The organism is Spirosoma radiotolerans (genome assembly GCF_000974425.1).
Taxonomy (GTDB): Bacteria; Bacteroidota; Bacteroidia; order Cytophagales; family Spirosomataceae; genus Spirosoma; species Spirosoma radiotolerans.
In genome coordinates this window covers 3,978,177-4,208,862 of sequence record NZ_CP010429.1, presented here as the reverse complement: position 1 = coordinate 4,208,862, position 230,686 = coordinate 3,978,177, and the positions used below count along the sequence as shown (strand labels likewise).

The following is a 230,686-nucleotide window of genomic DNA, read 5'->3' as shown; positions in this document are numbered from 1 at the left end:
ATCCTGCAAGGCGAGTTTGCTGCCAGTCACTTCCCAGGAAGCTTTGCCAGAGGGCATAAACTTTGTAGCCGCCTTCATAATCAGGTTGCCCAGAGGATTCTGACAGCCCTTTACGGGAGTCATTTTCAAGGTACCGTCCGTATTCAGCACTAAACCCATATCCTCCTGGCAGCCCCCATACAGGTCTTTGAAATGGGTATAAACATCCGTAACGCCATTTTGAGCGGGGTCTACCCGGTGGGCAGTCATGCGCCATGAGCCGGCAACATCAGGTGGATTTGCAGCCGTAATCTGGAAACTAAAGACAGGTACTAAGAGCAACGCGCTTATAATGAGGCTTTTCATAGCAGTATTGAGGTTAAATTTGTTTCATCAAATGTCACCAGTAGCTACCGCTCTATCCATAACCCTTTTCACCCATTGAGTAACCGGTTTATTGGATGTAAGTCATTTTGTGGATGCTAGCCCCTATTCCTTCGTTCGTGCTCGAACGTTCGACCCGTTCAAGGTGATAAACCCTTTCGGGCTGACCCGAAAGGGTTATTGACAAACTCTTTTCATTATATGTCCTTTGTTAGTAAATAGTGTTCATGCCCAACTTTCTCGCCCATTACTTATGACGACCATCGCCATCTACGAAGATAATGACGACTTGCGGGCACTGCTCAAATTGCTCATTGAGAGTGTTCCGGATTTTTCGGTCGTCGGCGCCTACAGCAATGGGCAACGGGTTATGGAACAGGTACGGCAGGATAAGCCGAACGTGGTGCTGATGGATATCGATATGCCGGGGCGTAGCGGAATTGACTGCGTTCGGTTGATCAAGGAAGTAAGTGTCGATATAGCCGTATTGATGCACACCGTTTTTGAGGATGATGATCGGCTGTTTGCCTGCTTAAGCAACGGTGCTGATGGCTATTTACTTAAAAAAGACTCGTCAACTCAACTCCTGAATGCGCTTCATGAAGTCATTGATGGCGGAGGGCCTATGTCGCCGGGTATTGCCCGGCGCGTATTGAAAACCTTCCAGCAGGCTCCCCAGCCCAATCGGCCAACCTATGCCATTACTGAGCGGGAACGGCAAATTCTAAAATGGCTTGCCCAGGGCTATACGTATCGAATGATTGCCATTCACGGTACTATTTCCGTTGAAACGGTCCGCAGGCATTTAAAAAATATATACCACAAGCTCCATGTTCAATGTGGCACCGAAGCTGTGGCTAAAGCGATAAGCGAACGAATAATTTGATGCATAAAGCGTGGCTTTAGATTTGCCTGTCTACTGTTAATATACTTGCCTTAGAGAATGTATTTGGCATTCTGCAAATCCTCAATTGACCAGGATAAATAAAAAATACTCTTTAATACTAACGCCATTGGGCGAAGCACAAGACAGGGTGATTGAAGAGCTTTTAAACTGATGTATCGTATGTTGAGAAGCTAGAAGAGATTCCCAGTAAATGTCTGAATCTCAGATGAAGTAGAATGTAGCAAATTATCGAAATCGAGCAGGGAACATTGAAACTGAACATGCCTAACCGGGTAGGCAATAAAGCGCCGGATGGGGGCGATCTGATAACTGATATGGCCATCTCCGACGATTTTGAATTTGTAGCGGAATGGAAAGTAGAACGCTTTACAAACACTGGTATCTTTTTCTTCGTCCAGGAAGAACCCCAGTACCCAGTACAAACATATTTTTGACACGGGGCTAGAGCTTCAGGTACTGGACGATGCCATTTACGAAGGGACCAACGAAAACAAGCACCGCGCCGGCGATTTCTGTAGTGCCGCCAACGCCCGTGTTCGTGAGTTACAGCCTGCTGGCGGATGGAACAAGGTTCGCTTTACGTTGAAAAAGAACAAGTTAACCGTCTCATTGAATGGCTTTAATATTCAGAAACACGATTTGAATAGTCTCGACTGGAAACAGCGTATGGCCGCCAGCAAACTGAAAGACGCGCCCATAAGCAAGGGTAAATACACGGGGCGAATTGGTTTGCAGGACTGGGGCAGCACTGTCTGGTTCCGGAATAGTAAAATGCGTTCATTATAGGCATTATTCCAGCCGCACCCACATCGTACCGGACAGAGTTTCACCGGGGTTCAGAATGGTTAGCCCGTCCCCATTATTGAAGGCATTCACATTGGCCGTGAGGGGTTCAATGGCAATACTATCCCGTCGGGGTGGTGTGTAGCAAACGAGGTAATTTAGTTTGTTTTGGCCGGTTTGCTGACCAATAATGAGTTTAAGGCCCGTGGTAAGAGAGGTCAGAATCGTTTCGGCAAACGGGTCTGGCGTACCGGGTTCACTCGTTGGCTCAATGGCAAACGCCGTATCAAGCTGCTGCCCCTCCAACTTTATCGTACCACCTGGCTCAAGATTTTGTCGTCCCTCTGGAATCATATTGTCATTGAGAACAATTGGAGCCCGATTGGGCAAAGACAAGGTCATCTGATCAACCGGTTCTTCTGATAGGGTGAAATACGGATGCCAGCCAAAGGCCGCCGGGCATCGCGTCGAGCCCGTATTAAGTGCTGAATAACTAATCTGTAGGGCACACATCCGGTCGGTTTCCGCATGGTCTCCATGGGGTAGCCGATTGGCTTGCACTAATTTATACGTGACGGTCAGGGCAAAAGGAAAGGGGTAACCCGTTGTGTCACCCGCATAATCATAGCGCACTACCAACTGAGCATAGGTCGAGGTAGTCTCCTGACTAATAACCGAAAATGGCCGACCATGAACAAAGCCGTGAATGGCATTGTCCCGTTTCAGTTCGTTCATTTTCAATGCATAATCCGATCCTTCAAAATGATAAATTCCATGTCGGATGCGGCTAGGAAATGGGTACAGCAAGGCACCGGCGTAGCCCTCATCGCTAAAGAGGGCCTGTGGTGACTCAGGCGTCAACAGCAAGGCAAATAGATCGTGCCCTTTTCGTAAGACCAACCGGCGGAGAATACCGCCGTACTCTGGAATAATGGTAATGAATTCGCCTGTCTCGGTATGTTCGAGTATGTACTCCGCAAGTGGTTCAGTGCCGTCTGGCAGTGTGCCAAATGCTTGGGTTGTTATCTGAAAGGGCATGATGTAAAAAATGCAGGTCAGTCAATTGGTAATCCTTCCGGCCTGTGTATTGTTTGACATTGGGCTGAAAAAAGCAGCCAAACCAGGAAAAACTACATTTCACCTTCTACACCCAAGCCAAAAAGGGCAAAATCATAACGAACGGGATCCGATGGATCAAATTGCCGAAGCGTTTCAGTTAGCTCCAGGGCTGCTTTCCAATCGGTCTGGGGGCGAGAGAGCAACTGTAAATGACGAGCCACCCGGTTGACATGGACATCGATCGGTATCACTAACTGATCGGGGCGCAAGCGTGTCCAAATCCCGAAGTCAACCCCTCGGTCATCCTGTCGCACCATCCAGCGCAAAAACATCAGGAGCCGCTTGCAGGCAGAATTTCGGGCTGGGGTAGCGATGTGTTTGCGCGTGCGTTCGGGGAAAAAATCGGTAAGCCCACAAAACCGGTCACGAAAGACAATCAGCGACTTTTCGACTGTGAAAGGCTCCGTCTGAGAATTGGTCGTTTCGGCAGACAGCTTCCACACGGTGGTGGGCAGGAAAGCATCTTCCAGCGAGTCATGGTCCTGATAATATTGCCGGAAAAAATGAAGAAAATACAGCGCGTCGGTTGCGTTGAACGTACGATGTTTGAACGTCAAAAAGCGCTTTAGATCGCTTTCCTGATGATTACGAATGAAATCATAGGGAGCGCCGTCCATCGACTCAACCAATTCGGTTGTCTTTTTCAAAATAACCGGCCGCTGGCCCCAGGCCAAAACGGCCGCCCAAAAACCCATGATTTCAATATCCTGCTTCTGGCTAAAGCGATGGGGAATGCTTATGGGGTCGCGCTCAATAAAGGAAGGCCGATTGTATTGATCGGCCTTCGCATCTAAAAAGTCTTTTAAAGAAGAAAAGTGGTTGAGCTCATCCGCCATCATTTACTCTTTCCTCCACTAACAACCCAGGCTGCTGCTTTCGAAATGCCCGAAAAAAGAGCCAGCAAGCCAGACATGACAAAGGTGAAAACCGCAATGAACGGATAGGCCAGCGTAAACATAATGCTGAAGGTTAAATAGCCCGGCGAAGCTTTCATTTGTTCGTCGCGTTCACGATGACGTCGGGCAATACGTTCTTCTTTGGTTTCCATACTTGAGTTATCGAACAATGTAACTTACCTCAGCCCGAAAACGCCGATCCTGGGGCGAAAGTTTCGCAAAGGCCTGCGTCGATAATTTAATTAGAATCTTGTCATTCACGCCCGTATTAGGCAACCGGCCAATTACTTTTACCCAGAGGCTCTGGTTATTGAATTCATTGCGTACCTGTACCAGCGTGCCGATGGGAGCCGTCCGGTGCAGGGCCAGATACTTTCCTGAGCCATCGTTTCCCTCGATCATCTCTGCTACACCACTGCTGGAAATACGACGGCCGCGCGTTGGCATGGGTGCATCATTTCCAGGCCGGGGTGGTTCAATCTCTTCGACCGGTTTTTCCGGTGATTTATCGGCTGTTTTGTCGGCTGTTTTTTCAACGGGCTTCGTTGTTGGCCGGGTTTCTGGCTCGGTTGGTTTTGGCGTAACCGGAGCGGGTAAGGCTGGGCGTTCGGTTTTTGGTTCGGCGGGTGTTGTCGATTTTGGTTCAGTAGGATGTGTATCCGCTGGTCGAGTTGGCACATGCGGGGCTACCTCGGTCTCAGGCCGTCGTGTGGGGACCTCAGTTTGCTTACCCGGCGTCTCGATCGGTTTGCTGGGCGTACTGGGTGCCGGAGAAGAGGGCATACGATCTATATATGCTTTTTCGGAGACGATCAGCGCCTGACCGATCAGTACGTTATTGCCGGGCAGGTTATTCCATTTGCGCAGATCGGCCTGCGACACGCCATACCGGCTGGCCAGGCTATACAGCGTTTGGCGGGGTTCAACCACGTGAATGCCTGCTTTGGCTGGATCATCGGCTCTAATGATCTGTTTGTCGGCTGTTTTTTCGGGCTTCGTCTCCTTGGAGACTGACTTCTGCTTTGGCTCGACTACCGCTTTCTCCTTTTCAACTACTTTTACTTCTTTCTTCTCCTCTTTTTCCTGTTTCTTGATCGCCTTGTCGATTACTTTTTCCTCTTTCCGGCTCAGTGTGCCATCGGGAATGGGAATCCTGACTAGCTCGGCATATTTCACGGCATTCGATAACGTCGGGTTAGCTGCCTTTATCTCAGCGACTGACCGACCATAGCGACGGGCAATGGCATAGAGCGTCTGGCCCTCATCGACCCGGTGAATAATAAATCGTTTACCTTCTTTTTTTTCAATGCCAATGGAGTCGATAACCGTTGCCTTTGTCGGCGGAGTCGGTCTGGCCTCAAGCGCATGAAAGGCTAGGATGCCGCTTACCAGCCACAAGGCCGTATGAACAGGATTTTTTTTCATGGGTTATTATTAGCCGGAAGGTGGTCGAAGGTATGACCAACTCTATAAACGGCATATCATTTAAAATTAGCGCAAAAATAGATCTGTTTTTATCCAGAATAGGCAATAGGCCGCATGCTTATCTCGACTTACAGAATGGGCTGGGGTTACTTTTTTAGCCATTGCTTCGATAAAAGTACCTTTTTCTGCTGTTAAAAAACCTTAAAACTGAACCACCTGAACAGAAGCGGTCGTTTGATGTTTAACTATGAAGGAGCGAGGAGTTAAAAGGTGAGCATTGCCGACGCGTCAATAGACAGACAATGGCAGGGCCCTTCTCCCAACTCCCACCTTCTCACTTCTTACACAATTATGCAAAATTATTCGATACTTTGGGCTGATGACGAAATAGACCTTCTGAAACCCCACATCCTTTTTTTGAAAAATAAGGGATATGACGTTACCCCTGTCAACAGTGGTGCCGATGCGCTGGATCAGGTTGAGCAGACGAACTATGATGTTGTATTTCTGGATGAAATGATGCCCGGTATGACGGGACTGGAAACGCTCTCGCAGATAAAGCAGATGCGCCCCAACCTGCCCGTGGTCATGATTACCAAGAGTGAAGAGGAGCACATCATGGAAGAGGCTATTGGCTCTAAGATTGCCGATTACCTGATTAAGCCTCTGAATCCCAATCAAATTTTATTATCTGTCAAAAAAATTCTGGACAATAAGCGGCTCGTGACTGAACGCACGAACATTGGCTATCAGCAGGATTTTCGCAATATTTCTATGCAGTACAATGACCGCATGGATTTCGATGAATGGGTAGATGTTTATAAAAAGCTTATCTATTGGGAGTTAGAACTGGATAGCTCTCAGGACAAAAGTATGTCCGAGGTGATGAACATGCAGAAGAGTGAAGCCAACTCTGAATTCTGCAAGTTTGTCATGGACAATTACGAAGACTGGTTGAATGAACCGAAGATGGAAAGCCCCATCATGTCGCATCAGCTCATGCGTAAAAAGGTGTTTCCGTTGGTGGAGGCCGCTGGCAGTACAACTGCGTCGGGTGGAGCGCCTTTGTTCTTTCTGCTGATCGATAATCTGCGGTATGATCAATGGAAAATTATTGAGCCCCTGCTGGCCGAATACTTTACCGTTGAAGAGGAGTCGTCTTACTATTCTATTTTACCAACGACAACCGGGTTTGCCCGGAACGCTATTTTTTCGGGCATGATGCCCAGCGAAATGGAACGTAAGCATCCTGATTTATGGGTGAATGACGATAGTGAAGACGAGGGCCTGAACAACCACGAAGAGGAGTTCCTGCGTCGCCAGCTTGATCAAAGTCGCCTGAACATCAAGATGTCGTACCATAAGATTCTGAACGTAAACCAGGGGAAGTCGCTTGTCGATAACTTCAATAACCTGTTACAGAATCAACTGAACGTCGTTGTTTATAACTTCGTGGATATGCTGTCGCACGCTCGCACGGACATGGCCATGATTAAGGAACTAGCTCCCGATGAGTCGGCTTACCGGTCCATCACCCGGTCGTGGTTCCTGCACTCGCCTTTACTGGAGTTCGTGCAGAAAATTGCGGCAAAGGGCGGTCGTCTGATTGTTACCACCGATCACGGAATGATTCGGGTGCAGAAGCCAGCCAAGATCGTTGGCTACCGCGAAACGAACACAAATTTGCGCTACAAGCAGGGTAAAAATCTTGGGTTTGAGGACAATCACCTGTTTGTGGGGCGTAAACCAGAGCGGTTATTTCTGCCAAAGCCGCACGTATCGACCGCTTACGTATTCACGCTGGAAGATTATTTCTTCGCGTACCCCAATAACTACAACTACTACGTTAACCACTATCGCAATACATTCCAGCACGGTGGCGTGTCGCTGGAGGAAATGATCATTCCATTTTCTTACCTAAAAGCGAAATAAACGCGTAGCGTGGCTGTATATACGAGAAGGGTGAACTACATGTCGAGTCATCATTGACCAGACATGTAGTTCACCCTTCTTCTTTACTCAATAATTGGCAAAAACATCTTCCATCATATAGGCGTGCGTACCCAGCCATTTGGCGGTTCCTTCCAGTTGGGTAAGCTCAATGGTCATGTCATTCCGGAAATCGCTCAAACAGTACTTGCTGATCGCTTGCTCAATGGTATTTAAAATGAATGCCGCGGCTTTCGCCAACACGCCATCCACAATAATGATCTCAGGGTTGAACAGGCTAATGGCAATGGCCAGTCCTTTGCCCAGTTGAAAGCCGGTTTCATGCAACACATCAATGGCGTAGGAATCGCCGTGATGCGCTGCGTTGATGATTTCGTCGATGTCGATTTGATCGACCTGGTCCCGGAATGAAGCCATTTTAGAGACCTGCCCCGCCAAAATATCCCGTTGTACCCGCTTAACCAGCGCCGACGCCGAGGTGATGGTATTCAGGCACCCGATTTTACCACAGTAGCAAAGCTCACCTTCCGGATCAACCTGAATATGACCCAGTTCACCGGCAAAGCCACTGGCTCCCTGAAATACCTCGCCGTTTACAACGATACCTAGTCCTACACCCCAGTCAATGTTAATAGCCAGGACCTGCTTTTTGCCTTGAGCACCCCCAAACCGGCTTTCACCCAGTACGGTTGCTTTGGTATCGTTAATCAGGTAAACAGGTTTATTAAGCAATTCTGATAGCCCATGCGTCAATGATTCGCCTGTTTGCTGGAGATTCATATAGGTTAAATTCACACCCCGGCGCGCATCGATCAGGCCGGGCATAGAAACACCCACCGCAATAACATCATCGGGCTTAATACCCGAATCGGCCAGTGCACTGGTGAAGTAATGGGCTAATGAGGATAGAAAGGTTGGATTATCCTGAAGCCGTAAATCATAATCACCTCGAAAAATAATTTTTCGGTAAATGTTCATGAACAGGATTTTCGTGTCGTGCGTACTGACATCCAACACTGCCACATAGTTCTGTTGTGTATTCAGGCTAAACAGAACGGGTCGGCGTCCGTTGCTGCCGGTGGCTGTTCCGATAGGCGTTACCCATTGGCTATCAATAAGTTCTTCGACCAGGCTCGTTACGGATGGCACACTGCTGTGCAACATCTTGGTGAGGTGAGCAAGGGTACAGGTTCCTTCTGTATACAAGTGTGCCAGTACCTTTCGCTGTTTTTGATTCTTTTTATAATCGACGACTGACTGCTGACTGGTAACTTCTTCATCCAGGATGTATGGTGTATTCATGGTAACGAATAATGGGAAAATTGCCGCGGGAGGGAGTTTGGAGTGGTGGTATAACTTTTTAGTTCTAAAGCAATACCCATGCCTGAACTACTTACGCCTTTAACTGACATAATTTTAAAAACTAGGCTATAGTTCAATAGCTTCCGGATGATAATTAGCCTATATTATAAAAAAAATTACTTCGTTGCCACTGGTTTTATTTTCCAGTGAAGATCTTGTCTGTGGCCAAACAAATTTCCCCCGGTAAAGCATTCTATACGGGTTTACTTAAACTGGTTGCGCGGTTATGTATTAAGGAATTAATTTAGGACCGCATAACCAATTTACTCAGACCGTAAACTCTTCACCGGATTCATCAGGGCCGCTTTGACACTCTGGAAACTCACCGTGAGCAGGGCTATACCCACCGCCAGCAAACCCGCCAGCAGGAACATCCACCACTCAATGTCAATTTTATAGGCGAAGTCCTCCAGCCACTGGCCCATTGCGTACCAGGCAATAGGCGAAGCAATAACAATAGAAATAAGAACCAGTTTTAGAAAGTCTTTTGATAGCAAACCAATGATGCTGCCAACCGAAGCACCCAACACCTTTCGAACGCCGATTTCTTTGGTACGCTGTTCTGCCATAAAAGCCGCCAAACCAAAGAGACCCAGACAGGCAATCAGGATGGCCAGGGCCGCAAATGTGAGCGCAATGGTGCCAACGCGCTGTTCCGCCCGATACATTTCGTCGAAACTGTCGTCCATGAACTGGTAGCTAAATGGCTGATCGGGAGCAAGTTGTTTCCACCTGGCTTCGACTTCCTTCATGAGTGTCGGCAGATTCGTACTACTGAGCCGGAAAGAAGCGGCTCCCGAATTGGCATCAAGCACCAGCGACAAGGCTCCAATATTGCGCCGGAGCGACTCGAAATGGAAATTTTTGACAATGCCGATGATCGTATACGTTTTTTGGGTTTTACCCTGTGGATCATCAAAACGCCATACCCGTTTACCGATAGGATCTTTGAATCCTAACACTTTCACAGCGGCTTCATTGAGAATAATTCCCGACGAGTCGGCTCCGAATGCCCGTGAAAAATCGCGTCCCTGAACGAGCTGCATAGCCAATGTTTTTATGTAGTCGTAGTCAACACCCCAGGTTTGCATATTAACGCCTTTGTTCCGGCTCGACTCACCTTCGGCGAAGAATGCCATATCGTTGCGATTAGAGGGCGTTGGTAGGAAACCTGAAATGCTCCCGCTCACAACACCCGGCAAGCGCATTACTTCCTGCTTGAATGTTTCGGCTTGCTTACCCAACGAATAGACGCCATTGACGGTCAATAGTTGATCGCGTTTGAACCCCACGTTTTTTGTCTGGATGTAGGTGATCTGCCGATACACGATAATCGTTCCTACAATAAGGACTACCGACATCATGAACTGAAAGACCACCAGCCCGCTTCGCAAGTCAGCACTTTTAAAACTTCTATTTATATTCCGGAATGCCGTACCCCCTTTGAGCACCTTTATGGGCTGAAAAGAAGAGAGGAAAAAGGCAGGATAGCTGCCCGCCAACAGACCAACAACGATGGGCAGCGCAATCAGTAGGGGCAGATAATAGGGAGATACAAGTTGAACGATGCTCATCTGTTTCCCGGCAATGGTATTGAAGCTTGGTAAGGCTAGAACGACCATGCCACAGGCCAGTATCATCGCCAACAGGGTGGTTAGTACCGATTCGGTCATGAACTGGCCAATAAGTTGCTGGCGTTCAGAACCCATTACTTTCCGCACGCCGACTTCCTTCGCACGGTTCGCCGAGCGGGCAGTGGCCAGATTCATGAAGTTAATGCAGGCAATGAGCAGAATGAACAGCGCTACCGCCGAGAAAATATAGACGTATTGAATATCGCCGTTGGGTGCCAGCTCGACCTGCTGTTTTGAATGCAGATGGATATCCGTCAGTGGAAGTAGCCAGAACTTCACTTGATTCCCTGCTTTCTGAAACTGCTCCATGCTTGTCCCAAGCACCTGCATTGCCTGCGGTCCAACATATTTTTTAAGGATGGTGTCGAAGTTTTTGGCGAAAACGGCTGGGTCAGTTGGAGCGCCAGCTTGTCCAGGTTTGAGTAAAATATACGTATGGTGGTTAATACTAAGCCATTGCCCCCAGGGATAATCATCGTTGCGCATGCTCAGAAAGAAGTCACTGTGGAAGTGTGAATTCTGAGGCATATCGCGCATCACCCCCGATACCTTGAAGATCTTAGTATTCTCAAATACCATCGGCTGTCCGATTGGGTTCTGATTACCAAAGTGGCGCTTAGCCGCCGATTCGCTGATGACTACCGAATTGGGTTCGGCCAATGCCCGTTTGGGATCACCCGACACGAACGGCAGGGTGAAAACGTCGAAGAGCGTCGAGTCCGCAAAGGTGATGTTGGCTTCCCGAAGGTTTGTGGTTTCACCCGCCCGCTTTACCAGCCAGGTTCCGCGCTGGTGCAAGCGCACAAATTGCTCTACCTGTGGATAATCTTTTTTGAGGGTTGGCCCCAGTGGGTCGGGAGCGGCAGCAAAGTGCATGTCGTTTCCCCCGAACTTGATGTCAGACTGAACGCGGTAGATGCGATCGGCTTTGGCGTTGTATCGATCGAAGCTCAACTCATCCAGTACGTAGAGCATAATGAGCATACAACAGGCCAAGCCAACGGCCAGACCAAAAATGTTGATAATTGTAAAGCCCTGCTGCTTGCGGAGCGTCCGCCAGGCAATTTTGAGGTAGTTGGTAAGCATAGCTAGATTGGTTGGACTAGGGTATTCATTGGGTCGACGTCTGTAGAAGAATGGCGTCAGGCAAGACAATACTGACCTGACATACGCGCGCTGGGCTCTGACTAGGCCAACTTGGGGGACCTGTCTATGAAAAGCTTCGTGTAAGTCCCCCTGCACGTACTCCAGCAAGTGCGGAGCGACAAACCACGTCAGCAGGCGATCAGCCCAGCGGGGCGGTTCAACTTGATTAGGTGAACCGACTGCGTCTGAAGACTCGGTTGGATTCGGTTGCTTACTCATAGCGTACAAAGGCAGGTTCACTCATATACCCAGCAACTGGAATTTTCTCTCGGGAATGGCCTGCCAGAGTTGCTGACGCATCTGTTGGATTTCCAGCAACACGCGGCCCCCGCTGGCTGTTACGGCAAACAGGCGTTTACGCCGTCCTCCACGTTCGGTAGTCGCTCCACCCAGGGAGGACGATAGAAACCCCTTTTCTTCGAGTCGATACAGAGTCGTATGTATGGCACTAATGGTGAAATTTCGTCCTGTCAGGCGTTGGAGCTCATCCATAACCGGTACCCCATAGACATCCTCTGTACTAGCAGCCACGACCAGCAACACCAGCTCTTCCAGTTCGCCCAGAATAGTCTTTTTCATGAATACGCAGGCAGATTGATTAGATACAATATGGTAAATCAAATAAGGTGCCAGAACCGAAAAAGTGCCTTTTGCGTATATAGAGCCCGATAGAGAAGAGCACTCCTGTCCAGAAACGGACGCTTTAATGTCCAATCATGGACATTGATATGCGGATTAGTTTACTACCTAAATGCTGCGAAGAATCCACGTCGAGACACCAACAACGGCTGGATGAGATCCACTCACCGATTTTATATCGAATCTGTCATCGTCGCCAGCTCAGGCGTTTTCATATTCACTGGTCTGCTGATGACCAAACAGAAAACGCTTCCGATTAATGTTCCGCAAATTGTAGTATAGCGCCTTTGTTTTTTGTTGCCTTTGCGTGGATTGGCTTATTGCGGAAATTATTGGCCAAAAGGACTGAATGTTACGGCTAACCGGTACGCCTGATCAGGCTGGCTTATATTTGTGAAGTAACGTCTAGTCGTTGATGCTGGTTAACCGCCAACTGATTGCCGGGATTGACAGCCAGATGTATGAAAAGACGAAATAGATCGCAGATTATCCTTTCAATTCGATCACCTGACCGTCCTGGCAGCGAAGCACCCGGGCGGGATATTTATGCAGGAGATCATAATTATGGGTGGCCATCAGAACGGCCGTACCAGCATTGTTGATGGCTTGAAATACCTTCATGATCTGGTCGGCAACGGTTGGGTCCAGGTTGCCGGTTGGCTCATCCGCGATGAGGATTTGCGGTTCGTTGAGCATCGCGCGGGCTACGACAACCCGCTGCTGTTCACCACCCGAGAGTTGATGGGGCATTTTTTTCTGGGCCGTTCCCAAACCCACCTGCATCAGTACATCGGCAATGCGATTGTTCATGTCCGTTTTGTTGCTCCAGCCGGTTGCTTTGAGCACAAACTTCAAATTATCTTCGACGGAGCGGTCGAAAAACAACTGGAAATCCTGAAAGACGATGCCTATTTTCCGACGCAGTTGAGGGATATCCTTGGGCTTCAGCGCATCGAGCGAATAGCCCGCGACAAGCCCTTTCCCATTTTGAAGCCAAAGGTCAGCGTACAGTGTTTTCAGGAGCGACGTTTTCCCACTGCCCGTTCGGCCGATAAGATAGGCAAAATCGCCCTTGTTGATTTGAAAGGATACGTCGCCCAAGACCAACTTCTTTCCCTGGTAGATGTCGGCATGGTCGAGCGTAAGAACGGGTTCGGTAGAAAACATAAGTACGTTTTAGGTTCAAGATTTACAGTTCACGGTTTGTGGTTTACGGTTGGCTGACCGCACCGGCGGACCGGCGTCAACATGCTCCTGCGTCAGCCAACCGTGAACTGTAAACCGTAAACTATTTTACGGGTAGATTCGCTTTCTCATGGTCAGCCAGGAATTTAGCCAGACCGCTGTCGGTAAGTGGGTGGCTGAGCAACATTTTCATAACGCTCAATGGAGCCGTCATGATGTCGGCGCCAATCTCAGCACATTGAATAACGTGCATCGGGTGACGTACAGAAGCTGCCAGCACTTCGGTTGTGTAGCCGTAGTTGGTGAAAATGGTCACGATCTGCTCGATCAAGGCCATACCATCGGTTGAAATATCATCTAACCGGCCAACGAAAGGAGACACATACGTAGCGCCTGCTTTAGCTGCCAACAATGCTTGACCCGCCGAAAAAATCAGGGTACAGTTGGTCCGGATGCCTTTTTCAGAAAAATATTTGATTGCCTTGATGCTGTCGCCACTCATCGGCACTTTTACCACGATATTTTCGTCGATATCTGCCAATTCTTCGCCTTCTTTGATCATCTCGTCGTAGGTGACGGAGATAACCTCAGCGCTAACATCGCTCTGTACGATTTCGCAGATTTGCTTGTAATGGCGCATTACGTTGTCTTTGCCCGTAATGCCTTCTTTCGCCATCAGTGAGGGATTGGTGGTAACCCCGTCGAGAATCCCCATGTCCTGGGCTTCGCGAATGTCAGCCAGATTGGCTGTGTCAATGAAAAATTTCATGGTTAAACAATTAAACAGTTAAACAGTCGAGTCATTAGTCAGTAAGGAGTTGATAGCCAGATAAAACCGACTGCCTGAACGACCCTTCTAACTAATTACATGCGTCCCGTCCTGGATTTTGCAGACGTGAAGGTACGTATCTTTCCCCGTTCGGGCTTTATATTGTTTGGTAATCAGCTTTCGGAAATCGTCCAATACGTCTTCCTGCACCAGATTGATCGTGCAGCCGCCGAAGCCACCGCCCATCATCCGGGCTCCCAGTACCCCCGGTTGCTGTCGGGCAATATCCACCAGTATATCCAACTCAGGGCAACTCACTTCATACCAGTGGCTTAGGCCTTCGTGCGAGCCGTACATCAGTTGGCCAAACGTAGCAATATCATTGGCTTCAAGAGCCTCTACCCCGTCGAGTAAACGCTGATTTTCCTGGACAACGTACGCACATCGCCGGTAGATCAATGGCTCTGCATCTCGCAAATGCTGGTCGAGCATCGGCATGGTCACATCGCGCAAACTTCTGATTTCGGGGTAAAACGTTTGCAGGAATCGAACTCCGGCTTCGCATTGTGCCCGGCGCGTATTGTACTCCGACGTCACCAGCGAGTGCTTCACCTGCGAGTCGCAGAGAACAACGCTTATGCCATCCATGCGTAAGGGTGCATACGTATAATCGAGGGACCGGCAATCAAGTTTGATCACGTGATTAGCTTTGCCCATCATGCTGGCAAACATGTCCATGATCCCCACTTTGGCACCCACAAACTCGTTTTCAGCCCGTTGCGAAAGCTTCACCATATCAACCCGTTGAATGCCTAACTGAAAGAGTTCATTCAGGGCGAAACCTACTCCATTTTCGAGGGCTGCTGACGACGAGAGTCCGGATCCCATGGGAATTGTGCCACCAAACACACAGTTGATACCGCCTAACCCATGACCCGCCAGTCGGAACTGCGCCACCACACCCAGCAGATAATCGGCCCAGGTATGGGTTGGTATCAAACTCGTTAAGGAACCCTGATAGGTTTTATCGAGGTCATGTGCAACGAAGTGGAGCTCATTATCAGGACGTTGGCTTACGGCCAGATAGATAGCCTTATCAATGGCCGCCGGGAGCACAAAGCCTTCGTTATAATCGGTATGTTCGCCAATGAGATTAACGCGGCCGGGGGAGCAAACCAGAGTCGGCTCAGCGTTGAAAGTTTGTCGAAAGGAGTGGGTAAGCTGATCGAGTAGGTCCATGTTGGGTTTGGGAAATTTAGCGGTTGACTACAGCTAAACGCATAACCCGCTAAACAGCGCAACCGTCCCGAAAAACGATAGAGACTGGACGGAAACAAAAAATGGCAAACCAATGTCTCACCGCTACGACCACCTACCCTTGCTTCGGTCAAGACCTGGGGGATTCAGCAGGAGCTGGTAGCACCGATTTGCCGATGCAAAGTTAAGTAAATGTTAGCCAAACGACCAAATTTCGCCCGTACCTTTACGGTCAAATCTAGTTAGTATGAAGCGTTCAGTAGGAGTAATTTTAGGTATCGTATTCAGTATCAGTGCGTGTAGCTCGTCGGATAAAAACGTTGAACAGGGCCGGATTTATTTAAAAGAAGGCAAATTCAGAGAGGCTGTGCAAGTGCTGAATGAGGCAATTGAGTCAGATGCGTCCAATGTAGAAGCCTTTAACTCGCGGGGCGTCGCTTATTTTGAGTTGAAGGAATATGCAAATGCCGCCCTTGACTATGACCAGGCGATTAAATTAAAGCCCGATTTTTACCGCCCTTATTATAATCGGGGGCTGCTGAAGGTCGCGCAAAATGACCAAACGGGGGCCTTGAAAGATTATTCGGATGCCATTCGGTTGGTGCCCGATACGAGCCGGAACATCGCTGCCGAACTGTTCCTGAACCGGGGGCAGTTGTTTGCTACGCAAGGACAGATTCAACCAGCTCTCACCGATTTCTCAAAAGCCATTTCCTTGAACCCAAACAATGCCCTGGCGCTGTATAACCGGGGTAATTTGCGGTTTACGGAAAAAGACCTGCCGGGCGCTATTGCCGACTTTCAGAAGGCCATTCAGTCAGACCCGAAATTCGGGAAGGCATTTTATGGATTGGGTATCGCGCAAATGATAAATAACGAGCGCGAGGCTGGTTGCCTGAGCCTCAAGCAAGCGCAAAACCTGGGTTATGCCGACGCTGCTAATGCTGTCGCTGAATATTGTCAGTAAAAGTGTATAAGCCGGTAAGGCATATTCAGTTGGCAACGTTTAAAGTAAAATGTCTGTTTTGGACGCTTTGCTTACGGCTTTCACGACGTATACATTTTAGACGTACATTCTATGAGAAAGACAGTTTCAATCATTTTTGGCTTGTTATTTATTCTGTTTGCCGCCGTTCAATACAACGATCCTGACCCGGAAGTCTGGGTACCTATTTATGGGTTGGCGGCTATTGCCTGTTTCATGGCCTATGCGGGTTTAGGCAAATGGTGGTTTTTTGTTGGCATGGCCGTTATGTACGTCGTTGCCGCTGTTTACCAATGGCCACCTGTTTTTGAGGGTTTTTTATTCAGTGAAGTAGGCATGCGGAGTATGAATATTGAAATGGCCCGCGAAGCCGGTGGATTGGCTATTTGCGCGGTTATCATGGGCGTATTGGCCGTGCTTGTTCGTCAACCCATACGCCGATGAAACTCATTGAATGTCCGCGTGATGCCATGCAGGGGCTGGCCCATTTTGTGCCAACGGATCTTAAAATCCAGTACCTGAATGCGTTGCTTCAAGTGGGTTTCGACACCCTGGACTTTGGTAGTTTTGTGTCTCCCAAAGCCATACCGCAAATGCGTGACACGACCGACGTACTGGCTGGTTTGGATTTATCGGGTACGAAAACTAAGCTGTTGGCCATTGTGGCAAACGTTCGGGGGGCAGAGCAGGCGGTGGCGCATAAACCGATCAATTATGTTGGCTTTCCACTGTCGGTATCCGAAACGTTTCAGCAGCGGAATACCAACAAGTCTATTGCCCAGGCCTTTACTGAGGTAACGGCCATTCAGTCGTTGTGCGATCAACAGGGAAAAGACTTGGTCGTTTATTTGTCGATGGGATTCGGCAATCCTTACGGGGATGCCTATAGCCCTGATCTCGTTGGTGACTTTACGGCTCAACTGATCCAGACAGGCGTTCGAATCATTGCTCCTTCCGATACGGTTGGTTCCTCTACGCCCGAGGCCATCGAATACTTATTTACGCACTTGGTCCAACAATTTCCGGAAATTGAATTTGGGGCACATCTGCACGCCAGGCCCGGCGAAGGCCCCGCGAAAGTGCAGGCAGCTATGCGGGCGGGCGTTCAGCGTATAGATGGTGCCTTACGCGGTTTCGGCGGGTGCCCTATGGCGGCTGACACCCTCACCGGTAATTTGCCCACGGAAGAAATCGTCCAGATACTGACGCAGCAGGGCATCAAACTCGCCATCAATCAGGAAGCCTTTCAAAAAGCTCTTACGCTGTCGGCAGGGGTGTTTTGACGTACGCCATTTCACATAAACATAACCTGAATCTCCTCCTTAACGGCTTTGAGTGCATCGGACGTAGGTTGCTTATCCTTTTGAATAATCCGCTCGAAGATCCGCTTGGAAAGTTCAAGCGCCGGGGCATCGGGACGCGTGTCGCCCGAGGCCTGATTGACGAGAATCATCACGTCGTTCATAGCGGCCTGAATCTGATCCCAGGTAGCCTGGCTCATGTATACTTGCTGAGACAGGTTATGGTTGTATTCATCTCGGATCTCCTGGAGCAATCGCTGCTGGAACTCCAGCACCGTGGTTGAACTGCCGCTAAGCCGCAGCAATAAATTATTCGGGCTGATTCGCTCTAAAAACAGCACCATCCGTTCGTAAGCTTGCAGGCGTATGGGCACAACGGTGTCTGTATACCGATTTTTAACATCGAACTTATGACGGTCGGCTTCTCGCTCCAGCAACAGTTTCACGGTCAGATACATGCCGTAAAGGACTAAGCCAGCCGGCACAATTAACTTTAGGAAATCACTCAATAGGTCCATAAAAGGGAAACATTGTTTAGCGGAAAACGGTAATTTTACGTTAACCTGTTCTCATTTGCCAACTAATTTGTCGATAACAGGCTCCTGTTTACTTACACACGACATGCTTGATAATCCTGTTCTTGTCAAACCCGAAGCGCGTCAGCAAATTCTGGACACGTTGCAGGCGAATAAAATTCCTGGTGACTATGGCTTGCGGGTCGGCGTTCGGGGGGGCGGTTGTGGCTCGTCCTGGCTATTAGGCTTCGACCTACCGGGCCCCTCCGACGAAGTGTATAACGTGGAAGGTGTGCAGGTCATTATTGATCGCAAACATTTACTCTATGTACTGGGGGCAGAAATTGGCTATGAGCCAGGTGGTTTTACCGTAGAAAAAGCTTGACTATTAGTTGTTTATGTAATTTGGTTAACCATATCGATTCATTGTTTATTTCATAGTCGCCTACAAATAGCTATTTTCAGAAAATTTGGCACGATTTTAGGGATGTTCTAGAACAAGCCAATACTTACGTTTTGTGAAACGCATTGAAGAACACGTTTTTTTGCTCTTAGCTTTCCTGGCTGCAGCGCTGTCTATCTTATGCTTCTTCGTACTGGAGCAAAATGCGCCGGGGGCTACAGATGAGCAATATGTGAGTGCTGTTCAACAACGGGTAAAAGAAGAGCTATTGATTAGCACGACCGAACTGGACAGTGTGACGGCTCTGTTGAAACGTAAGAAAACGCCTACTTTCTCCGATTTAAGCATCGCGACGAGGTATCCTTATTACGTGTTTCGGAATAAGCAGATTGTCTTCTGGTCTGACCACCGGTTTATTCCCGATTTTGCCCGGCTGGCCTCCGTAACAGCGCCTAAACTGGTTGATTTCGACAGGAAACGATATATTGTCAGTCATAAGCGGGTCGCGAATGGGGGAGAGGAAATAGATGTCTTCTCGCTGATTAACATTTATCGTTATTACCACAGTAATAATACCTACCTACAATCCGGTTATAATCCAGATCTGTTTTCGCTTGACCCTATTGCCCTGTCGAACCAGCGCTTAAACACGTTTCAAGCGATTTATGATAATGCATCGGCCTTTCTTTTCGCCGTAGTGCCCCCCAGGGTCGATGCCTACCGTAACCATTCTACGCCCGTCAATACGGTTATTATGGCCACATTGGCCGTGATTTTTCTGGGGCTGTATGTTATTCAGCTAATGATCCGGTTGAATCGGAAGCGGAACTACGAACTGGCATTCATGTGGATAGCGGCTTATTTACTTCTGCTGCGGGCGGTCATGCTTTATTTTGGCGTACCGTTTTTATTTTATGAATCAGACCTGTTCAACCCTAAGTTTTATGCTTCCTCGATCCTGGTCCCTTCATTGGGCGATTTACTGTTAAACGCATTGGTGGTGGCTGCACTGGCTTTCTATGTTGTTCGCCATTACTATCGCATGCGTAGTTATGCGTTTTTGCTACACCTGCCCCTCTGGCTGCAACTCCTTATTTCGGTCGGTTGTGTGATGGCCAGTTATGCAGTCTTTACGCTTTGTTACGTTGAACTGAACAACATTTACGAGAAGTCGCAGTTCACGCTGGACATTACCCTGAACATTCGATTCTCCTTTCTGAAAGTTGTTTGTTTGCTTGTCTTTATCACCATTGCGTTCATCTACTTTTTGATCACCCATCTGCTGGCGAGTCTATTTTTACGGTACAACCGGAGCCATGTTGGTCGGGGCATCTTGCTCGTTCTGGTAGGTACCCTGCTCAGTGGGGCCATTGGTTTGGTATTGGAGTGGCCCATGAAGATGATATTTCTTCTCAATGGCGTTTACTTCCTGCTCATATTCGTTAGCGAATTGACCAAGACACTCTATTCATTCCGGTACAAAACGTCGATCTACTTTTTTTTGGCGGCTTTCGTATATGCCGTCATGACGGCATATGCCGTTTATAATCAGGAGATTAAGAAACAACTGATCCACGAGCAGGAGTTTGCTACACAACTTCTGGCTGAAAACGATGAGTTTGGTGAGTTTTTGATGAGCAAGGCGCAGGAATCAATCCAGCGGGATGCTGATATTGGCCGGGCCTTACAGACCGATACGTTATTAGTACGGGAACGTATTCAGCAACGGATCAAAAGTTTACACCTCGACAAATATTTCGATAAATACGACATTGAAGTGTTTTCGTTTCGCGCCAATGGGCGGCCACTCGATATAAGTCTGAATGCGGTTTCCTTAGCCACGTTTACCAATCGATATCGGCAGCCTGCTTATCAGACGGAGTATCCCGGCGTTTATTTTGTCAACGAAGTCAAGAATAAGTTTGTAAAACAGTATTTGTGCTTTATTTCCATCAGCCAGACAGGGCGGGAAACGCTGGTTGATCAACCCGGATTGGCAGCTAGGCAAGACACCTTGGGCTATGTCGTGCTTGATCTTCGTTTACGAAACGAGCGACCTAAAAGCGTTTACCCCGAATTGCTGGTCGATACCAAGTTTACGCAAAACCCCGATACACAGGCCTATAGCTACGCTTTCTTTAAGGGCCCTGATACGAGCGTTCATTCTTTAGGTCAAAAACTAAAGCACAAATTGCTGTATACGGGAGGTAGTTATAACTATGACCGGAAGTTCAACCTTGCCCTCTTAGATAATGCGGCTTTGTTTGAAAGTGGTTTGTCCAGCAATGGATATCAGCACATTGCCCAGCGAGGACAAAATGGCCGGATCGTTGTGGTATCGTCGGCCGAGTATCCGTTTCGAAATATATTTTCCAACTTCTCATTTTTGTATCTCCTTCTGGTTCTGTCGGTTATCGTCGTTATTCTGGGTTATGCCATTAATTATGGATTCTCTGAATTTAGCATTAACTATTCGACGCGCATTCAGATCCTGCTAAATGTCGCCTTTTTTCTGCCCCTCTTATTTGTCATTGTGATCATCGTCAATGTGATCAGTTCAAACTACATTGCGAACCAGGAAAGCACGTACATCAGCAATACACGCAACATTGCTGCTAATTTCCTGACGTATCTGGATGAGCACTTACACGCGCAAAAGCGTAGTAAAGCGTCAATGGAAGAGGAACTGAGCAAAATAGCCCGTGACGCCGATATTGACATCAACTTGTTTGATACCCAGGGACGATTATATACGTCTACGCGTCCTCTTATTTACGAGAGCGGCTACTTGTCCAAGTATATTAATCCGGAGGCTTACATTCACATTATTGAAGATAAAGAAAGTGAGCGGCTGTTGAACGAATCGCTGGGCACAAAGCAGTACCGAACGGCCTATGCAGGGATCAAGTCGTATGACGGACGCTTACTGGGCGTATTGAGTATTCCTTATTTTTATGCTCGCCCCGAACTCGACCGTCAGATTATTGAAGTAATTGCGTCGGCATTGAGCATCTTCACGGCGCTGTTTCTGTTCTTTTTGATTTTATCCTATTTTGCATCGCATGTGCTGACAAAGCCACTTCGGTTGCTGACGCAAAAGATTAGAAAAACCAATCTTGAACGCCCCAATGATCCGGTGCACTGGCAATCGGATGACGAGATTGGCCTGCTCATTCGGGAGTATAACCGGATGCTGGTCAAGCTTGAGGAAAGTAAACAGGCCTTGGCTCAAACCGAGAAACAATCGGCCTGGCGGGAAATGGCCAAGCAGGTAGCGCACGAAATCAAGAACCCACTAACGCCCATGAAACTGACACTTCAGCACTTGCAGCGGACATTTCCAGGCCCAAAGGAAGGAGCGGGAGGATCGGCTGACCCGGCCCGGCGTATTATTCTGCGAACGTTTGATTCCCTGCTCGACCAGATTGATAATCTCAGCGACATTGCCACCTCCTTTTCGGAGTTCGCGAAAATGCCCTTACCTAAACGGGAAATTTTCGAGGTAACAGGTGTTTTCAATAAAACTGCAGACCTGTATGCTGACGACAAACGCATTTCGCTCCGCCGGGAAATCACCAACGGTCCCGTTATGGCCATTGGCGACCGACAATTGATTGGTCGAATTCTGACCAATTTGCTTATTAACGCTATTCAATCAGTGCCACCGGGGCGTAAACCGGAGATTAACCTCAAACTGTACACAAATACTGACGCGGTACAAATCGAGATTCACGACAACGGAGCAGGCATACCCGAAGCGATTCGAAGTAAGGTGTTTTTGCCAAATTTCAGCACCAAACGGGGTGGATCGGGATTAGGTCTGGCTATTGCCAAGCGGGGTGTCGAACATGCCGGAGGCACCATCTGGTTTGAAACAACCGAAGACGAAGGCACATCCTTTTTCGTCTCGCTGCCGCTAGCTGGTGTTTTGGGACCCCTACTGGACGAAGCCGTTAATTATTGACCGTTTCCTTAAAAAGCGAATCACGATGGCAGGCATTAGAAGAAAGCCTAGTCAATTTTGACGTGCTTCCAGTTCTCTCCCGACCGTATGCGATTGAGTTGTGTGTGCGTGATGCCAAACTGTTTGGCAATCATTTTTAGCCGGTTCTTTTCGTTCAGTAACAGCTTCTTGATAATTCGAACCTTGCTCTCCGTAAGTTTATAGTTACGGGTTTGGCGGGGCAACTGACGGTTTTTGAGACTGGGGTTGTTTCGATTGTGTTCAATCATTTCTTCCTTCGTCACCCAGCGCAGATTCTGGTGGTAGTTATTCTGCTTGTCGTGGTCGAGGTGAATAACGAACGTCTGTTCAGGCTGCTCGCGTTTACTAAAATGCTCAGCTACCAGTTTATGCACATATCGGTTGAGTGTCTTCCCGCCCGAACGGATATTTAACGACCGATACCCCTGAATGACGGAGCCTTTAATGAATTTGCTGGTGGTCTGGCTGGTATTGGTACCAGCGCGGGTGGCCGATGCCGACTGAAAACTTCGCAACCGGCCATAATTTGAGACCTCGTAATGAGGTGGGTTCTCAATCCCCTCAAACACAATGACTACCCACTTCTCATTCCAGAAACTTTGGCTCTCCTTGGCGTTCATGAACAAAGCAAATTTTACGCGTAGCTGTTGACTAACTAGTGTTAAATAGCAGCCAGAATGAATAAACTAAACTAGTTGAAAACGCAAAATGGTTGACAGGCGCTTTATTTCAACCAGACTATTCTGGCTATCCGATGTTTTTTGTCGTTTACACAAGTAGTGACTGATTCTTAACAAGAATAAAGTCAAATGGTTACCTGATTTTTAGGTTAAATCGGTGAAATAAAGATTCTGGACGCACAATCTGTATGATTATCTGGTGTGGCAGAGCATTTATATTGACTGGATTCGAAACTGCTAAAGCACTGTTTTAGTTATGAATAGATCATAGTCAAATGGGTGGCTACCCACCAAGGTCATGAATACAAACGCAAAGAAGACAATAGTTGTCGGGGCAACAGAAAAAGCGGGCCGTTATGCTAATCTAGCCGCCTATAGTTTACTCCGCCATGGCCATGACATTGAATTGATCGGTCGGCAAGAGGGAAGTATCGAAGGTCACCCGATTCATACAGATCAGCCTCACTTTGACGATATTGAAACCGTAACTATGTATGTTGGGCCGCAAAATCAGCCACCCCTGTATGAGTACATCAAAAGCCTGAAGCCCAGGCGGGTTATCTTTAATCCTGGCTCCGAAAACCCTGAGTTTGAGCGCCAGCTAAAGGCTGAAGGCATTGAGCCAATTCAAGCGTGTACACTTGTTATGCTTTCTGTGGGGACATATTGATTGGGTGTATGATATAGGATGTATGATTTATGAACTTAGTTTACAACGCATACATCCTACATCATACCTATAAATCACCACTTAATCAAAGCGGATGCCCAGGTAAAGCCACTACCGAAGGCAGCCAGACAAACCAGGTCCCCAGTCCGTATGCGCCCTTGCTCGAACGCTTCGGTTAGGGCAATGGGAATGGAGGCTGCTGTAGTGTTACCATACTTTTGAATATTGTTGAACACCTTCTCGTCAGGCAGATTCATTTGTTGTTGTACATAGCCTGAAATACGGATATTGGCCTGATGGGGTACCAATAAAGCAAGATCTTCGGGCTGATAGCCATTGGCCATTAAGCTCTCATTGATGACTTCCATGAACCGGACAACGGCGTGTTTAAATACAGCGTTTCCATTCATCGTTACGTTGTACTGGCCTTCCGCCAGTGTTGCCTCCGTAATCCACTGCCCGTCTCGACTGCTGCCAGGGTCCCGGATATACAGGTCTTCAGCATAGCGGCCGTCGGCGTGGAGATGCGTCGATAAAACCCGGTGTTCGGGATCGGTTGTGGCCTGTAGGACAGCGGCACCAGCACCATCGCCAAAAATGACCGCAACCCCGCGGCCCTCGTTGCTCTTATTCAGCAAGGATGACTGGATTTCGGAACCAACGACCAGGATTGTTGTATACATCCCCGTTTTGATGAACTGGTCGGCAATGGACAGCGCATAGACGAAGCCGGAGCACTGGTTGCGGATGTCAATGACGCCAATACCCTCCAAGCCTAACTCACGCTGCATCAGAAAGGCCGATCCTGGGAAGTAATAGTCGGGGGTAATGGTCGCGTAAACAATGAGGTCAACCGCTGACGCTTCTAGTCCGGCCCGGTCGAGCGCCATACGCGACGCGGCCGTTGCCATACTGGCGTTGGTGTCTTTTCCGTACGTAAAATAACGCCTTTGTTTGATACCCGTCCGCTCCTGAATCCAGGCATCGGAGGTATCCATGTACTGAGTTAAAGCATCGTTCGTAACAACGTTGTCAGGAACGTAGAAACCTAACCCTTTTATAGTAGAATAAACTGAATTCATTCGATGAACAACATATAGTCCGTAAAAATAGCACTTTTTGCGGTGTAGCTTGACTTTACCAAAGGTGTGCTGGTTTCAACGGAAAGAAATATCGGTTAAGCCGTATGTAGCTCGAACGAATACTCCTCCATGATGAGGTTGGCGAGGAGTTGGCGGCAGGCTGCATCAACCGTTGCCCGGGCCTCTTCTTCGGTAGCCGCATCGACATCGAGACGGATGTGCTTGCCGATACGGACGTTGTCGATCGTATCCATATGGAGGTTATGAAGGCCCAGCTTAACGGCTTTCCCCTGAGGGTCCAGAATTTCCGAGCGGGTCATGATGTTAATTTCAGCGATGTATTTCATTGTAAAGAGTGAAAGAATGAAAGAGCGAAAGAATGAATGAAAGAGTGGCTATCTGCATTAATCCACTCTTTCATTCATTCTTTCGCTCTTTCGCAAAAAGTGAAACAAGAATGTAAAGCAGAATAATTAATGGAATAGCTGCAAAGTGCAAAAATAGCAACAGCAGAGCGGAAGCGATCAAAAAACTAAATTTTATCCGGTTTTCGGCCCAGCCAAACGATTTGAACTTGAGGGCAAAAAGAGGGACTTCGGAGACGAGCATGAACGAAAAGGCAATCATCATACCCATAGCGATGTCGTTTTTCCAGATGCCGTCATACTGTGGCTGATAGCGCTCCATAAGCGGAAATGCCGCCAGCAGCATGGCATTGGCCGGAACGGGTAGCCCAATAAATGATTCGGATTGGCGCGTGTCGATGTTGAAGTTAGCCAGCCGCAACGCAGACAAAACGGCAATTAAAAAAGCTCCGTATGAGATCGCGCCTAATCCCTGAAACCAGCATAATTGAAAAACGATCGTTGCGGGTAAGGCGCCAAACGTCACCACATCGGCCAGTGAATCCAGCTCTTTGCCAAACGGTCCGGATACCTTGACCATGCGAGCAACGAACCCGTCGCCAAAATCAAGAATAGCAGCCAGGCCAATTAACCAGGAAGCTGTATCCAGATGACCCCGAAGGGCCATAACCATGCCGATACAACCACACAGCAGATTGCCGCAGGTCATGGCGTTGGGAAGGTGTTTGAGTAGTGAAGCCAAGGATAAATGGTAAATGAGAGATGTAGCCTTACAAATGATATTTAGAGTAAAGAACGACTTACAATCGATCTTTACTCATCCGTCTACGATCATTTGACATAAGGATTGGTTCGTTTTTCCACGCCAATGGTGGTTGGCTCCATATGGCCGGGGTAAACAATGTAATCGTCAGGTAGGGTAAAGAACTCTGTCCGGATGCTGTTGATGAGATCCGCATGGTTGCAATAAGGTAAATCCGTGCGGCCTACGCTTGCTTTAAATAAGACATCTCCACCAATGACATATCGTTCAGCGTGATTAACAAAAGCGACATGACCTGGTGCATGACCTGGCACGAAGACGACATCTAAAACGGTGTTACCGAACCGAAATTGGTCCCCTTCTTTCAGATACGCATCGATTGTGGACGGCTCGAAGCCCCGCAGCCCATAAAGCACACAACGAGTCGGTACATCATTGAAAATAACCATATCGAGTTCGTGCAGGTAAGCCTTCACGCCGAACTTACGCTTTACGTAAGCTACCCCAAACACATGGTCGAGGTGGGCGTGGGTCAACAGTATATATTTGACCGTGAGCTTGTTGGATTCGATAAACCGTCCTAATGCTTCTTTCTCTGCCTGTTCGTAACAGCCCGGATCGATAATAACCGCTTCGCCCGTCGCATCATCGGCAATGACGTAGGTGTTTTCGTGAAAAGGAGAAAATTCGAAGAATTGAATCATATCGTAAATCGGTCGGGCGAATGTTTCCGTATACGGCCCATTGTCACATCCTATACCTGTACACTGTTTGCAGAAATGCCTACCCGGCTACTGTATACTTACAAAAGTAGAAACACTGTTGGTTTTTTACGTAAATCCGGCACTTGTGTTTTCCATTCCCGTATGGTCATGGTGCGGATGAATGCATCAGGTGCGGTTATGTTACAGGCGACACACAGGCGTGTGTTACCCTGGCAGTTTGCCAGTGTGTCAGCAAAAAGGGCGTCGTTGCGATAGGGCGTTTCCATAAAAATCTGGGTCTGTTGCCGTTGCTGAGCTTCTTTTTCGAGGAAACGCAGCGCCCGCGCCCGATCCTGCCGTTCGATGGGGAGGTAGCCATGAAAAACAAACGACTGACCGCTCATACCCGAAGCCATCAGGGCCAGTAAAATAGACGATGGGCCAACCAGCGGTTCTACCCGCCAACCAAGTGTATGCGCCATGCTGACCACCACCGAACCGGGGTCGGCCACGCCAGGACAGCCTGCTTCTGACATCACACCAGCATTTCGTTTCCGCTCCATCAACTCCTGAATTTGTCGACGGGTATCGGCCGGGGGCGTGTCTTTGTCAAGGTCGAAAAACGTTGTTTCGTCAATAACACGGCTGGTTTTCAAGCCACTGATGAAGCGTCGGCCCGAGCGGGCATTCTCGACAAAATAGGCGTCCGTTTTTTCAATTACTTCCCGAACGTAGAGGGGCAGCACTTTATCGGCCGTGTCGTCGGCGAGGAGAGTAGGGATCAGGTATAGAGTTGGCATTTTTTGTCAGGCTGGATTGTCAGCCTGGTCACGAAGTTAGCTGTTTATAAATGTCATCAATGAGTCAACAAACTCAACCGGCTTTTCAGCCTGCACCCAGTGGCCTGCCCCCTGAATGGTTTGGACTCGGGAATTCGGGAAGAATCGCTTGATTTCCGGAAGGTCTTCGTCTGTAATGTACGGCGACTCGCTCCCGCGAATAAACAGGGTCGGCGTGGGTACAATGACAGGATTGGTTAGCTGCTCGCCAATGCCATGCAACTCCCGTTCGATAACCGGAATGTTGATCCGCCAGTCAAATACGCCCTGTTCGTTACGGTACAGGTTCTTCAGCAAAAATTGCCGTACGGCCAGTATCGGTTCGTAAGCTTGTAAAACAGCATCGGCTTCGTTTCGGCCTTTGATGCCCAGCAGGTTGATGGCTTTCAGGCCACGAATGATTTCGGCATGGTGAATTGGGTAAAATTTAGGCGCAATATCCACCACGACGAGTTTCTCGAATGTGCCCGGATAAGACATGGCGTACTGCATGACGGTTTTGCCGCCCATGGAGTGGCCAACCAGCATGGGCTTGTCGAGGCTGTGATCGGTCAGGAATTCGCGCAGGTCGGCGGCCATGCTCTGGTAATCCTGGTCATCGGCTCGTGGCGACTGACCATGGTTGCGCTGATCGAGAAGAAAAACACGGTATCCTTTGGCGGCAATAGCCTTGCTGTTGGTCAGCCAGTTATCTGATGAACCAAAAAGGCCATGCAGAATAACAATAGCTGGCCCGGTTTCGCCCGTTTGGCGGAAAAATAATTTCATGAAGTTAAAGAGTGAAAGTGCGCAAGAGTATCAGAGAGAATGAGCGCAAGAGTGGCCATCGGCGTTAGCGCTCTTTTGCTCATTCTCTCTGGAACTCCTTAGTTTACATACACAACTTTTTCCCGAGGCTCGACGAGTTCGCCGAAGGCGTGCAGATCAAACCCATTTTCGCTGGCTACCCGCTCGAATTCCGTAGTGCTGCCGGGGTCAACGGCAATGAGCAACCCACCCGATGTTTGTGGATCGGCCAGAATGTATTTCTGCGTTTCGGTTAGTTCACTGATTTTATGGCCGTAGCTGTCCCAGTTCCGGACAGTGCCGCCAGGGAAGCTTTTCTGGGCCAGATACTCTTCAATCATCGGTAGCTTTGGGACATCCTCGAAGGTTAAAACCGCGCTCAACCCCGATCCTTCGGCCATTTCGGTGAGGTGCCCCAACAGACCAAAGCCCGTTACATCAGTCAAGGATTTAACATAGGGCAACTTGCCCAAAACGGCGCCAAAGCTATTGAGTTTAGCCATTTGTGTGGGCGCAATATCGGCATGTTCCGGCTTCAGAATGCCTTTCTTCTGGGCGGTTGTCAGGATGCCGACGCCAACTGGCTTGGTCAGGTATAGTTTACAGCCTTCCGTGGCGGTATTGTTTTGCTTCAGGTGATCGATCCGGACTTTACCCGTAACGGCCAGCCCGAAAATGGGTTCGGGGGAGTCGATGCTGTGTCCACCGGCCAGTGGAATACCGGCTTCCCGGCAAATAGCCCGGGACCCTTCCAGGACTTGCGCGGCTACCTCGGGTGGCAGTTTATCCAGCGGCCAGCCTAAAATGGCGATGGCCATAATGGGTTCACCTCCCATCGCATACACATCGCTAATGGCGTTGGCCGAGGCTATCCGTCCGAAATCGAAAGCGTCGTCAACAATGGGCATAAAAAAATCGGTGGTGCTGATAATGGCATCTCCATTGCCCATGTCCATCACGGCCGCATCGTCTCGGGAATTATTTCCCACGAGCAACCGGGGGTTGATCGATGAACTTGCTAAGTCAAGCGTTGAGCCGTTGGGACCACTCGTTTGCCCGTGCAGAATTCGGTCCAGAATTTTGGGTGAAATTTTACACCCACAGCTTGCTCCGTGGCTATACTGAGTCAACTTAATGGCAGTCGTTTCGATTGGCGTCATAACGGGACAAAACTAAGATAGAAATATGGGAGTAAGGCCAATAACCAGTTTTGTAAGTACACCGTCGCTACCTGAATGGTTCTCTTGTCTGCCCAAAGCTATCTAAGTGGTTGTGTGGACTTAACAATATAATAACAATAAATTATTGAATGTATCCTGCCTTAAATAGGCTTATTCGTGGATTTTCGCTTATATAGGTTCGTATGTTGGTACTTTTTGAAGAACTGTTATCTCATAGATCAAAAAAATAAAGCATATTTGTCTTTAAATTAATAACCTATTTGAGAAGGTAACATCTCATCGCGTACTAACTAAAAAAACACTTCTATGTCTAAAAAACTACTGCAATTTCGAGTAGCATTGATGCTGATCGGCAGTATTCTCTTGGCTGTGCTCGGTGGAAGCGTAGCCAAAGCCCAGGTAACAACTGCAGCTATTGACGGTCAGGTGACCGACGATAAAGGTGGTGCTTTGCCGGGTGCAACCGTAGTCGCTATCCACCAGCCGTCGGGTAGCCGCTATGGGACAACCACAAATGCATCGGGTCGCTATACGCTGCCAGGTGTGCGGGTAGGTGGTCCGTTCATTGTAACCGCCACGTTTGTTGGTTTTAAAGACCAGGTTGTCGAAGGGGTTTTCACCAACCTAGGTACGTCTTCGGATGTAAGCTTCAAAATGACGGATAACAGCACCCAGTTGTCGGAAGTAGTCGTTTCGGGCAACCAGAACGGTATCATCAGTTCGAACCGTACGGGTGCCGCCACCTCGTATGGCCGGGCAACGATCAACACAATTCCGACGATTGGCCGTACACTGACTGATATTACCAAGTACAATGCTTATGGGAATGGTCAATCGTTTGGTGGTCAAGACCCTCGTTTCAACAACATCACCATTGATGGAGCTGTATTTAATAACGGTTTCGGTTTGGGAAGCTCCGCCATCGCTGGTGGCCGGACAGGTACAACAGCTGTTTCGTTGGATGCCTTGGATGAAATTCAGTTGAACGTAGCGCCTTATGACGTTCGTCAGACTGGTTTCTCGGGTGCAGGCATCAACGCTGTAACGCGTTCAGGAACGAACGATTTTTCAGGTTCTGTTTATTATCTCTTCCAAAATAGCAGTTTGGCCGGTAAAAAGGCTGATGGCAGAGATTTAGCACCAGTAACTATCGACAAAAAGACTTCTGGCTTCCGATTAGGTGGACCGATCATTAAGAACAAGTTGTTCTTCTTTGTTAACGTAGAGCAATTTAAAAGCAGCGTACCGGCGCTGGATTTCGTGGCCGATCGTGGCACAGGAACCGCCGGTAACGTATCGCGTGTAACAGCGGCTGATCTGGAAGATCTTAGCGCCTTCATGAAAACGAATTTCAATCGTGATCTGGGTGCTATTGACAACTTCAATAATCAGGTAAAAAGTACGAAGGGGCTGATTCGTTTAGATTATAACATCAACGACAACCATAAACTGTCGGTACGTTATTCTCACCACGACTCTAAATCAGATCAGGCGATTAGTAATAGTAGCAGTAGCAATACGGCCGGAAATGGCAACCGTACAGGCTACGCGTCTTCGGGTTATGCTGGTAACTTGGCGCTGTCTCCACAGAATACAGGCTATCAGATTGCCGATAATACCCGCTCAATAGCCGCCGAATTAAACTCTACATTTGGTGGGAAGTTTGCTAACAAACTGGTTGCTACCTACAACAAACAAATCGAAGACCGGACATATTTAACCGGTGTGTTTCCGACCATTGATATTCTGAAAGATGGAACGACGTACACCTCCATTGGTTTCGATCCGTTTACGCCAAATAACAAGCTGAATTACTCGACACTGAACGTTACTGACAACTTCAGCTATTTTGCGGGTAAGCACACGCTTACATTTGGTTTATCGTACGAGAAGTATACGTCGAATAACGTGTTCTTCCCGGCTTCAAACGGCGTGTATGTATACAACTCGATTGCTGATTTTAAAACGGCAGCTCTTGCTTCTATAAATAACCCAACAGCAACGACATCACCCGTTACGTTGAACCGCTACAACCTGCGTTACTCGCTGGTGCCAGGTGGTGCCGAGCCGTTGCAGACGTTGCACCGGACTACCTACAGTGCCTATGTGCAGGATGAATTCCAGATTAATCCGTCTTTCAAACTGACGGCTGGTGTTCGGGCTGATATTTTCGCCTACGATAACTCCACTGCCGAAGCCTTTAATAACCCAAGGGTAGCTGGACTTACTTATAAAGACGAAAATGGGGCTAATTACAAACTTAATACCGGCGCTTTCCCAAAAGCTCGTCTGCTGATTTCTCCCCGTGTTGGTTTCAACTGGGATGTGAAAGGAGATAGAATGACCCAGATTCGGGGCGGTAGCGGTCTATTCGTATCCCGTATTCCGGAAGTATTGGTGTCTAACCAGTTGGGTAATAATGGCGTAAATACGGGGGTTCTTAACTTCCAGAACACGACGGCTTATCCATTTGTAACTGATCCTAGTAAATTGCCTGCTGCCGTACAACCACCAACAAATACGAATGTTGAGAGTTTGACGGGATATGCTGTCAATGCAACCGATCCTAACTTAAAGTATCCTGTCGTCTGGAAAACCAACATCGCTATTGATCAGCGGTTACCCTGGGGCTTGGTTGGAACATTAGAGGTAATCTATAACAAGACGTTACAGGCACTGCGGTATATTGATGCTAACTTGAATGCACCTACCAGTCAGCTCACCGGCCCAGATACGCGGAGCCGCTATCCAGCGTCAGGTGTAACAGGAACGACAGCTATCAACACAGCTCGATACATCAACTACCCATATAATACAAATGCGTTTGTACTGAAAAATACAAACCAGGGTAGTTCCTATACGTTTACCGCTAAACTTGAAAAGCCTGCCAGCAATGGTTTCGGCGGTACGTTGGCCTATACGTATGGCCTGTCGAGGGATTTGATGTCGGTTGGTAGCACAGTTGTTGGTAACACACCTACCGTTGCTGGTCAGAACTACCTAACCTTGTCGTATGGCGACAATGACCTGCGTCACCGGATTATTGGTTACATTAATTACCGGATTAACTACGGCGGTAAATTTGGTGGGTCTACGACATTTACCCTTGGTGGTAGCTCTACCAGCGGGTACAAGCAATCGTACACCTATGGTAGTGATCTAAACGGCGATGGTCAGATCAATGACCTGATTTATGTGCCGAAGACAGCTTCCGAACTGACGTTCTCTGCGCTTACTGTAGGGACTGGAGCTGCAGCTGTAACTTATTCGCCGGAGCAGCAACAGGCTGCGTTCGATGCGTATATTAATGGAAACGATTATCTGAAAACCCGTCGGGGTCAGTACGCTGAACGGAATGGTGGATTTGCGCCCTGGTTAACTCGTTTTGATTTCTCGGCCATTCAGGAGTTTTATATCAAAACAGGTGCTAAAGGAACAAGACACAGCATCCAGTTCCGGGCTGACATCCTCAATGTCGGTAACCTGCTGAACAACAAATGGGGTGTAGGCTGGATTCCAACAACGGCTAACCCATTGGCTCTGGTAGGTGTAAGTGCTGCTGGTTTGCCAACGTACCGACTGGCTACGCAATCGTTGAATGGTCAAACCATCCTGCTGAAAGATTCATTTGTTAAGAGCATCACAATTGATAACGTTTGGCAGGCTCAGCTTGGCGTTCGTTATTCATTCTAATACAATTGTTTGAAAAATAAAAAATCCCCCGCACAACGACTGTGACGGGGGATTTTTTATTGAACGAAACCCCTCCTATGAAAACAACCTCTCTCTTTTTATTGGCTTTCCTGCTGGCCTATGCAGGAGTAGCGCAACCAATGAATCGGTTTCGGGATAGCCAGACGGTTGATGCGTTTTTTAAGTACAGAGCCGATCGTAAACGACCGCTCATTTTAGCGCACCGGGGTGGACCCGGATCAGCGGATACCGAAAACTCAATTACCACTTTTGATAAAACGGCAAAAGCGCTCCCGGATGTCATTATTGAAATGGACGTTCGCCTGACCCGCGACAGTAACTATGTGCTATTACACGATCCTACTCTGGATCGGGAGTCTGATGCAACAGGCTCTGTCGCTGACAAAACATTGACCGAACTAAAGGCTATTAAGCTCAAGACCCTGTCCGGCAAACTTACCGATCAGCCGATACCAACGTTTACGGACGTGCTCAAGTGGAACAGGAACCGGTATATGCTGGCTCTGGATGTAAAACCCGGTACGGATCCATTACTGGTGATGGCTGAAGTCGAAAAATATAAGGCTGTGCATTCGGTTTTTGTCATTTGCTATTCGATGGCAGAGGCTCAAAAGGTTCGGGATCGGTATCCGTCGCTTTGGCTGGCTGTTGGGGTGAATGATATGGCTGGGCTGGAACGGCTGGAAAAAAGCCCATTGGCATCGGGACGTTTAATTGCCCTGACGCCACAGAAACTTCAGCCGGTTTCTTTTTACGAAAGACTGCATAAGCTTGGCATCCTGGCATCTGTCGGTACCTATGGCACGGGCCAGCTGGATGAAAAACCACTGTCGGAAGCTACCATGGGTTACCGGGATTTAGTGAAACAGGGCGGTGATATCATCACAACGGATCGCCCGCTGGAGGTGTCCGGTTTATTCTAATCACCTGCTCAATATGCCACTCGTCCGACTACTCATATTTTGCATAAGGCTACTAATTCCAGCAACGGTACTATCGCAGCAACTGGGGGAACCGCTACCCGTCTGGCGACCTGGCCAGCTTGATATTCATCATATTAACACGGGGCAGGGCAATGCTACCCTTGTTGTATTTCCGGATGGGACCAGTTTGTTAATTGATGCGGGAGCAATCAACAAACTGGACTGGCGGACGAATAAGCCTCGGAACATTCCAGTTAAACCCAGCGCTGATCGTCAGGCCGGTGAGTGGATTGCCCGCTATGTACGTAATGCATTACGCTTTCAGGGCGAGCCCGTTATTGACTACGCGATTATCACCCACTTTCACGATGACCACATGGGGTCACCTTTGAATGTGACTAAGCAGAGCGAGGGGGGCTATGTACTGGCTGGTATTACAGAAGTTGGTGAATATATTCCGATTCGGAAGATGCTGGACCGTGGCTGGCCCAATTATGGGTATCCACGGTCATTGATGGCGGATTCGATGGTCGCTAATTATCGTCGGTTTCTGGCCTGGCAAATTCAGCACAAAGGACTGGTTGTGGAGCCATTCAAAGCCGGGAGAAATGACCAGGTTACGTTACGGAAACAGCCTGGAAAATACTCGGTCGAGGTCAGAAACGTAGCCGTCAATGGGGAAATATGGACGGGAGATAGCAACACGACACAAACACTTTTTCCCGATTTAACCACTTTAAAAGCAGCTGATTACCCGAACGAAAATATGTGCAGCATCGCACTTAAGATTCGTTACGGAGCCTTTGATTATTTTTCGGGTGGCGATATTCAGGGCGTACTTCAGTTTGGCGCGCCTGCCTGGCACGATGTAGAAACACCCCTTGCAAAAGTGGTTGGGCCAGTAGATGTTCAATCGGTCGATCATCATGGTTATGCCGATTCGCAGAACGGTTCGCTAGTGGCAAGCTTGCGTCCGCGTGTTTTTGTTATTCCGGCCTGGGCGTCTTCCCATCCCGGACGCGATGTGCTGGAACGGCTTTTTTCGGAGTCGGTATATTCAGGTCCTCGGGATGTATTTGCCACAAATCTGCTTGAAGATGCAAAAACCGCTATCGGAGATTGGTTACCGAAACTGAAAAGCCAATCGGGCCATGTGGTCATCCGGGTTGAACGGGGTGGAAAATCATACCGAGTACTGGTTTTAGAGGATTCAAATGAGTCGTATATGGTGAAGGCTGTGGAAGGTCCTTACCAGTCACACTAACATCAGGGCAAAATGGTCGTGCTGCCATTCTGTCGTTTCTGCTTTAACATATCCGTTCCGGCCTGATAGCCCTGAACGATCATTCGGCCAATGTCGTCGGAGGTAAACTTCATCAGGTTGAGGGAAAGTGGTTCGGTAGGTCGTATAATTGTCAGGTTCAGGTCCCGGCCATTGAGGTGTTCCCGATTGGCAAACCGTTCGGCCCAGGCAATGTCGTTGTTGACCAACTGATTGACGGTAATATCTTTCACCCGGTCCATCAGGTTTAACAGATTCCGGTAATTGAACTTCTCATTATAGATCTTTTTGGCATGGCAGGCTACACAGGCAACGTCAGTGGCACCATCCTCAATGGCCACCCGGAGAGGGGCCACTTCACGAAGGCCGCCATCCAGAAAAGCACGCCGATGATCGCCCCCAATTTGTACAGCAGGCATCAAAAAGGGCAATGAACTACTGGCATACACAAAGTCCAGAAAGTTAGGATCATTGGCATCGGCATAGAGCATGTCGCCCTGGATAATATCGACGGCGCCCACTTTTATTTTTACCGGGCCCGTCTTGATCGCTTCCAGATCGACGTGATTGCGAATCAAATTCTGGATAGGCGAGTTATCCAGTAAACCATCAAAACGGCTCATGATGGTGTTGTAGCCCATCCGAAAACGTGACCGAATGACGGCGACATCGGCCGGTTTGGTGATGTTGCGAATCCAGAATTCAATCAAATATTTGCCCACTTTTACCCAGTCGACCTGACCTGTTGCGGTATGCTGCCGGGCGGCTTCATTGGCGATAAACGTCGCATTGAGGCTCCCAACCGAAATGCCGTAGAGTTGATCGGGGACGAACCCGGATTCGAACAAAGCCATAACTGCTCCTACCTGAAAGGCCCCTTTTAATGATCCTCCACCTAATACCAGGGCCCGTTGCGGGACAACCGTAGGTCCTGATATGGCTGCTTCGTGGGGAAGGGGCGGTGTTGGATTGTCAATCATAGAGCGGTATAAGGGGTTATGTTCGCAACAAACATGGGCGGAAAGTTGATGCTTTTCATGTAATAAACAAAACGGGTTAAGGTATTAACAATTACCAACAGGAGATATGGTTTTCTAAACGGCTTTTTCGGCATCTGGTCTTTCCTTACTATACTTGCTGAAAAAACAGGCATCAGCGCCATTTATTCCGCTAACTGGATGTTCGTACTGCTTCGTTGATTAGTTGGTAACTATCCTGTATTGAATGCTGTTACCTGAATGCCGCTCACTCATAACTGAACTAATGCCTCTTACCGTCGCCGATATACAAGCCCCAATTGCTGCTGAAATGGAATTATTTGAGCAGAAATTTAAGGGGCAAATGAAAAGCGATGTTATGCTGCTGGACCAAATCATGAATTATATCGTGAAGCGGAAAGGCAAGCAGTTGCGTCCAATGTTTGTCTTTTTAATGGCGGGCGTTTGTGGCCCTATTTCGGAAGCTACCTATCGTGGTGCCTCATTGATTGAATTGCTGCACACAGCCACGCTTGTTCACGACGATGTGGTCGATGAATCCAATTACCGGCGCGGATTTTTTTCCATCAACGCCCTTTGGAAAAATAAAGTGGCGGTACTGGTTGGCGATTACTTGCTTTCCCGTGGCTTGTTACTTTCTGTGGATAATAACGATTTCGACTTGCTCCGGATTGTCTCAACTGCCGTCCGGGAATTGAGCGAAGGAGAATTGCTGCAGCTCTATAAAGCCCGCCGGTTAGATATCACCGAAGATATTTATTACGAGATTATCCGTCAGAAAACGGCTTCGCTTATTGCAGCCTGCTGTGCTGTCGGGGCACGTTCGGTTGGGGCCGATAAGGAACTCGTCGATCAGGCACATAATTTCGGCGAAAAAGTAGGGATTGCTTTTCAGATCAAGGACGACCTGTTCGACTATGGGACAGCCGAGGTAGGAAAGCCGCTGGGGATTGACATCAAAGAGAAGAAAATGACGCTTCCACTGATCTACGCGCTCAACAAGAGCAGTTTTCTGGAAAAGCGCCGGATCATCAACATCATCAAGAACGAAAGCGAAAAGCCCAAAAAAGTGAATGAGGTAATTGCCTTCGTCAAAAACTCAGGCGGTATCGAGTACGCCACTGAGGCTATGAACCGCTACGTTGCCGAAGCGCAGGCACTGTTGAATGCGTTTCCTGACTCGCCTTACCGGCAGTCACTGCACCAGCTCGTGCAATACACCATTGACCGAAGCAAGTAAACGAATGTTGAATATTTTTTGTAAATCATTCGTCATTCGTTATTCGTTTACTCGTTTTCTCTCCAAACAGTCGGTGAAAATCTGGGCTTTCGGTCTGCATCCACTTGTCCCAGAACGTGAAATACAGGCCGTAGTTGAATCGAAACTGCGTATGATGAAGGCTGTGGTGTGTGGCGCCAATGAGCCAGCGCCCGAGCCAATGCCGATTAAAGTCATGGGGATAAACTTCGGTGTTCAGGTGATTAATCGCGCTCGACAGGGTCATAATCATTAAAATCAGGCCTACGGCGGTAATATGCAAAGGCAATACAAACGTTAGAGCGGGAATGATGATAGCCTGCAGCGTACTCTCGATCGGGTGAAACGAAAAGGCTGTCCAGGGTGAGGTTGTAATACTGTCATGGTGGGTTTTATGAACCCAACGGTACACCCCCGGACGGTGCATCCAGCGATGAAGCCAATAATAATAGGTTTCATGGATGAACAACACGATAATGATGCTAGCCGGATACCAAAGTAAAGGATAGCTGTTGATATCCGTATAAATGGCGGTATAGCCATTCTGGTAGGCCAGAATAACGGCAACGGCAATGCCTGTAAATATTAGGGATGTAATGGCTGACCAACCAATTTCCCGCCAGTCCTGCCCAGCTTTTCTCGGACGTGTTTGTACGGCCCGGTGGGCAAACTGATCTTTCAGGGATACCTTGAATAACCACCAGAAAGCCAGCGAAAATAACACGTATCGCCCAAAAACGGCGACAAAGAAAAGTAAGGCTGTTAGCCCAAACGTAGCTGGACTATTAATGACAATCATAGAAAATGACGAAGTGATGTGCTGGTTAGTCAACCAAATCAGCACAACAATGTTGGAAAAACAGCCCCTTTACGACCAATAGTAATCAGAATGGTTTCTGTCTCTGTCAAAATGACTTTACAAACGCTTCATTTAGTTAGTTCGCTGACCCCATTGATTTGTTCGTACATTTGCCATAAGTCCTCAATCATACAACAGAAACCGGCTTTATGCGCCTAATTTTTTCAATTCTGGTGGTGTCTACAATTACCACGGCATCCTTCGCTCAACTCAAAAAAACAGCAGGCACAACGGCTAAAGTGAGTGCAGCCGCTCAAACGTTGGCCAGACCTAAACTAGTTGTTGGCATTGTCGTCGACCAGATGCGGTACGACTATCTGTATCGGTATTACGACAAATTTAGCACGGGTGGATTTCGGCGTATGATGGATGGCGGTTTCAACGCCCGCAACAATCATTATCATTACGCAGCAACGTATACGGGCCCTGGTCATGCGGCTATTTATACGGGCTCGGCTCCGGCGCTAAACGGCATCGTCGGGAATGATTTCTACGAACGAAACATCGGTCGGTTAATGTATTGCGCCGAGGATACAACGGTTAATACGGTTGGCAATACTGGTGTCGCCGGCAAAATGTCTCCCAGGAATCTACTCGTGACCACTATTGGCGACCAGCTTAAGCTAGCAACCGACGGACGCGCCAAGGTTATCGGGATTGCGCTGAAAGACAGAGGAGCCATTTTACCCGCCGGGCACGCAGCCAATGCTGCTTATTGGTTCGATTCGAAAGATGGGAACTTCATTAGCAGCACATTTTATCAAAATGAACTGCCAAAATGGGTGCAGGAGTTTAATGCCCGCAAGTTGCCCGATCAGTTCATAAGTCAGAAATGGGAGACCTCCCTGCCGATGAATAAGTACACCGAAAGTACAGGTGATGATGAGCCTTATGAAACGGTGCTCGCCGGAGAAACCAAATCTGTTTTCCCGCATACATTCGCTATTCAGGCGGGTGGCAGTAAGTATGAGCCATTGCGCACGAGTCCTTATGGTGATCAGATTACAAAAGAGTTTGCGCTGGCTGCCCTGAAAAATGAACAACTCGGGCAACGGGGTGTAACCGATATGCTCTGCGTAAGTTTTTCGTCTCCCGATTACATTGGGCACGCCTTTGGTACACACGCCATTGAAACCGAAGATCAGTACATTCGGCTGGACCAGCAACTAGCTGAGTTTCTTAATCAGTTGGATGCTACCGTGGGTAAAGGCCAATGGGTGGCTTTTTTATCGGCCGACCACGGCGTTGTCGATGCACCCGGTTTTCTACAGCAGAACCGGATCCCAGCGGGGGTTCGTGGCTACGGTGAAATTGGTGAAGCGGTTAAATCTACCCTCGAAAAAGCCTATGGGCCAGGGCAATGGATGCTGTCGTATTTCAACCAGCAGGTTTATCTTAACCATGCGTTGATGACAGAAAAGAAAATTGCTATGCAGGATGTGTATGAGCTGCTTCGGACCGTGTTGCTTAAACAAAAAGCGGTGGTGAATGTCGTGAATTTACATAACCTGGGTGCCGAAGCCCTGCCGACTCTGCAGGAGAACCTATTTCGGAACGTGTACCACCCTAACCGCAGTGGCGATTTCTACGTACTTCAACAGCCCGGATGGCTCGAAGGCCGCAACAAAGGCACAACCCATGGCACAACATATGCTTACGACACCCACGTGCCGTTTTTGCTCTATGGCTGGGGCATTAAGCCGGGCCAAACGCTTCGCCGAACCCATGTTCACGACATAGCACCTACGATTACAGCACTGCTGGGCCTGTTAGAACCCAGTGGCTGCATTGGCAATCCGGTCGAGGAAGCGATTAAATAATGTAGGTAGATGTAGGATGTATGTTTCTCCAGCTACATCATATATCCTACATCATACATCAAAAAGAAAACTTATTTCCTTAAACCCAAAATACCTCACCTTTCCATCGACGCTTATCGCTAGCCGCCCGGTGGAATCTATACCGCAAATGGTGCCCCTGAAATAGTGGCCTTCGCTTTCAAAGCTATGCTCTTCCTGGTAGCGATATAAAATCTGTAAATAGTTTGTCTTAAGCGTATTACGCTGCCCGGAGCGTAGTTGTAGGTATCGTTGTTCCAGCGTCTCGCAAAGACGGCTAAGCAGCCCCGGTAAATCGTAAGCATTCGGGATGGGAGCCTGACATTGTAGCGATGTGGCCGTTGCATAGCCAAATTCCGTTTGGTTCACGTTCAACCCAATACCCACGACCGACCAGGCGATGTTATAGCCGTGCAACGTGTTTTCAATCAAAATACCGCCCAGTTTTTGGTCGTCAACATAAACGTCATTGGGCCACTTTATGCGTAATGAATGGCCAATTAGCGGTTGCAGGGTGTCGTAAATACCCAAAGAAATGGCCATGTTAAGCCAGAATTGATCTGTGGCCATCAAAAAGGAGGGACTCAGAATAAGCGAAAATGTTAGGTTTTCACTGGGCTTTGCTTCCCACTGATTGCCACGTTGTCCTCGGCCCGCCGTTTGATGATCGGTAATGACAACTAGTCCTTCATTCGGGGTCGATTGGGCAATCAAAGTAGCCGCTTCATCGTTAGTTGACTGACAGCTTGGCAGATATTGGATTATTTGTCCAATAAAAAGCGTTTTGGGATAGATTTTGTACAAAGTATTGTTTAGTTTAGTAGTAGAGAGTTGATGAATGGTACTGCGGGCTTCTAAACACCCATAGGCAACGTACCCGCTGATCAGCTTATCGTGCAATGTTAAACCGAAAGCATGAGAATTAACAAAAACAGTGAGTTTACCGCTGAGCAGATACGTGATTTCGCTGTTCGGGGAATGCAGGAGAAAAAAGGACAGGATATTGTCGTAATGGACCTGCGAAAAGTTAAGAATGCAATTTGCGATTATTTCGTTCTTTGCTCGGGTACCTCCGACACACAGATTGATGCTATATCGACTTCCGTTGAGGAAGAAGTATATAAAGCCAGTAAGCAAGATCCCTGGCACAAGGAAGGAAAATTGAACCGGGAGTGGATTCTGCTTGATTACGTCGATGTTGTTGTTCACGTTTTCAAGAAAGATCGTCGCTCGTTCTATGATCTCGAACAGCTGTGGGGCGATGCCGAAATTCACGTCATTGAGGACAATGATTTGGCCGTAGCATCTTAAATTAAGATAGGAAGCAATTGGAGGGTAAGCTGTTGGTTTTTAGTAGCTTAAAACATAATTGATGCCCATCTGCTTTTAAATGGAGTTATCGTATAATAGGCCCATTTTGGGCCGCTTGTGGGGCTGACAGACCGTTTGTCCTAACCATTTCGCAGTAGAAACAATCATTCGCGAAACGGTGTTACCCTTGAAATCCGTTAGTACAACCTGAGGAAATGGCAGAAAATAATAAAAATCCGTTAGTACCCCGTGGTGGGCCACGTAAGCCCAACTTTCAGGGCTGGATTGTTGCATTGCTGATTGCCGCCATTCTTGGCATTACATTCTTTAATAGAAGCTCAGCGACCCGCGACATTACGCAAAAGCGATTTGAGCGAATGGTGAAAGATCATGAGGTTGCTGAAGCCATTGTTGTCAATGACAAAATAGCTGAAGTGACCCTGACGCAACAGGCCGCGCAAAGTCCTAAATACCGCAACCTCTTTGCCGAAAAACCATATTTCGGTAACAACCAGGGGCCACACTTTCAGTTTCAGATTGCATCCGGCGAAACGTTCAAAAAAGATTTGGACCAGTTGCAGCAGGGCATGCCTGACAATGAAAAAATAGACTTAAAGTTTGAAACACGAAGCGACTTCGGCAGTATCATCAGCACATGGGGTTTCCTAATCGTCATGATTCTGGCGATGTACTTCCTGCTCGGACGTATGTCGGGCGCGGGTGGTCCGGGTGGTCAGATCTTTAATATCGGAAAATCGAAAGCCGCCTTGTTTGATGCCGACAACAAAGTGAAAATCACTTTCAATGATGTTGCCGGGCTGGATGAAGCAAAGGAAGAAATCAAAGAGATTGTTGATTACCTGAAAAACCCGACCAAGTTCACCAAACTTGGTGCGAAAATTCCGAAGGGAGCTCTCTTAATTGGCCCTCCGGGTACAGGTAAAACCCTGCTGGCTAAAGCTGTTGCTGGTGAAGCAGGCGTTCCTTTCTTCTCTTTATCAGGATCGGATTTCGTAGAAATGTTTGTTGGGGTAGGTGCCGCTCGGGTACGTGACTTGTTCAAACAGGCGAAAGAGAAAGCTCCTTGCATCATTTTTATTGATGAAATTGACGCGGTTGGTCGGTCACGGGGCCGTGGCTCCATGCCAGGTGCCAACGACGAACGTGAGAATACGCTGAACTCCCTGCTGGTAGAAATGGATGGGTTTGCAACCGATTCGGGTATCATTATCCTGGCTGCCACCAACCGTCCTGATGTATTGGATCCAGCTTTGCAGCGTCCGGGCCGCTTCGATCGGCAGATTAGTATCGATAAGCCAGACATTATTGGCCGGGAAGCCATTTTCCGGGTTCACCTGAAGCCTATCAAATTGTCGGCTGATGTTGATCCGAAGGAGTTGGCTGCACAAACGCCGGGTTTTGCTGGTGCAGAGATTGCCAACGTTTGTAACGAAGCTGCCCTGATTGCAGCCCGTAGCGATAAAGAAGCTGTTGATATGAAAGATTTCCAGGATGCGATGGATCGTGTCATTGGCGGTCTGGAAAAGAAAAACAAAATTATTTCGCCAGAGGAGAAAGAGATTGTTGCGTACCACGAAGCGGGTCATGCCGTGGCTGGCTGGTACCTCGAACATGCCGATCCCCTCGTGAAAGTAACCATCGTACCACGTGGTGTAGCTGCCCTTGGATATGCCCAGTATCTTCCCCGCGAGCAGTATCTGTACCGCACCGAACAACTCATGGACGAAATGTGCATGGCGTTGGGTGGCCGGGCAGCTGAGGATCTCATCTTTGGCAAAGTATCGACGGGTGCCCTGAGCGATCTGGAGCGCATTACCAAGTTGGCATACAGCATGGTGACCATGTACGGTATGAACGATAAAATCGGGAATGTCTCGTTCTATGATTCGAAACAATCGGACTATAGTTTCAATAAGCCTTACTCAGAAGAGACGGCCAAACACATTGATGATGAAGTTCGGAAGATTGTTAGCCTGGCATACGATCGGACAAAAGGTTTGCTGAGCGACCATAAAGATGCACTGGAAATTTTGGCCAAAGAGTTGCTTGAGAAAGAGATCTTATACCAAAATGACCTGGTCCGTCTGATCGGCAAGCGCCCTTTCGAACGGGAAACCGTTTACCAGGCTTATAAGAATAAAGGTGTAGCCGAAGAGGTTAAGGAAGACATTGGTTTGGATTCCAAACCCGCTGAAACGGAACCAGAATCGTTACCGATATAAATTGACTGGATAAAAAAGGGGCTCTCGATCGAGAGCCCCTTTTTTATGTTATTTTTTACCCAACTCAATTACCTGCATATCGAGAATCTTACCTGCATCAAGCGAAAACCGGATAACCGTTCGTATCTTATGAAAGCCGGTCTTACCAGCAGCGCCGGGATTGATGAACAACAGATTGTTTATCGTAGGGTCTCGCACGACTTTGAGAATGTGTGAGTGACCACAAACAAATAAGTCCGGCGGGTTGGCTTTCAACGCTGGTCGTGTCGTTGGGTTATAGTTGGGTGGCGTACCACCAATATGCGTCATCCAAATATCCAGACCTTCGAGGGTAAAGCGCTGGTTTATGGGCAAGTCGTTTGATTCTTTATCAATATTACCACTCACAATGCGTAAGGGTCGGAACGTTCGTAATTGTTCGGCGACCGTCAGATGGCCAACATCACCCGCGTGCCAAATCTCGTTACAAGCGTCAAAATGAACAAAAATCTGCGGGTCGAGATAACTGTGGGTATCTGACAAAAGGCCTATTCGCGTCATGCTATGGAATGCGTCTTATAAAGCAAGGATCAACTCTTTCATCTCGCTTCGAATCTTCTTCTTGTCGATTTTCCCGACGCTTGTCTTCGGAATTTCAGATACAAATAAAATTCGGTCGGGCACATACCATTTGTGTAACTCACCCCGATCCACTTTTGCCTTCAAGTCGGCTTTTATGCCTTCGGCCGTTAAGGAATAACCTGGTTTCTGGATGATGAGCGCATGTGGACGTTCGCCCCAGCGGTCGTCGGGAAGGCCAATAACGGCGGACTCAGCTACCCCGTCGACCTGTGACAAAACATCTTCCATATCCAGCGAAGATACCCATTCACCCCCGGTTTTGATAACGTCTTTGGTACGGTCAGAAATCATAACCCAATAGTCCGCCGTAATGCTGGCCACATCACCCGTGTGAAGCCAGCCACCTTTCCAAAGGTCGGCACCGCGCTCGGGATCTTCGTAATAACCCTGAGTAAGCCAGGGGCCACGCGCCACAATTTCGCCAAGCGAATGGCCATCGTGAGGCACAAAGTTTCCGTTGTCGTCCATCAAACGCATCTCAACAAAAGGCGAAATACGCCCGGCGCGGGTTCGAAGCTCAATTTGCTCTTCAGCCGACAATTCTTTCTCCTGCTCATTTAAGTAGCCAATAGCCATTACGGGAGCTGTTTCGGACATGCCGTAGCCTGACATAACGGTAATTCCCAGATTCATTGCGGCATTCGCCAGTCCTTTTGTCAGTGCCGAACCACCAATCATTACTTTCCAGCGGCTGAGATTGGCCCGGAAATTTGGGGCCGCTGGACTGCTGACAAGCATGTTCAGAATGGTTGGAACACAATGAGACAAAGTAACCCCTTCTTTAACAAGTAGTTTAAGGAGTAGCTCGGGCTCATAGCGGCCTGGGTACACCTGCTTGGCCGACATCATGGTGGCCAGAAAAGGGAAGCCCCAGGCATGGACATGGAACATGGGCGTAATGGGCATATACACGTCAGTAGAGCCCTTGAACGGCATGGCTTCGTAACCGATGATGTAGGTCAGCAAGCCCATTGTATGCATGAACAACTGTCGGTGGGAGAAGTAAACACCCTTCGGATTGCCTGTTGTACCCGTCGTATAAAAGGACGTAGCCCAGGTATTTTCATCAAAATCCGGAAACTCATACTGATTCGAAGCGCCCTTCAACAGGGCTTCGTATTCGCCCGAAAAACCAGTTGGTATCTCGCTAAGCGGGGTTGTTTCGGCACCATTGCTATAAACGTTGTCACTCAGGACGATAAACGTTTCAACTGTTGTTAACTGGTCTTTTATAGCTGCCAGAATGGGCAGGAAATCCTCGTGAATCAGGACAAGCTTATCCTTAGCGTGATTCATGGTGTATAAAATCTGCGCGGGCGATAACCGAACGTTGACGGTGTGAAGAATGGCTCCCAAGCTCGTAACACCAAAAAAACATTCGAGGTATCGATGGCTATCCCAGTCAAATACAGCAACCATATCACCCGGTTGGATGTCCAGCTCCGTCAGCACATTCGCCAATTGCCGAACACGTTGGTTGAACTGGACATAGTTTATTCGAAATAAGTCCCGATAAACAATCTCGCGTTGAGGTTCATATTTGAGCGACTGCGCCAGCATCGTTTTAATCAGCATGGGGGGCTCATGCGCTTCTGCAGTGCGTGGAATTAGTTTTGTCTGAATCATAAGTAGTTAACGGTGTTTGCTCGAAAAATGATAATTCGAAGGTATAATTGAATAATGGAAAGAAAAAACAGGCGATAATAAAATAAGCCCGGCCACCAATTACTTGATGACCGGGCTTATTGTCGTTGATTCTATCTGTATGCAAATCGACCGTTTGACGCGGCAGCAGGACTACAGAAGTAAACCGGCAATTGTGGCTGACATATAGCTCGCCAAGGTTCCACAAATCAGTGCTTTGAAACCGATTCGAGCCAAATCGCTGCGTCGTTTGGGGGCCAGCTCGCCAATTCCGCCTACCTGAATGGCAATAGAGCTGAAATTGGCAAAGCCGCATAAGGCAAAGCTGACAATTGCGATTGTTTTGGGATCGAGCGTGTTTTTGATTTTTACCAGATCCAGGTATGCCACAAATTCGTTGACCACCATTTTGGTCCCCATCAGCGCCCCGGCGGCTTCAATATCTTTGCCCGGTACGCCCATGGCCCACGCAAACAACGAGAAGAGTTTACCTAGCAGATAATTAAGGCTCAGGTAGTCGATGCTGAAAATGTAATAGCCCAGCCGGAACATAATGCTATCGATCAAGGCGATGAGCGCGATAAAGCCGATCAGCATGGCAATGACATTGAAGCCTACTTTGAGGCCCTCGCTGGCTCCCGCTGCAATGGCATCGAGCAGGTTGGCATAGATTTTCTTGATCTCTACTTTAACCGTCCCCTGCGTTTCCGAAACCTGCGTTTCGGGCATAACAATTTTGCTGATAACCAGCGCACCCGGCGCAGCCATGATGCTGGCGGCTAACAGGTAGGGAGCCGGAACGCCAAGCGAGATGTAGACCGCCAGAACGCCACCCGCGATACAGGCAAACGAGCCGGTCATACTGGCCAGCAGTTCGGAGTTCGTCATGCCGTTCAGGTAAGGCTTGATCATGATCTGTGCTTCAACCTGCCCCACAAAGGTACTGGCTACGTTGGAAAGCGCTTCGGCACCGCTTACGCCCATAAGCCACTTCATGGCCTTCGCCATAACAGCTACCACCCGTTGCATGATGCCCAGATGATAGAAGATATTGACCAGTACCGCTACGAAAATAATGGTTGGAATAACTTTAAAGAAGAAAATGAAACTATTCTGAGGACCAAAAGCCTTTGACAGTTCATCGGGTCTTACCAGGGATGAAAACACAAATTCAGCGCCTTTATTGGCTTTTTGTAAAAGCCGGTCAACATAATAGCCAAGTCCCTGAAAGATGTTTCGGCCAATATCTGTTTTCAAAACAAAGACTGCCAGACTAAACTGAAGAAGAAGCCCAACACCGACGGTACGATAGTTGATTGCTTTTCGGTTATCAGAAAGGGCATAAGCAATACCCAAAATTAAAACAATGCCTATCAGGCCAGTAAAACGCTCCATTCAGTAAAGATACAATTGCAGTTAGGTTGGCGAATATACAAAAAGAAGGGATGGAACACGTCCCTAAAAAATCACCCCAAACGAAAACCGTCTGATTTAACAAAGAATATTCGTTAAATCAGACGGTTAGCCTGTTCTTAAATTTGTTTAGAGGATACTTTTCAAGTCAAGTTCAAATCCTGGTAATACCCTTTCGCCGGAAAGCAGACCAAGTCCAGCAACTTCCTGAGTTGCCTGATTAGACCGGTAAATATAGGTTACCTGATTCGAAACATCGATTAACCAACCTAATTGGCAACCGTTAGCCATCCAGTCATCCATTTTCTCGAAGCAGTCTTTCAGGCGGTCAGACTGGGAGCGTAATTCGAGAACAAAATCAGGGCATAACGGTAGAATCTTGCGACGCTGTTCAGCGGTAAGTGTATCCCAGCGGCTTTGTTTAATGGCAGAAACATCGGGTGACATGATCGACGTATCAGGCAGGCGAAAGGCCGTCGACGAATCGAAAAACTTTCCGAATTGGGACTGCCAGTTCCAAACAGCAAACCGAGCTGCTAATTCAAAATTGGTATTACCGGTTTCTCCACTTGTGTTGGCCATTAGTACAATATCACCATTCTTCCGGCGCTCAAATTTCAGGTCCGGATTATCCTGACAAAAACGAGTGAACTCGTCATCGTTCATTCTTAAATCTTCCGGTAAATGCACCCGTATTGATTCCATATTGTACAAATGTAACTAAGATTTTGGCTAAGTAATCAAATGGATTAGATTGGTTGCTTAGGCAAAATCTTAGTTTGAAACAAGTTACTACGATCGGAACGACTAAATGTTCGCAATGGCCCGTTCGGCACCTTCCTGATATTCCTCTTCAATCTGAGCTACATCAGCCGGTTTAATCTCAGGATCAAACAGCCGGGCTTCCATGGCTTCTTTTTCCGTTACTTCAAAGAAACGCTGATGCATATTGAACGGTTCGGCACCTTCGGATACTTCACATTTCTTAAAATCGCCATCTTCCTTCAGCTCATACGCATTGACATTGTCGCGCAGGTTCTCTTTTAGAATAAGGATGGCCTGTTGCTTGACTCGTTTATCGGCTAGAATGAATAACGACTCAATACGTCGGTCAAAGCTTCGTACCATCACATCGGCGCTACCGCCATATACTTTCGGATCGCCGTTGTTGTGAAAATAGTAGATGCGCGTGTGCTCCAGAAAATCACCTACGATGGAGCGAACTGTTATATTTTCACTCAAACCAGCCCGGTGAGGTCGCAGGCAGCAGATGCTGCGGACGATCAGCCGGATGGGTACACCCGCCTGCGATGCCTTGTACAACTCATCGATTACCTGCTTGTCTTCTAGGGAGTTGACTTTTATACAAATGCCGCTTAATAAACCCCGCTGCGCATTATCCGCTTCGATCCGGATCAGTCGAAGCAACTGTTCACGCATGTCGCGCGGGGCCGTAATCAGGTATTGGTATTGATTGGGTACTGAATGACCCGTGATGACATTGAAAAACTCCGAAATATCATGAGTGTACGTCTCATTCGTTGTCAGCAAGCCGATATCGGTGTACAATTTCGACGTATCTTCATTGTAGTTGCCGGTGGCCATGTGGGCATAGCGGACAACGCGGCTCCCTTCATTTCGAACGACCAGAAGTAGCTTGGTATGGGTTTTGAACCGGCTGATGCCGTAAATAACGAAGCAGCCCGCTTTCTGCAAGCGTTGCGCTTCCCGAATATTATTCTCCTCGTCAAAACGAGCTTTCACTTCAAAAAGAACCGATACGTGCTTACCATTTTCGGCCGCTTTTAATAAAGCCTCCGTAATGCGGGACCGTTTGGCCAGCCGGTAAACGGTAATTTTGATGGCCAATACGTTCGGGTCTTCAGCCGCTTGTTCGAGCAGTTGAAGCACCGGTTCAAAATTATTGTAAGGATGGTGAAGCAGCAGATCGCGCTGTTTGATCAGCTCAAATATGTCGTCGGTTTTATCACGCCCCAATCCCAGCGGAGGTACGGGTGCATGCGGAACGGGCATCCCATCCTTAAACTCTGGATTACCAATGATTTGCCATAAAGACGAAAAATCGAGCAGTGTATGGGATTCGAAAATGTTTAAGTCATCAATTTCCCACCGCTTTTTGAGCAGATTCAACATCCAGGGTGATCCTACCGAAGACTGGCTATCGGTCCCGCTGCCTTTGGTTTCAATTTCAACCCGAGTCACACGGCCCAGGCGACGATTTTTGATCTTCTGCCGAACTTCGTCAATGAAATCGACTTCATCATCGTCGTTCTCATCGAGCGTAAAATCGCCATTCCGCGTGATGCGAAACAGATTTACCGATTGAATTTCGACGTTTCTATACAGTTTTTTGATATTCTGCCGAACAATCTCTTCAATCGGGATGAAGACGATGGTATCCTCGCGCTCGAACGAAATAAATCGGGGCAGGTTAGCTGGGATCTGGACAAAAGACAACCGTTGGCGGTCATCTTCATCTTCGGCCCGCAGGCTTTTTACTTCCGCTTCATCGGGATTTTGCGTAACGACACCAAAAATGAGGACTTTAGCCAACAGGACCGGGAAGGTATGCGTGTAGTCATACAACATGGGAGTCAACGTTGGATAGATGGCCCGGTCGAAGTAATTTGTCGCTTCTTCCTGCTCTTCAGGCGCCATACTGGCGTATGTAACAAGTTGCAGCCCGTTTTCGGCAAAAAGGGGTAACAATTGTTCCGAGAAGACAGCCTGTTGCTCCTGAAAAAACTGATGGGCTGTCGTGTAGAGGGCTTTCCGGAAAGGTACTTCACGCAATCCCGAGTAGTCGACCCGTTGCTTATGATAGTCGAGGTAGTTGTACAAACTACCTACACGGATCATAAAGAACTCGTCCAAATTTGACGCCGAGATCGCCAGGAACTTCAGCCGTTCCATGAGTGTGCGGTTTCCTAAAGGAGCCTGGGCCGTACGAGCCTGATCCAGTACGCGCTCATTGAACTTAAGCCAACTCAAATCGCGGCTTAAGTAGTCACTCTGGTCAATGACATTGATAACTTTTTCACTAACCTTCGCCAGTTTGTCTGCTCCCTGGGCCGGTGCATTGGCCGGTCGGTTCGTGAAACGGGAAACCAAGTTACCCAATATGGTGCGGTTTGAGTTAAGGGAATAACGCATACTCGTTTGAAAAGTTGAAGTACAACAAAAAAGCGGACTGAACAGCCCGCTTTATGTTATTTTTCGGTTAAACATCCACTCGGGCGTATTTTGCATTTCGTTCGATGAAGTCGCGCCTTGGGGCTACTTCATCGCCCATCAGGGTTGAGAAGACGTGATCTGCATCGGCAGCTGATTCAACCGTTACGACTTTCAAGGTTCGGCTATCGGGGTTCATGGTCGTACTCCAGAGCTGTTCGGCGTTCATCTCGCCCAAACCTTTATACCGCTGAACACCCACACTTTCTTCCTTACCACCAGCGGCCAGTTCTTTCACCGCGGCTTCGCGCTGTGCTTCTGTCCAGCAATAGCGCTCCTCTTTGCCTTTTTTAATCAGGTACAGCGGAGGCTGCGCAATATAGATGTAGCCGTTGTCGATCAGCGCCTTCATGTTGCGGTAGAAGAGCGTCAGAATCAAGGTACGAATGTGGCTACCGTCAACGTCAGCATCGGTCATGATAATGATTTTGTGATACCGAAGTTTATCCAGGTTCATCACCGTCTCATCATCTTTCTTTTCAAGGCGTACACCGAGGGCAGTCCAGATGTTCTTAATCTCTTCGTTTTCGTAGATCCGGTGCTCCATGGCTTTCTCCACGTTCAGGATCTTACCGCGAAGGGGAAGAATCGCCTGAAACGCCCGGTTGCGGCCTTGCTTGGCCGTTCCGCCAGCCGAGTCACCTTCAACCAGGTACAATTCACATTTCTCCGGATCGGTATCGGAGCAGTCAGCAAGTTTGCCTGGAAGGCCCATGCCACCCATGAAGTCCTTGCGCTCGGTCATGATGCGCTTGTAGGCCAGATCGGCCGCAATACGCGCCTGAGCGGACACCAGCACTTTCTTCACGATGCCCTTTGCCGTATTCGGGTTTTCTTCCAGCCAGGTTTCCAGCAGATCAGCCATTGCCTGACTTACCGCGCTCACCACTTCCTGGTTACCCAGTTTCGTCTTGGTTTGCCCTTCAAACTGAGGTTCGGCTACTTTGACCGAAATAACGGCAGTAAGACCCTTCCGGAAATCTTCACCACTGAAGGTCACCTTACCCGAGTTTTTAGGTAACACGCCGGGGTTTTTGTCGGCATAGTTTTTCAATACACGCGTTAAGGCAGAGCGGAAGCCCTGCACGTGTGTACCTCCTTCGTGGGTATTGATGTTGTTGACGTAAGAAAGGACGTTTTCGCCCGCTTCATAGTTATATATCAAGGCCACCTGAACAGGGGTCGAACCTTTCGTATTTTCCATGTAGATGGGCTTCATTCCATCCAGGGCGGGGCGGGTTTGATCAAGGTATTCGACAAACTCGACCAGACCACCTTCTGAAAAGAAATCATCCTGACGCAAGGGTTGGCCATTTTCGTCCAGTTCCCGTAAATCGTTCAGGAAGATATGGATGCCTTTATTCAAGTAAGCTAACTCACGCAGACGGCCTGCAATGGTATCGTACTTATAAACCGTATCGGTAAAGATAGTACCGTCGGGCTTGAAATGCGTTCTCGTGCCCGTGTCCTCAGCATCGCCGATGACACGAACATCATACAAGGGAATACCAATTTTGTATTCCTGTTCAAAAATCTTGCCCTCGCGGTGCACTTCTACCCGCAGATCGGTTGACAGAGCGTTTACGCAGGAGACGCCAACGCCGTGAAGACCACCAGAGACTTTATAGGTATCTTTATCAAATTTACCACCAGCGTGCAGCATGGTCATCGCCATTTGAAGCGCCGAGACGCCCATCTTGGTGTTGATACCCGTCGGGATACCCCGGCCGTTATCCTGCACAGTAATTGAGTTATCGGGATTGATGGTTACCGTAATCTTGTCGCAGTAACCTGCCAACGCTTCATCAATGGAATTATCGACAACTTCCCAGATAAGGTGATGGAGACCACGTGTACCAACGTCACCAATGTACATGGATGGACGTTTGCGTACGGCTTCCAGCCCTTCTAGTACCTGGATATTATCGGCACCATAATTGCCTAACGCGGTTTCAATGGGAGCGTCTTCTTCAATAAGTTCGTTGGTCATATCAGAATGGGAGCGTGTCAGAAATATGTTGTTTCCGGCCTAAAAAGGGCCTGATTGTATGGGTCTAACAGATTGTAAAAATACAAATTTTTTTGGTCTTTTCCTACCCATCTCCGCTAAGAATAGCTTAATATACGAAAAAATACTCTAATCACTCATCCGCGCGCTAGTTATTGGCTCTAAGCCAGTTTTTACGCCCTTTTGCGCCTTTTTTTTATCAAGCGCTTCAACCTCGACCCAACCCGGAAATGGCGAGTAATAACGGACTCTCTGCCGCCAAACCATTTCTGGAAAAAGTATCATTGCGATCAACAAACAGGAAAGATTCCTTACGTTACTTTATACCTATAACTGAACCGCAGAAAATAGGGACATCAACACTTTTTTTACGGATCGGTAGAAAATAATGCTCACTAAAACAAAAGCCGGATCAGTACTGATCCGGCCTGGTAGAAAATTATCAAAAAGGAGTACTAATCTTCCGGATAGGGAATGTAAACAAAGCCCGCAAAATCGCCGTGAACAACGAACAGACAGCAATATTCATCGGGCTTTTTATAATTCTCTTTCCAGAGTTCGAGTGAGTTGGTACCAATGAGTTCACGTTGTACGAACTCGTCAACGAAGGATGCTTTGTAATTCCATAAATTTTCCAGTTCGTTGGCTGCAATCAGGATCTGACCGATGGGCACGTCACGACGCGAGGCTACAAAAACAGGAAACTCCGAAAATCCGCGCTTCCGAATTTGGTAGGAGGCTTCTTTTAACTGATCGGCCACCTTCACGAAATCCGACGAGATAAGGCCCATCAATTCTTTATTGACGTCGTAGGAGTTTGCGTCATCGAGCAGGGTATTTTCGTTGCTGTGGTTGATCATGGGAAATAGTTTTCGGCTTACAGTTCACGGTTTATAGTTAGCTGATGCGGAATTGCTTGCGCACCGAAAACTATAAACCAAAAATCATAAACATGTTAACTTAAAATCGGGCGGCCAGCAAGAGGTCCAGATCTTTAAACCGCATGTTGAATTTGCGTGCGATATAGGCGTTGGTGAGCGTTCCTTTGTGACTGTAAACACCTTTCATAAACCAACGGTTCGCATACATCATCTGCTCGATACCGCCCGTGGTGCCCGTTTCGAGCAGGAAAGGGAGAAAGATATTGCTCAGCGCCATACTAGCCGTGTAGGCAACGCGTGCTGCTATGTTGGGGACGCAGTAGTGAATAACCCCCATATGTTTGAATGTAGGCTGCTTGTGGGTCGTCATGCGGGAGGTCTCGAAGTTGCCGCCCTGGTCAATCGACACATCGATGATAACCGAATCGGGTTTCATCCGTCCAATCATTTCTTCAGTCACCACCACCGGGCTGAATGCATCGTCGGCCCGCATGGCACCAATGACGACATCGGCCCGCTGAATGGCTTCGGCCAGGGTATCGGAGTCGATAATGGAGGTGTAAACGTGCTGCCCAACGGCATACTTAAGTCGTTGGAGTTTATACAAATGCTTATCGAATACTTTTACATCGGCACCCATGCCAATAGCGGTACGGGTTGCGTATTCGGTAACTGTTCCGGCGCCGAGCATCACTACTTTTGTCGGTGGCACACCCGTTATGCCACCCAGAATAATCCCCCGGCCATTATCGGCATTGCTCAGGTATTCTCCGGCGATAAGCATCACCGTGCTGCCCGCAATTTCGCTCATTGAACGAATAACCGGTAAGTTACCGCCCTGGTCTTCAATATATTCGTAACCAAACGATGTTAAGTTCTTGCTATTGATTTTTTCGAAGTAGGCCCGGTCGTGGGTGGGTAAGTTGACGGCAGAAATAACCGTGCTGCCCGATTGAACGTGTTCAAACTCAGCCTCGACAAGGGGCTCGACTTTGAGAATCAGGTTCGCTTCGTACACTTCTTTGGGCGAGCGGGCAATCTGCGCGCCAGCTTCGCTGTATTCGGTATCTGAGAATTTAGCTTTCTCTCCCGCGCCCTGTTCAACAATCACGTTGTGCCCGTTTCGCACCAGAATCGCTACCGCTTCGGGGGTTAATGCGATGCGGTTTTCCTGAAGCGACACTTCTTTAGGCAGACCAATGAGCAGGCTGTTCCGATTGGTCTTTACCGCCAGCGGAGCTTCTTTCGGGTACAAGGCCGTTTGTTTGGCCAATTCCTCAAATCCAGTCACTTTATACGTGTTTACGATTTTATGGTATTTGGTTTACGGTATTCTGTAGTCCGTTAACCGTAGCAAAGGGCCACGTAAACTTATCGGTACTACCATAAACTGAATACTGTAAACCTGTCAATAAACGGTTAAACCAAATTTGTTTCGATTAGTCTACGGCCATCCGGTTCTGCCGACATATGAACCTGGTAATAGGTAGCAGGCCATAGCGATGTAATGCGCTCTGGCCATTCAATGAAGCAATAATTACCGGAATCTATGTACTCTTCCAAGCCAATGTCCAGTGCTTCGGCTTCATTCCGGAGTCGGTAACAATCGAAGTGATAAACAGAATGCCCCTCATGTGTGGTGTATTCATTTACGATCGAAAAGGTTGGACTTTGTACCAGGCTAACGACTCCCAATGTTCGGCAGATAGCCTTGATCAGCGTTGTTTTGCCCGCTCCCATGTCGCCCTCAAATAGCCAGACTGACTGCTCTCTGCCATCGGCCAATAGCTGGCGGGCAATGGTGTCAAGTTTATCCACATGGTCAAGATGCAGGGTCATAGGCGTTTCAGGAATAAACCGCAAAGATATGGATTTTAGGCTGTCCATTTTCCTCGCCCGGGGTTACTTAGTACCTGATTTGTTAGCGTATCTCCGAAACTAATCGGTGTGCTGAGGGCAGGAGAGACCATACACGATGCTGACAGCGCGGTTTTCTCTGACTACAGTCGGAATGGCTAAAATAAAAATGGGTAATCCGCAAACATACTTTGCGGATTACCCACGAAATTGTTCAATAGTGATCTATAGGTTATTGCTCAATACCCGTACAACCGAGGCTGATTAGTTATAACCCGGATTTTGTACAAGCGTTTCTTTGCCGTCTTTCTTACTGTTGAATATTTCCTGAAGCGGGATCGGGAAGTACTCATGTCGGCCTTTAATGAACTGAACGCCATTCAGGTACAGCCGTTTTTTGGATTCAGTTGAGTAATAGGCGTTCAGAGTTTGATCCGCTACACCCCAGCGAACCAGATCAAACCGGCGGTGGCCTTCCATGGCAAATTCCAGCCGTTGCTCAAACTGTACAGCTTTACGGGCAGTTGCCTGATCGGTCCAGGGAGTCGTGTATTCTTTGATGACGTAATTGGCTGCTGGAGACCCATCGGCATTTTTGACAAAACCATCCGGGTTGGCTGCCCGTCGCCGAATTTGGTTTACATACCCACGAGCTTTGTTCAGATCACCAATTTCAACTTCAATTTCAGCCAGCCAGAGCAATACGTGGTCATACCGAATCATACGGTAATTATTGGCATTCAGGCGGGGGTTACCAGCGAAGGTGTTTGTCCCCACATCTGACTTATACATCACGTGCTTTTTAGGCGAGTAGGGGCCACCGTATGCCTGATCGCGTACGTAAGCTTTGCCAGGATGAACACCCCAATCCAGATACGGAATGCCCCGACGGCCAACCGTCCAGTCAAGACGCGGATCGACGGCGCCAGCATAGGGTGTAAATGGCGCCGTCGATTCGATGTTCTGGTCGCTGGTTAAGTCTGACGCATTGAACGAATCAACGAGTGGCAGGCCATTGGCATCTGTCTTGAAGGCGTTTACCAAATTTTGGGAAGGTTGGAAAAAGCCGCAACAGGTTGTAACGCCACCACCACCATAGGGGTAGTTGAGTGTTGAGCCGATGTTGCCATTCTCACCACCCGATGCGCCGTCGTTGACCGAATACTGTACCTCAAAAATGGACTCCGCGTTGTTGTTGGTCACCGCTTTAAAGTTGTCGTGATACTTGTCCATCAGTTTATACTGATTGCTGGCAACCACGGCTTCGAGCAATACTTTGGCTTCGGCGTATTTTTTCTGATACAAATAGGCTTTGCCCAATTCGGCTGCGGCTGCCCATTTGGTTGGGCGACCTACCTGTGTTTGTTTGGCAGGCAGCACATCGTAAGCGGCTTTTAGGTCAGCGACAATGTTGGGCCAGATATCGGTGGTATTAGCCAGTTTCGTGCTTTCGAGATCATTGGGATTGTAAATTTTCTCGTCAATGTAGGGAACCATGTTAAACATCTTTTTGAGTTCAAAATGGTAATGCCCACGCAGAAACCGGGCTTCGGCGGTGACCTGTGCTTTCTCCGCATCGGTCATGTCTTTCGTAACGGCCAATGCCTGTAAAACGTCGTTCGTGCGGGCAATCCCGTCATACATACCCCGCCATTTTCCCCGGAAGTAAATGTTGTCGGACTGAATATTGCCTTGCTCGATGAGCGAAATCGGCGGCTGATCCCCGGCGATAGTGCCTTTGTAGGCGTCATCGCTGGCAACGCTGCCGTAGACCCAGTTATCGGCACCTACCTGATATGACCGGTAAGCGCCTTCGGCCGTTGCCCAGCCATCCAGAAGCGCATAGGCGCCAATCAGCAAGGCATTTACACCGGTTTTATTTTGTAGCGTCGTAACGGCTAGCGCGGCTTTAGGCTGCACATCCAGAAACTTGTCGGAGCAGGAAGTTGCCACTGCCAGACAAAATAAGGTTATGACTATAGTTAATTTTTTCATGGATTTTATTGGCGAATCTGCAAGGCGTTAACACCTTATAGATTCAGGTTAAAATGACAGATTCAGACCTACTAATACGGTTTTTGCAACGGGATAGGAGCCACCGTCGACCCCAATCTGGCGGTCGTTGCCAGCGGAATAAGCGCGCAGGTTGATTTCTGGGTCCATGCCTGAATACTTGGTAACCGTAAACAGGTTCTGTCCCTGAATGTAAACGGACGTTGCACCCAGGCCCAATTTGGAAAGCAGCAATTGGGGAAGTTGATAGGTTAACTGAATGTTTTTCATCCGGAAATACGAGCCACTCTCCAGGTAGTAAGTCGACGGTTGAATACTAACCTGATCGCTCGATCTGAGCTGGGGTAATATGGCATCTGTTTTTCCCGGCTGCCATGACTGATACAGCATACGCGTGCTGCGGTTACCGGCAAACGTTGGAAAGTCAGTCCAGTATTTCGTGTAGTTGAAAATCTGGTTGCCCTGGACACCTTGCCCAAACAGCGTAAGCCCGAAGTTTTTATAGTTCAGGTTTAGATTCAGGCCATACGTGAATTTTGGGTGCGGGCTGCCAATGATGCTCAGGTCTTTGGTATTAATAACGCCATCGCCATTTATATCACGGAACTTAAAGCGGCCCGCCACGTTCTCGGATGCCGCATTTCCGAACTGAACCGGAGCGGCCTTCGCTTCTTCATTCGTCTGGAATATGCCGTCGATGGTGTAGCCAAAGAAGGACGAGACAGGGTAGTCCTGCTGAGTGACAACGAAGTTCTGAATCCGCTCGTCGTTGATGCCGAAATACTGCGTACTTGGGTCACCATTGGTTTTGGTTACTACGTTGCGGTAGGTGCTGAAGTTAGCGCCAACGTTATAACTCAGTCCACCGCTGCCGATTTTATCGCCATAGTTGATCATCAGGTCAACACCCCGGTTGCGCATCGACCCGATGTTCTGGAAAGGAACCGTGGCTACCCCCTGGGTGAGGGGTGCCTGCACCGGAAAGAGCATATCGGAAGTTGTGCGTGTATACCAGTCGAAGCCCACCGTTAGTCGATTTTTGAGCAGGCTAGCGTCAAAGCCGATGTTCAGGCTGGTTGTGGTTTCCCATTTTGCCCTGGCGTTACCAAACTGCGTGAGTTCGTAGCCGGGCACCGCCGAGGTACGTGTTCCATTGATGTCATAAAAGGACGTAATGGGGTTCGTGCTGAACTGCGTGAAGGAGTTGTAGTTCCCAATTTCCTGGTTACCCGTCTGGCCCCAGCCAGCCCGGAATTTCAGATCATCGAACAGGGTGATCGGCTTGAAAAAGTTCTCCTTTGAGACACGCCAGCCAACACTGGCCGCCGGGAACACCGCCGACCGGAACTCTTTCGCGAAGCGCGACGAACGGTCACGACGAACGGTCAGGTCAATCAGGTATTTATCATCCAGCACATAATTCAGCTTGGCAAACTCGGAGGCTAACCGCCAGTTCGATGCTCCACCATTGTTTGTCTGAACGCCCGTGCCCGCACTCAGGTATCGGTTTTCGACGTCATCAACGGCGAAGTTCGTCCGGCTGGCATCGAATGTTTCAAAATAATTTTTGATGGATTCTGTACCGACAATGACATTGAACCGGTGCCGGTCGCCAATGGCCATGTTATAGGTCAGAGTATTGTACCACGTCCAGGTCCATTCATAGTTGTTGTTGGTTTGCAGGCTGTTAGAGCCACGAGCTTCAGCTGATTCAATATCCCGAATGGTGTAGTTTTTGAAATTGAACAGGTTGTAATCGATCCCGAAGCTGGTCCGGGCCGTCAGGTTTTTCAGGATGTCGACTTCGGCAAATGCATTGCCAAACAGCCGAATCTCTTTCTGAATATTATCCTTGTTCCGGTAAAGTAGAGCCACCGGATTATTGGCGTTATCAAGGTCGCCCCCACGTGTGCCGGCGAAGTTACCCGCTACGTCGTAAACCGGAATAATTGGCTGAATACGATACGCGAAGGAGACGGGGTTGCTTTCGGCGTTGTTGCCGTTAGGCTGGCCTAGGCGTTCGCCATAAGCGACCTGAAAGTTTTGCCCAACGCGAACTCGCTTGTTCACGTTAAACTCGGTATTGGCCCGCAGCGAATAGCGTTTGTAGCCCGTGTACTTCATGATCCCTTCCTGGTTGAAGTAGTTCAGCGACATGGCATAGCGCCCGTTCTCGCTACCACCCGATACCCCTAGCTGATGATTCTGGATAGGAGCGGTCTGAAAAATCTCTTCCAGCCAGTTGGTTCCTGTTTTATTGGCTGGCGTGATGAGTAAGAAAGTTGGTGAATTAATGTCATTGTTGTAATTGACGTATGTTCCGTCGGGGTTCCGGGCAAGCCGAGGGTCGCTGGCCGATGCGCCACTGGGTAGCACAAAATCAGGGATGACGGGCGTTGCCCCATTGCCAAACTGCGAGTGAACCGGATTGCCGTTGGCACCGACAACCCCGGAGTTAATGCGGGATGTCCAGGTTAGCTGAGCATACTCCTGGGTGTTGAGCATATCCAGTAACTTGCCGTGCCGCTGTGAACCATAATACGTATCGTAAGTGAATTTAGGTTTACCGGCTTTCCCTTTCTTCGTTGTAATAATGACGACGCCATTGCCCGCGCGCGAGCCGTAGATGGAAGCGGCTGACGCATCTTTTAAAATCTGCATGCTCTCTACGTCGTTTAAATTCAGGGTGTTAAGGTTTCCCTTGGTTGGAACGCCGTCGATTACATAAAGCGGGGAGTTATCATTGATCGTACCAAAACCCCGGATACGTACCATGACACCGCCACCAGGAGAGTTTTCATTGCCAACCTGCACACCAGCTACCCGACCCTGAAGAGCCTGCCCAACGTTGGTTGCCGGCACCGACAGAAGCTGCTTGGTATCTACTGTGGCTACGGCTCCCGTAATGTCCCGTTTGGCCTGTGCGCCATAACCCGTCACGACTACTTCATTAAGTGTTTTTATGTCGGGTGCCATGGCCAGGTTGATGGTTGTTCGGGAACCAATCGTAACTTCCTGAGAGGCATAGCCAATAGCCGAAACAGTTAGTACATCGCGTCCGGCAGCAACATTCAAGGAAAACTGCCCATTGGCGTCGGTAACCACGCCCGTCTGGGTTCCTTTCACAACAATATTAGCGCCGGGGAGGCCACTATTGTCGTTGCCGTCGGTAATCCGGCCGGTAATTTTGCGTTCCTGGGCAAAAGCCCCTAGGCACAAAAGCCAAGCGAAAACAACGAGTGGCAATGTGCGGTACGCTTGTCGTAAAGCGCGTTTCATCATCAGATTAATTAGAATTAGGTGGAAATATTAGTGAGCGATACTACTTGAGTATAATCCCTTAAAGCTATAAATTTAAGAATTCTAATTAACCAGTTTTTAATTGTAATAAATGGTTATAAAAGAAAAAGGTCCGCTGATTATCAACAGCGGACCTTTTCAATAATTTGAGTGTAAATACGGCATGCGATTACGCCGACGTTGACCAATGATTAGGTCAATTGCAGCTCGTCAATTACGCGCTGTACTTTGGCTTTTAGCTGGGCATACGTATCATCGAAGGCATCTTTACTTTCGAGCGGTTCAACCACACTGACGTAAAACTTGATTTTGGGCTCCGTTCCCGATGGACGGGCCGATACTTTGGTGCCGTCTTCGGTGAAAAACTGCAACACGTTTGACGACTCAATGCCCATTTTGCCGGCTTCGATAGTCGACGTCTGTCCACTCTGTGGGTCCAAACGCGTGAGCGCTTTATAATCATCTACCCGAACCACGGCCGATCCAGCGATGGATTTGGGCGGGTTTGCCCGGAAACCGGCCATCATTTGTTGAATGGCATCCGCCCCTTCCCGTCCTTTTTTAGTGAGCGATACCAGCGCTTCATAATAAAAGCCATTTTCCTGATACATAGCCATCAGCATATCGAACAGGCTTTTACCCTGATCTTTGGCGTAGGCAGTCAGTTCGGCAATAATGGCGCAGGAGGCAATGGCATCTTTATCGCGCACGAAATCGCCGATCAGGTAGCCGTAGCTTTCTTCGCCCCCGCCAATAAACTGTTCTTTTCCTTCCAGTTCCCGGATCACTTCGGCGATGTATTTAAAACCGGTCAGGGTGTTATAGCAATTTACACCGTAACGAGCGCACATCTTGTCGATGAGGTCGGTGGTAACGATGGTCTTGGCCACAAACTCCTTTCCGGTTAGCTTACCCGCATCTTTCCAGGCATTGAGCAGGTAATAGATAATCAGACTGGCCATCTGATTGCCGTTCAGCAACTCAAATTCGCCATGATGATTGCGGGCACCAGCGCCAACGCGGTCGGCGTCGGGGTCAGTGGCCATAATGAGATCGGCGTTCAGTTTGTTGGCCAAGTCAAGGGCCAGTTGCATGGCTGCGCGTTCTTCGGGATTCGGCGATTTCACCGTTGGGAAGTTGCCATCCGGCGTAGCCTGCTCTTCCACAATGTGAACGTTGTTGAAACCCAGGGCATCGAGGACGCGCGGTACCAGCGTAATGCCCGTACCGTGAATAGGCGTATAAACGATATTCAGGTTAGCCTGCCGTTGGATGACATCCGGGTTGACGGCGTTCGATTTGACCCGCTCTACGTAGGGCGCATCGATTTCTTCGTCGATCAGGTGGATTTTCTCCGGCACGCCTTCAAACTTAATCGCATCGACGGAGGTGATCTTGTTCACTTCGGCAATAATGCCTTTGTCGTGGGGGGCCACTACCTGGCCCCCATCGTTCCAGTACACTTTATACCCGTTGTATTCGGGTGGGTTGTGCGAGGCCGTAACGACAATGCCGCTCTGGCAGCCCAACTGGCGAATGGCAAAGGAGAGTTCAGGGGTGGGGCGCAGGCTGCTGAACAGATACACCTTAATGCCGTTTGCCGAAAAAATATCGGCTACTAACCGGGCAAATTCCGGACTCATCCGGCGGCTATCGTGCGCAATGGCGACGCTAATATCTTCGCCGGGGAAGGCTGCGTTGATATAATTAGATAGCCCCTGCGTAGCGGCTCCAACCGTATAGCGGTTCATTCGGTTTGAGCCTACACCTAAAACGCCCCGCAGGCCCCCGGTGCCAAATTCAAGGTCGCGGTAGAACGAGTCGGTAAGCTCCGCAATATTGCCGGAGTCGATCAGATGCTGGATAGCCTCTTTGGAATCAGCATCGTAGTTGCCGCTAAGCCATTGGTCGACGCGTTGCTGAGTAGGGGAATCAAGGGTTACTTCCATTGGTCAAGGGTGATAATTTGGAGTTGGTTTAAACGCTAACCTGGTTAGCACGCTGGTTGTTAAGCGAACGGAATGGGGCAATAGACGAAAATATCGTTAACGATGGAAGCAAATTGCAAATGCCTTTTATCGACTTCAGGCAAAATAGCCTCAATGGATCCCATACGATTTATGCTTTTATTCGCCAAAATTACAATTCCCCCTGTGCCAACCAAACCTGCACGATAGAATCCTGGCGGGTTTCTTGTAAATCCAGGCTCAAAAACGCCTGTAGCGTCAATCCTGCCAGCCATCCGGCTTAAAGGGCGTTCGACTGTCGCTGGAAACGCAGATGGCCGTTACAGGTCGGGGTGGACCGCCCCATACGCGAATAGGAGGGTAAGGATATAGGGGCTCAGGAATGGGTTGTCGTAGGTTAAGGGAATAAAACAGTTCAGCGCCGGGTAAGGTAGAAGCTCTGGTCGGGTCTGTCTGGCCAAAAGGCAGACCAACAACATCTTTACGATCCAGCCAGTACCGCACGGCCGATACGGCCGATGCTGTAAAATAACCAACAACCGACTCGGCACGGTTGCCCGCGTTATGAATATTGCCCACCGGGGCGGATGGAGATGAATCGGTCAGGCCGTTTACATTTTGGGTCTGGTTCTGAAAGCGGCTGAAATAGGTATGGGCTGATGGCGGTAAGGACAATTGCCTGATTTCAACAAGTGCCGCTGTACTGTCATAATAGGGAATCTGTGCCACGTTTCGCCCCAGAATCTGACCGCCGTTGCTGTATTGATCGTCGAAGACATTAAGCGACGAGCTGTAAATAATGTCCCAGCACTGCGTACGGCAGGGGTAATCATACACAAATGATCCGCTATAAAACGGGGGCTGGGCAGCTTCTAAATAGTTGACGGGCACAAAACAGTTTTCATAAAGTTCGTCGCTGGAAACATAGAACGTTTTGTCTTTATAGGCATGGGGCGGAATAACATTGACCGCATAAATACCCTGCTGACAGCTCCGACACCAGTGCTGCTTTTCGTAGAGTTTCCATTCCCATCGGTAGTAATTGTGCTGATTTGCCGGGTCTGTCCAATCGATAAATACATCATGACCGGCCCGATAACCGCCTGCCAGTTGTTGTCCGACCGGCAGGCTGGCCGAGTTGAATTTGGCCGACACGCGCCCAATGGCCGGTACCGGCTGCATGATTTGCTGCGTTGATACATAGTGCGTCCCATCACTCAGGGTAAACTGCAACTGGTAAGCATGACCTACTTGTCCTCTGAAATCACTGGGTAGCTGATAACTACCCGCTACCGTTTCATGGCAGGCTAAACGTTGCGCGGAATCGACAAGCACTTCGACCAATGCCTTTGTAATCGGCACAGAGCCAAAGCGGCCAGTTAAGGGGTCTGATTTGGACCGGTTGATCCGGATAATTTGCGGTTCGGGCAGGTTTGTGATGGTACCATCGACGACCAGAATATCTACGGTTTCAATAATCGTTAACTCGAGCGGATCTACACAAGCGGTGAGCAGGAACGTGAGTAGCAAGCTGCTCAACGCAAAAACGACTAAGCGCATATCAGTTAAAAAAAGTAATTTAACCAGAAACAATTGATAAATAACAAGCTATTTTTAGCCATACCCGGAAAGTATAGATGAACTACCTGTATGGGTAGATTTGGAAGAAATATGAGTTTATGCTAACGTGATATATATTCCCTTGACAAACAGTGCTTTTGCCTCCGTTGTGTCAATGGTTTGTGAAGAAGCCCGCTTCCTGTGCGAGAGAAAACAGGACCACATCATTACTGTTCATTTCATGCAACGATTTCTACCGAGTGCCTTGCTGCTGATTATAGGAGCAACTATGGCCCAGGCTCAAATCCTGTACACGCTTTCCGGCACCGTGCGTGACTCGGCCAGTCAGCAGCCCATTCCGCGGGCTGCTGTGGTGCTTGATTATGAAAAAGCCACCACCGGTACCTATACCGACGGCCAAGGTAATTTTTCGATCAAAACCCGATCGGGTCAGCACGTGCTGGTGGTCCGACAACTTGGTTTTGTGCCGTACCGAGCCACCATCTCGATTCGCGAAAACAGAACCCTCAACGTATTTCTGCCGTCGGTCTCCAGTCAGCTAGAAGAAGTCGTGGTCACCAGCAAAGGCTATGACCGAAACGTTCGGCAACCGTTGCTGGGCGTGAGCCAAATCAATATTGCGACCCTCAAAAAGATGCCTGCTGCCTTAGGCGAAGTTGATATTTTACGGAGTTTGCAGATGCTGCCCGGCGTCACCAGTGTGGGGGAGGCCGCCAATGGGGTCAATATCCGGGGCGGCACGACCGACCAGAATCTGATCCTGCTCGATGATACCCCTATTTTCAACCCAACGCACATGTTTGGGCTGTTCTCGGTTTTTCCGCCCGATGCCGTCAGTGGCCTGGATCTCTATAAAGGAAACGTGCCGGCCCGCTACGGCGGACGAGCCGCGTCGGTGCTGGATATCAGCCTTCGAAACCCGGACCTGAATCAGTTTCACCTGACGGGTGGTGTCAGTCTGGTGGCTAACCGGCTGACGGTCGAGACGCCCATTGTGAAGGGGAAACTGGCCCTGATGGTGTCGGGTAGAGGGGCGTTCAATGACTTTTTGCTGCGGGCCGTTTCGCCCCGCTTCGATAACATTCGGGCCAAGTTCGGCGATGGAACGGCCAAGCTTTTCTGGCGGGTCAACGACAACAATACCGTCACGGCGATGGGCTACCTGAGTCAGGATTTGTTTCAGACCAACCTGCTCGGTAGTCTGGCCAATGTCAACGCTGTCAACACCCAGTATGCCCAACAAACGGCCAATGGCATGGTGCGCTGGTTTCATGCCATCAACCCCCGGCTAAATGTGCAGACGACCGCTTTGGTGTCCCAGTACATTCCCCGAATCTTATCGACCGAAGACAGTACGGATAATAAAGTGGTGCTCAAGCAGTCGCTGCTACAACGGCAACTCAAGTCAAACCTGAACTACCAACTCGAAAACCAGAAGATCGAGATCGGTCTCAGCGGCACGCATTACCGGTTGAACCCCGGCGAGCTAATTCCTGGTAATAGTCTGGCGGTGAATTACCAGAAGACGCCGATTGAAAACGCGCTGGAACTAGCCATCCACGCCGAAGACGAGATTAGCCTGTCTGATAAGCTGGCCCTCTCGGCGGGCTTGCGCTATTCGCACTTCCTGAATCTGGGGCCCTCAGTGGTGCGTCGATACGCAGGTTCGGAAACGGGTGCTGTACCCGATGCTACGACGGTAGTGGATTCAACGGTTTATGGGGCGGGGCAGGTGACCAAGCAATATGGTGGCCTGGAGCCCCGGCTGGGGTTGCGCTATGCCCTGACGCCTAACTCATCCATCAAGCTGGGGTACAACCTGATGCGGCAGTATTTACAGGTGATCACCAATACGACCACGCCCTTACCCACCTCGCGTTGGAAAACATCGGATGCGCATATTCAGCCTCAGATAAGCCAGTTGTTTTCGGCGGGCTATTTCCAGAACTCGAAGAACAACATTTTTGAGCTGTCGGCGGAGGTGTACTGGCGCAGCACGCAACACATCCTGGACTACAAACCGGGGGCTGATTTTTTATTGCAGCCTTATCCGGAAACCCAGCTTTTGCCGGGCCGAAGTAAAGCGTATGGCATGGAGTTGATGGTGTCTAAAAAGAAAGGCGAGCTAACAGGTTGGGTCAACTACACCTACGCCCGCACTTTGAATCAGGTCAATATGGGAACTGACTTTCAGCAGCAGATTAACAACGGGAATTGGTACTCGGCCAATTATGACCGGCCCCACAGCCTGAACATGAGCCTGACCATCAATCAGGGCAAACACCATAGTTTTTCGTTCAACTTTGCCTACAGCACCGGGCGTCCATATACCGCACCTGAAGGCTTCATTCGGTATCAGAACCGTACCTATCCCTACTATAACGAGCGTAACCAATACCGGTTACCCGATTATCATCGGCTGGATTTTGCCTGGAACATCTACAACCCGAGTATGAAAAACCGGCGCTGGCAGGGACACTGGACGTTCACCGTGTATAACCTGTACGGGCGTAAGAACGTGTATTCGATCTTTTTTCGGACGGAAGGGCAGGCGACCAACCCTTACCGGCTCAGCATCTTCGGTGCCCCTATTCCCAGTCTGACCTACAACTTCGAGTTTAAGTAAGCGCATTACTGGTATGCGCTCGTCCGTTCGTCAGTTACTGGGTTATGTACCTTTGGCAGGGCTTGTTCTGGCCTGAGTAGACCCCGAGGATATTAGCCTGTTTGGTACTGCTGATGGGTTGGGTGCGGATGGTACCATCCCTGTATTTATTGACGTTGATAACCCCGCCGACCAGCATAACTAGTCCGGAAGGTTTTTGACCAACATGCCCCCATTGGCGCTGCTTAGGAATGTTTATAACATAGCGAATACAATCGAAAAGGTTGTCGGGTATTTTAGAGCTTCAACGGTTTCTGTAAAATGCTATCATGCCCCAACGTACCTATATGTTCCCTACGACAGTAAAACGTCAGTCAAGCCCGACAGCTGGCAGTATCAAGTCGTTTTGTCGTTGGCGTGCATCAGGATGAGTAGCTAACGATGTGCTTTATGCTTCACTTTGTAGATAGAAGAAGGTGAAAAGTCAACGAGTCGGGCAACAGATTCGCTACAAAGAGTGTTCTAATTTTTAAGAGACAACGTTACGTACAAATGCCAAATCAATTCCTTGTTTTATTAGTAGACGATGATCAGTCGCTGATGGATATTCTGGTACGGGCAGCGCAGGGAAGCTTTCCCGAGGCCACGTTTAAGCAGGTGAGCCGTTTTGATGAAGCTAAAGCGTATATTGAAGAACTTGATGGGAGGATTCCCCAAATCGTGCTACTGGATGTAGATTTACAGGATCGTGTGGATGGTCTGGATTTCCTGGCCCTCATCCGGGTTCATCCAAAAGGGCGTGCGTTGCCCGTTATTATTCTGTCGGCCAACTACACTCCACAACTGGTGGAGCGCGCGTACAGTTTTGGGGCGTCCTCATTTACAATTAAACCATTTACGTTTGATGAATGGAAGCGTTATCTGCTCCGGCTGCGCCTGTATTGGTATGAAACGGTTACGCTGCCCACTGCTCGGTATTACAAAAGTGATCTTGGCTAGCTGGTTGTTGGTGGCTGTCAGGGCGCAGACAGATTTCTGTTCATCAATAAGCTAAAACAGTCGAAAAGACCTTAGGCGTGGAGCAGCCAGCTACCAGAAAAATAATTCACATTGATATGGATGCTTTCTATGCATCCGTAGAGCAGCGGGATAACCCCGACCTTCGTCATCGGCCGCTGGCTGTGGGTGGGTCCCGTGAGCGGGGCGTTGTTGCCGCAGCCAGTTATGAAGCCCGACAATTTGGCGTCCGCTCGGCCATGGCCTCATCTATTGCCCTACGAAAATGCCCTGATCTGCTTTTTGTAAAGCCGCGCTTCGATGTTTATAAAGCTGTTTCCGGCCAGATAAAGAACATTTTTGCTCAATTCACGGATCTTATTGAGCCACTCTCTTTGGATGAGGCTTATCTGGACGTAACGGATCATCTACCCGCCAATACATCGGCTACTCAAATTGCGCAGGTAATAAAGGATCAAATTAAGCAGGAAACTGAATTGACTGCCTCGGCGGGGGTATCATACAACAAATTTCTGGCAAAACTGGCATCGGATTACCGTAAACCCAATGGGTTGTATGTGATTAAACCACACCAGGGACTTGCCTTTGTTGAAGGGCTAAACGTTGGTCAGTTTCACGGGGTAGGCAGCGTGACGGCCAGCAAAATGAATAAACTGGGCATTTTTACCGGGCTGGATTTACGCCAACAAACAGAAGCGTTTCTGGTACGCCACTTTGGAAAGGTTGGGCATCATTATTATTCCATTGCCCGAGCCATCGACCACCGGCCTGTCATGGCCAATCGGGTACGTAAATCTGTTGGGTCAGAAACCACGTTCGCTGAAGATTTGCTGGTACAATCCGACCTGATCGATGTGTTGCAGCCCCTGGTCGACAGTGTCTGGAGCTATTGCGAACGGACATCTATCCGGGGGCGGACGATTACCTTAAAGGTGAAGTACACGGATTTTACACAAATCACACGGAGTCGCACGTTGCCGGGGATTATAGCGCATAAAGCGCACGTAAACCAAGTGGCTTTGGAACTGCTCGACGGTATTTTTCCCCTATCTCAGGGCATTCGGTTGCTAGGGCTATCTCTCTCCAATTTTCAGGGGAACGATACGCCCGCGAGTGGCCAATTGTCGCTCGAGTTATAAGCGAATGCTTCGGTGTGCGTTTCGCCGGTTTCCGCATTGGTCTTTAGCAACGCACAGGCAATTGGGTTTAGAAAGAGATTTCACGCTAATCAATCAGGAGTAGTCAACACACCGATCAGCAAAAGCAGTGTGCCGACCACTCCAGAATCAGTAAAGGCAGTGTAATTATTTTTTATTTGGTCTTCCGTATTAACAATCAGTGAGATAGTAAAAGGAGTTTCCCAAAATCCGTCTCGTTGCGCCGTATAAGCTATTTTTTTTGTTTAAGAATAATGCTTCTGGTAAACAAAATAGAGCTTAAAATTATTTAAAATACACTAGGCGCCATGAGGGTTACGCATGCTTCCTTTCTGAAACCTGCAGAGTATAAATAAATGACTTAAGGCTCGCTGGTAATCAACGTTGATAGCTTTTCATGGGAAGTAAGGGTTGGTGCTATTTTGACCTCCCAAACTCGTTTTTTATAATGACCAAGCAGTTGTTCGAATGTCCCTATTGTCAGCGGGTTTTGGCGTTCCAGTTGTGCCGCACTCGATTTGTCCTTCTTATTCTTCATCTTATTCATCTTTGGGTTCGGTATATAGCGTCAAAGATATATGTAAATACATCAGACAGAACACATTAAGCCGATAAAATGATAAATACTGACAAATGGGTTGCCTGCTATTGCATCAGGTGGCAGAATATTGATTGAGCATTTGGCTAATGGGCTGTCCTACTTAGTTGATTTGGAAGATGGGTCATACGTACAAACCAAAGTCTGAAGTTAATTTGCCGTCTATACAAATTACGCTTTGTCCACATTGCATATACTTTACCTTTAGCGAGTCTATTTCTACACCTAATTGGTTTTCGTTATGCGTAAACCTTTATTGATAACGTTACTGGTAGCCACTGTCCTGACACCAATTTGTTTAACAGGCTATCTTGACTCATTTATTTTAGTCCCTATATGCCTAAGTGTACTTTTGTTCCTTATGGTGAAGGATGCTCAAAAAAAATAAGTGTATCGAAGCCAGCGTACTAGCTGTAATGGAAGTACGTGTACAGACGCTCGGTAGCCAGAAAACAGCGCTCCAAAACGTATTGATTAGCTTGCTTCGAGCCAGAGTAAGGGTAACCAGGACTATTGTTTGGCAGAGAGCCGATCTCTGAAAATAAACGGATTGGCTGTCACATACGCCATGTTCGTAACACCCAATCCGTCACTTCATCATACTTAATCTTTCTGATTCAAAAACTTGATGCTTGATACCCTGTCTTTGCTTGTATCGCAGGGCCATGAATTACTACGACCGCGATCGAATTAAGCCAGGATCTTCTTCAGATTAGTGATGCTGGTCGTGATGCTCTCAATGCCGCCAGGGGCCATATCCTGCTCTACGAAGAAGTATTTCAACCCCGCTACTTTAGCCGCCGAAAAAGCCCGTTTGAAATCGACCATTCCATTGCCCACTTCCGTTATTGTTTTCCTGTCATCTTTAATGTCCTTGATATGCCATAAGGGGAACCGGCCGGGCTGCTCGTTGAACAACGTCACCGGATCTTTACCGGCTTTGGTTGCCCAGGCAAGGTCCAGCTCCATCTTAACTAGCTCCTTATCGGTTTGGGATAGGATCAGTTCATAAGGCGTTTTGCCACCATCGACGGGGTCGAATTCGGTCGCGTGGTTGTGATAGGCAAAACCAATGCCTGCTTTTTTGGCCGCTTCACCTGTTTTTTGAAATACCTCAATGGACTTATTGATTTCCTCAACGGTGCTTACTGGCGTGCTGGAGCAGACCAGATATGCCAATCCACCTTCAACGGCTTCATCGACTAATTGCTGGTAGTTATCGCGCAGATTCAACATAGGTGGCATTTTAGAGAAGTCCATCGCTGGGCGGGCCGGTCGTTGAGCATCGCCAGCGGCACTGGTGGTACTCGCAGGCGGTGTTGGGCGAGGGCGGAACGGTGCGCCCCCGGCATGGTGTGCCCGCCAGGTCATGCCCAGGTCGGTAACCAGTTTCCGGAATTCTTTCGCCGAATAACCATAGTAGCCACCACGGGTGTTAAAGGCCGATTCAATCTCTTTATAACCTGCAGCTGCTACTTTCTGGAGCGTCCCTTTCGGGTCTTCATTCATTGGTCCAAAAAGTGTGAATAGTTGAATACCAATGGGGTACGGGTTCGCCGTCGAAAAGAAGTCATGGGCATTGGTAAACGTTGGGAGCACAAGACCGCTGAGCGTTAAAGCACCGGCGTCGCGCAGAAAATGGCGTCTGGTTGTCATGGTAAAGGTTAGTAGACTGTAAGATTGGTTTATGGACTATACTTACTTTAAGGCAAGAACACTATGAAGTACGTAAAATCAACGGATTAAAATGCGTATTTAGTTTATGAGTACTCCGTGGTCCGTGCGGCTGGCGTTCCGATCCTTGCGAACCAGAGACAAAGTAGATCACTCTATTTAGGACGGCCACCTCCAGGGGCAGCGGCTGGTGCCGGGGCAGCCGGTTGCTGACCACCTCCATCGCCATCGCCTTTCACATCATCGTTACTCACCGAACGACCTTTCCGGCGGGGTGCATCGAAGCTCATCTTGCCAATACGATACGTGAAGGTGACCTTCACATTCTGGTTGTAGAGGTGCGTGACGTTAACCTGCGACAGGAGGGGAGAGTTCAGGTTGGTGCGCATGGTTACCCCACCGCCGATGAAGTTCTCGGCTGCCAGCCCGACGCTGCCGCGCTTGTTGGCAACGTCCTTTCTGACCCCCACCGAATACATATAAAAGCTGCCCATGGTGCCCTGCAACTGGGGCATGGGTCCCCGAAAGAAACTGAATAGCTGCGCACTCCAGCCATTGTCGAGTTGCAACTGGCTCATCAGGCGACCGCCAATGCTCACTCCCGAATTGCTAATAGTAATTGACTTCCCATCGGCGCCGGGCGTCAGGCCCTGCATGTATACATAATAGCCGTCCAGTCCACCATTAACCGTCCACTTCGATGTGATGCTCGTATTGAAAAAAACGTTGGCCCCAACCGTACGCTGCACCCCTATGTTCTGGTATGTGGTAATGATACTCCCGGCCAGGGTGTCGGAGGGTATCCGGATTTGCGAGATGGCGTTGTTGGTCAGCCGACCGAATACCGATGCGTTCAGGTATGTTTTCTTGATGGTTGAGCTTACGCTGAGTTCCGCATTGTCTGTTAGTTCGGGGCTCAGGTTCGGATTTCCCACCATAATCATCTGTGGGTTGGCGGCATTTACGTTTGGATTTAGCTGCTGTAAGCCCGGCCGCTGAATCCGGCGGTTATAGGCGGCTTTGAGCGTGGTGCCGCCTTTCAGACTTTTTGATACGTTGACGCTGGGAACCAGGTTGCTATAGCTCGGGATATTAAGCGGTGTATTCTCGTTTGCCTTCGCCGATATGCCCGTGTGTTCATACCGCGTACCAATCTTGAACGTGTACTTGCTGGGCGTCACGTAGCTGTACGAGATGTATCCGGCTCCGATGTTCTGGTTGTACTTGAGCGAACCCGATGGATTGGTGGGGTCGAAGGCCAGCTCGCCTGTGCTCCCGCCGATCTGGTATTGATAGCGGCTATCAACTTGACGCATAATGGCTTTGCCGCCGAATTCCAGCAGTTGATTCTTACGGATGGGGGTTTGATAGTCGGTCTGGAAGGTTACTTCCTGGTTGGTGTTGTTGTTCAGGTTTCGCTGACGGCCCGTCAGTTCACCCGTTTGGCCCAGCAAATCGGCATAGAAGTTATTGGTCAACCCCGTGCGGCTGTACTGGGTCGAAATCGACCACTCCTGTTGCGGTTTAAAGGTGCGGATGTAATCCAAGTTCATGTCGACTGAATTGGATAGGTCTTTCCGATCTACATCCCGGTTAGTCATGCTTAGCAACGATTCATTCGCGTAGGTATTGGTTAGCTGATTCTGTTGCTGAATAAAATTGCGGGTGCCGTACCGGATGTTGGCAGATAACGATTGATCCTTCGCCAGGTCATAGTCAATGCCCAGCGTGTACTGTCCAAATATGGGTTTATCGAAGGCCGTACCCGTCTGATTGGTCCGCAGTGACTGCCCGCCAACCACCGTCGTTTGGTCCAGCGTCGAGGAAGCGCGGTTGTACATAGCCCGGCCAAAACCACCCAGCGTCAGGCCTAGTTTGCCTTGCCGATAGGAGCCATTCAACCCCAGGTTAGACGCCCGCAAGCCTGCACCCGCATCTACATTCAGCGTTAAACCATGTAGCGTATTCTTTTTGGTCACGATGTTGATAATACCCGCAGCACCTTCCGCGTCATACTTGGCCGAAGGGCTGGTGATTACCTCGACCGATTTAATCATGTCGGCCGGGAGTTGCTTGAGGGCATCTGCAACATTGGCCGCTACAATGGTAGAGGGCTTGTTGTTGATTAGTACCCGGATGTTCTGGCTACCCCGTAAGCTTACGTTGCCATCCAGGTCAACCGAGAGCATGGGCACCCGTTTCAGCACATCGGAGGCATCGCCCCCTTTGGCCGTTATGTCTTTATCGGCGTTAAAAACGAGCCGGTCTACCTTCTCTTCAATGAGCGCAGCCTGACCCGTGACCACCACTTCACCCAACGTCCGCACGTCGGCCGGGAGTTTGATGGCCCCCAGGTTCATGTCCGTGCCTTTCGTTACGGTAATCTTCTGGGATTCACGGCTTTTATAGCCAATAAACGAATACTGGAGCCGGTAGTCTCCCGGAGCTAGTTTGTTCATCACAAATTGACCTTTGGCATCCGACGTGGTTCCGTCGATGGGCTTGTTGGTGGCGACGTTGATGAGCGCAACCGTCGCGAACTCAACGGGTTTACCCGAGGTCGAGTCGACCAGAAGTCCCGTTAATTTGCCGTTTCCTTTCGGGGTATCGTCTGCCACCCCTGTAAATTCCTTTTTACGCCGGTTGTCCTGGCCACCCATACCCGGAGGGCCACCCGGTCCGCCACCCGGAGGACCAAATTGCGCCTGTATTATCTGGACCTCGGTAAAACCGCTCCATAACCCAAGGGTGAGTAGCAGAAGCAAAAAGTGTTTCATTTGTATCGGCATATTTCTGATTGATGGATCAAAGCAACACCGATTCTTTCACGCACAAAAACGGAATAGACCGTTAGGGTATAAACGTCGACAGAGAGCCGATTTTAACCGATGGAAGGTAAGCTTGCCTATCAACGCTCTACGAGAAGGCATCTATCGGCTAGAATAGGCTGCCTGTCGGTAAATTTGGGCCAACCAGCGATTGACAGGTAGAGACGCTGAAAATTGGCGTAAACTTGCAGTTTCTCAATCAATTATGCCTGCTACTCCATTTTTTCGCCGATATGTTCCGCTACTGAGTCATGTACTGGGCTGGGGTCTGCTGGGCTATCTGCTTTTTTTTGCGCAGTCCTTTAGTTCAGATATTCGGTTTCCGGATGTATTCTGGGTGAGGCAGGGAATTTTCTTCTGCCTGATCGTAGCTGTCTTCTATATAAATTCGCACCTGCTTGTGCCGCACTTATTACTGCGCGATCAGACAAACCGCTACCTGCTGGCGCTGACGGGTGTCATCGGCTGTATTCTCCTCATCTTATGGGGGCTTGAAACCTGGTTTAATTTACCCATACTGGTACATCGGGTTTTTCATCCTGATGGAAAAGGAGAGCCCAGACTGTATGGCTGGGTCGTTCCAAACCTGTTCACTATTTTGCTGGCCCTAGGCATTAGTACTAGCCTTACGCTTTTGCAAAAGTGGCAAACGGATACCAACCTGAGGCTGTCGCTGGAGCAAGCCAAAACAGCGTCTGAGCTATCGTTTCTGAAAGCACAGATTAACCCGCACTTCTTTTTCAATACGCTCAACAACATCTATGCTTTAACCCTGCTCGATGTCGAAACGGCCCGCGAAGCCTTGCATCGGCTCTCCCGCATGATGCGCTACGTTCTGTACGACACGCAGGCCAGCACAACCCTGCTTAGCAAAGAACTGGCGTTTGTGGGCGATTACATCCAGCTGATGCAGCTCCGGCTTACCGATAAAGTAACCGTTACCCTCGACTCTCCCGAACGCCTGCACGACCGGCCCATTGCGCCTATGCTTCTGCTGCCTTTTGTGGAGAATGCCTTCAAACACGGCGTTAGCGCCCTGCATTCGAGCCAGATTCAGATCACCATCCAGCAGCGACAGAACCAACTTTTAATGGACGTTCGAAATACCCTTTTTGCCGATAAAGCTCCTTCACTCGAAAGAGGTAACGGCATTGGTCTGACCAACACGCGCCGACGACTTGACCTGCTATACCCGGATTTGTATACGTTGCAGATCGATGAGCAAACGCCAGCGGGTGAATATCGGGTTCAACTAACCCTCGACCTATCATGACTCTTTCCTGTATTGCCGTTGACGATGAACCGCTGGCGCTGGGCCTGGTTTGCGCGTTTATTCAAAAAACACCATTTCTGCACCTGACGGGCCGATACAGCAGCGCTGTTGAAGCGTTGCAGGGGCTATTGACGGGGCCGCCTGTGCACGTTATTTTTCTGGATATACAGATGCCTGACCTGACGGGTCTGGAGTTAGCCCGCGTTCTGGAGCGAAGCAACCGGGGGACCAACATTACCCGAATTGTCTTTACAACGGCGTTCGACCAGTTTGCTCTTGATGGTTTTCGGGTCGATGCGCTGGACTATCTACTCAAGCCGTTCAACTATGAAGAGTTTCTGCGGGCCGCCAGCAAAGCACGTCAGTATTTCGATCTGGTGCAACGAACGGAGGTAGCTCCTGCGGTACCACTTCTGACACCTCCTGTTGAACCAGTCGAGGATTACCTGTTCTTAAAGGTTGAGTATCAGTTAGTGCGTATTGACTACAATGACATTCTGTACATCGAAGGCCTGAAAGACTACGTAAAAGTATATCGCCAGAGCGACCCCGATAAACCAATACTATCTTTAATAAGTTTGAAAAGCCTGGAAGAGAAACTGCCTATAAGCCAGTTTATGCGGGTACATCGATCGTTCATCGTCGCCCTGAACAGCATCCATGCATTTACCAAAAATTCCGTGCAGATCGGATCGGCCGTGATTCCCGTCAGCGAGCAGTATAAAGACGTCTTCGGGCAATTCATCAGCCGATGGCTATAGACGTAATAAGTTAACGAATAAAACAATTCAGCCCACAAAACGGTATAATGTCTACCTGCTCCAGTATCGAATAGGGTGGAACAGCGTAGCGTATGAATACTAATCGGCAATGGGTAGCTTTGCTAACCGAAGATGAAGATGATTTTGCCTATTGGCAATTTGGTTTTAAGAAATGGGCCAGCCACATACAGCTAGAATGGTTTGCAACAGGAGATGCGTTTTTTGACCGGCCTGATTTGACCACTTCCCCGCCCAATGTGTTGTTGTTGGATGGATTGATACCAAGCAATGATGAGCCCCACTGGCTACATCGGATTTTAGAACACGATTGCTGCCAGGGTCTGGTCGTTATCATGCTAGCCGACAATTTTACCGATGATGAGTATCAGCAATTTAAAGCATTGGGGGCTAGTTCCTTTATCATCAAACCTGCCAATCAGCAAGAACTGCAAAAGGCTGTATTGTCTATTTCTCAGCAGGCTCCTGTCAATACCTGATTAGCTGATTAAACAGGTTTCAACCACATAGTAACGAACGATCAAATGGAAACGATTTATAACTGGCTTCTTCAAAGCATGGGCAATGAAGGGAATGCCTACACTATTCTGAATTGCCAGCGTACTAAACGAACCGAGGGAGGAGACTATATACAGGTGATGGCCCGCCTGAAGGATTTCAGCATAGTCAATCTGCTTATCCACAGCGGCCAGTTAACAGAACCTGAGGCTAATCGGCTGGGCGGAGGAAATCCTGCGTTTGAACAGCACACTTTTGCCGACTCAACCGGAGTGCTCGATTTCCTGCATACCGGCGAAACGGATGACGTACCGACGTCAACCGATAACAACGCCGTACAGGTACTCGTTTTCAAGCCCGTCGGTGAAGCGGGTGAACTTACCTTTCCACCTGAGCAAAGCGCTGATTGATCGGCGAAGCGTTGAAGCCGCAGTCGCTCACCTTAGACTTCGCATAAACTACGCTTAGCGAACGACTTGAGTTTCTTATCAACAGGTGAATGGACACTGTTTTTTGCCATCCAGACAACGAAGGGGTCTTAACGTATTCTTACTTATGCGTGAAGAGAGTTAAGATTCATCCTGCTGTACCGGTTGAGATGACAAAAAACGTTTTCCATAATTTATGCTAATCTACTGGCACTTTTTCGGTTAATAAAGCCCAACGGCCTGCCTGGCCCATCCCCTGGTTAAACATACTTTCCATACTACTTAGGGAAACTACCGCTCATGTATGTCAGAATGGCGTATCGATACGCTTTGGTTTATATGGTTTTTCTGGCAATAAATTTAATAAAATCGCTGCATCATAATTTAAACAGAAAATTGCCCGGAAATAAGGCGGTTATAGATATTATTGTATGAACTGAATTAATCGGCTATGTTGAGTTCAACCGCTTACCAGCCGATTGACAGCCTATTTATTTATGATAAACTAATTCTACATGATGATTTCATTACGTGACTATCCCAGGAATAAACGCCTGAAATGGCTGCTGGCGGGCCTTTTTTTATTGGCCGTTCAACTAAGTTACGCACAGTCGAACATCACAGGCACTGTAACGGATGCGGCTACGGGTGAGGGGCTGGCGGGTACGACGATTCAGGTGAAAGGAACCAACATTGGAGCAACCAGCGATGCGGGCGGGAAATACCAGATTTCGTTGCCTGCTACGGGGAAGGTACTCGTTTTCTCGTTCATCGGCTATCAGCCTCTGGAAATTACAGTCGGGAGCCGGAGCATTGTGGATGCCAAACTGACCAGCTCCGACAATGCACTCAGTGAAGTGATTGTGGTTGGGTATGGCGTACAGAACCGGCGCGACGTGACCACCGCCATTGGTTCAGTAAAAGCGCGGGATTTAGCCAACCAGCCCGTGGCCAGTTTCGACCAGGCCCTGGCCGCAAAAATTGCCGGGGTGCAGGTGACGCAAACATCCGGTGCGCCGGGTGCGGCCTTGTCGGTTCGGGTGCGCGGAACGGGCTCCATCAGTGCAGGCAATGACCCGCTCTATGTGGTGGACGGAATTCCACTCTCGCGCGATACCAAATTTGCCACGGGTAGCACCAACACGCAGTTTCCTGACAACCCGATCAACGTGCTCAGTACACTCAATACAGACGATATTGAGAGTATCGAAGTACTGAAAGATGCCTCAGCGGCCGCCATTTACGGATCGAGGGGTTCTAATGGCGTTGTGCTGTTGACGACTAAACGGGGCAAGGAAGGGAAAACCGTCGTAAGCTATGATTCGTACATCGGAACGCAGCAAGTGTCCAAGAAGATTGACATGCTGAACGCCTACGAGTACGCCCAGTTGAGCTATGAGGCCAAAAATAATGCCTACATCGACCGGAATCCAACCGGTAAGCCAACCGATTCGAACGACATTCGGAACAAGGGTGTGGGAGCTCCAAGCACACTTATTCAACCCGAAATAATTCCTTACCTGTCCGGTCAGCCCGGTTTGACCAATACTGACTGGCAGGACGCCATTTTTCGCTCAGCACCCATCCAAAATCACACGATTTCCGTTTCGGGTGGTAAAGAAAACGTCAAGTTCTATGTGTCGGGCAACTACCTCGACCAACGGGGTGTCGTGATCAATTCGGGTTTCAAGCGCTATAGTGCCCGTGCCAATGTCGACGTAAAAAGCGGCCGGCTGACGGTGGGCGTCAATCTCAATCCGACGTATTCATACCACGACCTGATCAAAGCCGAAGGGCCGTATCTGGGCGAGGGCGTAATAGGTCTGGCGCTGCAAATGGCACCGATCTTCCCCGTTTATAATGCCGATGGCTCCTACAACTTTGGCAACAACGGCTGGGGTTACGGCGCAACATCAATCCTGAATCCGGTTGCCATTGCCAATCAGGTGAGCGATAAACTAAGCCAGTTACGGGTTCTGGGTAACACCTATGCCCAATATGAAATCACGAAGGGCTTGTCGTACCGGCTGAGCCTGGGCGCTGATGTAAACAGTTTTCAGCGCGATTATTACCGGCCGTCAACCCTCGAAATCCGGGACCGGAAAGGGCCTTCCGTGCCAACGGGTTTCTCGCGGGCTCAGAACTTCGTAAACTGGCTCGTTGAAAATACCCTGAACTACAATCATTCCTTCGGGCTGCATAATATCTCGGCGCTGGCGGGTTTCTCGTCGCAGAAAGACCGGCGGGTGGCTAACGAGCTTACGGCAACCAACTTCCCCAATGACCTGGTTCAAACGCTCAACGCCGGACAGGTTTCGTCCGGAAGTTCTGATATTCAGGAGTGGTCGCTGCTTTCGTATATAGGACGCGTTCAATACGATTACAACGGTAAATACCTGTTGTCGGCCGCTGTCCGGGCGGATGGTTCTTCCCGTTTTGGTAAAGACAACCGCTGGGGCTACTTCCCCTCCGTATCAGCGGGCTGGAATGTATCCCAGGAGACGTTCTTAAAATCGGCAACCTGGCTGAGTGATCTGAAACTTCGGGCCAGCTATGGCCTGACCGGGAACTTCCAGATTCCAAACTACGGGTCGGTTAGTTTGCTCGGTTACCAGAACTATATCCTTGGCTCCGAAACCATCGTCAGTGGATTGGCTCCCACCAATTCGGCCAATGATAAGCTGAAATGGGAAAAAACGGCCATGTTCGATGTTGGCTTCGATGTTAGTTTTTTGCGCAATCGCCTGAACCTGAGCGTCGATTATTACAATGCCAACACCTCAGATCTGTTGCTGAACGTACCCGTTCCTCGTGCGTCGGGTTTCAGCACGGAGTTGCAGAATATTGGTAAAGTCAACAACCAGGGTCTTGAGTTTACCCTGGGAACCCGCCAGACATTCGGTCGTTTCCGTTGGGAGGCCAGTGCGAACATTGCGGGTAACCGGAACAAGGTGATTGCCCTCGGGCCCTCCGGCGATCCGATCATTGTGGCGGGTGGTGTGGCTGGCGCGCAGTTCATCACGCAGATTGGCCACCCCATCGGTGAATATTATACAATGATTAATGACGGTGTCTTTAAAAATCAGGCGGAGATCGACGCGTATCCGCACACAACAACGACCCGCCCCGGTGATTTCAAATTCAGAGATACCAATGGCGACGGGAAAATCGACTTCAGCAGTGACCGGGCCGTTACGGGTAGTTATTTTCCAAAATTCACGTTTGGCTTTACGAACAACTTCGCTTACCGGGGTTTCGATTTAGGGGTGTCTGTTCAGGGTGTTCAGGGACATAAAATACTGAACCTAATCCGGCGCTATATCTATAACATGGAGGGCAACGGTAACCTTTTCCGAGGGGCACTGGACCGTTGGCAGTCGCCCGAAAATCCGGGTAATGGTCTGGTGAACCGAGCCAACCGGCTGGCATCGGGTTCGAACGGTGAAATCTCAACCTGGCATATCGAAAGTGGATCGTATGTACGCATTCGTACCATTACGCTTGGCTACGCACTGCCCACGGCCCTGCTGCAAAAAATACGGCTGACTCGGGCGCGTCTGTATGTGACAACCCAGAATCCGTTTACGTTTACCAAATACCTGGGCTACAACCCCGAGGTGAACAGCCGCCCCGATAGCGCTCTCTCGTCGGGTGAAGACTATGGAACCTATCCATTACCCCGCACAACATCGGTCGGTCTCAACCTATCTTTTTAAGAAACAGCTATGAAAAAAATAACGTTAATCGTGGCCCTGCTGGTTAGCCTGTCGGCTTGCCAAAAGGATTTTCTGGACCTGAAACCACTGTCTCAGCCAAACGCCGATAATTTCTACAAAACAGCCAACGACTTCGGAAATGCGGTCAATGGGGCGTATGACGCCCTGCAGAACCCCAGTCAGTACGGCGGTGATTTCAATACGATCATCGAAACCCGGAGCGACAATGTGCTCGATAATGACCCGTCGTCGAGTGCCGGGCTTCGGTATAACATCGACCGGTTTATCGAGCCAACCACGAACTCTGTGCTGCGCGATACCTGGGGTAGCCTCTACACCGGCATCAACCGTTGCAACCTAATTCTGGATAAGATTGACGCCGTTACGATGGATGCGACGCTGAAAGCCCGGTATAAAGGGGAAGCGCAGTTTATCCGGGCACTGTCTTATTTTAACCTGGTTCGGTTGTGGGGTAAAGTGCCGCTCGTACTCAAAGCTGGTTCCACCACCGACGCTCGTTCATACGTCCGAAACGAAGTGGCCGATATTTACACCGCCATCGAAAAAGACCTGACCGATGCGTCGGCCGGTTTGCCTGCTACCTACACCGGGGCCGATATTGGCCGGGCTACATCCGGCGCGGCCAAAGGCTTGCTGGGGAAGGTATATGTAACGGAGAAGAAATATGATCTGGCCGTATCCGTACTCAAAGATGTTGTGAACGGAACGACCTTTAAGTTGCTGCCCAATGTGGCCGATGTCTTTTCGGTTGCCAACAAGAACAACGCGGAAATTCTGTTTGCGGTCAAATTCAAAAAAGGCGGTTTACAGGGCGAAGGCCATGGGTCGTGGTATGGCACTAGCATTGGTGACAACATAGAGCCATCCTTGCGAGCGGCTTATTTGCCTGCCGACAAGCGGCTTCCGCTAACGGTGCAGGTTCCCGTACCAACCAGCATCAACGCCGTTCCGAGAAAGTTCTATGATGAACTGTCGGGAACAAACGATGTTGGCAATGACTTTCCGGTACTGCGTTTTGCGGATGTGTTGTTGCTGTATGCCGAAGCCCTGAATGAGGTGGCTTACCAGGCCGACGGGGAAGCGTTCAAAACGCTGAACCTGGTTCGGGCACGGGCGGGCGTCCCCAATTATACGGGTGCCCAGCTAGCCACTAAAGAGGCTTTCCGGACAGCAATCATCAATGAACGGCGGCTGGAACTGGCCCTGGAAAACGACCGTTGGTTCGACCTGATCCGTACAGGAACGGCTGTAGAAGCGATCAAAGTAACCGGTATCACGATGCCTGCCTACCGGACGCTGTACCCCGTTCCGCAGTCGGAAATTGACACGTATAACAACAAGACTACGTTTGGTCAGAACCAGGGATATTAATTGCAAATAGTTGTTTCACCACAGAGGCACAAAGGCCACAGAGAATTCAACTCTCTGTGGCCTTTGTGCCTCTGTGGTGAAATAGAAAATTTCTGTACCCGTGGTTTGTCTCTGTCTCCATGGTTCGTGTCCTCACGAACCATGGAGACTATTCCCCTCTAAACTACGGCTATAGCCTTAACCATAGGCAAACCTTACTTCTGACGCTCGGCCCAGGCATCCATCTTGCGTTCCAGCACATCGAGTGGCATACAGCCGTCTTTGAGAAACTCGTCGTGAAAGGCGGCCAGACTAAATTTGTCGCCAAGCTGCTTTTCGTATTTCGTGCGCAGTTCGCGGATTTTCAGGGCTCCGATTTTGTACGACAGCGCCTGACCCGGAATCGCCATGTAGCGCTCAATTTCAGCCGTAGCGCCCTGTTCGGCAATGGGTTCGTTGTCCATCATGTACTTGATGGCCTGTTCGCGCGTCATGTGCTTCGTGTGTAAGCCTACGTCAACAACCAGCCGAATCGCCCGGTGAATTTCATCGCCCAGTGCACCCATGTACTGATAAGGGTCGGTGTAGATACCCAGTTCTTTGCCCAACGATTCGCAGTACAACGCCCAGCCTTCGCCGTAGGCGCCATACCACGCAAACCGACGAAACTTTGGCAATTTGGTGTTTTCCTGTTGCAGCGATACCTGGTAATGGTGCCCTGGAATCGCTTCGTGCAAAAACAGCGATTCCATACCCGACGTGACGTTGAAGTTGGTGGCATCTGGGATGGGCACGTAAAAAATCCCCGGCCGACTGCCATCGGCCAATGCCTGGTTGTACTCGGCGCTGGCGGAGGCTTCCCGGAACTTCTCGGTCTGCCGAATCTCGAATTCTGATTTGGGCGTGTTGATGAACAGCTTTTTTAAATTCGGCTCAATCCTCGCCAGAATGGTATGAAACGCGTCCAGAACCTCCTTGGGCTGTTTGTAGGGATAAAATTTCTTGTCGGTTTTGAGGTGTGTGAAGAATTCGTCCAGCGTGCCTTTGAAGCCAACCTGCGTTTTCACCTTTTCCATCTCCCCCCGAATCCGGGCCACTTCGTTCAGCCCAATCGCGTAGATTTGATCGGGTGTGTCGTTGGTGGTGGTCCAGGTTCTGACCAAATACCGGTATAGTTCCGGGCCCTGCGGTAGTACATCGATGCCCGACGTCGTGCGGGCTTTAGGCAGGTATTCGGTCGTCAAAAAAGTTCCCAGCTTTTGGTAAGTGGGCACGATTTGCTCGCTGATGGCTTTCTTATAGGCAGCCGTCAGCCGGTCTTTATCGGCCGCGCTGAAGGTTGATGGCAGTTTTTTGATCGGGCCATAAAAGAGACTCTTTGTCGGATCACTCACGACCAGATCGGTCATTTGTGGAATCATTTTGACAACCAGGCTCTTGGGGAGTACCCGTCCGGTCGCTATTCCCTTTCGGAATGCCGTGATGGCCGTATCGCCCCAGACACTAAAGGCGGAAACACGCTTTAGCCAGTCGTCATAATCCTTGACCGTTTTAAAGGGTTGTGACCCCTCGCCACTGCCCAATTGGCCAAAACTCAGCGTTAGCCCGGTGAACTGATTGAACGGTATTTCTTCCTGATGGAATGGGTATTGTTCCAGTTGCAGGGCTAATTCACGTTTGAGGATATCGTAAGAAATCTTGTCCTCATCGGATAACTTTTCCCGGTCAAACGAATTCAGCTTTTCTAAGGTGTTGGTATAGAACGCCTTGGTCTGACCCAGAAACGCTTGGGAAATATCATTGGGAAGCTGGTCATTATACCGGTTGTCTCCCTGCTGGGTAGCCTCTATGGGAAACAGTTTCAACCGCTGTTCATAATAGTCGTCCAGAACGGTCGCGAAGTCCGTGTTTGCGGTGGTTGTTTGTTCGCTCTTCTTCGAATTACAGCCAATCATGGTGGCGATCAGTAAGGGTAGTAATAGGCGTTGCATCATAAAGGAATGGTCGATTTTAGTGCAGTAAGTTAAGTAATTTATGGAGTAGGCTATGGCTATCCTGTCGTTAGTGTCACATGATTACTATAGGGACGTGGTGTCGGTTATAAGTAACCGACACCACGCTAGCTTACACTTATTGATCAGGACAATTCAAACAAAAGCGTAACAGCGCCCCCTAACTCAATCTGGTCGCCGGACTGAAGCGGGTAGCCCATCCCGGCAATATCGGCTCGTTCAATGCTATTGTCCGGGTGGAAGATCTTCGTTTTGTTGCCACTGGCCGGTAACCCGCCTGCATCGACAAGGAGCGAATATTGCCGTCGGGTCGTGTCGTACCGAATCGTGGCGTGGGCGCGGCTGACGGCTCCGTTCTCTGCCCCCCGTTGCGGATCAAAACCGGGGTCGTTGTCATTCAGGATAACGATGTCGTTTGTTCGAATACGACCAGTTGTCGTTTGGGAAGAACGTCCCCGACCAATACAGAAACTGGTCTTCTGCGTAGGGTCCAGTACGTAGTCGGTCTGTTCAGTTTGCCCGGTTAAGGTTACTACCCGAGCCAGCGAAGGAGTTTGCGACGCTTTGGCTTTGTCGAGAACGATCAACCCCAGATTACCCTCCCGGTAAGTCGTTTCGGGTAGTATAGCCTGGTAAAACGCGTACTCGAAACGCCAGTCGTTGGGTAGTTTGATGTAATTGTCTGCGAGCTGTCGGCTGAGTTCTTTTTGAAACTTTCCGGGCTGACTAGCCCATAAAGCAACCCGGTCAATCGCTTCTTCCTCTGGATTGGTCGCAACAAGGCACAAGGTCACCCCTATAGGAGCCGTCTCGGGTTCATTCTGGTATGGACGCAGCTTATCAACGATGAAGTGAAGCATCTGATCCCGTCGCTGACCAGCGGGCGGTGGCCCTTGCGAAATGGGTTTGGGTGGTTCTGAGATCGGTTCTTGACTGTCCGTTTTCTCCAAATCAAAAGCCTGAACCGCTGGCCTGGTTGCCTGCGCTGGTGAAGTAGGCGTAAAGCCGAACAGGTTTTTTATCGTGTCTAGTAGGCTCATAATTTATAAACTTATTCACTGTAACGCGGACAGGATCGGGGTGCCCGTTCGATCCGCGTTACAGAACTATCAAAAACTCCCTAAATACCCGCGCTGTTTCAGGATGGGTGCCACCACGGTGTTCGCCAGTTGGACAGCTTCGGCGGATGATTCCCCCAACTCTATACGGACACTAACGACCGTATGCGACTGTCCATTGGGTGTTGGGGCGAAAAACACGAACCAGCCGTCGTTTCGGCGAATGCCCTGCACAATGCGTTCGGGCGTGCCAGTTTTGCCTGCTACACGGGCTACACTGATTTTGCTGCGGCCCTCGGATGGATTCGACTGATCGATCATGAATGACTCAAGCTGGTCGGCATAAGTGGCCTGGCGAGCTACTCGCTGACCGGCTCCAATGGGTAGTGGTTTTCCCGCCTGCTCCAGCACATACCGCGATGGTTGCAGCACGCCTTTGTTGGCAATAGCCCCTGCCATACGGGCCAGGGCGACTGGAGTCGAGGTAAGTTGCCCCTGTCCCCAGGCCAGCCCCGAGAACTCACTGCGGTACCGTTTGGGGTATTGCATAGTGTTATAGAGATTTCGCCGGACGACAAAAGAAGAATCGCGCCAGTGTTTTCGAATGAGCTCACGCTCGGGTTCTGTGCGCGTATCGGAGAAAGAGTAGCCGCCTACGAAGTCGATGTTCATGCCGGTAGCTAGGTACAGATCCGCCATTTCATTGTCGAGCTTATGGTCGTTGGCCGTCCGAATAAAATAGACATTGCTCGACCGGACAATGGCTTTCCGCATATCGACAGATTCATTGCAGGGTTCTGATTCGCGGGTGCCCCGGCGGATGATTTCCTCACACGAAATAGAATAGCTAACGTCGGATGCGGACGGGCCCAGTTTATTGAAAGCCGCCATGGCGGTCAGTATTTTAGCGGTCGATCCAGGGGCGGTTGGATAGGTCATGCCTAGGTCGCGCTCTGTCACCAGGTAAGGTAATTTTAGGCGATCCCGGTCCGCCATCTGCATCACGTCTGGCGTTTGCAGGTTGGGAAGCGGGTGTAGCGCCGATGCCAGCACATCGCCCGAATTCGCATCGAGCACCACAACCGATACCCGCCGGTTGCGGAAGTCGGACGTGGCCAGTGCCTGTTGAATGGCCACCTGAAGTTCCGCATTGACACTCAGGCGCAGATCGCGGTTTTGGGTTTTTCGCTCAGCCACCTCACGACTATCCAGCCCGGCCCGAAGGGCGGGAGCCAGCTCGCTGTAATCATACACAGACAAGGTACGCGTTTGCCGAACGGACGGACTGAAGCGGTCGGCCCGGTAGTCGGTCGTGACGAGGTTTGTTTTTCGAGGGCGACTATTGAAGCCCCGTAACTCGCTGAGGTGAGCGGCTTCGGCATAATATCCGTTGCTTTGCCCCCAAAAGAGTTGCGTATTAAGGTCACCCAGCCAGAAAAAAAGTTGGTTGCCGAAGGGGTAATAACGTTGTTGCCGTTTTCTGGTTAGCCCTTCGACCTCGTCAGCGTTGAGGCCGCTCTGCTGGAGTTTGGCTGCTTGTTGCCTAACGGTTTCGGGCGAACTCGATGCCAGCACCAGACCCGTCCGGTCATAAATCGTGCCTGCCGCCAGGGCTCGAGTAAGTCGTTCGATACGCGGGTTATAACTGTAAACGGGATCGCCGTTGCGGGTTACCACTCGGGCCGGACGTACAATGTAGGCACTACCCCGCCAGCCTACGATGGGCAGTAAATGACCAATAAGCACAACGACACCCGCCAAAAACCCGGTGATGCCTGCCATGAGCACAACATCATAATGGGTTGACAGGTATTCTCGTTGGGCCACCTCGCCCGGTCGATGCGCGACACTAAAGGCAGCGCCCATAGCCGTCAGGTTAATGATAAGCGAGATTTTGCCATAGCTCAAAAAGGGTACACTGATACCCGTCAGCGGCAGCAACCCGATTGAGCCGCCCGCGATAATCAAAAACTGAACGCCCGTGGCAATGGCAATCCCAGCAATCAGGAAAAAGCTAAACGGCTGGCCCGCCCGACGGGCATGAAGAAACAGCCGGTGCAGCAATACGCCAAACAGCAGGAACACGCAAACGACGCCCAGACCACCCAGCTCTTCGCCCAGGCTGGGCAGAATCATGTCGGTGTGGGCGGCAGGAATGGCGTTGGGAAATCCTTTGCCCAGGCCCTGCCCAGTCCAGCCGCCGGATGCCAGCGCCCAGTAACCGTGTGCCAGGTGATCGCCCCCATACACATCATTATTCCAGGGATTAAGCCACATGGCTTTCCGGTCGGCCAGCCGATCGCCCACAAAAGGCAATTGATCGCCGAAAGCAAACATGGCCATCACCAGCAGCAGCAATACCGGGGCTTCTGCCAGCAGCGCAATCCAGCCGGTGCCTGTCTTCGAGCGAGCGTCGCCTTTCCAGAACATGTAGCCAATCACCGCCAGCAAACAAAGTAGCGTGGCTACGGCACCCGGCAGGAGCCAAAGCGCTATACCATAGCCAACACCTGTGGCGAGGGTAAGGGGAAGATTCCCCCGGGCAATGCTATAGAAAAGCAGAAACGTAAAACACACCACCAGCGCCGGGCCCATGTCGCCCAGCAGTAAGTAAAGCAACATGAGCAAACCGGCTCCGGCCAGCGCCCCGAAACTAACGGCGAAGCGCCAGCGCAAATCAGGAAGTTGCCGCAGTTGCTGTTCATTGGCCGCAAAGAACCCGGCGAAAAATAACAGCAACAGGTATTTAGTGATCTCACTTGGCTGAAATGTCAACCCCAGCAGTGACAGGTTCACCCGTACTCCGCTTCCTTCGGGACCGGACCCAACAAGCAACGTCAGTGCAGCCAGGCCAGCCGCCAGCACCAGCCATGTCCAGCCCGATCGTCGGACTGAAGACCGGCTTCGTAAAGTAAACAGCCAGTCATAGCGCCAGGTAGCGTAGAAACGACCTACATTAAGCTGGGATAAAATGGTCATTCCGGCCAAGCCGACGATGACGCCTTGTAACGTTTGTCCGGCAAAGAGTGTGTCCTGCAACGGATCCTGAATAGCCAGCAGGGTTAAGACCGATAAGCCCGTGAGGAGCATTATTATCGGTAACAAAAAGGGGTCAGGGTGGAAGCGCCGAATGGACCAGACCCCGTTGACCACCCAAAACGCCAGAAAGAAGGCCGCCACAATACCCCAAAACAGCCAGGTGAACGAGGCCGGTGTCCGGACGGTAAGCACTTGATCCGTTTTTAGTTGCCCGTAAACCGTCGATCCAATTAGTCGAAGCTGGTGTGGTCGGGCGGTAAAGTCAACGTGTTGATGGGTGGTTAAGTGAGCGGTGCCGCGTCGACTGCCAAACTCAAATCCTGGTTTCAGCGGGACAACACTATAACCCGCCCCCGACTTCAGGCCTGCGAAGGTGAATCGGCCGTCGGTATCCGTCCGGGCATAAACGAAACGATCAGGAAGCGTATCGGGCTGGGCCGTTGCCGGGTGGCGCTTTAGCTGGACCAGTACACCCGACAGGGGGCGATCGTCCCGACTGACGCGCCCGTCAAACGACACCGTTCCACTCCCAACCTGAACGACGGCAGGATACGTTTTTGGGTTGGTCAGCTCCCGATTGTACAGCACCGAGTCGAACCCCATCTGCTGGCGTGATAACCGGAGTCGGCTTTGGAAGTCGGCACCACCAATTCGACTACGCCACGTTAGCGGAGCCATTACCGAAAACGTCCGCTTGTTTAGTGCTCCCAGGTTATCGAGGGTTCCGTTCCGGACAAGTTTGGCGGGTAGGGAGTCGGCTACCAAATCAATATCCCGGCTATCGGTATAATAATTGCCACTCGTCAGCAAGCGCCGAATGGCGGATGATTTAACGCCTTTGTCCAGGTTAAGCGACTGCCCGGCGGTGTATGCTTGTTTTGCCTGGTCGAGTGTCGGCAGGAGATTGATGTACAGCCGAATGAACAGCAGCCCCAACATGATCGACGCACTCAGCAAATACAAACGGTCAAATGATTTCATTCAGGGGTGGGTTACGGGTTGATTAAGTGAGTTGTACCCAGGGGCTGAAGCCCGTGTATGAATCTTACTGAAATACGAGCTGAAGCCCGTGGGTACAGATACAACACAGCGCAGTGTGTTCGGAATTTATATTACTGCCTACTCGAATCGGGTACGGCTGTTGAATCGACTGGCGGAGCCGACGTCGTATTTATGGTCGTCTCCGAAGGCGGTGAATTGGTGATGACAGAGTCGGTTGCCGGCTCTTCTTCGGTTGACTCCTGAAACGGCGCTGCGGTTGAATCCGTAGCTATCTCGTCCGAACTCAGCGAATCAGTATTGGTGACCGTTGAGTCAGGCAAGGTTTGAGCCGGAGCTTCTTTATGGCGCATTTTATACAATACACCGAAGACGGCCAATACCACGACAAACAGTGCCGCCAGGATGATCGACCAGTTTGTGGTATTAGCTGGCGATTCTTCCATTGGTTCGTATTCATACGCGTTGACTGGCTCAGGTACAGGCGCGGGTGCAACCAGCGTTTGCGACCGGGGCGCGACTGGTGCCTGACGTTGTCCGGACCGGTTGGCCTGCAACAATTCTACATTTGCCTGACCCAGCAGCAATGCCAGCTCTGTCACATCGCTCAGGCGTTCGGCCGGATTTTTGACCAGCGTCCAGTCCAGCAATGTCGTCAGGCTAGGAGGCAGGTACTGCCCCGACGGTAGCGATAACGCCGGTGGCGGTGTGTGTAAGACCTGGCTCATGAAGGTCGCCATTCCCGCTGTTTCGGCCATCGAGAAGGGTACTTTTCCAGCCAGGCATTCATAAAGCACAACGCCCAGAGAATAGTAATCCGTCGCCACATCAACGCCTTTGGGGTTGTCGAACTGCTCCGGCGAGGCATATTCATAGGTCATCAGCGACTGACCCGTCATAGTTTGCGATTGCTCCCGAATGCGGGCCACGCCAAAGTCGGTGATGAGAAAATGCAGTTCCCCGCTGGGCAAGGGCCGATACAGAATATTCTCGGGCTTAATATCCCGGTGGATAATACCCTGCGGATGAATGGCATGAAAGGCTTCGGACATCTGTAACCCCAATCGGATGGTTGTGGCCACGGTCAATCGCCCCTGTTTGTCGATAAGTGTTCGCAAACTACCGCCTTCTACCCATTCCATAACAATGAAGGGCAGGGGCATATCCAGTTGTACGTCGCGAACCCGTACCACGTTCGGGTGGCGAATACCAGTCATGATCTCTGATTCGACCCGAAACCGCCGAAGCGTTTCCGGGTCTGTGTGCAGGGTAAAGTGTTTTATGGCGACCAGGTCGCCTGATTCCAGATGGCGGGCCTTCAGAACACGGGCGTTGGAACGCCCCAGCTCACCAATGATTTCATAGCCTGGGAAATGGGTATTTACACTGACAGTTGGCATGGATACCTTAGTTTAGCGACTCGGTTGCCGTAGCCAGCGAGTCTGAATTCTGGGGAATGTCCGGCGACTCGTACCGTAAAACTTTACACGTAACCTTCGTTCCCCGATCACTATCCGGAGCCGTTTGGATGGGCGATGAATTGGGCTCCACATGATTGAAATACACGGTCTCTGTTTTGTAGAGGCCGCCACCATCCTTGATATAATTCACCTGCACAACTACATAGGTAAAGTTCAAATTCGTTGGATTGCTTAACTGAAGCTGCAGTTGTTTGATGCCACCAAACAGGCCAACCTTGAAGTTGGTTGCCTTGACTTTCATCTTTTTAGCCGCGATCAGCGCTTCCTGCCGGAGCCGCTCCAGTCGTTGCGCTTCTTCGGCCCGTTGCTGTGCCCGAATAGCGGCTGTGTCGGGTTTTGCATTCGCTGCTACTGTAGTCGCACTATCGGTTGACTGGTCGGTTATAGCCGAATTACCTATGCCTGCTTTATTAGTAGATTGGGCATTAGGTTTGGTGGTAATGTAATACACCCCGGCAAGGATAAGCAGCGCGAAAGCAAGGAACGCCATGATTTTAGCCGTTCCAATGCCTTTGGGCGAATGCGGCTCCTTTACGGTCGAAGCGACTCTAGGCTTCAGGGGCTCTGGTTGCGGCTGCGTCACCACGTGGGGTTCTAAAACGGGCGTGGGGGCCGGTGTTGGCTGATTCACTCGGCCAGCCCGACCAGCTTGTAAATACGCAAGCTCTGCTTGTTTGAGCAGCCAGGTCAATTCGTCGGGATCGCTCAATCGCTCAGTCGCCTTCTTTTTTAAAAGCCCTTCCAGTAAGGGTGTAAACGGCCCGAGCGACTGCCCGTTGGCACTAACCGTTAAGACGGGCGGGGCTTCAGAAAGCACCTTGTTCATGAACGTAACAATGCCCGAATGATCGACTAGAGCAAAGGGCACTTTGCCCGTCAGACATTCATAGAGCACGACGCCCAGCGAATAATAATCGGTGGCTACACCCACATTTTTAGGGTCGTTGAACTGCTCCGGCGAGGCATATTCATAGGTCATCAGCGACTGGCCCGTCAAGGTTGTTGACTGCTCATGTAGCCGGGCCACGCCGAAGTCGGTGAGCAGAAAATGCAGTTCACCACTCGGTAAAGGCCGGTAGAGTATGTTGTCGGGTTTAACATCGCGGTGAACGATGCCCTGCGCGTGAATGGCCCGGAAAGCCCCCGCCATCTGCAGGCCCAACCGAGTAGTAGTTGGAACGTCCAGATGACCCTGTGCTTTGAGCAGGTCGCACACACTACCGCCTTCAATCAATTCCATCACGATGTAAGGCAGCTCGGCTTCCAGTTGCACCTCCCGTACCTTGACGATGTTGGGATGGGCAATGCTGGTCATAATGGCCGATTCGCGCTGGAATCGACGAAGTGTTTCGGGATCCGTGTTCAGGGCGAAGTGTTTGATCGCAACCAGATCACCCGTATCCAGATGGCGGGCCTTGAGAATGCGGGCGTTGCTACGGCCTAATTCACTCAGTATTTCGTATCCGGGAAACTGGGTGTTAAATCGAACGGTAGCCATCAGGGACGAATTGGTTTAGGCGCAGTTGGTTGCTTAGGCGCAACAGGCTGCTTTTGTACAGAAACTGAAATGACGGTGTTTAGGCATGTGTCCTGCCGAACGGTTGCCCGAACAGGCAGGTCGACCTGGCTGAAATAGACCCTGTTTAACTGAAGCTTTGTCTCTCCGGTGGTTTCAATTCCCGTCTTAAACCCACTGACAACCACATTTTCCAGCGTAACAGCCCCCCGGCGGTCAACGCGCATGGCAAGCTGGTCATGGGTTGAATCAAGGGGCATTATAACCGTTTGCGGGCTACTGCCGATGACAGCTAGTAGCGAATCCGTTAGTAGTAACGGTTGACTGATACGAATCGTATCGTCGGTCAGTAGCAACCGATGGTCTGAACTTCGGGTAGCCACTTCGATGAGCGAATCAATGCGGGAACGGCTCGTCGAAAGCAGGAAGGTTGTATCGCCCGATGGTGCACCGGTTGCCCTAAGGCTATCGCTCGTGGCGTGGGTGTTGCCCGATGGCCAGGACTGATACCAGACAATACCCGCCACCAGAATGGCCAGCAAGGCGAACAGCGCGACCCACCGGCCTGTCGATGATCGTTTAGCTGGCGTAGCCGCCGGTTGGGGTTGAGCCGATGGCGAAACGGGAGCCGCCGATGTATTCTGGGCCAGGCTGGGAGTCGTTGTTACCAGCGGTTCAACAACCGATGCGTTAGTACTATTTGCGGTGTTTCGGGCCAGTACAACCGTAATGTTATCGTTGCCTCCCTGATGATTCGCCACCCGAATCAGTTCTAAAAGCTGTTCTTCTACTGGAATAGCCCGGTTCAGGATTGCCTTGATCTGGGCCTGTGTGATCATATCCGTCAGGCCATCGCTGCACAACAGCAGTTGATCGCCCGGCAGAAAGTCCGTTTCGTCCGACTCCAGAAAATCTGGATCATCGACCCGATGCGTGGTGGAGCCGACTTCGCGCAGGATCTCGTTTCGGCGCGGGTGACTCATGGCTTCGGCTTCGGTCAGTTCGTTGGCATCTTCCCGAACGCCCACCATCGAGTGATCGCGGGTGAGCTTTACCAGATTGCCCTGCCGGTAGCGGTACAGACGTGTATCGCCCACATGCACAAAGTAGAGTTTGCCGGTATGGCTATCGGCCAGAGCCGCCGTCAATACGCAGCACATCTGGCCCAACCGACGCTCTTTCAGGCGCTCTTCGTTGATCTGGTTGTTGGCGAAAACGACGGCTTCGCGCAGCATGGACAACGGATCGCCATTTGGCGTGGCCATATATCGTTCAATCGACTCTTTGGCAATGGCAGCCGCCCGATCACCACCGGCGTAACCCCCTACACCATCAATCACAACCAGTAAGGCACTGGCTTCTGACCAGAGCGGAGTGCAGATAAATGTGTCCTGATTATCCTTGCGCCGTTGGCCCACATCGGTCTTCCCGGCGATCAGTAAGTCGTTCATTGTATAGAATTCGGTTTACGGTTTACTGGTTTCGGTAAGCTAGTCTGGTTGATATGGGGATATACCACAAACCGAATACGGTAAACCAATAATTAGCGGGGTAAGTCCTGAAAATGCCTGATGACGAAAAAACAGACGAACAGGAAAAGTAACAAAACAAGCAGAACGTCGATCATGGGCTTATGCGTTGCTTTGGAAGGTAAGTGTCACCATACTGTTGAGCAGAATCTGGGCTTTTTCGGGTAAGTCAAACCAGGTTGGGCTTGCCGGTTCGCTCCGGGGAATGAGTCGCTCGTTGACGCGGGTTTCGTTGCGGCTGAACGAAGCTATCTGAAACGATTGGGTAGACTCATTGTACCGAATTCGGGCGTGCGGATTCGATACGTAAGCGGATTCGAGAAGTAGGTAGTTCGGGAAATGCTGATTGTCGGTATCTTTTCGGGCTATGACGATTTCCCGGTCACGCATCACATACGTGTCCTCTTTATTTAACTCAGCTATGTAGTAACTGATGTGGGCCAATCCGGCCTCAAGACTGCGGGGCAATGCCGAATGGATTACCTTAGTAGCACTCGCTAGTGGTGCACCACTGGCCGGGGCGGATGAATTCAGGGGTGTGTCGAAATTGAATTTTACGACAAATGCCCCCGGCTCGCGAAAATCAATGTGCTGGAAGGTGTGCAGATCGACATCGACCTTTTCGTAGCGGTTGGTTTGTTTAACCCGGCGCGTCACGTTCAGTTTCTCGGCTGGTGCATTGGCCTGAACATTGCCAGGTAAAATACCGGTCAATGCCCCAATAACTTTGACATCCGTCGGGCTAACGGCCTCACCGCCGAACTCCCGGCCCGCACCAAACTTAAAAAACCAGCTCGATGCGACCGGCGACACGCGTCCGTACGCGCTTCTATGCGATTCGATAACCGCTTTGAAGGACTGCACCGCTTCGTTGACCACCACCGGAAACGCATTCTGACGATCTTCATACGTGTCGGGGTGCAGAATAATCAAAAAGTGAGCGTTGAATAACAGGCTCGTTCCGACGGATTCCCGCTGGATGGAGTCTTCGAAACTAGCGATGAGTTCGTCGAGAATGCGTTTGTTGGTAACGGCAGGAGCCGTTTTTGTATCGGTCTGGCTGGGCGGAATGATAAGGTTACTGAGCTTACCGAGCCAGCCACCGGGCTGATTGGCCATGTATGGACTGTTTAGGGAGGATTTTTACACCTATAAACGTTAACTACATTGGCTTTCGTTGGTTCACAATGGGGTATTTTTTAGTTTTCGGGGTAAACCTACGTTTTGGTAGGTCATTAGCCTGTTAACATTTTGCGGCTTCCATCGTCCGTGTCCTCACGGACCGTTTACTTGGAAGGTAAACTGGCTGTCGCGTGAGCGGTCCGTGAGGACACGGACCGTGGAGCAGCAACCTACTTTGAGCTAAGCTGAGGGTTAGACGAGGAAACAAATACCGGGAAAAAGTGGCATTGGGGATGTATTGCCTGGCAAACCCAACTGTGGGGCTAGCGCAAACGCATCAACTTTATACCCGCACATAAATTTTACGGCGGTCAAGGACCCAGCCGACGAGCCAGCAAAGCAGCATAAAGGAGAGCGCGAACAAGAGCGAACCCACAGGTCCCGGTGCCAGCTTTTGATAGAAATTACGGTTGATCCAGGAAAACACATTCCCACCCGACGCTACCGGAATCATGTAGAAGGCGATAACCAGCAATTCGGACAGGAGGTAGATAAACAGGGGATTTTTTCCGGGAATGACAAAGAACCTGGTCCAGTTGGCGTTGTTCCATTGCCTGATTTCGATGATGTAGATCAGAGCCGCCATAATGGCCAGATCAAGTCCTGTGGTGAGCAGGACAAACGAACTGGTCCATAACTTTTTGTTGATGGGAAAAACCATATTCCAGCACAGGGCGGCAAAAATCAGGGCACTGCCAACGAGTAACAGTTTCGCTACACTTTCGTAGTTTTTGCCTTTATGCTGCACAAACTGACCGGCGTAATAACCAATCACTACATTCACAATGGCCGGCAGTGTACTGAGCAAACCTTCCGGTTCAAAAGCGACGCCCTCGCCATGATACAGGTGCGCATCGCCAAACAGGAACCGATCGAGTTGCGACCCAGCATTTCCTGCTAAACTATACGGATCGGCGGGGTCGCCCCAACCGAGCAAAATAAGCCAGTAACCGACCAGAAACACAACACTCAACAGGATAACTGTTCGGAAGGACAGGAAATAAACCAGCAACGATGCGATGCCATAGCAGATGGCAATTCGTTGTAAAACGCCCCAAATGCGGGTTTCACTGATGGGAAAGCCGGTTACATCGCCTGATTCACTGAGCCGGAAAAAAGGAAACCAGTACATCAGGTAACCCAACAGAAAAATCAGCGCCGTTCGTTTGCCAATTTTAGTCAGCACGGCAGCTGTACCTACCGAACTGTGCTTCTTCATGGCAAAGCTCATGGCATTGCCTACAGCGAAAAGAAAAGACGGGAAGACCAGATCGGTAGGGGTGAAGCCATGCCAGTGAGCGTGCAAGAGCGGGGCAAAAGGCGTGGCACCACTCCCCGGCGTATTTACCACAATCATGAAGCAAATTGTCAGGCCTCGGAATACATCCAAAGACAAAAAGCGCGTGTTGGTATCAGTCATTACAGGTCGGCTGGCTAAGGATCGGCTTCAAAAAAAATGGTTCTACTCCGTGGTCCGTGCGGTCGGCGTTCCGATCCTCACGAACCACATACGCGTCAGCAACACCATCCAGTCAGGTGGTCCGTGAGGACACGGACCACCTGACTAAGGTCGGCTGGCTTATTTACTGATCGTTACCGTTTGTCCAGACCTGCCTACGGCATTGAATACTTTAAATTTAACGGGACCGCTACTGGCAACGGGCTCCGTATATACCGGGCTTTGGGCCGTTGGTTCTGTGCCATCCATCGTATAACGGATGGTTAATCCAGGGAATTGTACATTGGCGGCCACCTTTCCATTAATCACCTTCGCCCCAACAGGCGGAATGCGGTACTCATAGCCACCGGCGTAAACATCCAGACGAGGAAGCTCCCGCTTGCCTACTTGACTGATGAATTCAGACCAGGCCTGATCATACAGTTGCTCGCTTTTTGCTTCGTTTGTCTCCTTTGCCCAGGCCGGGTCTTTCGCCCAGGCCCGTTCGGCTACTGCTAGCAACTTAGGAAACATCTTGTACTCAAACTGCTGCGGATTTCGGTTCGTTTCGGACCAAAGGGGCGCTTCAATGCCGACAATATTGGCCTTTCCCTTAGCCGTCAGAACTTCCCGGCTTTTAATAAGCGATGGATTGATGCGATTGCCCGTATTATCATCTTTCAGATTCCTGAGGTAATCGTACGGAATGAAATAAAAGGGTTTGTCGATGTCTACATAGCCACCCCAATACTGGCCGGGCTCTTCTGATAACTGATTGTAAGCCAGGTCCAGATACATATGGGTAACGCCGGTCAGAATCACTTTATACCCTGCATTGGCCATGCGGTAGGCGAGGTCTTCGGCGCCTGATCCGGGACTATTTTTCCAGACATTTACCCGAAAGTTTTCGCCGGCAAAGGTTTCGTTGGGCACCCATTTTACCCGACCATTCTGCTTTACTTTCTTAAGTCCAATTTCTTCCCAGCCCGAAAGGAATAACTGACGGCTTTTGAGCAGTTGATTGACTTTACCGAAGTAGTAATACCATAAGTCATCGGTGTTTTTAACCGAAGGGTTGCTGGCAATCAACTTTTGAACAGAAGGAGACTTTTCCCAAACCCCACCCGGTACTTCATCTCCGCCGAAGTGAATCGTTTGCAGGGGTGCACCCGCTTCTTTGTACATCCCTCTCAAGTCGTCGACCACGCGCTCCAAAAACGTATAGGCGGATGGAAGCGACACGTCGATGACGTTATCATCCCAGCCCTGCACTGACCGATAAACCGACTTGTCGGCTACGTCCTGAAGCAGATACCGCTCTGCTTCGGTCTTGTTACCCGCTTTCATGAAGCGCTGATAGCGGGCGTTCATGGCTTTGATAGCGGCCCGGGCGTGTCCCGGTGATTCAATTTCGGGAATCACCACAATGTGGCGGTCGCGGGCGTACTTCAGAATCTCGACAAAATCAGCTTTGCTGTAGAAGCCCGTGCCGGATGGGTTCGACAAATCGGGGCCGGAGCCATAGGAGGGAATCAGGTTTTTAGTGGGGTCGGTGGTGTGGGCGCGTTTGGCACCAACAGCGGTCAGTTCGGGTAACGAAGGCATCTCTACCCGCCAGCCTTCGTCTTCGCTAAAGTGAAAATGGAAGGTGTTGAGCTTGTACAACGCCATCGCGTCCAGCACTTTAAGGACCTCTGACTTGGGCTGGAAATTCCGAGCCATGTCCATCATAAACGCCCGGTAAGGAAAGCGGGGCGCATCGGTTGCATCCAGTCCCGGTAAACTGACCGATCCGGCCTTACCCGACAGGGCGGCTGCCGGAAGAAGGGTTTGCAACGACTGAATCCCGTAAAAAATACCCGCGCCCGACGAGGCTGTGAGCACTACGCCATCTGAGCCAATATGCAACGCGTACCCTTCGGCAGCGAGCGATGGATTTTTACGGAGTGTGATCGTTTTTCCATTCCCATTCGTCTGAACAGCGGGTTTCTTACCAATGACCGTCTTCAGACTGTTGGCTAAATAATCAGCTTCCCGATCAAAGGCTTTATCGGTGACAATAACTACCTGATTGTCCAGCAGAAACGGCGTTCCTTTTTCCTGATACGAAACCGGGGTAGGGAATATCTTGGGCAGTTTATCGTCGGGGATTGCCTTGATTTTCTCATTCTGGTCAAAAATCTTTTCGGCTAATAGTCTGTCCGATTTTTCGTAGATCGTACCTGATTTTATGGCTACGTCAACAGGGTAGGCCTGCTCTGGATTCTTATCCAGCACCAGATAAAACCCAACGGGGAAGTCGGTCTTGTTCCGGATTTTTCCGGCCAGGACCTGTATGGTTGTCGATTTGCCGGGTTCTAGTTTTGAAAACTTCGGTCCTGGGCTGATGTAGTGTAAATCGCCGTTGAAGAGCTTGACCTGAGCCACCGAGGCATCCAGACTAGTTGGATTGCCGCCATTAAAAAACAGCTTCCAGCCAGTAGCAGGCAAGTCTTCACTACCCGTATTCGTGAGGGTCAGCACGGAGCGGGAACGTCCCTGATTTTGGTAGTTGTTGTCCGCCAGCTCAAGCGTGATCGTTAGTGGCTTCGACGCATTCGTCGACGTCGGCGTTTCACGAGTGTTGGTTTGAGAGCAATTAATGAAAAAGGGTAGGCCAAACAGGAGCAACAGGAAAGAATACGATCTCATTTTTCTGGAACAGGAGGTAAAGGCAAGGGAAGAAGGTATATGGTTTGTAGTTTACGGTTGGCTGGCGCACGAGTGTTGCTGACGCGCCAGCCAACCGTAAACTGCAAACCGTAAACTGAATTATTTACAAAAGTCCCTTCTTCATTTCTTTCACAGCGTGGTCGGCCGCGCGTGCGGTGATGGCCATGAAGGTGAGCGATGGATTTTGGGTACTGGTTGAGGTCATGCAGGCTCCATCCGTCACGAACACGTTTTTGCAGGTGTGAAGTTGGTTCCACTTGTTCAGCATGGATGTTTTAGGATCTTTCCCCATGCGAACACCACCCATTTCGTGGATGTCGAGGCCCGGTGCTTTATCTGGCTTGTCATGTGTCCGGATGTTTGTGAAGCCAGCCACCGTCAGCATTTCCGTCATTTGCTCATGAAAGTCGGCAATCATCTTCTCGTCATTGTCATCGTACCCAACCGAGATTTTCAGTTGTGGAATCCCCCAGGCATCGGTCAGGGCGGAGTCGAGCGCAACGTAGTTCGTTTCTTTTGGAATGGTCTCGCCCATCATGTGGGAGCTCACCCGCCAGTTACCATATTTAGGTTGCATCAGACTTGCTTTCAGGTCTTCACCCATGGCAGACGTATCGACGCTGGTAGCGCGGCTGGAGCCGAAACCTGCTGCGTAGCCACGCAGGAAGTCGGTTTCCTGCTTGAACACGTTGCGGAAGCGGGGAATGTAGCTACCGTTGGGACGAATACCCTCGGTTGTTGTATCCTGGAAGCCTTCGTGCTCAGCCGATATGGTGGTACGGAAGTTATGGAAGGCTACATATTTACCCAGCAGTCCATTATCATTTCCCAAGCCGTTCGGAAAACGGCTGGATTTAGAGTTCAGCAGAACCAGATTAGTGTTCAGGCAGGCCGCGTTCAGGAAGATAATCTTGGCATAATACTCGGTCATCTCCTTCGTATGCGCATCAACCACGCGAACGCCCGATGCCTTGCCCAGCTTCTCGTCGTAAATAATCGAATGCACGACCGAATCGGGGCGCAGGGTCATTTTGCCTGTTTTCGCGGCCCAGGGTAGGGTAGACGAATTGCTGCTGAAATAACCGCCGTATGGACAGCCCCGCTGGCATAATGACCGATTCTGACATTGAGCACGGCCCTGCTGATAGTGAATAGGTTGCGGTTTGGTCAGGTGGGCGCAACGGCCAATGATCACCGGCCGGGTGCCGTTATACCGTTTCGCCATCTGGTCGGTGAAGTGTTTTTCTACGCAGGATTGCTCGTGTGGAGGCAGAAATTCGCCATCGGGCAAGGCCGCCAGCCCATCTTTGTTCCCCGATATACCCGCAAATTTTTCTACGTAACTGTACCACGGAGCAATGTCGGCGTAGCGAATGGGCCAGTCTACGGCAAACCCGTCGCGGGCGGGACCGTCAAAGTCATAGTCCGACCAGCGTTGCGTTCCCCGCGCCCACATCAGCGATTTACCCCCGACATGATAGCCCCGAATCCAGTCGAAGGGTTTCTCCTGCACGTAGGGATGCTCGGCATCTTTAACGAAAAAATGCGTGGCGTCCTCTCTGTTGGCGTAGCACCGGCTGGCAACCGGATTGGCATCAATATATTCTTTTGACAACTGGCCCAGGTGCGCAAACTCCCAGGGCTGCATCATGGTGGTAGGATAATCGGTAATATGTTTGACATCCCGGCCACGCTCCAGAACGAGCGTGCGTAATCCTTTGCCGGTCAATTCTTTGGCTGCCCAGCCGCCACTAATTCCCGAACCAACCACAATGGCGTCGAAGGTGCGGTCTTTAACCGAATCTATGTTTAAAAAAGACATGCGATAACGTGAATAAGGGTACGTAAAAAACGAATAACTACACTACTTACTGCCGTTGACAGCCAGCTTGGAAACAGGGACGCAGCCGTGATAGAAACCGGGTGCCATGTTGAACTTCTCGACATTAACTAGGTAATATTCGGAATTCATATAGCCCTGAATAGTCAATTTTTTGACCATGTCGACAAAGGCTTTACCCGTTGGGTCTGTAGATGCACTTACTTTAGTCAGCACATCCATGCGTTGCGCAGCATCGCCATTTGAGAAGGGCTTGTTATACGTTTGCTGCGCTGTGGAATCGACCAGCGCAAGTCCCTGCTGAAGCGTTGTCTGAGCCGCTTCGCCATAGCAATCGTTAATCATCCGCATGGCGAATTTGTGTACATTAAGCGATTTGGCGCCGGGAGTAGCTGTTTCGGGAATGAAAGTTTCCACAATGTCGGCCAGAAGCGCTTCGTTATCGACGGATAAAGTAGAAATAGCTCCCAGCGAATCGGGTGTCCAGCCAGAGGCCCAGGCGGGTAAACTGACCAGCCCACCAATGGTCATGGCTAAGTTCTTTAATACAGAACGTCTTTGCATAAGTAAGGTAAGTAGTAATCGGGATTTCAGGAGCTTTCGCTTCTGAACAAAAGAGAGTAATTCCCCAGAATAGTTTAATTATTCGGTTATCAAAGATACAATATTATATGAAGCAGATTCGTAAAATTATTTATTAACTCGTTGAATGAACAAACAAAACGCCGGGCTTCGATAGAGACCCGGCGTAGACATGCAATGCGTTGATTGTCTGTTGATGAGTAATTTAAGCTGCTTTTAGATGCTACTACTTGCTTACCCTTCTTTGTAATGTCTGACATCCAGTAAGGTAACCGTTTCATACCAGTACTTTTTAAGATTGCTTAAATAGGTTTTCCAGTCGGTATAGCTAAACGGCTTGAGTGTAAACGATGAGGCTCCAAATGAATAAGCCCGTTCAACCAGACTGGGCGTCTTACTGGCTGAGAGCATAACCACGGGCAATACGCGCCCTTTGGGATGCGCTCTTACCAACGCCAGAAAATCCAGCCCATCAACTTTATCCTGTAAATCAATATCCAGCAAGACTATTTTCGGGCCTTTACCTTCCAGCTCTTCAATATACGTTTTGGCCTCCTCAAAGCTACTCACGTGAATAAAAGAAGCTTCCGGAAAGCTGCTTACCGAAGCTCTCTGTAAAACCTCCGCAATCAATGGGTCGTCGTCTACTAATAAAATGGGGAATTGCTGAGACATGAATTCTTTAGGCAGTTCTACTGCTATACGTGCGATGCGTGAATTACTTGGATGCAAAGCCAAGTAAAAGGATTAACTAAACGGTTCTTATTTTTAGATAAAGCTATACATTTAAATTCTGTGAATTTGCCAAAGGTCTGTACCAACACCGGGCCACCACCATAGTAATTAGTACAAAAGGCCACAGAGAAACAAAAGGACGTATGGAATCAAATCTAAGCTAATTCTAGCTGATTAATTAGAGACGCACAAATAGTACTTTCTGCTTATTTTACCTTACAATAGCTGCTTTATTAGCCTTAGAGGTCGGTTCATGTGGTAGAATTTACATGCCAAAGGTAACATCTGTTCGCTAAATATCATCGTTAATTCGCGAATTTACCGCCCTATTGCCCCTTGACTAAGCCGGAAAAGCGTTCAACCTGTCGCCTGATTAGTTTTAAACAAACAGAACAGATCAGGGGGGGCGTGAGTAACGGGTAACAGGGATTAGTGGCTGTTGAACGTAAGGCAAGTAAGGGTAGACGGGTTGGGCTATGGCATGTGCACGGCGGTCTGTTCGCTGTAGTGGGCCTGTATTTCTTCTGCTAAGGTGAGGATTCGATTTCGAAGCATGTCGGGTTGTTCAATCGTTGCTGACTGGCCGTACATAAGCAGCCATCTGGCTAATCCTTCTACATAAGGTGTCTGGAAATGTATCCGAACATAATCGCCCAGGTCGTCTTGACGCTGATAGCCAAACGTGTGTTTCTCCTGCTGTAAAAATCGGGTAACGGCTTTGCGAAACAACACAGTTACGGCCACCGTAGGCATGTCGGTCGTACCCATTCGATCCAGGTATTCCTGAAGCGTTAGCCGATTACGTCGTGAATAGTACTCACCTGAATTGGTGAGCTGACGAATGCGGTCGACGCGGAAATCGCGGTAGTCCTGGCGTGTTCGGCAGAACGCAATCAGGTGCCAGCCCATATTGTAATGATAAAGGCCTACAGGCTCAACGTCGCGCTGGGTTTCGGCATCGTTGTATTGCGAATGATACTGGAGCGTTAGCACCTGATGCCCGGCAATGGCCTGTTGGATATCGGTGAGCAACTCATCTGAGTAAGGCACCTGAGTAGGCGGCTTGGCCACATTGATGTGGGCGTCGAGGTCGTCCAGATGTTCCTGGTCCGTGCGTTTAAGAACCGATTTTATCTTGAAAAGAGCGGATTCAAACTTTGTTTTTACGGATTGGTCGGCCCACTTTTCCACTAACTTGCCCCCCATCAGCAGGGCGCTGGCTTCGGCCGTTGTAAACATCACGGGAGGCAGGTGGTAATCGGTCAGAAAATACCCGACACCTGCTTCGGCACCAATCGGGACACCCGCTTCTTCCAGGGAGCGAACGTCGCGATAAACGGTTCGCAGGCTAATGCCAAAGCGGTTAGCCAATTCCTGAGCCCGGACAACGCGCTTGGTTTGCAGATGAATCAGGATGGCGGTCAGGCGGTCAAGACGGTTCATAGCAGGAAGAGAAGGGAATCGGTTGCAATTTACACTCCTTCGCGTGAACAAGCAGGCATTTTTTTGTGTAGAAGAAGGGATAAACGTTTGACAGACATGAACGAAACCTCCATCAAAAATAATACCCATCACCATCGCTTCGAGTTAGAAACAGATGGGAAACTCTCCATTGTGGAATACCAGCAGGTCGATGATGAAACCCTCGCGCTGACGCATACAGAGGTCGATCCCAGCCTGGAAGGGCATGGCGTTGGCTCTAAGCTAGTGGAAGGCGTCTTGCAGTACATTGAGCAGCACGACCAGAAAATCGTGCCCCTTTGTCCGTTTGTGAGTGTTTTCCTGAAACGCCATCCCGACTGGAATCGATTGGTGTCAACAGCTTATTCGGTCAACGATTTTTGATACGCACGTGCCCCGCCTTTTACTTTTATTGATGCTGGTTAGCTGGGCCAATGCAACTGCATTCGCCCAACTAACCGCTTATCGGGTATTTTTTGGCATTACTAACCAGCCACCCCGTCAGGTCGTGCTGCGCCAGTGGCGTCAGGACGGTCAAACTCACTACCTGACACTGAATCCGAAAACCCTTGAAACTGCCCTGGTCAACTTGCCCGAGAATCAGGTAAAGGCTCTAGCCTGGCCCGCCACCCTACAAACTGTGATCGAAACTCCTTACGGCCGGGCATTACGCCTGGAGCAGCAACGGGACACTCATTTACAGGATGCTGGTATTGAGCGAACCGACACGACCGAACGGGGTTTCAGCCTGACAATAGACCTGTGTCCGTCGACCAAACCCCTGACGCGGTCGGTATTCGAGCAGTTGATCCGTGCGTTCGAGCCGGAAGAGAAACCCATTCCCGTAACGATTACCATCACAGGCCTTTGGATGGAGAACCATGCCCAGGATCTGGCTTACTTGAAAGACCTGGTCAGTCGGGGCGATTTGGCCATTACGTGGGTCAACCACTCGTTTCATCACCGCTACAACCCACAGTTACCGCTGGCGATCAACTTCATGCTTGAAGCGTCTACCAATATCAGTGATGAGGTTTTGCTGAATGAACAGGCTATGTTACGAAACGGGCTGAAACCATCCATTTTCTTCAGGTTTCCGGGTCTGGTTTCCGACAAAGGTGTTTTTGACCGGATCTTAGCGTTTGGCCTGTTACCCATTGGCAGTGATGCGTGGCTGGCTAAAAATCAACAGCCCAGACAAGGAAGTCTGGTGCTGATTCATGCCAATGGAAACGAACCAGTAGGGATCGCTGATTTTATCACATTGATCAGGAACAAGTCTTCGTTTATTCGTAACAAAACGTGGCTGCTCTATGATCTTCCCGAAAGCGTAGCCAGCGAGAAATGAGCTGTTGTTGGCATTACAGCCTCTTCTCCAGCTCCTCAATTTTCTGCCGGAGCTGCCGGACTTCGCCAATCAGGGTTTGTATTTCGTTTTCGGTCTGTTCCTGATCGTCCTCAACGAAAAAATTGGCTACATAGCCGGTAAAGGTGCCAAAAAGCCCCACACCGGCAATCATCAGGACAGCTGCAATCAGGCGACCAAAAGTTGTAACCGGAAAGCGGTCGCCATACCCAACGGTTGTAATGGTTACGAACGCCCACCAAAGCGCATCCGACGGGGTTTTGATGTTGGCATCCGGCACGCGTTCGGCGTAGAGAATGGCGATGGCACCAAAAATCATTAGCAGAACGGAACTGAGCAAAACGACGGCCAGCGTCCCGTTGGCTCTGTCGCGGAAAAGGTAATGAAGAAAGTCGCGGATAGACCGGAACGACCGCACCATGCGCAGGATGCGAACGACCCGCACCAACTGCCCCAGCCTGAACCAGTCAAGGGCGGGAATACTGGCCAGTAAATCAATCCAGCCCCACTGCAGAAATTTCCATTTATCGTCGGCCTGATAAAGTCTTAAAAAGAAATCATATAAAAAGTAAAGACAAATGCCGGTGTCGATCTGGTCGAGTAATTGCCTGTTTTGCTCGTACATGGGCACCAATTCCCGAATCAGCAGCGCAATGACAACATACACCGACAAGACCAGCATGATGAGTTGATGCAGGGTTAGCTTTGGCGGACCAGTCGACTTCATTATTTGTCCAACGGACGAGGTTTAGGTGGGTGAATCGGCGAAATACGATCTCCTTTCCGCACCCATCGCCAGATGTCGACAGGAAGCGCTGGATAGATGGAGACGCCAATGCTGTAATAACTTCCGTTGAAATTCTGGTCAATATCGGTCTGAAAAACGGAAATGCGATACCCTACCTGCGCCGAAAGGCCCACCCACCGGGTAGCTTTCCACTGGGCATAGGCGCCTATCTGTAGAGGGGCGAAAAAACTCCGATGCGTTCGGTCGATTGGATTGTCCTTAGCCAGATCTCTCGGCAGGGCATAAGCAATACCACCGCCAATGTCGACAGGCACGCTAATCATCCAGTGCCGATTGTTGGTCATGTTCCACCAGTACTGAATGTTCATAAACCACAAATCAGTGCGGGTATAATAATTAAGATTGATGCGCTGGGCCGCATTCCGTCGCCAGTCAATCAAGCGCAGATACGTGGCATAACCGATCCAGTAATAGCCCAGCGTTAGTTGATGGCGTTTAACACCATAGGTAATGCCCGCGTTGATTCCCCAAACGTTTACATGCTGGCGTTCCAGAAACGAATCCCGGAAGTCGAGGTTGAAAGCAGGCCGGATCGTCGAGCTAACCGAAAAACTAGTATCCTTCGGAGCTATAGAATCGAGCCGGGCGGTCAGGAGTGAACCCGCAAGTAGGCAAACAGCAATCATAATACAATACTAACCCGAAACCCGCCTAAGAGGTTAGAAGAGGTGTATGATGAAGGATAGAGACGGTAGGATGTAGGGTATATCCTGCACTTCTATATACTGTCTTTTTCTTCAGTTTGCTGCCCGTAGTAAGTAGCCTACGCCCATAGCCGTATGGATCAGTTTATGGTCGAAGTCACGGTCAATTTTCTTTCGTAAAAAGTTGATATACACCTCTACCTTGTTGGTACTGCTAATGGGTGTGTTGTCCCAGACTTTTTCAAGAATCTGCGCTTTCGTGACCACCCGACCTGCATTTTTGATTAAAAATTCGAGTAGTTGAAATTCCCGTGCTGTCAGCTTGATGCGTTGATTGGCGCGGTAGGCTACTTTTTCGGCAACGTTGAGTTCGAGGTTGTCGATACTCAGGATAGAAGGCGCATTAAAGCCACCTGTCCGTCGTCGGTGGAGTGCATAAATACGGGCCAGCAGCTCATCGGAGTCGCAGGGCCTCACCATGTAATCATCGGCTCCGGCATAGAGCCCTTTCGCTTTATCGGCCGATTCATTTGAATTAGACAGCAGGAGCACAGGTGTTGAGTCATTCTCCTGCCTGAGTCGCCGAATAACATCCAGCCCATCCATTCGCGGTAGCTCTGAGTCAAGGACAATCAGGTCAAAACGGGCATGAAGGCCCATCGCAAGTCCGGTGTATCCATCTGAAGCTATTTCGAGTGTATACTGGCGTTCGGCCAGGGTTCGATATAGAAACTCAAGGTAACTGGCGTCACTTTGAATAAGGAGAATTTTCATGTTCTCAAATGCAGTTAATTGAAAGTCAACCGCAAAGGTGTTAGCCTAACTTTAAAGCCAGTTTAAAGCTTAATTAAAACTTCTTTAAAATTTCATCCGTATATGTGTGTATTCGGATCTGAATAGCTAACAATACAGTTTCTACCTGCCGAATTTGAGGTCTAAAGGCCCTAGCGAGAACCGATCAGGGTATGATTATTGCCTACGTATTCCTTAAGGAAAATACTTATTTTTTAAGAACTTATTAATAATGGTTTAACCACGCCTTAACAACCCGGTCTGTACTTGCGCCCAAATCAGCCGGGTCTATTTCCGTCACTTTTCATTATGAATCGGTTTCGCTCATTCAATCAATTTGCTCTCATGCTGCTTGTGGGGTGGCTGGGAGTTATTTCACCTCTATTCGCTCAACGGCCAACTGCCGCGCCTGATACGATTCGGCAAAGCCTCCCTCAACTCGAACAGCTTTTTCTGGATCGTAACTTTCAGTTACTGGCCCAGCGCTATCAAATAGACATTGCCGACGCGGCTATTACGCAGGCAGGGTTACGCCCTAATCCAAACCTATGGTTTCAGGGAAACCTGTATAACCCGAACACCGGAAAATTCCTGCAATATGGCCCGCCCTCGCAGGCAGATAAAGATGCGGGAAATTACAACAGTGGCTACTATGCCGTTCAGTTGCAGCAAGTGATTTTATTGGCTGGCAAGCGGAGCAAATTAATCGCGCTGGCCGAAAGCAATAAATCGCTGGCCCGGCTGGCGTTTAAAGACCTGATGCGTATTCTGCACTATCAGCTTTATACGACCTACACGAATTTATATTTCGACTTACAGGGACTGCGATTATTTGAGGATGAACTGGCCCGCCAGCAGCGGTTAGTCGAATCGTACCGAATTGCCCTTCGGACAGGGGGTGTAGCGCCTTATGAAGTGACCCGGCTGGAGGTGGCTGTCCGGGATTTGCAGGCCAACAGTGCTAATTACCGCACACAGATTGCCGATGAACAGGCCACGTTGCGGGTGTTGCTGCGTCAGTCGGCACCGACGTTTATTCTGCCGACTGAATTGCCCGCGCTGAGAACAAGCCTGCCACCCGTGGCAACGGCTATCGACTCGGCCTTGACCAATCGCCCCGATGTGAGCCTGTCGCAGGAGCAGATCAACAATGCAGAACGGAGCCTTGCGCTGGAAAAAGCCCGCCGTACACCGGATCTGACGACGGGTATTCTGTTCGAGAAATACGGAAATGCCTACAATAACTTTACGGGACTCCAGCTAGCTATGGATTTGCCGGTCCGCAATCGGAACCAGGGGGCCATCCGGTCGGCAGAGACAACCCTGAAAAGTGTAACCGGAGGGCTCGAAAATCAGCAGACCATCGTGCAAAGCGATGTGCTGAATGCATTTGATAAGCTGAATACATTTTATGATCAGTTGAACACCCGGCCCGACGGGTATCTGGATCGGATTCAGAATATCTCAGTAGAGGCCACGAAAGCCTATAACGCCCGAACGATTGGTTTGCTGGATTATCTGGATAAGATCCGGACCTATCAACAGGCACAACTGAACAACATTACCCTGTTGAACAACCTGTATAACACGCAGCAGTTACTGAATTTCACCACCAACACACGGTTCTTTTAGGTTATGAAAAAGACGTTGATACCCCTGCTGATTGGACTGGGGCTGGCTGCCTGTGGCCATAAAAACGAAGAGACGAATAAAGTACCAACGTCTAATGCCGATTCGAGCAGTAGTTATCTGACTGACTCGGTCCGGCTGATGAATCCTGAAGATGAACTGACCCTGAACGGGACTGTTACCTTCGATCAGGATAATGTGGTGCGGGTGTTTCCGCTGGTCAGTGGAAATGTGGAGAAAACTACGGCCTCCTTGGGGGCCTATGTCCAGAAAGGCCAGGACCTGGCGCTGATCCGTTCGGGGGACATTTCGACGTATACGAACGACTACCAATCGGACAAGTCAGATCTGGAAGTTGCCCAGCAGCAGCTAAAAAATGTATCGGCGCAGTATAAATCGGGCTTCGCTTCAGAAACCGACTTCTTAACCGCCAAAAACAATGTGAAAAAAGCGCAGGACGAACTGAGTAAATCCGCCAATATTCTGCGCATCTACGGCGGGAGTACGGCCGGAACTGGACAACCTTTTTTCTCAGTGAAAGCGCCCATTTCAGGCTATATCGTGGAGAAAAACGTAAATGCCGGTCAGGATTTGCGGGCCGACAATCAGAATCCGCTCTATACCATATCAAGTCTTCAGCAGATTTGGGTGATGGCCAATGTATACGAACAGGATATTCCCGAAATTAAACAGGGACAACCCGTTGATCTGCAGGTGCTGGCTTATCCCGATAAAACCTTCCGGGGCGTCATCGGCAACGTCAGTAGCGTACTCGATGAGCAGGCACGCGTGCTGAAGGTGCGTATTGTGCTGGACAATAAAGACGGGTTACTCAAGCCCGACATGTTTGCCACCATTCACGTGCATCTGCCAAACACCAGTGCGGGTAAAGCCGGAGAATCATTGGCTGTTCCGCAAAAAGCCGTTGTCTTCGACCGCGACCATTATTACGTGATCGTTCAGACCGGAAAAGATAAGTACGAAGTCCGCGAAGTCAATGTGATGAAAAATACGACGCGCTTTGCCTTCGTGAAGGGCGGTAATCTGAAGCCGGGTGATACCATCGTGACGGAAGGTAGTTTGCTGTTATACAACGATTTAACGGACTAAATTTAAAGAGCGAAATCGGACCGCCGAAGCGGAGCGAAAGCGTGGCTTCAAGTCCTTGTTTTCCTCACGATTTACAAATCGCCCTTTCATTCTTTCGCTCCGCTTCGGCGGTCCGATTTCACTCTTTGAGTTTCTCATGAACAAGTTCATCCGCAGTATCATCACGTTCGCCCTGACAAATCGCTTTGCCGTATTTTTTGGCATAGCTCTGATCATCGTCGGGGGCGTTGTCGCCTTTATGAATACGCCCGTCGAGACGTTTCCCGACGTGACAAACACCAACGTCATTGTGATTACCCAATGGCCTGGTCGTTCGGCCGAGGAGGTTGAGCGTTTTGTTACGCTTCCGCTCGAAACCGAACTCAATTCGGTGCCCCGAAAAAGTACACTTCGCTCGGTTTCGTTGTTCGGCCTGTCAGTTGTGACGATGATCTTTGAGGATGGCGTCGATAATTTTACCGCACAGACCAACGTGGCCAACCGCATTGCCAGCGTTGACCTGCCCGACGGGGTGAGTGCCGAAGTGGAGCCACCCTATGGCCCAACGGGTGAGATTTATCGCTTCACCCTCGAAAGCAAAACAAAGGATATTACCGAGTTAAAGACACTGCAGGATTGGGTTATCGAGCGCCAGATCAAGAGTGTACCGGGCATTGCCGATGTGGTTAGCTTCGGAGGGAAAGTCAAAACGATCGAGGTGAGTCTGAATCCGACGTTGCTGGCTAATTACGGATTCACGGCTCTGGATGTGGATCAGGCCATCCAGCAAAGCAACATCAATGTGGGGGGCGATGTGATCAAGCAGGGAAATCAGGCGTTGGTGGTGCGTGGCATTGGCTTGCTGACCAAACCCGACGATGTGGCGGGTATTATCATCGACAACGTAAATGGCGTACCCATCAAGGTGCGCGATGTTGCTACCGTAAAAGAAGCCTTTCAGCCCCGGCTGGGTATTGTTGGACGCGATAAGCAGGACGACGTTGTGGAGTGTATTGTTGTGATGCGCAAGGGCGAGAATCCCAACGACGTCATTCCAGCTCTAAAAGCGAAAATCGACGAGCTGAACAACCAGATACTGCCCAAGGATGTTCGAATCAAAACGTTCTACGACCGCACGACGCTGAATAATTATACCCTGCATACGGTGGGCGAAAATGTGCTGACGGGTATTTTTCTGGTAACACTTATTCTGTTGATTTTCCTGGCGGACTGGCGGACAACCCTCACGGTTGCCATTGTGATTCCGCTGGCGCTCTTATTTGCCTTTATCTGCCTGCGGCTAAAGGGAATGACGGCGAACCTGCTGAGTATCGGGGCACTGGATTTCGGTATCATCATCGATGGAGCCGTTGTGATGGTGGAGGGTTTGTTTGTCATGCTGGCGCATCGGGCCGAGCAAATGGGCATGATGAAGTTCAATCGCCGGTCCAAACTAAGCTGGATTGCCCAGAATGCGACCGAGCTGGGTAAGTCGATCTTTACCTCAAAAATTATTATTATCACGGCCTTATTGCCCATTTTTACGTTCCAGAAAGTGGAAGGGAAACTGTTTAGCCCCCTCGCCTGGACCATCGGTTTTGCCTTAATGGGGTCGCTGATTGTGAGCCTCACACTGATTCCGCTTTTGTGCAGTTTATTGCTGAATAAGAACGTCCGTGAGCGGCATAATCCGGTGGTGTCCGGTGTCGAGAAACTATATGTACCTGCGCTGAACTGGGCCATTCGGCAACCAGCGTCCATCATGGCCATTGCACTGGGTTCATTGGGCTTTTCGGTTTATCTGTTCCTGTTCCACATTGGATCGGAGTTTCTACCGCAGTTGAACGAGGGGTCCATTTATGTCCGGGCCAGCCTGCCCTATTCGGTGTCGCTGGATGAGAGTTATGCCTATACGCGCAAGTTCCGGGCCATATTCGATGAATTTCCGGAGGTGCGGGGCGTTATTTCTCAAACCGGTCGACCCAATGACGGAACTGACCCAACGGGCTTTTTTAATAATGAGTTTTTTGTCGATCTCTATCCAAAAGAAGATTGGAAACGGGATATTAGCAAAGATGAGTTAGTGGCCCAGATGCAACAGAAACTGGCCCGTTTTCGGGGCGTATCGTTCAATTTTTCGCAGCCCATTTCCGACAACGTTGAGGAAGCCGTTTCGGGGGTAAAAGGATCGATGGCGATCAAGATCATTGGGCAGGATTTGAACGTGCTGGATAAGGAAGCTACGAAGGTATTCAACGTCATGAAGAATGTGCCGGGCGTGAGTGACCTCGGTGTGTTTCGAAATCTGGGTCAGCCGGAGTTTCGGATTCAGCTTGATCCGCAGAAGCTTGCCCGCTACAATGTGCCAACGGATGTGGCGCAGTCGGTCATTGAAACGGCCATCGGTGGAAAAACGGTTACGCAGTTTTACGAGGGCGAACGCCGGTTCGATATCAAGGTGCGCTACGACGAACGGTTCCGGTACTCACCTGATTTGATCGAGAATTTGATGGTTCCGACCCGTTCAGGCTCCAAAATTCCACTCAAAGAACTGGCCGATATTGGCACCCGCTCTGGTCCGGCGTTCGTATACCGGGAGAACAACGCCCGGTTTATTGCCATCAAGTTCTCGGTGCGTGACCGTGACCTGGGCAGCACCATTGCCGATGCGCAACAGCGGGTAAAACAGCAGGTGAAGCTGCCCGATGGCTTTCAGATGCGCTGGGCGGGTGAATTCGAAAACCAGACCCGCGCCGAGCGCCAGTTGTCTATCGTTGTACCCATCAGCATTACCATCATTTTCCTGATTCTGTTGTTTACGTTTGGCAGTGCGCTCGATGCGGCACTCATCATACTGAACGTACCCTTTGCTCTAATTGGGGGAATGCTGGCGCTCTGGTTGACGGGTATTAACTTTAGTATCTCCGCCGGGGTAGGGTTTATTTGTCTGTTTGGCGTGTCGGTGCAGGATGGCGTCATTCTTATCAACCGATTTAAAGAAAACCTCCACAACAAACTGCCCATCAGTGAGGCTATCCGTGAGGGGGCCCTGACAAGGGTACGTCCCGTTGTGATGACGGCCCTGATGGCTTCTCTCGGCCTATTACCCGCAGCTCTTTCTACCGGCATTGGCTCCGAAACACAGAAACCGCTGGCTACGGTCATGATTGGCGGCCTGATGACGTGTACGGTGCTGTCATTATTGATCCTTCCTGTCACGTACGAGCTTATTCACAGCCGTAGGGCGCGCAAAGAACTGGCTCGAAAAGAAGCAAAAACGGTTGACATGCCGCACCATTCTTGAGAAACGTGAAGGCAGGTTCTCAAATCTGCCTTCACGTTTCTCTTACTTTTTGCCACTACCCAGCCACAGAAGCCCGTCAAGAATCAGCTTATCCTGGACTTTATTGCCGAAGGTGAACGACAACTCTTTGTCTGTTTTATGGTCATAATCAATGTCGTTATGGCCCATGTTCACGTATAACATTCGGTAATTTTTGTTCGTCCAGACCACCGGATAATAGCCGCTATGCCATATTTCGTGGGGCTTTGGACCCGTGCCCAGTGGAAAACTGGTTGGGTCAATTGATAGCAGAATTTTGATAGCTGGGTTGGTACGCAGATCATTGGTCCATCGGTACCATTCATTGGGTGACGATTTGAAGGTAACGGGTAAGTGCTTCGTGGCTGGATGGTTCCGATCTTCTACCCGCAGAATAGCGGATGTAGGGTGCCAGGTGTTACTGGCATAGGAACCCGAACCGAGAAACTCGTTATGATACCAATCCCAGTTTTGTGGGTAGGCCGACGGGGTTAGGGCAAAGGCCGCGAAGTGAAACCCCATCCAGGCACCCCCATTAGCCATGTATTGTTCGAAGGCCTTACGCTGCTCAGGCGCTTCCGGACGCGTATCCAAGAAGAGAACAACCTGGTAGTGTGCTAGGAATTCAGTCGTAAGATTAGTCCAGTTTGTTGTCGAGTCGTACGTGAAGTTGTGTTTAGTAGCCATGCGGGCAAACCATTTGTTGGCCTCGTGTACGTAGCTGATATGAGCTTTATCGTTTTTGGCGGTGTAAAAGGCGATGACTTTAAACGTTGGGGTCTTGCTGGTGGCCGTCTGGATAGAACCAACGAAAAAGAGAACGAACAGGACAGCTCTGGAGGCTTTTTTTACGAACAGAAACATTAGATCAAGTAGCGGCTTTCTAAATTCTGAATTGGGTCGATGCGCTCCCTTAAGGGCAAGGGAAACAAATGGACGCTTTTCTGCAAAGTTAAACCGTACCTGGTTCTTACTTGTTTTCCTGAATTAATCCGTAAAACTAAACGTGCGAGGCCGGTTCTGAAACGGTTACTTGTTCCGTCCGAAGTTGTCGGGTTGTTTTCCGGGAACCATCGTGGCTCCAGCCCGGTGGTCCGAAAATGTAGCCCAAAGCTATCTTTAGCGATGGCGCTTTGCGAATATCCTGCCCAATAGCGGCCCACTCGTGAAACGCAATGCGCACTGGGTTGTGCGTGTGTATGTTAGCCGTAAGGCCATAGGTAGGTCGTTTCTTTTCAAGCGCAAAGGTGCCAAATAGCCGATCCCAGATAATGAGTACCCCCGCATGATTTTTATCTAAATAATCCAGATCTGAACCGTGATGCACCCGGTGGTGCGAAGGCGTATTGAAGATAAATTCGATAGGGGCGGGAAACTTGTTGATGTGCTCGGTATGAATCCAGAATTGATACAACAGACTAATGGACTGCATGGTCATGATGGCTACCGGCGAAAAACCAATCAGCGGTAACCAGATCCAAAAAATGAAGGCCCCCGATAGATTACCCGTCCAGGTTTGGCGCAGGGCCGTACCCAAATTATACTTCATGGACGAGTGGTGCACTACGTGCGACGCCCAGAAATACCGACTGCTGTGGCTGATCCGGTGAAACCAGTAATAACTAAAATCGTCGGCAAAGAACAGCACCACCCAAGCCCATCCCTGCGTCATGTCTACCGTAAATAGTCTGAGTTGATAAACCAGCGAATAGGTGCCGAAGACAAGCGCTTTCCCTACAAAACCGACAATAACGTTGCCAATACCCATGCTTAGGCTACTGGCCGTGTCTTTTGTCTCGTAATAATCTTTGTGCTGAATGGCCGTTACAATTACTTCCACAACGAGCAACAGGACAAAGCCAGGAATAGCGTATTGAATTAGATCTCTCATAATTTTTCTAACTATTGTGTAAGTTAGAAATTTATTAGTTAGTACCCAATTACCCTTTTCGCTGAAAAAGCTGGGTATATAAACCAGCAGGGAGTTCATAGAACGATGATCAGTCTATGAACTCCCTGCTGGTTAGGTACTGAAAAAGATTATCGATTCATCGAAATGAGAAACTCTTCATTACTCCGTGTACCTTTCATATGGCCAAGGAGGAAATCCATGCCTTCCATTGCATTCATATCGGCCATATGCTTGCGCAGAATCCAGACTCGTTGCAGTGTTTCTTTATCCAGCAACAAATCTTCCCGACGAGTGCCCGATGCCATAACGTCGATAGCGGGATAAACCCGTTTGTTCGCCAGTTTGCGGTCGAGCTGGAGTTCCATGTTGCCGGTACCTTTAAATTCTTCAAAGATAACCTCGTCCATTTTCGAACCCGTATCGATCAGGGCGGTGGCGATGATGGTCAATGAACCACCATTCTCCACATTCCGGGCAGCCCCAAAGAAGCGCTTCGGCCGGTGCAGGGCGTTGGCATCAACACCACCCGACAGAATTTTACCCGAAGAGGGTACAACCGTGTTGTAGGCCCTGGCCAGACGGGTAATCGAATCGAGCAGAATAACCACATCGTGGCCGCATTCAACCATCCGTTTGGCCTTCTCAAGCACCATACTCGACACTTTTACGTGACGGTCAGCCTGCTCATCAAAGGTTGAGGAAATAACCTCCGCATTCACGCTGCGGGCCATATCCGTTACTTCTTCAGGACGTTCGTCAATCAGCAGCACAATCAGATATACCTCCGGGTGGTTCTTCGTAATCGCGTTGGCAATTTCTTTCAGCAGAACAGTCTTACCGGTTTTGGGCTGAGCTACAATCATACCCCGCTGACCTTTGCCAATGGGGGCGAACAGATCTAACACGCGCGACGAATAATTTTCGGGGCGATTGCTCAAATGAAGCTGTTCTTCCGGGAAAAGAGGAGTGAGGTATTCAAAAGGAATCCGGTCACGGATCTCCTCCGTGGTTTTGCCATTGACGGTCGAAACACGCAGCAGGGCAAAGTATTTTTCGCCTTCCTTGGGTGGGCGAATAGCACCACGCACGGTATCGCCGGTTTTCAAACCGAATAGTTTGATCTGCGATGGTGATACATAAATATCATCGGGGCTGGCTAAGTAATTGTAGTCGGCTGAGCGCAGAAAGCCATAACCACCGTCCTGCATAATTTCCAGAACACCTTCGTTATCGATAATGCCATCGAATTCGCGAATGTGCTGGTTATACTGACGGCGAATGCGGTTCTGGTATTCCTGCGCTTCCCGCGATGCTTGTGGAATCTGATGCTGAACTGGTTGGTCCGTTTGGCTGGATTCCGATTGAGGCTGTTGACCATCCTGTGTTTCGGTGGGTACGCCCGATGGCTGGACCACGGCTACTGTATCAGCGGTTGGGTTGGCGTCGGCCGTTTGCATATTGGCCGCGTTATCTTCCGTAATAACGGTAGGCGTCATGAACTCTTCGTCGGCCTGGCCACCATAGTTCAGTCCGGTCTCATCCGTTACAACGCGCTGGGTACGTGGCCGCTGATCCCGACGCTGGTTGTTGTCGCGTATGCCATCCGTACGGTCGCGGTTGGCATCAAACCGTGGACGTGCGTCCCGTGGACCGGATTGTGTACCATCCGTACGCTGGTTCCGCTGTTGATTTAAATCCTGCCGACCATTGCGGTCGTTCCGATCATTACGGCCATTGTTTGTCCGGAAATTACGGTCGTTTGGTGTCGACGTGCCATCGCTGTCCGTACGATTTCGGGCGGGTTGACCGAAGGAAGTAGTCCGCTGGCCTGATGTCGTCCGTTCGCGGTTTTCGCGCGGCTGACGTGCGGTTTGCGGGTCATTTACAGTCTCATTACTTACTTCGGCTGGTGCGCTCCCGTTGACTGCTGGTGCTGGCTCGACCGCTGGTGTGGCGCTGCTTTCAACCGAGGCAGAACTTTCGCTCACTGGAGAAGCAGGTGCTTCTGTCGGCGTTACTGGTTCAGCTAAGGCTGTTGGTTGCGTAACAACGTCCCGATCCCGGCGGCTGCGTAAACGAGGTTTCGCCGTATCTGGAGTTGTGGTGGTTGTATCGTTAGTAGCAGGTAGCGCTACCGGATTTTCTACGGGTTGGTTAGCAGGACTATCGGCTGCTACTGGAGTAACGGGTTGTACGTCAGGGGTAGTAACCGCCTTGGTACGACGTCCGCGCTTGGGGGCTTCCCCGGCGGGGGCTGTTTCTTCGGCAGCCGGGCCTGGGCGCTCGGATTGCTGCTTTATAATTTCGTAAACTAGTTTTTCCTTATTGAATTTGCTAATGTTACGAATCCCGAATTGCTCGGCAATGGGGTGAAGCTCCGAGAGAAGCTTCATGTCTAATTCTTCTTTCTTGAACATAAAGGTCAGGTTAGCAATAAACCTTGAAAGGACCGCTAGAGCGGTAATAATGAAAGTTGGGAGTTGTTATATGAATGAAATGGCCGATTTCGCGGTCAAGTTGGCACGTTAACGGAGGCCTACAGGAAGGATAATTGATTGAACAAACCAAATTAACCTCAACAAATTCAAGTAATTACGCGATTAAATAAATCAAAAATATGAATTGGGGTGATTTGCTTAATCCAAACACAACCGCCTGGTGGGGCCAGACTTGGAGGTTGTTAAAACGTTTGGAAAACGGAGGCCTGCCGTAGCTACAGATTGCTGCTTTGGTAGAAGCACTACCTGCCGACCAGATTGATGGTAGCAAAGATAGTATCTTGTTCCGGTTTTATCAACATAACGTTCGTGGCTAAGAAATGTTTCCATTTTTTAATATTATTCGCAATTCTTCAAAATATAATCTGTCGTTAAAAAAGCTTAAAACGAAAGCGCACGACAAATTTTGTCGTCTAAACAAACGTTGACTCTACCAGATACGAATGGAAACAAAACAACCGCACACCATTTCTCCGACGGAGTTGAACTTGGTTATCGACTGGGGTAATTCAAGCCTGAAAACGGGTTGGTTTCGGAGGCAGGAATTGATTGAGGTTAACCGGTATGAATCGCCTGATGCGTTGATTGCTGACTTTAGCAAGCGCCCCGCCAGGCACGTGTTGGTTTCGTCGACAAGTCGTCCCGGCACTGATATTCGCCGTCAGTTGACCGAGCTGGGTTCCGACTTCTGGATACTGGACAACCAAACGGCTGTACCCATACGTAAAGGCTATGACACACCGGCTACCCTGGGTGCCGACCGAGTAGCAGCCGCAGTAGGTGCTGTAACGCTGTTTCCAGATCAGGCCTGTCTGGTGCTTGATCTGGGTACTTGCCTCACCGCCGATCTTGTCGACCAGGATGCGGTTTTTCAGGGCGGGCTGATATCCCCCGGACTGCGCATGCGTTTTCGGGCCATGCATGAGCAAACGGCCCGGCTTCCTTTGGTGGAACTGCCAGCGGAAATAAACCAGCGCTGGCCTGCACTAACGGCTAAGAATACGGCACAGGCCATGCAGAGTGGTGTAGTGAACGGATTGATGTTTGAAATGAACGGAATAATTGAAAACTATCGACGGGAATGGCCGGGGATTGTGGTTCTGGTGTGCGGGGGTGATGCGTCTTCCTTTGAAAGTCGTCTTAAACCGCCGATATTTGTGGTTCCTGAATTGGTTCTGATTGGGTTGAATCGAATTTTACGCTATAATGTTGAGAATTTACAAGCGAATACGCCAGACGTTAACGCATAGTTTGCTGGCTGTTGCCGCGACATCGCCGATGGTATTGGCGCAGGGATTGGGTAACTCCCCTTATTCTGCCCAGGGCATTGGTGAATTATACAGCCCCGGTAATATAACAAACATGGGCATGGGTGATGTGGGCGTCAGTAACGCCAATCCATTCTATCTAAATTTGCAAAATCCCGCTTTGCTGGCTCGTCGGTCGCGTTTTACCGTGTTTGAAGTAGGCTTGATCAGCCAATCGAAAACCATTAAACAAAATATCAGCAATGACCTGAAGTCCCAGAGCAATTTTGCTGGTAACCTGGGTTATCTGGCGTTGTCTTTTCCGGCCAACAGCCGCTGGAACATCTCACTGAACCTGAAACCATACACGTACGTCAATTATAATATTCAGCGCGTAGAGGCTGTGCCTGGTACTGCTTACACGGCTGTGTATAATTATACCGGTAAGGGAGGATTGAACAAAGCGACGTTTGCTAACGGATTTCGACTCACAAAAAATATTTATGCCGGCGTAGAGGCTTCCTTTCTGTTTGGTAATATCACCAACTCGTCAGATGCACGGGCAGCACTCAGTAGTTCCGGTGATTTACTTGTAACCCATTTAAACAGAACGAATTATAGCGATATTGTCTATAAGTTAGGCGCTGCCTGGCGGCCCAAGCTGAATGATACATGGACGCTGAACGTTGGGGCTACCTACGACCCACAAATACGGGTTAAGGCAACCCAAACCGATATTTACCAGCAGACAACCCTGTCTGGACAAGCCATTACGGCTCCTGACACAGCGCGGCTTAACTCCAATGCGTTATCGACATTGCCGCAACAAATGCATTTTGGTGTAAGTGTTGAAAAGGGAAATACCTTGCTGATTGGGGTGGATGCCGGTTTTCAGAAATGGAGCGAGTACCGTACCGCTGATAACCGACCGGGCAATCTTGCCGACGCCATGAACGTTGGGGCTGGTATTGAGTATACGCCTAAACCCACATCGAACCGTTACCGGGATTTGATAACCTACCGCGCTGGCTTTCAGTACAATAAACTTCCTTACCAAACAAACGGTACGCAGCTTACAGACATAAATGGTAGCCTGGGTATATCCATTCCTCTGGGCGCTTATTATGTCAATCACGTAACGCTCTCGCTGGTTGGCGGGCAGCGGGGTGTGCTGACCGGGACACAAATTAAGGAGCAATATGTCCGAATAGGCATTGGCTTCTCCTTAAACGACGTTTGGTTCCGGAAAACAGTTATTGACTAATTGACCAGGGCTATTGCGAACGATTTAATTCGCTTTCTCGCCAATGAAAAGCAGGTGTACGTAGATCATTTTCTGCGGACATCTGCTTTTTGTCTGTACTCCGGCAAGCAAACAAGCAAATAACGGAGAACCTAATCTTTTTAAGCTAAACGATAGTTTACCTGACAGTATCAACTACTTACATGGAAAAAGTAGCATTCAAGAAGCAAGGCAGATGTGCCGAACGGGTAAGCGCTGTTTTTTACGCGTCGTTCATTATTCTTCTGGTACTCTCGCTGGCAGCCTGCGAAGAAAAAAAACAGGCAAAAAAAGTAAATCCCTATTCGGGACCAATTGAAGAAATCAATGATGTACGCCTGCTCTACAGCGAAGCGGCTAAATTAAAGGTCAAACTGACAACAGCCAAGCAGTTTCGATACATGAATGAGAATCGACGTTATCCCAAACCGGTCTATATTGTTTTTTATAACCCAACGGGCGAGGAAGTTACGACTATCCGATCGGATTCGGGCCAGTATGACAAGGCTAAAGATTTATACATTGTGATGGGAAACGTGGTCGTCGTTAATAAGCAAAAGCAGGAAAAGCTACTCACCCCAGAACTAAACTGGAAACCACAAACCAAAAAAGTCTTTACCGATAAGCGAGTGACTATTCTGAGCCAGCTAACCGGTGAAAAACTTTATGGAATTGGGCTGGACGCGAATCAGGACTTTAGTCAATACTCGATCCGCAAACCGACGGGTATATTCAACATGGAAGGCGGAATTTGACCTCTGTCAGCTATTACCTACTTTTTGCACGCATTCAAAATGGGCGTAACGTCTTTTACGTTCGTCAATTTCGTTTCGCCCCCCCATTCATTATACATATAAGTAATTAACTCAGCCACCTCCAGATCACTAAGTTGAGGTTGCGCGGGCATGGGCCGGTTGTAAACTTTGCCATTGACCACAATCTTACCCTGCTGGCCATACCGAATCAAACAGATTACGCTCTTCTTATCCCTTAAATAATCTGACCCGGCAATAGGCGGATAAAGCGAGGCAACTCCCTGGCCCTTATCCTGGTGGCAGTTGGCGCAATTATTTTTGAAAATAAGAATACCTTCTGTAATGTACCGCTGCCGCTTGATTTCTTCGTCGGTCTGACACGACACAAGAGAAATAGAGACAAAAAGGATACCGACAAGTCCGCTCAGGCATCTGTTCATGGTTTGTACTCGGCTAGCAACCGATTCATGTCGGTCATTAATTTGTCAACCCCGGTTTCGGTCGTACCATCATAAATTCCCCGAATATGCTTGGCTTTGTCGACTAAAATAAAGGCACCACTGTGCACAACGCCCCCCGGTGCTGTTGAATCAGCCTGCGCCGTTACCATATAACTGTTCTGTCCAATGTCGTAAATTTTCTCGCGGTCGCCGGTAACAAACAACCACTGACGACCCGTTACGCCCAGGTTCTGCGCAAATTCTTTCAGCACTGATACTGAATCGTGCGCCGGGTCGATGGTGTGCGAAAGCAGCATGACGTCAGGATTGCCCTTAAACTTCTCGTACACCCGCTTCAATTGTACCTTCATTTTAGGACAAATTGTCGGACAAGTGGTGAAGAAGAAATCGGCTACGTAAATCTTGTTATCGAGCGTTTTGGCCGTAACCGTATCGCCATACTGACTAACAAACTTGAAATCCGGAACGGACTGGTAAACGGAATCAGTTACTGATTTGCCGTCAACGGTTTTGGTGACGGCCTCCCGCTGGCCCAAAATGGGAAGTTTGCTATCCGTCGAATTGCACGAAGCGAGGGTGATGAGTGAGCCAATAAGGAGAAACCAGGTATTATTTCTTCCCCAAAAACTGACGTGCCTGTTCGATACTGGTGTTAACTTTTGTTTTGACATCGGTAATTTGGTCTTTTTGACCGTTTAAATAGCGTAGTGCATCGTCAGAGGATAGTTTAGCGAGCGTATCTCCATTGTAATGGCCCATCCAATCCATCATCAAACTATCGGCCACATCCAGGTTACGGTGCAATCGACTGGCTTGCTCTTTTTCCTCATCGGTGCGCAGAGTAGCCGCTGCAGAGCCACCGGCTTTGAGGCTATCGAGTGAGGTAATGCGTTTTTTCAGTTGTTTTCGCAGCTTCATAATGTCATCAATCTTAGGCATCACTTCGTCATGAATGGCAAAGACTTCGTTTTCGGTTTCTTTAACCGTTTCCTCATCCGAATGGCAAGCGCCCAAAAAAACAGAAAATGTAAGGAGACTGGCAAGTAGAACTATGCGTTTGTGCATTACAAATAGGTGGTTTACTCAATATAATAATGGATGATGCGCCAGAGTTTGCCGGCACATCATCCATTATCGGGCTGTTGACACAGCTCGTTGTTTTAAAATTTCACGAGCATTCTTAAGTGCGCTGGCCGATGGATTCTTGCCGCCGATCATCTGGGCAATTTCATTGACGCGCTCGTCGAGCGTTAATTTCTTAATACGACTGACTGTTTTAGCCGCCGAGTGGTCTTTGTAAACAAAGTAGTGTGCAGTGCCCTGACCAGCTATCTGATGGAGGTGCGTAATGGCGATAATCTGGTGACTATGCGCCATATCGCGCATCATATTGCCCATTTTAATCGCAATCTCGCCTGATACACCGGCATCAATTTCATCGAAGACGATTGTGGGTAAAGAGCGTTTGCTTGCCAGTATGTATTTAATGGCCATCATCAGGCGCGAAAATTCACCACCCGATGCCACATTTTTTAACTGTTGCGGTTTAACGCCTTTGTTAGCACTAAACAGGAACGAAATCGTATCGACACCCGTTGGCGTGGGCTTACCGGTTTCGGCATGAATTTTCAAGGATGCATTGGGCATACCGAGGTCATTCAATAAGTGGCCGATTTCGGTTTCTATCGGTTGAAGAACAGTGTTTCGGGAGGCCGATAGGGCGTTGGCACTGCTTTGAAGCTGGGCACGAGCTGCGTCGGCCTGGGCTTTCGCATCCGTCAGGGCATCGTCTAGGTTTAACACTTTGCTCACCTTCAGGCCAAGTTCATCACGTAGGGCAATCAGAGCCGCTACGTCTTTTACCTGGTGTTTTGTCTGAAGCTGATACATCAGGTTAAGCCGTTCGCGAATGGTTTCAGCGCGGGTATCATCAATGTCGACGCGATCCTGTTCGATGCTGATTTCATCCGCCAAATCACGTAACTCAATCAGACTGCTTTGCGCCCGTTGCAATAATTGCTCGTACTGATTCGATAATTTACTGATATACGCCAGGTTGCTGACTGTACCTTTCAAAAAATCAATAACCGACTGTTCCGTGTTATCCAGGTATTCATACGCTACCTGCAGACGTTCCTTAATGTCTTCGGCATTTTCAAGAATCGTCAATTCCTGTTCGAGCGATTCCTGTTCATCGGGTACCAACTGCGCTTTGACCAGCTCTTCGTACAGGAAGTTGTTGTAATCAAACTCTTTGCGCATGGCCGACGCTTCGGCCTGCAGCTGATCATAATGCGTTTTTTTTGCCCGGTAAGCTTGATAGTCAGAACGATATGCACGAAGTTGCGCTTCGTTTTGGGCATAAGTGTCAACAATCTCTAACTGATATTCATTAGAGCCCAGCAAAACCGAATCATGCTGGGAGTGGATGTCCATCATCTGGCTGGTGACGCGCCGAAGCGTCTCCAGATTAACGGGCGTGTCGTTGACAAACGCCCGTGACTTTCCACTCACGCCAATTTCGCGCCGAACGATGCAGGAATCCGAATAATCCAGCTCTTCTTCTTCAAAGATTCGTTCGATCTGATAGCCGGATACCCCAATGGTACCCTCGATGATACATTTCTGTTCGGGGTTATACAACACCCGCGTATCGGCCCGATTGCCAAGCAGCAACCCGATAGCCCCCAATATAATTGACTTCCCGGCTCCTGTTTCCCCCGTGACAATATTGAGTTCACGGTCGGGCGAAAGCTCGAGTTCGTCAATTAACGCATAGTTTTTTATGAGTAAATGCGAAAGCAAAATCAGTGATGGTTAGCAGTAAATAGGTAACAGCGATAAAGACAAATTTACTCCCTGATTACGCTTTACTGTATTAATTTTCGGTAGTTTTCGGTCTTGCCTGGGTCCAGATAAGAAAGTAAATCGAATGCTTGCTTTCGCTCTGCAGGTGTACCTTCATATAGTATGTTATACAACTCCAGCCATTTAGCCTCGAAGAACGAGCTAATCAGGACGGAGTTTGGCAACTGTAAACCAATCGTGCGGATGGTAGACAGTAAGGCAAGTGTCTGTTTCCGTACCTGTACGGGGTTCGAGGCAAAAACGTCCAGCCCTTGCCGGTGATAAGTATACAAGCCATCCCGAAAAGGAATTAGCTGTTGGTTCTGCATATTTTCGATAAGCCAGTACCGGTTTCTGCGATCTCCTCCGTTTTGCCAGGCTCCATTTGCCGAGCCTTGCTGAGCCAGGTTTGTGATCGTATAAGCCCGTTGCACATACGGATTTCCCCCCTGCTTACTGAAGGTGTCATAATCGACGGCCAGGATCACATTGGCATAAAAGGCCAGAAGAGATGTTAAATCGTCGGTGAATTGATTGTCCCGGAAATAGACAGGCGTTGTTGGCAGATAAACAAAGTTAAACGCCCGGTCGACATAAGTAAAAGTGGTTGTTTCATAGTTCGTGCCATACACTGGTCGCGTCACTGTAATCTGTGCCGTTGCTTCAAATACACCTTGTGTCAATGATTTCAGCAGGTTTATGTTTAGCGAGCAGTTGATCCGTTCCGAAACGCCAAACTGATCATTGCTCCAGCGCCGGTTGTTCATGAATTCGGTGATAATCCCCTTCAACTGGTTTAAATAGGCGAAATCAGTTTTTTGCTGAGCAAATAACTGATCTGAGTTGACGGTTACCTGACAATTTAATTCCTGAGCCTGGACGGAACCAATCAGGCAACTCAACAGCAGGGCGATTCGTATTGCTTTCATTATTTCTAGCGGTGTAGTCGCTATATACCTGTTTATCAGAGCGATTTCTTAACTAAACTTACCAAATCCTGTGCCACTTCATCCTTCGATTTTAGGGCAAATTCATGGATTTGTTCGTCTTTATCAATAACGGTGATTTTGTTGGTGTCGTGCCCAAAGCCCGCTCCTAAATCGCGAAGTGAATTTAATACAATCCAGTCTAAGTTTTTAGCGTAAAGTTTTTTCAATGCGTTCTCGCGTTCATTATCTGTTTCCAGCGCAAAACCCATCATCAACTGTCCCGGCTGTTTGCGGGTGCCAAGCGTGGCCGCAATATCAGTAGTCTTGGTCAGCTCCAGTGAAAAGAATGTTTCTTTTTTCTTTATTTTCTGATCGGCGGGGTGGGCGGGCGTGTAATCAGCAACGGCCGCGCTCAACACCACAATATCGGCGTCGGCGAAGGCCATCTGTGTAGCCTCAAACATCTCCTGCGCCGAGCGAACATCAACCCGCTGAATAGACGGATCGGGGAGGGGCAAGGATGTTGGCCCACTCACCAGGGTAACGATGGCACCCGCTTTGGCAAAAGCATTAGCAATGGCATAACCCATTTTGCCCGTTGAGTGATTGCTGATGTATCGAACCGGGTCAATGGGTTCCTGAGTTGGCCCTGCCGTGATCAATACCCGCTTTCCGGATAAACCTGACGGCGCTGAAGGCACTGCCCAGAACGCATTGAGCTTCGCCAGAATGAGTTCTGGTTCAGCCAGTCGGCCTTCCCCAATTAATCCACTGGCTAATTCGCCGTACTCAGCCTCTATAATGTGGTTGCCAAATGATTCGAGTCGGCGTAGGTTGTCAACCGTAGTTCGATGATGATACATGTCGACATCCATGGCTGGCGCAAAAAAGACCGGACAACGGGCTGACAGATAGATAGCTGATAGTAAATCATTGCAAAGCCCTGTGGCACAGCGGGCTATTATATGAGCTGAAGCGGGTGCTATCACAAGGGCATCGGCCCAGAGACCGAGATCCACGTGATTATTCCAGCTGCCATCGCCAGGACGATCGCTTTGGGTATTCACAAACGCGGATAGCACGGGCCGTTTGGACAGAGTGGCCAGCGTAAGGGGTGTTATAAACTGCTGGGCTGAATCGGTCATGACGACCTGTACCTCGGCGCCTGCTTTCACCAACAGCCGAACCAGCAGGGCCGATTTGTAGGCTGAAATGCTACCCGTAACTCCCAAAAGAATTCGCTTGCCCGCTACTGACATAAAAAGTGTTGAAGTGAGATTTACAACAAGTTGTGGCCTTAAACGCCAGCCAATTAAAACACCAATGACCGCACAGCCTATACCGTGCGGTCATTAAAAGTTTATACCATGAAGTATTATTGTTGAGCGTCCTCGTCGCTGTAGCGCCAGTAAACTTTACCCTCCAGAAACTCATCGGTTGCAATAGAGGTTGGTTTCGGCATGCGCTCGTAAAACTTCGAAATTTCGATCTGTTCGCGGTTTTCAAAAACTTCTTCGAGGTTATCAACCGCCGAAACGAATTCCGACAATTTGTTGCTTAACTCTTCTTTGTTTTTGGTTGCAATCTGACGAGCGCGTTTCGAAATGATCGATACCGATTCGTACAGATTCCCGGTTTGACCCGCTATCTTGTCGCTATTGCGGGTAATAATCGATGGATTTGTTGCCATAATGATTAAATCTCGGTATTTGGTTTATGGATACGGAATTGTATTGACAAGGTTTGTCGTGCAAACCCTTAAACCGTACCCTGTGTTAATTGGCTGCCGTCACCTTTGCCGGGCGGTTGGCATCTTTTAATCGTTCTTTTTCCTTTTCACGCTCCTGCTCCAGCTTATCCAGACGTTCGATTTCTTTCTGGCTGGTTTCAAACATCTTCTCCGATTGCTTCAGGAATTGGCTATTGGGATACTTATCAATAAACGCCTGGTGATAACTGATTGCCTCCAAATAACGTTCCTTCTGCTTGGTTTCCAGACTGTTTTGAGCCAGACTGAATTCCGCATCAACTTTTAGAAACGCCAGTTCCTCATTGTATTGCGAGTCTGGAAACTCCTTTTGAAAGTTGTTAATGGCAATAACGGATGACTTGTAAGAGGCAATGTTAAAGCCGCTGGTTTTATAATACAATTTAGCTTTTTCGTATGCTTTACGTTCCAGCTTCCCGCGCAGTTCAAGAATCAGTTTGGTTGATTCATCCTTGTATTTGCTGTCGGGATAAGCGTTGATGAAGTCTTGAAGGGCTGATGTCGCCGTCAAGGTATTCGATTGGTCAAGATTAAACGAAGGCGTATCTTTATACAGTGAGTAAGCATACATATACATAGCTTCCTGAGCGTAGTCGGAACGCGCAAACGTCTCATAAAATTTCTTGAACAGTGTAGCACTCAGCAAGTATTGCTGTTGCTGATATTGCGTGTAGGCATAATAGAACTGAGCCATTTCTGACTCGGTGCTGCCTTTCAATACGGGAATTAACTCTTCGAATAGTAACCCTGCCCGGTACCAGTCTCCTTTTTTATAATACTGTATGGCACCTTTGTACTTCTCGTCATCGCTCCCACTTTTCTGTAGTTTTGAAAACGGGCTACATGATCCAAGCAGAAACGCTACCCAAATCCCCAACAGAATTTTACCAATATGACGGTGTTGCATATGTTTGCAAAGATACAAAAAAAATATAGGCTACACCGTTAAAACGACGATGTAGCCTGCTATAGTTCTTAAAATGATCGCTGACCTGATCCGTTTATGCTATTTTAACATATTGGATCGACTTTACTGGTGGCGAACGAGCAACCGTTTGGTCGCTACTTTTTTGCCATCCACTGAGAGTTGGTATAAATAATAACCTGTGTCGAGAAGGCGCGTTCCAATCCGAACTCTGGTTGCATTCCGTTCCAGTTCATACTCGGCAATGGGCGCCCCCAGCACGTTTAATAGAATCAGCTTCGCATCACCTGGTCCGGAAAACTGATAGTCCAGTTCGGCAACATCGTCAGCAGGATTCGGATAGGCATTGGAGACCCACAATTTGTCTGCTGTATACAGTCTATTTTCCGATTTCCCTTCCTGCACTGAAGTCGCTGGGCGAGCTACGCTTTCAACCGCTGCTGTATTGTCGACCGCTGGTGTTTTGGTGCCTGAACGGGCCATTAGCAGAGAGCGATAATGTTCGTTGATGGCGCTGTTCTTGTGCAGTGTCATTGATCGATCAAGCCCCGACAACGTTGGGTTTGGGGCAATCGAAAAGCGTTGCGCCGGTAAACCCGTCGTTGTTTTGCGTACTGATGGAGTACGACCCAGTTCGAGTCGGCTTCCTTTACGAGCATCCGAATCTCGCTGGGCGACTTGCGCCTGAAGCGGGATCGTTGCCGTTAGCAAGCCCATCAATACACCAATAAGTATAGTTTGTTTCATGTAAGTCTACTTCATGTACGCATGTATTCACCACAAACCTATTCATCTTAAAAGACAAAGTCAACGGGCTATTGTCTAAAAAATTGTTAAATGAGTGAATTATTGGTGTTAATAGGTCAATTAATAGTCTTTTGAACCAATTTTTGGGCCAAAGGTTTAACTGTTCCTTTATTTTTTAATGGTTTTCTAATTACCGGTTGTTCGGCTGGTGGTTTTTCCAACCATAAAACTTGATTTTTTGTTGGCTTTTCAACCTCGCGCCAGCGGAATCCGTCCAGTTGTTGCACTTCTGGTGTTAATTCTTTTGGTGGAATCAGTTGGGAATCCGGATGGCCATAAAACCGGATTTTGCCAACTTTGTTGTCATTAAATTCAATGTTCATTCGGCTTGATTCAACGTGGTTCAGGCCAATTAATTTGTTTTTTTCATCGACCGCGTAATAAAGGCTCTGGCCGTTCCCTTCAACAAGAACCCGATCAAGCACAGTTTGCTCCTGGTGCAAAACGGTTGTTGAAACAGGTGCCTCTCCTTTGGGAATTAATACGCGCTTAATAGGCAGTTTCGTTGCAACAGATGAAACGGAACGTGGTGCAGTGCCCGCAGCTGTTGTGGTTGAGACGGGTAAATCGGCTCCGGTAACAGTTGTCGATACAATTTTTGTGGCGAAATAAGCCGTTACCGTTCGCCCTTTGATCTGGTTGTAATTCTTGAGTGTATCGAGGGAAATAACAAATGATTTTGTCTTTAAAAACAGGGTATGAATTTTATTGTTTTTCATCACAGCCCGCATTGAATCAGCTTCCATCTGGTATTTATTCTGACTCCAGACAATTGGTTTTTTATAAAAATAAATAGTTGAATCGGCTGTGTCGTAAATGAGAGAATCACACTTGCTCTGAAGGTCCGATTTATATATAAATACGTTTTTCTGGCCCAGCAACCGGCGCGTATTTGTTAGTTTGTTATCGAAAGAAAATAAGGTGTCGGCCCGCAAAAAGAGTGTATCTTTTGTCGTCTCATTCGCCAGACTTTTGGCTACCGGATGGCCTGTCACGCGCGAGATACCCGCCTTCCCGTTATACCGAACATGATCACCCAGAATTACCGCCTGCCGGTCTTTGGCTACCATAATCACATTGCCTTTGGCGATGCCCAGCTCTGTAACATTGTCGTAATAAAGGCTATCGCCTGTGAGCCGGTATTTAGGCGTTTCGACCGTAGCCCGGCGCTGAAAGTTTGAAATCCCCGTCGTTGTGTTGTATTGCCCTTCAATGGCCGTCAGAACCCCGTCCTTGTTCGTAATGCGGGTTGGTCCCTGAAAGATTGCCATTCGGGTCAGGGAGTTATAAAGCAGCGAATCAGCTACGAGCGTCCCTTTGGGGTTGACTAATCGAACGTTTTGACGGAACGTAAACAGCTTACTGCGGGTGTCGTAATACCCCTCGCGGCTGGTCAGTATATTTTCTTTATCTACAATACGACCGGGCGTTGGGTAATGCGCAATGCCCGATAGCATGTCGTAATCAAGCTGAGCAGTCGTCAGCGTCATTTTGCGATCACGCATGCTGACATGGCCGCGCATATTGGCCTGACGGACGTTACCGTAGTAAAACATAGTATCCCCCTGAACCGTAATTGTATCGCCTTGTATGATCTTTACATGGCCATAGGCTTCAATTACGTTAGTAGTTGCGTTTTGAATCGCGAGGTCACAGAACATGAGAACCCCCTTTTGCCGAAACCTGACGTTGTTGTATATTTTACGAACAACCTGTCCTGGAACCGTCATGCCCACTAAGCTGTCAGCACCCGGAAGTAGCTCAACTTTGTCGGCTACAGCCCCTGGTGCCGCTGGATGACCGGGCAAAGGAGGCCCGACCTGTGCCAGTGAATTAGCCGAAACAAGCCATGAACAGAGAAGAAGAAAAGCGGCAAACAAACGAATCATACTGACAAAACTACGGCTTACGGCCGACTCCATATGGTTGAATCGGAATTTTTAGGATTTATTAACGACAATCACCTGTTCGAATCAACGGATCAGGTACTACTGGCCGTGAGTGGTGGACTGGACTCCGTCGTGATGGCGGAGCTTTTTCATCGAGTTAATCAACCCTTCGCTATTGCCCACGTAAATTTTACTTTGCGGGCCTCAGATTCCGATGAGGATGCGGTTTTTGTTGAAAACATGGCAAAACGGTATGGGGTTCCGTTTCATCTGGTGTGTTATGATACAACAACTGTTGCAAAGGAGCGAGGACTCTCTATTCAGATGGCTGCCCGCGAACTACGCTATACCTGGTTTGATCAACTGCTTCAGGACTATTCGTACGCCTGCCTCGCCACGGCGCATCACAAAAATGATGTACTTGAAACGCTGCTGCTTAACCTGACGCGGGGAACCGGGCTAGCGGGTTTACACGGGATTTTGGCGCGGCAGAACCAGATCGTTCGTCCATTGTTATTTGCCACCCGTGAACAACTGGTAGCTTTTGTAAACGAAGCGGGTTTGCTCTATCGGGAAGACAGCTCGAATGCAGACGATAAGTACGCCCGCAATCGAATTCGCCACTATGTAGTGCCTATACTCAATGACCTGAACCCAGGTTTATGGCAAACGGTACCCCGCACTGTTGAGCGACTTCGAGCCGCCGAAGTGCTCATGCGTACCGAGCTCGACCGGTCCTGGCAGACCGTTGCCGAGGTCCAAGACGAAGGCATACTGCTGCCAACCGAAAAATTACTGACCCTGCCTGAGTTGACGTTTCGGTTGATGGAGTGGTTGAAACCGATGGGTTTTACGACCGATCAGACCCGGCAAGTCGCCGATATGCTGAACAAACCCACCGGCCATGTCATACAATCGACTACGCATCGTGTCGTCCACGAACGAGCAGGACTGTTCATCGAGGTTTTACCGGAACAGGTTGATATTAACTTGGTATTGAGCGATTGGCCTACTGAAGTGCTAGACGTATCGAAAGAACGTACCCTGACAATTAAGAAAACGGCTAAACCCGCTGAATTCAATCCTGCTCCTGATCCAGCCATAGCTAGCCTGGATGCTGATCAGCTTACCTTTCCGCTCCGTATTCGCCGGTGGAAACAGGGCGATAAGGTACAGCCTCTGGGGCTTAAAGGGCATAAATTAGTCAGTGATCTATTAAATGATCTGAAACTCAGTCGCTCAGAACGGGAGCAAACCGTTGTCCTGCTATCGGGTGGCGAGATTGCCTGGGTGGTCGGTCGGCGGATTGGGCATCGGTTTAGAGTAACGGCTCAAACCCGGCAAATCGCTCAGTTCAGTTACAACAAGAAGTAGGCAGGTACCTGTATAAAGGCTTAAAACAAGTAAATTGCCTGGTATTTCAAGCGAATCGTATCCCTATTCAAAAAAGTTGGCATCTTATTTGATGAGATTTGAAGGAGCCCCAAGTTTTATTAACTCAATAACATCCATGAACCGAATTGTATGTGTCTTGCTACTGGCAGGACTGGCCTTCTGGAGTCTGACTGCTCAGGCACAAAGTGCGCGACTACGAGCGGCAAACAAGCAATTTGATAACCTTAGTTATGTCAGCGCGGTGCGGGCATACGAGGAGTTTCTGCGAACTGATAAAAAGAAGGACCCTGCCGAAACGCGGGATGCGATGATCAAACTTGGTTATTGCTACCGCAAGCTGGAGGATACGCGAAACGCCGAACGTATTTATAGCGAACTGATAAAATCAAATACGGACCTTGATAGTGAAGTATACCTGTATTATGCCCAATCGTTGGCTCAGAATGGCAAGTACCGGGAATCGCAAAAAATGTATAGTCAGTATGGCGAGAAGCAAAAAGAAGATTTACGGGGGCGTCGTTTCACGGTCTCTTACATGGATATGAGTCGATTCTATCAGGATTCATCGTCTTATCGTATCGCTAATTTACCGATCAACTCGCGTCAGGCTGATTTTAGCCCTATGTATTATAAGAACGGACTGGTTTTCGTATCGGCTCGTGATGAGTCAGGACCGGTAAAACGGGTGTTTAACTGGAACCAGACGCCTTTCCTGGACCTCTATTTCCACCCCGATACGAACCAATTGCGCGTTCCGGGTGCCGACCTGAACCGTTCACCCAATTCCGCCGTATTGGGCGGTGGTAGTGAAAATAAAGTGCAGGGGACTGATGTCACAGCGGAAAATACGCCCCTGACGAAAGCTGAAATATTCAGCCGTACCCTCAATACGAAGTATCATGAAGGGCCAATGACGTTCACCAGAGATCAGAACTTCATTGTTTTCACCCGCAATAACTCCAGCAAAGGAAAATCGGGTAAAAGCTCAGACGGCGTTAAAAAGTTGAAGTTGTATTCTGCCGTAAACAAGAATGGGAAGTGGGTTGATATTCAGGATTTGCCGTTCAATAGCAATGAATACTCCGTAGGTCACCCCGCTTTCTCCTTCGACAACACAAAAATGTATTTTGTGTCGGACATGCCGGGTGGATACGGCGGTACGGATATTTACGTCGTTGAGTTCAACAACGGCCAGTGGGGAACGCCTGTTAACATGGGTAAAGAAATTAATACCGAAGGAAACGAGATGTTTCCGTTTGCTGCCGAGGGAGACAATCTCTATTTCTCATCGGATGGACACGAAGGTCTGGGGGGGCTGGACGTTTTTGTGGCCGAGCTTAAAGATGGAATTGCCTATAAAGGCGTTCAAAATGCCGGGGCGCCCATCAACTCCGAAAAAGACGATTTCGGGTTTATCACCGACAAAGGCCGTACAAGTGGCTACTTCAGTAGCAACCGTAAAAAAGGAATCAGCGATGACGATATTTATTCATTCCGGCGTACCTGCAAGCAACTGAACATTCTGGTCTATGACGCTAAAACGAGTACACCCCTCGAAAATGCAGACGTTCGCATTTTGCGGAACGGAGTTAACCAGGAATTGCGCATCACTAATACGAATGGTCGAACCGATTTATGCGTAGACTCAAACACGGAGTATGAGTTCAGGGCCATTAAAGAAGGATACGCCATGAACAGCGTTCGGTTTTCAACCCTGACGCAATCGCCAAAGCCTGTTCTCAATGTGTCAATCTATCTGGAGCGCTCCGAAAATACGGTTGTTAAAGGGGTAGTTAAAACCGAAGTGAATCAACAACCGGCAACGGGCGTGAAAGTGACGCTACGGAATGATAAGGATAAATCAGAGCAAACCGTGACAACAGGCCCCGATGGAGGTTATGAGTTCGATATGAAACCGGGCGCTCCGTATACAATTACGGCTCAAAAAGACCGCTACGCGACCAAGAAAGCACAGTATAGTAAAACGAAGCGAAAAGGTCAGTTAGTTACTGATTCACTCGGCTTATACGGGGTTGGTGATGTGTTTCAGTTGAAAAACATTTATTATGACCTGAATAAGTTCTTTATTCGTGCTGATGCGGCTCGTGAGCTTGATCATGTCATGGCTATTCTGAAGGAATATCCCAAAATGCAAATCGAGTTGCGTTCGCACACGGATTCGCGGGCTACGGATACCTACAATATTCGGTTATCGGAGAATCGGGCGAGAGCTGCAATGGATTATTTAGTGTCGCGTGGCATTGCCGCTAATCGCTTAATGGCTCGTGGTTATGGCGAATCGGAAATTATTAATGGTTGTATTGATGGGGTGAATTGCTCGGAAGGAGAACACCAGCAAAACCGCCGGACAGAATTCAAGATCATAGCGGTGCAGTAAGAAATCAATGTAAAGCCTAAAAAAAAGACCCTGCCAAACAGGGTCTTTTTTTTAGGCAACTGTGCGTCTACTCTGATGTTTTGACGTGCTTTTTATGCATCGTTTTAGTTGTCGTAGTGGCTTTGGTAGGGGTCGATTTCTTCACAGTCGTTGTCATCGTTTTGCTCACGGGCTTATCCTGCGAGGGCATATTGGCAAACACGGTATTTCCACAAAGAGCGGCTACGACGCAGGCCGCCAGGATGGTCTTTTTCATATACTTCAGAATGGTTTAAGGTAATAACCCGCCACCGTGACGGGCTTTTCGGTTGAAAGGTCGGCTGGGTTTGTTAAACGCCGATGAATGATAACTTAAAAAAAGGTTAAACTGTTATCACCCGAACCGTTACCGACAACTGCCCGACATGCCGCATTGTATGCTCAGCTGCATGCGTCAATAAGCCAATCAAGGTAGACGGAAGCTGCGCGCGCCCCACGCCCCGGAAATCGGTCAGTCTTTTTTCATCTATACGACGCAGGGCAACCAATGCCTGATCGACCTGTTTGTTGAATTGGCCTACCAATTCCTGTGCTGTTAAGGTCGCCTGATCCGGCTTGCCTTCGGATGCCAGAGCGGTTAACTGGTCGGTTGACAGGGCTTCCTGCCGAGCGTAGGTGAAGAGCCGATCAAGCACACCGGTCAAGTGCTGCAAATGAAAGCCAACCGACGCCACACCGGCCGGACGTTCCCAAAGTAAATGTTCAGGAAAATCATGCATGAGTACAGTCACTTCTTCCCGAGCCTGCATCAGTGCATGGGCAATCGGCTGCACCAACGGAGGCATATCAGAAAGAGGGCCTCGCAGCCAAACTTCGCGGGTTTCCAGAGCCATAACCGTGTATTAAATTACCGTACCACCATCTGCATAAAACAAACTACCTGTACTATAAGACGACGCACTTGACGCCAGAAACAACGCCAATGGGCTGATTTCATCCGTTGTGCCCATCCGGGCGATGGGTAGTCGACTGGTGAAGTGATCGAGGATTTTTTCGTTCTGCCAGAGTGCCTGGCTGAATTTGGTTTTGATTAGACCGGGGCAAATCGCATTGACCCGAATACCATCCGGACCCCATTCTTTGGCCAGTACTTTGGTCAGCATATTGAGCGCTGCTTTGCTGACGCTGTACATGCCCAGGCCGGGATCGGGCGTGTGTCCGGCAATGCTGCTAATCATGATGATACTGCCTCCGCCACGGGTTTTCATGCTGGGGTAACATAGTTTACTAAGCTCAAAGGGGGCTTTCACATTGGCCTGCATAATCTTGTCAAATGCAGCCCCATCGCAGTCGAGAGAAGGGCCAAAGACCGGGTTCGAGGCCGCATTGTTGACCAGAATATCAATGCCTCCGTATGTATCGATACTCGTGTCCACCAGTTGCTGAAGTTGTGCCATATCGCCCACATGGGCCGCGATGCCGGTTGCCTCGCCCCCCTGCGCCTTGATCTCACGGGCAAGCGCATCGCAGGCGTCCTGTTTACGGCTGCTGATAATAACGTTAGCGCCAAAGCGGGCAAATACACGGGCAATATCTTCGCCAATGCCCTTACTAGCTCCGGTAATCAAGGCTACTTTGCCCGTAAGGTCAAAAATTGCTTTTTCAGCACTGCTAATCTGTTGGGATTCCATAGGATAAGGGCGTCAAGGCAAAGGTCATAACGAATCCATGAAGACAGCCAGTAACGACACGGCGCTCTCGTCAAACCCGTTACGACCACTGAATTGAAAACGTATTATTTCTCGAAAAAGCAGACCGTACCGCCTACCCAATCTTTGTTCTTGTTGAAATTGACACCAATCATTTCGCCCCGGCTCAGGCGGCTAAGGTTCGTAATTAATGTGGGTTTCGCGTCGCCCTTGGGCCAGATAAACAGCATCCGGATTTCACATTTTACCAGCCCATCGGGCGATTGAATGACGGGTTCATATTTAACCTTCCGCTGGAGTAGGTAACCGTCGCGCTGGTAGGCCGGAATGGCATCGAGATCGGCAGAAGTGATGTTTAGTTTTACCCCGCTACCCGCAAAGGAAAACAAGGGCTTCAGGACATAATTCTCCAGATCGGTTGGGTAGTTGCTTAAGTCCGACAGATAATAGCTGGCCGGAACATAAGGACTTTTCAGCAAAGGCAGGGTATACTTACTGATGCGGAAAAACCAGTTCGGATGCCCAACCCACTCTACATCGACATCGTCGGTGAGGTGGAAGTCGCTTCGTAGATCCGGGAAGTTTTGTAAATCATCAAAAATCAGCCGGTTATAAATTCGCCTGATGCGAATTTGACGGCCATCTTTCTCATAATACAAGGCCCGGCCTTCTTTCCTGATTTTTGTCAGACACACGGGTGCCACACCCAGGTATTTTTCTGTCAGAAGAAAGTCAATGCGGGTTTTTTGCTTTTCAGGGTAGACTTCCAGCAGAATTACCTCCTCCGGTTTGCAGTCGCCCACAATCATCTGCCGCAGCCGTTCAATATAATCAGCATTTGTATCGACCGTAAACAAATGCGAGAGGTTATTTGGAATGGGATAGAGTTGGCGGAATTGGCTGGCAATGAACGCCTGAAACCCATACAGCGAAGGAAATCCCTGGAGTTCAATTAATTGTGGGGTAAGCTCCCCGTTGGCGTCCTGGCAAACAGCGAAATCGACGGCCATAAACTGCGTATGGGCATCTTCATTCGGAACGCGTTGCTCCGCCGGAATTGCCTTGTCGGTCAGAGCTTTAAAATCCTGGCGGGTGATAACGGCAACAATATCATTGCAGGCCGTTACCAGTTTGTCGGTCAGTACTTTAGGGACAAAAACAGGTGTTTCTGCCACGCGAAAATCGAGCTGGCCAGGGAAATCGGCGTCAATTTTATCCAAAAAAGCCCGGTAACTCTCCGGGCTAAAGGCTTGATTATACGCTTGGCGGACGTCTTTAATCATGAATGTAAGGGTTGAAGAAGAACGCAGAATAATTGAATGGCCGTGTGCTTATTATAGCCAAACCACGGCCATCCAGATGTCTATTCCATGATCAATTCGGGCGATAAAGCCCGAATGGCCTGCTGCAAAAAGCCCGGTAAAATAACCGATTCGGTTAGCGCAATCTTGTCGGGATCCTGTAGATAGGCCACCATGTCGTCATACTTTTCCTGCCCAAAATTAGACACGATGTGGTTGCGTTTTTCGGGCTGCATAAAGTACCGAAGCATGCCCTCATTATCGGCTTCGGGGTGAAATTGAGTACCGATGATTTCGGGCGAGAAGCGCATCGACATTACTGCCCGGTCGAGCAGGACATGCGGTCTGATTTTTTCGAGGCATAAGATTTCGGCGCCCAGCTTAGTCATCCGGTCGGCATCCGGTTCGGTAATCTGGTAATCGCGGGAATCGACGGCATAGAATGGATCTGGTAACCCTTCCAGCAGTTCTTCCGAGTCGCCCTCTTCGGTTTTGTGCACCGGAAAGATGCCAAACGAAGTTGATTTGCGCCGACTCAGTAAGCCCAGGCCCAGATGGCGCACCACCAACTGAAACGAATGGCAAATCAGGAACACGAATTTCTTGCGTTCATTGGTCTGGTTCCAGGCAAAGATCTGATCGATCAACGAAAAGTAGCTTGTTTCCCAGGCATCTGAGGAGGCCATTGGACTACCGGGCCCGCCCGACGAGATATAAACATCGTAGCTCAAGTCTGGAATTTCGTTGTTTGCCCGGACGTCATAGACGTCAAATTCCAACTCCGTATTCAGGTCCGCCAACTGGTCACTACCCTGTACATTTCGAATGGTATGTAAAATACAACGCATGCCCTCATTGGCATGGTTGTTATTCATATCGAGAACGGCAATTTTTACTAAGCTCATAGACTGTGTATTACGGCTAACTATTAATGCATGGTGCCTCAAAAAATAACTACCTGATGCCAAAAGAAGTTTCTTCGACAATGTAATTTACCACTTGTTTCAGGTCGTTGGTTTGCTGGAAGACAGCCAATTGACGGTCGGCTCCTGTCCCCATTTCCAGGATTTTCAGAACATATTCGCACTCGGCACGGCTACCCAGTTCATCCACGACATCGTCGATAAAGGTGAGCAATTCGTGAATTAACTGGTGTGTAGGAACTTCCTCCTGTTTACCAAAGTCGATGAGTTTGCCTTCGATACCATATCGGGCCGCCCGCCATTTGTTTTCATTGATCAGGATTCGGCGATAGGGCCGGAAGTTGAGATTCTGCTTGTGCAGCTTGTAAATTTTGGCGACCAGCGCCTGCATGATGGCCGCCAGACAAATAGTCTCGTCGACCCGCATGGGTACGTCGCAGATCCGAAACTCGATGGTGTCGAAGAAGGGGTGCAGCCGGATATCCCACCATATTTTCTTGCCGTTGTCGATGCAGCCTGTTTTGACCAGTAGCTCAATATATTCGTCATATTCGGCCGCTGACGAAAAATAATCGGGAATCCCCGTTCGCGGAAATTTATCGAATACTTTCGAGCGGTAGGATTTGAAGCCCGTATTGCGGCCCCGCCAGAAAGGTGAATTGGTTGAGAGTGCGTAGATGTGTGGTAGAAAATACCGGACGGCATTCATGATCTGGATGCCTTCGTTCCGGCTTTCGATGCCTACATGGACGTGCAAACCAAAAATTAAATTTGAGCGGGCCACATCGCGCAGCTCTTCAATAAGCCGGTCGTAGCGTTCATTGGGCGTAATGAGCTGTTCCTGCCAGTCTGAAAAGGGGTGTGTACCGGCCGCTGCAATCTTAAGATTCTGTTTCTCCGCTAGCTCGATAATCATTTGCCGGAGATACGTTACCTCCTGGCGGGCTTCCTGAATATTTGTACAAATATTGGTTCCAACTTCCACAACGGCCTGGTGCATTTCAGCCTTTACGCGTTCGTGAAGGACGATCTGGCCACCGTCAACAATCTTCGACATATGCGAGCGCAATTCGCCGGTATTGGGGTCAATCGTTTGAAACTCTTCTTCAATTCCAAGGGTGAAAACGGGCATAGGGCGTATGAGTTAGTGTCAGGTTGGCTAGCACGATGGCCATAACTAGGTGATAAGATACATTTTTTTTGTAAACCTCAGGCAGCGGCAATGGTTTTCTCTAAATAAATGCAACCAGATCAGGTATATCATGAGAAGTCAACGGGAAAAGAAGCTGATTACTAAATATTGGCTGTTTGGTGGGAGTGGGGCAATGCTCCTGGGTAGTGGATTGGCTGTGCTGCTGCACGGATCGAAGCTTCGTGACGTCAATGCTGATCCCTGGTTCTGGGTGAGCACTGGGGGTTTCGCACTTATTATGACCGGATTGGGTTTCATTGGCGATGCCAATCGTTTTCGTACATTGGCCGATGTATTGCAGGAGTTGGACAAACGCGCCAACAGTTAGCCTAAAAAATCTGTATGAGTTAGGGCTGACGCACAAGCAATTGTCGAGACTAATTCATACAGATTTTTTGAATTCAGGCTTACACAATGGCTGACCCGCCCAAACGGAACATCATCGAGACAGTTAAACAGTACGGAAGTCGGCTGTCGCGGTTTATTCGTGGGCAGGTAAAATCAGACGAAGACGCCGAGGATATTTTGCAGGATGTCTGGTATCAGCTAACCAAAGTGGTTGACCTCGATGGCATCGAAAGCATGAGTGGCTGGCTTTTTCAGGTAGCTAAGAATAGGATTACCGACGCCTACCGGAAGAAAAAAGAAGATTCGTTGTCTGAGCTGATGAGCGAGGATGACGATGATTTCCGGTTTCGCGATATTCTGCTGGCTGATGCCGAAACGCCCGAAGATCAGTTTTTCAAAGATATATTCTGGGAGGAGCTGATGAAGGCACTTGACGAGTTACCCGAAAACCAGCGTATGGTGTTTGTTCAGAATGAATTGGAAGACCTGACCTTGCAGGAAATTGCGGATCAAACGGGTGACAACCTGAAAACCATTATCTCCCGAAAACGATACGCCATCCAGCACCTTCGGAAACGGCTGCAACGCCTATACGACGAACTTGATAACCTATAAGCTTATGAAAACTCCTTACAGACGATTCCGATTCTTCATACCGCTGGTTATACTGATCGCGTTGCTGGCCCTGTCGTATGTTGTATTGTGGCTCTGGAATACCGTTCTCGTCGCCGTTGTGCCGGTTAAGCCGGTTACGCTCTGGCAGGCGGCCGGTTTGTTATTGCTATCCCGAATTCTGTTTGGTGGGTTCAAATTTGGTCCGCGGGGTGGCCACTACAGCGGTGGGGAGGGGGCACCGCCCTGGCGTAGCCGATGGCGGCAGATGAGCGATGAAGACCGAAGTAAGTTCAAACGGGAATGGCGAAAACGTTGTGGCGATAAACCCGATACGTCCAACTAATAGGTTGTAAGTGAGCTATTTATAGGTCCTTTTTTGTCATGCTTCGGCACCGGCCGCCCGGCTTCGTCAGCGTGACAAAAAAACTCAACGGGAACAGTGTAATGTAAATTAGCCTTAGTCATCAAAACGGATTCAATTCTCTAAAGCACTTTCGGTTCGACCCACAGCGCGGTAAAACAACACACAATCAGCGCCAGCCAGAGCCAGTTCGGAACCTGCGAGGTCGTTGTTCGCGCTGCTCGCTCGCTGGTAGATTGATACTGCGCATGGGCCGATATAAATTGCTGTACAACACGTTGCTCGGCGAGAGGCCTGATTTCTGTACGTGCATCGACATACAGCGCCAGGGAGTCCTGAATAGCTTGCCAGCCCGCCTGCCTGAATAATGAAGAACCAGAGGCAGCGTGTTCATTAATCGGCGATTTTACAAAAGCAACCGTATCCTGGCCAACAAGTAGCGAGGGTGGGAGAGTACCCTCATTGTTGATTAAGATTGCCTGTTTCAGGCCACTAAAAAGGGGCGCATCGACCTGAATCGTGTTTTTGTCAGTAGGCGACAAGCGCGCCAGTACCGCTGTCCAAAGTCGGGAATAAGTTACGGTGTCGCCACTGAGCGATAACGGAAAAGTCTCACTCAACAGGCTTGCCCCGATTCGTCCGGCGAGTTTACGCTGAACCGCTACGGGATAGCCTGTGACGGTAAACTGATTGAGATTGTCGGCAAAACGATAGGGGAGCGCATTAAGACCATTTCCGACCGGAATGACGGGCTCACTCGACACCTTCCTGACTTGCCATTGGCTACCCAGTGCCTTGTTGATGAGCTGGCAATCGATTTCCGGCTTGGTAAAGTTGAGGAACAAGACCGCTTTCCCTTCGGCAAGTGCTTTTTTTACGATAGCATTTGCCGCATTGGCGGGATCGGTAATCAATAGGTCAGGCGTGGTTTTGGTGACTGACTTTCCGGCTTTGTTAATGCTCACATTGCTACTGATACTTTTCGAAAGCGTGGTTATGACCTGTACCGTATGCCCTTGTTTTCCCAGCCAGCCAGCCAGCGTGTTGCTTTCAAAATCAGGACTATCGAGCAGAAACTGTATGTTTAACGGCTCCGTTGGCCGGGCAAAAAAACGAATCGTGTCGAGTGTGGTGCCACCCAGCATTAGTTCAGCCTGGCTGCGGCCGCGAACAAAAGCCGGAAACTGGAGCGAGAACACATTGTCGCCTTCGTGTACGGAAATACTATCCAGCGTCCGGCTACCAAACCGTAGCCGAAGGAGCTGCTTTTCTGAGGAATGAACCCGACCCGTGACCCGCTGAATTTCTCCCTGACGAACGATGCCTTTCCAGTGCATACTTGCCAGTTGATCTGGCTGGGTATACGGAACCCAGTTGACGGACGAATTGCTGAGCTTCGTCAGCGTTTCGATTGGGAATCGCTGGCCGACCAGCGTTACCGAATCATACTCATTTTTCAGGTTCCGGCTGGTAAAGCTGTCCTGGATATGTAGGCTGTCTTTAACCTGACGAGCAACCGCTGAGGGCACGTCGTCGCCGATCAACAACGCATGGCTGGACGGGCGTTGGCTTAGCCAGTGAAGTTGCCCGAAATAAGCCGCCACTAATAACCATAAGATGATATTCAGACCCGCTTTAACCCATTTTCGACGATTGGATACAGATGGATTACGGCTAATCAGCCAAAGTTGACCAACCAACAGAATCAGCAACGCCAGAGCGATAAACCAATTGATCGGGCTAGTCCAGTTTATAGTTGTTTGCATCAGTGTCGTCTGCTGGGCTAGTTAATATGCCGCCAGAAAGCTTGTTGTAAGGCACGGTCACTGGCATACGATGCGCTTGTTCGTTCCGACGTGCCTGTCAGGCTGTAAAGTTTTGATTTTAACTGCGTTTTCTCGGCGCTGGTGAGCGATTTACCCCCGGCTAATTTTTGTAGTGATGCCAGCATTGACCAGTTCTGAAGGCCGCTGTTTACTACGCCATTCGCCAGAGCATTGCCAAGTTGCTGGACCGTTTGCCGTTGGTGCGCATTGAGTTTGGGCACATCCAGATACCCAAGCGCTTGGGCAACCAACAATTCGATTCGTTGTTGGCTATAAGTCCGTTCCTGATTAAAAGCCGTCGTTACGTTTTTCATTTCGCCCGTTAGCCGGGTTTCCTTTTCCTTGGTCTGGGGTGGGTCGAAGCCGGTTTTCTTCACATACGACCGGGCTTTTTGCTGCGACATTTTTAAGTACTTGAGGGCTTCCTGCTCAAATGGCAGGGCTTTTTCGGGCTCGTATAACCGCAGATGTAACTCAGACTGCCACATATTTTCCAGCGCCATTTTCAGCAGCGACCGGGTCGATTGTTCATGGAAGGTGTTCGTCTCGGCATTGTCGTGCGAGTGAACATACTGCTCCATCAAAGCCGCCACCGGGTCCTGATTATCAGCTGCCTGCGCTGCGGGGCTGCCGTGATCATGATGATGCTCCTCTTCATGATGGGCCTCGGCATGTTCTTCTCCTTTATCGTGGTCGTGAACAAAGCCTTTCAGCGGGTCTCCGTCTTCATCGGTGGGCTCAATATGACCACCCCCGGCCGAAGTTTCGAATTCTTCGCCCAGAAATTGGCCATACCGCAACCGAAGCACTTTCTGATCGAATCCAATCTCATTTGACTGACTTTTAAAGGCATGACTTGTCTTCGACCCCATTTTCTTGCGGCTCGCCAGTAGCTTTTCGGTGTCGATAATAATCTGCCGCTGGCTCCTGAAGTACTCGGGCATGATGTTAACGGCCATGGTAGCCAACTCACTTTCTTCAACTTCAGTTGTGTCTTTATAGACCAGGAAATACGTGTCCGACTTGGTGAAATTTGGCTCTGGCTGTCGATTGTCGAAGGCAGCCCAGTAGTAATATAATTCGTCGCCGGGAGCGAATTTCAGTTCATTAAGATCCAGGGTTTTGGTGAGCTTGGCATCCTTGAAGTTTGCCTGGCTTAGTGGTAACCGGACTTCCCTAAACTTAACATTCTCGCCGGAGCCCCGGGCTACAGTGGCAACCAGAAACGTTTTTGACACGGAGAAATCATCCGAAATCCGAGCGCCGATTGTCAGCGTTTTAGGATCTTTGATCGTGTGGAAGCTATACAGTTCTTTTGAGACTGGCTCAATTTTGGGAGCCAGATCAGGCTGCGCTTCGAGCCGATAAAAGTCGGATTGATAAATAACCGAATCCTTTTGCTGATCGGTGCGCCAATAAGCTTTAATGGAATATAAGCCCGAGTTGATGAGTTTATCATGGTACGTATAGGCGTCACCGGTTTTGCGAAACAGGAGTTCTTTCCCCTGGCTGCTTACAAGCCTCACCGATACCTGATTCGTTGTACTAAACTGTAACTGCCAGGTCAGAACGGCACCCACAACGCTCGACGCGTTCAGGTTCGATGAGTTGACTTCCGGTAGTTGGGTGTAGGCTGGCGGCTGAATCCGTAACCTAGCGGATTCAAAAGTTGGCGCAACCGGCTTGCTGTGGGGGGTAAACGTTGCCAGAAGACCCTGCTTTTTAGAAGGGTTGACTGCGTCTTTTTTTACCAAAGGATAACCGACATACAAAGCCAGCGCGGCCACTAAAAGTAAGCCATATTGACCAGCTTTAGCCAGAAATACAACAGGTACCCGAACTGTTTGTATGTGCGTAGTCAAGCGGTCGAGTTGAAGTTGTTCGGCCAGATTAAGCTGCGGCTTTGTTAAGAGTGGCAAACTGTATTCTACATCACCTACCGTCTGGTGAATGAGCCGAATGGCCTGTGGCTTTTTGTCCTGATAGAGCTTGCTCAAAACCGCACCAAGGGCAAAACCGGCTAAGCCCAGCAGCAGCGGCCAGACGGTCGATCCGGCAAATGTAGCGGTGATCAGATAAGCCGATATAGCCAACAACACGCAGCGTAGCAGGGCGTTAGCATAAAGTTGGTACGTGACCGACGAGACAAGGCGTTTCAGTTCGTTCATGCGTTTTTGGTCAAAGCAAGCCAGCGTTCAACGAGTAACAAAACGACAAAAAATAGCAAAAGTGCATCTTGGATACCTGCCTGCTGCTCTGTCGTGGGTTTGGATGATGAAACAAATAGTGATTTGAGATCCTGCTGGCTCAAGGGTTGATGCCTGGAAACAAGGCTGTAGTGATGCATCAATTGGGTGCCAAGCCATTCCGGTAATTGTCCCGTGGCTACCCGATCCGACGTTTGCGGAGTCAGCGACTCATTGGTGAATAGTACGTTTGTCCCCCTTGTTGATGGCTCAACACCTGAAACAATGTAAAGGGTTTGATCTGCTGGCTTCACCGGCGATTGATCGGTAAGTACCCACGCGTATGAACGGTTGGGTAGGGGTGTTTCGTCGATCATCAGGTCAAGGGCGTAAACGTCCGTTAAGGCGCTGAGGGCAGCTTTAACGGTTTGCCGCTCCCGCTCGTTTTTGTAATTAAGTAAAACAAAAATGGGTCCTGAGTTTGCCGGAGCAGATTGGAACTTTAACGTTGGGTCAAGCACCGGAACGCTGCTGAGTTTGCCGGCCCGGTTGACAAACAGTTTTCGACCGTTTTTGCCAGTCAGATAAGGATGAGGTTGGCTTGCCGAATCAATCACCGAATGCAGGCGAAAGCGTGCTGGAACCGTGATGGCGGGTAAGTCGGCCAGGGCCTGGTTATTGGCTATGTATAGATGAAGTTCGGAATTCCTGGTGTCGAGTTTGTTAATGGCCGTTTGTAATTGCAACGGATTAAGTTGCGGGTTTTTTTGAAAACGATAGGGCTTGTCGTCCAACGTGCTTAAACGGTCATCAGCCCAGATAATCCGTTCTGCTTTTTGTTGGGCACCCGTCAATTCAAACTTAAAGTTTTCCGAAACGGCCGGACTGGGTTGTACCAGATGAATTTTCTGAATGGTTGGCGGCTTCGTAAACCAGGAAAGAATGGGCTGAGCCAATAAAACGGCCAGCAACACCAGCAATAAACACCGACAAATGAGCAGCAGGATATTATCGAGCCGTAGCCCCCGGCTTTGCTGCTGTTGCTTTTCGATGAGCCACTGGGTAGCCGCCCAGGGCAAAGGTTTCCCCTGCTTCTGGTGCCAGAAGTGAATCGCCACCGGAATTGCAACGGTTAGCGCACCCCACAGTAAAAATGGCTCAACAAACTGCATTGTGGTTTATAGTATCGGGTTTGTGGTTTACGGTTTGTGCTTTACGGTTAGCGAATTCGTGGCCTGTGTCCTCACAGGCCCCATTCGCGTCAGCAATGGTTTCTTTTCGGCAGAGCGGCCTGTGAGGACACAGGCCACGGATGCACGACCATGAACCGTAAACCAAAAACCCTCTTTCAACTCATCAAAAACTGTTTTAGCACCAGCGCAATTGGATCACTTAAGCGAACGCGAATCAGGCGAACATGGGGGATGCGCAAACTTTCCTCCAGTTTTGTCAGATAAGCCGTTGCTCGTTCCCGAACGGTATCCCGAATGGCATCGGCCTGTAATTCAATTTCTTTGCCCGTCTCAAGATCCTGAAACCGGTAAAAACCATTCATCGAGAAATTGATTTCCTCATCACCCAATACCTGAAAAATAACAATCTCCCGACGGGGGCCGGCCACGCTCTGAATCAATTTTACCCACTCATCGTCGACCTGCAAAAAATCCGATGCGATAATCAATACCTCGGCCTGCTTCCGGCCAAACTCGGGAACTGCCGGGTTTCGGTTTTCCCAGGCACCCGACGCGGGTGTGGCTTCGAGCATGGCTACTATTTTCTGAAACGCCTGTTTGCTGCTAGGAACCAGTGTCTGAACGTTGCCATTTTGCAAAGCATACAGACTTAACTGGTCTCCCTGGCGATTGCTCAGATAAGCCAGCGATGCCAGCAGGATTCGGGCGTACTGTAACCGGCTGACATTGGCTTCCGTATAATTCATGGAACCCGATAGGTCGATCAGTAATCGAACCTGCTGGTTGCTCTCCGTAGCCGATTCCCGAACCAGATAATGCCCGGTCTTCGCAAATAGCTTCCAGTCAATCCGTTTTGGATCGTCGCCGGGGGTATAATGCCGAAACTGCTCAAATTCGGTCCCGATGCCCGACCGCCGACTGGTCTGAATGCCTAACAATAACTCATCACTCACCAGTTTGCTGGCCAGTTGCAGGTTATTCAGTTTTATAAGTTCAGCAATGAGCATGAAGTCTGGTAATCGGTATACAGTTTACGGTTTGAGGTTAATAGTTTGTGGTTTACGGTTTGTGGTTAGTGCATCGGTGGCCTGTGTCCTCACAAGCCCCACTCGCGTCGGCAACCTGTCACCTTCCGGAAGAGTGGCCTGTGAGGACACAGGCTACGGATGCACTAACCGTAAACCACAAACCGTAAACTTATTTAACCGTCGTCAATAACTCTTTAATCACCTGGTCTGTGGTGATACCTTCGGCTTCGGCGCGGAAGTTGAGGGCAATACGATGGCGGAGGATAGGGTAGGCTAGTGCCTGAATATCATCGGGAATAACCGAGAAGCGTTCATTGAGCACGGCTCTGGCTTTGGCACACAAGACAAGCGCCTGCCCGGCACGTGGTCCGGCGCCCCATTCGCCCCATTGCTTCACAAAAGCCGATGGCGAATCGGCGGGCCGGGATGCCCGCACCAACCGATTGATGTACTCAATCAGTTCGTCACTGATGTGTACTTCGCGGGTGAGCTTCTGTAACTGGATAATATCCTGGTCAGAAAGAATGGTTTGCAGGTTCGGCCGCGATGTACCTGTCGTACTTTTCAGGACATCGAGTTCTTCCCGCTCTGATGGATAGCTAAGTTTGATATACAGCAGAAAACGATCTAACTGGGCTTCGGGAAGCGGGTACGTTCCTGCCTGTTCAATTGGATTTTGCGTCGCAATGATCAGAAACGGCTTGGGCAGTTCGTAGTCATTACCGCCATAGGTAACCTTGTACTCCTGCATGGCTTCGAGCATCGCTGCCTGTGTTTTAGGCGGAGTTCGGTTGATCTCATCGGCGAGTACGACGTTGGCAAAGAGCGGTCCGCGGTTGAACACAAAAACCTTATGGCCCGTCTCGTGGTCATCTTCCAGAATTTCTGTTCCAACAATGTCGCCAGGCATCAGATCGGGCGTGAACTGAATCCGTTTGAAACGCATGGCCAGCGCATCGGACATGGTCTTGACCATCAGGGTCTTGGCCAAACCTGGTACGCCTTCCAGCAGGCAATGGCCACCCGCCAACAACGAAATAAGAACTTCGCTGATGGCTTCCTGCTGGCCGATAATTACCTTTCCGATCTCTTTCCGTAGCAGTGGCAACTTGGCCACCAAGGCTTTATAATGAGTTAAGTCTGTTGAATCCAATTTTCTGTCTGTCAGGTTGTATGAAGAGAGAAGTATGCTATATGATACAGGATGTATGGGTGTGCTGAATGGCCACTTGACTATACATCGTACATCCTATATCATACATTTTTTTATTACGCCGTTAGCGCGTAGGTTACGATATTAACGCCAAACTTGGTATTGTCTTCGGCCAGAAACCGTTTATTCCGGAAATCATAGTCCCACTCGCAGCCATAATCTTTGTTGCTATACAATACCCCGATTCGGCCGTTGACGGTGATGGCTTTCAGGTAATCGTGGACAAGGTCATCGCCCCAGCCGTTCAGTTCGAACGATGTGGTTGGCGGACCTTCTTCAAATTTGAAAAAACAGGTGTAGATCGGGTGGTTATTCGGAATCTTCTGTAACGCTTTAGGGCCGAACGTCCGGCTCATTTCCTGCTCAAAGGACTTGGCAAATAAACCGTCGAGGTCGTGGTTACAGTCATCGACGAAGACGAATCCACCATTCTGCACGTAACGTTTGAAATGGTCACGTTCCAGGGCCGAAAATTCAACTAGTTTATGCCCACTCAAATAGCAGAACGGACTTTTGAATAAATCAGGACTACTTAACTGCACCACTTTTTCTTTCTGGTCTACTGGCAACGTTGTGTATTCGACCAGTGAATGCAGCAGGTTCGACGGCATCCGTTGGTCAGTGTCCCAATCGCCGGAGGTATATTGAATACGGGTGAAGAAAAAAGGTTTCAAGTGCGTTTGTTGAGAAAGAAATTAAACCAGCCTTAAGCATATCAGCTAGCTGAGTTGCCGTCGATATTACTTTTACCGGTTACTATTACATTCATTTTAGATCATCTTTAAGAAATGTCGAAAATCATCTGTTGAGGCACATTTTATCCTTAAAAATAGCTGTTTTGCCGCTATTTCGCTAAGCAATCAATGGTTTTTCCATGATGTAGTCCTCCATCAAAAAGCCTTCTCCAATGTCAATTGTTTCGTTGTCGACGGTGGCGAAGCCCATCCGTTCGTAGAACTGAATAGCCTTGTTGTATTTGTTTACATTAAGCGACAGATGTGAGTTAGCTCGTTCGATTGCCAGCATGGCTACTTTATCGAGTAGCAGCCTGCCGACACCTTTGCCCTGGCTGGCGGGAAGCAGGTATATCTTGTGAATTTTGGTTTTCGACTGATTTTTGTAATCAAATTCATAGGAAATGAACCCCAGGTACTCATTGTTATCCGTTTCCTGAGCCAGCAGAAAAACATGATTTTTGTCCTTAATTTGTGCCGTGAGCGCATCAGGACTATACATCATGTTGAGCATGTAATCAATCTGCGCGGGCGACAGAATTTCCCCAAACGTGGTGGGCCAGGTCCGGTATGCAATATCTCGAATAATGGGTAAGTCCTGTTCGGTGGCTTCGGTAATGGCAATCATCTGGCTATGAATCAGTCGGGTTTTGTCAGGAGCGCTCGCAGGGTATCCAGATTCGTTTGCTTATCGAAAATGGCCAGAACTGGAATCTGAAACCCAGGTACGGTTATGGCACTCAGCGTATCATTTATGTACAGGACGGCTACAGAAGCAAATGCCATCGTTCCCTCGTCTAACTGATACTGCTCCACCGATTTACGAACGGGGTCAATAATCCAGTATTCCTGAATACCATGAGCGGCATAATCTTCGAACTTAACGCCCCTATTCCGGCCTGTGGTGCTTTTGGACAGAATTTCAACGATCAGATCGGGCGCTGGATGCTCCATCTGATCATCCTCAAATGAATGGGATGTTTCACTATTCCAGTAGTAAACATCTGGTTCGTAGTCATTGCGAGTCAGGCCAATAAGGGCTTTCTCTGAGTCGACGACGCCCAGGTTCTTTAAAAGAACAAAATTCTGAAGCAGGTTTTCAAGATATTTGGAGGCATCCAAGTGCCGACGCTTAACGGGCGAGTGCATAATGACTTCACCATTAATAAACTCGGCTTTGATATCATCGCGCAGCCACTCCCGAAACGCCCGACGACGTTGGGCTTCATCGGCCAGAATAGCCTGTGCTCGTTCAATGACTAATTTGGCATCGGGGGCTTCCAAAAGGTCAGCAACACGGGTGTCAAGCATTTAATACGGTATTGATCGCTAGTGAAGTTACGGAGAATTCTGCTAGGTTGGGAAATCAACTCTACGTTATAGCCCATTAAACCCTATTTAGTACTGGTTACAGTAGCGTCCGATTTTAGTACTTGACGCTACTGTAACAGTCTACTTATAAAGGCCAACATCTCTTTACAAGAAAGCTGTTGGGCTCGTCTTACACCGCGTCTGACAAACTCGTAAACGTAAACTCCCGAATCTTCATGGGCGGAATCAGGTAGTTCTGGTCCGATTCCGTGCTGACAACACGCTCAGGTTTCCCTAATGACTCCAGGTTGTTCAGCATAATCACCGGGCTCTCGTTGAACCGAAAGTTCTTGACCGGATGCTTGATCTTACCATTTTCAATGTAAAAAGTCCCATCGCGGGTGAGACCGGTCAGCAAAATGGTTTGCGGGTCAACTTCCCGAATATACCAGAGTTTCGTAACCAGAATCCCGCGTTGGGTGCTTTTGATCATGTCTTCCAGCGAAGCCGATCCACCCAGCATAATGAAGTTGTTGGGAAACGGTGTGGCTTTCTTGCCCTGCTTCTGTGCCCAATAACGCGAGTACGCCAGGTTCTTAACAACGCCTTTTTCAATCCACATCGTTTTTTCCTGCGGCCGTCCATCGCCCGACCAGGGCGAAGCGGGCAACTCCGGGTTGGTTGGATCGGAGTAAATGGTGACGCGCTCGTCTACAATTTTGTCGCCCAAACGTGATTTGCCGCCAGACTTACTGAAGTACGACCGACCTTCATCGGCCGAGCGGGCATCCATGTTGTAGAAGATGTTTTCGAGCAGAACGACAGCCGCTGTCGGTTCCAGGATTACCGTGTATTTGCCGGGTTCAATGGCCCGCGCTTCGGCCGATCCTTTTGCTTTCTGAATCGCGATTCGGGTGGCAGCGGCCGTATCCAGTTTGCTGAAATCGCTATAGCCACGCGCTACATAACCCGAGCCTTTCCCGTCGTTCGTGCGGACGGTCAATGAGAAGTTTACGTTGGTGCTGGGGTAGTAGGCAAACAGGCCTTTCGAGTTCATCATGGCCGAATACCCATAATTATCCTGCAGAAAACCAGCGGCTGCCAGATTCTGCGCGCGGGATAATTCGAGACTTTTCGCCACAACTTCGGCTCGCGTATCAGGCGTGACCTTGGCGGTCGAATCGAAAAAACCAGTCGACTTTTGGTATTGCTGTGGTCCCAGGAGGCCTATGTATTCAGGGTTTTCGGGAGCCAGTTTAGCTAGTTCTTCGGCCCGGCGAACTACTTTTTCGAGCGATGCGTCATCGAACTCATCAATTGTGGCGACACCAACTTTTTTGCCAAAAGCTGATTGTACCTGCAGGTTCTGATTGATTAGTGAGCCACTGGTCGATACTTCGTTACGAGCATAGCGCAGATTACCTCGCTCTTCGCCAAGTAGGTTAACCTCACATTCGTCGGCTTTTGAGTAACTGAGAACTTTCGTGAGCAGTGCTTTTGCTTCTGCTTCAGTGAGTATGATAGCCATGTTATGTCTGTGGTAGTGGGAGATGGTTTGTTAGTTTACGGCTTGTTGGTTTGAGGTTTACGGTTTGTAGTTGTGCATCCGTGGCCTGTGTCCTCACAGGCCACTTGCGCGTCAGCAACCTGTTTCCGTTCGGACGTGTGGCCTGTGAGGACACAGGCCACGGATGCGCGACCATAAACCACAAACCAACAAACCCCGGCGAGGAACCAACAAACCCAAAACTTAAATCTTCCGGGCTGTATTGATCACATTGACGCCGTTGAAACGGGCCGTGCTGCTACCGTGCGAAACAGCACTCGATTGGGAGGGTTGGCCTTTTCCGTCGAAGAAGGAGCCGCCCAGGCGATAGTCGCGTTCGTCGCAAACCTGTGCACACGAATTCCAGAATTCCTGTGTATTGGACTGATAAGCCACGTCTTTCAACATGCCGGTTATCTGACCATCTTTGATTTCGTAAAACAACTGACCGCCAAACTGGAAGTTATAGCGTTGCTGGTCGATGGAGAAGGAACCATCGCCGATGATGTAGATGCCTTTTTTCACATCCTTGATCATTTCCTGAACGGACAACGGCGTTTTGCCAGCCGCCAGCGATACATTGGCCATGCGCTGAAACTGCACCGAGCTCCAGCTATCGGCATAGCAGCAACCCTGCGATTCTTTCTCGCCAATAATATGAACCTGATCGCGGATCGCCTGGTAATTCACCAGTGTACCCTCTTTCACCAGATCCCACTTCTTGGTTTTTACGCCCTCATCGTCATAACCAACCGCGCCCAATGACCCAACCTGCGTTTTATCAGCAATCAGATTGACCTGCTTGCTGCCGTAGTTGAAATTCTTGGACTGCCATTTGTCGAGGGTTGCGAAACTGGTTCCGGCAAAGTTGGCTTCATAACCCAGTACCCGATCCAGTTCGAGCGGGTGGCCCACTGATTCGTGAATGGTAAGCCAGAGGTGTGATGGGTCGAGGACAAGATCATACTTGCCAGCCTCTACCGACTTGGCCGAATGCTTGGCGCGCGCCTGTTTGGCAGCCGCCGTTACATCTTCCAGCATGTCGTAGCCCATGTTGTAGCGGGTCGTAATTCCCGTTACTTTATCGGCCGGGTTAACCTGCAGATAGTCGTAACCCATACCCATCGGTGAACTTAGGGTATTTCGGGTTTCAAACTTACCGGTCTTTGGGTCAATGGCTGTCACAGTGAAGTTGGGCCAAATGCGGTGAATGTCCTGATCGGCATACGTACCGTCGGTGGAGGCAAAGTATTTTTGTTCGTTCACCATGAACATCACCGAATTCACGTAGTTGGCCCCATTTTGCAAAGCCGCACTATTCACGGAAAGGAGTAAATCGACTTTCTCCTGAATGGGCACTTCAAAGGCGTTACGTTTGATAGGCGCTTTCCAGGAAACTTCGCCGTATCCTTTTTGGGGCGCTAATTGTACGGGTTCCTTCATCAGACGCGCATTGGCTTTGGCGATGGACACGGCTTTTTCGGCGGCTCTTGCCATATCAGCCTCGTTTTTTGCATCGACAACGGCCGCAAAGCCCCAGCAGCCATCGGCAATAACGCGAACGCCAACGCCATAGGATTCGGTGTTGACGATGTTCTGCACTTTATCTTCCCGTGTAATGACGAATTGGTTGAGATAGCGGCCAATGCGCACATCGGAATAAGTGGCTCCTTTGCTTTTGGCTGCGTTGAGGGCCGCATCGGCTAAGCGCTTCTTCTGAGCAACATCCATACCTACTTCCAGCAGGGCTTCAGGACTAACGGTACGCGAAAAGGCGGGCAAACTAGGCAACAGGATACCAGCGGTTCCCATGCCTAAAAGTTGGTTAAAATCTCGACGGTTCATGGTTGGAGTGTACTTTTAAAGTGTTGTAACACAGAGACAACTCTGTGGATCTCTGCGAAATAACTAGTAGCCCTATACGGCATCCGACAAGCTCGTGAACGTAAAGTCCCGAATCTTCATCGGTGGTATCAGATTGCCACCAGCCCGAACCGGTTTGCCTAACGCTTCGACGTTGTTGAGCATAATGACCGGGCTTTCGTTGAACCGGAAATTTTTGATCGGAAACTTAATCTTGCCATTCTCGATGTAGAACGTACCATCCCGCGTCAGGCCGGTGTAAAGCTGCGTTTGTGGGTCGACGGCGCGGATATACCAGAAGCGGGTTACCAGAATACCTTTATCGGTACTCTTGATCAGGTCCGCCAGCGACTGTGTACCGCCCAGCATGATGAAGCCACCGGGAGCCGGAATGGGCGCAACCCCTTTTTTATCTGCCCAGAAGCGCGAATAGAACATGTTTTTGACAACGCCATTCTCGATCCAGGTTCTTTTTTCCTGTGGAAGCCCATCGCTGCCACCCCCACCAAAACGGCCGCCACCTCCGCCACCGCCCCCTCCACCGCCGAAGGGCGATAGGGGAAGTTCAGCATTCATGGGGTCGCTGATGATGTTGACCCGTTCGTCGAAGAGTTTTTCGTTCAAACGGGTGCCTCCGCCTTTTTTGCTCAGAAAGCTCCGGCCTTCGTCGGCCGAACGGGCATCCATGCTACGCATCATGTTTTGCAGTAACTCAACCGAAGCCGTAGGCTCCAGGATGACGGTGTATTTGCCGGGCTCCAGCGCTCTTGCACTGGCCGATGCCAGCGCTTTCTGCATCGCTATTTCGGTGGATGCCTTCGTGCTGAGTTTGCTAACGTCCGTAACATCAGGATTGGCGTAACCCGAACCGAGGCCATCAGCCGTGCGGACAGTGATCGAGAAATCAACGTTTGTTGCCCGGTTATAGCCGAAAAGGCCTTTACTGTTGCCGAGAGCCGCAAAGCCAGTCGAGTCTTCCATGTAGCCAGCGGCCGTCAGGTTTTTCTGGCGGCAGGGGTCCAGGCTGTCGAAAGCGGCCTTCGCCCGAAATTCGGGGTCTATTTTAGCCGTATTCTCCGAATACGTGCTGGTCTCCAGGTATTTTTGTGGACCCAGCATAGGCATGTATTCCGGATTTTCAGGGGCGAGCTTAGCAATTTCTTCGGCGCGACGAACGGTTTTTTCGAGCGAGGCATCGTCAAACTCGTTGATGGTCGACGTGCCGGAACGCTTGCCAAATACTGCCGTCACCGCTAGGGCCAGGTTATCGGATTCACCACTGGTCGATACGGAGTTACGGGCGTATCGAATGTTGCCCGTCCGGCCACCCGTTAAACTGACACTCATCTCATCAGCTTTTGAGTAAGCCAATACCTTATCGATTATTTTTTTTGCTTCTTCTTTGGTTAAGATTGCCATCTTGTTGAGGGTAATAATGGTTGTATACGGTTTACGATTTGTGGTTTGAGGTTTTCGGCGGTCCGTCGCTACGGTTAGCCGACTGCATCGGGAACCGGCGTCCGCAATCTCATGCGTCAGCTAACCGTAGCGACGGACCGCCGAAAATTAAAAACCGTAAACCGTCTATATTTTCCGTCCTGTATTGATCACGTTGACCCCATTGAATCGGGTAGTGGCGCTGCCGTGTGAAACGGCACTGACCTGCGAAGGTTGCCCTTTGCCATCGAAGAACGAACCGAACGTGCGGTAATCGTCTTTGTCGCAAAGTTGGGCGCAGGAGTTCCAGAATTCCTGCGTATTGGACTGATACGCCACATCGTCAAGCATTCCAACGATTTCGCCATTCTTGATTTCGTAGAATAGCTGTCCGCCGAACTGGAAGTTATACCGTTGCTGGTCAATGGAATACGAACCTCGTCCTATAATGTATATGCCTTTGTCGACGCCTTTGATCATGTCGAATACCGACCGTTTTTCGCTGCCTGCTTTCAGGGAAACGTTTGGCATTCGCTGGAACTGGACGGAATCCCAGTTATCGGCGTAGCAACAGCCGTTCGATTCTTTTTCGCCCAGGATAGCCACCTGGTCGCGAATGGCCTGGTAGTTGACCAGAATGCCATCCTTAATTAAATCCCATTCTTTGCAGGGAACACCTTCGTCATCGTAACCAACGGTTCCGAGGGTATGGGGCTGGGTTTTGTCGGCGACAATATTGACTAGTTTGCTGCCGTAGTTGAAATTCTTGGTTTTCCACTTATCGAGGGTGGCGAAACTGGTTCCGGCATAGTTGGCTTCATAGCCTAACACCCGGTCCAGTTCGGTTGGGTGACCCACGGATTCGTGAATGGTCAGGCCCAGGTGATTCGGGTCAAGCACGAGGTCGTACTTGCCGGGTTGCACGGTCTTGGCCGTTAATTTCTCTTTTGCCTGTTTGGCGCCCAGAATGGCATCTTCTACCATGTCGTAGGAGTTTCGGTAACCGACGAGGCCGTTCGGGGCGGCAATTTTTTCTGACGCCAGGCCATCCAGGTATTCATAGCCCATGCCCATCGGCGAGCTGAGCGCGTCGCGGGTTTTGAACTTGCCCACCGCCCGGTCAACCGCCGACACCGTGAACGTTGGCCAAATGCGATGAACGTCCTGATCGATGTAGGAACCATCGGTGGAGGCAAAGTACTTTTGCTCGTTGACAAAGAACAGGTTCGAGGTCACGAAGGCCGCCCCGTTTTTCATGGCCTCGCTGTTCACCTTCATGAGCAGGTCGATCTTCTCCTGAACCGGAATCTCAAAAGCATTTTTCTTGATCGGGGTTTTCCAAGTAACCTCACCAACACCTTTTTGCGGAGCCAGTTGCACCGGTTCAGTTTGTAGGCGGGCGTTGGCTTTGGCAATCGCCACGGCGGTTTCAGCGCATTTGGCGATGGCCTGTGGAGTTACATCACTGGTAGCGGCAAAACCCCAGGTTCCGTTGGCAATGACCCGAATGCCTACCCCGAAGGATTCGGCATTGGCAATGTTCTGAACCTTGGCCTCACGGGTAAACACGAACTGTTGAAGATAGCGGCCAATACGAACGTCGGTGTAGGTAGCGCCCTTGCTTTTGGCTGCATTGAGGGCAATGTCGGCAAGTCGTTTTTTTGCAGCATTATCGATGCCAACGCCCCGGCCGCTTGCTTCAAGCAGGTACTCCGGCGACACAGCGTTTCCCAGAACGGGAATCGACGCTGTTAATAAACCGCCAATGCCTAAGCCAGACAACTGGATAAAGTCTCGTCTTTGCATGTACTAAAAAGAAGATGAGTGTTGATGATTGAGGCTAAACTGTTCTCTGAAAACACGAATATGGCTGAAAAACCCGGATCAATTAATATACAAGTTGCATTTTGTGACGAACGGTAAGCGCATACTCTGCATAATTCCCCAATATTATTCGGGAAAACTGCTCAGGAGCAGTTGATTCTTTGACCGTGAGCTGCTTGGTAAATTTATTGATATAGCTCTGTAACACACCCAAGGCTGTGGGAATACACTAGTTGTCCAGTCAAGGGTTCCCGCGGTCTGTGTCCTCACAAACCGTTCTGGTTAAGGCCATCCGGGTAAGCGGTCTGTGAGGACACAGACCGTGGGAGATCTTACACTCAATCAAATTCTTAATCGGGTAGCTATAGTGTCCGCACAGCCCTTTCTCCTAGACGATTATTCTCCATTGCCGATGACCGCGAGAGTTGTGTATTTATAGACAGAAGGCGGAAAGGCTCACCAGCAACAAAAACGGGTCGACGTATTGCCGACCCATGTAAGAAAATAACAAACAAGTATTCGTCAGGAGAACGCTCCTCGTTCCTAATGAAAAAGCTGGAAACGTACCCGTCATTTTTTCAACTGATCGAACCAGCTCAGCGACCGACTCATAAATACAATCTCCGTAGGCACATGAAACCCCGTTTTCAAGGCAACTAAGCTAAGTCGCGATGATCCGCGCTGGCGCATGGCCGTGTAAGCCTGCTGCGAATTTAAAAAAGGGATGATCTCATCCTGTTCACTGTGAATCAATTGAGTAGGCGTTTGGGTCGACCAGTTGGTCAGATCGTTGTCGCTGAGTGCCTGCCTGAAAGAGGAGGAAGGATTTAATACATCCGCCCGAAACTCGTCGGTACAAATTTTGTCGAAGCTGGTGGTAATTGACCGGGCGTTATCGAGTGATAGCGCTATCTGCTCGGCGTAGGGTGACCGGAAGTAATAGTTAATTGGTTTTTTCAAGCCATAAATACGGTCGTAGCTGAGCGTTTCCCAGATGTAGATATAATTAGCTACCCCACCACCAACGGTCGTTTTCTGAGTCAGGTAGTCAAAAAAAGCAGGCATAGCATATGGGCCAGCCCCGCAGCTTGAGCCCGCTAATTCAATGTCATCTATATGGGCATCTTCCAGCAGTTTCTGCGCGGACAGCGTAGCAAAACCTCCTTCCGAATAGCCGGTTAAAAAGACCTTTTTTGTCCAGGTAACGTCTTTTTTATCCAGGAACTCTTTGGCTGCCAGCAGCATATCGACGGTTGCCTGGGCCAGTGTTTGCCGATGTTCATAATTATGAGGAAGCTTATCGGTCAGCCCATAGCCAATGTAATCGGGGCAGGCAACGATATAGCCATGGGTAGCGAAATAAAGCGGATACGTAAAGTTTGGTGAGGCAAAGTTATTGCCCGATGGAGCTTCGGCATCCGTGTAGGCCGTTGGGTGCTGAAAACTCAACAGAGGATATGCTTTTTGAGGGCTTGCTAACTGGCTGGGCACATACACGATGCCCGATGCCGTAATGGGTGTGCCGTCATCAAGCGTCGTTTGATACGTAATTCGGTTGATACTTACTTCGTAGTCAGCCGGTTGATAAACGAGCGAGTCGTTGGTTGTGGTTAGAAGCCTGAGAATGCTGTTGTTGTAAAAAACGATCTGATTGGAGCTGATCAAGACGGGTTTCTTAACGATTGATGTTGGGCCGCAGGCGGTAAAAAAGAAGAGACAACTACAAAAAAAAGTGAACAGTACAGGTTGACGCATACGGTGGATGATGGGTAATGGCTTTGGGCGTTTTATATACCCTTTATCAATGATCGTGCCGTGACTGGGATGAAACCAACCACGGCACGATCATTAGTAGAATTTATTGTTACTATTTCTTGCCCTTTTTCGGTTTTTCTGCTTTGGGTTCTTTCTCTGTTTTGGGTGCTTTTACTTCTTTCGACTGAGCGGGTGCCAGATGCGTCACTGAGTTGCGAACAAATGTGCCCCAGGTGAGGTTGTCCTGGCCTTTTTTCGCCTTCTTCGCCCGGTCGATAGCCATGTTCGCAGCAGCCTCGACGACCCACTCAAAGTTTTCCTGACCAACCGAATGAATATCTGCATCGGGAGCAGGGTTACAGAAGTCAATGGCAATTGGGATACCATCGCGCACAGCAAACTCAACCGTATTGAAGTCGTAGCCAAGTCCGTGGTTCAGCTTCAACACATAATCCGTCATGGTTGCCAGCAGCTTTTTACCGGCGTCGCCGGTAGTCTGCATCTGGGCCGCGTAGCGCAGGTGGTGCGGGTTGCGGGGTTCGTAAGGCATAATCCGTACGTCTTTTCCACCAATGCAATAGCATCGGAAATAATCGGTGAAGTCAATGGCTTCCTGATACAGCATCACTAATTGAGCTGTTTCGTCATACGCCTTGAACATCTGGTCGGGGTTATCTACTTTATAGACACTCTTCCAGCCGCCACCTGCGTGGGGTTTCATGAAAGCCGGGAAGCCAATATGGTTGAAAATACGATCCCAATCCATGTGTTGCAGGTTGCGGAACGAATTATGATTGGTATCGTCGGGCCGCTCTTTTGACGGCAACAGAATAGTTTTTGGAACGGGCACTCCTAGTTGAACCGCCAGTGCGTTGTTGAAGAACTTCTCATCAGCACTCCACCAGAAGGGGTTATTAATAACGGCCGTACCGGTCAGGGCGGCATTCTTAAGAAACGCTTTATAGAACGGTACATCCTGCGAAATCCGGTCGATAATTACGGCATAATCAGTTGGCACACTTTGTTCAACCTGATCAATACTGACAAACTCAGCCGGAAACTGGCTTTGCTTTTCATTGACGCGATCCACAAATGCCTGTGGGAATGTGTTCTCCTGGCCGAATAAGATGCCTATCTTGGTTTTTGTGCTCATAATAAGATAATTAGAGGGAGCTTTTTAGTATTGTCGATTGATATGACTACAACACGTTTCGTTCAAACGGGCTGTTGATGAGGTAAACATACTGATTTATAGTTTGTTTGTTCTATTCATGGGTTAATCGCGCCCGTAGCTAACGACAAAAGATGCTGGGCACCACTATTTCCATACATGACACGTTGGATCAGGCTGAGTCCTCCGGTACAGATTCACTGTAGTATCGTTTACGAAATCGACATTACTTTACAGTAGTGTTTTCAGATGATGCTCTAAGTGAGCGACATAATCATTGATGAGCCACTCCAGCGTTTTGAGCTTCGTATTGATCTGACTAAATTGAATCGGTTGGCGCAGGGTATCCTCCGGTATAGCGCGGGTGACGACTAAAATTTGCCTATTGAGACTTTGCCAAAGAACCAGTAGCTGTCCCAGCGGTACATGTTGGTATTGGTTCACCCGTACCAACTCATCCTGATTGTAGGGCTGAACCAGATAAGAACCGTCGGCAAACTGGGCATCCGTAAACCGTTTCAGGTTATTGATGGCAGAGTCAATCAGATGCCCCAGGATTTCTTTCCTTGACCACTTTCCGGGTTGTTGGCTCGTTATCTGAGCTTCGGATAAGTTACCCAAACCAGTAGGTACCTGGTCAATATACGCGGTAAGACGGTCGAGGGCATCCATTGTAGGGTGGTTAAATCATGCTCAGATAACGCGGAAACTGGTCTTTCCAGACAGGCCAGTCGTGGTTACCCCAGGGCGTAACGTCCAGCTGATGACGAATACCTTTTCGGCTGAGAATGCCGGATAACTGGTAGTTAGAGTCTTTACAAAAGTCATATTCTGATGTGCCCAGCACGATATTCATGTGGTAAAACTCGTTGTTCTGGGCATTGGGCAGAAAGTCGGGTGGGTTGTTGAAATACACGTTTTCGTCGTAATATCCACCCAGAAACGAACGAATGTCAAAGGCAGCGCCCATGGTGAGCAGATGACCGACCTGTTCAGGATGCCGGAAGGCGAAATTAAGGGCATGGTAACCGCCGAAGGAAGCGCCCGAAACACCAATTTTCTGAACGTTACATTCCCGCTGAACACTCGGCACGAACTCCTCATGCAGAAAGCGGTCGTAGAGCACATGATTCCAGATCCGGGTGCCAGGGTGCAGGTGTTTGGCATACCAACTATCGCGATCAATGCTATCGATACAATATAATTTAACCTTGCCCGTCTCAACGAACCAGCGTGCTGTTTCGGTCAGGCCAAAGTCTTTGTATTCGTAATAGTGCCCCATGGAAGTTGGAAAAAGCACGATCGGATACCCCCAGTTTCCATACACAAGCATCTCGATGTCGCGCCCGAGGTGGTGTGAATAGAATTTTCTATAATCTTCCTGCACAAGTATGTTTGTTTGATGAGATCCATGCAAATTTCGTATGAAAATAGCCGAAATAGCTAATGCTGGCAAAAAACAGGCCGGTAAGAGTTGAAAAAATCTCAATTTTGTAGCTCGTGATTGTACTTGTCCTGACATTTTTTCTCTTTATGGCTGACTCTTTACCGGCTCATATCCAGGCTGAACGAACAACCGTAACTGTTCAACAGCCTGATTCGTTGCAGTCCGTTCCGCTCAATCGAACGGTCCATTTGACCATCATTCTGCCGCCCAATTACCATTCCACAGACATAGCATACCCTGTGCTTTACCTGAACGATGGGCAGGATTTATCCCGGCTGCACATGACCAGTGTGCTGGATTCACTGTATCAGAAAATGGCGATCCGTCCATTTGTATTGGTCGGTATTCATGCCGGCGACCGGATTCAGGAGTATGGCACGGCGGCCAGAGCTGATTACATGAACCGGGGCAGCAAGGCCGCGCTCTATACCGATTTTGTCTTAACGGAACTGTTGCCCTACATCAAAAAGCAGTATCGGGTACGCACGGAACCCGACCAGTCAGTGTTTGCCGGGTTTTCGCTGGGTGGATTATCGGCCTTCGATATTGTGTTTCATCACCCCGAGCGGTTTAGTCGGGCAGGCGTATTTTCGGGCTCATTCTGGTGGCGAAGTAAAAGCACCGCCGATGGCTACCGGGACGAAACCGACCGAATCATGCACGATCTGGTTCGCAAAGGAGCTTACCACAGGAATCTCAAATTCTGGTTTGAAACTGGTACCGAAGACGAAACCAGCGACCGGAACAACAACGGGATCATTGATGCGATTGATGACACCACTGACCTGATGGACGAGCTAGTCAAAAAAGGTTACCATCGGGAGCAGGCCATTCGCTATGTCGAAATAAAGGGAGGTAAGCACAATCAGGAAACCTGGAGCGCCATCATGCCCGATTTTTTGACCTGGGCATTCGCCAATGAGTAAGTAACTAAACATACTCACTTTGCCCTTCTAAGCGGAAGAAGTATACTTCCAGGCAGGTTAAAAACTAGCAATCGCCTAAACTTATCAACCACAGAGCCACTGAGAGCACAGAGTGGCAACGGCTGAATTTTAATTGTTCAATCGCTGTGTTCTTGGTGGCTCAATGGTTAAACTCTACTCTTTTTTACATTTAGGCCCGTTTCTCAACGAATCAATCATGGACGAATTAAAGCTACTGGCAACGTGGGTTATCGTGCTTTTGCTGGCTTGCAAAAGCCCTGAGGTAGAAGTACCCGTGAGTGGAGCAAACCCGCCCTCCGGTCGCAGGTTGGTTTGGAGGGATGAGTTCGATAAAGCAGGTTTGCCTGATTCCGCAAAGTGGGGATACGAAGTTGGCGGAAACGGATGGGGCAATAACGAACTGCAATATTACACCGACCGGCGACCAGAGAATGCCCGCATCGAAAACGGAAAACTGATTATTGAAGCCCGAAAGGAAGAGTATAAAGGACAAAAATATACGTCGGCCCGGCTAGTAACCCAGAATAAGGCAACCTGGACTTACGGTCGAATAGAAGCCATGGCTAAACTGCCCAAAGGAGTAGGTACTTGGCCTGCCGTCTGGATGCTGGGTAAGAATATATCAACCGCTGGATGGCCCAGGAGTGGCGAAATAGACATCATGGAACATGTTGGTTTCGATGAAGGCGTTATTCATGGAACCGTACATACCGAAGCTTACAACCACGCCAAAAAGACCGAAAAGGGTAAAGCCGTATCGATAAACAATGTAACCGGCTCCTTTCACCTGTATGCCATCGAGTGGACGACTGATCAGATTGATTTCTTTGTCGATGACCAGAAATATTACACCGTTCAAAAGTCAGCTTTGGGCACTAGTGAAGCCCAATGGCCCTTTGGACAACCGTTTTTTTTGATCTTAAATGTAGCCGTCGGCGGAAACTGGGGCGGACAGAAGGGCGTAGACGAAACCATCTGGCCACAGCGTATGGAAGTCGATTATGTGCGCGTGTATCAGTAGAATAGTGAATGATGCATGATAAATGATGAGTGATGAATGAGCAGCTAGGTGGTCTGGTAGTCATTCATCACTCATCATTTATTTAAAGTTTTTTCAAAAACGCCATGGTGTCGATGCCGTCGGCATAATCGGCCAGGCTGGGCCGCTGGGTACTACCAAAGGCAACACTGCTAGGATACCAGCCCTTGGCCGAAGCCACTACCTGAATCTGGTCCGCATGGTTCGCCAGCCAGGCGGTTACGTCAGCCTGGGTCTGGTAAGTCTGAAAGTACAAAACCGAAATAGGGGAGACTAATCCGTCGTTTTCCGTCAGTAACAAATAGCCATTATCCAGGTGAGGAATGGCATTGATCAAATAAATCGACTTGTTGTAGTCGTAGTTATTCTGGTATTTGTGGTTGTTCAGGTAGATGGATACTTGTGGCTCAAGGGTGCGTAAAAAGGGCGTGAAATCGTATCCATCCGGTACCAGAATGGTGGAGACATTACGGCAACCTAGTCCATAATAATCAGAGATGTCGTGGCTGAGTTTCAGAAACTCCTCTTCACCTTCCTCACCCATCAACAAACCAACCGACGTGCGGTTCTTACGAATAATGTGCGGCTTTTTGGCAAAGTAATACTCAAAATAACGAGCTGTGTTGTTACTACCCGTCGCGATATAGGCTTCGGCCGCGTTTAACCGATCGGCTTCGACGATCAACTCCGTAAAAGCGGGGTTAATCTCTTTTAATTTTTGTATTAAATAATGAATTAGTACAAAATCCTGGCTACTAAGCTTGGCCATTAGTTTATGACCGCTCGCCAACACACAGAGCATGTCGTGAAAACCGACAGCTGGAATATTGCCCGCCATCACAACGCCCACAGCACGGGGTGTTTTTATAGGTTCTTCACCTGGAATATCAATGTATTGATTTACCCAAGCGGAGAGTTTGTCGGCTACAAGAAACTCATTGGCAATTGCCTGAAGAGCATTCAGGGAGTTTTCGAGGGTGAACCAGTTATTTTTGTAGTTGGCTTGTTGAGCAATTTGTGCAAGTTCGGGTTGGGCGTCGGCTGAGCGCAGGAAGTCGCCTAGGGCCACAAACGTTTGCAGTCGTTCTGATAAAAGCATGAATTGGATAAACAAATGGAATACTCCATCAACTAATGTAATGAAATATTAGTTTGTTGCCAACCTTTAAATAATTATATTTGTTGTTCCATTTAAGAGAACTAGTTTTTACTATATATAAAATATACTGCTCATGGCAATCATGATCACCGACGAGTGCATCAATTGTGGTGCCTGCGAACCCGAATGCCCCAATACAGCCATCTATGAAGGTGGTGTGGAATGGACCTGGGGAGGTGGAACTGAACTGGATGAAGTCGATTTCGGCGATGGCACCATTGTGAGTGGTAAAGCTCCGCAAGCCCCTGTTTCGAACGAGTTCTATTATATTGTTGCTGACAAATGCACGGAGTGCATGGGTTTCCATGAAGAACCACAGTGCGCGGCTGTTTGCCCGGTCGACTGTTGTGTTCCCGATCCCGACCATGTAGAAGAAGAGGAAACGCTGTTAGCGAAGAAAGCCTGGCTGCACGCTGAAGCTTAATCGTACAGATACAGAAAATGCAAAAAGGCCCAACCAGCGAACTGGTTGGGCCTTTTTGCATTTTAGCCATATACAGTCCTAAAACATAGGGCGTTTTAGGTCATAAATTGCGTACCGCTGAAAGAATAAAATTTGGTCAACTGGTTATTGGACAAAATATAATAAAAAATATTATTATGACCGAATTTGATTAATTATCGTGGAATTTATAGTATAATTTCAATTAAATTGGCTTTTTTTTGAATATATTCATAATTATTTCGGGCTAACTATTGCGTAGGATAATTTATTGAACAAAATTTGCTTCGAAATAGAACCACAGAAACTGTTATCTACAACCGAATAAAGAGTATGAAAAAAACACTTTTACTTATCAGTTCTTTGTTTTTGGGTTTTGCCGCTCAAGCACAGGATTCCACTGCCACACCAGCGCCCGGAAAATTCACTTTCTCCGGTTATATGGATACCTACTACTTCGGTAACTTCAATAACCCGAAAAGCCAGTCGAACTTAGGGTTGAACGGTCCTGGTGTAGTTGGTAATGCCCGTGCGTTCGATCAGCGGGCTGGTCAATTCGGTATCGGTTTAATTCAGGCAAAGGCAATTTATTCGGCCAGCAAGGTCGATGCTGTCATGGACCTGACCTTTGGCCCATTCTCTGACTTGGGTAACTACGGTAACTACATTGGGCCGCTTGGACCAGGATCTACCTCCCTGGCCATTAAGCAGGCTTACATCACTTATAAAGCGACCAGTAAATTATCATTCACAGCTGGTCAGTTCGGAACGCACATTGGGTACGAGGTTATCGATGCGCCCGTTAACTATAACTACTCCCTGTCTAACCTCTTCAACAACGGCCCCTTCTATCACATTGGTCTGAAAGCACAGTATGCCTTCAGCGATCGGGCTTCGTTGATGGTGGGTTTGGTCAACAACGTCGATAACCTGTTCGACAACAACAAAAAGAAAGGCCTGATTGGGCAATTCTTCTTCGCACCGGTTACGGGCTGGAATGTTTACCTGAACGCCATCATGTCAAATGAAGCCTCGCAGGCTGTTGATGCTGTTCCAACGGACAAAGCCATGTATCAACTGTTCGATCTGACAACGACCTATCAGGTAACGTCTAAGTTCTTCCTGGGATTGAATGCCGCCACGGGTTCGCAAAAGGGTGATTACCAGAGCACCGGTGGCCCGTCAACGTCGAAAAGCTGGGGTGGTGTTGCTGTTTATTCCAACTACGCGTTCACGGACAAGTTTGGTCTTGGCGTTCGGTATGAAACATTCGACAACAAAAACAATGTGCGTGCTCTAAAAGATGCGGCCGGTAACGGAGCCAGTGTAAATTCGATAACGGTAACGGGTAATATTACGGCCGCTGATGGTCACTTGTTGTTGAAGCCTGAACTCCGGATTGATAGTTACTCAGCCAACAAATTTGAGAAGAACGACGGTTCGTTGACTACCTCTCAGACTACCCTGGGTATGGCCGCTATCTTCAAATTCTAATTGTATAGCCTCATTTTCTTAACCTTAATGTCTTACTAGTACAACAAAAACCCCTCATGTATCATGCAAAAACCTAATTACATTCCTCTCGCCATTCTATTGGTTATTAGCGTGGTGGCTGTTCTGATGCCTGCTGTTCCTACGCAAATCGTAACGGAAGGTATTAACTCTGGCGATACGGCCTGGATGCTCGTTGCTACTGCGTTGGTTTTGTTGATGACACCTGGTCTGGCGTATTTTTACGGCGGTATGGTCAACAACAAAAACGTGATCTCGACCATGCTGCAAAGCTTTGTTGCCATGGGTGTTATCAGTATTCTGTGGGTAGTCGTTGGCTTCAGTCTGGCCTTTGGTACCTCAATTGGTGGTTTTGTTGGTAACCCAATGGACCACTTCATGTTCAAAGGCGTGCTGGATGGCAAGCCCTGGTCGCTGGCGGCTTCGATTCCGTTGGTTGTCTTTGCGTTCTTTCAGCTCAAGTTTGCCGTTATTACACCTGCTCTGGTAACTGGTTCAATGGCTGAACGGATCAATTTCCGGTCGTATGTTCTGTTCATGATTCTGTTTAGCCTGTTCGTTTATGCGCCTTTGGCACACATGACCTGGCATCCAGAAGGTATCCTGTTTAAATTAGGTGTCCTTGATTTTGCGGGCGGTACGGTTGTTCACATGTCAGCTGGCTGGGCTGCGCTGGCGGGTGCTTTGTACCTGAAGCGCCGGAAGTCGCACCTCGAAGCAAGTTATTTCCCACCAGCAAACATTCCTTTCGTGTTGTTGGGTACAGGCCTGCTGTGGTTTGGCTGGTTTGGTTTCAATGCTGGTTCGGCAGTGGCAGCTTCGCCCTTGGCAGCTTCGGCTTTCGCGACAACAAACACGGCGGCTGCGGCTGCTGGCCTGGCCTGGGTATTGTTCGATGCCGCTAAAGGCAAAAAAGTATCGGCACTTGGTTTCTGTATCGGAGCAGTAGTTGGTCTGGTTGCTATTACGCCAGCCGCCGGTTTTGTAACGATTCCTACCGCGATCTTCATTGGTACGGTTGGCGCTATGGTATCGAACTACGTAGCTCACCTGCGCTCGAAGTCAACCCTCGACGATACGCTTGACGTATTCCCTTGCCACGGTGTTGGTGGTATGGTCGGTATGGTTATGACGGGTATTTTCGCAAGCAAAGGCATTAACTCAGCCGTTGTTGACGAAGGTCTGGCGTTTGGTCAAACGAAATTGTTCATCAATCACATGATCGCTCTGGTTGGTGTATCGGTCTTTGCTTTTATTATGTCCTACGTCATGCTGAAAATCACAGATCTTATTCTACCACTACGTGTAACGGAAGAAGACGAGAAGTCAGGTTTGGACGTAAGCCAGCACGACGAATTCCTTATCGAAGCTTAGATGGATGTAGGATGTATGATATAGAATATATGCCAAGGCAGTATCTACCATACATCCTATATCAAACATCATATACCTAACAGCAGAGCCACAGGCACCCTGTCTGGCCTACAATGTCGACAGCTTTATCTGTGGTTTTGTTGTACTCATGGAGCCGTTCCCGCTTGGGGGCGGTCTCCTGCTTTTAGGGGGTAGTGAATCAGAGGTGGTCAGTGGCAGACGCAACAGCAGTAATCGCGCGTCAGCCACTGACCACTTAGTTTTAAGCCAAGGCTACCGCTATCAGTGCCAGAATAGCAGGGAGGGCCTGAACGAAAAAAATAGACCGCTGTGCGGTAAGCGCGCCATAAACGCCTGCAACGATGACGCATCCCAGAAAGAAATAAGCAATGTTTATACTCCAGGCCGCGTCGTCAATGAACATTGACCAGATCAGACCAGCCGCCAGAAAGCCATTGTAAAGGCCCTGATTAGCCGCCAGTGATTTTGTCTTCTCGAATAAATCAGGTGGAAACGACTTGAACGTTTTGCGCCCCTGCGTGGTCCAGGCAAACATTTCCATCCACAGGATATAGATATGCTCAAGGGCAACCAGGCTGACCAGAATTTCGGCGATTAGTTTCATAGAAGGAGACGTTAAAGCTGATAAGGGAGGGTTGGTTTTACTCACTGAGACTGTTTAAACTTTTAGCCGTAAGCTCGATTTTACTGTTTTTTTGTCATTCCTCAGCACCGGTCGCGCGGCTGGCATTGGAATGCCAAAAAAAGCCCTGGTATTTGTCTAAAAGGAAACTTTAAAAACAGCTTAATTCTGAAAGACAGCGGTAGCAAGAGACCCGAAGGTCAAAAAAAAAGCCGGTATCACTACCGGCTTAATCAAAAAATATCAGTGTATTTCTACCAATTCTTCAGGTTCACTCACATCCATTAGACCTTCCGCGTTCACGGCAGTCAGGTGTACCAACCGTGTTTCGTTAATGAGTAAAGGATCGTATTTCGCCACTACACGGACATAATTCTCTGTGAAGCCTTGCATGAGCCCGTCGGCAATGTCTTCTTCGAACAATACAGTGGCATCCCGGCCAACCTGCGAGTCGTAAAAAGCCCGTCGTTTTTTGTCCGACAAAATATGCAGCATCTTCGACCGCTCTGCCCGGACGTGGCCCGGTACGACCGGCTTAATGTCTACCGCCAGTGTGTTCGGCCGCTCAGAGTAAGTGAATACGTGCAAATAAGAAATCGGCAACTCGTTTAAGAATCGATACGTTTCCTTAAACTCCGTGTCTGTTTCGCCGGGATGACCGACAATCACGTCGACACCAATGCACGCGTGGGGCATCAGCTCTTTAATTTTCTGCACACGTTCGGCATATAGTTCGCGCTTGTAGCGACGACGCATTAAGCCCAATACACGGTTGCTGCCCGACTGAAGCGGAACGTGAAAATGCGGAACGAATCGTTTGGACTGAGCCACAAAGGCAATGATTTCGTTCGTCAATAGGTTCGGCTCAATACTCGAAATTCGGAACCGCTCTATGCCATCGACTTCATCCAGCGCCCGTATTAACTCCAGAAAGGTTTCCTGGCGCTCATTATTGACAATACCAAAGTCGCCGATATTGACACCTGTCAGGACGATTTCTTTAACGGCACGTCCAGCAATTTCGTGGGCCGCCCGGACGACGTTCGCTACCGTATCGGAGCGGCTTTTACCGCGGGCCAGCGGAATGGTGCAGTAGGCACAGGGGTAATCGCAACCGTCCTGCACTTTTAGAAAGGTGCGTGTGCGGTCGTTAAGAGAGTAAGCCGCATGATAATCAATGGCCTCCTCAATAGGCGAGTTAAAGACCTGAGCGGGTTGGCCCGATGGCACCTTTACGAACGTAGGCATGATTTCGTGCAGCCGGAATTTCTCAGCTGCCCCCAAAACCGCATCGACTCCCGGAATCTCCGATATCTCTTTCGGTTTCAATTGGGCGTAACAGCCCAGTATGGCTACGTAGCCATCGGGGTTTATTTTCTGCGCTTCACGGACTATTTTCCGGCATTTTTTGTCGGCATTATCTGTCACGGAGCACGTATTTATAATGAAGATATCAGGTTGCTGATTGAATTCAACGCGCTCATACCCATGCTCTTCCATTAACCGGGCGAGGGTAGACGTTTCGGAGAAATTCAGTTTGCAACCGAGTGTATAAAAGGCGACTTTTTTCACAGTAAATAATCTATCCTGCAAAATTACAAAAAAATGACGGGGTGGGTTCCTTTCTGGTAAGATGCAACGGTGACTGCTTACTTTTGCATTACCTATGCATTTATTCTATCAACCCGACATCGTTTCCAACGAAGCTATTCAACGATTGACCGAAGAGGATTCGCGTCATGCCCTTAAAACACTTCGGCTCAACGTTGGCGACTCCATTGCCGTGACCGATGGGCGTGGAAATCGATACCTGGCTGCTATTCATTCAGCCGATGCCCGGCGTTGTGCCTTTCGCATAACCGATACCCAAACAACTCCTCCCCGTTCGTTCTCCATCCGAATTTGTATCGCGCCAACCAAAAATATCGACCGAATCGAGTGGTTTATCGAGAAGGCGGTTGAAATAGGCATCGAGCGGATTAGTTTCTTTTTCGGTCAGCACTCCGAACGGCGGCTATTGAAACTGGAACGTCTGGAAAAAATTGCCGTGGCTGCTATGAAGCAGTCCCTGCAATCATATCTGCCAACCCTAGACGAGGCTCTACCTTTTGGCGAGTTTATAAAAACGGTAACTGAGGAACAGCGATTTATCGCTCATTTGCCCACGAATGAGCCACCACAGCATTTATTGAAGCGAGCCACACTCTCTGGTCAATACGCCGTTTTAATTGGTCCAGAGGGTGATTTTTCCGAAAAAGAGATACAGCAGGCAATGGCGGCCGGTTTTCGAATGGTAACGCTTGGCCCAAACCGATTGCGGACCGAAACGGCAGGGTTGATGGCCTGCCATACCCTTAATGTATTGAACGCGGAATAGAGCTTAAGACGACTGTAAGGCCAGTTTACGAATGAGATACTTTTGAACGTCAGGCGGTTGCCTGTGAAATGGTTGTTGACAAACTTCGACGGTAATCTGTAGGCGTATGCTGATAATACCGTTTAAATAGTTTGTTCAAATGGCACACATCCGTAAAACCAAGCTCGTCGGCAATTTGAGAGATCGTCAGTGTGTTCAGATGGAGTTGCTTCTCTACCAGCTTCAGCTTGTACCGGATGATGTATTCCTGCAGGGATTCCCCAACTTGCTGCTTAAAGAGTGTGCTCAAATGGCGGGGCGAGTAATGAAACACATCCGCTAACCGATCCATCCGTAATTGATCAGGCTGCTGTATGTGTTGACAGATATACAAAAACATTCGCTGAACCAGGTCGGAAGTAGATGAACCTGATTTGGCCAATTTTACTTGATGACGCGTGAATTGACGCTCGATTAAATTTAATATGGCCATGACCAGCGACTTACATATAAGTGAAAACGCCACTTCCTGGTGGTTTATCTGTTCTATTAGCAATATCTCAAACAAAGCATTCAGGTGTTGTCGATCGGTAGCGTCCATATATATGCTGCCAACCAGACCGTAAAATGCCGGTAGTTGCTGCTCGTGTCGGGGCGTCCAGCTACGACCCGCACTTTCCGTTAAATCGGCTAGGTAAAGCTCGGTGAAGGACAGAAAGCCGAAAGTCGTTCGGGTACTTATGTCGAAGAAATGATTGTCTGAAGGTCCAAGAAAAAAAACGTCACCGGATTGATAAGGATGTCGATGGCCGTTGATGATATGATACCCGCTTCCATCCCGGATATAAATCAGTTCGAAGTGATTATGGGTATGAATAGGTAAGGCCCATTGATTTATTTCTGCCTGTTGAATACGAATTGGCTCGTGCTGAATGCAGCGTTTCATAGGCTATTGAGTTAGTTGGGAGAGGAAAAGGCGTTCTTAACATACCTATACCAATAAAAGACCAATTCTCACCTTAAGTAAAAATTAAATAACTATTTTTTTTAATATATTGACAGATAGGGAGATAACTAATTTTAAAGGATAGTTTAAAATTTGTATTAACTCCAAAATAGCGTGTCCTCCATTATTTTGGAGCTAGTTTTTGGAGTTGCCCCATTCGGTTTAGCTTTACACCACAAACCCATTTTGTTGACGCGGCTTTTTGTCAGCAGTGCCAATCTGTCAACGTTCGATGAGTTAATCAGCCATTCAACCAGAGCCGTATGTTATTTCCCAACGATCTCACCTTGTCGCCAACAATACTCATTGTTGAAGATGAATTTCTGATTGCCAACGACCTTCGGCGGATTCTGGAGAAAGCGGGTTATTGGGTAATTGGGATGGCTGGATCGGTGGCCGAAGCCAGAGATATTGTCGTTGAGCAGCCTCCCGATATTGTGTTGCTGGACATTTTTCTGGATAGCGAACAAACGGGTATCGACCTGGCCCATTGGCTCGGAGCCCAAAATATCCCGTTCGTTTTTCTCTCCGCCAACCTAACCGATATGGTGTTAGAGGCCGCGAAAATAACGCAGCCTTCGGGCTTTTTGAATAAGCCGTTTCGGGAGAAAGATGTTCTGACGACGCTGGAGATTGCCCGCTATCGGCATGCACACAATGAAGAGGCTAAATTGAGAAAGCAGCAGGCTATCCAAATAGCAGTCAATAATGCGATTGTTACCATTCAGGATCGGGATCAATTGTGCCTGGCCATTGCCAGTCAAATTGATAAACTCGTTCCGTTTTCGTTTCTGAATCTTCGCATTGGCCTGCCCGACGAAGCTTCCTTTTACTGGGTGATGCTTCGGAAAACCGCTTTGGGTACGTTTGCACGCATTCCATTGGCAACCTTGCTGTCGGGTGGGACGAGCGATGAGCTGATGGCCAGGATAGATCAGGAAGCACCGGATAAGCTCGACGAGCCGGGTATTTTTTCCGGTGAGGCTTTTGATCAGTTATGTGAACGATACCTGACCGCCCGTTCCTGCAGGGACAATTTCGGGGTTCGCTCGCTCGCCCTGTTCCCGGTCAGACTGAACCGGAATTCACTGGCTAATATAAATATCTCCAGCACGGTTGCCGACAATTTTACGCAAAAAGACTACGAAGCCGTTAGCCTGATTATTCCCCAGATTGCGCTGGCATTGGATAATTTACTGGCCTACGAAGAGCTAGAAGCCAGCCGACAAACAAAGGCTACGGAGCTGGCGATTGTCAATGCCTTTCGGAATGGCGAAGCTATCGCCGATATTATTCCGCAAGTAGCCACCGCTATTAATGAACTGATGCCATTTGATCTGTTAGCGATTTATCGGATTGGTCGGATCGTAGAATCCTCGGCCATTGACTGTACGGTGCAAAAAAGGGATGGCATTTTTGTGACACTCACGGAAAAGGACATACTGCCCGGCGCCATTATCGACCAGCCAGTGTGGAAACAAGCTTTCGATACTATGGAGAACTCGCTTATTGAACCAACGATCAACGTTGGTCAGACCTTTGAAGAAAGTCAGCAACGAACAACAGTGACGCAGATTTATGGGGAAACGCTTGCGTTGAAATCGTCCATGTATGTGCCGATCTATATAAAAGGACAGCCAATGGCGTCGCTGGTGCTGGCGAGTAAATCTTCGTATGCCTTTACCAAAAAAGACCTGCGTGTTCTGGAGGACATAAGCAGTCAGATTGCTCTTGCCCTTGAAAACTTACTGGCCTTTGAACGGATCAAAGTCCTGAGTGAGCAACTTGAGCAGGAGAAAACCTATTTGACCGAAGAGATCAAAATCAGCCATAATTTTGAGGAGATTATCGGGGCGAGTCGTGCCTTGCAAACCGTTTTTGACAGTATCGCTCAGGTTGCGCCAACTGATTATACCGTGTTGATTATGGGCGAAACAGGAACGGGTAAGGAGCTGATTGCCCGCGCTATACACAACGCGTCGGCCCGCCGGGAGCGAGCCATGATCAAGGTGAACTGTGCCGCCCTACCGCCCCAACTCATTGAATCTGAGCTGTTCGGTCATGAGCGGGGAAGCTATACGGGCGCTACAGAAAAGCGGATCGGTAAATTCGAGCTGGCCAATGGCGGAACCTTATTTCTGGATGAAATTGGGGAGTTACCACCCGAACTGCAAGCTAAAATCCTACGGGCTATTCAGGAAAAGGAAATCGAGCGTATTGGCGGGAAAGGCCCTATTCTTGTCGATGTTCGAATTATCGCGGCCACTAATCGACACTTACAGCAGGAGGTTGCCGATGGCCGTTTTCGATCCGATCTGTATTACCGACTCAATGTATTTCCCATTGTGGTGCCACCTCTGCGTGAACGGCAGGATGACATTGTCCCGCTGGCCTTGTATTTCTTAAAGAAAATCAGCAAAAAACTGGGTAAGCCCATTACTGGTATCAGTAATGAATCGCTACAGCAAATGGTAAGTTATGCCTGGCCGGGCAACATTCGTGAATTAGAGCATGTGTTGGAGCGGGCGGCTATTCTAGCGAAAAAGTCGACGCTGGAACTGGCCGAACCGTTACTATCTGATTCGGTTTCTAACGCTGCTGTCCCACCATCGATGGTTGCTGTAGAACCTTTGCAAAAGACCATGAGGGCCGCCATACTGGCCGCTCTTGATCGGGCCGGGAACCGTATTCGTGGGCAGGGAGGAGCTGCCGAATTACTCAACATTAAACCCACAACGCTGGAAGCCCGTATGAAAAAGCTAAATATTAAGATACGCAACTAGCCCATCAGATCAAGGCTGTGTTGCCGACTTAAACGGCTAGTAAAGGGGCCGTAGCCGGTTTTTTTGTTAGGTTAAATTGCAGACTAATCTGAACGCCACCGTCTTGCCGAATGCTCAGGATGCCGCCGATCTGTTTGCTCAATCCCTGAATCATGGTCAGGCCCAACGTATGGCTGCGCTCGATCGTGAAGCCGGCCGGTAAGCCAACGCCATCATCTACGATGGTGAGTAAATAGGATTGACTGTCAATTGGTTTCAGGCCAACCACTAGGCTGCCTGTCTGCTGATTCGGAAAGGCGTACTTTAATGAATTCGTGACGGCTTCATTGATGATCAGGCCCAATGGGGTGGCCAGCGTGACATCCAGTTGTATATTAGCAACGTCTAATTTTTCCTGCACATGGACTTGCGGATCAAATGACTCAATGAGGTGATCCACAATCTCGTGAATATATTCCTGCATGTTCACCTGGCTCAGGTTATCTGATTGATAGAGCTTTTGATGGATAATCGCCATAGCATGAACCCTGTTCTGACTCTCTCGAACCGCCGTTAAGGCCGTCGAATCGTGTAAAAAACCGGACTGGGCGTTCAGCATACTGGTAATGACCTGGAGGTTGTTTTTAACCCGATGGTGAATCTCCCGGAGCATCCACTCTTTCTCGTCTACAAGCTGACTTAATGACTGATTTTTTTGATTGATTTCCTCCTGCTGAGCCTGTAAAAGCCGATTGCTATGTTGCTTGAACTGATACCGGTTGTAACTAACGCCCAACAGACAAACCAGCAATAAAGAACCGGCTATGATCGCATTGCGCGTTGTTTTTTCCTGTTTCAGTTCGCTTTGCTGTAGTTTACTTTGCTTAGTGAGCAAGGCGATGTCATGCTCTTTTTTTTGCGTGTCGTACTGAATTTGCAGGCTGGCAATCTGCTTACTTTTTGCTTCATTAAAAATTGAATCGTTCAGGGCTTTATGCAGACGGAAATGAGTGATCGCCGATATATAATTTCCCGTAGCCGAATCCACTTTATAAAGCAAGAAGTGAATATCTTTCAGGGTTGATAATGAGTTCTCCTGTGGGGAAAAAAGCAGAGCTGCCCGCAAATGAGAGGCAGCTTTGGAAAATTCAAGATGTTGTAAATAAAAAGCACCAATCTCTTTTTGCGCTTGCTGCGATGCTTCTGAATTCATATTATTTTTGGCATACCAGCTCAGCGTTTCCAGATAATACTTCTCGGCCAGAGAGTGGTTTTTTAGGGCATCGTAGCAGTACGCTAAATTCTGGGCAACACAGGCTTTCTGAATAAATGTGTTGGTGGGTATTTCACGAACAAGATTTGTCATTAACTTAAGTGCTTCTCTGGGGTTTTTTCGTTTAATGAGATCCTGGCCGATAACGCCCGCAGCGTTATACAGAGCGAAATTGGGTAGTCGTTCCTGTTTCCATTTCTCCAGAGATTTTTTATAGCCTTCGATCCCCTTTTTATAATTGCCGACCTCCATATACATCTGGGCAAGATCACCGTAAAAAGGAGCTGCCGATACGGTGTCTTTGGTCTTATTCATGCTTTCTATGCATAATAATGAAAAGAGAAGTCCCTTGTTGAACTCGCCTTTCACCCGGCCAACATTGGCGAGTAAGTTATACGTATAGTGAAGTTTAGGGTAACGGATGACTTTATAGCGCCTTAGAACGGTCAGCAGTTCAGTTTCAGCAACGGCTATTTTGCCCTCATACAAATGCGTAATGGCAATTTCCTGTAAGGCATTTATTTCTTTTTCCTGATTTCTTACAGATTGATAAAGTAGTAAAGCTTGTTTGAAATTGGCGTAAACATTCTGGTAATTATGGTCAATATTTCTGAGCCAGATGCCTACTCTTATTCGTGCATTGGCTTCGGCTTCTTTATCGCCCGTTCGTTTACAATCGGCTATTAATTTTGCAAATCTGGTTTGTCCGGCAGACCTATTTCCACCTTCCATCAGTGCGATGATAACTATACTTTCTGCTTCATGCCGCCCGCTTAAAAAATGGAGAGAGTCACTCAATTTCCGGGCTTCCTGCAAATACGTTATTCCACTATCTAAGTCAGGTTTTGACTCGCCGGGTTTGAAAATTTGATACTTGCCCAATTCCAGTAAAACAGCTACTCGCTTTTCATCAGCCTTACTAATTTTTAATTTCACCAGCAATTGGTTTACCATTTGCCGGTTGATGTTCTGTCCGATAGCATACAACGAGCAGAGCAGCAGAGCGAACGTAAGCCTATACGTTTTACCTTTCACAAGACACAGTAAGCCCTGACGATTGGTTGTTGGGTTTGTTTGTTCCATAGGAATCTGTGTGTCGTAGTTGGGTAAAAGTAGTATGTATAGTGCGGAAAGAAATTCAAACGGCCCGATAATGCCAAAATCCCGTGCCAGTATTTATGGCACGGGATAGGGATTTTTTTGTAAGGGAATAAACCGGTTTTTATTTGAGGTGTGCCCGCAGCATCCAGGCAATTTTCTCGTGCGTTTCCATCAGGCCAGTGATGAAATCGCTGGTTCCGGCGTCCTTGTGTGCATCGGCAAACTCATCGATATTTCCCCGAATGAATTCAATGATGCTTTCGTGATCACCCAAGAGCTTTTTTATCTGACTTCGGCTATCGTTGCCCGACTCATCCTGCTCAGTCAGATGGGTAAGCTGCAAGAAATTTTTCAGGGTTGCAGGCGCATAGTGATCCAACTGCCGGATGCGTTCGGCTACGCTATCGACAATCTCGGCCGACTGTTTATAAAGCTCTTCGAAATAAAGATGGACCGAATGAAAATCCATTCCCTCCAGGTTCCAGTGTGCGTTGAGGGTTTTGGTGTAAAGCACAAATTCATCTGCCAGTAGCTTGGCCAGTTGGTGTGCGACGACTTCTCTGTTTTCGGCGGAGATACCAATGAGTGATTGCATACAGGTTACTGTTTAATAAGGTGGAAGCACTAACTATTATTTACTTGACTCGATCCGTTCGGCCAGAAAGGCTGCTACTTCGGCCAACCGATTTGAAAATCCCCATTCATTATCATACCAGGCTGCTACAGATAGCAGGTTGCCTTCTTTAGCCGTCAGCGGCAAATCAATAATTGATGTGTGCGGGTCAGCAACGATTCGGGATGAAGCCCACTCATCTTCCAGAACATCCATAACGCCTTTCAACGGCCCTTCGGTAGCGGCTCTCCGGAAGGCATCATTCACTTCCTGAACAGTACACTCTTTTTCGGTGATCAGGTTTAGCTCGGCAATACTACCCGTGCGTGTCGGCACCCGATAGGCCTTGCCGGTGATTTTGAGGTCTTTCCAGATAAATTGCAGAGCACGAGCCGCGCCAGAAGACGAAGGGATGATGTTTTCGGCGGCTGCCCACGAATCGCGCCGGTCTTTCATCGGCTGGTCGGTGAGCGATTGTGTGTTGGTATAGGAGTGGACTGTAGAGAACAGGCCGTACTGAATACCAAAATTTTCCAGAATTACTTTCACCACCGCAGCCAGTGCATTGGTCGTACAACTTCCCATGCTGACGATGTGGTGATTGGCCGGATCGAACGTTTCCAGATTGATGCCTTTCAGCAGTACCGCATCGCAGTCGGCAAGTGATTTACTGGGGGCGCTGATCAGCACATACTTGGCGCCCCGGTCAAGGTGTGCCTGTGCACCAGCGCGGGTCGTAGCCCGCCCCGTACAATCAACTACCAGATCGACTCCCAGGGTGGCCCAATCCGGAACTTCCTTGGCCGAATTAATGTACGGAATTGTCCGCTCACCAATGGTGAACTGGCCTTCGCTCCCCGATACGGGCTCGGGCCAGCGACCGTAATTAGTATCAACGGCGAACAAAGCCGCCAGCGTGGGCTCATCTCTAATATCAGAAATGGAAACCGGCACAAACAGGTTGTGGTCTAAACCAACACGTAGAAATTGCCGTCCAATACGGCCGAATCCATACAAAGCAATCGTTGCCATACGAAATAGAAATAAGTGATTCTTTACTGAATGAGTACGTATTGTTACTGTGATTTCCTTTATAAAGTATATTAATCCGGCTGTTGCCAAATGTCTGTATAGGCCTCAGGATGATGCCGGAACTGAGCATGCACATAAGGGCACAAGGGGATGACCTTCAGTCCATTTTCGCGGGCATACCCGACCATTTCCTCTAATAGCTGATGGGCAAATCCCTTTCCTTCCTGCGCCTGATCAACTTCGGTATGATAGACCGTGAGGGCAGAATCGGAAATACTGACGACCATTTCGCCAATTCGAATCCCGTCTTCATACAAGTTGAAGGCCCCGTGTTTTCGTTCATTTAGTTCCAGCTTTATCTCTGTCATTCCGGATCTGGGTAAACTACTAAAGTGTTAATGAAGGTAATGATTTTTCGATTTTTGCTCTCGATGATTCGTATTGATCCGGTAATTGCAGATGAGTACCCAGTTCAGCCAGCGGTTCATCGACGGTAAAGCCGGGATTGTCCGTGGCGATTTCAAAAAGAACGCCACCTGGCTCGCGAAAATAGAGGGAAAAAAAGTAATCGCGGTTTATTTTAGGGGTTATCTGTAACCCCTTACTCAACACTTTTTCGCGGTATTCCATCTGAATCGTATCGTTGGCTACCCGAAACGCCACGTGGTGATTTGTACCAGCGGCATTGCGCCCTGGGTTGCCATCAGGTGATTCCAGCAAATCAACAATAGCGGCATTGTCAACGGCATCTGTGGCAAACCGGTAACGGTTGCCTTCCTGAGATACCAGCGAATATCCGAAAATATCGGTCAGTACATCCGCTGTTTTTTCTATATCGTTAAGGGTCAGTGTAACGCTATGAAACCCTTTTGTGGCTGTATCCTGCTTTACGTTTTCTGTTTCCCAGGCTGTCCGGCTGTCTTCTTTCTGCGGTATAATAAGGGCAATATTGAGCCCGTCAGGATCAGTAAACGGCAGGAATTGTTCACCAAATCGTTCGCCCAGCTCGCCAACCCGAACAAGGCTATGCTTTAATCGATCGACCCAGAAATCAAGACTACCACTGGGTACTGAATAGCCTATTTCTGTCGCCATACCGACGCCAGTTTTTCCTGGTCCGATTCCCTCCCAGGGAAAAAAGGTCAGAATCGTGCCGGGAGTGCCTTCTTCATTGCCATAGTAAAAATGGTATGTTCCTGGATCATCGAAATTAACCGTTTTTTTTACCATTCGTAAGCCCATTACGTTGGTGTAGAAATCGTAATTACGACGGGCGTCATTCGCAATGGCGGTAATATGATGAAGGCCTAAAATTCGATTTTCCATTCCTGCTAAATTTGTCGGTTAAACTGTTTTTTTCCTTATGTGTTTCGGCTGGTTTCTCCTGTGTCGTTAGGCAAGGCGACCCTGAACAGGAACAATATTTTTTACACCGTCAAGTATTGCCGTATCTTCAGTAAGTGACAACGTAGTTGATTTTTCCACCGCGATTGAGTTACCCATGGCTTTTTGTAGGTGGAGGTGAGTACAATACTAGCTGGCCATTAGCAGTCAGGGGCAAACCGATGCCGCTAGGACCAGGGCAAACGTAAGGAATGGCAAGGCCGGGGAGCGGTATAAATCGACGATTCTGCGGTAATTTCAGTGTTTTATTGAGTCGGCTACTGCATAATTGGTATTCGCTCAGCAAATAAATGTTCCTTAACTCGTATATTAATGGTTTCTTAGGGCAAGCTGTAGCCAGGAATAAAGCAGTCCGGCATGATTCATGAAGAATAGTCAGTTTAGGGGTTCGTGGAAAACCAAAACCGGCTCTGTCTTCGTTTTACCAGTATCTGATTTACCATATGAGAACGGCTATTACTCGCATACTACTGATGGGGCTCGTGTTGGGTCTTACCTTGTCCAGTACATATGCTCAATATGCATACAAGATTGCCAAACTGAAATACAATGGTGGGGGCGACTGGTATGCGAACAAAACCTCGCTGCCAAACCTGATTAAGTTTGCCAACGCCAATTTACGCATGAACATTTTCCCGGAAGAGGACATCGTCGAGCCGGGAAGCCCCGATATTTTCGGTTACCCGTTTGTACACATGACTGGCCACGGAAACGTGACGTTCAGTGACGGCGATGTCCAGAACCTGCGCCGTTATTTGATGTCAGGTGGATTCCTGCACATCGATGATAATTACGGGCTGGACAAGTTCATTCGTCGGGAGATGAAGAAGGTGTTCCCTGAACTTAATTTTATTGAATTGCCTTTCAACCATCCCGTTTACCAGCAAAAATTTAAGTTTGCCAGTGGACTGCCCAAAGTACACGAACATGATGCCAAAGCACCGCAGGGTTTTGGGCTGATTTATCAGGGGCGATTAGTGTGTTTTTATAGCTACGAGTGCGATTTAGGCAACGGCTGGGAAGATCAGAGTGTATACAATGACCCTGAACCGGTTCGTCAACAGGCACTACGGATGGGTGCCAACCTGTTACAATACGCAACGACAACAAATTAATTAAAGTATTATTTGAGGAAGGCAAGCCAAACCCCTTTAAATTTCGTTAGTTTTGTAGGAGTATTCTTATGTTACAGTAATCTTCACCCTTTAATAGTCATCATTGTGATTGTACTGGCCGCGTTCATTGGACACTGGTATTTGTCATTGTTCTGCCAAACGTTCTTTCTGCACCGCTATTCTGCCCATAAAATGTTCTCGATGAGCAAATTTTGGGAGCGGTTTTTCTATGCTTTAACCTACGTATCGCAAGGGTCGTCGTATTTAAGCCCACGCGCTTATGCCGTGCTTCACCGCATGCACCACGCCTTCAGCGACACTGAAAAAGACCCTCACTCTCCGCATCATACCAAAAATATCTTCACCATGATGTGGAAGACGAAAGACATTTATAACGCCGTTCTTCACCGGAAACAACCCATCGAACGCCAGTTTGATCGGAATTATCCTGAGTGGAGTTTCATCGAAAAAGTAGGTGATTCCTGGGTATCGCGGGCCGGATGGGCTGTACTCTATAGCCTGTTCTATGTCTTCGCGTTCATCTACTTAGACATGCACTGGGCCTTTTTCTTCCTGTTGCCGGTTCACTTCGTGATGGGACCCGTACACGGCGCCATCATCAACTGGAGTGGTCATAAGTACGGTTATTCAAACTTCGACAACCAGGATCAATCGAAAAATTCCCTGATTCTGGATGTGGTTATGATGGGTGAACTGTTCCAGAACAACCATCATAAACGGCCCAATGCCGCTAATTTTGGGGCCAAATGGTTCGAGTTCGATCCAACCTTCCCCGTCATTGGCGTGCTGCATAAGCTTCACATTGTGCGGCTGAGACCATCTGCCGAAGCCAAAAAAGCCCAGTTTGAAGTTGGGCATGACCGCCTGGTCGAGGTAGAAAAGGAGGTCGAAGCCTAATCGCTCAATATCTGTATAAAAAAAGCGCCGACTGATCGGCGCTTTTTTTATATATAGCAGGTGAAATACATTCAGTTAGTATAACTGCTTGAGGTAACGTGAATTATGAGACCTTCGGCCGCGTAGCAGACCAATGTTTGTAGCAAGATAGCTTGGGGAAAGCTGAGCGTGCTACAAACATTTCGTACTTACGGCATTTAACTGCTTCATAATCAGTTGTATGTTTCCTGGGTTCGCGTTAAAGTAGATGGGTGGCAATATCCTGCCAGGTCTTCATCCGCCGGAATTGCTTGTCATCCCGATTATGAAGGGCGTCAAAGAGAAGGCCTTCTCCCTTAAAGGTGTGCAGATTTCGGGGTAAGTCATCAATGAGGTAGTCCGTATTGAGCACACTCTTGTCGCCCAGAAAGATGTAATTGTGCCACGTAATTTCGGGAAAGTGTTCCTGAAGCCAGTCCCACTTTTCGCGTAGGGAGTTCGGAAACTCCTGAGCCGCCGAAGCCACGAATACGTCGTACTTCTGCATTAGTTCGGCGATGACTTCTTTTGCGCCCTTCATGACTGGAATATCCCGAAAGAAACCCGGTTCATACACCCGTTCGGATATTACCTTATATTCATTTTCGTCAAATAGCTCGTGAAACGACTTTTCTTTTAGCTCCTCAAGCGTGTATCGGGGTGTTTCGCCTTCCAGATATAACTGGATAAACTTGGCGTGAGTATCGGCCATAACATCATCCATGTCGATGGCAATGCGTTGTTTCATACGAACAGAAATTGAATTTTTATGCGCTGGTAGCTGTAATTGCTTCTAGAAGTCAATCAGGGTAATCAATTAAATCAGTTAAATCCTGGTTTGAATTGCTCCAGGTAATCGGCCACACGACGCACAAACTGACCGCCCAGTGAGCCGTCCACAACGCGGTGATCGTAGGAGTGAGACAGGAACATCAACTGCCGTATACCAATGAAATCACCCTGTGGTGTCTCAATAACGGCGGGTTTCTTGACAATGGCGCCAAACGCCATAATCGCCACCTGTGGCTGGACAATAATGGGTGTTCCCATCAAGTTGCCAAAGGTACCAATGTTCGAGATCGTGTAGGTTCCCCCCGCCAAATCGTCGGCGGTGAGTTTGTTCTCCCGGGCGCGTTTGGTTAAGTCGTTGACTTTTTTGGTCAGGCCAATCAGGTTATACTGGTCAGCATCGTGAATGACGGGCACAATCAGGTTACCACTTGGCAACGCAACTGCCATCCCGATATTAATGGCTTTTTTGACGATAATTTTATCCCCTTCGACGGACACATTGATCAGTGGGAAATCTTTAATGGCTTTCACAATGGCCTCCACCAGAATAGGTGTGTAGGTCAGGTTTTCGCCGGTTTGCTGCTTAAATTTATCCTTGACCTGGGTGCGCCATTCCACGATGGGCGTCAAATCGGCTTCAACGAATGAACTGACGTGGGGAGAAATCTGCTTCGACTCCACCATCCGCTGCGCAATCATTTTCCGCATTCGATCCATCTGAATAATATCCGACTGGCCGTTCAGGGAGCCATTGGATGACGTTTCTGGCTGTGCTGGGCCAACGGGTAGGGGGAGGGGCGCCGGTGCAACTGATGAAGAACGGTGCTCGGCTGGCTGTTCTACAGACTGCGCGGGTTGAACCCGGCCTTCCGCCCGATCAATCACATACGCAAGAATATCTTTTTTGGTAACCCGATTCTCAGCGCCGGAACCCGGAATACGGTCAAGTTCATCGCGCGAGACGCTCTCTTCTTTCGCAATATTCAGGACCAGGGGTGAATAAAACCGATTGTCGAAAACAGGTGTATCACCTGCCAGTGTCGTCGCCGAAGTGGCCACGGCTTTCGCAGCAGGTACTGACCGGCTGCTCATGGCTAAAATGCTTGCCTCCAGTTCGCGGGCCGCGGTAGAAGCCTCCAGTTCATCGGTTTCCTGAGGAGCCGGAACGTTGGCTACATCGCCAATGCCTACGGGCGTCTGATTGGTATTGGCAGCTTCTTTTGCCGGTGGTGCGACAGCCGGATTCGTGTCCTGACCGACGGCCTCCTCAACCTCAATGCGGGCAATAGGTGCCCCTACGGCTACAACGTCGCCATCGTTGACCAGGATTTCTTTCAAAATGCCATTGTGTGAGGCTGGGACTTCGGTATCCACTTTATCCGTAGCTACTTCCAGTACCGATTCATCGGTTTCAATACGGTCGCCCGGTTGTTTGAGCCAGGCAATAACCGTACACTCCATTATACTTTCGCCCATTTTGGGCATGACCATGTCAATGAGAGCCATGTGTTTTTAATGATGACCGGGTCGCCGGTGCGATGATGAATTATAAATGATGAATAAGTAGCGAACGGAATACTCAGGTCTCATCTATCATTCATCATTGGTTTAAAATTTCTTCCCGCAGCATATTGAGCAAATAGGTTGTGGTCAGTTGAATGTTCTGATCGCGGTATTGGCCTAGTTTGAGCAGTCTGGTAACGGTTCGCTGGTCGGTGGCGCAGGCAATCCAGACAGTGCCGACGGGCTTGTCGGGTGTGCCACCACCGGGACCAGCAATGCCGCTGGTAGCAATACCTATATTGGTGCCTAATGCTTTCCGAACGCCCTCCGCCATTTGCCGAATGGTCTCTTCGCTGACGGCTCCGTATTGTTCCAGGGTGTCGGGTTGCACCCCCAATTGGGCTACTTTAACGCTGTTGTTATAACTAATCACGCTGCCCCAAAAATACACTGATGAACCAGGCACTTTCGTAATTTGCGCCGATAAGTAGCCACCTGTACAGCTTTCGGCCGCAGCAAGTGTTTGCTTTTTTTCCGTCAGGAGCGTGCCCACCACCGTTTCCAGTTCGTCGTTGTCGAAGCCATAAACGTTTTTCTGGATAAGCGGCATCACGCGGTCTACCTGCTCGGCTAACTCCTGATCCAGTCGGGCATTATCGTCGCCGGTGGCTGTTAGCCGTAGTTTTACTCCGCCAAAACTGGGTAGATACGCTAACTTGATGTGATCGGGTAGGGCATCCTCCCAGGCTTCGATGCGCTCGGCCAGAAAGGATTCGCCAATACCGACGGTTCGAATCATTTTGTGCTTAATGATGGGCGTTTTGAAGTGCGCTGTCAGCTTGGGTAAAATCCGATTCGTCATGAGATGTTTCATTTCGAATGGTACACCCGGTAAAGACACATAAACGCGCTGGTCATGCTCAAACCACATGCCGGGCGCTGTGCCCCAGTCGTTCTGAATATAGACAGCATTGGCGGGTAAGTCGGCCTGAGCGCGATTGAGGTCGGTCATTTCGCGCCCTCGTTTCTCAAAGAAACCCGTTACCAGCGCCAGCGCCGATTCGTTGCGGACCATGCCAACGCCGAAATACGTACAGAGCGTTTTCTTAGTAATGTCGTCTTTGGTAGGGCCTAACCCACCCGTAATAATGATCACATCAGCGCGTTGATGCGCTTCGTGGAGACTTTCCAAAATAGCATCGGCCTGATCGCCAACCGATGTTTTTCGAACCACACGAATGCCAATGTTCGTTAATTCGGTTCCAATCCAGGCCGTATTCGTGTCGGTGATTTGCCCAAACAATATTTCGTCGCCAATGGTAATTACTTCGGCGCGGATGGAGTTAGTCATGTTAACTGAGTATAATGCAAGGCAAGGATAGGGTGTGACATTTGTGCGATCGGGTAGTCAATGTATCACAACAAATTTTTGGTGTCCACTTTACTTTAGCCATTCGGTGCTGTCAAAAGTACGAAAAAACGATTTAGGGCCATTGACCGTTATGAAATGGCAACCTGTTTAATTCAATCCTATGATGAATAAAAAAGTTTTCGCAGCCGTGTTGTTGGCTCTTGTTGTTAGTCAACGTGGTTTCGCTCAGGATTCGGCCGCAACAAAGAGCAATTCACAGCCATCAGCCGGTGGTATATTCGGTAAAGTGCTTAAAGCCGTAACGAATGCATCGGCTGGCACATCGGGCGGACTGAGCAGCAGTGACATTGCTACGGGCTTGAAAGAAGCCCTTCAAATTGGTATCAGTAAGGGCTCTGACCAAGCGTCGGCTGTGGATGGTTATTTTAAAAACCCGTTACTTAAGATTGCCTTTCCCCCCGAAGCCCAGAAAGTAGCCTCGACACTTCGCCAAATAGGCTTAAACAAACAAGTCGATCAGTTCGAACTGTCATTGAACCGGGCTGCCGAAGATGCCGCCAAAAAGGCGAAACCGGTATTCATCAAGGCGATCACGTCGATGACGATCCAGGATGCAGTCGGTATTTTGCGGGGCCAGAATGATGCGGCTACCCAGTATCTGCGCCGGACATCGGGCCAGCAACTGATAACCGAATTTACGCCCATTATTGACAGTACGCTGAAGAAAAACAACGCGACAAAGTACTACAGCGAATTGGTTAACACGTATAATAAAGTGCCATTCGTGCAGAAAGTAAACCCCAACCTGACGCAATATGCGACTGGCAAGGCTGTTGATGGCCTGTTCATTTTAGTCGCGCAGGAGGAGCAGAAAATTCGCGAAAATCCCGCTGCCCGGGTGACGGATATTTTGAAGAAGGTATTTAGCAAACAGTAAACCAGCGAAGCACGGCCCTTAGCCGTGCTTCGCTGGTTTACCCTTCCATAAAAGAGTCGTTGTTGATATATTCGAGCTTGTTGTTCCAGACGAGGGCTATCTGCGTAGCTCGCTGCCGTACCTGGTCGGCCGATTCGCCCGTAAAATTTTCGGACAGTGTCGCTGAAAACAACTGGAGCCACCGTTCAAAATGCTCGATCGTCAGCGTGTGTTTCTGATTGATGATCAGGTGCGGACGGAATGGATGGCCATCATAGGCGTTGTTGCCCAGGATCAGCGACTCCCAGAAAGCATACATTTTGGGCAGGTGTTTCGACCAGTCGACCTGTGCTACATTGGTGAAAATAGGACCAATGAGTGAGTCTGCCTGTACTTTTTTATAAAATGAATCGACCAGAAATCGAACAGCTTCCGGTGAATCCAGTGTTCTGGTTGGCATTGCGGTCTTGTTATTTCTAAAATAACCCCGACTTAGATAGAAAACGTTTCCTCATAAGCAGGTACGTTGAAACCAAGCGCAACAATTTGTCCATCCGCTTCGATCAGCGGACGACGAATAACGGATGGCTTCTCCATCATCAGCGATATAGCGCCCGCTGCATCGGTAGGCTTGTCGTCATCAGGCAGCTTTTTCCAGGTCGTTCCTGCCCGGTTCACTAACTCCTCCCACGGCTTTTGCATCAACCAGCGTTTAATCGTTTCCTGGTCAATACCCGATTTTTTATAGTCATGAAAATGATACGCTATAGCGTGTTCCGCCAGCCAAACGCGGGCTTTCTTTACCGTATCGCAGTTGGGAATGGCATATAAGGTGTACATAATGACGGCTAATTTGGGACGAAAATACCTAAAATGTCGTTTGGCGTAGAGACGAGGATGAATGTTTGTTCAGCTTCACATCACGGGTTTCCGACCGCACTATGTATTTTTGTTCCTATGAAAAAATCAGACATCCACTTTTCGGTTGAATTAGACAGCCAGAATATCCCCGAAAAAATATACTGGGAAGCCACCGATAACCCAAACGAAGGACTTAGCGATACACGGGCCATTGCCATTTCTCTTTGGGATCACTACCACAACAGCACCCTTAAAATTGACCTATGGACCAAGGACATGGAGGTGATTGATATGAAGCGATTTATGATCGAAATCATGAGTGGCATTGCGGATACAGCGTTGAGTGCAACGGGTGATCAGCGCATGGCTGACGACATTGAGAAAACCTGTCAGGTGTTGAGCAAGCGGCTGGAGGAGGAGATTAAGCAGCAAAAACAGCAGCAACAATAGCGGATACCAGCCTGATAATTTTGGTCGTTAATTTGCTAAGACATACCCGTAACGACTGCCCTTATTTATGAAGAAAATACTTCTGCTACTCCTGGTAGCTCATATTACGCTCGCCCAGAAGGCCGGTATTCAGTTTAAGACAACGCCCATTGCCAGCGTATTTCAGGAGGCTCGCCGGGCTGGTAAACCCGTATTCGTTGAAATTTTTTCGCCCACCTGCCATACCTGTCAGAGCTTTATTCCAACGTTGGCTGATGCTCGGGTTGGCAAGTTTTACAATACGAAGTTTCTGAGTACTAAGCTGGATATTGGCTTGCCGGCTACCCAGGCGTTTTTGAATAGTCATCGGTTATTTGTGCCTTCGTTGCCCTTGTTTCTGTATTTCGATCCACAGCAGAACCTGGTCCACTTTGCCATGAGCAACAACACGACAGACGAAGTGATTCGGCATGGGTCCAATGCGCTGGATCCGCAGGCACGCAGCCAAACTATGAAATCACGGTATCAGCAGGGCGAGCGGTCAGCGAATTTCCTGATTGACTACGCGATGTACGCCCGTGTTACCAAGGATACGGTAGCCAATATGGCGGCCATGACTGAGTATGCCCGGCAGCAATCACCAGCTACTTATGCCAACCAAACCAACTGGCTAGCGCTCCAAAAACTGGTGTTGGACTTTGAAAATCCGATGTTTCAGTACATGCTTGGTCACATGGACACATACCGGAAAGCGTATGGGGCCGAGCCGGTATTTCAGGTAGCTGAAAATATTTTGATGTCGTCTTTGTTTAGTGGGCGTGGGGCACAATTTCCCATCACTAAAATCTTACAGGTCAAGCAGGATTTGATTAAAATAGGCGTTGATCCGAAAGTAGCCGCCAACAGAACCCTATTGCCAGAAGTCAACGCGTATTTTCGGGCTCACCAGACCGCTAAAGCCGCTGACCGGATGGACAATCAGGTCAATACGAACCAGTTGACCGTACCTGAGTACATGTATATTACCCGGTTGTTCAACCGGTCAAGTCCCGACGCCGTAGATGCGCCTACGGTGGTGAAGTGGGTGAACAAAGGTCTTGCTTTAAAACCAGGGCCTAAAGAACAGGCTGATTTATATTTTGAGTTGGCTGAAGCCTACCGTCGGGGCGGCAAAATGGCAGATGCCCAGAAAGCAGCCCAAAAATCCATGGAACTAGCACAGGCCAGTCGGCTGGATACCCGCCGGAATGTTGAGCAGATGGGGAAACTGAAATAAGTGTGTAGTTTGTGGTTCGTAGTTAATTACTAGATAGTCAACTACGAACCACAAACTACACACTTATTTCTGATACACCGGCCTGGTAAAAGGCGGTTGAAGAAGAAGATGAAATGAGTTTTCGTCGCCTAAAGACACCGCCCGGCGGAGGTCATTTTCCGCCTGTGGTAACTGACGAACCTGAATTCGGGCTAAGGCCCGCCAGCGATAGGCGTCGGGCTTTTCATCCCGAAAATGCCAGACCGCTTTGTCAAACTCCCGAAACGCCTGCTGGTAGTCGTCAGTGTAATAGTAGGCAATCCCACGGTCTAGGTAGCAGTCGGCCAGCGTGTTATCCCGGTTGATGGCCTGGGTTAGGTCGTAAATGGCCGAATAGTAATTCTCCTGAACCAGTTGGCATTTCCCGCGATAGGCATAAGCAAGTGCTGACTTGGGGTGCTGCCGAATAACTTCATCAAAATACCGATGGGCTTCCGTAAATTGTCGGTTTTCCACCAGGTTTATTCCCTTCTGAAATCGTTTTCGGTCTTTGTCGGCTGACGTGTCGTGGTCCATCAGGAAATACCGGATAGTCAGATACATCACAAACAGCAGACTTAACAGTACAACTTCCATAACCCAATCCGGTTTTCTTCCTGCTTTGCTAAATTAAACGTTCATGTCAATCTGAGCAAGTGCGTCGCTTAGATTAGTTCGGCCTGTATAGCCTTTGGTAAGCTCTTTTTAACGAGTTCGTATGAGTGGTCGATCCACTCCTGAATATCGGCTGTCCGAACGTGCCCATTTAGCGTGATTGTGTTCCAATGCGTCTTGTTCATGTGGTAACCGGGTGTTACAGCGGAATGTTCTTCCCGTAGTTGAACGGCTCGTTCCGGATCACATTTTAAGTTGATCGTTGTTGGCTGACTTTCGGTCGCCAACAACGCAAACATCTTACCGCCTACTTTAAAAACCAGAGCGTCGCCACCAAATGGAAACGACTCTGTAGCATGTGGTTTGCCAATACAATAGTCGCGCAGGGTTTCTGTATTCATCGAACGCAATGACGAACGGTGTAAATAATGATAGCCACCAGGAACATGAGTATCGAAATACGATTGATGCCGTGCATCATGCGTAGGTTCACACTAGTTGGATGGTTCGGATCTGGCTTACGAAATACACGAAGAAAGTAAGCGAAAACAGGACCTATTTTTAAATAATCAATGAATTTGTTCACAGCGTTGTTGTTTTAATTAGTTGGCTTGCGTTTGGCTGATGCCCGGCTCGTTGGCAACTTGACCTACCGTAAAGCCAAAAACTGGAAACGGATTATACAGTTTCTAACGAAGGCTCCAGCCACCGGCTATCTTCCCGAATGAGCTCAATTAATTCGTCAACGGCACGGTCGGCAGGTACAGATTTCTTGATAACCTGTTGTCCCCGGTAAAGCGCAATCTTATCACGGCCAATACCGACATAGCCATAGTCGGCGTCAGCCATTTCACCCGGCCCGTTCACGATACACCCCATGATACCGATTTTAACTCCTTTCAGGTGATCGGTGCGCTGGCGTATTCTGGCCGTTGTTTCCTGTAAATCAAACAACGTTCGGCCACAGGATGGGCAGGATATATATTCGGTTTTGGTAATGCGTGTGCGGGCTGCCTGTAAAATACCGAAGGATAAACTATTCAGCCGTTTCAGTTCATCGACAGAGGGGCTGGCGCTCGACAGCATAACGCCATCACCCAGTCCGTCAATGAGCAGACCGCCCACATCCGTAGACGCGTACAGAGGCAGGTCCTCTTCCGGAATGTCAGGGTAGTTCCTCAGAACAACAACGGGCGTTGTGATATCACGGTTCATCAGCTCGACAACTAACCGACGCAGCTCTGGCATAGCGTGGGCATTCTCGGTTGAAACCAACAGCACGACCGTTGTATCGTTCTTCACGGTATTCATGAACGCATCGGATAATTCGGCCAACGATGTCCGAACAAAATTCAGCCGCGCCTGTACAGGTACCTGACCTGCGCGAGCCGACATATACTCCTCAGTCGTCAAGACAGGAAATGTATTGACCTGATCAGAAAGGGTTTGCCAGGCCGCATAGTTCAATATCTGTTTCAGCCCATTAGGCAACATAAATTGAGCGGGCGTTGATCCTGTATAGATGTAATCAGCTCCCAAATCGTTCATCCGCCACTTGTCGGGTTCGGGTAAATAAAAATGGCCGATCGGGTGGAGCACGTTGACATCTGCAACTGGTATCTGACTAAAATCGGCAATGACACGCGGTACATTCTGACCACCGAAATTGACCACTTCATGCGTGATTCGCCGACTGTATTGAAATGGATTGACTGGATACTTTGTGATGGCCGGAATGGGCGTGCTGCTGGCTGCCCGGTTCGTGTACCGATCGATCAAGGCCCTGGCAACGGGCGCTTCCCGTTCAGGTTCTTCGGTTAACGACACACGAACTGTATCGCCAATCCCATCTTCGAGAAGTGTACCAATGCCCAGCGCGGATTTGATCCGTCCGTCTTCGGCTTCGCCCGCTTCGGTCACACCCAAATGCAACGGATACGGTTTCAAGCCCTCTTCGTCCAGGCGTTGTACCAGCAACCGGTAGGCCTGTACCATGACCTGTGGGTTGCTCGACTTCATGGACAGCGTAATGTTGTAATAATTCTCGGCCTCGCAGATGCGGAGAAACTCCAGCGCCGACTCAACCATGCCAACGGGTGTATCGCCATAGCGACTCAGAATCCGGTCGGAAAGAGAGCCATGGTTGGTACCGATCCGCATGGCCGTTCCATATTCTTTACAGATACGGATAAGCGGTAGAAACTTGGCACGAATCCGCTCCAGTTCAGCGGCATACGCGTCGTCGGTATAATCGATGAATTCGAAGCGTTTCCGGTCGGCATAGTTTCCGGGATTGATCCGGACTTTTTCGACAATACGGGCGGCTAGTTCGGCCGCATTGGGTGTAAAGTGAATATCGGCTACCAGGGGTGTTGTGTAGCCTTGGACCCGGAGTTCCTTGCGAATATTTTCCAGATTCTGTGCTTCTTTTACGCTTGGCGCTGTAATGCGAACGTATTCGCAACCCGCTTCAATCATCCGGATCGCCTGCTCCACTGACCCTTTCGTATCCATCGTGTCTACGGTCGTCATCGACTGTACACGAATGGGGTAATCGGAGCCCATCGGGACGTCTCCAATCGTAACCGTACTAGTCCGTCGGCGGATGTACTGAGTTAGGGAAGGGGTATAGAGAACTGCGGAATCAGGGCGCTCCGGCGTGCCGGTTACGACTGGTAGAGAAGGAGAAAGCAACGAATCGAGCATACAGGTATCGGCTGGGCCGTTTGACCGGACAAAGGTACTGAAAAAGCGATTTCCGGCACCTAACCCGTTTGTTTTGAAAACGTAAGGGTAAAGATAAATGTTCGCTTCGTTGAGTACTATCTACAAATTGATTGGGCACCCATTGGGTAGTTTTTGAAAAACAAAAACGAGCGCCGGGGCGTTAAAAACACAAATGTTCAGCCAGTCATGTCGTACTGTGAGGGGCAGCTATACAACCTGGTTATTAATAGGAAATAGAGATGAAAACTAAATTGATGAGTGCGTTTGCACTGGCATTTATGTTTAGTGTCGGAGCCTATGCTCAGGACACAACAGCATTGAGTAAAAAGGCCATTCGGCAACAGGAACGTGCCGAACGGAAAGCGCGTGTAAAAGAAGATTTGAAGAATGCGGGCCAGAGTGTGGGCAATGCCGCTTCAGAAACGGGTCAGACGATTAAGGAAAAGGCAAAAGTGGCCGATGAAGCTGTCAGCAAGGGAGCGAAGAAAGTGGGTAGTACGGTCAATAAAGGCTTAGATAAGGCTGAAAACGCCATTGTTACAGAAGGTGACAAGCTGAAAGCAAAGCGGGATTCGGCGCGCGCCGAAAAAGCTCGTCGAGATACGTTATAGAAGGGAGTTGAAACGAATCAAAGTCAACTGGTTATCTAATTGGCTTGACATAATGAACCGTCGAAATAGGGCTCTCTCTTTTTCATTCTCACCGGGTTTCAACCCGATGAGAATGAAAAAACACCAGCGCTTAATTAGTACGAATCAAGTAGGCGGTCGGGTTTGTAAACAAAGAATAGTGCTTTTATTCCAGTTTAACGCTGATACTAGGATATTTTCCTCGCCAATGTTTCCAGCGCTTGTGCGACCATAACCAGTCAGATGGATTCCGGCGGATGGAGGCTTCCAGCACATCCCGATAACCTTCCATGATGGCCCCTAATGGGAGATCCTCATAAGGGGGCTCTGCAATGAGCCGGAATGTCACTTCATAGTAACTCCGGCGCACACGAACAATATCAAAGAAGAACACAGCCAGTTTCCGACTTCGGGCCAGCCGCTCGGAACCAGGATAGAAAGGGGAGTCTCGATGTAAAAAATCAGTCCAATAGGCTTGTTCAGGTACATCGGGCACTTGGTCGGAGATGAGGCCAATAATCCGCGGAATGTGCTTACGAATGACCATCTGGCGAGGCAGCAGATGCATCGATGTAGGAACTGGGCCCAAATGCGACCGAATGTGAAGCAGTAATTTCTCGAAAAATGGATTGGTCAGGGGTTTGTAGATACTATCGACTGGCATTTTGCTGAGGACCAGGGCTGCCGGAATCCATTCCCAGTTTGCCTGGTGAGAACTCATGCCAATGATGGTTTGACCCGCTAAAATTCTCGACTGGATCAGGTCGATATTCGGAAAGTGGATGTGTTGCTGAAAGAATTCAGGGGGTAAACTGGGTTGTTTGATGGTTTCAACGATCAGGTCAGAGAGGTTTCGATAAAATCCTCTGGCAATCTGTTTAATCTCATCCGGCGATTTCTCCGGGAAAGAAAGCCTCAAATTTTCCAGGATAACGGCTCTACGATAGCGGATTACGTGTAGCAGAAGGAAGGACAAAACATCGGAAATGCCATATAATACCGGAAGTGGCAAACGCGATAGCAGTCGGAAAAAGATCATTTGACGAATATAGGGCGAACGTAAGGCTAAAGGCCGGTTTGCCAGGAAATTAAAAAAATGCTAAAATCAGTTGATAGTATCGCTTTTTTGCGTTACTTGTGAACGGATAGAACGTTAGCGTTATTGAAAAAAGATAAACCAGCGCTTCAAGAACGAGATTTACTCATTGATCTGCATTATTTACCTTGCATCGACTTTTTTTCGGGGCTAATGCAGTTTGACCGGGTGCAGCTTGAAGCCCAGGAGCATTACCAGAAGCAAAGTTACAGAAATCGCTGCTACGTTCAGACAGCAAATAAAGTTGAAGTCCTTACGGTGCCTGTGCAGCAGGGGACGCATCATCAGCCAATTCGCGATCTGCGGGTGGCCAATGACCAGTCTTGGCAACTACATCACTGGCGATGTATACAGGCCGCTTACGGCAAGGCACCTTTTTTTGAGTACTTTGTGCCCGACTTTGAGCCCGTTTATCAGAAAAAATGGACTTTTTTGTTTGACTTGAATTTTGCGTTGCTGACAATTTGTCTGAAACTGATCCGCCTGAGGGTAAACCTGAGCCTGACAGAATGGTACGATAAAACTCCGCCGGTCGGCCTATTTGACGCCCGCTCGAAGTTAAATCCGCGAAATAAGCCGGAAACGTATATATTCCACCAGCCAGCCGTCTACCCACAGAATTTTGGCCAAGAATTTGTACCAAACCTGAGTATAATAGACCTGTTGTTCTGCCAGGGACCGGCCACTTCGGACGTGTTATTGGCTGGCCTTCGGGAGTGAACAAATCCTTAAAACTCTTCGTTAGGCCTATAGTACGGTTACCTAAGGAGACCCTAAAACGAATGGAAGCAAAATTCTCAAACCGCGTTAAGGAAGTTATCACGCTGAGTCGGGAAGAAGCCTTGCGCTTAGGCCACGATTATATCGGCACAGAGCATCTGTTGCTGGGTATGATTCGTGAGGGTGAGGGTGTAGCGGTCGGGCTGCTGAAAAAACTTGGCATCTCGCTCGATGAACTCCGGGTTACGATCGAACAGGCAACGAAAGGAACGGCCACCAATAATGTGAAAAATCTGGCGAATATTCCGCTGACCCGTCAGTCGGAAAAAACGCTGAAAATCACCTACCTGGAAGCTAAAATCTTTAAGAGCCCGCTCATTGGAACGGAGCACCTGTTACTGTCGATTCTGCGCGATGAAGACAATGTCGCCACGCAGATTCTCAACAAGTTTAACGTTAATTACGAAGTCATTAAAGAGATGCTGGAATATCAATCAACGGGAAGCCGCCCCACGATGGCAAGCGATACCGACGATGATGACAATGACCGGGGGATGTTTGGTGGCAGTAGTAGTTCCAGCTCAGGAAAAGATCCTAAAGGCACCGAGAAATCGAGAACGCCCGTGCTGGATAACTTCGGCCGTGATCTGACCAAGCTTGCCGAAGTAGGCAAACTCGATCCAATTGTTGGTCGCGAAAAAGAAATTGAACGGGTCGCTCAGATTCTGAGCCGCCGGAAGAAAAATAACCCGATCCTGATTGGCGAGCCTGGCGTTGGTAAAACCGCCATCGCTGAAGGTCTTGCCCTGCGCATCGTGCAGAAAAAAGTTTCACGGGTGTTATTCGGTAAGCGTGTTGTCACCCTTGATCTTGCTTCGCTTGTGGCTGGTACCAAATACCGGGGTCAGTTTGAAGAGCGCATGAAGGCCGTGATGAACGAACTGGAAAAATCGCCGGAGGTTATCCTGTTCATCGATGAGTTACACACAATCGTTGGTGCCGGTGGTGCGTCTGGTTCGCTTGATGCATCGAATATGTTCAAACCAGCGTTAGCGCGGGGTGATATTCAATGTATTGGTGCAACGACCCTTGACGAGTATCGTCAGTATATCGAAAAAGATGGTGCGCTAGCCCGCCGTTTCCAGATGGTGATGGTCGATGCCACGTCAATCGATGAAACCATTGAAATTCTGAATAACATCAAGGATAAATACGAAGATCACCACCACGTTAACTACACCAAGGAAGCCATCGAGGCAGCGGTGAAATTATCGGAACGGTATATCTCGGATCGTTTCTTGCCGGACAAAGCCATCGATGTGCTGGACGAGGTAGGTGCTCGTGTACACATCTCGAATATCACAGTTCCTGAAGATATTCTGAAGCTCGAGGAGCAGATCGAAAATATCAAGAAGGAGAAAAATCAGGTTGTTAAAAGTCAGAAATACGAAGAAGCAGCCCAGCTTCGCGATAAGGAAAAACGCCTGATTGATCAGCTCGACCGTGCGAAACAACTTTGGGAAGAAGATACTAAGAAACGCCGTTACACGGTCAACGAAGAAAACGTTGCCGAAGTCGTAGCGATGATGACAGGTATTCCGGTCACAAGTGTATCAAACGATGAAGGTAAGAAACTTGTCAACATGGGCGAAGAACTGAAAGGCCGGGTTATCGGTCAGCAGTCGGCCATCGACAAGTTGGTGAAAGCCATTCAGCGGACACGTGTCGGTTTGAAAGATCCTAAGAAACCAATCGGTTCGTTCATCTTCCTGGGCCCAACGGGTGTTGGTAAGACGGAACTGGCCAAGGTGCTTGCCACGTATCTTTTCGACAAAGACGATGCGCTGGTACGGATCGACATGTCGGAATACATGGAGAAATTCAGTGTAAGCCGGTTAGTAGGTGCACCTCCAGGCTACGTTGGTTACGAAGAAGGTGGTCAGTTGACCGAAAAAATTCGCCGGAAGCCATATAGTGTTGTCTTGCTGGACGAAATCGAAAAAGCACACCCGGATGTGTTCAACATCCTATTGCAAGTGCTTGACGATGGAATCCTGACGGATGGCTTGGGTCGTCGGGTGGATTTCCGGAACACGATCATCATCATGACCTCTAACATTGGGGTGCGTGACCTGAAAGACTTCGGTGCGGGTATTGGTTTCGCAACCAAGAAAAGTGCCGAAAGCCAGGATGAATTGATGAAGAGTACGATTCAAAGTGCGCTTCGGAAAGCATTCTCGCCTGAGTTCCTAAACCGTCTCGACGATGTGATTGTGTTTAACTCGCTGCTTCGCGAAGACATTCACAAAATCATTGACTTGATGTTAGGCAAACTGCTGGGCCGGGTTACCAACCTTGGCTACACCGTTGAGCTGACAGAAAAGGCAAAAGACTTCCTGGCAGAGAAAGGGTATGATCCACAATATGGTGCTCGTCCATTAAGCCGCGCCATCCAGCGTTACCTCGAAGATCCCGTTGCAGAAGAGATTCTGAAAGGCGAATTGAAAGAGGGCGATGTGATCCTGGCCGACTATAGTGGCGAAGGCGAAGTGCTGACCATTACGGTGAAGAAGCCTGAAGTAGCTGTCGAATAGCCTTTAAGTAGTTAATATAAAAAGCGGCCTGACTATTGAAGTCAGGCCGCTTTTGTTTGTAACGCAGACAAGATGTTCGCTTGATCAGAAAAAAACAACACCACCGCGTTACAGGCTCTTTGCCTTCACCTGATCAATATAATATTGCGATGTACGCATGGCACTAGCCAGGATCGTCCACGTTACATTTTTGTCTCCCTGTGTAACAAAAGGAGCGGCATCAACGACGAATAGGTTTTTGACATCGTGCGCTTGCTGGTACTTATTAAGGGCTGACTTCTGCGGGTCGTTGCCCATGCGAACGGTGCCTACTTCGTGAATAATTCGCCCGGGCGCGGCCAGGCCATAGCCATGTGCCGTATTGGGGCCTGGTTTCGGACCCAACGCAATGCCACCCATCGAATGAATAATTTCCTCGAAAGTATCTTGCATGTGTTTAGCCTGCTTCACCTCATAGTCCGACCATTTGTAGTGGAAACGTAGGGTTGGAATGCCGTATTTATCAACGGTATTGGGGTCAATATCGCAGTAATTGGTTTCGAGGGGAACCGGCTCACCCCGGCCCGACATGCTTATGTAGGCACCGTAAAACCGCCGGTAGTCATCTTTCAGGCTGGCCCCGTAACCGCCACCCGTTTTCATTTTGCCATCACGGCCGGGCACCAGGTTATTCATGGATTCGATGCCGCCACCAAAGCCGTAGCCCGGCATACCCATTCCACCACCGTACTCGATATGATACCCTCGGGGAAAATCTAATTTCTTGTTATCGAGCCACCAGGGTGTGAAAACGTGCATACCACCAACGCCATCTTCATTGTAGCGTTTACGGTCCATCAACGCTGGAATGAATCCGGAACGGCTGGCTCCAGTGGAGTCATTCAGGTATTTACCGACCACGCCACTGCTGTTAGCCAGTCCGTTGGGAAAACGGGAAGACTTGGAGTTAAGCAGAATTCGGGCTGATTCGCAGGTACTGGCGCCCAGCATCACCGCTTTCGCCCGGACGGTCACTTCTTCCAGTGTGCGGTTGTTTACGTAGCTCACTCCTGTAGCCAGACCAGTTTGCGGATCGGTTAAGACTTCACGGACCATAGCCCCATTGATCAGGGTTACGTTGCCTGTCTTCACGGCTGGAATACATAACACCGATGAGGCTGAAAAATCAGCATATGCCTGACAGCCCCGGTTACACTGGTGGCAATAAAAACAGGAGCCTCGGTCTTTGTTAATCGGCTTAGTTAGGATACTCAAGCGCGAGGGAATAACCGGAATACCAATGCTTTGAGCGCCTTTTCGAATCATCAACTCATGCAGGCGTGGCTTGGGTGGTGGCAGAAAGATACCGTCAGGTTCATTCGGATAGTTCTCAACGGAGCCAAAAACGCCAATCAGCCGGTCTACCTGATCGTAATAGGGTTTAAGGTCGTCGTAGCCAATTGGCCAGTCGTCGCCAACACCTGACAAAGAACGACGCCGGAAATCATCGGGGCCGAAGCGCATGGAAATACGACCCCAGTGATTAGTGCGTCCCCCCAGCATTCTGGACCGAAACCAACCAAATTCAGTACCTGATTTAGCCGAATAGGGCTCTCCATCGATGTCCCAACCACCCCAGGCCGCGTCGAAGTCTCCGCCAGACCGAGCCGCCGTACTGGCACCACGGCGGGGTGATTCCCAGGGCCATTTCAACTGAGTAATGTATTTAGGATCAGCCGGGTCGTAGTAGCCGCCTGCTTCGAGCAGAACAACTTTGGCACCGGCTTTGGCAAGCATGTAGGCGGCCATACCGCCCCCTGCACCCGAGCCGACAATGGCTACGTCGTACGTGAGTGGAGCCTTTTTAATCTGTGGAATGTCCATCCGATGAGTACTGGTTTAGGAAATTAACAACTGCTGGTAAACCTAAAAGTAAAGAAGTGAAACGGTTTACTGTTGCGCCCTAATAACCAGTGCTATCGACCAACTTAGCCTTACCGAATCGCCCCAACAGCCTCGCCTATTTTATCGGTGTTAATGATATCGACGCCTAGTTTACGTAGTTGTTTCCAACTGTTGGGCGTGTCCGGAATTGCCCAGAAACGAAACGGTTTATTGTCGCTATGGGCTCGTTTGATAACCCGTTTGAGTTTGTCCCGGTCATCACTGGATAGGTCGCCGGTGCCATCCCAGCGCGAATATGACTGGAAATTATCACTGATGAGGGCCACGCGCTGAAGTGTTTCCTGATCATATACTTCGCTGGGCCGACCGTCGAACTGAAGTAGCGGATAATCAAGGTAGGTATCAATTCTGGGGCGGCTTCCGCTAATGATCACCTGTACCGCTTTGGCATTCGCCATCCGGTTGAAACAAACCAGATTCGATTGCAGCATCGCTATGAGTTTAGGAAGCACCTCGGCCGGGTTTTCTTTTATGTCGATAACCAGCGAAAATGTGTAATCGCGATCTGCGCTGGGTCTGTCTTTATACTGCTGAAATAAACGGACAATGGGTTGAAGATACAGCGAGTCGAGCGTTGGTGGTTTTTGCGGAGACTCTTCTGGCTTCTCATGAGAAACCACCAGTTTACCATTCCGTAGCCAGACATCGGCTTCGATAAAGTCGGCCCGTTGTTCATACGCTTCCGTAAACGGCCTTGCTTTGGCATAATCGTTGTGAGAAAAAATTTTCTGCGCCCGTGTAACAGACACCGACGAAAGGAAGAGGATTAGAAGCAAACAATGGCGCATGGTGGAGTACTTGATTTTTGACAAAGTAACGCAGCTTATCCACGAAACCAAAACCTATGCGTACCTTGTCCTTTCGGACCAAACTACTAATTTTGGCTAAATTTAGTAGGAGATTAACCCTATTAAATTGAGTAGAATGGATTTTGTATCTTATTCATCATTCATTCTCCGACTTCTATCAATTATTACCCCTTACAATGGATTTACTGAAAGGAAAAGTTGCCCTGATTACGGGTGCGTCGCGCGGAATTGGACGGGCTATGGCACAAAAGTTTGCTCAGGAAGGTGCCAGTGTTGCCTTTACCTACTTGTCGAGTGTTGAGAAAGGACAGGCGCTGGAGAACGAACTTCGGGCGTTTGGTGGACAAGTAAAAGGCTATCGCTCCGATGCATCGGACTATAAAGCCGCCGACGACCTCATTGCCCAGGTTCTCGCCGATTTTGGCAAACTCGATGTACTGATCAACAACGCTGGTATTACAAAAGATGGCTTGTTAATGCGTATGACCGAAGAACAATGGGACACGGTAATTAACGTTAATCTTAAGTCGGTCTTTAACCTCACTAAAGCGGCCATTAAATCCATGATGAAAGCAAAGTCGGGTTCTATTATCAACCTGACATCGGTGGTGGGCATTCGGGGCAATGCGGGGCAGGCCAATTACGCAGCCTCAAAAGCAGGGATCATTGGGTTTACAAAATCTGTTGCCCTTGAACTGGGTTCGCGGAACATCCGCTCCAATGCCATTGCTCCAGGCTTTATTGAAACTGAGATGACCGGTGAGATTAATGAAAAGGCGCTTGAGGAATGGAAACAGCAAATTCCAATGAAACGAGGAGGCCAACCCGAAGAAGTCGCTGATTGTGCTGTCTTCTTAGCCTCCGACCTCTCCCGATACATCACCGGTCAGGTACTGCAAGTAGACGGAGGCATGTTAACCTAATTAGTAATGGTAAATGATACAATCGTATCGGTCACGCATCATTTATCATTTATCATTCATTATTTATCATTGACAACGTGCGTTCTGACGTAATTTTTCAATCCTCTGCCTGGTGGATTCTGGTGTGCCTGCTCGTGGGAGCAGTCTATGCGTTTGCCATGTATCAGCCGCTGCCCCGATTTGCGGGTAGTGGCGCGGCTACCGGAGGATTCGATAAACGAACGACCTATGGTCTGGCGGCATTACGCTTTGTCGTTGTCAGCTTTCTGGCCTTTTTGCTGCTAAACCCGCTGATTCGAAGCCTGCGTACGCTGACTGAGAAACCTAAAGTTGTACTGGCTATCGATAACTCCGAGTCGGTAGTGGCTGCGGGTCGTCCGGCGCTGACCCGGGCACTGGCAAGCTTACAGACACTTCAACAGCAATTGACCGAGAAAGGGTTGGACGTGTCTATTCATACGTTCGGTGATTCTGTCTCAACGGATGAGGAAGGCAGGTCGGATCTAACGCAAATCCCGTTCACCCATCGCACAACCGATTTATCGGGGCTGCTCTCAGGCATCCGATCCGATTATGAAGGGCGCAACCTGACCGATGTCGTGCTGGTGTCGGATGGTATTTTCAATCAGGGGCTTTCCCCAACGTTTGGTCAGTACCCGTTTGCCTTGCAGACGATTGGCCTGGGCGACACGATCCCGAAAAAAGACATTCAGCTGAAAGGCATCATAGCTAACCGGATTGCCTATCTGGGCAACCAGTTTCCCGTGAAAGCTGAAGTCATTAGTAATGGTTATCAGGGACGCAGCGCTACCGTAGTGTTGCGGCAGAATGGCAAAGAGTTAGGTCGGCAGGCTATCAACTTTGCCGGAAAAGTGGGCGGACAAGGTGATTCGTTCAACCAACTGACTTTCCAGACTACAGCTACCCAAAAAGGGGTTCAGCATTATGTGGTGGAGGTTTTACCACAACCCGGCGAATTCAGTACGCGTAACAACCGGCAGGATGTTTATCTGGATGTTATCGATGGAAAAGAGAAAGTGCTTTTGCTGGCGCTGACTCCGCACCCGGATGTAAAAGCATTGCGGAATATTCTGGAAAAGAACCAGAATTACGAACTCGATGTGCGTATTCTGACGGGAACTCCGGCAGAAGCCACTCCTCCGGCCGATAAGACCTATGATCTGATCATTCTGCACCAGATTCCTGATAATGGGGGCGTTGGAAGCCCACTGCTGCAGAAATATTTGGCCAAAAATACGCCCGTGCTGTACATACTTGGCAATCAATCATCGCTGGGGCCCTTCAACACGTCGAACCCGGTGATGCAAGTGAACGCCCAGCCGAACCAGAGCGACAAAGTTACGGGGGTATTCAACCCCGCCTTCAAGCAACTAAATCTCGATCCGGAGCGGCTTGGCATTTTGTCCAAATTACCGCCTATGTCGGTGCCGTATGGCGAATTCAGGTTGCAGGCGGGCAGTGAAGTCGTGCTCTGGCAGCAGGTCGGCAGCGTCCGCACCACCAAGCCCTTGCTGGCCCTGAACGTAACCAGCCCTCGTAAAACGGCTGTGCTGGCCGGTGAAGGGTTGTGGTCATGGCGGCTGGAGGAGTATGCCCTGACCGATAAACAGGAGGTCGTTGATGAGTTGATTCAGAAAGTAATTCAATTGATTTCTGTGAAGGAAGACCGACGTAAACTTCGGGTCTATCCAATTCGGAATGAGTTCGTAGCGGGTGAAAAAGTTATTTTCGAGACGGAGTTATATAACGATATTTACGAGCGGCTGTATGATAAACCTGTTCGGCTTGAGATCAGCGATGAGAAAGGGTTGACCCGTTCGTTCAACTACACGCCTACGGAGGCAAACAGCCGTTTTGAAATCAGCCGTCTGCCCGAAGGTGCGTATCGGTTCAAAGCCAGCGTAACGGTCAACAACAAGGCAGAGCAGTCGACGGGGCAGTTTGTGGTACGTGACCTGCAACTTGAAGCCCTTAACACCACCGCTGATCATGGGCTGCTTCGCCAGCTCGCCAAGCAGACAGGCGGGCAATTCTACACCGTCAGTCAAACGGATGAACTCGTTCGTACGCTGACCAATCGTCCGCACCCCGCCCGCCTGACCAGCACTGAAGAAATGAACGAACTCATCAACTGGCGCTGGTTATTCTTCGTCATACTAACCTTGGTGGCCATCGAGTGGGGTCTCCGAAAGTTTTATGGTGGGTACTGATTCTGATTTATGAGCGATAATTGACAGTAATTCAGTTCAAAGTTAGCGTTGCATATAGCTAAAATAACTCCAAGAGCCCAAGCTCATTAGACTGATCCAGCGTCTATATATTATCGATGTGCTTTCTTAATGTTGCCTCAACAACTGAAGTGGATTGGTTGCCCATGCGCAACAAGACGACTTTGGGAGGAAATCCATAGGTATTTGCCAGGTTGTAATAGTCGTCATCATTTGTGACGATAATTCAGCGGTTGGTCTTTGCCCATTGCCAGATAGCGATATCCTCGGCGGGAATTGGCAGTCCTGTCCGAGTGACGTGCAGACAGTCAGAAAAGACGGCTGTAAGTTTTTTGACTAGTCGATACGACAAATTAGCATCAAGAAGTAGTTTCATCAAGCTGCGATTAATCGCGTACGACGTTCGCTGTCGGCGGCAAATGCGAGTGCAGCATGAATGTGTTCGAGGGTTAGCTCGGGAAAGTCGTCTAAAATTTCATCATTGGCTATACCAGAAGCCAGCCATCCCAAAATGTCCTGTACCGCAATTCGTGTGCCTTTAATACATGGTTTCCCAAACCTGATGGTAGGGTTCAAACTAATAAATTCGGGATAGTTATTCATACTCAAATATACCAAGATTTATAACCTACTGTCTTACGCACCGGCTTCACCTGATTCGGCCCGCATGGCGTATTGCACAAACCGAATGTCGCTGAAGGATACATCGTTGCCCAGTCCCTGCCGGATCGTGCTTAGAGGCTCGGACGGATATAACTCAAGGTAAGCCCGAATACTGGCCACTTTCTTCGGAGGGAGCAGCGCATTAATGGCTAGTTCACCAGTTTTGACATAAGGCAGCAAATGGCTTTCGATGGTCGAAACGGCTAACCCGCGTTCGGCGGCAATCTCCTCAACGGCTTTTCCTGCCTGGAAGAATGCATAGGTGATGGCAGGCGACATTTCTTTAGGGTCTTTGGGCTGTTTAGGCGTTTTTACCTTGGGGGTGGCCGTGCTGGTGGCCCGGCCCGTGGGCGTTTCCCGAATGATACGCAGAATGTCTTCGCCAACCTGTTTCACTTTGGTCTTACCAAATCCTTTGATGGCCAGTAGTTCAGCCTGGTTCGTTGGGCGAAGGCGGGCTAACTCGACGATGGTTTTTTGTGGTAAAACCATGAAGCCGGAGGTGTTGTGTTCACCAGCCATATCGTTCCGCCATTTCATCAGGGCACCGTACAAACCACCCCGTGCCGGACTATCCGAACTCGGTGTTTCGGCAACCTGAGGCTCGTGTTTTTTGCGTTCCGGCTGAAAATCCAATTCGGCCCGGTTTCGAGCCTGTAAGTAATTCAACGCGTTAAAGCCTTCGCGGCAGCTCTCAAAGCTCCGCAGCTTGCTGAATAATTCTTTCTCCAGTTCGTCCAGTACTTCCAGCAGCAGATCACGCACCTTCTTGTTGTCGCAATCGGTGGGGAAACTGCGTAGGAGTGGGAGTAATTCAGTACCCAACAGCGTCTGGAAATACGTACCCGCCTTGCTGACCCGCTCCTGAAGAGCCTGATTCTGTTCGGGCAGGTTTTCGCTGGCGAAGTAACTCGGCAATTGGTGCTGAAAACGGCCCGACACATCGCTGGCTCTTTCGCGCACCAGATCCGTTAACTGCGTCAGAATAGGGGAGCCTTCGGCATCCAAACTGCTGGCGTGCTCATTCACAACGCGCCGGCACCGATAGAGCAGCGACGTGGTGCGTTCGAATGAAAACAACTCTCGGAGCAGGTGTTGCTGGTTGGTAAGCTTCGCCTGGTGCAGGTGTTGTTCGTTCGGCGTTTGCTGCTGAACATGCACATGGAAGTCTTCCAGTTCCAGTTCGGTTTTGATGCTGTGCGCCGGAATCGGTGAGCGCAGGACCAACCCATCCAGGGTTTTGCAGCGGCTAAGCGCTACGTACACCTGTCCATGCGCAAAGGCCGACGACACATCGAGAATCGCTTTTTCGAACGTAAGCCCCTGGCTTTTGTGTACCGTAATGGCCCAGGCAAGCTTAAGCGGAAACTGCCTGAAGGTGCCAATAGGCTCACTCTTGATTTCCTTGGTTATTGGGTCCAGGGTGTACTTGATGTTCGTCCAGTCCACAGGATACACGACGATTTCCTCCCCATCCTGATGACTCTTTACATAGATAGCCGAATCGTCCATGTCAGTGATTCGGCCGATTTTGCCATTGTAGTATAGTTTGTCCCGGCTAATGTCATTTTTGATAAACATCACCTGAGCCCCCACTTTCAGTTCAAGGCTGGCATCGGTCGGGTAGGTGTGGGCCGGAAAATCACCTTCTACAGTAGCCGTAAACAGGCGGGGTTTTCCTTTCAGCGCCAACAGCTTCTGATTATTAATTTGCTGCGCTGCCGAGTTATGCGTCGATAGGGTAATGTAGCCCTCGTCATCTTTGGGAGAGAAATCGGGAATGTACCGCTGATTCAGATTATCCAGTTGAGCTCTGGTTACCGTTTTTTCACGAATGCTATTGAGGAGGTTGATAAAGCGTTCGTCGGACTGCCGATAAATGTGCGTTAGTTCGATGGGGACGTAGGAGGTTTGCCGCAAGGCTTTGCTACCAAAAAAATAGCCCGTATCATAATAAGGCCGAAGTAGTGCCCAGTCCTCGTCTTTGATAACGGGCGGCAACTGTTGCATGTCCCCGATCAGCAGCAGTTGTACGCCCCCGAAGGGAGCTGAGTTCGTGCGATACCGCCGGAGCACTTCATCGATGCCGTCCAGCACATCGCTCCTGACCATACTGATCTCGTCGATCACCAGCAAGTCCAGGGTACGCAACAAATTGATTTTCTCCTTATTGAATTTCTTGCCTTCACGCTGCGTAGCCCCCGGTACCAGCGGCCCAAATGGGAGTTGGAATAACGAATGAATCGTGACGCCCCCGGCGTTGATGGCGGCCACACCCGTGGGGGCCACAACCGCAAGACGCTTAGCACTCAGTTGTTTGATCTGCTGCAGAAAGGTTGTTTTTCCGGTTCCGGCTTTGCCGGTCAGGAATATATTTTGGTTGGTATGCAGAACAAAATTGTTGGCAAGGTCAAGTTTTTCGTTTACGGGAATGGTCATAAAGCGCACAGGAGATAATAGACAAAGATACTCGATTTATAGACGAGTTCTGCGTTCAAACGTCATCCCGGCCGTGTCGTTTACTCTTTCGTTACGGCGATGATGATGGCCCCGGCTACCATCAAAAGAGCGCCCATAATCACCTGCCAGCTCACCTTTTCCTTCAGAAAAACGGCGGCCAGAATTACTGAGAAGAGCAGCGAGGCATTCGTAATGGGTGATACCTGAGAGGCATTTCCCAGCTTCAGCGCCCGGAACGAAAATAACGACGACAGGCAGGTGACGACTCCGGCAATGATCAGGTAAATCCAGACACGACGTTCAATACGTGAGACATCGGGCAGGTTTCCCTGTACAATCACCACGCTCCAGGATACGATCAATATCAGGACGGACTGAATGGCAAAGGCCAGACTCGAATCAACATGCTTGATCCCGGCTTTGGAAAGTGTAACGACAACGGCCGCTGATATAGCCGCCAGTAAGGCAAAAAGAATCCACATGGGTTTGGGGTTTATGGTTCATGGTTTACGGCGGTCCGTCACTACGGTTGGCTGATGCTTCAGCTGCTTTCGCCGGTCCGCCGTAAACCACGAACCACAAACCGTAAACCATGAACTGACAGTATGTAAAGCGTCAAGTGAAACAAAATGATTTAATAATTTGAGAGAAAGGTTTTTTGATTCGATCTGCCCTATTTTTGGTGACCCATCCCAACGGCCTTTTTAGGGTCAATCAGTACGCCTATGGATTCCAGAAGAGACTTTATCAAAAAAGCTGCGTTGTTGTCAACAAGCCTCTCGGGTATTTTACCCGAGTCGATTCAAAAAGCATTTTCTATCGATCCTCAGCCTGGTACGAGTTATCTGGATGCCGAGCACGTTGTCATTCTGATGCAGGAGAATCGCTCCTTCGATCATACGTATGGGACATTGCAGGGCGTGCGTGGGTTCAATGACCCCAGAGCGATCGACTTGCCGAACAAACACAAAGTCTGGCTTCAGACCAACGCAGTTGGCGAAACTTACGCTCCTTTTCGCCTGAACATGCACGACACGAAAGCGACCTGGATGAGTTCGCTGCCGCATTCCTGGGAGAACCAGGTCGACGCTCTGAACGGGGGTAAACACGATAAATGGCTGGATGCCAAAAAGTCGGGCAATAAGGAGTACGCACAAATGCCCCTTACGCTGGGCTATTACAACCGCGAAGATTTGCCCTTTTATTACGCTCTGGCGGATGCGTTTACGGTTTGCGACCAGAATTTCTGCTCATCGCTGACGGGCACGACACCCAATCGGCTGTTTTTCTGGACGGGCACGCTCCGCGATCCGCGCGATCCGAAGGCCATCGCCAATGTGCGCAACGAAAACGTGGATTACGGTTCGGAAGTTAGCTGGACAACATTTCCGGAGCGTCTGGAAGAAAACGGTATTTCCTGGAAAATCTATCAGAACGAAATTAGTTTGCCAACGGGGCTGGCGGGGGAGGCCGATGGTTGGTTAAGCAACTTCACCGACAATCCCATCGAATGGTTTTCCCAGTACCAGGTTCGGTATCATCCAGCCTATTACCGGCATATTCAGCAGGAGGAGAAAGCGATTCCTGAACGAATACAGACTCTGGAAACCAAATTGAAAAGCCTCAGCGAGAGCGATAAGGAGTACGCAACCGTTAAGCGTGAACTGGCTCACCAACAGCAGTGGCAGAAAATGGTCCAGTCTGATCTGGTGACTTATACGCCGGGAAAATTCAGTCAACTGCCTGAACGGGAAAAGAATCTTCATCAAAAAGCATTCACGACTAATGCCCGTGATGCCCATTACCATGAATTAACAACGCTGACCTACGACGATGGGGAGACCAAGCGGCAGCTAACGGTTCCGAAAGGCGATGTGCTTCACCAGTTTCGGGAAGATGTGGCGAACAAAACCCTACCGACTGTATCCTGGGTTGTCGCGCCTGAAAACTTCTCCGATCACCCTTCGGCACCCTGGTATGGCGCCTGGTATATTTCGGAGATGCTCGACATATTGACCCAGAATCCCGAGGTTTGGAAAAAGACAATTTTCATTCTGGCCTATGACGAAAACGACGGCTACTTTGACCATGTACCTCCTTTCTTACCCGCACATCCAGACCATCCCGAAACGGGCCTGACGAGTAAACACATCGATACCCGTTCTGAATTTGTGACACAGGAGCAGGAAAGCAAGCGGAAAAAACCAGGCCGGACTGGCCCGGTTGGTTTAGGGTTTCGCGTGCCTCTGGTGGTTGTCTCGCCCTGGAGCCGAGGTGGTTATGTGAACTCAGAAGTGTTCGACCATACCTCAACGCTCCAGTTTTTGGAAAACGTCCTGAGCCACAAAATAGGCAAAGAGATTCGCGAGCCGAACATCAGTACCTGGCGACGTACGGTCTGTGGCGACCTCTCGTCGGTGTTCAGGCCCTATAACGGCGAGGCAATCAAATTGCCGAAATCATTGGCAAAAGATGCCTTCATCAAGGGAATTCACAAAGCCCAGTTTAAAGACGTTCCAACCAACTATAAACGCCTTTCTGAACAGGACATTCAGCAGTGTGCCACCCATCCAACTGCTTCACCGTATTTGCCGCGTCAGGAAGAAGGCATTCGGCCATCGTGCGCGTTGCCGTATGAACTGTACGTAGATGGCCAGGTGGTCGATAAGCAGTTTGTTTTGACCTTGTCGGCGAAAACAGACGTGTTTGGCAAGCAGGCACTCGGCGCGCCTTTTCAGGTTCATCAACGCCAAAATGGCGGGGTCGCATTGCGTTCGTATACCGTATCGGCTGGTGACAAGTTGCGGGATTCGTGGCCTATTGATCAGCCTGTTCAACTGCATATACAAGGGCCAAATGGCTTTTATCGGGCGTTTAGCAGCGATCCGGCCAATCCGTTGATTCAGGTAGTATGCGATTACGAGCGGGATGTTAGAAAGAAGCTAACGGGTAATGTAGTTGTCAAGTTGAAAAATACAGATCCGGTGCGGTCATACACAATACAACTGCTGGACAATGCCTACCAGACAAAAAAGCAGTCAGTAACGCTTGAAAAGGCCGGTATGGCTGGCGAACAGCAGACGGTACTCCTTAATCTGAAAAATAGCCACAACTGGTATGACTTCAGCGTGAAAGTTGCTGGCTTCGACACGTTCGAACAACGATACGCTGGTCGGGTAGAAACCGGTAAAGCAGGATACTCGGATCCGTACATGGGTCGAATTCGCAAGACGTAGGGTAAAAAAGCCATTGCACCACTGACCCTAAAGCAATAGGAACCTATCAACTGCCGATCTCATTTAAACGTCAATACAGTACACCATGAACCGTAAAGACTTTTTGACCACCATGATCGGAACGCCACTGATAGCAGGCTTTAATAAATTCACTGATTCATTGCCTAAACAGGGACCCGAAATGCCCGTTCTATTTGTGGGTCATGGATCGCCCATGAATGGAATTGAAACGAATGAATTCAGTCAATACTGGAAAAAACTGGCGGGTGAAATCCCCATTCCGAAAGCAGTGCTGGTTATTTCGGCCCACTGGCTAAGCCGGGGCACTTATATTACAGCGATGGAATCGCCGAAAACGATTCACGATTTCGGTGGATTTCCACAAGCGCTGTTCGATGTCCAGTACCCCGCAAAGGGAAGCCCTGAACTAGCCAAAGAAACGGCTGGCCTGGTTCATTCAACCGTCGTTGGGTTGGATCACGACTGGGGCCTCGATCATGGTACCTGGAGCGTTGTCCGCCAGATGTACCCGAAAGCCAACATTCCTGTGTTGCAGTTGAGCATTGATTATTCTAAGGGCGGGCAGTACCACTATGATCTGGCCAAAGAGCTGGCGTCGCTACGCCGGAAAGGCGTTTTGATTTTAGGCAGTGGAAATATGGTGCATAATCTTCGGATGATTGCTTTGCCACCGTCCCGCGATTTCAATGCTGCCTTCGGCCACGACTGGGCCCTTTACATGAACGATACGTTCAAGAGACTAATCCTGAATGGCGACCACACCTCCCTGATTGCTTATGACCGGCTGGGGCCGGAAGCGCGTCTGGCCATTCCAACGCCAGAGCATTATTTGCCTCTGTTATATACACTAGGGCTTCAGGGTAAGCATGATTCGATTTCGTTCTTTAACGATAAAGCCGTGGCCGGATCGCTGACAATGACTTCCGTAAAAATTACGAATGCCTGAGTTGGGCTGATGGCCCAAACCGCTGGAAGTGGGTCGGAAAACAGTAAACGCCCTGACGGGTTACGTCAGGGCGTTTACTGTTTTCCGCTGGCTGAACTGATTCTATAAGGCTAAATGCGGTTAAAATACCATTAAAAATTGGAGCCAAAAGTGACATTCACACAGGGTTAGACTAGCTCTTCGAGCAAAAAAGCCGATTGTATTATTTTAATGTGCAGAATTTATTGCATTAAAAAAAGGTGAAGAATGATAATAGGCTTGTAAGGCGCTGATCGTAAGCATTTTTTATTGTTTAAACGAAATTTGTTTAAACGAATATTGGTTATACCTTTGACACGCCCTAACAGACATGGAAACCCAACTGATCAATGAATACCACCGGCTTATCAAAAACATCCATCAGACGGATGGCTTTATATTCAACTATTTTGGACAAAAGCTAGCCCCGTTCGATTTGTCGGTTCAACAGTACATCACCTTACGCCGTCTTTCAGAGGTTTACCCTAACAGTTTGACCGCGGGTGAGTTGAAAGAAAAAATGACGGATGTGAACTCCGATATGACCCGGCTTACAGATCGGCTGGTCGCGAAAAATTTAATTGTTCGTGAAATCGATCCACAAAATCGTCGGCGGGTCAATTTGCGGCTGACCGAAGACTCCTACCAATTTGTAGAAGCAGTAGCCGTCGAGTTTAAGAATTTTGAGTCGATCGTGAGTCATCTGACCAACGAGGAAGTACGCACAATGAACACACTGCTAGAAAAAATTAGAAATCGGTAAAATGAAAAAGTACGTAATCGGGGCTGGCTTATGGTTGCTGAGCCTGGGCTGGACAACCGCCCAGCCAACACCATCTGTTATGCCGCTGGATCAGGCTGTTCAACGGGCCTTACAAAACAACAAGAGTATTAAACTGGCCGATTCGCGCACGCTGGCGGCTGAAGCCCGCGCCCAGGAAGCGAAAGATCGTAGTTTGCCACAGGCAAATGCATCACTGGCGTACTCGCGCTATAGCCTGACCGGGCCTTTCGCATTCGGGCAGGGGAGTGATGGCAAGGCGCTGGCGTCTATTCCGGCGGGGGCGTTCAATGCCACCATCGGGGGCGCGACCATCACCAAGGAAGTATTTGGCGGGTTCGCGGAGAAATCAGCGGAACTGTCGGCCAATCTGCTGGCAAAAGCCAGTCAGCTGGATGCCCAGCGCAACCGGTCTGAACTGGTCTACACTGTTACCGATGCTTATTACAATATCGTGAAGCTGATTCGGTCGACCAGCGTGATTGACCAGAATATCCGGCAATTCGACGAGCGGGAGCGAGAAGCGCAGAATTTGCAGAAAGAAGGGGTTGTTACGGCCAATGAAGTATTGAAAATTCAATTACAGCGAAACAACCTGCAACTCAGCCGCCTGCAAGTCGAGAAAGCCCGGCAAACGGCACTCTATAATTTCAATCTGCTCATTGGCTTACCCGACGATCAGGTTATAACTGTCGATACAACCCTGGCTAACCCGGTCGTTACGGCCGAACCCTTGAGCAATTTCTTAGGACAAGCCTTACAAAGCCGTCCGGAGGTGCAGGCGAATGCCCTACGGGTACAATCGGCGGAGGCTATGCTGCGCAATACCAAAAGCAGTATGTATCCGCATCTAGGTGTGTCGGCGGGGTATAACTACATCAACCCAACGGCCCGGCTTATCCCTGAAGGGAGTTCGTTCATCAGTGCCTGGAACGTAGGTGCCGGCTTGAGTTATAACATCGGTTCGCTTTATAACATGAAAGGCAAACTGAATACAGCTAAAACAGCCATTGACCAGGCTTCCCTGCAAGGCCAGCAACAAACCGATCAGATTCGGTCGGAGGTTGTAACGGCTTATAACAACTACCAACTTGCCCTGGAGCAGCAAAACGTAATCCGCACGGCGGTTGGGCAGGCGCAGGAAAATTACCGCCTGACCGAATCCCGCTTCCGTAATGGACTGGTTGGTTCTACGGACTTGCTGGAGGCTGATAGCTTTCTGCTTCAGGCACAACTTAATGTAATCAATGCGACTGTGGATGCTCAGCTAGCGTATCAACGCCTGTTGAAAGCCACTGGCCACAATCTTTAATTAATCTCACGTTCTGACGAACGAAATAATAATCATGAACAAAAAAACTTTATTCCGCGTGGGGGGCGTCGTTGTCCTGGCCATTGCTCTCTTTTTCGGGTACAGCGAGTTTCGCTACCTGCAACGTCACGAAACAACCGATGATGCGCAGATTGACGGCGATGTGAACCCGGTTATTCCAAAAGCGGGTGGGTATGTAAAAGCCATTCGTTTTAAAGACAACCAGTTTGTTAAAGAAGGAGACACCCTGATTGTGCTGGACGATGCCGATTATAAAATTCGGGTAGCTCAGGCCGAAGCGGCCCTGCAAAGTGCTATGGCAGCTGCCGGTGTTTCGCGCTCGCAGGTCAACGTAGCCTCGGCCACGATACAAAGTTCTCAGGCAAGCGTACTGACGGCCCGGAATCAGGTGGCTACGGCGCAGGCCAATGTAACGGCGGCTCAGGCTCGCGCCCGCAAAGCCAATCAGGATTTTGACCGTTATAGCCGGTTACTGGCCGAAAAAACAGTGCCCCAACAGCAGTTCGACGCCGTACAGGCCGAACGCGATGCGGCCCAGGCGCAAGTGCAGGCTGCTCAGGCCCAGCTGCAAACTGCTCAGGCGCAGGTAGCGGCTGCCGGTACGCAAACGGGGGTTACCAATTCGCAGCGTCGGGCAACGGAAGGACAGATTTCGGTAGCCCAGGCGGCTATCAAGCAACGTCAGTCAGATCTGGATTTGGCCAAACTTCAATTGTCCTATACGGTTGTAAAAGCGCCGATCTCGGGTGTTGTTTCGAAGCGGTCCGTGCAGGTCGGTCAATTAGTGCAGGCCGGACAGGCGTTGTGCTCCATCGTGGGCAATTCGAGCCTGTGGGTAACGGCCAACTTTAAAGAAACGCAGTTGAAACAAATGCAGCAGGGCCAAACGGTCGACGTTGACGTGGATGCGTTTGAAGGCGAAAAACTGGTCGGCCATGTTGGGTCGTTTGCCGGGGCAACGGGGGCTAAATTCACACTCCTGCCACCTGACAACGCAACGGGTAACTACGTAAAAGTAGTGCAGCGGATTCCGGTTCGGATCGAACTCGATAAAAACAGCCCACTATATGCTAAACTTCGCCCCGGTATGAGCGCGACAGTAGCGGTGGATTTGCAGAAGTAATACCGGTTTATGGTTTGTGGTCTACGGTGGGTCCGTCACACGGGGGGCTGCTGTAAACCACAAACCGTTAACCACAAACCGTCAACTAATGAAAAAGTTAGGTTTTGATAAATGGATCGTTGTCATAACGGTCACCACGGCCGCCCTGCTGCAAACCATCGACTCATCCATTGTCAACGTCACGTTGAACCAGATGATGGGGAACCTCGGCGCATCGCTGGGCGATATCAGCTGGGTAGTGACAGGGTATGCAGCCGCGAGTGCGGTCATGATTACGATGTCGGGCTGGCTAACGGCCAAACTGGGTCGCCGGAATTACTTTGCTGCGTCTATCATTCTGTTCACTATTGCATCGATATTCTGTGGGACATCCACCAATGTGTGGGAGCTTGTCTTCTTTAGGGTGGTTCAGGGAATTGGTGGCGGAGGGTTGCTAACGACCGCTCAGTCCATTCTGATCCAGACATTCCCGAAAGAGGATTTAGGGATCGCCAACGCCATTTTTGGATTGGGTGTAATCATTGGCCCATCCATTGGCCCAACGCTTGGTGGGTTCATCACCGACAACCTCTCGTGGAACTGGGTGTTTTATATCAACATTCCATTCGGTATTCTGGCTACTTTCCTGACGTACACCTACATTAAGGAACCGGCGGAAAAAATGCTGGCGGGAAAGATGGATTGGCTGGCGCTGGTCCTGCTCGTTATGGGTATCGGTGGTCTACAGATCATTCTGGAAAAAGGCGAAGAAAAAGACTGGTTCGATTCCCGCTTTATTGTCGGTATGTCGATTGCGGCTGGGGTCGGATTGATTGGCTTTATCTGGCGGCAACTGGCGGTTAAGCTTCCTATTCTGGACCTTCGTTTGTTGCGTCAGCGCCGGTTTGCGGTGGGTACATTGTTTAACTTCATTCTGGGTTTCGGTCTGTTTGCATCGGTGTTTATCATTCCGGTTTTCTGTCAGACCATTCTTGGCTTCACCGCCAGCCAGACAGGATTGTTACTCATGCCGGGCTCCATTGCCACGGGGATGATGATGCCGGTTGTGGGCGGGTTGATGAGCAAAAACTACATTTCGCCGGTTTGGTACGCGGGCATTGGCTTCCTGCTGTTCTTCGGCTTCTGTTTCGATCTATCGGCCATTAGTCTGGCCGCTGGTCCGGATTATTTCTTCTGGCCGCTGATCATTCGGGGGATCGGTATGGGCTTGATTTTTATCCCGCTAACGACCGTTACCCTAGCCGATTTAAAGAACATCGAAATTCCGCAAGGGTCGGCCCTGACGGGTATGATTCGTCAGTTGGGTGGTACGTTCGGTACGGCCATCATGACGACGTATATCTCAACACGCACCATGTTTCATGCATCGCGATTGGGTGACAACGTCTCGACCTATAACCCATTATCGGTCGATCGTATCCGGCAGTACACGAGTCTTTTCCTGTCCAAGGGCGACGCCTTAATGGCGGCTACCAGTAAAGCCTATGGCATCATGCAGGGTGCCGTGATGAAACAGGCTTTAGTCATGACCTATGCTGATGCATTTCTGGTGATTGGCGGTTTCTTCCTGATTTGCGTACCGTTGCTCTTACTATTTATTGGTAAGAAAATTGAAGCGCCTGCCCATACCGAAATGGTAATGGAGTAGGAGTTTCACCAATTTGACAAGTTTATCATAGATTTGGTGTCGGGAGCAATTCCGGCACCTTTTTTCATTACTATCTTTCTACCATGCCTATCCCTGATTACCAAAGTGCAATGCTGCCTCTCTTAAAATTGGTCGCTGATGGCCAGGAACATAAGTTCAATGATTTGGTCGACGTACTAAGTGAACAGTTTAGATTAACAGAAGAGGAAAAAAGTGAATTACTGCCAAGTGGGCAAAGTTTTTTATTTGGCAACCGAGTTGGTTGGGCGAGAACCTATTTAAAAAAAGCTGGTTTGTTGGACTCGCCAAAGCGAGCAATGATTGTAATCACAGAGCGCGGTAAGGATGTTCTTCGGCGTAAACCGGCAGCTATTAATGTTAAGTATCTTAAGCAATTTCCAGAGTTTGTTGAGTTTCAGATGCCCAAAAAGAATGAGGGTGTGGCGGAAGAGCCGACGTCTATAGATGACAATGTTCAGACAACAGACCCGGAGGAAACGCTTGAACTTGCCTATCAACGTATTCGTAAAACCTTATCACAGGATTTATTAAATAGGGTTGTTGCTCTCTCTCCCGCGTTCTTCGAACGTCTTGTCGTTGAATTACTTGTTAAGATGGGATATGGTGGTTCAATTAAGGATGCAGGAAAAGCTATTGGAAAAAGTGGTGATGAAGGTATCGATGGTACTATTAAGGAAGATAAGTTAGGACTTGACATTATCTATATTCAAGCTAAAAAATGGGCACCCGGCAATGTTGTGGGCCGCCCGGAGTTGCACAAATTTGTAGGTGCCCTAGCGGGCCAAGGGGCTAAAAAAGGTGTTTTTATTACTACGTCAAGTTTTACTAAGGAAGCTTCCGAATACATTCCTCGAAATGAGACGAAAATTGTTTTGATTGATGGTGAGCAGTTAACTCAATTGATGATTGACTATAATCTTGGTGTTACTGTACAGCAGATTTATGAGGTTAAACGAATGGATAACGACTATTTTGGTGAATAATAGTATTAAGAAAGATAACATATTCCTGTTTACTCTTAACAACAAGATCGCCTATTGAGGTTTAGGCGAATGTCAGAGTCTAATTCTAGCAATCCAAATGGTGATGGATTAGAAAAGTAAGGCACATAGTTTGTTTTATAAGCAAAAAGGCCGGGAAATAGCATCCCGGCCTTTTTTAATGTCTAGTAATCAGGAGAAATATATGTCTACCCAACGATAAGCACTTGGCGCAACATTTTTATCGGCTTTCTGCGCTGTTTAGACAACGCTCGCACTACGCTTAAAACGTATTCGCAACCCTACTTGCGCCTGGATTCGTCGGCCCACCTCAACCGTCTTACTTTTGCAACCCTACTATTTGTATCTTCCAGCTTCTGTTTCAGAGCAGCTAACTTCTCTGGATCGAATCCTTTTTTGTTCTTTTCCACGAAGGTTTCGGCATCAGCTATGTTTTGTTGCACCTTATCCCATTCAACCTGAGCCCAGATGGCTCCCACATCAACTTTATACGCTTTGTAGGCTCCCATACCCCCTTTCACGATGGAAATGGCCGCTCCTCCGCCACCTGCCACCGCGCCAACTGCCGATGCGGCTCCTGCGTGTGAAACTTCCACGAGTGTTCTCGTGATGCCCTCTTTGGCACCTACTGCTCCAGATCCTTTCAACAACTCTCCTCCACCTACGGCCGCTCGGCCACTTTGAACTCCGCCTTCCCGCTGCGCGTTTGCTAATCCTACCTCCGTAACTGACCGGGCAGCGCCCACCGCTACACCTGTTGCTGCCGAAGATACCCCAATCGCAATCGCACCAGCGGCCATTGGAATAGCGGCAAGGCCGCCAGAGGCCACAATGCCGGCCACAATCAGGCCACCACCTAAAATACCCAATCCTATTTGTAATCCACTTAATGTGGCCATTCCGTTTCGCCACTTCTTCACATCCTGCTCATTTTGCTCGAACAGTTCCATAAGGGCGTCTATGCTGTCGCACCAGGCACCTACCTTGTTGAAATTGTCCGTCTGGAGTTGATGCGGCCTGCCCCTAACGGCCTGCTGACTACGTTCTCTCCCTGTTAGTTGAGCCGTGAAGTCCCAGGTGTCATCGATTACCCTAAGCTCATGGTTCGGGGTGAACAGGCTTGCTATTCTCGGCAACTGTACAACACCGGGCTCGCTTGTATTCAACGGACCGCTACTAATCCGAGTTGTGCTATCCTCCCAGCCGCCACTGATACCGCGCACATACCAACCTGCTGCCCGGGTGTTTCTGCCATTTTTTTCTCCCTGCCAATATCTTGCCTCACGTCCGTCGGAAAGCGTTTTCTTCGCAGCCCAATACCCGTTTGACATAGCCGCGGCCGTTTGCACCTGGGCCGCACTCGGCGCTGGCCGAGAAGCACTGGCAGGTGTAGCTGCAGGAGTGGGGGTATTCCGAAGTTGCATTGCACGTTCAGCAGGGGTCATAGGCGTAAAGAATTTACAGTTAAAGAATGGGTAAGGTCAACAAATTACCAATGATCATTAATGAATACTAACCTTAAAGGTACTTTAGTTTTCACTTAGTAGGTAACTATTTCAAACATACGGTAGTATTACTGTTGTGTACTCAGGGCTGTAGGCCATATTCGGTAACGGTTGGCTACTTCACCAACCGCATAAGCCAGACCGTGAGCGGGCCGCTGTACAAAGCCGCTGGTCATAAATACGTGGTCGATACGTATACAGATTTGATAGTTCCCCGAAATAATCCCCAGGCTATTCATCGTGGACGAAATTATAGCTGAGCAGCAGCGACGGCACATACGTATACGCCCGTTTTCTGAAAGCTGCCGGATTGGGACGTTTCGACAATAAGCGTCAATAAGATCAGGAAAATGCCCACAGGCTTCTGCATGTTAAAAACCGGCGGCCTGCCCGTCTTTCCGGGATTCAGTAGCGCCGTGGTAAATCTTGTTTTTGGCATCGTACATGATGGCCTGATAGCCACCGTAGCCGCCAAGTCCATAGCCAACTTTATGCCCTTTGCGCATCAAATCGCGGATGGTTTCGTAGGGGTAGCCCGACTCCAGGGTGATCTGTCCAGAGTCCATCATTTTCTCACCTGTTGGTTCCGACGAGCCCTGGTGATCAATGCGGGGGGCGTCGCCAGCTTCCTGCGGGTTCATGCCGAAATCAATCATGTTCATGACAATCTGCACATGGCCAAGGGGTTGGAAGCTGCCGCCCATGACGCCGAAGCTCATAAAGGGTTGTCCATCTTTGGTGATAAAGGCCGGAATAATAGTTTGAAAGGGTCGTTTATGGGGAGCAAACGTGTTGTTTTGACCGTCAATCAGGCTGTACAACTCACCCCGGTCCTGGAGCATGAAGCCCAGCCCGTCGGGGACCATCCCTGATCCAAAACCCCGATAATTACTTTGGATCAGCGAAACCATATTGCCTTCTTCATCGGCCACGGTCAGGTAAATCGTATCCCCTTGTTTCAGGGCTGGGTTACCGGCTTCTACCCGGCTGGCCGCCCGATTGAGGTCAATGAGTTTACGCCGTTCGGTCGCATAGGCTTTGCTAACAAGCTCCCGAACGGGAATCCTGGCAAAAGCCGGATCGGCATAGTATTTGGCGCGATCTTCAAACGCTAGTTTTTTGGCTTCTATAAACCGGTGAATGTGCTCGGGACTGCCCCAGGGCGTTTGCGAAAAATCGTATCCTTCCAGCAGGTTCAGCATCTGCAAGGTGGCAATGCCCTGGCTGTTGGGCGGTAGCTCCCAAACGTCGTAGCCACGGTAATTTGTCGAGACCGGTTCAACCCATTCGGAGGTGTGGTCGGCCAGGTCTTTTGCGCTTAAGTAGCCACCCATTTTCTTCATAAACGCATCAATCGTTTTGGCGATATCCCCTTTATAGAAGGCGTCCCGGCCACCTCTGGCAATTTTGTCCAGCGTGTTGGCCAGCGCCGGATTTTTGAAAAGCTCTCCCCGTTTAGGTGCGGCTCCGGTGGGTGCATAAGTTTCGTTTACATTCGGATATTTACCGAAGCGGGCAATCATGGACGGCCAGTAAAATGCGGCTTCGTCGTGAACAGGATAGCCTTCGCGGGCATACCGGATGGCGTGCGACAGAATGCTGGGCATAGGCGCTTTCCCAAAACGCTTGTGCAATTCAAACCACCCATCCACACAGCCCGGCACTGATACCGGCAGTGGACCATCGGATGGAATGTGCTTGAGTCCCCGTTTCTGCAATTCGGCCAGTGTGAGTGTATAGGGCGACCGGCCAGACGCATTTAGGCCGTATAACTTTTTCGTTTTGGCATCCCAGACAATAGCGAAGAGATCACCTCCAATGCCGTTGACATGGGGCTCAACCAGACCTTCCATTGCATTGGCGGCAATGGCGGCATCGATGGCGTTACCGCCCGATCGGAGTACGTCGATGGCTGCCTGGGTCGAGAGCGGATGGGAAGTGCAGGCCATTCCGTGGCGAGCCATGACAACGGCACGGGTCGCAAATGATTTTCCACTAAGCCGATCCTGGGCATTCGCCAGGGGAAATAACGCAATCCAGCAGGAGAGGGTAAGTATCGTTTTGTTCATGAAGAGGTTGGGCGGATTGGCCTGAAATAACTTGTGCCACGATGAGGACACCGTGGCACAAGATACAAAATGAGTTAAACATTTACGGGTCAGGCGTAACGGCACACCGTTAGGTTTATGGGAAACTACTCCGTCAGAATGACTTTGCGACTAAGCCGCTGTTGATTCTGGGTGAGCGTCAGTATGTAGCTGCCCCGGTTCAGTTGATCCACAGTCAGGTTGATCAGATTTTCGCCTGGCACAACCTGGTGGCTTGTCTGGTGGACGGGTAAGGCGGCTGAATTAACCAACTGGATAGTGGCTTCACCGGCTGTTTCGGCAAAATACTGTATCCACAAACTCTGTCTGGCTGGTACTGGATAGACATTCTTTAGAAGAGGACCCAACGCGACCTGTTCTTCAGAGATACCTAGTCGTCCACCAGCATAGGCTGTTGAGGCAGGGTATAACCGGATCTGGGGAACCGTTTGCTGAGCCTGGCCTGGATAAGACCACCACAGTTTTGCCAGAGCTCCACCCGAATTTTCAAAATATTCCAGGCGGATGTCATACCGTTGCCCGGCGGTCAGGTTTATTGAGGAGCCGTTGTTGATAACGGGCGGGTGGGCGTTCCAGTCATTAATCAACTGTACACCGTTGACCCAGAGCCGAACCCCATCATCGGCATTGGTGCTGAACGTGTAGGCACCACTGACGGGCGCTTCAACCTGACCCGTCCACCGAACCGAAAAGTTGTCGATATTAACCGTGCCCGCAGCTGGTGAACCCGTTCCCCAGTCGAAATCTACCGTAGCGTCGGTACGCGTCAGTACACTGGGCGCCGTTAGGGACTGGTTGTTGAAATAAGCGGCTCGTAAACCTGTGCCTGTACCGTTGCTAGTGTTATTGCTGACTAAGGGTTGAACAGGGGCAACGCGTCGAAAAGCGGCATCCGGGATTACTTGCTTGCCTAGGTTAGGACCGCTGTAGCTGACAATCAATGTTTGACCACCAGCACCTTGAAAGAAAAGAATACTTATGGCATGCAGACCGGCCTTCAGACCAATGGTACCTGACCGTTCCTGATCGGCATGAATGCCATCGTTGTTAACGATTTCGGTAGCTCCGATCAGAAGCTTACTACCATCATCAGACGTTGTGTAAAACGTATACGTCCCGTCCGTTGGAATGCTAATGTAGCCGGTGTACTTCATGCTGTAATTGCTGTCCCGGTTACGTACTGTAAGACTGGGATTTGTGCTCGTTCCCGTCTTAACCGGCGAGAGTGTGTTAAAGTCAGGCAGATTGGACCAGCTACCTTCGTAGTAGCTATAATCCAGACCGGCGGTTGTGTTGGCTGGGTTATCGGCAGCGCGTAAGGACACAACAGGTGCCACGCGCATAAAGGACGCATCGGGAATCACTTGCTTGCTCAAATTGGTGCCACTATAACTGACGGTCAGGGCCTGATCACCACCCCCTTCAAAATAAACTATGGTTAGGGCATGGAGACCCGCCTTCAGGCCAATGGTGCCCGAGCGCTCCTGAACAACGTGCCCACCATCGTTATTAACGACTTCAGTGGAGCCAATCAGGAGCTTGCTGCCGTCGTCAGAGTTGGTGTAGAATGTATAAACACCGTCAGCCGGAATCTTCACATAGCCGGTATAGCGCAGGGCGAAATTGTCATCGCGGCTCCGTACGGCCAGCGTCGGTGTATTGATTATGCCACTCTTCACAGGCGTTAAGGTGCTGAAGGTCGGCAGGGTACTCCAGTTGCCCTCATAATAGCTGTAATCCAGTCCGGTCACGGCATTGGCAGGATTGTCGGCCTCGCGTAATGGCTGCGACAACGTAACGTCTTTTAGCAATACCATCGACGAATATGCGGGTATGGTTACCTGACCGGTATAAACGCGGTTGCGCATGTCGCGATAAGTGCCTTCCAGAGAAACCTGATTTGAATTTGCCGAGCAATTCGCCAGACACTTGATATAATCGTCGGGGTTGCCTGACGAATACGTAATTGGGCTATTGGTCGTTGTTAGATCTTTGTTGTACTGGCTCTGCCACTGAGACAGCGAGAGGGCTGCTCCGGTCGTTCGGTTATACACCGCCAGCACCTTATACGTATCTTCAAATGGACGGCCATAAGCGTTGTTATCAAACTGGCCGTAGTTGCTTAAGTCGTTTTGATTCGATTCGTACTTTACGTTAAACTGGTTTGCCAGCCGACTCACAAAAATGTTATTCTGAATCTGGTTATTGCGCGGCTGACATCCGCCAGCGCTCGTGATGGATAATTGCCCATCATTGTTATTATAAGCCGTATTTCCGGTCAGTATAACGTTAGACGAACCGTGCAGGAAAATGCCGAGCCCCCGGCAGTTGTATACCGTATTATTGGCAACTTCCATGTTGTTCGTACAATCGTCGAGGTAAATGCCGTGAGCGCCTGCAGAGGTGCCATCGGGCGATCCTTCCGGGGCGCCAATGCCGTTGAAAACAATATTCGAAATCAGGTGTATGTCGTTCAGAGCCTGTTGATTGCCATTCCAGATATACAGGCCGCTACCGTCGCTTTTGGTTAGGCAAAAGTTGCTGATCTGGTTGCGTTGAACAGTAGTGCTGGTCGAGAAATTAAGCGCGTTATAGCCAATGTTGTCGATGACATTGTTCTCTATCAATGTGTTCGCTGTACTGGCCGACTGAAAGCCAACATACGTGCCATCGCCACTTTTCCCGCGACCCGGAATCAGGCCAATGCGCCGGAGGGTATTTCCCCGGAAGGTTACGTTTTGGTAGCTGCCAATGTCAACACCGTTGTTATTGGCATCTTCGATCAGGTTGTTTTCCAGCAACAGTTGCTGCCCACTGCCCTGAACCCGCAACGCATCCTCCCCCGATTGGGTAATGTCTATGTTGCTAATGGTGAGGTTAGAACTGTTCGTGACCGACAGACCCGTTGCTAGTGTTTGAGTAATTTTCAGATTCCGAATCGTTACGAACGAGGCCGACGAAACACTGATGCCTTCATTGAAGGCCGTGGCGGTTATTAACTGACCATTGGGATTTGTCTGGTCATCGTATAGTTGAATCGTTTTTTTCGTCGGGTTGTAATACCACTCGCCCCGCTGGTCGAGGGTAGCTGGGTGGTTCTGAATGAAGTACCCCCAGTTATCGGCAATGTCGTAGTTGCCGGACCCAGCCAACGTGAGGGTATTGCCCGATTGGGCGGTGATGGTTGCCCGATTCAGTATCCATTGCACTGGCCGGAAAACGGCTTCGGCCCCTGACCAGTTTGCTGGCAGCGCCTGTTGGCTGGTGAGTTGTGTTTTGCCGCTGTGCGATTGAACCGTCAAATAGCCTTTGTTAGCTGCGTTCAGGTTTGGGTAACGGCCTAGTGGAAGAGCGGCATTGTCTCGATAGAGCCCCGTCAACCGATCTCCGCAGCCAGGGCAACTGGCTTGCCAGGTGTTATTCCCCATGTTTGTCCAGTTACTGACCGGTATAGCGCCACACAGAACAGGCTTATTGCCGGACCCGTAAGCATCGACCACGATTGGTTTACCGGAAGTGCCCGACTGCCGGAGTTGAAGACTCCCCTGAAAGGTATCGTTCCGTCGGAATAGCACCTGGTCTCCAGGTTGCAGCGATAGGCTGTTAATCTTTGAAATGGTTTGAAAGGGCGTATCGCTTGAGCGTCCGGTGTTCGAATCGTTACCCGAATTGGCTACATAGTAGATGGTTTGCCCCAGAGAAGGTGATAAACTGCCGCCCAGCGCCAGACAGACGGGCGTGCAACGAAGCAGCATTGCCACTTGTTGGAATAAAGGTTTTTTCAAATTTAACACGGTAGGTAAAGTTTACGAATATTAATATTAGTTAATACAAAGTTATTCTATGGACGTAGAAAGCTAATAAATCAGTTGTTTACTTACAATTTTGAGGCAAAATAAATTTAAATATAGTAGTATTCTATGATAATATTTGCATTATTTAAATATTTTATTAACGAAAATCTAAAAAAGTAAACTATTGGCGAGACTCAGTTTTATAGTTGTGAGAGGAAAAGAGGAAAGGTCTTAGTCTATAGATGTAGAATTGTACTCAGGAGGAAGTAAGTAATAACTTGTCCGCTTAAACCAAGTTAGTAGGCTGATGTAGTCCAATAACCCTTAAAATAGCTAGGGAATGTAGATAAGTGGTTGTAGACTCCAGTGGGTTCGGGAGATAAACCAAAAGCGGAGCATTGCTTTAGTATGTAAAAACTACTCAGTTTATAGCAGCTTCGACTAGCCACATAATAGATTAAAAGAGAGTAATTAGTGGGCACCGAATATCCGGGATCGTACGTGCGAACACCCGTATACGCCGAAAGTCAAGACATAAAAAACCCTTCATTCTGACAGACATAATATGCCGTTAGAACGAAGGGTTTGAGACTGGTGAATTACGAAAAACCGTTCTGGACCTGGTCAACGAGTGACTATTGATCCTGACTGGCGCAGCGTACAGACGGCCTACTTATCACTGGTGGTATATTCATAAACACCGAGGCCCAGTACCTCGCTTGTTTGTTTCCTAAGTTCCTGTCCAAGCGCCGGATTGTTGGCCAGAACCTGGCCATAACTTGGAATCATCTCTTTGAGTTTTTGTTGCCAGGCGTCGGTGGCCAGTTGATCAGGGAAGCAACGCTTCAATAAATCGAGCATGATGGAAACGGCCGTTGAGGCACCTGGCGAGGCACCTAATAAAGCGGCAATGCTGCCATCGGCTGCGCTAACTACTTCTGTACCAAATTCGAGTACACCGCCCTCTTCATCGTCTTTCTTGATAACCTGCACCCGCTGACCGGCAATCTCCAGCTCCCAATCTTCCATTTTAGCATCCGGATAATACTCCCGCAGGGCATTTAGCCGATCTTCTGGAGATTGCATCACTTGTTGAATAAGGTACTTTGTCAGCGATACATTATGCAGGCCCGCCATGAGCATGGGTGCCATATTGCTTAACTGAATGGATTTAGGAAGATCCAAATACGAACCGCTTTTCAGGAATTTGGTCGAAAAGCCAGCGTAGGGTCCAAAGAGAAGTTCGCGCTTGCCATCAATCATGCGGGTGTCCAGGTGAGGAACCGACATAGGCGGAGCGCCTACCGAGGCTTTCCCATACACTTTTGCCTGATGTTGCTCAATCACTTCTGGGTTTACGCATTTCAGCCACTGACCACTTACCGGGAAACCGCCAAAGCCGCGGCTTTCGGGAATGTCCGATTTTTCGAGCAGTCGCAATGAGCCGCCACCCGCGCCGATGAAGATAAACTGGGTCTGCACGTCGCGAACATGGTTCGTTGTCACGTTTTCCACCCGAATTTTCCACCCACCAAGCGATTTAGAACGCCACAGGTCGCGCACATCATGGGCAAAGTGAATGTGAACGCCCGGCATGTCGTATAATCGACGGAACATAGCCCGCGTCAATGCGCCAAAGTTCACATCCGTACCAATGTCCATTCGGGTAGCCGCTACGGGTTGCGAGGGGTCGCGATCCTGCATGACCAGCGGCATCCACTCGGCCAGTTGGGCCGGATCTTCTGAATAGCGCATGCCATGGAAAAGGTAGTTTTGCTGGAGCGCATCGTACCGTTTGCGGAGATACGAAACGTTGTCTTTTCCCCACACAAAACTCATATGCGGAATTGACCGAATAAAATTAGGGGCGTCGTTCAGAAAACCACGCTGAATGAGAAAAGCCCAGAACTGCTTTGATAGCTCAAAGGACTCGGCAATCTTGATGGCCTTGGATGGGTCAATGGTGCCATCTTCCTGTTCGGGCGTATAGTTGAGTTCGCAGAAAGCCGAGTGGCCAGTTCCGGCATTGTTCCAGGCATCCGAACTTTCGGCAGCCGCACTGTCCAGGCGTTCGTAGATATCGATTGTGATGTCGGGTTGCAGTTCTTTCAGCAACACTCCTAAGGTGGCACTCATGATGCCAGCCCCAATCAGGACGACATCAGGCCCTTTTTGTATTGATTTACTCCGTTTCGCCATGATCTAAATAGGCAGCTAATTATGTATTCTTTTCAGGTATGTATTCCTGATATAGTTACAAAGTTGGTGGGCAGGATGTTCCAAAGCCATAGATTTACCTTTGTTTTATCCGTTTTTTTATCCTCTGGTTAGCCCTGCGTTTTTATTGCCAAAATCGCTGCAGTGCTCCACCAACGGCGCATCCGGCCGATGAGCACCGGGTAATCTGGTCTGATCACCTTTAGTTGGCGCGGTCAACCCGCCTATTTTTAATAATTTTAGCCCATGACATACCCGTTTCGTGCCTTTGTGTTACTTTGTTTGTGTATGCTTCTGCTTGGTCAGTCAGTTCAGGCACAACCGCTTTCTGTTGCTTCAGGGCTGCCTGAGCCAACGGGAATTAGGCAAGGGCGCTTTATTGGTGTACTGGTTGGAACAGCGGCTTTTTATACCATTACACTGCTCATGCTGCGAAAGCAGTGGTATAAGAAAAAAGTCCCTTTTCATTCCTTCAATGACAATCGGGAGTGGCTCCAGATGGATAAAGTTGGCCATGCAGCAACGGCTTATTGCATGAGCAGGGGCGGATATGAACTGATGCGCTGGAGTGGGGTGAATGAACAAGCCAGTATTCTGACCGGTGGCTTGCTAGCCCTGTTATTTCAAACGACGCTGGAGGTGTATGATGGCCATTCGGAAGGGTGGGGGTTTTCGAAAGGCGATATGCTGGCAAACGCTGCTGGAACGGCTTTGTTTATGGGACAGCAATATGGGGCAGGCCAACAAGTTGTGAGCCTGAAGTATGGATTCCGAAAAACGATTTTTCCACCTTTTCGCCCCAATGTACTCGGCAAAACGACGGGCGTACAAATGCTGAAAGATTATAATGGCCAACAGTACTGGCTCTCTGTTAATCTGGCGTCTGTATTGCCGGTTGGCCCTTCATTTCCGCGCTGGCTGAATCTGGATGTTGGCTATAGCGGCAGTGGTATGATCGGCGGACACGAAAATCCACCGCTGGTCGATAGCGAAGGCCGCCCCATTAAGTTTGAGCGGTATCGTCAGTTTTTTATTTCACCCGACGCTGATTTGTCCCGTATCAGCACGTTTTCTCCTTCGTTACAGCGGTTTATCGGAACGGCTCAATTCTTTAAAATTGCGGCTCCTTCTCTGGAATATAACCGGGTAAAAGGCGTTCGTTTTCATCCTTTTTTGTTGCCCAAAGAATAAGAAAAAACGCATCTGTAAATTCCGATTTTTACATATATTCTTGCGGTACAGGTGACCACTACGATTCTTCGATCAGTTGAATGAACTAGATGCCTAAAAGTAAGGAATTGTCCAGCCCGTGAAACGCCTGTGTGCTCAATGTAAAGGACTATGTGCCTGTTGATCAAGGTAAAATGCTGCTGGCTAAGGCATTAGTTAATTCATATATGAACGATTAATACTATTAAATAATCTACTTACAGTAAATTAATCGCTAAGTTTACTTTGTATATTTGTATGTACTTTTAAGGAAATTAGGTGTTCGGGATCGTAAAGAGGTGGTTACCGGAAATAGTATTTCGTTTTGGTCAGAAATACATAAAAATTGACAGATGAAGTTTGAGGAGTATTTGCTTCAAAAGAAAATAAATCCCAGCCTGTTTCAAAGCGCTGAGCCAGCCCGGTACGCTGAATGGCACAATGAATTTGTTCAGCTTCATCCGGAAAGCTTTACCGCTCAGAAGAAATTTCTTTTGAATGATACTCGAAGAAAGTACCTTGTTCGTTAAAAATGTATTGTGTGGCCTGAAGGTCGGGCCGAATTTCACGTTAAAACTCAACTCCAGTCAAATATGAGCCTTACGTTAGGAGAACTACGTGGCATTACGGATGCCGTATTAAATGCCTTAAAAGGACAAGGCATCAGTGATAGTGATTCATTACTTGAAGCCACTAGAACACCATCAGATCGTAAAGCGCTGGCTTCGGCGAGCGGTGTTGACGCAAAGATAATTTTGGAATTGGCGAATCGGGCCGATTTAGCCCGCGTGAAGGGAATTGGCCGTGTTTATAGCGACCTGATGGAAGAAGCAGGTGTTGACACCGTCAAAGAATTAGCGGAACGAGACCCTAAAAATTTGCACGCGAAATTGATTAAGATAAACAGTGTTCGGCAATTTACACAGCGCCCACCTTCGGTAGAGCAAATTGGGGACTTTGTGGAGCAGGCCAAAAACCTGACGTATATACTTGAGTATTAGCAAACACAGCCTCACTTAGTTGTTTAATAACAAAGAAGGCCCGCCGTTTATCCGGATGGGCCTTTGCATTTGTTAAAAAGAGAGAAGCGCTATCGATTTTTGGGTTCGCGCAGGTATTTTTCAAGCTGGTTTTCTAATTCGAGCTGGCTAAGGTTCGTGAATAACTCGCCATTTAGGGCTAACGACAAACGCCCACTTTCTTCAGAAACGGCAATGACAGCCGCATCCGTTGCCTCACTCATGCCCAATGCGGCCCTATGACGAAACCCAAGCGAGGGGGGCAATTCATCATCTTCCGAAACGGGCAAGATGCAACGAGCTGCTCGGATTCGTCCATCACTAATAATAACGGCTCCATCGTGTAATGGACTGTATTGACTAAAAATAGCTAGTAGGAGTGGTTTCGATATATCGGCATCGATGACTTCGCCCGATGCGGCAAATTTTTCTAAATCATCATTTTTCTGTAGCACCAGCAACCCGCCCGAAAACTCGGCGCCCAGTGTTTTGCAGGTTTCCAGGATAGGCTTCAACGAAGTGGTCGATTCTTCGGTACCATTAAAATCCCGAAGGAGCCATCGGCGTAACCATCGGTTGCTGGACAGATTGGTCGATTTACCGATGAGCAATAAAAAACGCCGGATCTCGTGCTGGAAAATAATGATTAAAGCCAATGCCCCAACGCTGATAAAATACTCCAGAATGGTGGTCATCAGGTTAAGGCCCAAAGCCTTAACAACCAGATAGGCCAGATAAACCAGTAGATAACCAACGAATACCCGACTGGCAACGCTTCCACGAACAAGGTTATAAATCTGGTAAATAAGGAGGGCTACCAGTCCAATGTCGAGTAAATCGAGCCAGCCAATATCTAAAAAACCCAGGCGAAATGCCAGCATGAACGAATGGATAAAGTTTAGGGGCTAAATATAGTCAGAAACCCGTCGAGGTAAGTTAAAGAAGGTATAAGTCTTGTTAGTGGTTCACCCCAATGGAGAACGGGCATCTACAAAACAGGCTTCAGCCACTTACTCGCTTCCAACTTTTATTGTTTATACAGGTGTTGTTTGCCCCTCAATGGCCAAATACGTTTCCGGAAAAATGGTACGGGCTTCGTCCAGAAACAAGTCAAACTGTTTGTACCGCGATGAAAAATGGCCAACCAGCAATCGTCCGGCTCCGGCTTTAGCGGCAATTGTAGCGGCCTGTTTAGCTGTGGAGTGATACACTTCGGCTGCCCGTTGAGCATTATCATCCAGAAAGGTAGCTTCGTGGTAAAGCAAATTGACTCCCTGCAATTGTGGCACCAACGCTTCTACATAGCGGGTATCCGAACAATAGGCATAAGAACGGGGGGGAGGTCCTGGTTCGGTGTAGTCGGCAACGGCGTACAAAACCTCACCATCGGCTCCCAAAATATCGTGGCCAGCTTTTAGTTGCTTCAGGTAGGCAACTGGTACGTCAGCCGGAAGTTTCTCGCGAAGTAAGTGAGGCTTGTGCGGTT

At 49.2% G+C, this 230,686-nt stretch carries 183 protein-coding genes and 2 pseudogenes (2 of these 185 only partly in view); 64 read left to right on the top strand and 121 right to left on the bottom strand.

Annotated features, from left to right (window positions below):
* On the bottom strand, positions 1-345 hold the 5' portion of the coding sequence (locus tag SD10_RS17125; protein WP_046575371.1) for a hypothetical protein. The gene continues 120 nt to the left of window position 1, outside the view; the window shows 345 of its 465 coding nt (coding positions 1-345); its start codon is at positions 343-345; the stop codon falls past the left edge of the window.
* Between the two features lie 271 nt (positions 346-616).
* Here SD10_RS17125 and SD10_RS17120 point away from each other — a divergent pair, with 271 nt between their 5' ends.
* Both SD10_RS17120 and SD10_RS17115 read left to right on the top strand, forming a co-directional pair.
* Complete coding sequence (locus SD10_RS17120) at positions 617-1,249, top strand: response regulator (RefSeq protein ID WP_046575370.1); 633 nt, start codon at positions 617-619, stop codon at positions 1,247-1,249.
* Positions 1,250-1,500: 251 nt separating this feature from the next.
* Positions 1,501-2,056 (top strand): annotated as a pseudogene (locus SD10_RS17115) (3-keto-disaccharide hydrolase); the annotation flags it as partial.
* 3 nt (positions 2,057-2,059) lie between these two features.
* Here the strand turns inward: SD10_RS17115 and SD10_RS17110 are convergent.
* From SD10_RS17110 to SD10_RS17095, 4 genes are all read right to left on the bottom strand, one after another.
* Entirely contained in the window at positions 2,060-3,091 is a 1,032-nt protein-coding gene (locus SD10_RS17110; protein ID WP_046575368.1) for an aldose 1-epimerase, read from the bottom strand.
* 92 nt (positions 3,092-3,183) lie between these two features.
* Positions 3,184-4,011 (bottom strand): TIGR02757 family protein, encoded by an 828-nt coding sequence (locus SD10_RS17105; RefSeq protein WP_046575366.1) that lies wholly within the window; start codon positions 4,009-4,011, stop codon positions 3,184-3,186.
* Complete coding sequence (locus tag SD10_RS17100; protein ID WP_046575364.1) at positions 4,008-4,220, bottom strand: hypothetical protein; 213 nt, start codon at positions 4,218-4,220, stop codon at positions 4,008-4,010. Before SD10_RS17100 ends, SD10_RS17105 begins: the two co-directional genes overlap by 4 nt.
* A gap of 7 nt (positions 4,221-4,227) precedes the next feature.
* Entirely contained in the window at positions 4,228-5,493 is a 1,266-nt protein-coding gene (locus SD10_RS17095; RefSeq protein WP_046575361.1) for a LysM peptidoglycan-binding domain-containing protein, read from the bottom strand.
* 351 nt (positions 5,494-5,844) lie between these two features.
* On the opposite strand from SD10_RS17095, the gene porX reads away from it, so the two are divergent.
* Positions 5,845-7,425: a T9SS response regulator signal transducer PorX gene (gene porX / locus SD10_RS17090; RefSeq protein ID WP_046575359.1), complete on the top strand. Its 1,581-nt coding sequence runs from the start codon at positions 5,845-5,847 to the stop codon at positions 7,423-7,425.
* An 87-nt stretch (positions 7,426-7,512) separates the two neighbouring features.
* On the opposite strand, the gene SD10_RS17085 is transcribed toward porX, so the two are convergent.
* From SD10_RS17085 to galK, 6 genes are all read right to left on the bottom strand, one after another.
* Positions 7,513-8,745 (bottom strand): ROK family transcriptional regulator, encoded by a 1,233-nt coding sequence (locus SD10_RS17085; RefSeq protein ID WP_046575357.1) that lies wholly within the window; start codon positions 8,743-8,745, stop codon positions 7,513-7,515.
* 323 nt (positions 8,746-9,068) lie between these two features.
* The gene (locus SD10_RS17080) at positions 9,069-11,804 is read right to left on the bottom strand and encodes an ABC transporter permease (RefSeq protein WP_227698994.1); all 2,736 of its coding nucleotides are present in this window, start codon (positions 11,802-11,804) and stop codon (positions 9,069-9,071) included.
* Positions 11,805-11,825: 21 nt separating this feature from the next.
* Positions 11,826-12,164 carry a PadR family transcriptional regulator gene (locus SD10_RS17075; RefSeq protein ID WP_046575353.1) on the bottom strand — a complete coding sequence of 113 codons (339 nt, stop codon included), beginning with the start codon at positions 12,162-12,164 and terminating at the stop codon, positions 11,826-11,828.
* Positions 12,165-12,710: 546 nt separating this feature from the next.
* Positions 12,711-13,391 carry a cell division ATP-binding protein FtsE gene (locus tag SD10_RS17070; protein WP_046575351.1) on the bottom strand — a complete coding sequence of 227 codons (681 nt, stop codon included), beginning with the start codon at positions 13,389-13,391 and terminating at the stop codon, positions 12,711-12,713.
* A 121-nt stretch (positions 13,392-13,512) separates the two neighbouring features.
* Positions 13,513-14,178, bottom strand: coding sequence for a fructose-6-phosphate aldolase (gene fsa, locus SD10_RS17065; protein WP_046575350.1), 666 nt, complete (start codon positions 14,176-14,178; stop codon positions 13,513-13,515).
* Positions 14,179-14,265: 87 nt separating this feature from the next.
* Entirely contained in the window at positions 14,266-15,417 is a 1,152-nt protein-coding gene (galK, locus tag SD10_RS17060; RefSeq protein WP_046575348.1) for a galactokinase, read from the bottom strand.
* 265 nt (positions 15,418-15,682) lie between these two features.
* Here galK and SD10_RS17055 point away from each other — a divergent pair, with 265 nt between their 5' ends.
* The 3 genes from SD10_RS17055 (at position 15,683) to SD10_RS17045 (ending at position 17,703) form a co-directional block, all read left to right on the top strand.
* Entirely contained in the window at positions 15,683-16,402 is a 720-nt protein-coding gene (locus SD10_RS17055) for a tetratricopeptide repeat protein (RefSeq protein WP_046575346.1), read from the top strand.
* 111 nt (positions 16,403-16,513) lie between these two features.
* Positions 16,514-16,864: a transmembrane 220 family protein gene (locus SD10_RS17050; RefSeq protein WP_046575345.1), complete on the top strand. Its 351-nt coding sequence runs from the start codon at positions 16,514-16,516 to the stop codon at positions 16,862-16,864.
* Complete coding sequence (locus SD10_RS17045; protein WP_046575344.1) at positions 16,861-17,703, top strand: hydroxymethylglutaryl-CoA lyase; 843 nt, start codon at positions 16,861-16,863, stop codon at positions 17,701-17,703. The genes SD10_RS17050 and SD10_RS17045 overlap by 4 nt, the downstream gene beginning before the upstream one ends.
* 11 nt (positions 17,704-17,714) lie before the next feature.
* Here the strand turns inward: SD10_RS17045 and SD10_RS17040 are convergent, their stop codons facing one another.
* A complete protein-coding gene (locus SD10_RS17040; protein ID WP_046575342.1) occupies positions 17,715-18,239 on the bottom strand; it encodes a DUF7935 family protein in 525 nt (174 codons plus the stop codon).
* Positions 18,240-18,342: 103 nt separating this feature from the next.
* Here SD10_RS17040 and SD10_RS17035 point away from each other — a divergent pair, with 103 nt between their 5' ends.
* Positions 18,343-18,621, top strand: a complete 279-nt coding sequence (locus tag SD10_RS17035; protein WP_046575340.1) for an iron-sulfur cluster assembly accessory protein — start codon at positions 18,343-18,345, stop codon at positions 18,619-18,621.
* A gap of 133 nt (positions 18,622-18,754) precedes the next feature.
* Complete coding sequence (locus SD10_RS17030; protein WP_046575338.1) at positions 18,755-22,603, top strand: sensor histidine kinase; 3,849 nt, start codon at positions 18,755-18,757, stop codon at positions 22,601-22,603.
* A gap of 47 nt (positions 22,604-22,650) precedes the next feature.
* On the opposite strand, the gene SD10_RS17025 is transcribed toward SD10_RS17030, so the two are convergent.
* Positions 22,651-23,244, bottom strand: a complete 594-nt coding sequence (locus SD10_RS17025) for an HNH endonuclease (RefSeq protein WP_046575336.1) — start codon at positions 23,242-23,244, stop codon at positions 22,651-22,653.
* Positions 23,245-23,602: 358 nt separating this feature from the next.
* On the opposite strand from SD10_RS17025, the gene SD10_RS17020 reads away from it, so the two are divergent.
* On the top strand, positions 23,603-23,974 hold the full coding sequence (locus SD10_RS17020; protein WP_046575335.1) for a CoA-binding protein: 372 nt from the start codon (positions 23,603-23,605) through the stop codon (positions 23,972-23,974).
* Positions 23,975-24,048: 74 nt separating this feature from the next.
* On the opposite strand, the gene SD10_RS17015 is transcribed toward SD10_RS17020, so the two are convergent.
* The 7 genes from SD10_RS17015 to selD all read right to left on the bottom strand — a co-directional run bounded on the left by SD10_RS17015 (position 24,049) and on the right by selD (position 29,673).
* Complete coding sequence (locus tag SD10_RS17015; protein ID WP_046575333.1) at positions 24,049-25,056, bottom strand: 3-oxoacyl-ACP synthase III family protein; 1,008 nt, start codon at positions 25,054-25,056, stop codon at positions 24,049-24,051.
* A 95-nt stretch (positions 25,057-25,151) separates the two neighbouring features.
* Positions 25,152-25,403: a phosphoribosylformylglycinamidine synthase subunit PurS gene (gene purS / locus SD10_RS17010; protein ID WP_046575332.1), complete on the bottom strand. Its 252-nt coding sequence runs from the start codon at positions 25,401-25,403 to the stop codon at positions 25,152-25,154.
* A gap of 70 nt (positions 25,404-25,473) precedes the next feature.
* Positions 25,474-26,130: a CDP-diacylglycerol--serine O-phosphatidyltransferase gene (gene pssA, locus SD10_RS17005; protein WP_046575330.1), complete on the bottom strand. Its 657-nt coding sequence runs from the start codon at positions 26,128-26,130 to the stop codon at positions 25,474-25,476.
* Between the two features lie 122 nt (positions 26,131-26,252).
* Positions 26,253-26,888: an MBL fold metallo-hydrolase gene (locus SD10_RS17000; RefSeq protein ID WP_046575326.1), complete on the bottom strand. Its 636-nt coding sequence runs from the start codon at positions 26,886-26,888 to the stop codon at positions 26,253-26,255.
* Between the two features lie 98 nt (positions 26,889-26,986).
* Positions 26,987-27,688 carry an SAM-dependent methyltransferase gene (locus tag SD10_RS16995; protein ID WP_046575325.1) on the bottom strand — a complete coding sequence of 234 codons (702 nt, stop codon included), beginning with the start codon at positions 27,686-27,688 and terminating at the stop codon, positions 26,987-26,989.
* Between the two features lie 36 nt (positions 27,689-27,724).
* Positions 27,725-28,495 (bottom strand): alpha/beta fold hydrolase, encoded by a 771-nt coding sequence (locus SD10_RS16990; protein ID WP_046575323.1) that lies wholly within the window; start codon positions 28,493-28,495, stop codon positions 27,725-27,727.
* Positions 28,496-28,593: 98 nt separating this feature from the next.
* A complete protein-coding gene (gene selD, locus SD10_RS16985; RefSeq protein ID WP_046575321.1) occupies positions 28,594-29,673 on the bottom strand; it encodes a selenide, water dikinase SelD in 1,080 nt (359 codons plus the stop codon).
* A gap of 327 nt (positions 29,674-30,000) precedes the next feature.
* Between selD and SD10_RS16980 the strand changes: the two genes are divergently transcribed.
* The 3 genes from SD10_RS16980 to SD10_RS16970 all read left to right on the top strand — a co-directional run bounded on the left by SD10_RS16980 (position 30,001) and on the right by SD10_RS16970 (position 35,595).
* On the top strand, positions 30,001-33,387 hold the full coding sequence (locus SD10_RS16980; RefSeq protein WP_046575319.1) for a TonB-dependent receptor: 3,387 nt from the start codon (positions 30,001-30,003) through the stop codon (positions 33,385-33,387).
* Positions 33,388-33,464: 77 nt separating this feature from the next.
* On the top strand, positions 33,465-34,331 hold the full coding sequence (locus tag SD10_RS16975) for a glycerophosphodiester phosphodiesterase family protein (RefSeq protein ID WP_046575318.1): 867 nt from the start codon (positions 33,465-33,467) through the stop codon (positions 34,329-34,331).
* Positions 34,332-34,344: 13 nt separating this feature from the next.
* Positions 34,345-35,595 carry a ComEC/Rec2 family competence protein gene (locus SD10_RS16970; protein ID WP_046575316.1) on the top strand — a complete coding sequence of 417 codons (1,251 nt, stop codon included), beginning with the start codon at positions 34,345-34,347 and terminating at the stop codon, positions 35,593-35,595.
* Positions 35,596-35,597: 2 nt separating this feature from the next.
* Here the strand turns inward: SD10_RS16970 and SD10_RS16965 are convergent, their stop codons facing one another.
* Positions 35,598-36,593, bottom strand: a complete 996-nt coding sequence (locus tag SD10_RS16965; RefSeq protein WP_046575315.1) for a patatin-like phospholipase family protein — start codon at positions 36,591-36,593, stop codon at positions 35,598-35,600.
* Between the two features lie 283 nt (positions 36,594-36,876).
* On the opposite strand from SD10_RS16965, the gene SD10_RS16955 reads away from it, so the two are divergent.
* A complete protein-coding gene (locus SD10_RS16955; RefSeq protein ID WP_046575312.1) occupies positions 36,877-37,851 on the top strand; it encodes a polyprenyl synthetase family protein in 975 nt (324 codons plus the stop codon).
* A 25-nt stretch (positions 37,852-37,876) separates the two neighbouring features.
* On the opposite strand, the gene SD10_RS16950 is transcribed toward SD10_RS16955, so the two are convergent.
* Positions 37,877-38,668: a sterol desaturase family protein gene (locus SD10_RS16950; protein WP_046575311.1), complete on the bottom strand. Its 792-nt coding sequence runs from the start codon at positions 38,666-38,668 to the stop codon at positions 37,877-37,879.
* Between the two features lie 209 nt (positions 38,669-38,877).
* Between SD10_RS16950 and pafA the strand changes: the two genes are divergently transcribed.
* Positions 38,878-40,548, top strand: coding sequence for an alkaline phosphatase PafA (pafA, locus tag SD10_RS16945; protein ID WP_046575309.1), 1,671 nt, complete (start codon positions 38,878-38,880; stop codon positions 40,546-40,548).
* A gap of 51 nt (positions 40,549-40,599) precedes the next feature.
* Here pafA and SD10_RS16940 read toward each other — a convergent pair whose 3' ends face one another.
* Entirely contained in the window at positions 40,600-41,370 is a 771-nt protein-coding gene (locus SD10_RS16940) for a biotin--[acetyl-CoA-carboxylase] ligase (protein WP_046575308.1), read from the bottom strand.
* Between the two features lie 111 nt (positions 41,371-41,481).
* Here SD10_RS16940 and rsfS point away from each other — a divergent pair, with 111 nt between their 5' ends.
* Both rsfS and ftsH read left to right on the top strand, forming a co-directional pair.
* A complete protein-coding gene (gene rsfS, locus SD10_RS16935) occupies positions 41,482-41,877 on the top strand; it encodes a ribosome silencing factor (RefSeq protein ID WP_046575307.1) in 396 nt (131 codons plus the stop codon).
* 215 nt (positions 41,878-42,092) lie between these two features.
* Entirely contained in the window at positions 42,093-44,120 is a 2,028-nt protein-coding gene (ftsH, locus tag SD10_RS16930; RefSeq protein WP_046575306.1) for an ATP-dependent zinc metalloprotease FtsH, read from the top strand.
* A 48-nt stretch (positions 44,121-44,168) separates the two neighbouring features.
* Here the strand turns inward: ftsH and SD10_RS16925 are convergent, their stop codons facing one another.
* The 13 genes from SD10_RS16925 to SD10_RS16860 all read right to left on the bottom strand — a co-directional run bounded on the left by SD10_RS16925 (position 44,169) and on the right by SD10_RS16860 (position 64,636).
* A complete protein-coding gene (locus SD10_RS16925) occupies positions 44,169-44,660 on the bottom strand; it encodes a metallophosphoesterase family protein (RefSeq protein ID WP_046575304.1) in 492 nt (163 codons plus the stop codon).
* 15 nt (positions 44,661-44,675) lie between these two features.
* Positions 44,676-46,367, bottom strand: a complete 1,692-nt coding sequence (locus SD10_RS16920) for a fatty acid--CoA ligase (RefSeq protein WP_046575303.1) — start codon at positions 46,365-46,367, stop codon at positions 44,676-44,678.
* Between the two features lie 171 nt (positions 46,368-46,538).
* On the bottom strand, positions 46,539-47,780 hold the full coding sequence (locus SD10_RS16915) for a NupC/NupG family nucleoside CNT transporter (protein ID WP_046575302.1): 1,242 nt from the start codon (positions 47,778-47,780) through the stop codon (positions 46,539-46,541).
* A gap of 147 nt (positions 47,781-47,927) precedes the next feature.
* Positions 47,928-48,503: a Uma2 family endonuclease gene (locus SD10_RS16910; RefSeq protein ID WP_046575301.1), complete on the bottom strand. Its 576-nt coding sequence runs from the start codon at positions 48,501-48,503 to the stop codon at positions 47,928-47,930.
* A 102-nt stretch (positions 48,504-48,605) separates the two neighbouring features.
* On the bottom strand, positions 48,606-50,972 hold the full coding sequence (gene ppk1, locus SD10_RS16905; protein ID WP_046575299.1) for a polyphosphate kinase 1: 2,367 nt from the start codon (positions 50,970-50,972) through the stop codon (positions 48,606-48,608).
* A 67-nt stretch (positions 50,973-51,039) separates the two neighbouring features.
* Positions 51,040-53,040 (bottom strand): DNA topoisomerase (ATP-hydrolyzing) subunit B, encoded by a 2,001-nt coding sequence (gene gyrB / locus SD10_RS16900; protein WP_046575298.1) that lies wholly within the window; start codon positions 53,038-53,040, stop codon positions 51,040-51,042.
* 473 nt (positions 53,041-53,513) lie between these two features.
* Positions 53,514-53,918 carry a hypothetical protein gene (locus SD10_RS16895; RefSeq protein WP_046575297.1) on the bottom strand — a complete coding sequence of 135 codons (405 nt, stop codon included), beginning with the start codon at positions 53,916-53,918 and terminating at the stop codon, positions 53,514-53,516.
* Between the two features lie 100 nt (positions 53,919-54,018).
* Positions 54,019-55,230, bottom strand: coding sequence for an alanine dehydrogenase (locus SD10_RS16890; RefSeq protein WP_046575296.1), 1,212 nt, complete (start codon positions 55,228-55,230; stop codon positions 54,019-54,021).
* A gap of 128 nt (positions 55,231-55,358) precedes the next feature.
* Positions 55,359-55,778: a tRNA (adenosine(37)-N6)-threonylcarbamoyltransferase complex ATPase subunit type 1 TsaE gene (tsaE, locus tag SD10_RS16885; protein ID WP_046579679.1), complete on the bottom strand. Its 420-nt coding sequence runs from the start codon at positions 55,776-55,778 to the stop codon at positions 55,359-55,361.
* A gap of 282 nt (positions 55,779-56,060) precedes the next feature.
* A complete protein-coding gene (locus SD10_RS16880; protein ID WP_046575295.1) occupies positions 56,061-57,791 on the bottom strand; it encodes a RagB/SusD family nutrient uptake outer membrane protein in 1,731 nt (576 codons plus the stop codon).
* Between the two features lie 48 nt (positions 57,792-57,839).
* Positions 57,840-61,091, bottom strand: coding sequence for a SusC/RagA family TonB-linked outer membrane protein (locus SD10_RS16875; protein WP_394330444.1), 3,252 nt, complete (start codon positions 61,089-61,091; stop codon positions 57,840-57,842).
* 209 nt (positions 61,092-61,300) lie between these two features.
* Positions 61,301-63,058, bottom strand: coding sequence for a phospho-sugar mutase (locus tag SD10_RS16870; RefSeq protein ID WP_046575292.1), 1,758 nt, complete (start codon positions 63,056-63,058; stop codon positions 61,301-61,303).
* A gap of 276 nt (positions 63,059-63,334) precedes the next feature.
* Entirely contained in the window at positions 63,335-64,636 is a 1,302-nt protein-coding gene (locus SD10_RS16860; RefSeq protein WP_046579678.1) for a DUF4249 domain-containing protein, read from the bottom strand.
* Positions 64,637-64,877: 241 nt separating this feature from the next.
* On the opposite strand from SD10_RS16860, the gene SD10_RS16855 reads away from it, so the two are divergent.
* From SD10_RS16855 to dinB, 3 genes are all read left to right on the top strand, one after another.
* Entirely contained in the window at positions 64,878-67,283 is a 2,406-nt protein-coding gene (locus tag SD10_RS16855) for a TonB-dependent receptor (RefSeq protein ID WP_046575289.1), read from the top strand.
* Between the two features lie 531 nt (positions 67,284-67,814).
* Positions 67,815-68,261 (top strand): response regulator, encoded by a 447-nt coding sequence (locus SD10_RS16850; protein ID WP_046575288.1) that lies wholly within the window; start codon positions 67,815-67,817, stop codon positions 68,259-68,261.
* A gap of 116 nt (positions 68,262-68,377) precedes the next feature.
* On the top strand, positions 68,378-69,418 hold the full coding sequence (gene dinB, locus SD10_RS16845; RefSeq protein ID WP_262507320.1) for a DNA polymerase IV: 1,041 nt from the start codon (positions 68,378-68,380) through the stop codon (positions 69,416-69,418).
* Between the two features lie 379 nt (positions 69,419-69,797).
* Here the strand turns inward: dinB and SD10_RS16840 are convergent, their stop codons facing one another.
* The 3 genes from SD10_RS16840 to SD10_RS16830 all read right to left on the bottom strand — a co-directional run bounded on the left by SD10_RS16840 (position 69,798) and on the right by SD10_RS16830 (position 74,485).
* Positions 69,798-69,983 carry a hypothetical protein gene (locus SD10_RS16840; RefSeq protein ID WP_046575286.1) on the bottom strand — a complete coding sequence of 62 codons (186 nt, stop codon included), beginning with the start codon at positions 69,981-69,983 and terminating at the stop codon, positions 69,798-69,800.
* A gap of 741 nt (positions 69,984-70,724) precedes the next feature.
* Positions 70,725-71,690, bottom strand: a complete 966-nt coding sequence (locus SD10_RS16835; RefSeq protein ID WP_046575283.1) for a sugar phosphate isomerase/epimerase family protein — start codon at positions 71,688-71,690, stop codon at positions 70,725-70,727.
* Between the two features lie 173 nt (positions 71,691-71,863).
* The gene (locus SD10_RS16830; protein WP_046575282.1) at positions 71,864-74,485 is read right to left on the bottom strand and encodes an outer membrane beta-barrel protein; all 2,622 of its coding nucleotides are present in this window, start codon (positions 74,483-74,485) and stop codon (positions 71,864-71,866) included.
* Positions 74,486-74,741: 256 nt separating this feature from the next.
* Here SD10_RS16830 and SD10_RS16825 point away from each other — a divergent pair, with 256 nt between their 5' ends.
* From SD10_RS16825 to SD10_RS16800, 6 genes are all read left to right on the top strand, one after another.
* Positions 74,742-75,809: a sensor histidine kinase gene (locus SD10_RS16825; RefSeq protein WP_046575280.1), complete on the top strand. Its 1,068-nt coding sequence runs from the start codon at positions 74,742-74,744 to the stop codon at positions 75,807-75,809.
* Complete coding sequence (locus tag SD10_RS16820; RefSeq protein WP_046575279.1) at positions 75,806-76,570, top strand: LytR/AlgR family response regulator transcription factor; 765 nt, start codon at positions 75,806-75,808, stop codon at positions 76,568-76,570. The genes SD10_RS16825 and SD10_RS16820 overlap by 4 nt, the downstream gene beginning before the upstream one ends.
* A gap of 92 nt (positions 76,571-76,662) precedes the next feature.
* On the top strand, positions 76,663-77,067 hold the full coding sequence (locus tag SD10_RS16815) for a DNA-binding transcriptional response regulator (RefSeq protein ID WP_046575278.1): 405 nt from the start codon (positions 76,663-76,665) through the stop codon (positions 77,065-77,067).
* 45 nt (positions 77,068-77,112) lie between these two features.
* Positions 77,113-77,496, top strand: coding sequence for a hypothetical protein (locus tag SD10_RS16810; RefSeq protein WP_046575275.1), 384 nt, complete (start codon positions 77,113-77,115; stop codon positions 77,494-77,496).
* Between the two features lie 533 nt (positions 77,497-78,029).
* Entirely contained in the window at positions 78,030-81,230 is a 3,201-nt protein-coding gene (locus SD10_RS16805) for a SusC/RagA family TonB-linked outer membrane protein (protein ID WP_046575274.1), read from the top strand.
* Positions 81,231-81,239: 9 nt separating this feature from the next.
* The gene (locus SD10_RS16800; RefSeq protein ID WP_046575272.1) at positions 81,240-82,622 is read left to right on the top strand and encodes a RagB/SusD family nutrient uptake outer membrane protein; all 1,383 of its coding nucleotides are present in this window, start codon (positions 81,240-81,242) and stop codon (positions 82,620-82,622) included.
* A gap of 194 nt (positions 82,623-82,816) precedes the next feature.
* On the opposite strand, the gene SD10_RS16795 is transcribed toward SD10_RS16800, so the two are convergent.
* The 13 genes from SD10_RS16795 to SD10_RS16735 all read right to left on the bottom strand — a co-directional run bounded on the left by SD10_RS16795 (position 82,817) and on the right by SD10_RS16735 (position 104,167).
* Positions 82,817-84,595: a DUF885 domain-containing protein gene (locus SD10_RS16795; protein WP_227698993.1), complete on the bottom strand. Its 1,779-nt coding sequence runs from the start codon at positions 84,593-84,595 to the stop codon at positions 82,817-82,819.
* A 143-nt stretch (positions 84,596-84,738) separates the two neighbouring features.
* The gene (locus SD10_RS16790) at positions 84,739-85,653 is read right to left on the bottom strand and encodes an FHA domain-containing protein (protein ID WP_046575271.1); all 915 of its coding nucleotides are present in this window, start codon (positions 85,651-85,653) and stop codon (positions 84,739-84,741) included.
* A 69-nt stretch (positions 85,654-85,722) separates the two neighbouring features.
* Positions 85,723-89,691 (bottom strand): FtsW/RodA/SpoVE family cell cycle protein, encoded by a 3,969-nt coding sequence (locus SD10_RS16785; RefSeq protein WP_046575269.1) that lies wholly within the window; start codon positions 89,689-89,691, stop codon positions 85,723-85,725.
* A 131-nt stretch (positions 89,692-89,822) separates the two neighbouring features.
* Positions 89,823-91,109: a serine/threonine-protein kinase gene (locus tag SD10_RS16780; RefSeq protein ID WP_046575267.1), complete on the bottom strand. Its 1,287-nt coding sequence runs from the start codon at positions 91,107-91,109 to the stop codon at positions 89,823-89,825.
* A gap of 7 nt (positions 91,110-91,116) precedes the next feature.
* Positions 91,117-92,688: a serine/threonine protein kinase gene (locus tag SD10_RS16775; protein ID WP_046575266.1), complete on the bottom strand. Its 1,572-nt coding sequence runs from the start codon at positions 92,686-92,688 to the stop codon at positions 91,117-91,119.
* A complete protein-coding gene (locus SD10_RS16770; RefSeq protein ID WP_046575264.1) occupies positions 92,688-94,157 on the bottom strand; it encodes a PP2C family protein-serine/threonine phosphatase in 1,470 nt (489 codons plus the stop codon). The genes SD10_RS16775 and SD10_RS16770 overlap by 1 nt, the downstream gene beginning before the upstream one ends.
* Positions 94,158-94,337: 180 nt before the next feature.
* A complete protein-coding gene (locus SD10_RS16765) occupies positions 94,338-95,354 on the bottom strand; it encodes an FHA domain-containing protein (RefSeq protein ID WP_046575262.1) in 1,017 nt (338 codons plus the stop codon).
* 346 nt (positions 95,355-95,700) lie between these two features.
* Positions 95,701-96,807, bottom strand: a complete 1,107-nt coding sequence (locus tag SD10_RS16760; protein WP_262507319.1) for an acyltransferase family protein — start codon at positions 96,805-96,807, stop codon at positions 95,701-95,703.
* Between the two features lie 189 nt (positions 96,808-96,996).
* A complete protein-coding gene (locus SD10_RS16755) occupies positions 96,997-99,546 on the bottom strand; it encodes a family 20 glycosylhydrolase (RefSeq protein WP_046575259.1) in 2,550 nt (849 codons plus the stop codon).
* A gap of 124 nt (positions 99,547-99,670) precedes the next feature.
* Positions 99,671-101,389 carry a GMC oxidoreductase gene (locus SD10_RS16750; protein WP_046575257.1) on the bottom strand — a complete coding sequence of 573 codons (1,719 nt, stop codon included), beginning with the start codon at positions 101,387-101,389 and terminating at the stop codon, positions 99,671-99,673.
* 42 nt (positions 101,390-101,431) lie between these two features.
* On the bottom strand, positions 101,432-101,971 hold the full coding sequence (locus SD10_RS16745; RefSeq protein ID WP_046575255.1) for a gluconate 2-dehydrogenase subunit 3 family protein: 540 nt from the start codon (positions 101,969-101,971) through the stop codon (positions 101,432-101,434).
* A gap of 252 nt (positions 101,972-102,223) precedes the next feature.
* Entirely contained in the window at positions 102,224-102,664 is a 441-nt protein-coding gene (locus SD10_RS16740) for a response regulator (RefSeq protein ID WP_046575254.1), read from the bottom strand.
* A 534-nt stretch (positions 102,665-103,198) separates the two neighbouring features.
* A complete protein-coding gene (locus tag SD10_RS16735) occupies positions 103,199-104,167 on the bottom strand; it encodes a helix-turn-helix transcriptional regulator (RefSeq protein ID WP_046575252.1) in 969 nt (322 codons plus the stop codon).
* A 96-nt stretch (positions 104,168-104,263) separates the two neighbouring features.
* On the opposite strand from SD10_RS16735, the gene SD10_RS16730 reads away from it, so the two are divergent.
* A complete protein-coding gene (locus tag SD10_RS16730) occupies positions 104,264-104,569 on the top strand; it encodes a GNAT family N-acetyltransferase (RefSeq protein ID WP_046575250.1) in 306 nt (101 codons plus the stop codon).
* 7 nt (positions 104,570-104,576) lie between these two features.
* Positions 104,577-105,533, top strand: a complete 957-nt coding sequence (locus SD10_RS16725; RefSeq protein ID WP_227698992.1) for a polysaccharide deacetylase family protein — start codon at positions 104,577-104,579, stop codon at positions 105,531-105,533.
* A gap of 13 nt (positions 105,534-105,546) precedes the next feature.
* On the opposite strand, the gene SD10_RS16720 is transcribed toward SD10_RS16725, so the two are convergent.
* The 3 genes from SD10_RS16720 to SD10_RS16710 form a co-directional block, all read right to left on the bottom strand.
* Positions 105,547-106,278, bottom strand: a complete 732-nt coding sequence (locus SD10_RS16720) for an ion transporter (protein ID WP_046575249.1) — start codon at positions 106,276-106,278, stop codon at positions 105,547-105,549.
* Positions 106,278-106,985 (bottom strand): hypothetical protein, encoded by a 708-nt coding sequence (locus SD10_RS16715; RefSeq protein ID WP_046575247.1) that lies wholly within the window; start codon positions 106,983-106,985, stop codon positions 106,278-106,280. Before SD10_RS16715 ends, SD10_RS16720 begins: the two co-directional genes overlap by 1 nt.
* Positions 106,986-107,096: 111 nt before the next feature.
* Positions 107,097-107,777, bottom strand: coding sequence for a response regulator transcription factor (locus SD10_RS16710; RefSeq protein WP_046575245.1), 681 nt, complete (start codon positions 107,775-107,777; stop codon positions 107,097-107,099).
* Between the two features lie 327 nt (positions 107,778-108,104).
* Here SD10_RS16710 and SD10_RS16705 point away from each other — a divergent pair, with 327 nt between their 5' ends.
* The 3 genes from SD10_RS16705 to SD10_RS16695 all read left to right on the top strand — a co-directional run bounded on the left by SD10_RS16705 (position 108,105) and on the right by SD10_RS16695 (position 113,817).
* A complete protein-coding gene (locus SD10_RS16705) occupies positions 108,105-109,427 on the top strand; it encodes a TolC family protein (RefSeq protein ID WP_046575243.1) in 1,323 nt (440 codons plus the stop codon).
* A 3-nt stretch (positions 109,428-109,430) separates the two neighbouring features.
* Positions 109,431-110,534: an efflux RND transporter periplasmic adaptor subunit gene (locus SD10_RS16700; protein WP_046575241.1), complete on the top strand. Its 1,104-nt coding sequence runs from the start codon at positions 109,431-109,433 to the stop codon at positions 110,532-110,534.
* Positions 110,535-110,670: 136 nt separating this feature from the next.
* Complete coding sequence (locus SD10_RS16695; protein WP_046575239.1) at positions 110,671-113,817, top strand: efflux RND transporter permease subunit; 3,147 nt, start codon at positions 110,671-110,673, stop codon at positions 113,815-113,817.
* 42 nt (positions 113,818-113,859) lie between these two features.
* Here the strand turns inward: SD10_RS16695 and SD10_RS16690 are convergent, their stop codons facing one another.
* From SD10_RS16690 to rho, 3 genes are all read right to left on the bottom strand, one after another.
* A complete protein-coding gene (locus SD10_RS16690; RefSeq protein ID WP_082111623.1) occupies positions 113,860-114,699 on the bottom strand; it encodes a ThuA domain-containing protein in 840 nt (279 codons plus the stop codon).
* A 136-nt stretch (positions 114,700-114,835) separates the two neighbouring features.
* Positions 114,836-115,726 carry a sterol desaturase family protein gene (locus SD10_RS16685; protein WP_046579670.1) on the bottom strand — a complete coding sequence of 297 codons (891 nt, stop codon included), beginning with the start codon at positions 115,724-115,726 and terminating at the stop codon, positions 114,836-114,838.
* Between the two features lie 149 nt (positions 115,727-115,875).
* Complete coding sequence (rho, locus tag SD10_RS16680; RefSeq protein ID WP_046575237.1) at positions 115,876-118,164, bottom strand: transcription termination factor Rho; 2,289 nt, start codon at positions 118,162-118,164, stop codon at positions 115,876-115,878.
* Positions 118,165-118,688: 524 nt separating this feature from the next.
* On the opposite strand from rho, the gene SD10_RS16675 reads away from it, so the two are divergent.
* The 3 genes from SD10_RS16675 (at position 118,689) to lptC (ending at position 121,529) form a co-directional block, all read left to right on the top strand.
* Complete coding sequence (locus SD10_RS16675; protein ID WP_179945466.1) at positions 118,689-119,495, top strand: type III pantothenate kinase; 807 nt, start codon at positions 118,689-118,691, stop codon at positions 119,493-119,495.
* The gene (locus SD10_RS16670; protein ID WP_227698991.1) at positions 119,452-120,756 is read left to right on the top strand and encodes an outer membrane protein transport protein; all 1,305 of its coding nucleotides are present in this window, start codon (positions 119,452-119,454) and stop codon (positions 120,754-120,756) included. The genes SD10_RS16675 and SD10_RS16670 overlap by 44 nt, the downstream gene beginning before the upstream one ends.
* Positions 120,757-120,938: 182 nt before the next feature.
* Positions 120,939-121,529, top strand: coding sequence for an LPS export ABC transporter periplasmic protein LptC (gene lptC / locus SD10_RS16665; protein WP_052731211.1), 591 nt, complete (start codon positions 120,939-120,941; stop codon positions 121,527-121,529).
* A gap of 17 nt (positions 121,530-121,546) precedes the next feature.
* Here the strand turns inward: lptC and SD10_RS16660 are convergent, their stop codons facing one another.
* From SD10_RS16660 to SD10_RS16615, 10 genes are all read right to left on the bottom strand, one after another.
* Positions 121,547-121,969, bottom strand: a complete 423-nt coding sequence (locus SD10_RS16660) for a c-type cytochrome (protein WP_046575236.1) — start codon at positions 121,967-121,969, stop codon at positions 121,547-121,549.
* A complete protein-coding gene (locus SD10_RS16655; RefSeq protein ID WP_046575234.1) occupies positions 121,966-122,661 on the bottom strand; it encodes an SCO family protein in 696 nt (231 codons plus the stop codon). The genes SD10_RS16660 and SD10_RS16655 overlap by 4 nt, the downstream gene beginning before the upstream one ends.
* Positions 122,600-123,055, bottom strand: a complete 456-nt coding sequence (locus tag SD10_RS16650) for a hypothetical protein (RefSeq protein WP_046575233.1) — start codon at positions 123,053-123,055, stop codon at positions 122,600-122,602. The genes SD10_RS16655 and SD10_RS16650 overlap by 62 nt, the downstream gene beginning before the upstream one ends.
* Positions 123,056-123,121: 66 nt before the next feature.
* Positions 123,122-124,795 carry a DNA repair protein RecN gene (gene recN / locus SD10_RS16645; protein WP_046575231.1) on the bottom strand — a complete coding sequence of 558 codons (1,674 nt, stop codon included), beginning with the start codon at positions 124,793-124,795 and terminating at the stop codon, positions 123,122-123,124.
* A 65-nt stretch (positions 124,796-124,860) separates the two neighbouring features.
* Complete coding sequence (gene porD / locus SD10_RS16640; protein WP_082111622.1) at positions 124,861-125,766, bottom strand: type IX secretion system protein PorD; 906 nt, start codon at positions 125,764-125,766, stop codon at positions 124,861-124,863.
* Between the two features lie 35 nt (positions 125,767-125,801).
* Positions 125,802-127,025, bottom strand: a complete 1,224-nt coding sequence (gene coaBC / locus SD10_RS16635) for a bifunctional phosphopantothenoylcysteine decarboxylase/phosphopantothenate--cysteine ligase CoaBC (RefSeq protein WP_046575228.1) — start codon at positions 127,023-127,025, stop codon at positions 125,802-125,804.
* A gap of 116 nt (positions 127,026-127,141) precedes the next feature.
* Positions 127,142-127,456, bottom strand: coding sequence for a DNA-directed RNA polymerase subunit omega (locus SD10_RS16630; protein WP_046575226.1), 315 nt, complete (start codon positions 127,454-127,456; stop codon positions 127,142-127,144).
* An 85-nt stretch (positions 127,457-127,541) separates the two neighbouring features.
* On the bottom strand, positions 127,542-128,441 hold the full coding sequence (locus SD10_RS16625; protein WP_046575225.1) for an outer membrane protein assembly factor BamD: 900 nt from the start codon (positions 128,439-128,441) through the stop codon (positions 127,542-127,544).
* Between the two features lie 123 nt (positions 128,442-128,564).
* Complete coding sequence (locus tag SD10_RS16620; RefSeq protein WP_046575223.1) at positions 128,565-129,206, bottom strand: T9SS type A sorting domain-containing protein; 642 nt, start codon at positions 129,204-129,206, stop codon at positions 128,565-128,567.
* A gap of 116 nt (positions 129,207-129,322) precedes the next feature.
* Entirely contained in the window at positions 129,323-131,188 is a 1,866-nt protein-coding gene (locus tag SD10_RS16615; protein ID WP_227698990.1) for an OstA-like protein, read from the bottom strand.
* On the opposite strand from SD10_RS16615, the gene tilS reads away from it, so the two are divergent.
* Positions 131,189-132,529 carry a tRNA lysidine(34) synthetase TilS gene (gene tilS, locus SD10_RS16610; protein WP_046575221.1) on the top strand — a complete coding sequence of 447 codons (1,341 nt, stop codon included), beginning with the start codon at positions 131,189-131,191 and terminating at the stop codon, positions 132,527-132,529. It abuts the gene before it with no gap.
* A 136-nt stretch (positions 132,530-132,665) separates the two neighbouring features.
* On the top strand, positions 132,666-134,948 hold the full coding sequence (locus SD10_RS16605; RefSeq protein WP_046575220.1) for an OmpA family protein: 2,283 nt from the start codon (positions 132,666-132,668) through the stop codon (positions 134,946-134,948).
* A 67-nt stretch (positions 134,949-135,015) separates the two neighbouring features.
* On the opposite strand, the gene SD10_RS16600 is transcribed toward SD10_RS16605, so the two are convergent.
* From SD10_RS16600 to SD10_RS16575, 6 genes are all read right to left on the bottom strand, one after another.
* Entirely contained in the window at positions 135,016-135,204 is a 189-nt protein-coding gene (locus tag SD10_RS16600) for a hypothetical protein (protein ID WP_046575217.1), read from the bottom strand.
* A 106-nt stretch (positions 135,205-135,310) separates the two neighbouring features.
* A complete protein-coding gene (locus tag SD10_RS16595; RefSeq protein WP_046575215.1) occupies positions 135,311-135,820 on the bottom strand; it encodes a DinB family protein in 510 nt (169 codons plus the stop codon).
* Positions 135,821-135,829: 9 nt separating this feature from the next.
* Entirely contained in the window at positions 135,830-136,618 is a 789-nt protein-coding gene (locus tag SD10_RS16590; protein ID WP_046575214.1) for a glucose 1-dehydrogenase, read from the bottom strand.
* A 104-nt stretch (positions 136,619-136,722) separates the two neighbouring features.
* Positions 136,723-137,919 carry a hypothetical protein gene (locus SD10_RS16585; RefSeq protein ID WP_046575213.1) on the bottom strand — a complete coding sequence of 399 codons (1,197 nt, stop codon included), beginning with the start codon at positions 137,917-137,919 and terminating at the stop codon, positions 136,723-136,725.
* An 80-nt stretch (positions 137,920-137,999) separates the two neighbouring features.
* Positions 138,000-138,842, bottom strand: coding sequence for a type 1 glutamine amidotransferase (locus SD10_RS16580; protein WP_046575211.1), 843 nt, complete (start codon positions 138,840-138,842; stop codon positions 138,000-138,002).
* Between the two features lie 49 nt (positions 138,843-138,891).
* Positions 138,892-139,992, bottom strand: coding sequence for a carboxylate-amine ligase (locus tag SD10_RS16575; protein ID WP_046575208.1), 1,101 nt, complete (start codon positions 139,990-139,992; stop codon positions 138,892-138,894).
* Positions 139,993-140,122: 130 nt separating this feature from the next.
* Between SD10_RS16575 and SD10_RS16570 the strand changes: the two genes are divergently transcribed.
* From SD10_RS16570 to SD10_RS16560, 3 genes are all read left to right on the top strand, one after another.
* On the top strand, positions 140,123-140,380 hold the full coding sequence (locus SD10_RS16570; RefSeq protein WP_046575206.1) for a hypothetical protein: 258 nt from the start codon (positions 140,123-140,125) through the stop codon (positions 140,378-140,380).
* A gap of 86 nt (positions 140,381-140,466) precedes the next feature.
* The gene (locus SD10_RS16565) at positions 140,467-141,015 is read left to right on the top strand and encodes an RNA polymerase sigma factor (RefSeq protein WP_046575204.1); all 549 of its coding nucleotides are present in this window, start codon (positions 140,467-140,469) and stop codon (positions 141,013-141,015) included.
* Positions 141,016-141,019: 4 nt separating this feature from the next.
* Entirely contained in the window at positions 141,020-141,358 is a 339-nt protein-coding gene (locus SD10_RS16560) for a hypothetical protein (protein WP_046575202.1), read from the top strand.
* A 140-nt stretch (positions 141,359-141,498) separates the two neighbouring features.
* Here SD10_RS16560 and SD10_RS16555 read toward each other — a convergent pair whose 3' ends face one another.
* The 16 genes from SD10_RS16555 to SD10_RS16480 form a co-directional block, all read right to left on the bottom strand.
* Entirely contained in the window at positions 141,499-143,142 is a 1,644-nt protein-coding gene (locus SD10_RS16555) for a hypothetical protein (protein WP_046575200.1), read from the bottom strand.
* Positions 143,143-143,159: 17 nt separating this feature from the next.
* A complete protein-coding gene (locus tag SD10_RS16550) occupies positions 143,160-145,370 on the bottom strand; it encodes a hypothetical protein (protein WP_046575198.1) in 2,211 nt (736 codons plus the stop codon).
* Positions 145,367-146,560, bottom strand: a complete 1,194-nt coding sequence (locus SD10_RS16545) for a BatA domain-containing protein (RefSeq protein WP_046575196.1) — start codon at positions 146,558-146,560, stop codon at positions 145,367-145,369. Before SD10_RS16545 ends, SD10_RS16550 begins: the two co-directional genes overlap by 4 nt.
* A gap of 176 nt (positions 146,561-146,736) precedes the next feature.
* Positions 146,737-147,588, bottom strand: coding sequence for a DUF58 domain-containing protein (locus SD10_RS16540; RefSeq protein ID WP_046575195.1), 852 nt, complete (start codon positions 147,586-147,588; stop codon positions 146,737-146,739).
* A gap of 190 nt (positions 147,589-147,778) precedes the next feature.
* Positions 147,779-148,762 carry an AAA family ATPase gene (locus tag SD10_RS16535; protein ID WP_046575193.1) on the bottom strand — a complete coding sequence of 328 codons (984 nt, stop codon included), beginning with the start codon at positions 148,760-148,762 and terminating at the stop codon, positions 147,779-147,781.
* Positions 148,763-148,878: 116 nt separating this feature from the next.
* Complete coding sequence (locus SD10_RS16530; RefSeq protein ID WP_046575191.1) at positions 148,879-149,496, bottom strand: DUF4159 domain-containing protein; 618 nt, start codon at positions 149,494-149,496, stop codon at positions 148,879-148,881.
* A 178-nt stretch (positions 149,497-149,674) separates the two neighbouring features.
* Positions 149,675-150,184 (bottom strand): GNAT family N-acetyltransferase, encoded by a 510-nt coding sequence (locus SD10_RS16525; protein ID WP_148562464.1) that lies wholly within the window; start codon positions 150,182-150,184, stop codon positions 149,675-149,677.
* A gap of 11 nt (positions 150,185-150,195) precedes the next feature.
* Positions 150,196-150,867, bottom strand: a complete 672-nt coding sequence (locus SD10_RS16520; RefSeq protein ID WP_046575189.1) for a Uma2 family endonuclease — start codon at positions 150,865-150,867, stop codon at positions 150,196-150,198.
* Positions 150,868-151,057: 190 nt separating this feature from the next.
* The gene (locus SD10_RS16515; protein ID WP_046575187.1) at positions 151,058-152,395 is read right to left on the bottom strand and encodes a TldD/PmbA family protein; all 1,338 of its coding nucleotides are present in this window, start codon (positions 152,393-152,395) and stop codon (positions 151,058-151,060) included.
* A 222-nt stretch (positions 152,396-152,617) separates the two neighbouring features.
* The gene (locus SD10_RS16510) at positions 152,618-154,258 is read right to left on the bottom strand and encodes a TldD/PmbA family protein (protein WP_046575185.1); all 1,641 of its coding nucleotides are present in this window, start codon (positions 154,256-154,258) and stop codon (positions 152,618-152,620) included.
* Positions 154,259-154,330: 72 nt separating this feature from the next.
* Positions 154,331-155,695 carry a TldD/PmbA family protein gene (locus tag SD10_RS16505; RefSeq protein ID WP_046575183.1) on the bottom strand — a complete coding sequence of 455 codons (1,365 nt, stop codon included), beginning with the start codon at positions 155,693-155,695 and terminating at the stop codon, positions 154,331-154,333.
* A gap of 165 nt (positions 155,696-155,860) precedes the next feature.
* Positions 155,861-157,519 (bottom strand): TldD/PmbA family protein, encoded by a 1,659-nt coding sequence (locus SD10_RS16500; protein WP_046575181.1) that lies wholly within the window; start codon positions 157,517-157,519, stop codon positions 155,861-155,863.
* A gap of 588 nt (positions 157,520-158,107) precedes the next feature.
* Positions 158,108-159,202 carry an alpha/beta hydrolase family protein gene (locus SD10_RS16495; RefSeq protein WP_227698989.1) on the bottom strand — a complete coding sequence of 365 codons (1,095 nt, stop codon included), beginning with the start codon at positions 159,200-159,202 and terminating at the stop codon, positions 158,108-158,110.
* A gap of 202 nt (positions 159,203-159,404) precedes the next feature.
* On the bottom strand, positions 159,405-160,445 hold the full coding sequence (locus SD10_RS16490; protein WP_046575179.1) for an ATP-grasp domain-containing protein: 1,041 nt from the start codon (positions 160,443-160,445) through the stop codon (positions 159,405-159,407).
* Between the two features lie 249 nt (positions 160,446-160,694).
* Complete coding sequence (locus tag SD10_RS16485) at positions 160,695-161,135, bottom strand: DinB family protein (RefSeq protein WP_046575176.1); 441 nt, start codon at positions 161,133-161,135, stop codon at positions 160,695-160,697.
* A gap of 10 nt (positions 161,136-161,145) precedes the next feature.
* Entirely contained in the window at positions 161,146-161,850 is a 705-nt protein-coding gene (locus SD10_RS16480; RefSeq protein ID WP_046575175.1) for an esterase family protein, read from the bottom strand.
* A gap of 146 nt (positions 161,851-161,996) precedes the next feature.
* Here SD10_RS16480 and SD10_RS16475 point away from each other — a divergent pair, with 146 nt between their 5' ends.
* Both SD10_RS16475 and SD10_RS16470 read left to right on the top strand, forming a co-directional pair.
* Positions 161,997-162,836, top strand: a complete 840-nt coding sequence (locus SD10_RS16475; RefSeq protein ID WP_046579656.1) for an alpha/beta hydrolase — start codon at positions 161,997-161,999, stop codon at positions 162,834-162,836.
* Positions 162,837-163,053: 217 nt separating this feature from the next.
* Complete coding sequence (locus tag SD10_RS16470; RefSeq protein ID WP_046579654.1) at positions 163,054-163,878, top strand: glycoside hydrolase family 16 protein; 825 nt, start codon at positions 163,054-163,056, stop codon at positions 163,876-163,878.
* An 82-nt stretch (positions 163,879-163,960) separates the two neighbouring features.
* On the opposite strand, the gene SD10_RS16465 is transcribed toward SD10_RS16470, so the two are convergent.
* The gene (locus SD10_RS16465) at positions 163,961-164,995 is read right to left on the bottom strand and encodes an acyl-CoA reductase (protein ID WP_046575174.1); all 1,035 of its coding nucleotides are present in this window, start codon (positions 164,993-164,995) and stop codon (positions 163,961-163,963) included.
* A 133-nt stretch (positions 164,996-165,128) separates the two neighbouring features.
* On the opposite strand from SD10_RS16465, the gene SD10_RS16460 reads away from it, so the two are divergent.
* From SD10_RS16460 to SD10_RS16450, 3 genes are all read left to right on the top strand, one after another.
* Positions 165,129-165,479 carry a 4Fe-4S dicluster domain-containing protein gene (locus SD10_RS16460; RefSeq protein ID WP_046575172.1) on the top strand — a complete coding sequence of 117 codons (351 nt, stop codon included), beginning with the start codon at positions 165,129-165,131 and terminating at the stop codon, positions 165,477-165,479.
* 351 nt (positions 165,480-165,830) lie between these two features.
* A complete protein-coding gene (locus SD10_RS16455) occupies positions 165,831-166,991 on the top strand; it encodes a porin (protein ID WP_046575170.1) in 1,161 nt (386 codons plus the stop codon).
* Between the two features lie 63 nt (positions 166,992-167,054).
* The gene (locus SD10_RS16450; protein WP_046575168.1) at positions 167,055-168,383 is read left to right on the top strand and encodes an ammonium transporter; all 1,329 of its coding nucleotides are present in this window, start codon (positions 167,055-167,057) and stop codon (positions 168,381-168,383) included.
* A 262-nt stretch (positions 168,384-168,645) separates the two neighbouring features.
* Here SD10_RS16450 and SD10_RS16445 read toward each other — a convergent pair whose 3' ends face one another.
* Together SD10_RS16445 and mtaB are read right to left on the bottom strand one after the other, a co-directional pair.
* Complete coding sequence (locus SD10_RS16445) at positions 168,646-169,008, bottom strand: DUF1304 domain-containing protein (protein WP_046575165.1); 363 nt, start codon at positions 169,006-169,008, stop codon at positions 168,646-168,648.
* Positions 169,009-169,269: 261 nt separating this feature from the next.
* Entirely contained in the window at positions 169,270-170,598 is a 1,329-nt protein-coding gene (mtaB, locus tag SD10_RS16440; protein WP_046579652.1) for a tRNA (N(6)-L-threonylcarbamoyladenosine(37)-C(2))-methylthiotransferase MtaB, read from the bottom strand.
* A 94-nt stretch (positions 170,599-170,692) separates the two neighbouring features.
* Here mtaB and SD10_RS16435 point away from each other — a divergent pair, with 94 nt between their 5' ends.
* Entirely contained in the window at positions 170,693-171,403 is a 711-nt protein-coding gene (locus SD10_RS16435; protein WP_046575164.1) for a 16S rRNA (uracil(1498)-N(3))-methyltransferase, read from the top strand.
* Positions 171,404-171,452: 49 nt separating this feature from the next.
* On the opposite strand, the gene SD10_RS16430 is transcribed toward SD10_RS16435, so the two are convergent.
* Complete coding sequence (locus SD10_RS16430; RefSeq protein WP_046575162.1) at positions 171,453-172,328, bottom strand: AraC family transcriptional regulator; 876 nt, start codon at positions 172,326-172,328, stop codon at positions 171,453-171,455.
* A gap of 323 nt (positions 172,329-172,651) precedes the next feature.
* Here SD10_RS16430 and SD10_RS16425 point away from each other — a divergent pair, with 323 nt between their 5' ends.
* A complete protein-coding gene (locus tag SD10_RS16425) occupies positions 172,652-175,171 on the top strand; it encodes a sigma 54-interacting transcriptional regulator (protein ID WP_046575161.1) in 2,520 nt (839 codons plus the stop codon).
* Between the two features lie 28 nt (positions 175,172-175,199).
* Here SD10_RS16425 and SD10_RS16420 read toward each other — a convergent pair whose 3' ends face one another.
* The 5 genes from SD10_RS16420 to SD10_RS16400 all read right to left on the bottom strand — a co-directional run bounded on the left by SD10_RS16420 (position 175,200) and on the right by SD10_RS16400 (position 180,495).
* Entirely contained in the window at positions 175,200-177,506 is a 2,307-nt protein-coding gene (locus tag SD10_RS16420; protein ID WP_052731210.1) for a histidine kinase dimerization/phosphoacceptor domain -containing protein, read from the bottom strand.
* Between the two features lie 139 nt (positions 177,507-177,645).
* Positions 177,646-178,119 (bottom strand): Dps family protein, encoded by a 474-nt coding sequence (locus SD10_RS16415; protein ID WP_046575159.1) that lies wholly within the window; start codon positions 178,117-178,119, stop codon positions 177,646-177,648.
* Positions 178,120-178,155: 36 nt separating this feature from the next.
* Complete coding sequence (locus SD10_RS16410) at positions 178,156-179,169, bottom strand: type I glyceraldehyde-3-phosphate dehydrogenase (RefSeq protein ID WP_046575157.1); 1,014 nt, start codon at positions 179,167-179,169, stop codon at positions 178,156-178,158.
* A 71-nt stretch (positions 179,170-179,240) separates the two neighbouring features.
* Positions 179,241-179,537 carry a GNAT family N-acetyltransferase gene (locus SD10_RS16405; RefSeq protein WP_046575151.1) on the bottom strand — a complete coding sequence of 99 codons (297 nt, stop codon included), beginning with the start codon at positions 179,535-179,537 and terminating at the stop codon, positions 179,241-179,243.
* Between the two features lie 19 nt (positions 179,538-179,556).
* The gene (locus tag SD10_RS16400) at positions 179,557-180,495 is read right to left on the bottom strand and encodes a ring-cleaving dioxygenase (protein WP_046575148.1); all 939 of its coding nucleotides are present in this window, start codon (positions 180,493-180,495) and stop codon (positions 179,557-179,559) included.
* A 551-nt stretch (positions 180,496-181,046) separates the two neighbouring features.
* Between SD10_RS16400 and SD10_RS16395 the strand changes: the two genes are divergently transcribed.
* Both SD10_RS16395 and SD10_RS16390 read left to right on the top strand, forming a co-directional pair.
* Entirely contained in the window at positions 181,047-181,688 is a 642-nt protein-coding gene (locus SD10_RS16395; RefSeq protein WP_394330473.1) for a DUF4159 domain-containing protein, read from the top strand.
* 105 nt (positions 181,689-181,793) lie between these two features.
* On the top strand, positions 181,794-182,606 hold the full coding sequence (locus SD10_RS16390) for an acyl-CoA desaturase (protein WP_046575147.1): 813 nt from the start codon (positions 181,794-181,796) through the stop codon (positions 182,604-182,606).
* A gap of 238 nt (positions 182,607-182,844) precedes the next feature.
* Here the strand turns inward: SD10_RS16390 and SD10_RS16385 are convergent, their stop codons facing one another.
* The 3 genes from SD10_RS16385 to SD10_RS16375 form a co-directional block, all read right to left on the bottom strand.
* On the bottom strand, positions 182,845-183,372 hold the full coding sequence (locus SD10_RS16385) for a 5' nucleotidase, NT5C type (RefSeq protein WP_046575143.1): 528 nt from the start codon (positions 183,370-183,372) through the stop codon (positions 182,845-182,847).
* Between the two features lie 74 nt (positions 183,373-183,446).
* Positions 183,447-184,922 carry a dihydrolipoamide acetyltransferase family protein gene (locus tag SD10_RS16380; protein ID WP_046575141.1) on the bottom strand — a complete coding sequence of 492 codons (1,476 nt, stop codon included), beginning with the start codon at positions 184,920-184,922 and terminating at the stop codon, positions 183,447-183,449.
* Positions 184,923-185,016: 94 nt separating this feature from the next.
* Positions 185,017-186,270 carry a competence/damage-inducible protein A gene (locus SD10_RS16375; RefSeq protein WP_046575139.1) on the bottom strand — a complete coding sequence of 418 codons (1,254 nt, stop codon included), beginning with the start codon at positions 186,268-186,270 and terminating at the stop codon, positions 185,017-185,019.
* A gap of 181 nt (positions 186,271-186,451) precedes the next feature.
* Between SD10_RS16375 and SD10_RS16370 the strand changes: the two genes are divergently transcribed.
* Positions 186,452-187,228: a DUF4197 domain-containing protein gene (locus SD10_RS16370; RefSeq protein ID WP_046575137.1), complete on the top strand. Its 777-nt coding sequence runs from the start codon at positions 186,452-186,454 to the stop codon at positions 187,226-187,228.
* Positions 187,229-187,265: 37 nt separating this feature from the next.
* Here SD10_RS16370 and SD10_RS16365 read toward each other — a convergent pair whose 3' ends face one another.
* The gene (locus tag SD10_RS16365) at positions 187,266-187,667 is read right to left on the bottom strand and encodes a group III truncated hemoglobin (RefSeq protein ID WP_046575135.1); all 402 of its coding nucleotides are present in this window, start codon (positions 187,665-187,667) and stop codon (positions 187,266-187,268) included.
* 32 nt (positions 187,668-187,699) lie between these two features.
* Positions 187,700-188,047, bottom strand: coding sequence for an ArsC family reductase (locus SD10_RS16360; RefSeq protein WP_046575133.1), 348 nt, complete (start codon positions 188,045-188,047; stop codon positions 187,700-187,702).
* 117 nt (positions 188,048-188,164) lie between these two features.
* Here SD10_RS16360 and gldC point away from each other — a divergent pair, with 117 nt between their 5' ends.
* Entirely contained in the window at positions 188,165-188,518 is a 354-nt protein-coding gene (gene gldC, locus SD10_RS16355) for a gliding motility protein GldC (protein ID WP_046575131.1), read from the top strand.
* 67 nt (positions 188,519-188,585) lie between these two features.
* Complete coding sequence (locus tag SD10_RS16350; protein WP_046575129.1) at positions 188,586-189,773, top strand: thioredoxin domain-containing protein; 1,188 nt, start codon at positions 188,586-188,588, stop codon at positions 189,771-189,773.
* A 63-nt stretch (positions 189,774-189,836) separates the two neighbouring features.
* Here SD10_RS16350 and SD10_RS16345 read toward each other — a convergent pair whose 3' ends face one another.
* The 4 genes from SD10_RS16345 to ispG form a co-directional block, all read right to left on the bottom strand.
* Positions 189,837-190,388: a tetratricopeptide repeat protein gene (locus tag SD10_RS16345; RefSeq protein WP_046575127.1), complete on the bottom strand. Its 552-nt coding sequence runs from the start codon at positions 190,386-190,388 to the stop codon at positions 189,837-189,839.
* A 68-nt stretch (positions 190,389-190,456) separates the two neighbouring features.
* A complete protein-coding gene (locus SD10_RS16340; RefSeq protein WP_046575125.1) occupies positions 190,457-190,807 on the bottom strand; it encodes an MmcQ/YjbR family DNA-binding protein in 351 nt (116 codons plus the stop codon).
* Entirely contained in the window at positions 190,804-190,992 is a 189-nt protein-coding gene (locus SD10_RS29150) for a DUF6728 family protein (protein WP_082111620.1), read from the bottom strand. The genes SD10_RS16340 and SD10_RS29150 overlap by 4 nt, the downstream gene beginning before the upstream one ends.
* A gap of 92 nt (positions 190,993-191,084) precedes the next feature.
* Positions 191,085-193,112 carry a (E)-4-hydroxy-3-methylbut-2-enyl-diphosphate synthase gene (gene ispG / locus SD10_RS16335; protein WP_082111619.1) on the bottom strand — a complete coding sequence of 676 codons (2,028 nt, stop codon included), beginning with the start codon at positions 193,110-193,112 and terminating at the stop codon, positions 191,085-191,087.
* Between the two features lie 260 nt (positions 193,113-193,372).
* On the opposite strand from ispG, the gene SD10_RS16330 reads away from it, so the two are divergent.
* Positions 193,373-193,744, top strand: a complete 372-nt coding sequence (locus tag SD10_RS16330) for a hypothetical protein (protein ID WP_046575122.1) — start codon at positions 193,373-193,375, stop codon at positions 193,742-193,744.
* Between the two features lie 184 nt (positions 193,745-193,928).
* On the opposite strand, the gene SD10_RS16325 is transcribed toward SD10_RS16330, so the two are convergent.
* Positions 193,929-194,801 (bottom strand): lysophospholipid acyltransferase family protein, encoded by an 873-nt coding sequence (locus SD10_RS16325; RefSeq protein ID WP_046575120.1) that lies wholly within the window; start codon positions 194,799-194,801, stop codon positions 193,929-193,931.
* Between the two features lie 123 nt (positions 194,802-194,924).
* Between SD10_RS16325 and SD10_RS16320 the strand changes: the two genes are divergently transcribed.
* Both SD10_RS16320 and SD10_RS16315 read left to right on the top strand, forming a co-directional pair.
* Positions 194,925-195,578: a WbqC family protein gene (locus SD10_RS16320; protein ID WP_046575118.1), complete on the top strand. Its 654-nt coding sequence runs from the start codon at positions 194,925-194,927 to the stop codon at positions 195,576-195,578.
* A 62-nt stretch (positions 195,579-195,640) separates the two neighbouring features.
* Entirely contained in the window at positions 195,641-198,172 is a 2,532-nt protein-coding gene (locus SD10_RS16315; protein ID WP_046575116.1) for an ATP-dependent Clp protease ATP-binding subunit, read from the top strand.
* Between the two features lie 108 nt (positions 198,173-198,280).
* On the opposite strand, the gene SD10_RS16310 is transcribed toward SD10_RS16315, so the two are convergent.
* Positions 198,281-200,035, bottom strand: a complete 1,755-nt coding sequence (locus SD10_RS16310) for a GMC oxidoreductase (protein ID WP_046575114.1) — start codon at positions 200,033-200,035, stop codon at positions 198,281-198,283.
* Between the two features lie 110 nt (positions 200,036-200,145).
* Positions 200,146-200,904 (bottom strand): phosphatidylinositol-specific phospholipase C/glycerophosphodiester phosphodiesterase family protein, encoded by a 759-nt coding sequence (locus SD10_RS16305; protein WP_052731209.1) that lies wholly within the window; start codon positions 200,902-200,904, stop codon positions 200,146-200,148.
* A 197-nt stretch (positions 200,905-201,101) separates the two neighbouring features.
* Between SD10_RS16305 and fabG the strand changes: the two genes are divergently transcribed.
* Positions 201,102-201,848 carry a 3-oxoacyl-[acyl-carrier-protein] reductase gene (gene fabG, locus SD10_RS16300; protein ID WP_046575112.1) on the top strand — a complete coding sequence of 249 codons (747 nt, stop codon included), beginning with the start codon at positions 201,102-201,104 and terminating at the stop codon, positions 201,846-201,848.
* Between the two features lie 158 nt (positions 201,849-202,006).
* Positions 202,007-204,079 carry a vWA domain-containing protein gene (locus tag SD10_RS16295; protein ID WP_227699239.1) on the top strand — a complete coding sequence of 691 codons (2,073 nt, stop codon included), beginning with the start codon at positions 202,007-202,009 and terminating at the stop codon, positions 204,077-204,079.
* Between the two features lie 103 nt (positions 204,080-204,182).
* Here SD10_RS16295 and SD10_RS16290 read toward each other — a convergent pair.
* From SD10_RS16290 to SD10_RS16275, 4 genes and pseudogenes are all read right to left on the bottom strand, one after another.
* A pseudogene (locus tag SD10_RS16290) lies at positions 204,183-204,473 on the bottom strand (DUF5615 family PIN-like protein).
* Positions 204,473-204,700 (bottom strand): DUF433 domain-containing protein, encoded by a 228-nt coding sequence (locus SD10_RS16285; protein WP_046575105.1) that lies wholly within the window; start codon positions 204,698-204,700, stop codon positions 204,473-204,475. The pseudogene SD10_RS16290 and the gene SD10_RS16285 overlap by 1 nt, the downstream one beginning before the upstream one ends.
* Before the next feature lie 33 nt (positions 204,701-204,733).
* Complete coding sequence (locus tag SD10_RS16280) at positions 204,734-207,199, bottom strand: helix-turn-helix domain-containing protein (protein ID WP_046575103.1); 2,466 nt, start codon at positions 207,197-207,199, stop codon at positions 204,734-204,736.
* 80 nt (positions 207,200-207,279) lie between these two features.
* Entirely contained in the window at positions 207,280-207,702 is a 423-nt protein-coding gene (locus SD10_RS16275; protein ID WP_046575098.1) for an EamA family transporter, read from the bottom strand.
* A gap of 243 nt (positions 207,703-207,945) precedes the next feature.
* Between SD10_RS16275 and SD10_RS16270 the strand changes: the two genes are divergently transcribed.
* From SD10_RS16270 to SD10_RS16240, 7 genes are all read left to right on the top strand, one after another.
* Positions 207,946-210,456 carry a phosphocholine-specific phospholipase C gene (locus tag SD10_RS16270; RefSeq protein WP_046575093.1) on the top strand — a complete coding sequence of 837 codons (2,511 nt, stop codon included), beginning with the start codon at positions 207,946-207,948 and terminating at the stop codon, positions 210,454-210,456.
* 85 nt (positions 210,457-210,541) lie between these two features.
* Positions 210,542-211,423, top strand: coding sequence for a 4,5-DOPA-extradiol-dioxygenase (gene ygiD / locus SD10_RS16265; RefSeq protein ID WP_046575091.1), 882 nt, complete (start codon positions 210,542-210,544; stop codon positions 211,421-211,423).
* A gap of 349 nt (positions 211,424-211,772) precedes the next feature.
* On the top strand, positions 211,773-212,204 hold the full coding sequence (locus tag SD10_RS16260) for a MarR family winged helix-turn-helix transcriptional regulator (protein ID WP_046575089.1): 432 nt from the start codon (positions 211,773-211,775) through the stop codon (positions 212,202-212,204).
* A 1-nt stretch (position 212,205) separates the two neighbouring features.
* Positions 212,206-213,534: a TolC family protein gene (locus tag SD10_RS16255; RefSeq protein ID WP_046575087.1), complete on the top strand. Its 1,329-nt coding sequence runs from the start codon at positions 212,206-212,208 to the stop codon at positions 213,532-213,534.
* Positions 213,535-213,568: 34 nt separating this feature from the next.
* Positions 213,569-214,678, top strand: coding sequence for an HlyD family secretion protein (locus SD10_RS16250; protein WP_046575086.1), 1,110 nt, complete (start codon positions 213,569-213,571; stop codon positions 214,676-214,678).
* Between the two features lie 88 nt (positions 214,679-214,766).
* A complete protein-coding gene (locus SD10_RS16245) occupies positions 214,767-216,326 on the top strand; it encodes a DHA2 family efflux MFS transporter permease subunit (protein WP_046575081.1) in 1,560 nt (519 codons plus the stop codon).
* A gap of 83 nt (positions 216,327-216,409) precedes the next feature.
* Positions 216,410-217,330 carry a restriction endonuclease gene (locus SD10_RS16240; RefSeq protein WP_046575079.1) on the top strand — a complete coding sequence of 307 codons (921 nt, stop codon included), beginning with the start codon at positions 216,410-216,412 and terminating at the stop codon, positions 217,328-217,330.
* 299 nt (positions 217,331-217,629) lie between these two features.
* On the opposite strand, the gene SD10_RS16235 is transcribed toward SD10_RS16240, so the two are convergent.
* From SD10_RS16235 to SD10_RS16220, 4 genes are all read right to left on the bottom strand, one after another.
* Positions 217,630-218,793, bottom strand: a complete 1,164-nt coding sequence (locus SD10_RS16235) for a hypothetical protein (protein WP_046575077.1) — start codon at positions 218,791-218,793, stop codon at positions 217,630-217,632.
* A 431-nt stretch (positions 218,794-219,224) separates the two neighbouring features.
* Entirely contained in the window at positions 219,225-220,922 is a 1,698-nt protein-coding gene (gene ggt, locus SD10_RS16230; protein WP_046575074.1) for a gamma-glutamyltransferase, read from the bottom strand.
* Positions 220,923-221,047: 125 nt separating this feature from the next.
* Entirely contained in the window at positions 221,048-224,746 is a 3,699-nt protein-coding gene (locus SD10_RS16225; protein ID WP_227698988.1) for a PA14 domain-containing protein, read from the bottom strand.
* 678 nt (positions 224,747-225,424) lie between these two features.
* Positions 225,425-226,954 carry a malate:quinone oxidoreductase gene (locus tag SD10_RS16220; protein WP_046575070.1) on the bottom strand — a complete coding sequence of 510 codons (1,530 nt, stop codon included), beginning with the start codon at positions 226,952-226,954 and terminating at the stop codon, positions 225,425-225,427.
* Between the two features lie 264 nt (positions 226,955-227,218).
* On the opposite strand from SD10_RS16220, the gene SD10_RS16215 reads away from it, so the two are divergent.
* Together SD10_RS16215 and SD10_RS16205 are read left to right on the top strand one after the other, a co-directional pair.
* Positions 227,219-228,163: a DUF2279 domain-containing protein gene (locus SD10_RS16215; protein WP_052731208.1), complete on the top strand. Its 945-nt coding sequence runs from the start codon at positions 227,219-227,221 to the stop codon at positions 228,161-228,163.
* Between the two features lie 611 nt (positions 228,164-228,774).
* Positions 228,775-229,182, top strand: coding sequence for a DUF4332 domain-containing protein (locus tag SD10_RS16205; protein WP_046575065.1), 408 nt, complete (start codon positions 228,775-228,777; stop codon positions 229,180-229,182).
* Between the two features lie 89 nt (positions 229,183-229,271).
* On the opposite strand, the gene cdaA is transcribed toward SD10_RS16205, so the two are convergent.
* On the bottom strand, positions 229,272-230,081 hold the full coding sequence (gene cdaA / locus SD10_RS16200) for a diadenylate cyclase CdaA (RefSeq protein WP_046575064.1): 810 nt from the start codon (positions 230,079-230,081) through the stop codon (positions 229,272-229,274).
* Between the two features lie 153 nt (positions 230,082-230,234).
* Positions 230,235-230,686: the 3' portion of a ribonuclease Z gene (locus SD10_RS16195; RefSeq protein ID WP_046575063.1), read on the bottom strand. It continues 511 nt past the right edge of the window; 452 of the gene's 963 nt are visible here — the last part of the coding sequence; its start codon lies beyond the right edge, outside the window; its stop codon occupies positions 230,235-230,237.

Bases quoted from the DNA above. Each gene is read 5' to 3' on its own strand.
- SD10_RS17120 (WP_046575370.1), top strand. From the start codon at position 617: ATGACGACCATCGCCATCTACGAAGATAATGACGACTTGCGGGCACTG.
- SD10_RS17110 (WP_046575368.1), bottom strand. From the start codon at position 3,091: ATGCCCTTTCAGATAACAACCCAAGCATTTGGCACACTGCCAGACGGC.
- SD10_RS17105 (WP_046575366.1), bottom strand. From the start codon at position 4,011: ATGATGGCGGATGAGCTCAACCACTTTTCTTCTTTAAAAGACTTTTTA.
- SD10_RS17100 (WP_046575364.1), bottom strand. From the start codon at position 4,220: ATGGAAACCAAAGAAGAACGTATTGCCCGACGTCATCGTGAACGCGAC.
- SD10_RS17095 (WP_046575361.1), bottom strand. From the start codon at position 5,493: ATGAAAAAAAATCCTGTTCATACGGCCTTGTGGCTGGTAAGCGGCATC.
- porX (WP_046575359.1), top strand. From the start codon at position 5,845: ATGCAAAATTATTCGATACTTTGGGCTGATGACGAAATAGACCTTCTG.
- SD10_RS17085 (WP_046575357.1), bottom strand. From the start codon at position 8,745: ATGAATACACCATACATCCTGGATGAAGAAGTTACCAGTCAGCAGTCA.
- SD10_RS17080 (WP_227698994.1), bottom strand. From the start codon at position 11,804: ATGAGTAAGCAACCGAATCCAACCGAGTCTTCAGACGCAGTCGGTTCA.
- SD10_RS17075 (WP_046575353.1), bottom strand. From the start codon at position 12,164: ATGAAAAAGACTATTCTGGGCGAACTGGAAGAGCTGGTGTTGCTGGTC.
- SD10_RS17070 (WP_046575351.1), bottom strand. From the start codon at position 13,391: ATGTTTTCTACCGAACCCGTTCTTACGCTCGACCATGCCGACATCTAC.
- fsa (WP_046575350.1), bottom strand. From the start codon at position 14,178: ATGAAATTTTTCATTGACACAGCCAATCTGGCTGACATTCGCGAAGCC.
- galK (WP_046575348.1), bottom strand. From the start codon at position 15,417: ATGGACCTACTCGATCAGCTTACCCACTCCTTTCGACAAACTTTCAAC.
- SD10_RS17055 (WP_046575346.1), top strand. From the start codon at position 15,683: ATGAAGCGTTCAGTAGGAGTAATTTTAGGTATCGTATTCAGTATCAGT.
- SD10_RS17050 (WP_046575345.1), top strand. From the start codon at position 16,514: ATGAGAAAGACAGTTTCAATCATTTTTGGCTTGTTATTTATTCTGTTT.
- SD10_RS17045 (WP_046575344.1), top strand. From the start codon at position 16,861: ATGAAACTCATTGAATGTCCGCGTGATGCCATGCAGGGGCTGGCCCAT.
- SD10_RS17040 (WP_046575342.1), bottom strand. From the start codon at position 18,239: ATGGACCTATTGAGTGATTTCCTAAAGTTAATTGTGCCGGCTGGCTTA.
- SD10_RS17035 (WP_046575340.1), top strand. From the start codon at position 18,343: ATGCTTGATAATCCTGTTCTTGTCAAACCCGAAGCGCGTCAGCAAATT.
- SD10_RS17025 (WP_046575336.1), bottom strand. From the start codon at position 23,244: ATGAACGCCAAGGAGAGCCAAAGTTTCTGGAATGAGAAGTGGGTAGTC.
- SD10_RS17020 (WP_046575335.1), top strand. From the start codon at position 23,603: ATGAATACAAACGCAAAGAAGACAATAGTTGTCGGGGCAACAGAAAAA.
- SD10_RS17015 (WP_046575333.1), bottom strand. From the start codon at position 25,056: ATGAATTCAGTTTATTCTACTATAAAAGGGTTAGGTTTCTACGTTCCT.
- purS (WP_046575332.1), bottom strand. From the start codon at position 25,403: ATGAAATACATCGCTGAAATTAACATCATGACCCGCTCGGAAATTCTG.
- pssA (WP_046575330.1), bottom strand. From the start codon at position 26,130: ATGACCTGCGGCAATCTGCTGTGTGGTTGTATCGGCATGGTTATGGCC.
- SD10_RS17000 (WP_046575326.1), bottom strand. From the start codon at position 26,888: ATGATTCAATTCTTCGAATTTTCTCCTTTTCACGAAAACACCTACGTC.
- SD10_RS16995 (WP_046575325.1), bottom strand. From the start codon at position 27,688: ATGCCAACTCTATACCTGATCCCTACTCTCCTCGCCGACGACACGGCC.
- SD10_RS16990 (WP_046575323.1), bottom strand. From the start codon at position 28,495: ATGAAATTATTTTTCCGCCAAACGGGCGAAACCGGGCCAGCTATTGTT.
- selD (WP_046575321.1), bottom strand. From the start codon at position 29,673: ATGACGCCAATCGAAACGACTGCCATTAAGTTGACTCAGTATAGCCAC.
- SD10_RS16980 (WP_046575319.1), top strand. From the start codon at position 30,001: ATGTCTAAAAAACTACTGCAATTTCGAGTAGCATTGATGCTGATCGGC.
- SD10_RS16975 (WP_046575318.1), top strand. From the start codon at position 33,465: ATGAAAACAACCTCTCTCTTTTTATTGGCTTTCCTGCTGGCCTATGCA.
- SD10_RS16970 (WP_046575316.1), top strand. From the start codon at position 34,345: ATGCCACTCGTCCGACTACTCATATTTTGCATAAGGCTACTAATTCCA.
- SD10_RS16965 (WP_046575315.1), bottom strand. From the start codon at position 36,593: ATGATTGACAATCCAACACCGCCCCTTCCCCACGAAGCAGCCATATCA.
- SD10_RS16955 (WP_046575312.1), top strand. From the start codon at position 36,877: ATGCCTCTTACCGTCGCCGATATACAAGCCCCAATTGCTGCTGAAATG.
- SD10_RS16950 (WP_046575311.1), bottom strand. From the start codon at position 38,668: ATGATTGTCATTAATAGTCCAGCTACGTTTGGGCTAACAGCCTTACTT.
- pafA (WP_046575309.1), top strand. From the start codon at position 38,878: ATGCGCCTAATTTTTTCAATTCTGGTGGTGTCTACAATTACCACGGCA.
- rsfS (WP_046575307.1), top strand. From the start codon at position 41,482: ATGAGAATTAACAAAAACAGTGAGTTTACCGCTGAGCAGATACGTGAT.
- ftsH (WP_046575306.1), top strand. From the start codon at position 42,093: ATGGCAGAAAATAATAAAAATCCGTTAGTACCCCGTGGTGGGCCACGT.
- SD10_RS16925 (WP_046575304.1), bottom strand. From the start codon at position 44,660: ATGACGCGAATAGGCCTTTTGTCAGATACCCACAGTTATCTCGACCCG.
- SD10_RS16920 (WP_046575303.1), bottom strand. From the start codon at position 46,367: ATGATTCAGACAAAACTAATTCCACGCACTGCAGAAGCGCATGAGCCC.
- SD10_RS16915 (WP_046575302.1), bottom strand. From the start codon at position 47,780: ATGGAGCGTTTTACTGGCCTGATAGGCATTGTTTTAATTTTGGGTATT.
- SD10_RS16910 (WP_046575301.1), bottom strand. From the start codon at position 48,503: ATGGAATCAATACGGGTGCATTTACCGGAAGATTTAAGAATGAACGAT.
- ppk1 (WP_046575299.1), bottom strand. From the start codon at position 50,972: ATGCGTTATTCCCTTAACTCAAACCGCACCATATTGGGTAACTTGGTT.
- gyrB (WP_046575298.1), bottom strand. From the start codon at position 53,040: ATGACCAACGAACTTATTGAAGAAGACGCTCCCATTGAAACCGCGTTA.
- SD10_RS16895 (WP_046575297.1), bottom strand. From the start codon at position 53,918: ATGATCAACCACAGCAACGAAAATACCCTGCTCGATGACGCAAACTCC.
- tsaE (WP_046579679.1), bottom strand. From the start codon at position 55,778: ATGACCCTGCATCTTGACCATGTGGATAAACTTGACACCATTGCCCGC.
- SD10_RS16880 (WP_046575295.1), bottom strand. From the start codon at position 57,791: ATGAAAAAATTAACTATAGTCATAACCTTATTTTGTCTGGCAGTGGCA.
- SD10_RS16875 (WP_394330444.1), bottom strand. From the start codon at position 61,091: ATGATGAAACGCGCTTTACGACAAGCGTACCGCACATTGCCACTCGTT.
- SD10_RS16870 (WP_046575292.1), bottom strand. From the start codon at position 63,058: ATGGAAGTAACCCTTGATTCCCCTACTCAGCAACGCGTCGACCAATGG.
- SD10_RS16860 (WP_046579678.1), bottom strand. From the start codon at position 64,636: ATGCGCTTAGTCGTTTTTGCGTTGAGCAGCTTGCTACTCACGTTCCTG.
- SD10_RS16855 (WP_046575289.1), top strand. From the start codon at position 64,878: ATGCAACGATTTCTACCGAGTGCCTTGCTGCTGATTATAGGAGCAACT.
- SD10_RS16850 (WP_046575288.1), top strand. From the start codon at position 67,815: ATGCCAAATCAATTCCTTGTTTTATTAGTAGACGATGATCAGTCGCTG.
- dinB (WP_262507320.1), top strand. From the start codon at position 68,378: ATGGATGCTTTCTATGCATCCGTAGAGCAGCGGGATAACCCCGACCTT.
- SD10_RS16840 (WP_046575286.1), bottom strand. From the start codon at position 69,983: ATGAATAAGATGAAGAATAAGAAGGACAAATCGAGTGCGGCACAACTG.
- SD10_RS16835 (WP_046575283.1), bottom strand. From the start codon at position 71,690: ATGACAACCAGACGCCATTTTCTGCGCGACGCCGGTGCTTTAACGCTC.
- SD10_RS16830 (WP_046575282.1), bottom strand. From the start codon at position 74,485: ATGAAACACTTTTTGCTTCTGCTACTCACCCTTGGGTTATGGAGCGGT.
- SD10_RS16825 (WP_046575280.1), top strand. From the start codon at position 74,742: ATGCCTGCTACTCCATTTTTTCGCCGATATGTTCCGCTACTGAGTCAT.
- SD10_RS16820 (WP_046575279.1), top strand. From the start codon at position 75,806: ATGACTCTTTCCTGTATTGCCGTTGACGATGAACCGCTGGCGCTGGGC.
- SD10_RS16815 (WP_046575278.1), top strand. From the start codon at position 76,663: ATGAATACTAATCGGCAATGGGTAGCTTTGCTAACCGAAGATGAAGAT.
- SD10_RS16810 (WP_046575275.1), top strand. From the start codon at position 77,113: ATGGAAACGATTTATAACTGGCTTCTTCAAAGCATGGGCAATGAAGGG.
- SD10_RS16805 (WP_046575274.1), top strand. From the start codon at position 78,030: ATGATGATTTCATTACGTGACTATCCCAGGAATAAACGCCTGAAATGG.
- SD10_RS16800 (WP_046575272.1), top strand. From the start codon at position 81,240: ATGAAAAAAATAACGTTAATCGTGGCCCTGCTGGTTAGCCTGTCGGCT.
- SD10_RS16795 (WP_227698993.1), bottom strand. From the start codon at position 84,595: ATGATGCAACGCCTATTACTACCCTTACTGATCGCCACCATGATTGGC.
- SD10_RS16790 (WP_046575271.1), bottom strand. From the start codon at position 85,653: ATGAGCCTACTAGACACGATAAAAAACCTGTTCGGCTTTACGCCTACT.
- SD10_RS16785 (WP_046575269.1), bottom strand. From the start codon at position 89,691: ATGAAATCATTTGACCGTTTGTATTTGCTGAGTGCGTCGATCATGTTG.
- SD10_RS16780 (WP_046575267.1), bottom strand. From the start codon at position 91,109: ATGCCAACTGTCAGTGTAAATACCCATTTCCCAGGCTATGAAATCATT.
- SD10_RS16775 (WP_046575266.1), bottom strand. From the start codon at position 92,688: ATGGCTACCGTTCGATTTAACACCCAGTTTCCCGGATACGAAATACTG.
- SD10_RS16770 (WP_046575264.1), bottom strand. From the start codon at position 94,157: ATGAACGACTTACTGATCGCCGGGAAGACCGATGTGGGCCAACGGCGC.
- SD10_RS16765 (WP_046575262.1), bottom strand. From the start codon at position 95,354: ATGGCCAATCAGCCCGGTGGCTGGCTCGGTAAGCTCAGTAACCTTATC.
- SD10_RS16755 (WP_046575259.1), bottom strand. From the start codon at position 99,546: ATGAGATCGTATTCTTTCCTGTTGCTCCTGTTTGGCCTACCCTTTTTC.
- SD10_RS16750 (WP_046575257.1), bottom strand. From the start codon at position 101,389: ATGTCTTTTTTAAACATAGATTCGGTTAAAGACCGCACCTTCGACGCC.
- SD10_RS16745 (WP_046575255.1), bottom strand. From the start codon at position 101,971: ATGCAAAGACGTTCTGTATTAAAGAACTTAGCCATGACCATTGGTGGG.
- SD10_RS16740 (WP_046575254.1), bottom strand. From the start codon at position 102,664: ATGTCTCAGCAATTCCCCATTTTATTAGTAGACGACGACCCATTGATT.
- SD10_RS16735 (WP_046575252.1), bottom strand. From the start codon at position 104,167: ATGAACCGTCTTGACCGCCTGACCGCCATCCTGATTCATCTGCAAACC.
- SD10_RS16730 (WP_046575250.1), top strand. From the start codon at position 104,264: ATGAACGAAACCTCCATCAAAAATAATACCCATCACCATCGCTTCGAG.
- SD10_RS16720 (WP_046575249.1), bottom strand. From the start codon at position 106,278: ATGAAGTCGACTGGTCCGCCAAAGCTAACCCTGCATCAACTCATCATG.
- SD10_RS16715 (WP_046575247.1), bottom strand. From the start codon at position 106,985: ATGATTGCTGTTTGCCTACTTGCGGGTTCACTCCTGACCGCCCGGCTC.
- SD10_RS16710 (WP_046575245.1), bottom strand. From the start codon at position 107,777: ATGAAAATTCTCCTTATTCAAAGTGACGCCAGTTACCTTGAGTTTCTA.
- SD10_RS16705 (WP_046575243.1), top strand. From the start codon at position 108,105: ATGAATCGGTTTCGCTCATTCAATCAATTTGCTCTCATGCTGCTTGTG.
- SD10_RS16700 (WP_046575241.1), top strand. From the start codon at position 109,431: ATGAAAAAGACGTTGATACCCCTGCTGATTGGACTGGGGCTGGCTGCC.
- SD10_RS16695 (WP_046575239.1), top strand. From the start codon at position 110,671: ATGAACAAGTTCATCCGCAGTATCATCACGTTCGCCCTGACAAATCGC.
- SD10_RS16690 (WP_082111623.1), bottom strand. From the start codon at position 114,699: ATGTTTCTGTTCGTAAAAAAAGCCTCCAGAGCTGTCCTGTTCGTTCTC.
- SD10_RS16685 (WP_046579670.1), bottom strand. From the start codon at position 115,726: ATGAGAGATCTAATTCAATACGCTATTCCTGGCTTTGTCCTGTTGCTC.
- rho (WP_046575237.1), bottom strand. From the start codon at position 118,164: ATGTTCAAGAAAGAAGAATTAGACATGAAGCTTCTCTCGGAGCTTCAC.
- SD10_RS16675 (WP_179945466.1), top strand. From the start codon at position 118,689: ATGGAAACAAAACAACCGCACACCATTTCTCCGACGGAGTTGAACTTG.
- SD10_RS16670 (WP_227698991.1), top strand. From the start codon at position 119,452: ATGTTGAGAATTTACAAGCGAATACGCCAGACGTTAACGCATAGTTTG.
- lptC (WP_052731211.1), top strand. From the start codon at position 120,939: ATGGAAAAAGTAGCATTCAAGAAGCAAGGCAGATGTGCCGAACGGGTA.
- SD10_RS16660 (WP_046575236.1), bottom strand. From the start codon at position 121,969: ATGAACAGATGCCTGAGCGGACTTGTCGGTATCCTTTTTGTCTCTATT.
- SD10_RS16655 (WP_046575234.1), bottom strand. From the start codon at position 122,661: ATGTCAAAACAAAAGTTAACACCAGTATCGAACAGGCACGTCAGTTTT.
- SD10_RS16650 (WP_046575233.1), bottom strand. From the start codon at position 123,055: ATGCACAAACGCATAGTTCTACTTGCCAGTCTCCTTACATTTTCTGTT.
- porD (WP_082111622.1), bottom strand. From the start codon at position 125,766: ATGAAAGCAATACGAATCGCCCTGCTGTTGAGTTGCCTGATTGGTTCC.
- coaBC (WP_046575228.1), bottom strand. From the start codon at position 127,025: ATGTCAGTAGCGGGCAAGCGAATTCTTTTGGGAGTTACGGGTAGCATT.
- SD10_RS16630 (WP_046575226.1), bottom strand. From the start codon at position 127,456: ATGGCAACAAATCCATCGATTATTACCCGCAATAGCGACAAGATAGCG.
- SD10_RS16625 (WP_046575225.1), bottom strand. From the start codon at position 128,441: ATGCAACACCGTCATATTGGTAAAATTCTGTTGGGGATTTGGGTAGCG.
- SD10_RS16620 (WP_046575223.1), bottom strand. From the start codon at position 129,206: ATGAAACAAACTATACTTATTGGTGTATTGATGGGCTTGCTAACGGCA.
- SD10_RS16615 (WP_227698990.1), bottom strand. From the start codon at position 131,188: ATGGAGTCGGCCGTAAGCCGTAGTTTTGTCAGTATGATTCGTTTGTTT.
- tilS (WP_046575221.1), top strand. From the start codon at position 131,189: ATGGTTGAATCGGAATTTTTAGGATTTATTAACGACAATCACCTGTTC.
- SD10_RS16605 (WP_046575220.1), top strand. From the start codon at position 132,666: ATGAACCGAATTGTATGTGTCTTGCTACTGGCAGGACTGGCCTTCTGG.
- SD10_RS16600 (WP_046575217.1), bottom strand. From the start codon at position 135,204: ATGAAAAAGACCATCCTGGCGGCCTGCGTCGTAGCCGCTCTTTGTGGA.
- SD10_RS16595 (WP_046575215.1), bottom strand. From the start codon at position 135,820: ATGGCTCTGGAAACCCGCGAAGTTTGGCTGCGAGGCCCTCTTTCTGAT.
- SD10_RS16590 (WP_046575214.1), bottom strand. From the start codon at position 136,618: ATGGAATCCCAACAGATTAGCAGTGCTGAAAAAGCAATTTTTGACCTT.
- SD10_RS16585 (WP_046575213.1), bottom strand. From the start codon at position 137,919: ATGATTAAAGACGTCCGCCAAGCGTATAATCAAGCCTTTAGCCCGGAG.
- SD10_RS16580 (WP_046575211.1), bottom strand. From the start codon at position 138,842: ATGAGCTTAGTAAAAATTGCCGTTCTCGATATGAATAACAACCATGCC.
- SD10_RS16575 (WP_046575208.1), bottom strand. From the start codon at position 139,992: ATGCCCGTTTTCACCCTTGGAATTGAAGAAGAGTTTCAAACGATTGAC.
- SD10_RS16570 (WP_046575206.1), top strand. From the start codon at position 140,123: ATGAGAAGTCAACGGGAAAAGAAGCTGATTACTAAATATTGGCTGTTT.
- SD10_RS16565 (WP_046575204.1), top strand. From the start codon at position 140,467: ATGGCTGACCCGCCCAAACGGAACATCATCGAGACAGTTAAACAGTAC.
- SD10_RS16560 (WP_046575202.1), top strand. From the start codon at position 141,020: ATGAAAACTCCTTACAGACGATTCCGATTCTTCATACCGCTGGTTATA.
- SD10_RS16555 (WP_046575200.1), bottom strand. From the start codon at position 143,142: ATGCAAACAACTATAAACTGGACTAGCCCGATCAATTGGTTTATCGCT.
- SD10_RS16550 (WP_046575198.1), bottom strand. From the start codon at position 145,370: ATGAACGAACTGAAACGCCTTGTCTCGTCGGTCACGTACCAACTTTAT.
- SD10_RS16545 (WP_046575196.1), bottom strand. From the start codon at position 146,560: ATGCAGTTTGTTGAGCCATTTTTACTGTGGGGTGCGCTAACCGTTGCA.
- SD10_RS16540 (WP_046575195.1), bottom strand. From the start codon at position 147,588: ATGCTCATTGCTGAACTTATAAAACTGAATAACCTGCAACTGGCCAGC.
- SD10_RS16525 (WP_148562464.1), bottom strand. From the start codon at position 150,184: ATGATTGCCATTACCGAAGCCACCGAACAGGACTTACCCATTATTCGA.
- SD10_RS16520 (WP_046575189.1), bottom strand. From the start codon at position 150,867: ATGCTTGACACCCGTGTTGCTGACCTTTTGGAAGCCCCCGATGCCAAA.
- SD10_RS16515 (WP_046575187.1), bottom strand. From the start codon at position 152,395: ATGGCTATCATACTCACTGAAGCAGAAGCAAAAGCACTGCTCACGAAA.
- SD10_RS16510 (WP_046575185.1), bottom strand. From the start codon at position 154,258: ATGAACCGTCGAGATTTTAACCAACTTTTAGGCATGGGAACCGCTGGT.
- SD10_RS16505 (WP_046575183.1), bottom strand. From the start codon at position 155,695: ATGGCAATCTTAACCAAAGAAGAAGCAAAAAAAATAATCGATAAGGTA.
- SD10_RS16500 (WP_046575181.1), bottom strand. From the start codon at position 157,519: ATGCAAAGACGAGACTTTATCCAGTTGTCTGGCTTAGGCATTGGCGGT.
- SD10_RS16490 (WP_046575179.1), bottom strand. From the start codon at position 160,445: ATGAGCACAAAAACCAAGATAGGCATCTTATTCGGCCAGGAGAACACA.
- SD10_RS16485 (WP_046575176.1), bottom strand. From the start codon at position 161,135: ATGGATGCCCTCGACCGTCTTACCGCGTATATTGACCAGGTACCTACT.
- SD10_RS16475 (WP_046579656.1), top strand. From the start codon at position 161,997: ATGGCTGACTCTTTACCGGCTCATATCCAGGCTGAACGAACAACCGTA.
- SD10_RS16470 (WP_046579654.1), top strand. From the start codon at position 163,054: ATGGACGAATTAAAGCTACTGGCAACGTGGGTTATCGTGCTTTTGCTG.
- SD10_RS16465 (WP_046575174.1), bottom strand. From the start codon at position 164,995: ATGCTTTTATCAGAACGACTGCAAACGTTTGTGGCCCTAGGCGACTTC.
- SD10_RS16460 (WP_046575172.1), top strand. From the start codon at position 165,129: ATGGCAATCATGATCACCGACGAGTGCATCAATTGTGGTGCCTGCGAA.
- SD10_RS16455 (WP_046575170.1), top strand. From the start codon at position 165,831: ATGAAAAAAACACTTTTACTTATCAGTTCTTTGTTTTTGGGTTTTGCC.
- SD10_RS16450 (WP_046575168.1), top strand. From the start codon at position 167,055: ATGCAAAAACCTAATTACATTCCTCTCGCCATTCTATTGGTTATTAGC.
- SD10_RS16445 (WP_046575165.1), bottom strand. From the start codon at position 169,008: ATGAAACTAATCGCCGAAATTCTGGTCAGCCTGGTTGCCCTTGAGCAT.
- SD10_RS16435 (WP_046575164.1), top strand. From the start codon at position 170,693: ATGCATTTATTCTATCAACCCGACATCGTTTCCAACGAAGCTATTCAA.
- SD10_RS16430 (WP_046575162.1), bottom strand. From the start codon at position 172,328: ATGAAACGCTGCATTCAGCACGAGCCAATTCGTATTCAACAGGCAGAA.
- SD10_RS16425 (WP_046575161.1), top strand. From the start codon at position 172,652: ATGTTATTTCCCAACGATCTCACCTTGTCGCCAACAATACTCATTGTT.
- SD10_RS16420 (WP_052731210.1), bottom strand. From the start codon at position 177,506: ATGGAACAAACAAACCCAACAACCAATCGTCAGGGCTTACTGTGTCTT.
- SD10_RS16415 (WP_046575159.1), bottom strand. From the start codon at position 178,119: ATGCAATCACTCATTGGTATCTCCGCCGAAAACAGAGAAGTCGTCGCA.
- SD10_RS16410 (WP_046575157.1), bottom strand. From the start codon at position 179,169: ATGGCAACGATTGCTTTGTATGGATTCGGCCGTATTGGACGGCAATTT.
- SD10_RS16405 (WP_046575151.1), bottom strand. From the start codon at position 179,537: ATGACAGAGATAAAGCTGGAACTAAATGAACGAAAACACGGGGCCTTC.
- SD10_RS16400 (WP_046575148.1), bottom strand. From the start codon at position 180,495: ATGGAAAATCGAATTTTAGGCCTTCATCATATTACCGCCATTGCGAAT.
- SD10_RS16395 (WP_394330473.1), top strand. From the start codon at position 181,047: ATGGGGCTCGTGTTGGGTCTTACCTTGTCCAGTACATATGCTCAATAT.
- SD10_RS16385 (WP_046575143.1), bottom strand. From the start codon at position 183,372: ATGAAACAACGCATTGCCATCGACATGGATGATGTTATGGCCGATACT.
- SD10_RS16380 (WP_046575141.1), bottom strand. From the start codon at position 184,922: ATGGCTCTCATTGACATGGTCATGCCCAAAATGGGCGAAAGTATAATG.
- SD10_RS16375 (WP_046575139.1), bottom strand. From the start codon at position 186,270: ATGACTAACTCCATCCGCGCCGAAGTAATTACCATTGGCGACGAAATA.
- SD10_RS16370 (WP_046575137.1), top strand. From the start codon at position 186,452: ATGATGAATAAAAAAGTTTTCGCAGCCGTGTTGTTGGCTCTTGTTGTT.
- SD10_RS16365 (WP_046575135.1), bottom strand. From the start codon at position 187,667: ATGCCAACCAGAACACTGGATTCACCGGAAGCTGTTCGATTTCTGGTC.
- SD10_RS16360 (WP_046575133.1), bottom strand. From the start codon at position 188,047: ATGTACACCTTATATGCCATTCCCAACTGCGATACGGTAAAGAAAGCC.
- gldC (WP_046575131.1), top strand. From the start codon at position 188,165: ATGAAAAAATCAGACATCCACTTTTCGGTTGAATTAGACAGCCAGAAT.
- SD10_RS16350 (WP_046575129.1), top strand. From the start codon at position 188,586: ATGAAGAAAATACTTCTGCTACTCCTGGTAGCTCATATTACGCTCGCC.
- SD10_RS16345 (WP_046575127.1), bottom strand. From the start codon at position 190,388: ATGGAAGTTGTACTGTTAAGTCTGCTGTTTGTGATGTATCTGACTATC.
- SD10_RS16340 (WP_046575125.1), bottom strand. From the start codon at position 190,807: ATGAATACAGAAACCCTGCGCGACTATTGTATTGGCAAACCACATGCT.
- ispG (WP_082111619.1), bottom strand. From the start codon at position 193,112: ATGCTCGATTCGTTGCTTTCTCCTTCTCTACCAGTCGTAACCGGCACG.
- SD10_RS16330 (WP_046575122.1), top strand. From the start codon at position 193,373: ATGAAAACTAAATTGATGAGTGCGTTTGCACTGGCATTTATGTTTAGT.
- SD10_RS16325 (WP_046575120.1), bottom strand. From the start codon at position 194,801: ATGATCTTTTTCCGACTGCTATCGCGTTTGCCACTTCCGGTATTATAT.
- SD10_RS16315 (WP_046575116.1), top strand. From the start codon at position 195,641: ATGGAAGCAAAATTCTCAAACCGCGTTAAGGAAGTTATCACGCTGAGT.
- SD10_RS16310 (WP_046575114.1), bottom strand. From the start codon at position 200,035: ATGGACATTCCACAGATTAAAAAGGCTCCACTCACGTACGACGTAGCC.
- SD10_RS16305 (WP_052731209.1), bottom strand. From the start codon at position 200,904: ATGCGCCATTGTTTGCTTCTAATCCTCTTCCTTTCGTCGGTGTCTGTT.
- fabG (WP_046575112.1), top strand. From the start codon at position 201,102: ATGGATTTACTGAAAGGAAAAGTTGCCCTGATTACGGGTGCGTCGCGC.
- SD10_RS16295 (WP_227699239.1), top strand. From the start codon at position 202,007: ATGTATCAGCCGCTGCCCCGATTTGCGGGTAGTGGCGCGGCTACCGGA.
- SD10_RS16285 (WP_046575105.1), bottom strand. From the start codon at position 204,700: ATGAATAACTATCCCGAATTTATTAGTTTGAACCCTACCATCAGGTTT.
- SD10_RS16280 (WP_046575103.1), bottom strand. From the start codon at position 207,199: ATGACCATTCCCGTAAACGAAAAACTTGACCTTGCCAACAATTTTGTT.
- SD10_RS16275 (WP_046575098.1), bottom strand. From the start codon at position 207,702: ATGTGGATTCTTTTTGCCTTACTGGCGGCTATATCAGCGGCCGTTGTC.
- SD10_RS16270 (WP_046575093.1), top strand. From the start codon at position 207,946: ATGGATTCCAGAAGAGACTTTATCAAAAAAGCTGCGTTGTTGTCAACA.
- ygiD (WP_046575091.1), top strand. From the start codon at position 210,542: ATGAACCGTAAAGACTTTTTGACCACCATGATCGGAACGCCACTGATA.
- SD10_RS16260 (WP_046575089.1), top strand. From the start codon at position 211,773: ATGGAAACCCAACTGATCAATGAATACCACCGGCTTATCAAAAACATC.
- SD10_RS16255 (WP_046575087.1), top strand. From the start codon at position 212,206: ATGAAAAAGTACGTAATCGGGGCTGGCTTATGGTTGCTGAGCCTGGGC.
- SD10_RS16250 (WP_046575086.1), top strand. From the start codon at position 213,569: ATGAACAAAAAAACTTTATTCCGCGTGGGGGGCGTCGTTGTCCTGGCC.
- SD10_RS16245 (WP_046575081.1), top strand. From the start codon at position 214,767: ATGAAAAAGTTAGGTTTTGATAAATGGATCGTTGTCATAACGGTCACC.
- SD10_RS16240 (WP_046575079.1), top strand. From the start codon at position 216,410: ATGCCTATCCCTGATTACCAAAGTGCAATGCTGCCTCTCTTAAAATTG.
- SD10_RS16235 (WP_046575077.1), bottom strand. From the start codon at position 218,793: ATGACCCCTGCTGAACGTGCAATGCAACTTCGGAATACCCCCACTCCT.
- ggt (WP_046575074.1), bottom strand. From the start codon at position 220,922: ATGAACAAAACGATACTTACCCTCTCCTGCTGGATTGCGTTATTTCCC.
- SD10_RS16220 (WP_046575070.1), bottom strand. From the start codon at position 226,954: ATGGCGAAACGGAGTAAATCAATACAAAAAGGGCCTGATGTCGTCCTG.
- SD10_RS16215 (WP_052731208.1), top strand. From the start codon at position 227,219: ATGACATACCCGTTTCGTGCCTTTGTGTTACTTTGTTTGTGTATGCTT.
- SD10_RS16205 (WP_046575065.1), top strand. From the start codon at position 228,775: ATGAGCCTTACGTTAGGAGAACTACGTGGCATTACGGATGCCGTATTA.
- cdaA (WP_046575064.1), bottom strand. From the start codon at position 230,081: ATGCTGGCATTTCGCCTGGGTTTTTTAGATATTGGCTGGCTCGATTTA.